The following is a 227,081-nucleotide window of genomic DNA, read 5'->3' as shown; positions in this document are numbered from 1 at the left end:
AAAATATGTTAGAAACTCAAACTTGCGCAGTTTACTTGGGGAATCGGCTAAAAGAAGTACCCGATTGGTCCGGGGGAATTAAACCACTGCACGACCAATATTTTGTGTTCGGCGCCAATCCCCTCCTGTATCTGCGCCCTGCTACAGCTCGCTGAAAATCAGCCCGGCATTGGCGAACTGTTGGGTCGCCTTGTGGCCCAGCAGGAACAGGATCGATTCGCTGGTGAAGTTGCCGATGTACTTGCCTTGGGAAGCGATACACGCGGCGATGTGACCGAAGAGGCTCAGCTGGTTCTGGCTCAGGGCCAGATTCGACGCCAGCAACAGGTTTTCCGTGCCCACCAATGTATTGGCGTCCGCCAGCAGGCCGCGATAGCAACCTTCAAGCACGCCTCCGTCGGGTGCACCGGCCAGTTGTCGCAAACGCTCCAGCATCTCATCGCCCAGGCGCAACTCGCGCAAGCGGTTATTGCGCAGGCGTAGCTCGCCATTGCCGGGGTTGAGTCGGACGCGGCCCCGACTCAACGCCACGCCCAGGTTCTTCAGCAGATCGAGGTCCAGCGCTTCGTCGCTCTTGGCCTCGCCGTACAAGGACACGCGGCCGTTGATATAGTTGTCCGCCAGCAAGGTGTCGGCATCGGCATCAGCCAGGGCCAAGGCGAAGCCGGTGCGGTTAAGCAGCAGCTCAGTGCGCAACCGATCCAGCGAGAGTGCGAGCCGGCGTTGGTTCGCCCCCGTCTGGATTTCCCTGCGCAGTGCCGACAATGCCAACAGTTCATGGGTGTTGAGGACCAACTGAAGGCGGTCCACCTGTTGCCCGAAAGCCTTGCGCTGAGCCGCGCTGTATGCTGCCAGGACGTCGAGCACCTTGCTCGGGATCGCCGCAAAAAGCTCGCCCTCGTCGGTATTCAACGCATTCTCCAGGGGGACGAGCAAGGGTATGGCATCCAGCAGATCCCGGGCGTGTTGCGGCCCACTCGACGAGTAGGCATTGATCAGGCAAGCGCTCAGGTCGATGCGCTGAGCGTCTGCGATCTGTACCAGGCTGATGCCGGGTACCGTCAGCCCCGACAGGCGCATCCGCTGCAAGCGCATTTGCTGACAGCCTTGAAAACGCAAGCTCAGGTTGTCGCCTGGCGCGATGATGTCGAAATCCTGAAACGTCAGAGAAGCGAAATCGAAAAAATTGAATTCCTGATTGCGCAGCACCAGCCGGCTGGCGGGGCCGCTGCCGTGGATGAAGAGATGGGTGCCATCCGGCGCGACCAGGTCGATGCTGTCGGCCAGGCGGTGTTCGCCGGGGAGCAGGCACAGGCAGATGTCGCGTTTGTCCTGTTCGAGCAACACTTTGAGCGCGACGTCGAGGTTCTCGAACTCGCCGCCGACACCGACACTGGAGCAGCAGCCACCGCTGTGGGATTTTTGACAGAGCGCGTCGAGGGCGTCCTGTACGGTATGAATGCCCTGGGCGGCCATGTCGGCACACTTCGCCGGGTCATAGGCGACCTGTGCCGCCACAGACAGGCTGGCGGAGAAATGCAGGACGTTGTATTTGCCGGTCGCTGCCTGGCCGGCTTCGAGCAATTGCGCCGTGCAGGTCTGATTCAGCACGCTGGGTGCCAGGCTCCAGGCAGCGCTGGCGATACCGTCCGCGCCGGTGGCGATGATCTGAGTGTCGGTGCCGTTGGGCAACGTGCCGTGACTGACGCTGAAGCTGACCTCGGCCCCGGCTACCGGGAACTTGCCATTGAACACCGCGACTTCCAAAGGGCTGGGCAACGGCAGGTTTTGTGGGGCCAACGGGTTGGGCATCACCTCCTGGCCGTCGCCACCGACGTAATAAAGGTTGGTCAGTTCGGTCAACGCCGGAAACAGCTGGCGACAGTCGGACAAGGTGCTCCAGACCCCGGCCTGGCAGTTGAGCAACGCCAGTCGGGTGAAGACGCGCAACACCCCCTGGGGTGCCTGGAAGGCGGGTTTGTTGGCCGCCATCGGCCACTCGATGTCCGCGGTAGCGGTACGTGCGGGAATGGTCCAGAAATCCCCGACGCGGTATGTGCCGGGGATGAATTTGATCTCGACGCCATCCTCCAGCTCAACCCAGCCGCTGTTCAGATTGGCGGCCACCGGGGCCATCTTCGCCCACCCCTCCCAGCGCCGTACGCGCGGGTTGTTCAGGTACAGCGCCTTGTCCAGGGGCCCGGTGGCGCTGGCCAGATCCAGGGTGACCAGGTTGCCTTCGGTCTTGAGCACCTGAACCAGGGTTCCGGGCCGGCCGAGCAGTTCGAAGGTGTCGTCGAAGAATTCCAGCCAGCAGCCGGCCGTGATCGCAAGATACGCATCTCGGCCAATGCTGGCGACCTCGAACTCGTCCGCCGTCGGCTCGCCCAGCCAACGGGTCACGCGGGTCACGATACTGCCGTTGTCACGCGACCATTTGTAGCGCTGGTCGGTTGAAACGCTGCCGTCGTCGTGGATCTCGACGCGATACAACTGGTTTTCCAGGCGCCGATAGCCCGCTTCCGGCGCCAGCAGGCAGGGGTCCTTGGGCGGTGTGCTGGGTTCGGCGCGGGCCGCCAGCTTGCCATCGACTGCCGTGGTCAGGGCGGTCCAGGCCGGCAGCGCGCTCAGGCAGTTGAGGTTGGCGCCGAGGTCACCGGCACGCAGTAGCTTGACTTGCCACAGCAATTGGTCGCGGGTCGCGCTGTCCGGCCCGCCGAGGGCGACTTCGCGGATCAGCGGGTCTTCCAGGGCCGTGATATGCCGCAGCCAGGCTTCGAGATAACCAAGGTAGAGCCCGTCCGGAGGGTCGATGGGCGCTGCGTTGTTGTCGTAGACCTTGATCTCGACAAGCTGCGGCGCGTTCGCCGGCGGCAGTGGCAGCAGACTGGCATTGACCGGCAGCACCGGGGAGGCATTGCCCGGCAAATGAGGCTGGCTGGTCGCGGTCACCGGGCTGGCGTTTTCGCAGAGCAAGCCTTCGACGTAGTAATGGCCGACGCCGATGCCGATGTTCTTGCCGTTGCCGGTCAGCAGAAAACCCGGGTTGGCCAAGGGTCCGCCACTATGGCCAAGGGTATCGACGGTTTCGGTCTCGATCCGGCGATTGAGAATGTCCTGCTGTTCGTTCCAGTCCGCATCCAGCTGCACCCGCCCCTGCTGCATGCGTACGGCGCGGTAGTGCTGGTCCTGCTTGTCGGTGGAGCGGGTGAGATCGGCTTTCATATTGGTATTCCTGGCCCGTTATTCGCGTTCAGTCAGTTGACGAAGATCACCCCGGCCTCCAGGCCGAAGCGCAGGTATTCGTCCAAGGCCTGACGCAGGTTGGCCTCGCGCTGTGGTTGTTGCAGCAGATTCCAGACGCCCATTTCGGCGCCGTCCTCGGCACCGGTGCGCAGTTCTTGAGCACATGAAAGGCGCAGCTGGGCGTAAGCCGGATGGCTGAAACTCACCGAGGTAAAGGCTGGCGTGACGCGTACGCGCTCGCTCTTCGCCTGAGCGGTCGGCAGCCCCTGGGTCACCAGGTCCGGCAGGCAGCGGTAACGACGTGGCGTCTGCGAGCCCGGCGGCACATAGCAGAAGCGCACGCAGCCTTCCTGGCGTCTGGCGATCTTCAGTTCGGCGCTGAACAGACTGTTGCTGGCTTCCAGCTCCCCGGCTGCGCTGGCGCCGAAGATGGTGCAACGATCGAGCTGCAGACGCGTGTCCGGCAATTCGAACGCCATGGCATCGCCGTTATCGAACACACTGTTGCGACCCTCAACCCCGGCGATGGCCTTGCTCACCCGCAACGGGCCGCACAGGCAATGGGTCAGGCGCAGCCAGAGCTGGCTGCCGGTGCCGGTGTGGCGGATACCGCCCTTGCTCGGCGTCAGGCTGCAATGGCGCAGATTCGCCTCGCCCAGCGCGCCGTGCAGGCGCAGCTGCCCGTCCAGCAGCAGCCCGGACAGGCTGAGCCGGGTGTTGAGGTTGCCGCGTAAACGCAAGTCGCCGATCAAAACCGGCCGCCGCTGGTTGGCGGCTTCAATGGCCAGGTGGGTATCTGGCAGGTCGAGATCGGGAGCCAGTTCCTGGGTCCCGTCGTCCAGCAGATAGATCAGCGTACTGGTCCCGGCATTCACCGCCGCCAGCGCGTCGGCCAGGGTCGCGTGGTCGCCCGGGACCCGCAGCCGTACCTGGAAATCCGCCGGGTCGAGCAGGCCCTGCAACGGCTCATCGTCGCGACGCACCGGGCGCCGGTCGTAGGGACCAGCGCCGACATCGCCGGGGAAGCCATAGCTGTAGGCGACCTCCACCCGGCTCACAGTCGTGCCGGCCGGCAAGGCGATACGTCCGAGGACGGGGTCGAAGCCCACCAGAAACTGGCTGGCAGCACCGGGAAAGGTCTGGTCCGGCTGGCCGGCCTTGCTCGATTTCACCGTCACGCTGGTCGGTGGTCGCCGCCATTCCTGCGGAACCACACCGGGCAAGGGCGAGAGATTGCACACCAGCAGATGCTCCGGCGGCACTTCTACATCGTCCAGCCAGATCCGCAGCACCGGGCCACTCTCTTCCTGCCGATCGAGGGGAAAGTACACCGGGTCGGGTGCCTCGCCATCGGTCAGGGCCTGACGCAGCGCCGTCAGTTCGTCGTGCAGCAGGCGCCGCGAGAGCGGCTCCGGCACGTTTTCCGGTTGCGCCAGGTGAGTGATTTCCTGCTCGGTGCGCGGCCGGTTGAACAGCAGGCCCTCGCCCCGCAGCAGCGGCTCGGCGACGTCGCGTCCCAGGGCATCGAAACTGTAGAAACCCTCCAGGCTGGTCATGGCCCGGGCCGTGGCGCGTTGCAGCGCATAGGCCTGCAAGCGCCAGAGATAGAGACCGACGTTGGCAATGTTGTAGCGCCCGGCCGGGAGCGAACGTACCTCGACCGTATGGGCACTGCGGTCGAAGGGGCCGTCGACCCGCTCCAATTGCGCGGCATCACGCAGGTTCGGCGTGCGCACGCTGTGCGGGCGGCGGTGATCGAGGTATTGGGTGGTGCCCAGCAGTTCGAAAAATTCCACCGCCCGCGCGCGCCAGCCGGTGGTGTCGAATGCCAGTTGTTCCAGCACCGGCAGCGTACCCTTGCGACGTCGCAGGCGCAGGCTGTTGGCCACGTAGGCGCGCAGGCCGAACGCCGGGGTGCCGCTGACCGGGTACAGACCGCGCACACCCAGCAGGTCGCCGATATAAGGCACCAGCCAGTCGTCGCAGGTTTCGATAAACCAGTTGTCGTAGAGCCGGGTGATGTCCTCCTCCAGCACTGCACCCTGCTCGGCGATGACTTCCAGCAGCGCCCGCAGCGGCCCACCCATTTCGGCATCGCGCTCACGGTAGAAGGCCGGCAGCCGTGCCATCAGGAATTCGGCGTCAATGCTCATGGGCCAAGCTCCGTCAACGTGACGGCGGCCGGGTCCAGCAACAGCAGCTGTGCCGCCAGTATCTGCTGGCTCTGCCACCGGGCACCGCGGGCGCGCAGTCGGCCATCCGGCCCCGCCACACGGCTGCTGGACAGGCCGTCGTCGGACTGCAGGCTATCCAGATCCACCCGCTCCACGCCCGGTACCCGCTGCATCACCGCCAGTACTTCGCTGCCGCTGACGGGTTGCCCGTAGGACCGTGCCGCAAACCCGAAAGCCTGCTCCAGGGCGCTGCGCACGGCGCTCAGGACCGCCGCGCTCTGATAGTCCGGGTTGATCCGGACCTTGGCCGTCACACCGAAACGCAGCACCGCACCGGGCGCCAGCTTGAGCGGCTGATGGGCCGGGCGCACCGCGTCGATGGCTGCTGCCAGGTTGCGGTAGAGCGCCGAGCCGGGATCGATGCTGACGCCCCCCACCCCGCTGACTGTGAGGTGGACCAGCCGCCGCTCGCCATCCCACAACCACACCGCCTGGGCCTTGCCGACGCCGACGAAGGCTGCGGCGAAGTCTTCGAAATCCCGCAGCGAAACGATGCGGTCCAGGGTCCGTACGCTCAGCGGTGCGCTCTGCCGAGCCCTGTCGCGGTCTTCCGGGTCGACCCCGCCAGCCGCGGGTACCGGGTTGATCACATCCTTGACCCCCAGCGGACGGGACAGCAGCAGGCTGATCCGCCCACTGCCGAGGTTGCCGGCCGCACCGATGCCGACGCGATAGGACGCCTGCACATTCATCTGCCCCGTGGGCAGGCGGCTGCCGTGCACGCCGTCACCGAATTGCACGGTGACCCGGCCATCATCGCCCCGGCGCAACAGATAGGCACGGTCTTGTGCGCCAAGCTCACCCAGGTGTGGCGCCTCGCGCCAGCGCACACCTTCGACACGCACTTGCAGCGTGCTCTGGATGCCCGACGGGGTCGGTGAGGAAATATAGGTCAGTGGTTTCTGCAGCAGCAGGAAGCGCTGGAAGGCCTGGCTGGCGTCCCCGCTACCGAGGATTTGCGGCTGGATCTGCATCTGCTTGCTGTCGCCGTGACTGGCCGGCGCCACATTGGCGTTGATCCGCACACTCAGCGGCAAATAGGCCTGTTGCAGATCGCTCTCAAGCTCCAGGCGCGAGCGTGGGCCACTGCTGTCATTGCGTTTCAGGCGCAGCACTTCGCTGGCGAAACCCAACAGCACTTCATGGCGTGCGCCATCGGTAAAACACAGGCTGGCGAGCCGGCCGTCCCTGGCGATTTCCACCGCCACCAGCGGGTCATTGGCCAATAGGCGCTGGCGCGCCGGCGCATTTTGCGCCACGTCCGGCAAGGTGTGGCCGCTGACCGACAGCCAGCGACCCGCTTCCAGCTCCGGTTGCAAATCATCCAGCGTCAGCACATGACCGCCGAGCAACCCCGACCGGGGCCGGGTCGCCCACGGCAGCTCGATGGATTCGCCGTAGGCCGTGGTCTCGCGCAGACGTTCATTGAACAGCTCGCGCAGCTGTTCGCCACGCAGGCTCAGGCGTGTGGTCTTGCTGCTGAGGGTGAAGGCGGCGCGGGCATCCTCGCGGCTGTCGAGAATCTGGTACAGCTCTTGATAATCGGGCAGCGCCAACACCAGCCAACTGCCCGTGACCAGCCGCGGATAGCTGGCATCCAGGTGCACGCTGTGTACGTCTCGGGGGTAGAGTCGACTCTGGGGGATGATCTGTTTGGCAATGCCCGGGCCCTGCCAGCGCAACTGGATCACGGCTGCGCCGCCGTTTTCGAAGTATTCCAGGCGCAGGTCGAGCTTTTGCCCGGCCTTGAGTTCGCGCAGGGTCGCGCTGAATTCAGTGGCGCCTTGCACCTGCCATTGATTGATCAGCAACTGGCCGCCAAGCCACAGCCGCACGCCATCGTCGGCGGTGACGAAAAAGCTGTAGGTGCCGCTCTCGGGTATTTGCAGCCAGCCGCTCCAGCGCACCGAGAAGGTATCGACGGTCAACGTCGGGTCGGGGCTGGCGCTGCCCCAGTCGAAATCCAGCGTGGCGTCGGTACGGCTGAGCTTGCGCGTCTTGAGGTCGATGCCTTCGAAATACTCGCCATACAGACCGCTGCCAGTGGCCTGACGGGTCGGCGGATCGGAAACATCGGCCAGGGTGAAGCCCGGCCACTGGCCATGCAGGCTGATGTTCGCCTGATTCTCGTCGTCCAGGCCCAGGTAGCTTGCCCGCAAACTGCGCGGCATTGCCCGCCAGTCCGGCGCCGCCTGGCCGAACAGCGCGGCCTTGGTTCGCAGGGCAAAACAGCGTGGATTGGCCTTGGCCGGCTCGACGTGGGGCACTACCTCACCCAGTGGCCGGTCAAGCGTCACGACCGTGTAGCCGGCCAGTGGGTCGGCGCTCGGCTCCAGCGGCGCAATCACTTGCAGGCGTGCGACGCGGCGCAGGTCCCAGTTTTCGCTGCCGGGATTTTTCAGGCGTTCGTCGCCGACGATCAGCAGCGGGTCGCCCGCTTGCAAGCGGGTGTTCTGCCCCTTCAAATACAGGGTGCGTGCGCCCCAGTAGGGCGGCACTTCTTCCTGGGCCTGCAGGCGCAAGGCATTCCAGGCGGCGCGCGCGTACAACGGCTCGAGCGTTTCGAAAACCTGGGCCTGTTCGTCCTGCTCGGGAATGCTCTGGCTCTTGTTGCCGGCGTCGATCCGCGCGGTCAAGGGCGCGCCCGGCGCGGTCTCCAGGGAAAAAGCCAGGAAAGTCGAGGTCGCCACGCCGGGGTGCAGCTCGTAGCCGATGGAGCGCCCCAGTTCCAATACCGAACGCCGTTCCGTGGCGGTGCGCAGGAAGCCCTCGTTGACGATGCGTTCCTGATAAAAACTCAGCACATCGAGGACTCCGGCCCAGGCATCGAGTAACGCCAGCGCCGGATCGTCGGCATCGCGGGTGCTCAGCCCGAGCAGCTGCGGCTGGCCGGACAGGCGCGCCAGCTGGCTCTCGCGAAAGCGCCCATGGGTGCCGACCCGATAGTGCAACGTCGTCTGCCCTGGGGGGTTCAGTTCGTCGACCGGCGTCAGCACCTTGATCCCGGCGCAGCAGCCGCATTGTTCGCCATTACTCATAAGCCACCTTGCATAGTCAGCAGCAGCCGGCCGTTTTCAGGGAAATTCGGATCGTTATCCAGGCGCAACACTTCCAGCGGCGCGGCACTGATCAAGCCCTGCTCTATTTCCTGATTTGGGGTTTTGCCCCAGCGCTGGAACACCTTGACCTGGAGCGAGGCCACGCCGGTCACCGAATGCGCCGCCTCCATCAGGGCGGAGAGTGCCAGGCCCTGACCGAAGCTGAAGTGATCGGGATGAAAGAAGCCGGGACGTCCTTGCCCGTCTTCACCACTGCTCAGGCGCTTGAGCAGGCCGAGCTTGACCGTCGCGGCAAAGTGGCCCGGCAACACGCAGACGTTCAGCTGAATATCCAGCGGGGCATAGATCGGTTCGCTGAGGTCCAGGTCATACCCGGCCAGCCGGTAGCGTTCCAGGTGGCGCAGCATTTCCTCGCGAAACGACGCATCCAGCGGCTTGCCGCCCTTGCGGTCGAGGCTGATGAACAGGGTGTACCAGCTGCCGGTCCAGCGCAGCCGGGCGGCGGCCCGTTGCACGTGCGGGTGACGCTCGGCGACCCGGGCATAATCGGCTTCGGTGACCGCCCGTTCCTGGGTGCGGAAAGCCTGCGGGGCAAACAGCTTGATCGCATCAAAGCTCTCCGGTTCCGCGCCGCCGCGTGCCGGCAACGGGTTGCGCAGCGTTTCGATAAAGTCCTTGATCAGAGGGTCTGCACAGACCACCTGGGTGATGCTCTCGGCGCCGACATTGCCGACGCTGCCACCGCCTTGGCGGTAGCTGGCCAACAGGCGGGTGTGAGGTTGCGGTTGCATGCCGAAGCGGTTGTCGCCAAAGCGCAGGTGGGCGCTGCCGTCGGCTTCAGTCTCCACCACGAACTCCTGGGCGAAGCGGTCACTGCCGAGCAGATCGCGACGCGGCAACCAGTGGCTGGCCCCGGGTTTGGGCTGGTCGCCATACTGTCCGGGATCGTCTTCGCGCAACAGCATGCCGGCCGGACGGGCTTGCCGGGGATCTTGATACAAGGTGCCGCTGGCGGAGCGCGTCGGGTCGTGCTCATAGGGTTGGGCATAGACGATGCCAGGCTCGCGCAGGCGTGGGCGGTAGTGACCGGCAGTCGGCACTGCGTCCGGCAGCAACGACTCATCGTCGCGGGTCAGGCCGTGGTCGGCCAAGACCACATTGGCGCAGGCCCGGGCGATCCTGAAGGTCTCGCTGACTCCGGACTGCTGGATCCGTGTGCTGATGCACAAAGGGAACGGCAGCGCATCCTCGGCGTGCCAGCGGATCAGCTGCAACGGCGTGTCGGTCAGCGCGTCGTACCCGGGCTTAACCTCGATCAGGCGCACCGCATGCCGGTGGGAGCGGTCGGCATCCGGCGCACGGCCGGTGCCGGGGCTCAGCACTTCTTCGAGGATCAGCAGCATGCCCGCCTGCAAGCTCAGCGGCGGATCGTCAATCAGGGCTGCCTCCTGCGCGCCTTTGCCCAGACAGAAGTCCGGCTCGCCCCAATGATGGATATCAATGCGGTTATGGGCGGACTGCAAGGGCAGCGCGTGCATCGTTTCGAAGACTTGGGTGGCACCGTCAGGCAAAGTTTGCAGCGCGGCTTGCGGCAATACCGTCCCGGGCTCGGCAGTGCGGGTCAACAGTCGCGTACCCGCGGCCAACACCTGGCCGTCGGCCTGGGCAGTGACGCTCAGGCTGACGAAGACCCGGCTGTTGCAGCCGTCGTGGATCGGGTAATCCAGCAGCCGCGCATGCCGGCGCAGGGAGACGCGGCGGCGGGCGGTGCCCAGATACGCCTCGGTGGCGACTGCATCCTGGTAATAACTGAGCTGGTCGCCGATATGCGCCAGCATTTCCACCAGGGCCACGGAAAAATCCGCCGGGTTGCGCTCGTGAAAGCCAGGAATCAACTGCCCCATCCGGTCCAGCATCAACCGGCGAAAGCTGCCGTAATCCTTGGCCAGGTAATCCAGCAGCGGCTCGGCCGGCACCTGCGGCGGGCACAGTTGCTCGTCGGCACAATCGAATTCGGACGGGCACTGCGCCTTGAAACTGAAGCGGATGCTCGACAGGCAAGGGTCGAAGCCCGGCGGCGGGTCCTCGGGCGCCGAGGGATTGATCAAGACAAAGCGGTACCAGGAGAAATCCCCGGCCTGGTCCACGGTAATCTCGAGCTGATTGCCGTTGATGCTCAGGCTCTCGATGCGCACAGCCGTGATGCGCACGCCACCCTCGATCCGGCAATGGGCCGCGGTGATGCCGGCCAACGGATTGACGAACACCACGCGCAACTTGCGCTGATCCAGGGACACCACTTCCAGGTAGTCGATACCATTGAGGCTCGGCGGCTCAAGGTCACGCAGCAATTGCAGGCGATGACGGTTGTCGGACAAAAACTGCCGTTTCATGGCGCAAGCCCCCGGCTAAAGGTCGCCAGTTGCCGCTGGCGATCCCGGCGCATGACGTACTGCACCGTCACGCCGAGGCGCGCATCGAGGTTCTCGACCGTCACCGCCTCGACCTCGATCAGCTCCCCCAGCCACTGTTGCAGCGAACCTTGCACGGTCATCTGCACGGCGGCAGCGAGGGCGTCGCTGTTGGGCGCGAACACCAATTGCAGCAGGCCACAGCCGAAGTCCGGACGGTTCACCCGCTCGCCCGGCACGGTGAACAGCACCTGCTCGATCATGTCCCGCACCTGCAGATCGGCGTAGACCTCGGCACTGCGCCCGCGCGAGTCGATGCTGAAGGGAAAGTCCAAGGCCATATCAGACTCCCGAGACCCGTAGCTGAGTGACGACGACCAGCATCGGCGTGCCGGTGGGGACGCAAATCGAGCTGCTCGATTGCAGCAGCACCGGCAGCCCACCGGCGAACACCCGGGTTGCGCCGACCAGCCATTGGCCGGTCACGCAGGGGCCGTTGCCGGCGGGTGGCGGCGGCATGCCGCAGCCGGCGATCACATAGGGCGCGGCCAGGGTCGTCACGGGCTGGCCGGAGAGTGTCACCCGCGCAAAAGGCGCGGTCGGCGTCGCCTGCCCGCCGTGGCTGCACATCACCGTGGCGCCCAGATGCAAAAGAAAACCGGGCATCAGCGGTCCTCCCCTGTCAGGGCCGGGTTCGGCTGTGGGCCAAGCTGCCGATTACGTGAAATATTCATTTCAAATCACCGTCAATGCGCCTTGATTGATGTTCACCGCCGGGCCGTTGAGCATGATCGTCGCGCCCTGGCCATTGCTGATGGTGATCCCGATTTCGTTGATCGAAATCATCGCCCCGGTCAGGGTCTTGAGCAGGATGCCGCCCGTGGGCCCCGGCAGGTCGGAGATCGTCAGGCCGTTCTGGTTGCCAGTCTGCAGCACAATGCTTGGCGACACCGGCAGCCCCGCCAGCGCCAGGGCTGGCACCTCCGCCGCGCTGCCCCAGAAGCCGCCGACCCAGATCGGGTAATCCTGGTTGCCCTGCTCGAACTCGACCCAGACCCCGGCGCCGATCTGCGGCAGCACGAACATCCCGCTCTGCTGGCCGGCGAATGGCACGCAGGGCATGGCCCAGCTGGAAATGCCGAGCCCCAGCACATCCGGCACCTGGACCTGGACGCGGGCCATCTGCATCGGATCGATATTGTTCAACACCACACCGCGGAACTTGCCGTAGAACTTGCCTTGCTCAGCGTTCATACCGGTACCCTCGGCAACGTCGAGATCAGGCCGTTGCGGGTCAGCGTGAAGTTCTGCTTGAACTCGCCCGGCTTGAAATTGCTGGTCACGCTTTTCACGTAATACAAACCGTCGAAGGCGCTGCCCGCGCCGCGCACGCCGACCAACTGGCGCGCCTTCAACACCGAGCCGTAACGCAGTACATCGACCGAACCGGTGGCGGTCACCACATCCGCCGAGCCCGCCGCCTCTGCCAAGCCCTTGGACAAGGCCGCCATCGGCGAGAGCTTGGCGGTGTCCTTGAGCAGATGGATCGACTTGGGAATCGGCGGCAGCGCGCCCAGCGGCGGGTTGAGCAGACTGATGTCGGGGATCGGCAATGGAATCGGGAACTTGGTCAGCGGATTCTGGATAAACACGATGGGCAGGCTGGCCTTGGTGTTGTCCACGCTGAATGACAGCGCCTCGACATTGCTGTGGGCATCCATGCCCAGGTTCAGCGCCGGTTGCGGTATCCCGAGCTTGATCTCCGGGCCCCAGTAGGCGGTATTCATCCCCGGCAGCGGCCCGGGTTCAACGTAGAACACGTAACCGGCATCCTTGGCCAGCTTCTGCACATAGGCCAGGTCGGTGCCGTCATGGGTGGGGATTTTTTCCACCGGGATCGGCACATCGCTGAAGATTTGCGGGATCACCAGCGGCACCATGCCAAAGATCGCGTACTTGGCGACGATCAGCGCCACCCGCGCCTCGGCCGACATGGCCGGATAGGGAATGCCGTTGAATTCCTGCTGGTCCATGGCCACTGACAGGTCCTCCCCGGTGATGGTCAGCGTGCTCTGCCCCGGGTCGTTGGAGCCACTGACTTCCTGGCGGGTGATCAGACCGTCCATCAACACCATCGGCAGGCTGTTGAGGGTGATCACGATCAGTACCCGCAGCCAGGGCACTCGCCCGCCCGTGAGCAACAACAGGGTGTGCAGTGGCGAGTTATTTTGCAGGGCGAAGCTGATCTGGAAGCCACTGCGCGCGCCCGCCGCCGACGTCACCTGGATGCTCTGCAAGGCATCGATCAGCGGCTTGGGCACCGGCAACGGGATCGCCGGGCCGACCAGCAACGAAACATGCATGCCTTTAAGCATCGCCCGGCCCCTGCATGCCTTCGGGCAAAGTCAGGCGGATGTGCCGGCCCAACTCTTCCAGCTCCAGCGGGTGGAGGCTGCCATTGGCATCCGGCAGCCGCCAGAACTGTTCTGGATCGCCAAGCACCGCAGCAGCCATGCGATCGATACGGTCGCCCTCCATCACGGTGTAGATCTGCAAAGTGACAAAGCTTGCCGGGTCGGGTACGAAGCGCCGCCGCAGATAGACCAGGCGTCGACCATCGGCCTGGACCAGCTCGGCGGTTTCGGTCGGGTAGTAACGGCTGTTGGGTGGGAAGCGGTCGCTCATCGTGGTTGTCCTTCAGTTCTGCAGCTAGCTGTTGATTTAGAAAAGCGCGCTCAGCCCCAGGCTGGCCAGGGTCGCGCTGCTGGCCTTGCGCGCCAGGCGTTCACGACTCTGGTGGTAAACCATGTAGAGGTGCCCGCCTTTGTCGCCGAAGCCCAGGTCATTGATGTTGAGCACGCGCATGCCGAGGGTGATGCGCGCGCGAATCGGATTGAGGTTGACGTCGAACGCTTCCTCGACGATGGAAAAATCGGTGATGCGCACCGGCACCACGCGTTCCTTGCTCCACACGAACAAGGGCAGCGGCGCTTGCACCGGAACGATTTCCAGGGTGCCGGCGCTCGCCATCTGGTTGTTGCGGATCAAGGCGTTGCTGTCCGGGTAGACGATGGTTTCGAGTGCCGCGAGTTGCGGGTGGATACCGACCTCGATCGCACCAGGGTGCTGGTCGGAGAACTCCAGCTGGTCGGTGGCATCGATCTCGGCGTCGAGTTTGATTGTCTCCACCGGCGGCCCCTTCAACCGTAGCGGTTCGCTGATCGCCGCACTGCCGCCGGTGCTCTGCGGTTGCAGGCTGCGGGTCAGCAGGTCGGGGTTGTATTGCAGCGCGATCACCCGCAGCACGGCACCGCTGGCCGGGTCGATGAGGATCAGGCCGCCCTTGAGCACTTTCGGCGAATTGGAAAAACCGGTCATACCTCGTGCTCCTCATTCTTGGCGTTGCCGAACAGGTTGGAGAGCATCTTCGAAGGATCGAGATTGAGCTGCGCGGGTTCGGGTTTGATGTCGGAGAGCCTGGGCATGCGAAAGCCGTCGATGCTGTCGTAGTGCAGCGGCAGGCGCACGCCGAGTTTCAGGTCGGTGTCGAATTTGCCATCGAGCAGTTTCCAGGTCTTTTCGGTACGTATCTTGAACCGCCAGACCCCGGCTTCGGCATAGACCCTGGCCTTCAGCGCCGCGTCCAGCACCACGGCGCCGCCGATATAGGCCTTGGCATCGACGCTGAATTTGTCCTTGCTGTAGGCGATCTCGCCGTCCAGTTCAGCCTTGCCTTCAAGACCGACCGAGGCCTCGACGCTGAGGCCGCCACCGACCTCGGCGAGGTACAGATCAATGACCACATCAGCGCCGACTTTGCCGCTGATCCCCCCTCCCGCCGGGATGCGGGCGATGGCCTTGAGGTTGAAACTGAAGTCCGGGTCGGCTTCGAACGGGCTGAACCTGACCGTGGCCTTGATCCCGGTGAGCACCCCGGGGCCGACATAGTAGTAATACCCCAGACTGCCCCAGAGCTTGACCTTGAGCCCGATCGGGCCGATGGAGGCGCCAGGAATCGGAATGCTGCCCGAGGCCGAGAAAATCGGTTGATTTTCCTGTTTCTCCGGGAAGCGCTTGAACAGGGTGACGTCGGGAAAGCTCAACTCGCCGTCGAAGGTGATCTTTTGCTGTTCGTCCACCGTGATGCCGGCCGTGGCCACCATGTCCTTCTTGATTTCGTAGGACAGCCTGCCCTTGCCGGTGATTTTTCCGTTGGGCAGCAACTCGACGACGATATTGCCCTTGGCCCGGCCCTTGTCGATCTTGATATCGCCCTTGCCGTAGACCTTCTCGTTGCCGGCCTTGTTCTCGTAGGTGGCATCCACGATCCCGTCGAGGCCCGAGAAGGCGAATCCGGCCTGGCCCTTGGCGATGAACAGTTCACCGTCATACCAGAGACTGGCCTGGATCGGCTTGAGGTAGGGGTTCTTGACCTTGATCTTGCCGTGTCCCTGGAACACCCACTTGCTGCGGGTGTAATTGAGCTCCAGCGAGGCCTCGTTGCCACCCGGCAGCTCCAGGTTGACCTTGCCGCTGGCGTCGATCTTGCCGGCCTTGAGGAACACATCGACAGCGCCGCTTTTGACATAGGGGATCTTGCCGGCCATTTGCCCCGACTCGATATGCGCCCCGCCACTCCACGCACCGGCCTGGTACTTGATCTCGCCCTTGGCTTCATCGACCCCGGGCAAGTAGACGAAAAGGACTCCAGTCAGCACCAGACCATTCTCGTCGGCACTGACCTCGACTTTGCTCGCGGCGATTTTCTTCGTGGTGCCGAACTCGAACGCCACGCTGCCGACCGGCTTCAGTTTGGGCGCCAGGTCGATGGCCAGGGAGGCTTCGGTGATTTTCACCCCGGCAAACGGTGGCTTCAGCTTGTTCTTGTCCAGCGGCGCCTTGAGCCGGAAATACTCCGGAGAGAAGGCCACCTCGAGCCGTTGCAGCAAGGGCACTTTGGTGGGCGTGATGTAGCCCTCGCCGGCGACCCCGCCGGGCACCAGATCCAGTTTGGTGAAACGCCCGGGGCTCAGGTAGTCGTAAGTGAACGCGATACCGGCGTTTTTCTTCGCTGCCTCGGAGAGAGTCAGGCTGCCGTCCTCGGCGACATCCAGCACCACTCCCGTGCCCTTGGCCGGCAGGGTGATGGGCAGGCGCGTCCGGTCGCGGGTGTCGATCACCGCGTTGATGCTGTCTTTGCCCTTGCCGACCCGGCGCAGGGTCATCAACAACAGCCCGGGAAGGATTTCCGCGCCCGCGACGTTTTCCGGGATACCGGACTCGAAGATCGGTGGCGTCTTGCTCTTTTCACTGACCCTTAGCACCCGCGTGCTGCCGCCGGCCAAGACCGGGTAGTCGATCAGGATTTCCGTGGACTTGTCGGCACGCCCGTCCTTGCCGGGCTTGCCGAGCTTCCTGGCGGTTTCGCAGCAGGGCCCGCACTTGCCTGTGCTCTTCATTTTGGAATCGGCAAACACCAGGCGGATCTGCGCCGGCGGCTCCTCGCCACCCTCCTCGATTTTTTCCGCGATGGCTTGTGCCAGACCGAACACCTGTTGCTTGATCAGGCTGCCGCTCATACCGTTGTCCGTGCGGTCGAGCACCTGAATATTTTCCTGGGTGTTATCGCCTCCCACCTGCAATTCGATGACGTGATCCATCTCGCAGGTGCCACCGCCGACCTTGGGAAACTCGGCATCGCCACCGGCCTTTTGCCAGGCGGTGTTCAGCGCATCGCCCATCTTCCAGCCGCGCAGGTTGACCCAGCGCGAGCGCAACTCGTCGGAACTGACGCGCATTTGCCACAGGCCCGCTTCCTGGGCCTTGGCCCCCTGCAACGTGATGATTGCACGCAGGGCCTTGGCCTTGGCCTTGCTTTGCCAGTCCTTGAGCACCGGCCCCTTGACCTCATGCAACTCAAGAAAATCGACGTCGAACGAGGCCAGCTCCTTGTCCTTGCCCTTCACTTTGGCGGTGGTTTTCTTCTCCGGCGTGACCTTGTGCCCGGTGGTCATTTCCAGGTCCCTGTAACGGCTCTCCACCTCATAGTCTTGCGACTTGCCCTTGCGCGACAGGCGCGGCCCGCTCTGGCTGAGCACGCCGCTGGCCAGCGGCTGGCCGCGCATCACGCTGTCGGCGGCGAAGTCGGCCTCGCGCTCCAGCTGCTGGTAGTGGGGGCCCTGATCGGCCAGGTTGCTGATACCGGAGCGTTGCAGGCCTTGTTGCTGCACGGTGTGGGCCAGTTCGTGGGCCAACAGGTGTCGGCCGCTGTCGCTGTCGGGCTGGTATTGACCGTCGCCGAACACAATGTCCTGGCCGACCGTGAAGGCATGCGCATCCACCTCCTGGGCGCTGGCCCCGGCGGCGCTGTCGTCGTGTATGCGAACAGCGCCGAAGTCGCTGCCGAAACGGCTCTCCATGAAATCACGGGTGTCCGCGCCCAACGGTCGACCGGGACGTGCCAGGGTCTCGCTGACCGAGGCCGGCACGCCCTGCCCGCTCTCGGCACCATTGCTTTTGCGTTGCAGGTTCTGCGCGCGGCCGGCGGCGCAGCTTTCGCACTCGCCGCTGCTACCGGCTCCCGCGCCACAGGCGCACCTGCGCTGTAACAGCAGACCGCGCACGGCGGTCTTCGGCGGCGAGGCGTCGCGTTCAGCACTGGGGGCGAATGCGTGTTCGGTCATTGTTCCGGCCCCTGCAGCTGTTCGGCGATCAACCGAGCCAGGCGCCGCCCGGTGCGCTCCGGGCGTTCACCGGCGGGCGTGGCGAACCGGGGAATTTGCACCTGTTCGAGCGCAAAGCCCTGCCCCGGCAGCGGTCCCTGGATCAGCAAACGTCCCAACTCGCGCTCCAGGGCGCCGGCCAGTCTCTGGCCATTGCGCAACGAATAACCGGGCAGCGCCAGGGTACCTATTGTCAGGCTGATGGTCGGGGCGGCGGGTGCCAGGGTGCGGGTCATTCCCAGTCCCCCACTTCCGCCGCCGGCAGCGGTTTCTCCAGTTTGGCGAACTCCGCTTCGGCCGCGGCGCGCAGATGCTGCATGCCGATGGCCATGTCCTTGTCCGCCGCGAGGAAGGCCGCGTTCAAGGCCAGGTTGCGGATATGCCCGCCCGACAGCGAAAGCCTCGCCAACTTGCCAATGTCCAGCGCGCTGCACGGCGCATCGAACGGAAACGCCCGCTGCCAGATGGCGCTGCGGGCCTCCACATCGGGAAACGGAAAGTGCACGATGAAACGGATGCGGCGCTGGAACGCCGGGTCGATGGCCTGCTTCAGGTTGGTGGTGAGAATCGCCAGGCCGCGGTAAGTCTCGATCCGTTGCAGCAGGTAGCTGACCTCCAGGTTCGCGTAGCGGTCATGACTGTCGCGCACCTCGCTGCGTTTACCGAACAAGGCGTCGGCCTCGTCGAACAGCAGGATCGCGCCGCTGCTTTCGGCCGCGGCGAATACCCGCGACAGGTTCTTCTCGGTCTCGCCGATGTACTTGCTGACCAGCGCCGCCAGATCGATGCGGTAAAGGTCCAGCCGCAGTTCATTGGCCAGCACTTCGGCGGCCAGGGTCTTGCCGGTGCCGCTGCCGCCGGCGAACAACGCGCTGATACCGAGGCCACGGTCGCTGCGCCGGGCAAAGCCCCAATCGCGGTAGACCCGCGTGCGCTGGCGGACCTGGGCCGCCAACGCATGCAGACTGGTCAGGGCCGCGTCCGGCAGCACCAGATCGTCCCAACCGGCACGGGCGTCCACCCGTTCGGCCAAGTGCTCCAGGCCGCGTCGGGCTTCTTCGCGACACACCTGCCAGAGGTGTTCGGCACCGCCCTGGGGCCTGGCCTTGAAGCCCTCGGCGAGACGCAGGATGGTGCTGCCGTTGAGCTGAAACTGTTCCGCCAGCAGACCGAGACCACCGTTGACGCAAGCGCCTGACTCAGCCAATTGTTGCTGCCAGAGCGTGAGCCGCGCCGACGCGTCGCTGCCCTGGACGGTGACCCGGCATTGACGGCGACGCAAGGCGGGCGCGCTGTCGCCACTGAGCAGCAACAGGCACTGCAGATGATCGAGGAACTCGCCCAGGCGTTGTGCCTGCTCCGGGTTCAGACTGTGCGGTTGCAACCAGAGCAGCACACCGTGCAACAGCGCTTCACGCTCCCACAGGTGCGCCAATTGCTCGCGCTCGGCTGGTCCGGCAGGCAGGTCATGCTCGGCCATCCGGTAAAGCTTGAGTCCCAGCTCTGTTGCCAGAGCCTGGGCGTAGCTTTCGCCGTCGCCGTCCACCAGCCGTGCGATCGGCGCCACGGCCAGGCTGGGTGCCGCCTGCCACTGGGCGGCGATCTCGAGGATGCCGGCCCTGGCCTGATGCCTGTCGATTGCGACCAATGGGGCATCCGCCAGGTTTTCCTGACGAAACCACGGCTCCAGACGCGGGTCGGGAAAGCTCAGGCCGGCGATCCGGTGCAGGATGATTTCATCCACTACCAGCCGCACTTGCAGCGCCCCGCCACTGCCGCACGGCTCGAGCAATTGCCAGCGCCGCAGCCGGCCGATCGGGGTGATCGCACTCCACTCCGGTTCCGGTAACAGACGCAGGGCCAACTCGAAACTCAACCAGGGTTGGTTCACGTCGCCGTGGGCTTGGGCCAGCAGGTCGCGAAAGCGTGGGTCGAGGTCTACGGCGGCGGCCAGCAGCAACAAATCCTGCTCGAACCGGCTCAGCCCCAACCGCTCGCTCAACAGCGCCAGGGCCGGCGGGGTTTGCAGATAAGCACCCAGAGGCGCGGGGTCGCCAGCCAACCGCGCCTTCAAATAAGCGGCGAAGGCATTCAACGCCTGGGTCAGCACGCGGCGGTTTTCGGCGAAATCGCGGCGCTGGCTCATGGCAGCACCTGCGGCGTGCTGAATTGCCCATCGGCGCCCATGACCAGCGCGCTGGTTCCGGCATCCACCTGTACCCTTGCCAGGTAGGCACCCTGGGCGACGCCCTGGTATTCGACGGTGACGGCTGCGCTCTGCTCGGCCGGCGGGAGAATGCCATTACCGTCAATCGCGCTGAAACTATAAGCCCGTGCCGGCCGATCGCCCGGCGGGTCCTTTTCGTTGAGGAGCAGGCGCACCCGCTGCCGCGGGCCCACTGGCGGAGTGCAGGTCACCTTTATGCCCCCGGAGCGGTAGGTCACGCCGTCGACCACCGAGCTGGTGGCCCCGGGCTCTACGACAAAACTCGCCTGCGGGTTGAGGATGAATACGCCAGGGTTCGATTGCACCGCCCCATGCGCTACTGGCGGTGTACCCAACCATTGCTCATGGACAACCTGCAATGTGCAGACGCCCGCCCGCAAGGATGAAGGCAGCGCCGGCAACAGGAAGCCGAACTCCAGGGTCTCGTTTTCAACTTTGCTCAGACCGGCGCTCAGGTCCAGTCCGTTGACCCACAGTTGCACAGCCTGGGCCTTTAGGTTGGCGCCGCTGACCCGCACGCTGCCGTCCGGCAGAATCGGCATGGCCGCACCGGCCACCGATTCGACCCGGTCCACCCGTGGCGTACGCAACGGCACCACATAGAGGTTGCGTGCCAGTACCGGCAGCGGCGTGCGCTGGCTCCTGGCCGTCGATTGCAGCAGCACGCTGATCAGGTACGCTGCGCTGGGCCGCGCCGGCACCTGGATCGCGGACCAGATGCGCGAGAGTTCGTCGGTGCTGTGGTTGAGCGGCGTGATCCGCAGTTGCTCCAGCTGCTCGGCCAGCCCGGCGCGCTCCAGGGCCTTGGGCACATTGGGTTTGTTCGGCGCCGGTTTGAGCGCCGCGCGGATGGCATCGCGGCCCATTCCCGGCGTGTCGTGAAGGATCTGCATGGCGGCGCCGAGCAGGATCTCGGCGTGGAAGTCAGCGTCGCCATAGGCGGTGATGAGAACGTGCAAGTCCAGTGCAAGGGGTGGATTGCCGATGCGCTCACCCAAGGTATCGCGGCTCGGCAGGCCGACGTTGGCCCAGCCGGGATTGCGCGTCTGGTTGTAGAGAAAGAGGTTCAGTTGGTTGCCGCCGTCGGGATCTATGCGGTCCGGGCCGACACAAGTGACGCTCGGCGCCCCGCCCAGCACATCGCTGATTTTCATGTCAGCCAGACCGCTTTCGAGCAGTTGCTGGAGCGTCGCGAGCGCGGCGGCCAACCCGAGTGGCGAACTCATGATCGCGGCCCTGCACCGGCGTTACGCTCGCTCAGGTAGTCATCCAGAGACTTGGCCGGCAGGCGCCGGGGCGGCTCTTCCCGACGCGCTGCGGGCGCGGCCTCGTGCGGGAGAATTTCGATCCGGCCGATAGTGATTTCGACCCGTGGCGCGGTGGCTTGCCCATCGACCTGTGGCGGGCGCGGTTCCTGCCGGGCATGCAGTGGCTGGGATGCCGCGTTGGCGTTGGGCGCTTGCTCATGCAAACGCTCGACACGGCGCTCGATCAGTTCCCGACTCAGTTCGTGGCGCTCGATGCGTTGTTCACTGTGGGAGCGCTCGATCAACCGGGTTTCCAGGCCCAGGGGTGACTGCGCTTGCGCGGTATCGACAACCGGCGACACCGGCAGCGCAATCCGCGATAAACCGGCGTCCTTCGGCGCTGCAAACACTGGCGAAACCACGCTCTGCGGCGGTCCAGGCGTGGGTGGCGGGATGGTCGCCGCCGGCGGCGTTGGCTGCAGCAGCGAGGCCACCCGGCGCAACACCGGCGTAACGGGCGGCATCGGCGTGGACGGCTCGGGGCTCGGCTGCACCAGCACGGGTTGCGGGACAGTCGAGGTGGGCGGTTCGCGGGTGGATGCCGGCGGCGATGGCGGCGCCGGCTCGACATCGCGCGGCACAATAGCGTCGGTTTCAAAGCGCGAGCCGATTCGCGGCCGAATCGCCGGCGGCTGCAGGGCGCGCCGGGCCAGGGCCAAGAGCAAATCACTCATGACCGCACACGTTGCAGATAGCGGGCGCGACGCTGCGGGCTCAAGGCGAGAATCTGCGCCTCGCTCCAGCCGTAGGCCGCCGCCAGCAGATGCACTTGATCGAGTGTCCGGTGCGCCCAATGATTGAGGCTTTCCAGCAGATAGCTGCCGATATCGAAGGCCTCGCTCCAGCGTTCCTCGCACGCCGGGCAGCGCATGTCTAACTCAACCAGCGCTTGTGGATCGGCTTGGATCATGGCCTCGCTCAATGCCTGCAGCAGACCCGGCGGCAAGGCCTCGGGCGATATCGGCTGCGCGCCCTGCACAGCCTCCAGCACGCAACGCCGGACCAATAGTTGCCGCGCCTGTTCGATGTCCGGCATCGGCTCAAGGGTCAACCATTGGGCCAGGACCGCCAGGTCGAGGCTGTCCGGCAGGCGAAAACGCAGGCGGTATTCCTGCCACTCCAATTGCAGTTCCGGCGCCTCGGCGGGCGGATCATCCAGACGCAGGTCGGCGGTGTTCAGGTTCAGCTCCAGGCGCTCGGCGCAATGTCCGCAGCAGGCCATGGCGGTCAATTGCGGACAGAACAGTGCGCCATACAGATCCAGCAGATGGGCATCGCGCCGCCCTACCGGCAACCGCTCGGCGCCCGCCAGGCCGTCGGCCAGCAAGGGCGCCAATAGCGCGCAGGATTGCAGTGCGGGGGGCAGCGTCTGGCTATGGTCCCAGATCGCCAGCCAGTCAGCGGAATCAAGCTTGGACACAGTCAGGGACTCCGTCATGGAAACGCCAGCAGGCACGATGCCTCGTCAGTTCGGCTCGTTGAAGCTTGGCTCGCTCGGTTCGGCCACCTCGTAATCGCGCTCCCAGCCTTCGTTTTCCAGCTTTAGCCGGGCGATGGCGACGGCGTTGGCATTGGCGTCCAGGTCCGGCAGCGACTGGAACTCGCTGACCCAGCAGCGGAACACCTTGTACGCCAGGGCCAGTTGGCCGGCCTCGTTGTACAGTTCGATGATGATGTCCTTGCGAAAATCCTTGAGCGACACCTCCGCGCCCAGGCCGGAAGCGAAGTTCCAGACCTTGTTCGCCCAACGCTCGAAATCGGCATCGTGGGTTACCCCGCGTTCCAGGGTGATGGCCTCGAACTCGGTGCGCCCCGGCGATTTGCGGCTGCTGCTGGGATCACCGCCCTCGCGGTGCTTGACCACTTCCGTGGTGCGCTTGAGCGCCGACACTTTGCTGATGCCCGCGACATAGCGACCGTCCCACTTGACGCGGAATTTGTAGTTCTTGTACGGATCGAAACGCTGGGCGTTGACCGTGAACTGAGCCATGGCATATCTCCCCGATGCAGCGGTTCAGCGGTCACCCACCCGGGTGGCCGCAGCCTTGATCACACCTGAATCTGCCCAGCCAGCTGCTGGATCCTGATCACCACGAACTCCGCCGGCTTCAGAGGGGCGAAAGCCACCAGGATATTCACCACACCGCGATTGATGTCGTCCTGGGTGGTGGTTTCGCGATCGCACTTGACCAGATAGGCCTCGCGCGGCGTTTTACCCTGGAAGGCGCCCTGGCGGAACAGGCTGTTCATGAAGGCGCCGAGGTTAAGCCGGATCTGCGCCCAGAGCGGCTCATCATTGGGCTCGAACACCACCCACTGAGTGCCGCGATACAGGCTTTCTTCGAGAAACAGGGCCAGGCGGCGCACCGGTACGTATTTGTATTCCGAGGTCATCTGGTCGTTGCCGCGCAAGGTCCGGGCACCCCAGGACACCGCGCCGTAGACCGGGAAATTGCGCAGGCAGTTGACCCCCAACGGGTTGAGGCTGCCATTCTCGCGGTCGTTCAATTGATAGCTCAGTGCTTGCACCCCGATCAGGCTGGCTTCAGTGCCGGCCGGCGCTTTCCATACACCGCGGTCGCCATCGGTGCGGGCGTAGAGCCCGGCCACGGTGCCGCAAGGTGCGCTGAGACGCAGCTTGCCGTTCTTCAAGGGGTCGGCGATGTAAATCCAGGGGTAGTAGACCGCGGCGTGATCGGACTTTGGCAACGCAGTGCCGGATACCGCCGCCACCATCGTCTGGGGATCGACCGCCGTTGGCGGCGAGTCGATCACGAAAAATGCCCGGCGTTCCTCACAGTAGGCCGCCGCATCCGCCAGCACGCCGGGGTCGGTGATACCCGGCAAACAGAGGATGTTGAACAGGTCCACCGCTTCCAGGGCATACAGCCCTTTGCGCGTGTCGCGGTCAGCGATGAAGGCGGCATAGATATCTGCGGCGGCATAGGCTGTTTCACTGCCGCCCTGCAGGGTAACGTTGACTGGCTGGGTGGTGAGCGAGCCAGCCAGCAAGTGCAGTTGGCTGGCGATACTGTTCAGCGGCGAAGCCGAGACGGCGATACTCGAGGCCGCGCCTTGGGTGCCGGTGGCCAGGACCAGGGTGTCGCCGGCCACCACGCAGGTGAAGCTCCGGTACGCGGGATCGCCCGGTTTGCGCGCACGCACCGCCGCCTGGATCCGCGCGGCGATATCGCTCAGTTTGGCCGCCAGGTTGCCGCCCACCGCCGCCGCATCGCCGATATCGATCACGTCGGAATTGCCATCGAGGCTGATGCGCAAGCCGGTGTGGGTCGCATCCGGCAGTGCATCCAGGTCGTTGGCGCCGAAGGTATCGCTGGTCAGGGTCGCCGGATCAGGCACCGGCACCGGACGAATCGCCCCGACCGCGTCGACCTCGACCCCACCGGCTTCACTGCCCAGTTTGAGCGCGGCGCTGGCATTGCTCTTCTGCCCGGGCAGCACCCGCACACTGGAGAATTCACCGCCGACACCGGACGTCATCAAGATCGTTTGGGTCGTCGCCGGCCGCCCGCACGTAAAGTTCTGGTAGGCCAGTTGGCTGTTCGCCTGCGCCCGGACCTGGGCCTGGATGGCGCCACACAATGCATCCAGACGCTGGGTCGGGGTGCCGCCGGCGATATCCGCCGGCAGTGCGATCAGTACCCTGACCGGCGGCAAGTTGTTCACGCTGACGCGAAATTCGTTGTGGTTGGCGTCCAGCAAAGTCGTCACATCGGCCAGGCTGGCGCTGCGCGATGTGCCGGCGGCCAACCCATCCAGCGCCGACTGACCGACCACCCGGCTCAGTTTTACCAACTGTGAAACCCCATTGACCTGATCCAGCGCGAAGCGGGCATCCATCGAGTTCATCGACAGGTTGTCATAACGTTCGGTGCGTCCATCCGAGGCGCGGATAAACGTGATGTTGAATGAACTACCGGGGTTGATGGTGAGGTGATCCACCCGCACTTCGATACCGTTGCCGGAAGAGCCTTCGTCCAGCGCCTCGATCTTCAGCACGTCGATCGGCGTCGCGTTCTGCAAGGTTTTGTTCGCGATACTGGCGTCCTTGACGATACGCACCACATGAGCCTCGGTACCGCCGTTCTGGAAGAACTGGCGGACCGCATAACCCATCTCGGAATCCACCGCCAAGCCGCCGAAGCGCCGCTCGTAATCGGCGAAACTGTACAGGTGCTGGGGCCTGTTGATCGGCCCGCGTGGCGCGGAACCGGCAAAGGCAGCCACTGAGGTCGCGACACCGGTAATAGTCCGCACGCCGCTGGGAAGTTCTTCGATATAAACGCCTGGATAGCTGAGTTGGACAGGCATGGCGGATCCTTTCCGGACAGGATGCAGGAAGTTGATGGCCAAATCCCTTCAGAGGCAGATAAAACTTCGCCTCACAACCAACACAACTACATCCGAACCCATCCACTACTCGGAAAACCGTTGATGACCTGGACGCGGTTCAAATTCCTGGGGGGAACTGACGTGCCCACGATCCGAAAGGTAAGGATAGCTATAGATCGTTTTGTTTATTATGCAAACTCAAGCATTTCCAATTTTCTAATGGCTCAATGACATAAGCCATTCGGTAAACGCCTGAACTTAAAGAACTGCCGCCGAAGAGCAATACTCAATAGTTATAAAACATCGGATTAAAACAACAAATAACTTTAAAAGTTCAATAACTGTTTCGTTGTAACTCTAATAGCCAGTCATCATTAAATCGGCGAAGGCTCATGCCCGACCGCAAATCTGTGTCTTGCCAAGACAGTCCAGGGAAAGGTCATTCCAGTAGCGAGACCAGACGCGGCTCAATTGAGCTCTCAAGCACCTCAAGCAGAGCCAGCGTCACCGGCAGCTTGAAGCGCCGCGGTCCCGCGCTGCCAGGATTGAGGTATAGCTTTCGCCCCGCCATTCTATGCGGGGCTTGTGGGAATGGCCGGTGATCACCAGCTTTATGCCTGCATCGAGCACGACTGGGACATCGGCGATGTCATGCACCAGCAGAGTCTGCCATCCGTTGAGGTCGAAACGTAGACAGTCGGCGAGATTTTCTGCCCAAGGGGCGTCCAGGTCATTGTTCCCACGTACTACGTACAGAGGGGCGATAGACTCCAGTTGATCGAGAATTTCGGGGTTGCCGATGTCGCCCGCGTGAATGATCCGTTCACAGCCCTTCAGGGCAGCACGGGCTTCGGCGCGGAGCAAGCCATGGGTATCGGAAATCACGCCAACTTTCATGCAAAGCTCCAGACGAGGTTCAAGAATCGGAACACAGTGTAACCAGGCAAGCGCCCTCGACGTGCGTGGGCTGTCTCACGCGACGGTTCGCGCAGCGCGCACTTTCGCGTATCGCGAGAGTCCGATCTTGATGCCGACCAGAATGGGGGCGGCGATTGCAAACAGCAGGGTAACTGCGATGAACGCGGTGTCGAAGGCAATCACAGTGGACTGACCTGACACGACCCGGCCCAGGAGGCTCGTCGCTGCCCGGCCAGCAGCCGCTGCATCCATCCCTTTCACCGTCAGCATGGCTGTCGTGGTCGTCAGCCGTTCGATCACCGCGGCCCCTCCTGGGGTGACGTTAGCACCGAGGACCACGGAATTGGTGACGACGTTATGGTCGAACAGGGTCTGGAGCCCCGCGACCCCCATAAGACCACCTAGCTGGCGCCCCGTATTGAAGAGGCCTATGCCGCAGGCGAGGTTTCGGCTGTTGAGGTCGCTGAAAGCGATCAGCGTGATCGACAGAAACAGGAAGCCAAGGCCCAGGCCGCGCAACAGGATGGCGGCCATCATGTCGTCGGTGCCGCTTTCGCTGGTCGAACCGGACAGCATCCACATCGCAACCATGATCATCAGGATTCCAAAGGGCACTGTGGCGAACGGCGGAACCTGGCGCAAGATAAATGGCTGGATGAGCGATCGGACTCGAGAAATCGCCGAGGGCACGCGGCTCGCGCGTCTGTCGGTGGAGCTAGGCCGGGATGATGCGGTGGCGCTGACGCGAGGCGGACATGCACTTGTCCATCTCGCCGGCGATGTCGATGGCGGCATTGCCCTGCTCGACAGGGCACGCCTGCTCAATCCCAACCTCGCCCCCGCCTGGTACCTGGGCGGTATCCTGCGCGCGCTGCGCGGTGAAACAGACGAAGCGATTGAGCATTTGGCCCATGCCGCCCGCTTGAGTCCGCTAGATCCGGAAATGTTCCGGATGCAGGTCGGGATGGCGCTCGCGCATTTCTTCGCCGGGCACTTCGACGCCGCTTCAGCCTGGGCGGAAAAGGCGCTGGGGAACCTGCCCAGCCTCCTGGTGCCGGTTGCCCTGGTGGCGGCCAGTCACGCGCTCAGCGGACGAATGGACAAAGCGCAGCAGGCGATGCAGCGCCTGCACGAGCTGGATCCATCGTTGCGCGTCTCCAATCTGAAGGACTGGCTGCCAATCCAGCGGCCCGAGGATCTCGCGCGGTTCGCCGATGGACTGCGGCTGGCCGGGTTGTCCGAGTGACCGCGGCGGCAGCTATGGGTGAGCCAGGACCGATGACGTCCCAGCGTGAATTCAGCCGCGCACCAGGTAGGCCCCGAACGGAACCCGCTTTTGCAATTTCTTGCACTTGCCGGGGGCGGGCTGATGCCCCGGTGGGCGATCAGGAAACCAGATTCGGCATTTGCCCGGAGGCGGCCAATGGCCGCGGGGAATCTCAACCTCATCGTACGCGGGCTCTGGCTTGACGGAAGCCACTTGCAATTCTCCTTCGGGACGTGGCCTGCCACCCATCGGCGAGTCCGATACCCTCTGCGCCTCTGCGCGAGCGAAGGTGCCTGCGTGGCGCTCAGTGTCCGGGGCGGATTGCTCGGCAGCGGCAATTTCTGCTTCGCGGCGCCTTTGGGCTTCCTCTTCCAGACCCTTCTGCACTGCAACCCGATTCTCTTTGGCGTTGGGTGGGGTACTCGAAGCCTGGGCCTGCTGCGCCGCCTGGATCAATTGGAAGTTGCGGTTGCGTAACTCGACGTTGCGACCAACCCGCAGGTTGGAGCGCGCCGCCAGCGCTTCAGCCTGCTGGTACTGTCCCTGCTGAAGACGCAACACACCGAGGTAGTGCAGCGTCGCGGGATTGTTCGGCTGGATATGCAGCGCACGCTCCAGCGTGGCAGCGGCTTGGTCCAACTGGCCATCTGCATACTGCTGCGAGGCGGATTCAATTAGGGTGGTTGATGCGTTGTTACTTTGCGGGGAGGCTCTTCGCTCGGCAGCAACCGAGCAAAGCGATGCGGCTGCGCAGAACGCCAGGATAAGACCTGGCAGAAAACTCTTGGTTTGCATCAGGGGGCGGACTCGGCTGATCTCGGACGGCACTGTCGTAAAACAGGCCTTCATCGCCACTTGGCTGGGGTTGGTTCACTGTCCCATCATCACCGATGCAGGGCCTCTATTGACTTGGCTAGTACCCTTAAGTTCCCGCTGCAACGACCACCGCAAGGATGGTCGCAATACGATGTCAATGCCCCGGTCTTTTTTTGCCATCCTGCTGATTAACCAAACGCTCTCATTCAGCCGGTTTGGTGCGAGCGGCCGCTCGCACCGATGTGTTGAGAGCCACGGCGGCGTGAATCAGCGCCTTCAACGCCGTTTCATCAAGACTGTCACCCTCATGGATATCAATGGCACGTCGGGTATTGCCTTCGAGGCTGGAGTTGAAGAGACCTGAAGGATCGTCCAGCGACGCGCCCCTGGCGAAGGTCATCTTCACCACGTTCTTGTACGTCTCACCAGTGCAGATGATTCCGGCGTGGGACCACACCGGAACCCCCCTCCACTTCCATTCCTCGAGCACTTCGGGGTCGGCCTGACTGATGAGCGTTCGGACCCGAGCGAGCGTCTCGCCCCGCCAATCACCCAGCTCCTTGATTCTCGCCTCTATCAGCTGAGAGGCAGAGCCTCCTCCATCGCCGTCCATTGAGCCGCTCGTTGCCTTCTTCATGATGGTTGCCGCCCTCTTCATGATGGTTGTCGTTCACCCGCCACTTGAGTATCGCTGAAAAAAGTGGGATGGAATTGCTTTGGCTTCTGAGGAAGGCTGAGGTCTGACCCAAGAGATTTATTGGCTTTGATGGCCCAATCGCGAGCAAGCTCGCTCCCACATTGATTGCGTCGTATCGCGAATTTGTGTCGGCAGATCGATAATCCGGCGATGAACCCCGCGATGCTCATCGCCAAACCTCTTACCCCTGAGAAACGCTCTTGAAGCCAGGCAACAGGGCACTGGCTGTCGTCGATGACGGAACAGCAACAATGTCTGCTTGAACCGGCTCGGGCTTCCCCTCTTCTACCTCCCCGTCAAGCGCTTTGTTCATCTTGACGGTGTCCAGCGCGCCGACCCATTTAGCAATGGCCATGGTCCCGACGCCGTTGCCGATGGTGTTGGTGATTGCGCGCGCTTCGGACATGAACCGGTCGACGCCCAATAACAGCACCATGCCCGCCACCGGAATGGTGCCAAGGGAAGATAAGGTCGCCGCAAGAATGATGAATCCTGAACCTGTGACACCCGCAGAGCCTTTGGAGGTGAACATCAGCACTGCCAGGACGATCAACTGATCCGTCAGGGTCAGCGGGGTGTTGGTGGCCTGGGCGATGAAGATGGCGGCGATGGTGTAGTAGATCGCCTGACCATCCGGATTAAAGGTCAAGCCCGAGGGAATGATCATCCCGGCAACGGGTTTGGAAACGCCGGCCTTTTCCATCTTGGAAATCATCTGCGGCAGCACCGATTCCGAGGAGCTGGTGCCCAGTACGGTGAACAGTTCTTCCTTGATGAACTTCAGAAACTTCCACAGGCTGAAACCGCTGTAGCGGCAGATCGGCCCGAGTACGAAGATCACGAACACCGCGCAGGTCAGGTAGACGCAGGCCATCAGCTTGCCCAGGGAGAACAGCGAACCGAAGCCGTACTTGCCGATGGTGAAGGCAATCGCCCCGAAGGCACCGATGGGTGCCAGGCGCATGACCATGTTGACGATGCGAAACATCCCTTGCATCAGGCTGTCCAGCGTGTCGACGAACACTTTCCCGCGCGGCCCCGCATGGGCCAGAGCAACGCCAAGCAGAATGGAGAACAGCAATATTTGCAGTACGTTGCCCTTGGCGAAGGCGTCCACGATGGTGTCGGGGATGATGTTCATCACAAAGTCCATGAACGACGCGTGCTTCACCGCAGTGGTGTAGGTTGCCAGGCTGGAAGTGTCCAGCGTGGCGACATCGATGTTCATGCCGGCACCGGGTTTGAACACATCGACAACGACTAATCCGACGACCAGCGCCAGTGTGGAGACCACTTCGAAATAGAGCAGTGCCCGGAAGCCGACACGGCCCAGCTCTTTCATGTTCTCCATGCGTGCAATACCCGTGACCACCGTCAGGAAAATCACCGGGGCGAGGAGCATTTTGATCAGTTTGATAAACGCGTCGCCCAAGGGTTTGAGCGCGGTGCCGGTTTCGGGAATCATCACACCGACGATGGCACCGAGGATGACGGCCATGAGCACTTGTACGTAGAGTTTGCCGAATATTCTTTTCATGACAGGGCCCTGATTTTTTATTGTTGTCAGGAAATGCCAAGGGTCTGATCGGTGATCAGGCCCTTGGTGTTGTGCCGCAGCTTGAATCAGCGATTGATCAACTCGATCACCGCGTCGGTGATCTGTCGGGTGGTGGCCGTGCCGCCCAGATCCGGGGTATGCAGACCACTCTCCGTCACGGCTTCGATGGCCGACATCAGGTGCTTCGCCGCTGCCGCTTCGCCCAGATGTTCGAGCATCATCGCCGCCGTCCAGAACGTCGCGATCGGGTTGGCGACGCCTTTGCCGGTGATGTCGAAGGCCGAGCCATGGATCGGTTCGAACATCGAGGGAAATTTGCGCGAGGGATTAAGGTTGGCGGTCGGCGCGATGCCCAGGCTGCCGGACAAGGCGGCGGCCAGATCGGACAGAATGTCGGCGTGCAGGTTGGTGGCGACGATTACGTCCAGCGTCGACGGTTTGAGCACCATGCGCGTGGTCACGGCGTCGACCAGTTCCTTGTCGATCCTGACGTCTGGAAAATCCTTGGCGACTTCGTAGAAGATCTCGTCCCACAACACCATACCGTGACGCTGAGCGTTGGATTTGGTGACCATGGTCAGGTGCTTGCGCGGACGGCTCTGCGCCAGTTCGAAGGCGAAACGGTGAATGCGCTCGACCCCGGCACGGGTGAACACGGACACTTCGGTGGCGACTTCTTCAGGCAGGCCCCGGTGAACGCGACCGCCGTTGCCGGAGTACTCGCCCTCGGAGTTTTCCCGCACCACCACCCAGTCGATCTGATCACCATTAAGCAGAGGGCTTTTTACCCCTGGCAGTACACGAGCCGGACGCACGTTGGCGTACTGATCAAAGCCCTGGCAGATCGGCAGACGAAGGCCCCACAGGGAAATGTGATCCGGTACGTTGAGCGCACCGACAGCGCCAAAGAAGATGGCGTCGAAGGTCTTCAGTTCTGCCAGCCCACCTTCCGGGATGTAGTGGCCGTTTTTCAGGTAGTTATCGGAGTTCCAGTCGAAGTGTTTGAAATCCAGTTCGAAACCGGATTTTTTCGACAGGGCTTGCAGCACCTCGACGCCCGCGGCGATCACTTCAACACCAATGCCATCACCTGGAACCGCAGCAATTTTGTATGCGCTCATCAATTAATTCCACTCTCGTTACATTTTTGTTGTGCCTGTCGAACGGGGTGTTCAATCAGGGTGTGAGCGGAGTATATGTAGTGAACAAATAAGCGTGAGTTACTCCAGATCACTACATACATGAATTTGAGTTACTAATGAGCCAGACACTGGATTTGTCTTTTTTCTACCTGCTGGCCAACAAAGGCAGCTTGGCGGCGACTGCTCGAGAGCTTGGCGTGACACCGCCGGCAGTGAGCAAACGCCTGACCGCGCTGGAAGCACGACTAGGCATCCGCCTGGTCAACCGCACCACGCGTTCGATGAGCCTGACCTCGGAAGGAGAGCTGTATTTCTCCCATGCCGCCCGCATCCTGACGCAGATCGATGAGGTCGAGCAGCTGATCAGCAGCAGTCGGGCGACCCCTAAAGGTCTGATTCGCGTCAACGCGTCGTTGGGATTCGGTCGTCGCTACATCGGCCCCGCCTTGGGAGCATTCTTCGCCCAGTACCCGGAGGTGGAAATACAGCTGGAAATCAGCGATCACCCGCTCGACCTGGCGACTCATGGGTTTGACCTGGGTATTCGTTTCGGTACGCTGCCGGACGCCGCCTTCCATGCACGCAAGATCGCCTCCAATCGCCGTCTGTTATGCGCCTCGCCGCTGTACCTGGAAAAGCATGGCGTGCCGCAACGCCTGGCGGATTTACAGCAACACAACTGCATCTTTCTGCGACAAAACGAAACGCCCTATGGCGTGTGGAGTTTTACCAACGGTGGGCGCACGCAAAATATCAAAGTGCGCGGAGCCCTAGGCTGCAACGACGGTGAAGTGGCCTTGAATTGGGCGCTGGAAGGTTATGGAATTCTGCTGCGGGCCGAATGGGACATTGCCCGTTACGTGCGCAGTGGCCGCTTGCGCCTGGTGCTGGAGGATGAGACACCGAGCCGCGCAGATGTCTACGCCGTTTACCCGCAACAGTTGCACCTGTCGGCGCGAGTGCGCAGCCTGATCGATTTCCTGGTGGAGCGCTTCAAGCGCATCGATCACCTGGAGGAACCGGAGCCTACGCTCGACTGAACAGCGTTGGACGGCGTTAGCTTTATGCCGAATGCGATCATCTCGGATTTGTACTATTTTTATAACTTCTCTGGATTGACCTGCTCCTGATCAGAACAGACTGACGTTCATCAATGATCCATGACAGGAGATCATGTCATGAAGCGTTTGCTTAGGTCCCTTGGATTCTCATCGTTACTGGTGGCATCGGCGGTGTTCGCTCATCACGGCTGGAGTGAGTACGACTCGAGCAATACCTTGCAATTGGACGGGACGATCGAGGAGTCCGGCTATTCCCACCCCCATGGCTTCGTGCGCCTCAAGACCGCCGACAAGACCTGGAACGTCGTGCTCGCTCCACCCTCGCGCATGGAGAACCGTGGTCTTTCCAGGGAAATGTTGAAAGTCGGTAATCGGGCCGCGGTGGTCGGCTATCAGAATCGCAACAAACCCGATGAACTGCGCGCAGAACGCATCACGATCGATAACAAAACCACAGAGTTGCGCTGATGCAGGCAACCAGTGCCAGCGGTGTATCGGGTCCCGAAGGCTGGCTGGACTATGTGGGTGACTCGCAACTCGGTTCGGCGATGCGAGGCGAGCTGTGGCTGTATCCGATAGTCGAGGTGGTTCACATCCTTGGTTTCGTGGTGCTTGTCGGCTCCATCGTCATGTTTGATCTGCGGGTTCTCGGGCTGTCGAGAGATATTCCGGTGACGGCACTGGCTCGCCACCTCCTGACGTGGGGAGTCGCGGCCCTGCTATTGATCGTCCCGGCCGGGCTGATGATGTTTTCAGCACATCCCCACGACTTCGCATCCAACAGCGTTTTTATTCTGAAACTTTGCTTGATCGGTACCGCGGGCCTCAATGCGGCCCTGTTCCACGTCGGTGTCTTCCGTTCGGTAGCCCAGTGGAACACCGGCGCCGCGGCGCCTGGAATAGCAAAAATCCAGGCGGTGCTTTCGATTATGTTATGGATCACCGTGGTGCTCTGCGGCCGACTGCTGGCCTACACCTGACAGGACAACAGAGCATGTTGGCCAGGGTCACTCACAACAATGGGCCCTCTTATGCGCCGCACATTGTTATCCGGGCTTTTGTTTGCACTCGCATTCAGTTTCGGCCAGCCCCGCGCGTTCTCCGGGGCCCTTGCAGATGAGGATGGCATCTGGGCGGCGCTCAAAACGGGCGGCTATGTCGTCTTGATGCGGCATGCCATAACCGAGCCCGGCATCGGCGATCCCCCAGGCTTTACACTCGGGGACTGCAGCACACAGCGTAATTTGTCGGCTCAGGGACGCATCGACGCGCAGCATATTGGCGAGGCTTTTCGCCGCCGCGGCGTACCTGTGAGTGAGGTGCTTTCCAGCCGCTGGTGCCGATGTCTCGATACCGCAAAACTAGCCTTTGGCAGAGTGACTCCCGCGCCGATGCTTGATTCGATGTTCAGGGAGTCCGGTACTGCAGGCGAAGAAAAAATACGGCAGGTGTTCGCAGCTGCCAAGCGGCGGCCGTCTTCAGAAAATCTGGTTTTCGTTACTCATAACCAGAACATCCTGGCGCTGACCGGCTTATCCGTGGCCTCAGGGGAAATGGTTATTGCAGTGCCCAAGGGGGACGAGCAATTCAGAGTTATCGGGAGGCTGAGTATTGAGCGTTAGGCTGACCGCGGGTTCATGCCTGGCCGCCGGCCATTCGCATCCTGCTACGAAATAGAAGACCAACAAGGCAACAGAGGAAGATAGCAATGAAGTACATGATCAGCTGGTTCGAACGCCCGCAAGGTTCGCCGGCGGAGTACGAGAGTGCGCAGAAACGGATCCTTGAAGTATTCACTCAATGGAAAGCACCCGACAATTTCAAAATCGAGGTGTTTGTCGTGCGCGTGGGTGAATGGGGTGGACACATGCTGGTGGACTGCGACGATCCGGTGGCGGTTCACAAGGTTTGCTCGACGTTTCCTGCGTTTGAATTCCAGGCGCGCCCGGTGATTGCCATCGAGGACGCGGTCCGGGTCGAACTCGAAGCTATTACCTGGCGCGATGGGCTGAAACGCAAGGGATAGTCAAGCAAATCCAGCCCAAAACGCCTCGGCAAACGGCTCGACGGGAGTGCCCTTTTCCGCACTCCTGATCCACTTGGGGAAGAACGTGAAAGACAGCGAACGGGTCGCCGCGAACTGCAGCGTTTTAGCCGTCTTGCCCGTCACTTCCTGCGTTTCGCTGCGCATCCGGTCCAAGCGCCTGGCAAAAGAACAGGCTCGGATAGATCCAGTGGCCGACTACCGCATCCGCAAGTTCACCCAAGTGCTGAGAGGGCTAACCGGCCGGCTCGGGCACAAGGTGCCCGTACGCTTGAGCCATTTGCCTGACGCAATTGCTGATGCTTTCCCGTAACTGGACCGGTTCAAGTATTTCGATGGCAGCACCGTGGCTGAGGATCCACCATTCAAGGCCTTGGGTGTATTCATAATCACACTCCAGAATCCAGCCGCCTGTACCCTGGGGAGTCAGTACCTGATTTTCTGCCAAAGGGGTCTCCGACTCATCCAATCGCTCACGGAGTGCCTCATTGATCCTCATTTTTAATCGGATGGGGCCCTGTGCTTTGTGAATTTTTTGCACATGCTCAGCCGGTGTGAAGTTCTCCGGTACCGATACTCGACGAGACTGAAGTACATGAATGGAGTCGAAGCGTTGAAGTGGAAGCTTGCGAATGATCGAGTCGCCGTCCAATTGGCAAATCAAGTAGATGCTCGAGTCTTGATAAGCCAGGCCGAGGGGGTTAAGGACCATGGTTCTGGTGTCTTTACTACGACGAGATCGGTAGCGCCCCTTGACCTGAGTTCCTTCCAGGATAGCGGTTTGAATGGCGTGCAGCACCACGCTGGAGACCTTGGCTTGGCGCAGTTGAACCTGTTGGGTTCCATGTACAACCTTTCCGACCCAGCCATGCTCCAGGGAGTGATTTTTTCTGAGTATGTCCCTGGACCGTTCATAGATCGGTTTCAGGTCAGCAAGCGCAGCATGGTGCAAGAGGTGCTGAGCGTGCTCGTAAAGCGTCACGATTCCCAGTGCCACACGGCTGGACTTCAGTTGCGATGGTGATAATTCCAGTGTCTCTGCCGGCACAGAGTCGCCAGTAAAGACCAGGTCAATAGGACTTTCATGATGCAAAAACCACGTCGGGATTTCATGTTTGCCACGTGATTTCACCTGCAGCACCCCTGCCCTGGCCATGACTTCCAGATCACGCTGGATCGTTCGGATGTCCACGCCACTCGTATCGCTGCCATGCAACTCAGTAGCAGTAATGCCCTTCTTATTTGACGACATCACATTGCGCAGCAGTTCGAATCGCCGCTTCAAGGTCTTGATAGCGCCAGGCAAATCCTGCTTCGTCACATTCAGCTCCTCTGTTGGCCCGCATCTGGATGTAAAGGTCAAAGCATCTCCATTGGCGCCAATGGCGGGATAAACTATTCACCCTGGTCCGACAGATCCTGTCGCACCTATAGGGATACTAGCGCAACTCAAGACGCCCCTAACAAGGAATCGGGACATGCATCGCGATCTGTACCTCGGCATTACCTCTCCCACAACGAACCATGCAGTCAGTGACTTTGTCGATTGGTTGGCCAAAAACCTGGGCAACGCGTCGCTTTTCACTCATGAGTACACGGACCGCCGCAGCGGCACCCCGTGGAAATGCCAAGGACTGCAGGACGCTTGCGCACACTATCACTGGCGACACAAAGGCGCTTTGGGGGTTCCACCAGGAACCGATCTCACCAGCAACGATGCAGCACTGAATGCACTGCGTAGCGCGCTGCGAAACAGCATCAACCCTGCAAACGACCAGGTTGCATTTTCCGCTGCCGCGGATGTAATGACATGGGGCGGCGTTCAGGCAGGGAACATTCGCTGGCTTAGTATCAACATCAACGATCTTGCCCAGACCCTGACATCGACAGCCGCCGCGTTGGCCCGCAGCAATCTGGCTGAGCCGATCCTGATGAGTAATGATCTGCGCTTCAACGCCGGCATGACCAAGGTCTACTCGCTACTGGTCAAGGACTTCATCATCTACGACAGCCGCGTGGCGGCGGCCCTGGGCTGGATCGTCGTGAAGTACTGCCAGGAGAAGAAGCTGTCGAGCGTCCCCCGTGAACTCGCCTTTCCCTGGTCTCCGTCGAAAGAGGGCCCCCATGCAAAATCGCCCAAGAACCGCGATCCTGGTCAGGGTGGTTTCTGCTTTCCGCGTTTGATCGCCGGTGCGCACCATGCAGAGTGGAATCTCAAGGCCAGCTGGATTCTGGCCGAGGTGCTGGCCCGGGCACCTGCTGGCGCCTTCGCCGGCCCCTCTGCCGTATCGGCGCTGCGCCGACTGGAGGCCGCATTGTTCATGATCGGTTATGACCTGCCTCGTAACGGGAACTACGCTCCTGCAAAAATGACTTCCCTCCCGAGACCTCTTGACGGCTGGACCGAGTGCTACACCGCTGCGAAAGGCAAGCAGTTCCACTACCTGATTGACGAAAGCGCAATCCGGCGTCATGGAGGCCGCCGCTACCCGATCGAGATCATCAACAAGATGTTGAATATCCTTCGGGAAGTATTGGGTAGCACGCCATTCCCGTTAGCCAATAGCGCAACCAAGGTCCGGGCCGGTGAAAGTGCGTATGGTATCGGCACTGCCTACTACGAAGCGACCGACAAGAAGGGTAACCCGCCTGACGCCAGCGCTCTTGCAGCCGTACTTCAAGATATTGGGGCCCTGCTGTTCACTCCGGGCCGTCCTGATGCGTGGTCGATCAATACTGAAGAGTTCCCCCTGGCAGGAATGATCGATGTCACTGCGCTCATCAAGCGCGAAATCGAGCTACGCGAGATCCTGTAGCCAATCACTTGAGCCGGAGCGTGCATCAGCACGCTCCGAGATTCTTCCACCTGCCTCCCGGCCAAAGGAGACAGCCATGTCAGCCAGATAATTATTTGGAGATTTTGATATGGCACGCACCTATCGTCGGCGTGGCTGCCGGTACGATTATGTTTTTGCGCTCTGGGACATCGAGCCCGGGTTGCTCACTTCGCGCTCTCTGGCGATCCGCAAGCGTCTGGCGCGTTTCCACAGCGATAGCTTCGTAAGTCAGCGAGAGACGCCGCCGCGGCGTTTTCGAAAGGTCATCGATCGCAAGTTGCGCTCCAGAAACCTGACGATCCTGGCACTCTGGCTCAAGAACCCAGACTTCGATCTGCTCTTTTGCGATGCCCGCCACTGCCCTGAGTGGCGGCCCATGTAAGTCCGTATGCAAAGCACGAATCGACGTTCAGGCGCTTATCGAGCGATTGCCGCCCTTGGTGACGGGCAGCAATCGGCCAAGTGCGATCATTCAGGACAGCAGCATCAAATCCATCTAGAAACCTGGATACTCTGACGGCACCGCCATATGAATATTTCCGCCCCCACTGCCCTTCACCCTGAAGCGGTTTTAGGTCTTCTTCGCAGCGGACAACGACTCTTCGATCTCCTGTGCGACCAGGCTTTGTATCCGCCACATATTACGGTCACGAATGCCGTACTCTCTCAGCATTGTTACAGTCCGGAATAGATATTGGGCTGACGAGCCCCAGTGTCCAGCCGCGCGAGCCAATACACGTGAAACCTTTTCCACGGGCAACTTGCCTGCATAGGCCATTCCGTCCCGTGCTGCGACAAAGGCTAATGCACGCACTATCCCTGACTCGGTTTTAACCGAAATCCAGCGCGGAACATTGGTCGGTGGGTTTGCGTCAATTTCCCGGAACATTAACAGTCCCAGTTGTTTGAAGTGGTCTTTCGCTGGAAGCCGATACGCCAACCCGTTGCAGCTTCCGCCTCGGTCGAGGGCCAGCATCAGGGCTGGCAACTCCCGTGTACCGCGCCAGCGAGTCAGTTTCAGGCAGAACGAACGATGCCAGCCATAGGCGGTGGCGCTGCGGCTCTCCACAACCTCGAACTCCGGATTCCATATCAGTGAGCCATAAGCAAAGATCCAAAGATCTTCCGGTTGGTATTCAAGTAAAAGCGCCTCCACCATTGCATCGAAGTCTGCCTGGGTGTGTTCGGTCGTGCCCGGTTCGGGTCCCGGATCGGGCTCAAACCGCTCAACACAAGCGACGAGTTCCGCAGTCAGATTTCGCCCTTTAAATTGCGGCGCTTTTTCTTCGGCCATACCGGCCTCTCAATAGGAATAACGGCAGGATCAGCACCCCTCTACTCATGGTAAAAATAAAGCTTATTTACAATCATCCAGCGATGATCAATTTTCAATAGCGACAGGTAATCCGTAAACCTCATGCCGATATAATCATCAATGATTTTTACGGCTGCGGCATCGCCGGTTATATCTAAATCAATAATCTCCCAAAAGGGCTCTACCTCTTTTGCAGCCGGGCCTTCGGCCTTGATTGCTCCGATAAATTCATCAAGGGATAACCAATCAAGCTCTTTATGGTAGTGGCCAATGATGCGACAGGATGGGTGAAAGGCCTGCCGCAGCAATGCTTCGTCTGCGAATACCATGCCTTCTACATAATTGCGGACCACCTGGTTGATGAGTTCTTTATCTAACGAGTGAGTAGTCATGTCGAACCTCTGGTTTTCTCGTCCACGCACCGCTGGTGCAGATTGATCGACTGTCTCCCCAGGGGCTGATCAACCTGAAAGTCTAGCACCGAGTGCGCAATTGTCCTGGACCGGGTAGACATGCGCTGAGCGTCCGTATGGAGTCGACCGGTGCTCCCTGTCGACTCCATGATCAGCTAGCGATCAGCCCGCCGCGACAACAGTGATTTCCACCAGCAAATCCGGGGCGGCCAGACGCGATTCAACGGTAGCGCGCGCAGGCGCATGGCCTTCCGGTGCCCAGGCGTCCCACACCTCGTTCATGCCCGCGAAGTTGGCCTGGATGTCCGACAGCCAAACCTGCGCGGTGAGGATGCGGGTCTTGTCCAGACCGGCCTGGGCCAGGAAATTGTCGATCTTCTCCAGCACCTGAGCGGTCTGGCCCTTGATGTCCTGAGTGCGGTCGGTGGCGGTCTGGCCGCCGAGAAAGGTGAAACCGTTGCATTGAACGACGCGGCTCATGCGTTGGTTGGTTTCGATACGGGTAATTTCCAGCATGTTAACTCCTCGATATTGCGCGATGGTTGAAGGGGGATAGAGACAGCGTAACAGCCGTCTCTTTGAAACGGTCGATGGCGAACGGCTCCAGGGAGATGTCCGAGTGCTCGCCAAGAATCAGCTGGGCCAGTCGCTTGCCGGTGCCGGGTCCCATCTGGAAGCCGCTGCCGCAGAAACCGAATGAATAACTCAGGTTACTGGCTTTGCGACTGGCGCCGATCACTGGCAGATCATCGGCAGTGAAGGCTTCGACGCCGGCCCAGACGCGGTTGACGCCCAAGTGTTGCAAATGCGGGAACAGCTCGGTGACGGTGCGCGCGCTGGTGCCCAGACGCTCCATCTCGACCTCGCCGTGGCGTGCCAGAAAATCCAGCGACCCCATCAGCTTGCCACCGATCACCAGCGTGCCATTGGCGAATTGCTTGAACGACAGCGCTCTTCCCGTGGCACCCAACACCGGGACACAGAACGGCGCGACTCGATGGGTGACCATCAGCATCAGGCCTTCAGGACGCACGGGAACCGGTTCGCCAATCTGCGCCGCCAGTTCACCGGCCCAGGCGCCCGCCGTCACCACTAGATGTTCGGCACTGAAGCTGCCTGCGGGTGTACTGACTCGCCACCGGGTGCCTGTCTGCTCGATGCGCTGCGCCGGGGTGTTTTCGTGAATGTGTACGCCATGTTTTTCCGCGGCCAGGCGAAACGCGGTGACGGTCTGGTACGGCAGCGCATAGCCGTCGTCCTCGACCCAGATACCGCCCACCACATGCCGCGCCACGCTCGGCACTCGTTCGAAGACCTGCTGCTGATCGATCAATACTTCATGGGTGAAACCCAGGGCCTGAAGCTGCTCGACCCGTTGTCGGCACTCCTCCAGTTCGGTCAGGTTCTCCGCCAGTTTGAGCTGCCCGCTGGGGACAAAACCGCCGTCGTCGCCCAGGGATTGTTCGAGTCCGTGCCACAGCTCGCGGGACGACAGCGCCAATGGAAGTTCCGCGATATGCCGGCCCAGGGTGCGCACGCCACCGGCATTTACCCCGGAGGCATGGCGGCCGCAATATTGCGCTTCCAGCAGCGTCACCTTGACCCCGGCTTGGGCGAGGTGCAGCGCAGTGCTCAGGCCATGGATGCCTCCGCCGATCACCAGCACCTCAGCCTGGCGTTTGCTCGGCTCACTCACCGGCCAGCTCTCCCAGGGTGATGGGCTTGATCGGCGGACGGATGCGGTAATAACCCACCTCAGCCGCCGAAACGCCCCGGGCCTTGGCGATAACTTCGGTCACGGTCAGGCCGCACATGCGTCCCTGACACGGTCCCATGCCACAACGACCGAAGGACTTGGCCTGATTCGGGCCCGCGCAGCCGAGGGCGACGAAGCCACGCAATTCGCCCGCCGTCACTTCTTCGCAGCGGCAGACCATCACCTCGTCGGCCGGAATGCGGTTTGCTTCCTTGGGCTGATAAAGGGTGTCGAGAAACGGCCGAATCCGCAGGTTGGCCTCGAGTTGCACGCGCAACGGCTGAGCCTTGCGATCACGTTCAGAGCTGCTGATGGTCTTGAGTCGGGTGGCGATCCCCAGCGCCGCCAGCTGCCCCTGCACCGCCGCTGCCTGGGCGCCACCGATACCGGCGCCATCTCCGGCGACGTAGACACCCGGCACATCAAGCTCGCCCCACGGATCGGTGACCGGAGTGAAACACAGCTGGTCCAGGCTCCATTCATGCCGGGCCCGCAACGCCTGACTGAACTGGATATTCGGCACCACGCCCTGATGCAGCAGCACGCAGCGGGTGGCGATGCGCTGCATCTTGCCGGCCACGCTGAACGTCAGTGCCTGCGCCGCCTCCTCGCCCTCCACCGCCAGTTGCTCGGCACCGCTGTAATGGGCGATCCCGGCACTGCGCAGGCTGCGCATCAGTTCCAGCCCCTTGCGCAGATACGGCCAGGCGCGCAGTGCGGCAAACAGGTGCCGGCGAGCGCGCCAGTAGTCTTCGGGGCGCGTGGTGTCGACCAAGGCCTTGATCGTCACGCCAGCACGCAGATACTGCCAGCCGAGCAAATACAGGAGCGGACCGCAGCCGGCCAGGACCACTGGTTCGCTCGGCGCCAGGCCTGAACTTTTCAGCAGAATCTGCGCAGCACCGGCGCTCATCACCCCGAGCAAGGTCCAGCCGGCAATCGGAAACGGCCGTTCCATGGCACCGGTGGCCAGCAGCACGGCCTTGGCGTCCAGGGTACGAAGACGACCGTCGCGCAGGTAGCTGACCTGATGATCCCGGGTCACCTGCCACACCGATGCACCTTTTTCATAGCGCACGCTGGATGCTGTCAGGGCCTGCGCCAGTTGATTGCCGTGGGCATAATCCGGCCCCAGCAGATCCCGCCGGGACAGCGGCGCCAGGGTGATGCCCCGGTAAATCTGCCCGCCCGGGCTGCCCTGCTCATCAAGCAACACCACTTGCAAACCCAGCCCGGCCATCTCGGTCGCCGCGGCCATGCCGGCCGCGCCTGCGCCAATCACCACTACCTCGACGCTTTCATGGTTCATGACTGCACCTCCACGGCCTGGAATTTCGCCGGTTGATAGATCAAATCCCGGGCGCCTTCCTGCGAACGAATGCGCATGCCGTCAGCCACTTCGATCAGGCAGCTCTGGCGGTTGGGTACGCCGTCAATGTCCACCAGGCACTCGAAGCACACGCCCATCATGCAGTACGGTGCTCGGGGCGACTCGCTGACCGGCGTGGCGCGAAAACGGCTGATGCCGGACATCAGCAATGCGGCGGCGACGCTGATGCCCGCGGGCACATTCAGCGGTTGGTCGTTGAAGCTCAGGCGCACAGTCCGCGCCGCCCTGACTTCACTGCTGACCGGTTGAAACAGCGGATCAGTGCGCATGAGAAAACACCTTGTCAGTTAGAAAACGATCGCCGCTAAACACCTGCAGTTCCTCAGGCTGCGCTCCGCCCATGATCCACGGCGCGATACGCAGGGCGTGGGCGGCCGCCAGGGTCACGCCGCTGTGGCAGGTGACCACGAACGCACCGGGGTGCGCGGTGGATTGCTGGTAGATGGGGAATCCGTCCGGGCTCATCACCCGCAATGCGCCCCAGGCCCGGACCAGTCGCACATCGCGCAGCAATGGAAAGGTCGAGACTCCGCGCTTGGCGATCGCCGCCAATACCTCGGTGGAGGTGCCGTCATCGAAGCCCACCTCCTCCATGGAATCGCCCAGCTGCACCGTGCCTTCGTCGGTCTGCCGGACATTGATGGTCGGGTACTCGAGAAACGGCCGGACCCGTTCGCTGACCAGCACCTGTCCGCGATTGGGCGCCACCGGTGCATACAGACCCACCTGCCGCGCCAATGCCGCATTGCCCAGCCCGGCGGCCAGCACAATCCGTGGCGCGACGAAGCGCCGCTGCCCGGCCGTGACGCGAAACTCGCCGGGCGCACATTCGATACGCTCGACCTGAACGCTGCTATGCAGTCGCGCGCCCTTGGCCTGCGCCGACGTGTGCAGGGCCCGTAGCAGTTTCAGTGGATTGACGTGGCCGTCCTGGGGCGTGTAGCTGGCGCCGACCACCGCAGGCCCGATCAGCGGCAAACGGGCTTTCAGCTCGGCGGCGTCGAGCATCTGGAATGGATAATCGCCCAGTGCATCCTGCAAGGTCTGCAAGCGCGACTGGCGCTCCAGCAGCTCTTCGTCGCTGAAGCACATATGAAAACCACCCGGTTGCTTGAGCTGCACGTCGACCCCGCTGTCGGCCAGCAGCGCTTGCGCGAACGCCGGCCAGCGAGTCGCCGAGGAACGGGTCCAGCGTGAATAATCCGGCAGGTCATGGCCTTTGCCCTGGACCCAGACCAGACCGAAATTGCCCCGCGAAGCCCGAAACGCATCGTCACCCTGATCGAGGATCTGGGTGTCGACTCCCCTGCGCGCCAGCCCATAGGCCAGCGCCGTGCCCACCAGCCCGCCGCCGATGACGATTACGTCCGATTGCGCGACCTTGTCTGTGCCCTGGCTCATTTGCCTTCTCCGATCAGTACCCGGTCCAGCCCGACCAGGCGATCCAGCACCAGCATCAACAGCACGGTGCCGACGATCAGCACCGTGGAGACGGCGGTGATCAACGGATCGATGGTCTGGGAAATCTGGTTGTACATGGCCACCGGCAAGGTGGTGGTACCGGGAGTGGCGACGAACACGGTCATGGTCAGTTCGTCGAAGCTCTGGATAAACGCCAGCATCCAGCCGCCGATTACGCCGGTGCGGATACGCGGCAAGACCACCCGGTAAAACGCGGTCCAGCGCCGCGCGCCGAGGGACAAGGCGGCCTGTTCGATGTCGCGCTCAAGACCAATGGTCGAGGCCAGCGTCAGCCGCAACGCATAGGGCAGCACCACGATCACATGAGTAATGCTCAGGGCCCAGAATGATCCGCCGATCTGCGCCAGGGAGAAGAACCGCAGAAAGGCGATCCCCAACACCACGGACGGGATCATCAGCGGCGACAGCAGAAAGCCGGTGAGCGTGCCGCGGCCCGGAAACTCGTAGCGACTGATCGCCAGCGCCGCCGGAACCGCCAGCAATGTGGCGAGGGTCGCGGAGACCAGGCCCAGCTTGAGCGACAGAAAGAACGCGTCGAGCATCTCCTGGTTCTCCAGCAATGCGCGGAACCAGCGCAACGACAGGCCATCAGTGGGCAGCGACAGGTAGCCCTTGTCGGTAAACGCCATCGCCATCACCACCAGCAGCGGCGCGACGATGAAGGTGATGAACGACAGGTGAAACAGCAGCGAGAAAAATCCGTTCTTGTGCATGGCCGTTTACTCGAAGACTTGCTTGAAGCGGCGCTCGGCCAGCTTGCTGCAACCCACAATGATGATCAGGTTGGCAACCAGCAGGAGCATCGCGATGGCGGCGCCGAGGGGCCAGTTGAGGGTGCCGAGGAATTCGTCGTAGGCCGCCGTCGCCACTACTTTCAAACGACGACCGCCAATGATCGCCGGGGTGGCGAAGGCTGACGCCGCCAGGGCGAAGACGATGATCGAGCCCGAGAGAATGCCGGGCATGATCTGCGGCAGGATGATTCGGCGAAACACCGTGAGGCGCGAGGCGCCCAGGGACAGGCCGGCCCATTCCACTTGCAGGTCCAGACGCTGCAAGGTCGCCCACACCGCAATGACCATGAACGGCACCAGCACGTGGGTCAGGGCGATGACCACACCGACCTGGGTGAACAACATCTTCACCGGCTGATCAGTGATACCCAGTGCCTGCAAGGCATCGTTGATCAGGCCGTTGTTGCCCAGCAGGATTGCCCAGCCGAGGGTGCGGACCACCACCGAGATCAACAGCGGTCCCAGCACCACCAGCAGGAACAGCGAACGCCAGCGCGGCGCCATGCGCGCAATGATGATGGTTTCCGGCACGCCGAGCAGGACGCAGAGGACCGTGACCGCCAGCGCCATGCCGCCGGTGCGCAGGAAGATTTCGTGGAAATAACCGTCCTTGAACACCTCCAGGTAGTTGCCGAGGCTGTACACCGGCAACACGCCCTCGGTGTCGCTGAACAGGTTGAGGGACAATACGGCGGTCAACAGCAGTGGCGCCAGCAACAGCGCAATGAACACCAGCAAGGCTGGTCCGCTCAGCAACCACGGCGCGACGCCGACGTGTTCCGCGTCATACCTGGCCATGGGCGACCTCCCGATCCAGCAGGCGCAGGTCGTCGTCGGACCAGTCCAGGCCGATTTCGCTGCCTTCATCGGGCGGTGGCGTACCCAGGTTGGGCTGGGTCATGTGCACCAGGCCGAGGTGACTTTCCACCGCGATCAACCACAGGTTGCCGAGGAATACCCGCAAGCGGATGCGTCCGCTCAAGCGACCGCTGCCCGCTTGCGTCAGGCGGATTTTTTCCGGGCGGATGTAGACGTTGACGTCGTTGCCCAACGAGCGATCTTCGTGGGGCACGTGCATCAGCGTGTCCTTGACCTGCACATGACAGCAGCGATCATTGCGGGTTTGCACCGCTCCGGCGAAGGCGTTGGTCTTGCCCAGGAACGCCGAGGCGAAGGGTGAATGCGGGCGTTCGTAGGCTTCGAACGGCGTGTCGATCTGCACGATGCGACCTTTCTGCATCACGGCGATGCGGTCGCTCATGGTCATGGCCTCGACCTGATCGTGGGTCACCAGAATCGTGGTGATGCCCAGATCGCGCTGAATCGCCCGCAACTCGATGTGCATCTCTTCGCGCAGTTTGGCGTCGAGGTTGGACATCGGCTCGTCGAGCAACAACAGGTTCGGTCGAATAGCCAGGGCCCGGGCAATGGCGACCCGTTGCCGTTGCCCGCCGGACAGCGCTTTGGGGTAACGCTCACCCAGCCCGCCGAGGCGCACCAGGTCCAGCGCCTCAACGATGCGCTTGCTGCGCTCGGCCTTGGGCACGCCGCGCATCTCCAGGCCGAAACTGATGTTCTGCGCCACCGTCATGTGCGGGAACAACGCGTAGCTTTGAAAGACGATGCCCAGGCCCCGCTGCTCGGGACGCACATGGGTGATGTCGCGACCATCGAGGACGATGCGCCCTTCGGTTGGCTGGACGAAGCCGGCAATGGATTGCAGGGTGGTGGTCTTGCCGCAGCCGGAGGGCCCGAGCAAGGCGATGAATTCGCCGTGCCGGACTTCCAGGTTCAAACCGTCAATGGCCCTGAACGTGCCATAGGTCTTGACGATGCCTTCGAGTGTGAGAAATGCCATTGGCTTGCCACGCAGGCGCGGGCCTGCGTCTCCAGAATGATTTCGGGAAGGATCGGAGCCATTGAGCGGCTAGCGTTCGACCGTGCGATTCCAGCGCGTGGTCCACTCGCTGCGCTGCTGGTTGATCGTGTCCCAATCGACCTTGATCAACGCGTTGACCTTCTCCGGGCCATAGGGCATGCGCGCGGCGATATCCGGAGTGAGGGTGACGGTCTGGTTGACCGGCGCGAAGCCGTTTTCGTGAGCCTGGATTTTCTGCACTTCAGGCGACAGTACGTACTGAATGAATTGCTGGGACAGCTCGGGCTGCGCGTTGGGCGTGATGCCGCAGGCAGCGATCTGCAGGGCGATGCCGCCTTCTTTGGGGTAGATGAACTTGAGTGGAAAGCCGGTGCCCTGCAACGCCACCGCACGACCACTGCCATACACTGCCATGACCACGTCGCCGTTCTGCATCATGCCGTCCATCTCTCCCGGCGCCGACACCCAGGCCAGGACGTTGGGGCCGATTTCGTCTTTCAGCGCCTTGAAGCCCGGGTCGATGTTCTTTTCGCCACCGCCGCGCAGACGGGCCATTTCCACCAAGGTGTGCAAACCGTAGGTGTTGGTCACTGGCGGCATGCCCAGCAGTTGCTTGTAGCGGGGGTCGGTGAGGTTTTCCCAGGAATCCGGCGGCGCCCAGCCACGCTTCTTGAATGCCTCTTCGTTGTAGCCGATGCCCGTGGCGACTACCCCGACTCCGGTCGCTTCAGGACTGATTCGCGCCAGCGGATAGAGGTCTTTGTAGACCGGTGCGTCGCTGAGCTTTTCACACAGGCCCATTTGCAGCGCCTGGTACATCGGCCCGTCGTCCATCATCGCCACGTTGATCTGCTGACGCCCTTTCTGCGCCTGCAACTTGGCCAGGGTTTCGGTGGAATTACCGGCGACGTAGACCACTTTGACGGCGTGCTGTTTCTCGAACGCGGGGATGACTTTGGTCCTGTACATCTGCTCGGTGGAACCGCCGACTCCGGCGACATACAGGGTCGGTTCGGCGAATGCGGCACCGCTGCTCAACCCGAAAAGGGCGACAGCGGTGGCAAGGCGGGTCAGAGGGCGAAACGGCTTTATTGCTGAGGTCGAATTATGGCTATTCACAGACTATCTCCGAAGTGCGTGGGGCAGATCGAACAATGCGTCAGTCGCTTCGGCGTCAATCGAAGCCATGCAGCGCGCTGCATGCTCCCGGCGAGTACTTCCCGGGGTGGCGCATCTTCATGTGCGCTATGGGTTGCTGGTTTGGAGTATTGCGACGAGCATCCATGTGGTCAAATACGAATATCCGGGTTAGTTATTCATATTTGATATGGAGTGTCGGCATGAACCTCAGGCAGATAGAAGCGTTCCGCAGCGTGATGCGATTGGGCTCCATGACCGCGGCGGCGGAAGTGCTGTACACCTCGCAGCCCAATGTCAGTCGGCTGATTGCCCAGCTGGAACTGGGCACCGGGCTGACCCTGTTCAAGCGCGCGGGCGTACGGCTGATCCCGACTCAGGAAGGTCAGGCGTTCTTTCATGAGGTCGAGCGCGCCTATGTCGGCCTCGACAGCCTCAAGCATTCGGCGAAGAACATTCGCAATCTGGGCACCGGGCGTTTACGGGTGGCGGCCGTGCCATCGACCGGCATGAGCGTGCTTCCCAGGGTGCTCAAGACCTTCACCGATTCGCGCCCGGAGCTCACGGTGTCGTTGCACGTGAACTCCTCGCCGACGGTGGAGCAATGGGTGAAATCGCAGTTCTGCGATATCGGCATCGTGGTTCACCCCGGCGATGTCAGCAGTCAACAGGTCGAGCTGCTCGCCGAGATCGCGGCCGTGTGCGTACTGCCGCGCTCACATCCGCTGGCTGAACGATCGCAGATCACTTTCACAGACCTTGAAGGGCAAGCGTTCGTCTCGCTCTGTCATGGCGATGGCACACGCTCATTGGTGGATGGTTTGTTCGAGCAGGCAGGCGTCGAGCGGGTAATGGCGGTCGAGGCGCAGTACAGCGCGATCAACTGCGAAATGGTCGCCCTCGGCATGGGCATCACCCTCGCCCACCCCTTGGTGGCCAAGGATTATCTACACCGGGACATCGTGGTCAGACCCTTCAAGCCAGACATCCTCTTTCCGACCTACGTGATCTGGCCGACCGCGCAAGCGAGGACCCGGCTGGCCGAGGAGTTCGTCGATACGCTGAAGGCCTATTACCGGGAGTCGGTGGATGCGAGCTAGCGAAACGGTCTTGGCCCACTCAAATGCTTTCGCGGGTAGATGTCAGATTCTGGCTACGAATAAGCACTCACAATCCACTTCACTTTTTCCAGCGCCTCCCGAAGGGCATCCATCTGCGCAGAGCCCAGCGCCAGGCGGATCGCATGGGGTACATTGGCAGAGACCGCAAAAGGCTCGGCGGTTGAAACCGCAACTTTCTCACGCATCAACGCCATGGCGATCTGGTCAGCCCTTGCATCTTCAGACAAAGGCAGCCAGAGAAAATAGGACGACGGGTGACGTACGCACCGAAGCCCCGCCAGCACTTCACCGGCCATGGCTTGCCTGGCCTGCGCATCCCGACGCTTTTCAGCTTCCAGCTGCATGACGGTACCATCGTCGAGCCACGCGCTCGCAATCGCAGTCATTACGCCCGGGGTATTCCAAGTGGTGGCCCTGATGGTTCGCTCCAGCGCGGGCACTTTTTGCGCGGGGGCCGCGATGAAACCTACGCGCAAACCGGTGGCGACACTCTTGGATAGCCCTGAAACGTAAACCGTTATCTCGGGGGCGAGATCCGCCAACGGTGGCGGTGGGTCCTCGGCAAGGAAGGCGTACGCGGCGTCCTCAATGATCAGCAACCCATGCCAGCGCGCAATCGTCACCAGGTACTCGCGTTGATCGGCACTCATCACCCATCCCAGTGGATTGTGCAGCGTAGGCATCGAATACACCGCCCGCACGCGACGACGACGGCACAGACTGTCCAGCGCGTCCAGATCCGGTCCATGTTCGGTGACGGGAATGGGCACGATTTCAAGGTGCAATGCTTCGGCCAGCACTTTGAATCCTGAATAGGTCAACGCATCAGCTGCAATCACATCACCGGGTTGCAGCAGCGCCATCATCGTCACGGCCAGCCCGTGTTGAGCGCCGCTGACCATTAACACTTGCTCGGCTTCAACCGTCAGCCCTCGGGCGCGCAGATGACGCGCCACAGAAGCGCGCTCATGCAGTCGCCCCGCGTGTGGCTGGTAACGTAACAAGGACTCCAGATCGCCGGCCGCCGCGAGCTGGCGCAGAGCATTTCGCAAGAGCTCTGCCTGCCCTGGAAGCGAGGGATAGTTGAAGTTGAGGTCAGTCATTCCAACTGCAACGTTTTTCTGGTCGATACCCAAGCCAGGAGGCAACGAAGTCTCCCTGACGAACGTGCCTCTCCCCGTCTCCCCACTGACCAGGCCCATGGCTTCGAGCTCTGCATAGACCCGACTGGCAGTCACCAGCGCCAGTCCTTCTGTCGCCGCGAGTTGGCGGTGCGTCGGCAAGCGCGTGCCCGGCAACAATCGCCCGGACCGGATATCGGCTGCAAAAGCATCCACTAATGACTTGTACCGAGAGCGAGGCATGCCGAGATGTATCCATGACAATTTTTTGATTGTATTGATTTTCGATCATAGGATGGATTTCTGCAAATTGAGAGTGGCCCCTCAAAATGGAACGAACATCGAACCTGCAAAACCCGACGATAGAAAAGACCGCGAGCGGATGGCTCAACGGGTTCATCGGGGTACTCATCTTCAGCGGCTCGTTGCCAGCCACACGGCTGGCCGTGGTGGAATTTGACCCGGTCTTTCTGACCGTTGCCAGAGCGACAATTGCTGGAGTTCTGGCGCTTTGCCTGCTTTTGCTCTTTAAAGAAAAGCGTCCTGCCAAGCGTCAGCTGCTGCCCTTGGCGATCGTGGCAATGGGTGTTGTATTAGGCTTTCCTCTGCTGACTGCGCTGGCTCTACAGCATGTGACGTCTGCGCATTCCATCGTCTTCGTTGGCCTGTTGCCCCTCGCCACAGCGGCGTTCGGCGTGTTGCGCGGAGGGGAGCGTCCCCGGCCGGTGTTCTGGTTTTTCTCAGTCCTGGGAAGCGCACTGGTTGTGGGGTTTGCTGTCTCCCAAGGCCTGACAGCTTCTGCAACGGGTGACATTCTCATGCTGCTGGCAATCCTCGCTTGCGGGCTGGGGTATGCAGAAGGTGCGAAGCTTTCAAGAACGCTGGGAGGCTGGCAGGTGATCTCTTGGGCATTGGCGCTGTCGCTGCCCGTCATGGTCCCGCTGACCTGGTTCATGGCCCCTGCTTCGTTATCGGGAATTTCGACATCCGCATGGGTCAGCCTGGCTTACGTATCGGTTTTCAGCATGCTGATCGGTTTCGTATTCTGGTATCGCGGGCTTGCCCAAGGGGGGATTGCCGCCGTCGGCCAGCTTCAGCTGCTACAGCCGTTCTTCGGATTGGCGCTGGCAGCCACGCTGCTTCACGAGCAGGTCAGCATTGGCATGCTGGGTGTGACCGTTGCGGTGATTCTTTGCGTTGCCGGAGCGAGAAAATTTTCCAAGTAATCCGCAACCCCCTCAATCGTCCTCATGCAACCGGATGCCGCGGGCGTGGAGCAGATGGGGAATTACGAGCACCAGCAGCGTCAGCGCGAGGAATGAAGCCGCTATGGGTTCAGTCACAAACACCAGCCAGTCTCCCTGGCTGATGGACAGGGCGTTACGCAGTTGCTTTTCAGCCATCGGGCCCAGCAGCATGCCGACGATCACCGGGGCGACGGGAAAATCGAAGCGCCGCATCAATACCCCGCCCCAGCCGATCGCCAGCATCAGCAAAAGATCGAAGGAAGAGTGGCGCATGCCGTACACGCCGATGGTGGCAAACACCAGAATCCCGGCATTCAGGTACGGCCGGGGAATCTGCAACAGTTTCACCCAGAGCCCCACCAATGGAAGGTTCAGCACCAGCAGTATGACGTTGCCAATGTACAACGAGGCCACCAGGGTCCAGACCAGCTCTCCCGAGGTCTGGAACAGCAGCGGACCCGGCTGCAGGTTGTAGTTCTGGAACGCCGCCAACAGAATCGCCGCGGTGGCGGAGGTCGGTATGCCGAGGGTCAGCAGCGGCACTAAAGACCCTGTCGCACTCGCGTTGTTGGCGGCTTCGGGACCGGCAACACCTTCGATGGCGCCTTTACCCTTGCTGGCCGCAAACTCTTCCGGGTATTTACTCAGTTTGCGTTCGGCTGAATAGGACAGAAAAGTCGGAATCTCGGCACCACCGGCCGGAATGGAGCCAAAAGGGAAACCGATCAGCGTTCCCCGCAGCCAGGCGGGAATCGATCGCTTCCAGTCGGAGCGCGTCATCCACAACGAGGTCAAGCGGTGCCGGCCGGCCGATTCTTCTTTTTGATACAGCAGGCTGTACAAGGCCTCCCCCACCGCAAACAACCCGACCGCCACGAGCACGACCTCGATGCCATCGACCAACTCGGGAACCCCCAGGGTGTACCGGGCAATGCCCGAGGTCGAGTCCAGGCCGATCAAGCCAATGGTCAATCCAATACCCAGTGAGGCGAAGCCGCGCAGCATGGAAGCGCCGAGCACCGCAGACACTGTCGTGAAGGACAGCACCAGAATCGCGAAATACTCCGCAGGACCAAACTTGAGCGCCAGTATGGCAACGATCGGGGCAAACAGGGTCAGCAAAATCGTGGCGATGGTGCCGGCCACAAATGAACCTATCGCTGCCGTCGCCAAGGCCGGTCCCGCTCGACCGTTGCGGGCCATGAGGTTGCCTTCCAGGGCCGTGACCATGGAGGACGATTCCCCTGGGGTATTGAGCAGGATGGATGTGGTGGAGCCGCCAAACTGAGCGCCGTAATAGATCCCGGCGAACATGATCAAGGCCCCGGTCGGATCGACCTTGGCGGTAATCGGCAGCAACAAGGCCACCGTCAGCGCCGGGCCGATACCCGGCAAAACCCCGATCGCGGTGCCGAGCAGACAGCCGATAAAGCCCCACATCAAATTGATCGGCGTCAGCGCGGCGGAAAAACCCATCGCCAAGCTTGAGAGAATTTCCACCGTATTGATCTCCTTCGGCCCGGATCAGATCCAGGCGTTGACAAGGGGCGGCAGGGAAACCCCTAGCCCGGCATTGAACAGCCAGTAAATCGGTAAGGTCAGGGCAATGCCGATGGCCAGGTCGCGCAGCGGATGGCGACTACCGAAACCCCGTGCCGAACAGGCAAACAGCAGCGCCGCCGCCAATACGAAGCCGATGAGGTTGATCAGCAAGGCCACCCCCACCAGACCCGCGGTCACCCAGGCCGCACCGAGTTTGCCGCCAGGCAACGCTTTGGCCGTCTCGTCGCCGTGGTCTGCCAGCTCGCGGAAACCACCGGTGGCTGCTTGATAGCTCAGCAACAGGCCGACGACTCCGAGGAACGCCGCGACGGCGTAGGGATAGACATGGGCACCGAGGATGACGAAGCCCATCTCGGCAGGAAACCGGAATGCACCAATCGCCAATACCGCACTGATGACAATCAAGCCTGCGCCAACCGCCAGCTGTGCCGGCACTATGCTGCGAAGCCGGGCCATCTCAAAGCAACCCGACCTTGACCAGCATCGCGCGCAACCGCACGTGCTCTTCGTCGACGAATTTGCCGAAGTCATCGCCGGTCAGAATGCTCGGTGACCAGGCATTGGCTTTGACATTGTCTTGCCAGACTTTGCTATTGGCGGCGGCCAGGACGGCGTCGGTCACTTCCTTGCGCTGCTCAGGCGTGAGGTTCGCCGCGCCGTAAACTCCACGCCAATTACCGATCGTTACGTCGTAGCCCTTCTCTTTGAGAGTCGGTGCGTCGATGCCTTCAACGCGGTCGGGCGCGCCGATGGCGAGTACCCGGAACTGGCCGTTTCTGATGTATTGGCCCAGCTCGGCGTAGCCACCCGTGATCACCGTGATGTGGCCGCCCAACGTCGCTGCGACGACTTCGCCCCCGCCCGCGTAGGCGACGTAGTTCACCTTGTTGACCGGCACATCCATCTTGCCGGCCAATTCGGCGATGCCGATGTGGTCAATCGAGCCTTTGGAACCGCCGCCCCACTTGATACTTGCCGGGTTGGCCTTGAAGTCTTTCAGCACGTCTTCCAGGGTTTGATACGGGGACTCCTTGCGTACGGCAAGCACGTTGTATTCGGTAAAAAGCCGGGCAATCGGTGTCACGTCCTTCAAGGTAATTTGCGGTTTGTTCTGTTCCACCGCAGTGACCATGATTGCGCCGACCACGAGCAAGGCATTCGGGTCGCCCTTGGTGCTGTTGGCAAACTGCGCCAGTCCCAACGTCCCCCCTGCTCCGCCCTTGTTCTCGAAGGTGACGGATTTGGCCACTTTGGCCTCGATCAAGGCCTTGCCCAGGATCCGTGCAGTCTGGTCATAACCGCCGCCCACCGAGCCTGGAGCCATGAACTTGACGGTATCCAGCGCCAAGACAGGTGTCGTGAGCGTGACCGCGGTAATGGCCGCTGCAATGGATATGGAGCGGCTGAGCCGACGGAATAAAGCGAACATAAGATTTCTCCCAATACCCTGTTCAAATGAACGTGCACCTGCGGATAAGCGTAGGCCATAGCCGCCGCTGCGTTGGCCGACCACTCGTCGCCGAGAGCAATTACTACCTCTTGACAGCGATGGGCTCCTGCGCGAATATTATTTACATCGGATACGATCTAAACGCACACGACAAATAAATCTTACCGAACCTAACGTTGAGGATTCATCCCATGAGCAAGATCGAAAAAGTCCTGGCCTCCGGCAAAACCCACACCACCATGAGCAGCGCGGGCGTCACTTCGCGCGGCCATAACGGCAGCCTCGACATCGAGCTCTCGTCGCCCGGAAACGCGAAGCCCGTGCATGTGTTCGAAGCCACCCAGCCGCACCCGAAAGCCGAGCAATTGTTCGCCGGCGCCTGGTCGGCCTGTTACATCGCCGCGGTCGGCGTCGCAGCCAAGGAGATGAAGCTCGAGCTTCCGTCCGATCTGTCCGTCGACATCGAAGTCGATCTGGGCCAGACCGGTCCGGCCTACTTCCTCCAGGCCCGGCTGACTCTCCGCGTGCCGGGCCTGGCGCACGATGTCGCGACGACGCTGGCGCACACCGCGGACCAGATCTGCCCGTACTCGAAGGCGACCCGAGGCAACATTGACGTAGCCCTCAATGTCCTTACGGCGTGATGCACCGCGCGACCGGTTTGACCTGGCCATGCTCGTCGAACCGGCTGCCGGCGTCGGCGAATTGCCTGACGGTCGCGGATGCGTCTCAGTGCATCCGAGGCCTTCGAACGCTGAATTGCTCATCTCAATTGCCGAGCCTGGACAGGCGTCAAGTCAGCTGCGATTTGGCGCCAATTTTTCAGTCTCGCAACGGCGCGCCATAGCACGATTCAATTTCTGTTTGCCCCAAAGTGATACTACTTTGCCTCTATCGCTTCATTAAAGCGATCAGCCATGAGGGAAAGGGTCATGCGTGTACGAGGGCGCGAATATTGGGCTTGGTCCGATTGCCAGCTACCCAGCAAATCTCATCAAGAAAGTCTAAGTAACGGTGTCGAAATTGATGTTCAGGCTCGGCTCTCGCGCACGGACACGACACAACTCTTTATCGGGATATATGAGCAAAGCGGGGCGATTGCCGCGGAGGAGTTTTACCCGCTGGTGCACGATGAAACGGTGACGAGCGCTCTGGCATGGGGTGTTCAACGAGCTCGAGCTATAGCGACAGGCACTCTGGCCCCGCTCAGGCAAGCTTTCTGAAAACCAAATACAGGATGTGGTTTGATCGAAAGCTACTCGCTGACTGATCAGGGCAATCGTATCCGCTCTGTAGACAATCAGCAGGCCCTGCACAGCGATTCAACCCGAAGCTCCAGACCTGAACATCTGGAGCTTCATAGACCCAATCGTGAGTTTGGTTACACACCCCTCCTTGCATCACGGCTCTCGGCGTCTGCTTTCGACCCAGGCACCACAGTAAGGGCCGATGTCCTGGCCAGCAGGTAATAGAAGATACCCGGCACCACCAGTCCAACGATCCAGGAAATATCGACACCGCCGAGCTGCGCGACCATCGGCCCGGAGTAGAACTTGGTGTCGACAAACGGCAGCTGGATCAATACACCGATGACATACACGCTGATCCCCAACATGTTCCAGCGACCATAGCGACCCGCCGGGTCGGACAACGCCGGGATGTCATAGCGTTCCTTGTTGATGAAGTAGTAATCCACCAGGTTGATCGCGCTCCAGGGCGTGAAGAAGGTCAGCAAAAACAGAATGAAGTACTTGAACGTAGTTAGAAACGAGTACTGGCCCAGCAGCGCGAGCGTGGTGGACGCCGCGACAATCGCCAGTACAAACAGCATGCGCTGCGCGGCGGATATCTGCAGACGACTACGGAAGCCACTGATAATGGTGGCAACGCACATAAAGCTGCCATAGGCGTTGAGGGTGGAAACCGTGACCTTGCCGAACACCACGCTCAAGTACAGCAGGGACGCCATCACACCGGTACTGCCCAACCCGACGATGGTAGCCACCTCGTGACCGCGGAAATTCGCGCCCGCCAAAGCAGCGGCGAACACCCCAAGCACCATTGAAGCCTGGGCGCCCAGCACCGTACCCAGGCCGACGGCAGCGAAGGTCTTCCAGGACGAGGTCTTGCTTGGCAGGTAGCGTGAGTAGTCGGCCACATAGGGGCCAAAGGCGATCTGCCAGGACGCAGAGAGGGACACCGCCAGCAGGAAGGTGCTCCAGCCGAAGTGACGGTTTTCCAGCAACAGCCCGATATCGTTGAGCGTCATCAGCCGGGTGAACAGATAGGCGAAGGCAATGATGCCCAGCACGCTGGCCACCCTTCCGACCAGGTGGATCACTCGATAACCGAAGATGGTCAGAAACGCGATGCAGGAGGCGAAAATCAGGATGCCGGCGCTGTCGCTGACATCGATCAGCTGGGCAATCGCCTGCCCCGACAATACCGCGCCGGTGGCGCTGAAGCCCAGATACATCAAGCACACCAGCACAATCGGGATGGCCGCCCCATAGACGCCGAACTGCACGCGGCTGGAGATCATCTGCGGCAGCCCGAGCTTCGGCCCTTGCGCAGCGTGCAACGCAACCACTGCACCGCCGAGCAGCTGGCCGATCAGCAAGCCAATGAGTGACCAGAACACATCGCCGCCCAACACCACGGCCAAGGCACCGGTGACTATCGCGGTGATCTGCAAGTTGGCGCCGAGCCACAGGGTAAACTGGCTGTAGAGGCTGCCATGACGCTCGGCCTCGGGAATGTAATCGATCGAACGTGTCTCGATCAGGGGACTTCGCTGCTGACTATCGCTGACCTTGGTCATTATTGTTTTTCTCTTCTGAGGGGCAGACGGCAATTGGGGCAGATGGTGCTTTTATTGTTGTTCAGTCACGGCTACTTGAGCCGGCCGCTGCTCAAGACCACCGAACGGCGCCTTGGCCCACACGACCTTGCCGCCGACAACCGTCAGCAGGACGGCATTTCGAGCCAGTTCATCCTCGGGAACCTGCATGAAGTTCTTGTCCAGTACGATCAAGTCAGCGAACTTGCCCACTTCGACCGAACCGACAACGGCGTCGAGTTTCAGCTGCTCGGCGGCGTTCAGGGTGATGGCGCGCAGCACTTCTGCACGCGACAGTGCCGAGTCGGCGTTGAGCCTTGCCGCGTACTTGGGACCATAGCTGTGGGGGTTTAGCGGATCGCCTGAGCGAGTGACACCGATCTTCAGCGCCAGGAATTCGTCGAGCGGATCGACGGGCCAGTCGCTGCCATAAGCCACGCGGCCACCGGCGCGGCTGATGCTGCCCGATGGCTCCATGCGGGCAAAACGTTCGGCACCGAGATGATCGCTGGTGCCGTCGACCGTTGACGGCGCCTGCTGGGCCCACTGGAAGGACATATTGGCGGTCACGTCGAGCGCCTTGAAGCGCCCATAGTCGGCGGGGTCCACCGACTCAGCGTGAGTAATGGCCGGCCGGAAACCGTTGCCAGGCAGTTGCTGACGCACGTATTCAATGCCGTTCAGTGAGTCACGCACCGCCCGGTCTCCGGTGGCGTGAAGGTGCGGGTCGAGGCCGGCCTGCACCGCTTGCAACAGCAGCGGCTTGAGCACTTGCAGCGGGAAGTACAGCTCACCGACGTTCTTGCCCGACGTCCACTTGGGCGCGGTATCGGTGCCGGCATTGCGCAGGTACGGCGTCAACATTGCCCCGGTGTCCGCCGGAGCGTTGATGATGCCATCCATGAACAATTTGACATGGCGCATGCTCACACCCGGCGCCGCTTTCGCTTCACCCTGGTCGTAGATGTTGGCCAATGCCTTGGCCTCGGCAATGGTTTTCGCCGGGTCTGCCGCAGCGGCCGCAGGGTCCAGCTTGATCGCCAATAAGGCCCGAGCGGTCAGCTCGCCCGACTGCTGCAGGCTGCTAAAGGCTTTGCCATTCTCAGGCCCCGACAAGGCATCGAAGAAGCTGGTGATGCCTTGCTGGCGCATGGCGTCGAGCGCCGCGCGGGTCTGGTCGAGTTTTTCTGCGTCGGTGACTGCCGGCACCACAGCGGCCATGGCATCGGCAGCACCGTCTTCGCAAATGCCGGTCGGGTTGCCGGCGTTGTCGCGCGCATACTTGCCATCACCAGGATTGGCCGTGTGCTTGTTTATGCCAGCCACCACCAGGCCGCGAGAGTTTGTCAGCACGGTATGGAAGTCGGTGGAACGGACCTGAATCGGGCGATTAGTCTTGAGCGCGTCCAGCGTCGATTTGTCGGGGTCGCCGTCGAGTCCGGTCATGCCCATGCGATCCCAGCTGCCAACCTCGAGCCAGACATCGGGGCCTTTGCCCTTGTCGGCATCCAGGCACGCCTGGATGGTTTCCTGGAAAACCTTGCGGGTCATCGTCTGGTATTTCAGGTCGCACAACGTCATGGCGCGGCCGCCGTCGCCCGGGTGCATGTGGGCATCGATGAAGCCCGGCATCAACATGCGTCCCGCCAGATCGATCAGCTGGGTCTGCGTGCCGATATACGAGGTGACCCCTTCATCGCTGCCGACGTAGACGATCTTCCCGCCGGCAACGGCGATCGCCTGCTGCACGGAACTCTTGCCATCGACGGTATAGACATAGCCGTTGCGCATCACCATGTCGGCGGGAGTCGAAGCGGATGTCTGACACCCTACCAGAGCGATGCAGGAGAATGCCGTTGTCGTGGCAACGGCGATAAATAGCCTGGAGAATTTCAAATGCCTCACCTCTATTTTTATAGTTTTGGAAGTGGCCCGAACAGACTGCCGTGCAACCCCGAGATATGCAGGGCACACGATATAGAGCGCAGCAGTCGTACGGACCTCCACAAATGAGGAGGGGTAAGGCAATTAATTGGAAACCCGGGCTGGCGCACTTAATCGCGGCGCATAGCATCCGCAAGCGGGGTGGGGGAACGCAGCACTGAACCTAGTTCCACCTTGCTCTTGACCCCGAGTTGCAAGTAGCAGTTGCGCAGATAGGTGCGCACTGTCGCGGGACTCAATGCAAGGATTTTGGCAATCTCCTTGTAGGAGTGGCCGGCGGCGAACAGCATGGCTACCGTCCGCTCCCGTGGTGCAAGCGCCGCCCCACGCGACTGCGTCTCGAGTGACAGGATGACATGCTCCCCGGTAGGACTCAGTGTCAGTGCCGAGCGGCCCAGGCGCATCACGCAGGGAGCCTTCTGCAGTTGCGCGATCACATCAAAGGGCAGTGTTGAACCATTCCACCCGGGCAACTCGCGTTGAATGGCCGAGCACAGCCCTGCCCCCACGTACAGCAGACTGCCGTCCATACGCGCGACCCCGAAGTCTGTCGCACCGTTGCCCGTGTCGAAGCGGATCATGTCCTGGATCTGAAATCGCCACAATTGCAACAAGTGATCGCAGAAGGCAGAAAACAAACTGCTCTCGCTGTTGTTGAAAGCCGCCGCACACATGCCACGGTAGAGACAGACGAAGAACATCAAGCCGCTTTCGGGCAACTCGAAGGTGATGCACATCACGTGGTAGAGGTCATGGCGCCGCGCAAACTCGTTTATTTCCTCGTTGGGGTCGGTAAACCCGCTGTCGCGCACGACCTCACCGGGTTGACTCAAGGTCTCATGGGAGAATCTGTCGCTGCCCGCCCCCTTGCTCCATTCCGCGGCAAACGACTCCGGCAGATTGATTCGCCCGTGCATCCAGCTTTGGGGTGGCGCATCGACGCCTGACGTGGACATCTCGCCCCACCATGCCGAAGCGAAGGGCACCAGTTGGCTGAATGCCTGCAGGCCGTCCGGGATGAATTCGGATGCGCCGCGCTCTCGAGCAAGACGCCCAAGCTGTAATACGCAAAGATTGAATGCTTTCAGCATTTCCATCGACTGCCTGGCGCCGTACTCATCACCCGCCTCCATCGTTCTGACTCCAACAGCTGCCTGAAGAAACGCGGTCAGGCTTCGCTGATTTTATTGACGCTGGTGATCTGACTGTTCCAGATCATCTCGTAATGGGCTGTTTGAATAATTGATGAGACGGGTCTTGGGGTCATCAGCGCCCAGCAGTAGCTGCCATGCATACGAACGGAGTTGTAACGAAGACCGGGACACCCTGCATCCTTGACTGCCCTACCCAAGCGATGGGAATGCGTGTAATCGTCGGGATCGTAGACAGGATCTGTCATCGGGATGGATGCGGCATCCTTCATCGCTACGTCCACGAAGGAGCAGGATAAACCCCGGAAAACAAACCGCTCATAGTTGAGACTCGGGACTTTCGACCAGTACAGATTCTGGTGATGCTGCACCTCTGCCAGCGCCGTTTCCATTGTGCCAGCCAGGTACAGCACACCATAGCTCCCATCGCTGAATCGCGAGCCAGCCGGGTTGATGTGGGTAAAAGGTGCTGTCGCGTAAGAGCAGCCAGGAATACCGAAGGGAATCTCCCCTCGCGGTATCAACTCAAGGCGTCCTAGCTCATTTTGCAGCCTTGGATTAGTCAAAGCCTGTATCTGATACAGATCCTCAAACTCCTCCGCGTCCGCAACGTCATCAAACAGCGCAATAGGCGGAAACTTTGAATTGACCAGTCGGTAGGCCTGCAACTGCTCGCCGGCCAGTTCTGCCAGCTGGCTCGCCATCACCATTGCGCGCCTCGTAGCACGTCGATCCGCCGAAACGTCTCGTACAGAGAAATCATATCCCCCTGAGACATAATATCGAGTGGCGTACGCCCGTTGAAAAACTCGTTTTCGTTGGCCATCGCCGGGAAACCATAGACGTTTTCCGGGTTATCAAAGACCAGGCGCAGAGCGCCGTGGATATTGAGCACAAAGCTGATGCGCTGCATCTGGTCTGAATCCAGGCTCACGGACCAGTCGGTATCGCGCTGCTTGGCGCGTGTATACGTGCTGCGAGAAATGCGCAGGATACGGCAGGCCTGATCGCCGGACGCAGCCCATTTTTCAAGTATGCCTACCGCTGCCCGCAGACCGGTAACGCACTGCTTCCTGGAAAATCCTTGTGCCTGGAGGGCTACTGTCATGGCCAATACCTCATCGTGCATCTACAGACACAACTATAGACAAATAGAGTCTACAGAGCAAGACTGCCTCAGCCAGTGGTAATGATTGCGCGATGGCCAGGCTTGAAACCATTGGCCCTGGCGAGCCAAACCACGGACAGACCAAGCAGCGCCAATACCAGCAGAGTCGGGGGAAAAGAACTCGGCCCCCCATGCTCCAGCAACAAACCACCAGCGATGCCACCTCCGGCCACTGCCAGGTTGAAGATGGTGACCAGCATCGACTGCGCGACATCGGCGCCGTCACCGGCGGTATCGGCAATGGCCGTCTGGAGCAGCGTGGGAGCGCCGCCGAACGTCAGCCCCCAGATCGCCACGCTGAGGAGCACAATGTCGGGAGAGGTGCTGGCCATTCCCAACACCAGCGCCGCCATCGCGAAGACCGCCAGGCTAAGAAGCGTCAGCACACGCAACCCACGATCGACCCACATTCCTGTGACCCCGATGCCGACGATAGACGCGACACCGAACAGCAGAAGCACGAGGTCTATCCGCTGGCCAAGCCCCACCCAGACCAGGAATGGCGCGATGTAGGTGTAAAGGATGTTGTGCGCGAGTATCCAGACGAAAATCACCAACAGTATCGAGCGCAGACCTGGGGTCAGAAGAATGCTGCTTATCGGCTGGCGCTGACGTTCAGTTTGTCCCGCGTAGTCAGGCACGCCAAACCGCACCCACACCAACAGCAGTAACGCGAGGGCCGACATGATCCAGAACACGCCGCGCCAATCAAACAGAGTACCCAGCCAAGTGCCCAGGGGCACGCCGAGACACAAGGCAACGGGCTGACCGATGCCGACCACCGCCAGGGCCCGCCCCTGCAAGTCATGAGGCACCATGCGTCGTGCATAACCGGCCAACAGTCCCCATATCACGCCCGCCGCCATTCCGGCGATGAACCGCGCGACCAGGGTCAGCACATAGTGGGAGGACAATGCCGTCACGGTGTTGAAGACCAGCAACCCGCCAATCGCCAGCAGGAACAACGGCCTCCTGTGCCATTGTCGCGTAATGGCAATGACCGGAATCGCCGCCAGCACCGAGCCTAAGGCATAGAGCGTAACCAACTGACCCGCCATGGCCTGCGAAACGCCCAGCCCCTGCCCGATCAGAGGCAGCAGGCCGGCTGGCATGGTTTCGGTCATGATGGTGATGAAGCCAGCCAGCGTAAATGCCAACAGTCTCCACACGGGCAGCCTTTGCGCTGAAGACGTTTCATCGAGCCCCGTTGCTATCAATCCATTGTCGTCGTGCGTGGTCATCGTTGCATCCCTGATAAAAAATACATTTCCTGTTTCCTGATCGGTGAAAAAACTGCTTTGAATTGGTTTTGGAATGGTCATTCCAAAACAAGACAAATAAACCCTGGTCTCTGTCAGTTTTTCACTTGAAGCGTTGCAAACACCTGTCCCGGATTACAGCGCGTCTATCGCGACGTCCACTACATCCAGCAAGCGTTGCCGACGGTTCTGCTGAGCACTGCCTTTACTCAAGACCCGCAGGCCCTGGATCGTGTTCACGATAAAGCGTGCGAGCGCGCGAGGTTTCTTGTGCATGGCGATTTCTCCCTCTGCCTGACCACGGATAAGTGCACGCTCCAAAGCTTTCTCCAGACGCAGGAAGTTGCGCGAGACCAACTTGGCAATGGATTCGTCCTGACCGGCCAATTCCAGTGTGGCATTGGCGGCAAGGCAGCCACGCTGCCCGTTATCGCTGAGTTCATCATTCACGATTCTCATCAGCAATTGCTGGATCAGCCCTTTGACCGAGCCCGATTCCTCAAGCAGCGCTACGTTCGCGGCAGTCAGATCGTGATAACGGCGCAGTGCCTGCTCGTACAATCCATGCTTGTTCTCAAAGGTGTTGTACAGGCTGCTGCGAGACAATCCGGTACCGTCAACCAGATCCTGTATCGACGTGGCGCAATAGCCGAGCTGCCAAAAAACCTGCATGGCTGCGTCGATAATCTCGTCATGCTTGAATTCCTTGGGACGCATCAGAGTACCTTTCTGGAATGATCATTCCAGAAAGGTACTGACTTCCTTTTCGCTGGTCAAGGATGGCTTGCTTTCATCATCTGTCAGTACGTGGAAGCCCTCGATCTGCATTGTCATTTGTCATCGATCTTTGTTGACGATTGTGGCGGACGCTCAGTGCTCTCTTCGGCGTTGGGAGCTTCTGGAAAACTTCCTGGCGTGAACACGTGGGTCTGCAATTCGCTGGCATCAACTTCGGCGACACCATGAACCGAACGGGCCAGACCAATAGCCTGTTCACACTCCTTATGGGTGTTGACGCGACCGCTCAACGTCACCACACCTGCATGGGTTTTGACATTGATATGCAGGCTAAGGGTTGGTTCGGAAAAAGCCAGGGCCGACTTCACCTTGGTGGTAATCCACGCGTCGTGAACCGCCGTTCCCAGATCATGAGAGTAATGCTGGAAGGAGTGATTTTTCATGGCTGAACCCTCTCTCACATAATTAGAGATGTACTGTCCGTCCCATTTGCTGTGCTGCCCTCTACCTCTCAGGCAAGCGTTATGGACACCGAATTCGTTTTCCAGTGCTCGCCACGCAAATACAGACACAGACACACCTTAATTATAGTGCGCCCACTGCCTGCGGTCGCGGTGCTCCGGCCAATCTACTCCTGGCAGGCCTTACAATATTTGCCGCATGGGTTCTTCTGTGCGCGCGCAGCGACGAAGCTCCAGCGGTGTGCATCCAACGACCCGCAGGAAGCTTTGATGCATGCGGCCAGCAGTGATGAACCCGTTCAGGCGTGCGATCTCCTCGAACGTCTGCCGGCCATCCTCCACCAGCGGTCGCGCTGCCTCCACGCGCAGGCGTTCGACCGCCCGCGCCGGTGTCATCCCTGTCGACGAGGCGAATGCCCGTCCGAACTGGCGCACGCTCAGGTTCGCGATCCGGGCCAAGCGTTCGACCGATGGATGATCGTGCAGGTGTTCGCGAGCGAAGCTTAAGGCGGTACGAATGCGATCCGACCCCGGGTCGAAATCCAACAGCGATGAGAACTGGTCTTGGCCGCCAGGTCGCCGGTAGTAGACAACCAACATGCGCGCGACCGATTGCGCTATGTCCTTGCCCAGGTCCTGCTCGATCATGGCCAGGCTCATGTCGATACCGGCCGACATGCCCGCCGAGGTCCACATGCCTTCGTCCTCGGTCCAAATGCGGTCGCCATCCACGCACAACGCCGGATACCGCACCTGCAACTGCGGCGCGTAAAACCAGTGGGTGGTCGCTGTACGACCATCGAGCAGGCCGCTGGCGGCCAGCAGGAAGGCGCCCGTGCACACGCTGGCGGTTCTTCGCGAGCGCCTGGAAATATCGCGAATGGTCGCTGCCAGCTCAGCAACCCATTCGCCCTCCGACGGCTCGGGCGCGCCTACCACGATGAACGTATCGAATGACCTTGGCAGCAATGCCTCGGTGGCGACGGCAAGCCCGCAGGCACTGCGTACCAATCCGCCGTCCAATGACGTGACAGTGAGCAGGTAATCGCAGGATGACAGCTGGCTGGCATTCGAGAAGGCTTCCAGCGGCCCGCTCAGATCCAGTAGTACAAAGCCTGGGTAGACCAGAAAACCGACATGACGGGCCATGGCCGAAATCCACCGATCTATGTCCTTGGCAACATTAGGCTCCCACCCTAACTTGACAGTCAACGCGCATTACCAGGGATCGCCGTGGAAACACCCACCCGCCAAACGGCAGAAGTTGCGGCTCCGCGCTAGCGGACAGGCCGACGTAGTACCTGGCCAGCAGGTGTAAACCGCACGCTACAGTTCGCCACCTGCCAGCCCTCTACATCCCTGTTGACGGAATCAGACGTCTTCCGGGAATTCCAGATGAGGAGAGCCACATGCAAACCCATCATCTTTTCGCCCTGCTGCCCCTGTTGTGCACCGGGCTCGTCATGGCCCAGGACAAGGCAGCCGCCGCGCCACCCCCGACCGTCAATACAGTGATGGTTCAAGCGCTTCCCGAGTACCCCGCAAAGGAAGTGCTGATGATCACGGTGGAGTATCCGCCCGGCGGGGCCGATCCGTTCATCGTCACGACGCCCATGGCTTCATCTATGTACTCGAAGGCTCCGTCGTCATGGGCGTGAAGGGTGGCAAGGAGGTCACGCTGACACCTGGGCAAAGCTTCCATGAAGGACCAAAAGACCTGCACACGGTTGGACGCAACGCCAGCCAGGAGACGCCCGCCAAGTTTCTGGTGTTCCTTCTGAAGGATGTGAACAAGCCCCCAGTGATTCCAGTTGATTGACCAGAGATAACCTGGAGCACCACCATGAAAAGCACACTAATTGGCAAGTTCTCAAGCTCGGTCAGCAGTGGCAGGGTTGCGTTTCTTTCCATCCTGCTGCTGGCTGCTGGTTGCTGGTTGCTGGTTGCGCACATAACCCCGATATAAGACAGGGGCCCGATAATTTTTCCGGGGTAACCGCCAAGGGCAACGCGGACTATATAGCCTGCATAAAGGATGATATTCAGGGAAACATAGAGACCTTTACCGTTGAGGAGAATGGCAAAACCAGACTTTTCGTCGCAAGCCTCAATCCCGATAAAGCATCAGGACTTGTTGAACTGTCCGGTTCTGCAGGCGCGACCTACTATTCCGTCCACCAGAGAGACGCCTGGTATGACAAGGGCAGGCTGATCAACACGGCTATGGAGTGTTCAAGAGCCTGAAGTACGGCAAAGGCGGGACAGACCACGATTTTGAACTGCCGATGATCGACACGTCTCATAATCGTACTCTGTCCCTTTTTTCCCTGGATCCAATCACCCTTTTAGCTATCAGATGCGTTCAACTGGCTTCAAAGTATTGAGCAAGGTCAAATCTGATCCGCATCATGGTAGATCTGCGGGAAGCTCAACAGGCCGATCAGGTTTTCGACTTCTCGTAGCGATTTCTGCCGGGCTTTCCACTCCGGCGTAAGGATGAATTCCTTGGGCAAGCCGGAGAGGTCCTGCTCCAAAACAAAAGCAAATACCTGAAGCTTCCCATCCTTGACTGCGCAGATGACCTTCCAGAATCGCGAGGGAATCTGCACGCGCTCGGTGCCAGGGAAAGTTTCATCGGCATCAGACAATACCGGTCCGGAAAAAATGCAATAGCGCTCCAGGTCGGCCTGGGCGCCAATGAAGTTTTCCAGGTGGCCCCAGATTCCATTTTTGCCGGAGCGGTTGAAGTTTCCGCGCTGGGGTGAGCAGTTGGTGACATGGAAGGTATCGCCATTGGCCCGTTGGATCTGGGCGAAGGAGCTTCCCCAACAGACATCTTCCCGACGAACAATGTGGCCCTTGTCGAAGGCACCGTTGTCTTTGCTGTAGAACCGGTCGGGTATCTGGAAGCGCTCTTCCACACGGGGGTCCAGAAACCACTTCTCCGAGTCACCCTCGCGCAGGCCGGTCAGTTCATCTCGGGTGTACTTGTGCCCCGGCTCCGGCCGCCTGGCGCTGGTTTGGCCATCGACATTGGAGGCGGTGAAGAGCGCGAGACGTCGGTGGCGATGGAGAGCAAGGCTGAAGTGCTCATACGGGATGACTGTTTCACCCGTTCTGGTCGGCGCGATTTGCTCGGGGTCTTTGACGGTAGGGAGTGGAGTTTCGAGGCCCAGGAACTGCGTATCGAAACCGGTCCGTGTCGAATAGTCCCGGTCGACAATCGGTTCCCTCATTGCCTCCTGGGGACCTGCTCCTGAAATCCGGGTGGGTACTGGGGTCTGGGGAATGGCAGGAGGTGTCTGGGGCGAATGCGTTCCCAAGCCTGAATTCGCTGCAAGCCTGGCAAAGGGGCCACCCAACTCGAGTACCAGGGTGCCAATCTCAATGCGTGAGCCTGGGCTGTCAGCAGTTGCTGTTGGCCTGACTTTGGGAGTCGACTCCTCACCCATGCGCGCCGCCTGGAAAGCAGTGGACAGGACATCGCCACCATCGCGAGCCGCTCTGAGCTCGGCCAGATAGCCAAGGTTCTCGGTCGCGACCTGATCGATGTGAGCACAGATACTGCTGACGCGAATGCCTTCGTTGGCCTCCCACTCCACCAGTGAATCGTCGATTCCATCAAGGCTGTCGACAGCCCGGCCGTCCCGCAGGAGGAAACGTCCAGCGCTATCCTTGCGCGGCACGCCAGAGTGGTGCAGTGCTACAACTTGAAAACTGTCATTGAGTACGGCTGCCCCGCTGGAGCCTGGCGCCGTATCGCTTCGATACCAGAGCACATCGGGCAGGCTGTCATTGGTGCACTGGTTTTCTCGAATGGCCCATTGTCGCGGCGCCCCGCCAGGATGCTGCACAATGGTCAGCCATTCGCCCTTGATTGCTTTGCCGCTAGTCGGCATCAAGCGGTGGTAACCAAAATTCGACAATGCAGCGCCCCCATCCAGGGACTCGGTTTCCACTGCCACCAAGGCAAAATCAAGTTCGTCGTTACAGAAGAAATACTGCTCGGGACGCAAACGAAATCGGTGAGAGGGTTCGGGATCACCGGCAACGCCCAGGCGATAGTTGAACTCGGCCAATGAGGGTGCTGCTTCTTCGGCACTGCCAAAGACGTGCTCATTAGTCAGCAGCAGTCGCGGCGATACCATGAAGCCGGTTCCGTAGCCTAGGGTTCTGCCATCCTCCGAGCGAACCAGGATTCTACAGATCGGCATGCCGGCAAGCAGCGCCCGGTCGAAGTAAAACTCATCGACCAGATCATTGGCCCCCAGGATCCGCTCTTGTTCGATCTGGGTCGGCCGGGCGCCACCGGCGGACAAAAAGGCCCTCCTGACCCCCAGCCTGTAAGGCGACGCCTGGCGCGCAAGGCCCGGAGCCGGGGGATTGAGTGGTTGCGCGCTACCATCACCTATGCCAACCAGCGCAGCTCGTTGGGCGCTCAGATCCAGTTGATGCTGTCGAACCAGGCTCATCTCGATTCTCCCTTGCACAAGGCAGTCACGCTGAACAGTGCGTTTCCAGACTCAGGTTTCCAGGCTCAGGTTTTCAGACTGAGGGTAGACCAAGAAAGGTTGCTCAGCCGCCAGTGTCCCTTGGCGTGGGCGAACGATCGGTCGAGCGTTGCTCCAACGCTGACGCGCCCTGACATCATGAGCGCTTCCAACCGCCTGTCGGCTGGCGCGAATGAGCGCTTGATACCTTCGCCACCGGGGAGATCCTGTGTAATAACAGCAGGCCCTACTGTGGGGCCGGAACACATCCAACGCTGGCTCTGCCACCCGGTTCAGGGCGCCCCGGGCCAGATCGCACGCACTGGACACGCATCTGGAGACAGGACATGAAAATCGTCGTTATCGGTGGCACCGGCCTTATCGGCAGCCAACTCTGCAAAAACTTGCGAGATCTGGGGCATGACGCCGTAGCCGCGGCGCCGAGTACCGGTATCAACACCCTCACCGGCGAAGGGCTGCCGGAAGCTTTACAAGTTGCCGACGTGGTCGTCGACGTGGCGAACTCGCCATCATTCGAGGACGCCGAAGTTCTCCACTTCTTCGAAACGTCCGGGCGCACCCTCCTTGCAGCCGAGGCGGCCGCCGGAGTCAGGCACCATGTCGCCCTGTCAGTGGTGGGCACCGAGCGGATGCTCGAAAGCGGTTACTTCCGGGCGAAAATGGCTCAGGAAAAAATCATCAAGGTCTCAGGCATCCCCTACTCGATCCTGCGCGCCACGCAGTTCTTCGAGTTCATGGGCGCGATTGCTCAATCAGGCATCCAGCAAGGCAATTCGATCCATTTGACTTCCGCCACTTTGCAACCGATTGCCGCCTTCGACGTCGCTGAGGCACTGACGAAAATTGCAGTGCAAGCACCGATCAATAAAACCGTGGAAGTTGCCGGGCCCGAGCGAAAACCACTGGTGGAGTTCGTGAAGATGTTCCTGCAACACACCAACGATCCGCGCCAAGCCGTCCCGGACAACACGGCAACTTACTTCGGCGCGCCGATCAATGATCAATCGCTGACACCGGGGAGTAACCCCATCATCGGACCGACCCGCTTCAAAACCTGGCTCAAGAGCAACCCGCCCCAAGCCTGACCGTTGCGAACACCACCGGGACCGCGTGGGCCAGGCGGTTGCGGACAGTCGCTGGCGTTCAGGTGCGCACTGTTCATTAAGAAGCGCATAAAAAAACCGCCCAGGATGACTTGGGCGGTTTTCTTGCAACAGGCAGCGTCATCCAGATAACGCTGCGAGCAATGTCGTCTCAAGCGACAGGGATCAGCGGGTCGGCTGCTGCCAACGCCGCTTCACGATTGGCCGCCGGCGGGTAGATCCACTGGGTGTTGATCTGGGTCTTGAGCGACTTGCCTTCCTGTCCGGTCAACTTCACCTGGCGATCCCAACCCTCGGTGTAGACCGCGCCCCAGCTGCCCAGGTCCAGGCAGGTAACGTATTTGGGCTGGCTGTAGGGCGTCGGATCCACGCCCAGCAGATGCGCGGCCACGTTGTTACCGGCATGGCGGCCCAATGCGATGGCGTGCTGACAAGTCATCAACGCGTAGTTGCCGATCTCATCGGTAGCGGCGTAAGCCACATCGCCGGTGGCATAAATATCTTCCTGGCCAATGACTTTCAGGTGGGAGTCCACGTGCAGACGGCCGTAGGAATCGCGCTCGCCGGGGATCTGTTCGGTCAGCGAACTGGCCCGTACACCGGTGGTCCAGACCACGGTGCTGGCTTCGATGCGTTGACCGTCAGCCAGGGTTACACCCTTTTCATCGACGCCAGCCACCGACGACTTCAAGCGCCATGTCACGCCTACCTCAGCGCTGGCCTCGGCGATCGACTTGCTGATTTCGGCACCCATGGACGCGCCGATTTTTTCGCCGCGATCAACAATGATCACTTCGAAGTCCGCATCCTCACCGAGGATGGCCCGCAGACGCGCTGGCATTTCGGTTGCAGTTTCAATCCCGGTGAAGCCGCCACCGGCGACCACTACCGTGTTGCGGGCTTTGCTCTGCGGCTGGTTTGCCAGGGACTTGAGGTGGTTTTCCAGGCGTACTGCTTGTTCGATCTGGTCCACATCGAAGGCGTATTCGGTCACACCTGGGGTACTGGACTGTGCGAGGCGACTGCCGGTGGCCAGAACCAGTTTGTCGTAGCTGCACACCTGCCGGGTGCCGGACGCATCGACATAGCCAACATGCTTTTGCTGCACATCAATGGTCTCTGCCGCGCCCTTGATGAAGTTGACGCCTACCGCATCGAACAACTCGCCGATCGGCGCGGCCAGCTGGTGAGCATTCGGCTCGTAAAAGCGCGGACGAACACGCAGCTCGGCTTGCGGCGCCAGTACAGTCACCTCAACGTCGGAGTGACCATGGATGTCGAATAGACGCGTGGCACTCAAAGCCGTCCACATGCCACCAAAACCCGCGCCGATTACCAGGATGTGCTGTTTCATTTTTAACTCCAGGTGGAAAACCAAGTGATGAATTCGTTAAAAGTTTCACGCTCATCGGTAGCAGGGCATGAAGTCTCGTGCAGTGTTCTTGAACAGCGCATACCGTTGCTGACCGGATAACTACGACTTTATTTGTCGTAGTTAATCGTAACAAGTCAGTTTTGTTGATCATTACCATCGAGTTTTTGGATAGGTATTGCGCACCGCCACCGTAAATATGCCGATATATACGGCCTATTGAAAAGCAGAGAGGAAAGACCCAAAGGCCCAGACTCGTAGCCACCCTCTCCTTTCGCCGCTATAATTTGCGACTAATTTAGTCGGAGATTGCGATGTCTCTTTACAGCGCAGGCGTTGAGTACGGCATTCATTGCCTGCTGTTTTTGGTGGGTGACGGCGGCGAGAGCCGTGAGGCGAGCGTGCGCGACCTGGCGGAACTGCAGGGCGTGCCCCAGGACTACCTGGCGAAAATCTTCACCAAACTGGCCAAGGCAAAACTGGTGGTGGCCACCGAAGGGGTGCGCGGAGGGTTCAAGCTGGCGCGGCCTTCCGACGAAATCAGTCTTCTCGATATCGTCAACGCCATCGACGGCCGCAAGCTGATCTTCGATTGCCGCGAAATCCGCGGCCGTTGCGCCGTGTTCGAAGGTTCTCCGCCCGCCTGGGCGCTGGACGGGTATTGCGCGGTTCATGGGGCCATGTTGACGGCGCAGAAACGCATGGAAGAAGCCCTGGCCCAACAGACCATTCTGGACATCGCCAGAAAGTTCGGACGAAAAGCCCCCGCAGAGTTCGCCAGCCAGGTGAACACCTGGATAAGCGATCGGCGCGAAAAGAAAGGCAGTGCCAGTGCGCTATCGGGTGACGAGCACATCATCCCGGTGACCGATATTACCGGCTGAGTCATGCTGGCCACGGCTGGTAACAGATGCCACAAAGATCAGCGTCGAGCTTTTCCCTGGGCACCCTCCTCGAAAATCACGCCTTCAAACTGAACAACGCCACCTGCGGCGTTTCGCTCACCCAGTGACCGCTCACCGACCAGCCAGCACGCGCCGCCAGTTTGGTGAAGGATTCGACGGTAAATTTGTGCGAGTTCTCGGTATGCAGACGTTCGCCGTCGCTGAAGTGGAAGGAGTGCCCGGCGACGTTGACCACTTGTTCGCCGCGGCTCACCAGATGCATCTCCATGCGCTCATCGGTGTCGTTCCACAGCGCCAGATGGTCGAAGGCCTCGATGTTGAAGTCACCATCCAATTCACGGTTGATGCGGATCAGCAGGTTCTTGTTGAACCGCGCGGTCACCCCTTCGGCGTCGTCGTAAGCAGCAACCAGGATGTCGGCGTCCTTGACCAGATCCACGCCAACGATGAAGTGTGCCTCATCACCCAATAACGCGTGGGCCGAACGCAGGAACTTCACGGCTTGATCATGGGTGAAATTGCCGATGGTCGAACCGGGGAAGAACCCTACGCAGGTGTGCCCGGCAGCTTCGGCCGGCAATTGCAGCGCGCGGCTGAAATCATCGATCAGCGGCACGACCCTCAATTGCTTGTACTGCTTTTTCAGCAGTGCAGCGGCTTTTTTCAGCGCATTGGCGCTGATGTCGATGGGTACGTACAGTGCAATCTGTGGCGCGGCGTCGAGCAGCAGGCGGGTTTTCTCGCTGGCGCCGCTGCCGAACTCCACCAGAGCCGCGCCCACTGGAATCGTATCGGCAATCTGTTGCGCAACCTCGGTCAGCAGACCGGTTTCGGCGCGCGTCGGATAGTACTCGAACGTCTCGCAAATGGCCTCGAACAGCTCGGAGCCCGTGGCATCGTAGAAGTATTTGGGCGACAGGTTTTTCACCGGGGCCGACAAGCCGCCGATGACATCACGACCAAATTCACTGTCGTGGTTGTTCACCGCACCTGGCTGACGCGCATCCCGGGCCAGCCGCAAACCGGAGAACATCCAGCGCTTGTCCGGGCCGAAAAAGTTGCGATAGGTCGAGCGGGCATGGTCGGGGGAGGTGATGCTGGCACCACCACGCAACACCATCACGTTGATCATGAACTTGCCGTTGTATTCGCCCACCGCGCTGTCCGCCGGACGGAATCCCGGGTAGGCGTTGTACGCACTTTGTGTCCACTGCCAGGCCACGTTATCGACTTGTTCCAGCAGACCGGCTTCAGCGGCGGCTTCCCACTCGGCTTCGGTCGGCAGGCGTGCATCGGCCCATTGGGCAAACGCAGCGGCTTCGTAATAGCTGATGCTGATCACCGGAGCCGTCGGGTCGATGGCTTCCAGACCGCGCAAAGTCATCTGCCGCCAGCCCTGGTCGTCGTGCTGCCAATAGAGTGGTGCGTTCCAGCCGTTTTGCTGCACGACCGCCCAGCCGTCTGACAGCCATAGGCTGGCTTTGCTGTAGCCGCCGTCCGCCATGAAGGCCAGCCATTCACCGTTGGTTACCAGGCGGTCGCTGATCTCGAAGGATTGCAGGTAAATGGTGTGTCTTGGGCCTTCGTTGTCGAAGGCGAAACCCTTGCCCTTGTGACCCATTTCGGTCAGCCCGCCCTTGAGCGGCTTGAACTGGCCGCGACGCCCGGAGAGGTCCATGGGCCAGCGCGGGTCATAGGCTGGTTTGAGCGAGGAGGTACTGAACAAATGCAGGATGTCCATCAGCAACAGCTCTTGATGCTGCTCCTCATGAGCCAGACCTAGCTCGATCAATTCGGCCGTGCCGTCGGGTAACGCCGACTCCAGCAAGGTACGCATGTGGTCATCGACATGCTTGCGGTATTCCAGCACCTTGTCCACGCTCGGACGTGTCATCAACCCGCGTTCTGGCCGGGGATGACGGGGGCCGATGGCTTCGTAATAGGAGTTGAACAGGTAACCGAACGCCGGATCGAACGGGTGGTAGTCGACGACGTTTTCGGCCAGCAGAAACGTCTCGAAAAACCAGGTGGTATGCGCCATGTGCCATTTGGCGGGACTGGCATCGGGCATTGACTGGACGACCATGTCCTCAGGGCTGAGCGGTGCAACCAGGCTCTCTGTCCGGCTGCGAATAGTCTGGTAGCGCTTGAGGAGCGCGTTACCGGCGGGGAGGTCGCGTAACTCGCTTGAGGGGCTGGTCATCAGATTTTCTCTCCGGTGAATCCGTCGTTCCGCTGGTCTGTCGATCCTCTGGTATTTCCAGAGCATGCAGGGCTTCGTACGTTCTTTTCATGACCGAGCCAGGGCGATGTGCATTGCACCTCGTCCCAGCCCGGCTCGATGAAGCTATGAAACGTGACTGCTCGTAAACGCCTGGTTCGTAAACTCACCCTTGTAGGGGCAATGAGTTTGATGTTCGGTGCGCGCGTAATGTTCCACCCGAATGTCGGATCTCGGGATATAAAAAACCGCAGGGTATGTGGCTTCCTCGAGTTTCACGGCCTTGTCGGTCTGCGCGACGACGATATCATTGAAGCAAACGGTGACGCGCCCCTGGAACGGGGGGATTCAGTCTCCGAAGGACCATTGCAGCGTCCGCTCCACCCATCAAAACCTTATATTTCAATTAGATATGATCACTATCTAAACCACTTTCCTGTGTTGCAACAACACAGCCTGCTGAAGCGCTGTTGCAGCACCAACACTGGGTCCTGAACTACTGCACTACTTGGCCAGGGCCTGCTGAAACGAGGAGTCGATAATCGCCGCTGTCGCCAACGGTGCCGGCAGCGCCTTGACCTTGAACAGGAAGTCCGCGGTGCTCTGCAGGTCCGCCGCGGCCTGCTGGTCCACCGGGCCCACGGTCATGTGCGCCTGACGCAACCAGTGACGGGACACGCCTTGGTCGAGGTTGGCCTTTTTCGCCCAGAGATCGGCGTACTCATCGGTATGGTTGTCGACCCAGGCCCGGGCCTTCTTCAGCCGCACCAGGAAGTCGGCGATGGCTTCGCGCTTGCTGTCGATCGAGGGTGTCGCGGCGGCAATGGCGCTGAGGCCGGGCATCAGGCTCTTGGCGGTGAGAATCGGTCGGGCGCCGGAGAACAGGATCTGCTGGGAGATGTAGGGTTCCCAGACCGGGAAGGCGTCGATGCTGCCCTGGGGCAAGGCTGCGGCGGCGTCGATGGGCATCAGTTTGACGAACTCGACGTAATCCTCCGGCAGGCCGGCCTGTTCCAGGGCGCGCAGGGTCAGCTGCTGGCTCCAGGCGCCGGGCCAGTAGGCGACTTTCTTGCCCTTGAGGTCAGCGATGGTCCTGGCCGGCGAATCCTTGGGCACCAGCAAGGCGATGGTGTCCTGGTTCTGCCGCGACACGCCGATCAGTTTCACCGGCGCCTGCTTCGCGGCCAGGAACAGGAAGCCGGAATCGCCGAGAAAGCCCAGGTCCAGGGCCCCGGTATTCAGCGCTTCGGCCAGCGGCGCGGCAGCCTGGAAGTGCTTCCAGTCGACCGTATGAGGCTTTCCCTGAGAATTCGTTAGCGGGCGCAAGCGCACCTGTGGGCTCGAAGGTGAAGCGGTAATCATCGAGTGAGTCGCGCTCCTGTTCGTAGCCCGCAGGTGCATGTTCCTTCCTCGCCGACAACCGACTTCCAGCGATGTCAGTATGGAAGAGAAAGGAACGGACTACCTATATCGCGCCCCAGCGGGAGCAAGCTCCCTCGCCACAAGTGTGTCGCCCATAAAGCTAAACGATCTTAAAAAACCCTAACAAATACTATTTTTGAATTAGCTTAAGCAGATCCGCGCGGACAAAACCTACTCGGTTCCCCGCGGGCGCGGCGCTCTAATCCAGTACTGTTGGCCCACAAACAGCGACTCGACAAACTGTGGCCAACGGACATCCAACGTGGCGCCCGCGCTCGGCATCATCCCCGAAACACTGCTTTAATCATTGAACTCCAGGCCGCACTCGTCAGCCCTTGCGGTTCAACGCCGGGAGGGCAACGCGAGTGCTTGAAAAGGAAACGCATAGATGGACCGTCTCACTGCGAAAGATTTTGCCCCTGAACTGCTCGAACTGTATGACTACTACGCCCATGGCAAGATCAACAGAAGAGAGTTTCTTGATCGGGCGGCGGCATTCACGCTAGTGGGTCTGACTGCCACGGCCACCCTTGCAGCCCTGACTCCGAATTATGCGCTCGCCGAGCAAGTGTCCTTTACCGACCCGGAGATCATCGCCGAGTACATCGCCTACCCATCCCCGAAAGGCCACGGGCAAGTCCGTGGCTATCTGGTCCGCCCCGCGAAAGCCACCGGCAAGGTGCCGGCAGTGGTTGTCGTACATGAAAACCGCGGGCTCAATCCCTACATCGAGGATGTCGCCCGGCGGCTGGCCAAGGCGGGATTCGTCGCCCTCGCCCCCGATGGCCTGACATCGGTCGGGGGCTATCCCGGCAACGATGACAAAGGCCGGGAGCTTCAGCTTAAAGTAGATCCTGAAAAGCTGATGAATGACTTCTTCGCCGCCATCGAGTGGCTGATGAAGCATGATTCCACCACGGGGAAGGTCGGCATAACCGGCTTCTGCTATGGCGGCGGAGTTGCCAATGCCGCTGCCGTCGCCTATCCCGAACTAGGCGCTGCAGTGCCCTTTTATGGCCGGCAGCCAAAGGCTGAAGAGGTCCCCAGGATTCAGGCCCCTCTCCTGCTCCACTACGGCGAACTGGACACGCGCATCAATGAAGGATGGCCAGCCTATGAGCAGGCGCTGAAAGCCGCCGGCAAGACATATGAGGCCTACATCTACCCAGGCGCCAACCATGGTTTCCATAACGACTCCACGCCTCGCTACGATGAGGCCGCGGCCAATCTTGCATGGGACAGGACGCTGGCCTGGTTTCGGCGATATCTCGCTTAGTGTTGGACGCGTCGAAGTGCTATCGAGCGACATGGGCACTATAAAGTCCTGATCACCCTCTTCATGACCCAGCCAGGATGGTTTCTGTTGGCCCAGATGCCAGCCTTGAGCCCGGAAAGCGCCATTGAATACTGGCGCCAGTTGAGCGAGCAGAAACGCTATCTGCGTGACGTTTATTGAGTCATCGGCTGGCAGGAGTTGGCGATAAGGGTGCTCAGGCCGGAACACCCAGGATGATATGCGATGCCTTGATCACCGCAGTGGCGCTGACACCCGGTACCAGGCCCAGCTCTGCGACCGCATCACGGGTCACGATCGAATACACCTTCGAGCCGCCCGCCAACTCGATCACCACCTCGGCGTTAACGGCGCCATCGGTGACGCTTAGCACCTTGCCCTCCAGGCAATTGCGCGCAGAGAGGCGAATATCGCTGGACTCGGTCATCAGCATCACCCAAGGCGCCTTGACCAGAGCGATCGCGTCCTTGCCTACCGCAATCCCCTGGTTCTTGAGGCTTTCCATGGTGACCACGGCAACCAGTTGCTCGCCGCCAGGCAAAGTCAAACCCACTTCGGCATTCACCGCGCCTTGTTGTACCTGACTGACTTTGCCCTTGAATACGTTGCGTGCGCTGACTTTCATAACAAAGAGTCCTTATTGACCGTAGAGTTAAGATTTGCCGGAAACCATCAAGATTAGCGCAAAGTGAAGCAACTGCAGTGACACATTTGTCATCCGTTGGCGTGCAATCTCCAGGAATCAGGCTCGCACGTAGACCCAGGCGCCGGTCCCGGACTTGAGCACGACCCTGACACGTTTGTAGTCCGCCACCTCGTATTCGTCAGCCGCGGCCAGCTCCTGCGCGGTGATCTCGAAAACAGTGCCGACGATCTCGTCCGACTTGTCGCCGCTCTCTTGCACGATGGGGTGATGGGTTTTTCCACTCGCGGCCAGCACCGCCGGATCGGTTATTTCGACCAGGTTCTGTTTGTAGCCTGGCAGGGTGTCAGGGCGTCCTTTCAATTCGCGCCCGAAATTGGCCAGTTGGACCGCCCGATCCTGCAAGGTGCCATAGGAGAACAGCAGAACCGGTTGCTCTGTTTGATTTGGCATGAGGTTTCCTCGATCAGATCAGCAAGTCTTCGTAGAACGCTCCGAAAGGACGCTCAGGATGGGCGATCTGGATTTCCAGAATCCATAGACCGGTAGTCGGGCATTCGCCTAAATCCCCGAGGTCGCCGCCCCGGTGAATCGCATGGGGGAAATCGCTGACTCTGTGGCCTTTGATGTCCAGGTTGAGCTTCCATCCCATGTCTTGCGCCTGATCAGCCGCATAGTGGTAAAGCTCCATGCCGGAAACCCGCTCGCTGCGCCAAAACCCTTCGACCCGATTGAAAAGCTCCCGAGCGGCCGCGGCACAAGCGATCATTTCCGGGTCGGAACCGGTGGTGAAAGTCGCCCCTGCATCACCTTCGTGCCCTTGCCAGACTGCTCCCATGTCGATGAAGAAAATGTCTTCGTCACCCAGTTCAGGATCGCCATCGGAGCGCTGTTTGAAGGTCTTGAGCGTATTGGCCCCAAAACGGATCAGCAGTGGGTGCCAGATTCGATCCATCCCCAGTTCGGCCAGAACCTGTTTGCCCCGCAACTGGGCCTCGGACTCACGCATGCCGGGCGAAATAACCCGGGCAATCTGTTCGATGGCCTTCCAGGTCATCTGCTGTGCGTGGCGCATCGATTCCAGCGTGTAACGCTCACCTACCGCTTCTTTGCCGCTCAGGGCCGTGCTCATCGGTCATTCCTTTTGAAAGAAAACGCAGCTCATGCGCTATATAGCTTTGTATATTGCGATATTCAATAAAAAAGATATAGCCATGACCCAAGCCTCGATCCGCATCAGCACCTCATCCTGGAGGCGGCTAACCTGATCTGCTTATTGCGCCGCAAATAAACGGATATTTCATTTCTTCGTCGCCATTTTCCGGCAGTCAATCCCGCGGCTATGATGATGGGTGCAACGGAATTGGAATCCCCGAGGAGGTGAAAGATGTCGCTGACTCTTTACTACCATCCGCTGGCGTCGTACTGCCACAAAGTGCTTATCGCGCTCTACGAAAACGTAATCGAATTCGAAAGAAGGATCATCGATCTCGCGGACGATGCAGACCGAACGGAGCTTCAAGCTCTATGGCCCATCGGCAAATTCCCGGTCATCCGTGACCCTGCTCACCAGCGCACCCTGCCGGAAGCCACAGTCATCATCGAGTACCTGGATCGACTTTATCCAGCTGAACATCAGTTGATTCCAGGCGACTGGGATACCGCGCTGGATGTACGTCTATGGGATCGTTTTTTCGACAACTACATCCATGAACCGATGCAACAGATTGTCGGCGATCGCCTACGCGGAGCCAATGGCGATTTGACCAGAGAACGATCTATGCTGGAGACGGCGTACGGCATACTCGATCGCCAGATGGCTTCCAGAACCTGGGTTGCCAGTCCCGACTTCAGCATGGCCGATTGTGCCGCGGCCCCGGCACTTTTTTATGCCAGCACGCTCCAGCCGTTTTCCGACGATCACCGCCACTTGAGTGCCTATTTCGACAGGTTGACCCAGAGACCATCAGTCCAACGGGTCATCGACGAAGCCAGGCCGTACTTTTCGCTCTATCCGTTTGCGGAGGCCATCCCGGAACGGTTTCGCCAGGCGGCGGACGTCACCTGATGGACTCCGGGGAGGATTACCCCCACATGGATTGCGCTGAACCTGTAGGAGCGAGCTTGCTCGCGATGGACTCAAGGGCGGCGCGTTTATTCAGACAATACGCGTTATCGTTAACGTCCATCGCGAGCAAGCTCGCTCCTACAGTGGGTCGGTGTATATCCGCGAGAATCAGCCCGCCTTCGCTTCCTGCAGCAGTTGCTGAATGACCTTCTCCTGCTCGGCGTAGCTGCCTTCACCAAAGTGGCTATAGCGAACCTGGCCCTTGGCATCGATAAAGTAATGGGCAGGCCAGTACTGGTTGTCGAATGCGCGCCAGATCGCATAGTTATTGTCGATAGCCACCGGGTAGCCGATGCCGAGCTGTTTAACCTGCTTACGCACGTTGTCGATGATCTTCTCGTAAGGGTACTCGGGTGTATGAACGCCGATGACCACCAGGCCGTCCTTCTCGTACTTCTTCGCCCAGTCGTTCACATAAGGCAGGGTGTGCTGGCAGTTGATGCAGTCGTAGGTCCAGAAGTCCACCAGTACTACCTTGCCGCGCAATGACTCACTGCTCAGCGGTGCAGAGTTGAGCCATTCGACCGCGCCCGCCAGCGGCGGCATGCTGCCTTTTACTCCCAGTTCCATCGATGACGCCGCGCTGACTTTGCTGACGAAGTAGTCGACCACCTTGGGGATCTTTTCCAGGACGCTTTTCTCCACAGCGGTGGATCCCTGAGAAGAGGTGCCAGCGAGCAGTTTGTTATCGGCTCCGGTGGAGATCACCACCGCTGCCAGCAATACCGCGAAACCCGCCCCGCGGCGCAACCAGCCAGTGACCGGTATCGAAGGTTTCAAGCGGCTGACCAGCCCGCGGCCGGCGAAGATCAGCGTCCCCAGGGACAGCGCACTGCCCAGGCCATAGGCCAACAGCAACAGGCTGGTTCCTGCGTTGGCGCCTTGCAGCATGGCGCCACTGAGGATCACCCCGAGGATCGGCCCGGCGCACGGCGCCCAGAGCAGCCCCGTGGCGACGCCCACCAGCACCGATGCCAATGGCCCGGACAGCTTGCGGCTGGCAGGATCGAGGCGATTGCCAAGCAGGACGAAAGGCCGTGCCAGCCAGTCACCGACCCTGGCGGAAATCAGCGACAGGGCGAACAGCACCATGACAATCAGCGCCAGATGGCGCCCGGTATTATTGGCCTGGATCACCCATTCGCTGCTCACCACCGCCAGGCTCGACACCAGCGCGAAGGTCAACACCATGCCACTCAGGGTGAGGAAAACCGAGGAACGTGAACGGTCGGCACGGGCGAACAGGAACGGCACGACCGGCAGAATGCAGGGGCTGAGGACAGTCAATATCCCGCCCAGAAATGCAATGAGTAACATGGGATCACCTGCTAACTTTGATTGTGAGACTGGCAGTGCTGCTGCGCAATCTCGATGGAGCCTATTGAATGCCCTTGAGGTATCTCGAATGTGTCGTAAACGACCGTCCATCAAGTCGGCAAGTATCAAAATGGCGACTGGATACAGTTAGATACATCCAGCCGAAAAAACGTCGACTTTGTTTCCCTGTGTATCCAGGGCGATCCAGATACAGTGCGATACAAAGGTCGGCGGTACGAACGTTGCGGCTCACTAGAATGCGCAATGTCCGAATATCAGAGGGTTGTGCGATGGAACACGTGAATCACATTCTGATCGTCGACGATGATCGCGAGATCCGCGAATTGGTGGGCAACTACCTGAAGAAGAACGGCCTGCGCACCACAGTGGTCGCCGATGGGCGGCAGATGCGTTCCTTCCTCGAATCGAACACGGTCGACCTGATCGTTCTGGACATCATGATGCCGGGCGATGATGGCCTGGTTCTGTGTCGCGAGTTGCGTTCCGGCAAACACAAGACCACGCCAATCCTCATGCTGACCGCGCGCAACGACGAAACCGACCGCATCATCGGCCTCGAAATGGGCGCCGACGACTACCTGACCAAACCGTTTTCCGCCCGCGAGTTGCTCGCCAGGATCAACGCCGTGCTGCGGCGTACGCGGATGCTGCCGCCCAACCTGGTGATCACCGAGAGCGGTCGGCTGCTGGGCTTCGGCCGCTGGCGCCTGGACACCACCGCCCGGCACTTGCTGGACGAGGACGGCACCCAGGTGGCCTTGAGTGGGGCCGAATACCGTCTGTTGCGGGTGTTCCTCGATCATCCGCAGCGGGTGCTCAGCCGTGATCAACTGCTCAACCTGACCCAGGGCCGCGACGCCGATCTGTTCGATCGCTCCATCGACCTGCTGGTGAGCCGTCTGCGCCAACGGCTGATGGATGACTCCCGCGATTCGACCTACATCAAGACAGTGCGTAGCGAGGGTTACGTGTTCTCCTTCCCCGTGGAGATTCTCGGTGCCCAGCCATGAATCTCGCGCTGCGCTGGCCGCGGACGCTGGCCTCTCAGCTGTCACTGATTTTCCTGGTCGGCCTGATCGTCGCCCACGGCCTGTCCTTTGGCGTGCAATTCTACGAACGTTATCAAAGCGCAGAAGCGATGTTGATGGGCAACCTGGAGAACGATGTGTCGATCGCCGTCGCAGTCCTCGACCGTTTACCGGCCGCTGAGCGTGCCGACTGGGTGCCGCGATTCGAGCGTCGGACTTATCGTTACATGCTGGGCGAAGGCGAGCCCGGTACGCCTATCGACCCTAAAGATGCCCATGAGGCCGTGCAGTCGATCGAAGAAGCCGTGGGCAAACGGTACCCACTGAGCTTTACCCGAATCCCGGGGCCGCTGCAGCATTTCCAGGCTCACCTGAAGCTCAGCGACGGCAGCCCGCTCACCATCGATGCCAGACCTTCGGTCATGCCGCTGTCCTCGTGGCTGCCGCTGGTGTTGCTGGTGCAGCTGGCGCTGCTGCTCCTGTGCACCTGGCTGGCCGTCCGGGTCGCCATCCGCCCGCTGACGCGCCTGGCCCGGGCCGTGGAAACACTCGACCCGAATGCCCACAGCGTCCATCTAAATGAGAACGGCCCGACTGAAGTCGCCCATGCCGCAGCGGCCTTCAATGCCATGCAGGACCGCATCGCCGCTTATCTCAAGGAACGGATGCAACTGCTGGCGGCGATTTCCCATGACCTGCAGACGCCCATTACCCGCATGAAGCTGCGAGCCGAGTTCATGGACGACTCCAGCGAGAAAGACAAACTCTGGCAGGACCTGGGCGAGATCGAGCATCTGGTTCGCGAAGGCGTCGCCTATGCGCGCAGTGTCCATGGTGCCACCGAGGCCAGCTGTCGGATCGACCTGGATTCTTTCCTCGACAGCCTGGTCTACGACTACCAGGACATAGGCAAAGATGTAGAGCTCGGCGAGAAGAATGCCGGGATCATCGAAACCCGGCCCCATGCGTTGCGCCGGGTGCTGGTCAACCTGGTGGACAACGCCCTGAAATTCGCCGGAGCGGCGCATATCGAGGTTCAGACCAAAGCCGATTCGAGTCTTTCGATACGGGTACTGGACCGCGGGCCGGGGATCGCCGAGGAAGAGTTGGGGCAGGTATTGATGCCCTTCTATCGCGTGGAAAACTCGCGCAACCGCAATACCGGCGGCACTGGACTGGGCCTGGCCATCGCCCAGCAACTGGCGCTCGCCATCGGCGGCACGCTGACCTTGAGCAACCGCGAAGGCGGCGGCTTGTGCGCAGAGCTTGTGCTCAAGCGGCATCCCGATTGAGGTCGGATGCGACTGGTTAACCGCTGATCCAGATGCCGGTCAGATCCATCCAGATTTTCGCCAGTAGTTACCGAGAAGCCTTCAGCAGCAACGCGTCGTACAGGTGCGATTACCGTAGCGCGCCTCCTGACGTTCGCGGAAAAACGCCGAATAGCTCATCACCGACTGGTCCGGATGATTGAGCGCCATTTGCGCGACGTAGTTGTCGTAATCCGGGACGCCCACCATCAGGCGCGCGCTCTGGCTGAGGAACTTGGCGGCATGCTGCAGTTTGCGGTACATGGCGGATCTCTCTTTATAGGGTGGGGACCGGCCCATGAAATCGCACTCATGTATCTGCAATGTGTCGGCGCCCCGGTTATTTGTATTTTCAAGTGTTCAAAGCAGCGACTTCGACGCTATAGCCACCCAAGGCATGTATCCCAGTGTGTATCCATAGGCGGTTGATACATTCGCTTTGATACGGCGGCCATTTTGAAACAACCCGGATACCTCACTGCGATCAACTGTGTGCATGGTTTGGAGCGACGGACATGACCTCGCTCCCCTTCCCATTGAGCCTGTTCCCACCGCAGATTGAGGATTCCCCATGTCTGACACGATCAACAAAAAACGCCGACATTTCCTGCAGATCGCCGGCCTCGGCGCTGCCAGCCTCGCTGCCAGCCAACTGCTGCAGGTTTCCCCGGCCCTGGCACAATCAGCTATGCAACCGGGCAACGCCGGAGTCACTGGATCGGCCGCCGAGCTGGCACCGATCAAGCAAATTCGCGCTGGAGTCCTCGACATCGGTTACTACGAAGCCGGGCCGAAAACCGGACCGGTCGTCCTGCTGCTGCATGGCTATCCCTATAGCATCCAGAGCTTTGCAGAGGTCGCGCCGATTCTCGCCGGTCGCGGTTTTCGGGTGATCGTGCCGCACCTTCGTGGTCATGGCAGCACGCGCTTCATCGACCCCGCCACCCCACGTTCAGGCCAGCAGGGTGCAATCGGCGCAGACGTCATCGCGTTGATGGACGCGCTGGAAATCAAGAGCGCGGTGTTCGCCGGTTTCGATTGGGGCGGCCGCGCCGCTTGCGTGGCCGCAGCCTTGTGGCCTGAGCGCTGCAATGGACTGGTAAGCGTCAACAGTTACCTGGTGCAGGACATCGCCCACGCCACGGCGCCGATTCCGGCGAAGCTCGAGTCCGGGCTCTGGTATCAGTATTACTTCCAGACGGAGCGTGGCCGCCTCGGCCTGACTGCCGACCGGCGGGCCATTGCCAAAGTCATCTGGACTCGTAACTCCCCGGGCTGGAATTTCGACGACGCCACCCTGGAGCGCACTGCGAAGTCCTTCGACAACCCGGACTATGTCGACGTGGTGATTCACTCCTACCGCCATCGCCTGGGCCTGGCCGAGGGATATCCGGCCTACGCAGACATCGAAAAACGCCTGGCCGCCCTACCCCCCATCACCCTACCGGCCATTACCCTGGACGGCGTGACCGACGGCAACTACCCGGCGGGCGACGGTTCGGCGACGGCGGCCAGATTCCTCGGCAAGCGAGTGCACCGCCAGGTTCCGAATGCCGGCCACAACCTGCCCCAGGAAGCCCCGAAAGCCTTCGCCGATGCGGTCACCGATGTATTGAGTCTCTGATCCAGGGACCGCTATGTATCAGACTGTGTACGAACACCGACCTGATACGCAGGCATTGATTTGGGGGCGCTTGCGCACACATGGGAGATACACCCTGGCGGTTAACTATGGATACCAGATGGCGCTGCCGGTTCAGGCGCTCATTGCCCAAACATCCAATTCATAAATCGTCAGGAGTGTCACCCATGTTCATTCTCTCGAAACTCTGGTTTCTGGCTCTTGGTCTGGCATTCATCGGCGGCCTCGGTCTTTCGTCCGTCGCCTCGGTAAACAACACGAGCGAATTGTCCCGGGGCTTGAGCCTGCAAGAGAATCATGTCGTTGAAGGTGGTTCCGATCGTCTGCAACAGAATCGCGCCACTGTGTAAAAACGGGCAGTCTGCAGCGGCAACAAAATGCCCCCTTCCATGGATGCGGGGCATCTTTGTTTTGGCTTACAAACCCTTCGGAGTTGCCGCAGGCTGTTGTCTTTTGATCTTCGCTACCCGGAAAAGATTTCAGGCTCCGCCAGGGCCTACACATTTATCTGTATATCCATACAGATAAAGGTTGCCCAAATGCGCGGCACTGCGCATGCTGTACAGCTTCCAGACCCGTAAGAAATGATGGTGGTTATGCGGCTGTTCCTGTGTGAAAAACCTTCCCAGGCCAAAGATATCGCTGCGGTACTCGGTGCCAACCGCCGAGGCGACGGTTGCTGGTTGGGGCCGGATGTCACCGTGACCTGGTGCATCGGCCACCTGTTGGAAACCGCGCCGCCGGACGCTTATGACGCCCGCTACAAGCGTTGGGTGCTGGCCGATCTGCCGATCGTCCCCGAGAAGTGGAAGATGCTGGTCAAGCCCAGGACTGCCAGCCAGTTCAAGGCGGTCAAACGCCTGCTCGGCGAGGCCGACGAACTGGTCATCGCCACCGATGCCGACCGTGAGGGTGAGATGATTGCCCGCGAGCTGGTGGAGCACTGTCGTTATCGCGGGCCGATTCAACGGCTATGGCTGTCGGCCCTGGACGACGCATCGATCCGCAAGGCACTGACGCTGCTCAAGCCCGGAGCCGAGACCTTCAGCCTGTACCATTCGGCCCTGGGGCGCTCGCGCGCCGACTGGTTGATCGGGATGAACATGAGCCGGCTGTTCACCTTGCTCGGGCGCCAATCCGGTTATCAGGGTGTGCTGCCCGTGGGCCGCGTACAAACGCCAACCCTGCGGTTGGTGGTCGATCGCGACCGCAGCATTGCCGATTTCGTGCCGGTGGCGTACTGGGCCATCGACGTCCAGCTGGTGCATGACCACACGACCTTCACCGCTCATTGGCGCGCGGCGCAAGATGCCTGCGACGACCAGGACCGCTGCCTGAATCAGGCGCTGGCGCAAGAAGCCGCGACGGCCATGCGCAACGCCAGCAGCGCCCGGGTGGTCAAGCTGCGTACCGAACGAGTGCGCGAGGCCGCGCCCCTGCCCTTCGATCTGGGTACGCTGCAGGAAGTCTGTTCGAAAAAGCTCGGGCTGGGTGCACAGGAAACCCTGGACATCGCCCAGGCGCTGTATGAAACCCATAAGGTTATCACCTACCCGCGCAGCGACTGCGGCTACCTGCCGCTGAGCCAGCACAGCGAGGCACCGAAGATCCTGGCGGCATTGGGGCGAGCCGATCCAGCGCTGGCCGAGCTGCTCAAGTACCTCGAACCACAGCGCCGCTCGCGGGCCTGGAACGACGCGAAGGTCAGTGCTCACCACGGCATTATCCCCACTGGCGCGAGCAAAGACCTCGAGCGCCTGGTGGGCAAACAACGCGCGGTCTACACCTTGATTCGAGCGCGTTACCTGGCGCAGTTCCTGCCTAACCACGAGTATGACCGGACCCAGGCCGACTTCGATTGCGCCGGCCAAGCCTTGCGTGCGGTGGGCAAACTGATCGTCGAACCAGGTTGGAAACGTGCGCTGCCCGAGGCCCTGGCGCCGGCCAAAGGTCGCGAAGCGCCTGCCCCGCAAACCCTGCCGGCGCTGACCGAGGGCCGCGATTGCGCAGTGGCCGAAGTGATCTTGAAAGACCTCTGGACCCAGCCGCCGAAACCTTTTACCGAAGGTGATCTGATCAAGGCGATGAAAAACGTCGCCAAGCTGGTAGTGGATCCCCTGCTCAAACAGAAACTCAAGGACACCACCGGCATCGGCACCGAGGCGACCCGTGCCGGGATCATCCAGGGGTTGCTCGATCGAGGTTATCTGGTCAAGAACGGCAAGGCCCTGGCGGCTACCCCGGCGGCCTTCAGCCTGATCGACGCGGTTCCCCGGGCCATCGCCGATCCAGGCACCACGGCGATCTGGGAACAGGCGCTGGATATGGTGCAAAGCGGCGAAATGAGCCTCGAGGAGTTCGTCACCCGACAGGCCGCCTGGATGAGCAAACACGTGAGCCGTTGTGTCGGCCTGCGCCTGACCATCAGCGGCCCGGCGAGCCCGGCCGGTAGTGGCGCGGCGCCCTGGAAGAAAAAACGCAAACCGACCAAGCGCAAGGCAACGACTTCGACCAAACGCGCGACCAAGTCGGGCAGCGGGCTTGATGCAAGGAAAACCTAGTGTGGAAAGGGCCAAGTGCTTTCAACCAGAGACCTTCGGTGCATGGGAAATCGCCAGGATCGCAGCCTGCGGCAGCTCCTACGCCGACTCCATGCGCCCGCAAAATATCCGGTGAACGCAAGACCTGTAGGAGCTGCCGCAGGCTGCGATCTTTAGGCAGGCTCCCAGTGTTTCACTGACTGGCATCGTCCCTGATCCAGCCGAGTTGCACCAACAGCCCCGGATATCGCATGCTCGCCGTTTCAAACATATCCCAATGGACTGGCACGGAAGGTATACGGATGACCCTGAAAATCGACAGAGTAGACAACCCCGGTGAACACGAGCGCGAGGCCATCCTCGAACCTTTGATGGCGCACAACATCGCCCAGGTGGGCGATGCAGGGCTGGAAAAATTCGCGTTGCTGGTCCGTGACGACCAAAGCGAGCAAATCCACGGCGGGCTCTACGGCAAAATTTCCGGCAACTGGTTGTTCATCGAGTTGCTCGGTGTGTCCGAGCAAGTCCGCGGGCAAGGCATAGGTTCACGTCTGATGGCTATGGCCGAAGACCTGGCGCGGGAGAAAGAATGCGTAGGGATCTGGCTGGACACCTTTGATTTCCAGGCACCGGTTTTCTATCAGAAGCTGGGGTTTACCCAGTTCGGCCGGTTAGACGACTACCCACCGGGCCATCAGCGTTATTTCTTCCAGAAACGACTGAACCATAATGGAACGGGTACTCATGAAGATGAGTGAGTGGCGCCTGCACTGGCTGGAGGCGGAAGGTGATCTTGGGCCATTGCGTCAGCCGATAACCCGCGAGTTCGACTCGGCGCGCCAGAGCATTTCCACGCTGATGGCGCCACCACGCCTGGACATCCTGATCCAGCGCCTGGCTGGCCAGGTAATACCCGAACTGGGCCTGCTCGGGCAGGCTTACCGAAGCAGTATGTTCTCCCTGACAATCGACCCCGACAATGCTCATTTCGCCAACGCCCTGAACGACGGCAGCCTGAAGCGCCAGGTGATTCATGAAGTTCATCACTGCATGCGAATGGCCGGTCCCGGTTATGGCCATACCCTTGGGGAGGCGCTCGTCAGCGAAGGTCTGGCCGGGCAGTTCGTGGGTTTTTTGCTCGGGACGGATGCCGAACCCTGGGAACGTGCGGTGCCCCTTGAAACCTTGTGCAACACTGCTCTAGATCCAGTCACCCTCGCCTCGAACAACTATGATCACTCGGCCTGGTTCTTCGGTACCGGGCAATATCCTCGCTGGTTCGGCTACACCCTCGGTTACGAGATCGTCGGGCACTGGCTTGCCGAGATGGGCGAAGTCGATGAACACACCTGGGTGAATGTCCCGGCAGCAACCATTCTTGCCGTCGCATCAAAGGCAGGAATCCTTTCGCAGGTTCCCCTGGTCCGCTGACTCAGGTCATCATCCCGGTGATGCAGTCAGAACAAGCCGAGCTGCCCACCGATCAATGTGCTGAAATCGTCGTTGACGAACGGCAGGATGGCATCGGCCACCGGCTGCAACTGGCGCGTGACGTAGTGGTCGTAGTCGATCGGCGCACGCAGTGTTTCCAGCGGTTCCGGACCTGCGAGGGTGATGACATAGCTGATCCAGCCACCGTTCTGGTACTGCCGTGGTCGCCCCTGCTGGTCGTTGTATTCGTCGGCAATGCGCGCCGCACGCACATGCGGCGGCACATTGCGCTGGTAGTCCCCCAGCTGACGGCGCAGGCGTTTGCGATAGATCAGCAACTCATCGAGTTCGCCGGCCAGGGTGCGCCGCACATAGTCGCGCACATACTCCTGATACGGTTGCCGATTGAAGATGCGCAGGTAGAGCTCCTGCTGGAACTGTCGAGCCAGTGGCGACCAATCGCTGCGTACCGTTTCCAGACCCTTGTAGACCATTTCATGGCTACCGTCGGCGCGCGTGACCAGTCCGGCGTAGCGCTTCTTGCTACCCTCCTCGGCGCCGCGAATGGTCGGCATCAGAAAGCGCCGGAAGTGGGTTTCGAACTGCAACTCAAGCACGCTTTCCAGACCGAACTCACGCTGCAGATGGTCCTTCCACCACTGGTTCACGTGCTGCACCAACGCCTGGCCGATCCGTGCTGCATCCTCCTCCGAATGGGCGCGCCCCAGCCAGACGAAGGTCGAGTCGGTGTCGCCGTAGATCACCGCATGGCCTTGGGCCTCGATCAGCTCGCGGGTCCTGCGCATGATTTTGTGGCCACGCAAGGTAATCGACGATGCCAGACGCGGGTCGAAGAAGCGACAGCCGCTGGAACCGAGGACCCCGTAGAAGGCGTTCATGATGATTTTCAGCGCCTGTGACAGCGGCGCGTTCCGATTGCGCTTGGCCACTTCCCGGCCCTCGGAAACCCGCGCGACGATCGCCGGCAGACAGTGTCGGGTCCGCGAGAACCGCGCTCCGCGAAAGCCCGCCACCGACTCGCTGTCATCGGGATGACGCAGGCCTTCCACCAGCCCCACCGGATCGATCAGGAAGGTGCGAATGATCGACGGATACAGACTCTTGTAGTCGAGCACCAGCACCGACTCGTACAAACCCGGCCGCGAGTCCATGACAAAGCCGCCAGGACTGGCCTCCGGCTCCCGTTCGCCGAGGTTCGGCGCAACAAAACCCTGGCGATGCATCAGCGGTATGTAGAGATGGGTGAAGGCCGCGACCGAGCCGCCGCTGCGATCGGCTGGCTGACCGGTCACCGTGGCACGCTCCAGCAGGAACGTCAGCAACTGCGTCTTGGCGAAGATCCGCGTCACCAGCTCGCAGTCCTTGAGGTTGTAGCGGGCCAGCGCCGGCTTGTCCTCGGCGAACATGCGGTTGATTTCGTCCATGCGCTGGTAGGGGTTGTCGATGGATTTGCCTTCGCCGAGCAGCGTCTGCGAGACGTGTTCAAGGCTGAACGAAGCAAAGCTCCAGGTCGCCGAGCGCAGCGCTTCGATACCGTCGATGATCAGCCGCCCCGCTGCGGCCGCGAAGAAGTGATTGTTGCGTGAACCGTGCTCGCGCCACTGCATCTCCTCGCCACCGCGCCCCAAGCGCAACGGCACCGCCAGGCGTCGGGCATGCTCGTGCAACACCCGCAAGTCGAACTGCACCAGGTTCCAGCCAATGATCGCGTCGGGATCATGGCGGGCAAACCACTCGTTCAATTTCTTCAGTAACAGCGTGCGGGAATCACAGTACTCGAGCTGAAAATCGATCCCGCTGCCGTCGCCGTTTGCCGACCCGAGCATGTACACCTGACGCTCGCCACAGCCCTCAAGCGCGATGGAATACAGCTCGCCCTGGGCAGTGGTTTCGATGTCGAGGGAGACCAGCTTCAGTTGGGGTCGGTAGTCCGGCGCCGGTTTCATCTGCGCTTCCAGCAGCATGCCGCTGCTGTCCGGCGTGCCACTGAAGGCCACCGGTGCAGTAATGAAGCGCTCCATCATATAGCGTTCCGGCGGGCGGATATCGGCTTCGTAGACATCCACGCCGGCATTGCGCAGTTGCTTGTCGAGGTGAATCAACTGGCGGTGTTGCCGGCAGTACAAGCCCAGCACCGGGCGATGGTGAAAGTCGCGCAGATCCAACGGACGAAGTTCGACCTCGCGCTCGCCGCGCAACTGCAACTCGGCCTGCTCGCGCTGCTCGGCGGCAATAAAGGCCACCGAGGGCTGATAAGGCAGGCGGATAAACCGCGGGCCCTCGTCGGTCGCCAGCCAGAACTCGACCCGTGTGCCCTCCGGCGTATCGCGCCAGTGTCGGGTCAGGACGAAACCCTGCTGTAAATCCACCACTGCAACCTCAAGAACCAGTCTTTCACTGGGCGATTCTACGCGTCATCGTCGGCGATAGCGCGCGCGAGCCTGCTTGGCGCCTTGCGAAATCCCTGATAAAGCTAGGCACTCGCTGTTTACCGAAGGAATGGAGAGATGACAGTCGCGAAGAAAATGACCGTGGTGCAGTTGACCATGCTCACCGCGGTCAACATGATCGGCTCCGGAATCGTCCTGTTACCTGCCCGGCTGGCCGAAGTAGGTGGTATCTCACTGCTCTCGTGGCTGGTGACCGCCACTGGCTCGCTGGCGCTGGCCTATGCCTTCGCCCGATGCGGCATGCTCAGTCGCAAGACCGGCGGCATGGGCGGTTATGCCCAATACACCTTCGGCAAGGCGGGTAATTTCCTCACCAACTATACCTATGGCAGTTCGCTGCTCATCGCCAATGTCGCGATCGGCATTACCGCCGTGGGTTATTTGCAGGTCCTGTTCGACTGGAGTCTCGGCCCCCTGGAGCTCGCACTGGCGACCATTGCCTTGTTGTGGTTGACCACCTTCGCCAACTTCGGCGGCGCCCGTGTCACCGGCCGGATAGGTGAGGTCACCGTGTGGGGGATCATTGCGCCAGTGCTGGCGGTTTCGACGATCGGCTGGTTCTGGTTCGACTCGTCGATCTACGCCGCCGGCTGGAATCCCCATGACAAATCCTGGCTGGAGGCGGCAGGTGCGTCGATAGCGATCACCCTATGGGCATTTCTCGGCATGGAGTCAGCCTGCGCCAACACCGATGCGGTGGAGAACCCGGAGCGTAATGTCCCCATCGCGGTGCTGGGCGGCACGATTGGCGCGGCGGTGATTTATATCCTCTCCACCAATGTCATCGCCGGCATCGTCCCCAATCTGGAGTTGGTGAACTCGACTGCCCCCTTCGGTCTGGTGTTTGCGCAAATGTTCAACCCGCTGGTCGGCGACATCATCATGGGCCTGATGGTCATCGCTTGTGTCGGGTCGCTGCTGGGTTGGCAGTTCACCATCGCGCAAGTCTTCAAGAGCTCGGCGGATGCCGGTTACTTCATGCCGGTTTTCGCCAGAATCAACACTGCCGGAACGCCGATCATTGGCATGCTGATCCTGCTGGGCTGTCAAACCGCACTGACGCTGATGACCATCAGTCCCGACCTGAGCACACAGTTCGACAAGCTGTTGGATCTGGCGGTAGTGACCAACCTCATCCCCTACATCCTGTGCATGGCGGCCGTCATGACCCTGCAGAAAGTCGCCGGCATGACCTCGCGCCAGGCCCTGCCGACCAACATCGTGGCCTGGGTCGCAACCGCCTACAGTTATCTGGCCCTGTATAGCTGCGGCACTCAGGCATTGATGCTCGGCGGCGTCGCCACGATCGTCGGCTACACTTTGTTTGGCCTGGTCAACGATCGGCTGCTCGACTTGCAGCAGGAGCCATTGAATCCTGGACAGACCCGCTCATCGGACGTTGACCCACTGGTTGATTGAAGCGCCTCAACCGGTCAATCGTCCAATGGTTTAGGGGGCTTCATCGGCTTGGGTTTGGCGGCCTTGCCGGCAGCTCCCGGCTTGACCTCGGGCTCGGGTGGAGCTGGTACCACGTACTCTTTTTCCGACGGGGGCATCTGATCGATAGCGCTGAAGAGCTCCTTGGCATCGACGAGGTCGGGGCGTTCGATCTTCTTCTCGCCGTCCTTGCCCACCAGGATAATCTTGGTTCTTTCGCTACTGGCGCCCAGCTTGAGCTCACGGATCAGAGCCATGGTGGTCTGCGGTTCCAAATCCTTGCCATCGCGCTGGCCGATGGTATTGATCACGGTGTAGAGCACCATATTGCGCTCGGTAAAGGCCTTCCGGTTGGCGGGCTCATCAAGGGATTTTTTCAGACTGACCAGCGTCGGGTCCACGGTGCTGGGAGCGATGATGACCAGCGGACGAAACTTCCCGCGGTCCCGAGCCAGCGGACCATCGCTGTCGGCAGCCAGTAACGGACCGGCAGCGGCGAACAGCGTGACGAGGATCAGTGAGCGGATGAGCATGCGCATCTCCTTTTCATGTCCCTTCAGCATTGATTGCGCGTTTGACCCGCGTCACTTCAAGCTCAAGACTGCAACCAGGGTAGTGCCCTGAAGCTTAGGTCAGCGCGCGGGTACTCGCAAAGCGCTATGGGGTGCGCGTGAAACTGCCCGAGATGCCGAGGATCAAAAGATCGCAGCCTTTGGCAGCTCCTACAGTGGATTGTGGACACCCGTGGACAGCTACGGCAGTGCTCGGTCTGCGTAGCTGCCAAAGGCTGCGATCTTTTGATCTTCTGGCCGGCAAAAAGAATCAAATTCCTGGTGCCTCCAGGCATGCACGTTATAGTTGAAAGGATTCGAATTAACGGGAGGGGGTATGCGCCAGATCGTTAACAAAGAGCCATGGTGGGCTGCGCCACCGAAACCGGGTCAGGATGAGTCTGAACTGGAGTGGGGCTGGCTGCTGACGTACAACGAGGGAGAGCCGCGGTTCGAGTTCGTCAAAGAGCGGCCTTCAGACCATGAGATCCGTAACCGCAAAAGCTGCCGCATCGCGCCTGTGTCGGAGTAATGCTTACAGCCACGACAACAGAGACCGCGGCGCGGCGGCAGCTTTCACCCGGGAGCTGAGCTCAGTGGAGGGGCGATTCTTTTTGCCGGCCAGAAGATCAAAAGATCGTCCGAACGCGGCCCGAACCTTCGGCAGCTCCTCCCCCGCTCCTCAGCCCCATTTTTTCCCGAGTGCCTCCAGACCGGCCTTCTGCAGATCCTCCGGGCTCATCGCCAGACGGAACTTGCAGCTGGCCTCGAAGTTTAGAAAAAACGGTTCCGCAAAAGCAGGGATTTCGGACGAGTCTTGTACATTGATCAGGAAGATCCCGGTGCGCATTCCATCCTGCTCGGTGAAATACGCAGCCTCGGGTTTGATGCTTTCCAGGATACGCCTGATGATTTCGCCGACTTTGCCGTCTCTGACGTAGGAGTTGAAGGGCTCATGAGGAAACTCGACCATCAGTAGCATTTTCATCATTCAATACTCTTCTCGACTTGCTGGTTCTCTTGCCGCCCGACAGGTATTCAATAGTCCCGACGGTCCGTTTAATTAAGAGTAGCGAAGCGTGGACAGGTACCCCAGCGGGGTTACCGGCGGTCATCGAGCATGGCGATTGCAGTGGATTCAGGAGTGGATCCACGGCAGCAGTTCTACGAGCGAATATACTGTCTGGTGCGGAGTCATCCACCGGAGAGCAATCATGCGAACGGTCCATATTATCGAAGCGGATAAAACACCCGCACCTGTCAATGTAGTTGGCGAAGCAATCACTATTCTCGCCGGTGGGGATATCAGCAAACCCTTCGAAGTGCATATCCAGGAGGGTGTGCAAGGCGGCGGGCCACCCCCGCACTTTCACCCTTGGGACGAGGCGTTCTACGTGATCGATGGGCAGGTCGAAGTTACCGTGGAAGGCAAGTCCACCGTCGTGGCAGCCGGTGGTTACGTTCATATCCCGGCTGGCACCGTACATGCCTACAAGAATATAAGCGCCACCGCAAAAATGCTCGGAGTGGTCTCCGACCCCCGAGGAGGCAATTTTTTTGCGGCCGTGGATCAGCTCAAAGTGCCTGAAGACCTACCTCGAATACTGGAGATAGCCAGGCAGTTCGATCTCACATTCATGCCACCGGCTACTCCCAAGACCGCTTGATCGGCATGGTCACCGATCGCGACATAACAATCAAAACGGTGGCTGAAGGTTTCAATAATGAAACACCTATAAGCCGAATGATGAGGAGCGGTATCCGTTATTGCGATATGGACTCTTTCGGTTACTTCGCTACTCCTTCATCCAGGCCGAAAAAGTTAAGTAAGGATCAGGGTTGTCGTGGACGAAAGTACCAAAAAACCGCTCATCGCCAGTGGAGGAAAAATGATTCAACTTGGTACAAACTAATCCGATGCCATAGGCAGTTACCGCCAGGATAGATAACCACACACCGAACTAGAGCTTTCGTTCGGCGTCATGACTTGAAGAATGTCAGGAGAGCATTTTCACCTTCGAGGCCTGCCAGAAAGGAATGTCGCTATGACCACCAAAAAATCAGAAAAAACGCACCACCCTGCATGCCCGCAATTCATCAATCTCAGCAGTCAGCTGTTCTTTGAAGCCGATCAGCTCAGCGAAGCTGCCTATGCACTCTTGAGTATCCAACCTGTTTCGACTCAGACCCTTAATGAGTTCTCGGAACTCAAACGGCGTGCGGACACCAAGTACATCGAAGCCCGCCGCAAATGGCTCGACACCAAAGACGAGATCAACCGCTAAACGTGTTCAGCTGCACAACCGGTGAAGGCGTCTCGCGCTAGAGCACGCTCTTGAAATCGGTTGTTGTGTACTCAAACCCTGTCCGCCCAGGCTGTCCGACAAGCGCAGCCGAGAGCAGGATCAGGCAAAACAACAACAAAAGGTCAATAAAATGGGTGCAGCGATGAATGGAACGACGATTCCCGGTCACGCCACGGCATGTCTAAACCTGGCACTAGAGCGCAACAAACAGCTTTTCAGCGAAGCACATAGCTTGAGCTGCGCCGCCCTCGACCTTCTCGATCGGCCCTACATGGATGCGGAAGTTTTCATGCAGTACCAGGAGCGCCGACAGCACGCCGATCTTAAATATCATGAGGCCATCGAGCATTTACGATCGATCATGACCGAGTATGACGCGCCTCCGTCCTCGACAGTGATCCGCTGACCACCCGGCGACCGTTGATTTCGTCTGAGTGGTCACGGAGAAAATTCAACACCAGGCCTCTGGTTCGAGCCGTCCGCCAAAGGCCTTTACCCTCCGGATGCTCAGCCTTGATCTACGCTCTGATAATCTATCGGAGAGCGATCATGGCACTGCTCGAGATTCATAAAAGGTTCGCCCTGTTAACGGGCACCTCCTGGATCAAGGCGTGCCTGCACAGCAGTCACTTGCAGCAGAGCGCCATCGAAGCGCAAATCAGGTATCTGGAATCCCTGGGCGAGGCATCGGTTGAAAGACAGCAAATCCTCGAGCAGGAAATGAAGTTCAGGTTCGAGAAATCCCATGCCTATTGGGAGCGCATGTGGAGCGATCTTGCCGCTTGCGAACAGTCATTTTGACATTTTCGGCTTCTGTAAAACTCTGCGACGAATGAAATCTGCGCCTGTCGAGGCGTCCGCTAAAATTAAATCGCTGCACCCTGCCAATCCCGAAAAAGGCGTCTTTCCATGCCCTTGGAGAGAGGATAAACCCATGGGTGATTACTACGATCTGGGCACCTACAGCCGTCCAGTGACCACAGGCTCGTCGCAGGCTCAGGTCTGGTTCGATCGTGGTTTGCTCTGGAGCTATGGCTACAACCACGAAGAGTCCATACGTTGTTTCCGCAAGGCCATCGACCATGACAGTGATTGCGCGATGGCCTATTGGGGCATCGCCCATGCTTCAGGTTCGAACTACAACAAGCGCTGGGACGCATTTGCCGAGCAGGAATTGAAAGAGGCCGTGGCCGAGGCACGTCGGGCGACGAACGCGGCACTGGCGCGCATGGACGGTGCAACGCCGGTGGAGCAGGCGTTGATCCGGGCGCAGGAACAACGTTACCAGGCCGATCAGGCGGCGAGCATTGACGAGCTTTGCACCTGGAACGATGCCTACTCGGCTTCCATGCGCAGTGTCTACGCTGCCTTCCCCGAGGATCTTGATGTCAGTTCGCTGTTTGCCGAAGCGCTGATCAACCGCACGCCCTGGCTGTTATGGGATCTCAAGAGCGGCGCTCCGGCCCAGGGCGCGGACACCCTTGAAGCGGTGGCCGTGCTGGAACAGGCGCTGCGGCTGATCGACCAGCGCGGGGATGCGCCGCACCCCGGCCTGCTGCACATGTACATCCATACCATGGAGATGTCGCCTTACCCGGAACGCGCGCTACGAGCCTGCGATGACCTGCGCGACCTGGTTCCGGACGCAGGACACTTGCGCCATATGCCGTCGCATATCGATGTGCTCTGCGGCGACTACCATGCCGGACTGGTGACCAATAGCCAGGCGATCCTCGCCGATCGCAAATACCTCGAACGCGAAGGTTCGATCAATTTCTACACCCTCTACCGCAGCCACAGCTATCACTTCAAGCTCTATTCGGCGATGTTTCTCGGCCAGTACCGCCCTGCCCTGGAAGCCGCCAATGAACTGATCGCGACAATCCCCGAAGAACTGCTGCGCGTGACTCAGCCGCCGATGGCCGACTGGGTGGAAGGCTTCGTGCCGATGAAGATGCACGTGCTGGTACGGTTTGGCAGGTGGCAGGAAATTCTTGCCGAGCCCCTGCCCGACGACCCACAGCTGTACTGCGTGACCACGGCCATGCTGCATTACGCCAAAGGCGTGGCGCACGCGGCTCAGGCGCAGATCGCCGCCGCAGAAGCCGAGCAACGGCGCCTCCATGAAGCAATGGCCCGAGTGCCTGAGACACGATATATCTTCAACAACACCTGCACGGATATCCTGGCAATTGCCGCGGCCATGCTGCAGGGTGAAATCGAGTACCGCAAGGGCAACCACGACAGCGCCTTCGCCCACCTGCGCCATGCCCTGGAACTGGACGACAGCCTGCCCTATGACGAGCCCTGGGGATGGATGCAACCGGCCCGGCATGCGCTGGGTGCGCTGCTGCTGGAACAGGGCCGGATAGAAGAAGCCGCAGAGGTCTATCGGGCCGATCTGGGACTCGATAACACACTCAGTCGAGCGTCCCGGCATCCGGACAACGTGTGGAGTCTGCACGGGTATGTGGAGTGTCTGCGCCGCCTGGGCAAGCACGTCGAAGCGGCAGCCGCACAAAGCCGTCTCGACCTGACCATGGCCCGGGCCGATGTGCAGATCAATGCGTCGTGTTTTTGCCGGGTTGGGGATGGCTGCTGCAGATGAGGCTCTTGCCCGGTCGGACAGCCGGGTGGTGTATGCCTCTACAAACCCAATGGGCAAAGGCGATCCTGATTGACTATGATTGGAGCCCATGACGCCTTCTTTGCAGATCCGACAACCCTGTCCACCCGGTGCCTGCATCTGCGGGCGTGAACTGCTGCTGGAAACACCCGCCGCCGATCTGCGCATCCTCAGCCTGACTCGCCAGGAGGAAAAGCGCCTGCTCGATCGCCTGGAAAATCTTCAGAGCCTGACCGACCTCGAACATCTGCAACGACGAATGTATGAGCAGTTAGGCATCCGCCTGGAAATCGCCCCAAGCTTCAACGAAGTTCGAACCATGCGCGGCATCCGTATTCACATCGGCGAACTGACCGGACTGTGCCGCAAGACCCGCCAGTCGATCCCGGCAGCGATTCGCCGCGGGTTGGAGAAGCGTCCGGACATTGTCTACAGCCTGCTCAACGCTCACGACCTTTTGCGCGACGCCTGAGGCGCCTGCGAAAAACATACGTCTACGGAACCAGCGGCCATTCCGCCAACGCCCGATAACGGCCTTTATGCGACTCGAACAGGGTGAAGTGTCTGGCACTCAGGTGAAAGTCGGGGGGAGTAGCGGATTCAGGAACAGGTGCGCGATAGTCGCGCATCAAGGTCAAATGAGGACGAAATTCCCGGGGGGCGTCCACAAACCCAAGAGGTAGCAACGCCTGCTGCAAGGCATAGACCAGCTGGCGCAAAACCAGCGGTTCCTGCGCTGGCGCGAGTAACAAAACGCCGGCTCGGCGCCAGACATCCAGGCGGTCGAGAGGTACAGTCAACTGCTCGCCAGAAGTTCGAACGCCTGCGGCGGCAGCGCAGATGCCCGGAATATGCGTCACGGCAACCGATCCCAGAAACATCAAGGTCAAATGAAAATTGTCCGCAGGCACCGGGCGTCCGCTGCTTAGTCCAAGCGCGTTGCGCCACTGGGCTATGGCCCGGCGTTGTGCAGAGGCGCAGGGCAAGGCGAAAAACAAACGCTTGAGCGGTTTGTCCTGCTCACGAGATTCATAACTCATTCCTTGCACCTCCAGGTCGGGTCAGCGCGGCGAGCGCGTTGCCATGAATCGCCCAAGTACTCCCGGTTCAATCGCACCGTATTACTACGGCCTTTTTTCATTTCTCTGCTTTGTGCCACCATCAGGGAACTCCTGGCACCTAACAGGTATCCTAAAATATAGGGTACATCCTTTAGGCTTCACGCTTTCTGAGGACACCGTCATGCGCCGCACACTTCTCGTCTCTTCGCTACTACTCTGCCTGCCCTTTGGTTCGGCCATGGCCGACGTGGATGCGAAAGATGTCGCCACCTCGGCAGGGGTTTCTGCATCGCTGTACTCAACATTCAAGGACGACAAACTGGCGATTCCCGCTCGCGATGACGCTTCCAGCTTCATTGCCAGTGGCGGCACGATTCGCGGCGTCTATCTCGAGTCAGTGTTGAACCGGATTCGCCACGAAAATCCGGGCCTGAACGCCAGCGACGAAGAGCTGGCCAAAGCGATCCTCATTCAATCCGAGCTACCTGCTGGTCGCTAGAAATCCCAACGCCGTGCCCCTGTAGGAGCAAGCTTGCTCGCGATGGTCGTTAACGATTACGCGGGCATCCTGACGAAACGCGTCAGCTTCAAGTCCATCGCGAGCAAGCTCGCTCCTACAACAGACTTCTATAGCCATCCCCTCGCGCAAAATCCCTGCATCAGTCCAGATGACTGAGGATCTGATGCGCCAGACGAACCCGAGCCTCGTTCGGATAATTCTTGTTCGCCAATATCACGATGCCAAGCTGCTTCGCCGGAATGAAGGCGACGTAGGCGCCAAAACCGTTGGTTGAGCCGGTCTTGTTGATCCAGGCCGCCTGTTGCGCAGGCAGCGGCGGGATCAGCTCGGTGGCGGGCTGAGTCTCGTAGGCCATCTTGTCGGAGTTGCCTTCCAGTAACGACTCCAGTTTCACCGGATAGCTGTACTGCTCCCAGATCAGGTCCTGGGTCATCGGCCCGACTTTGAAGTATCCAATATGAGTATCGGCGATCGCGCGCTCGAGCCTGGCGTCTGTCTCGACGCGGCTCAGGTTGGCCTCGACGAAGCGAATCAGGTCTTCACTACTGGTTTTCACCCCGTAGGCTTCTGCTCCAAGCACTCCCCGATTCAGCCTGACTGGCACATCCTGCTTGTTATAGCCTTGCGCATAGAGCGTCATCTTGCTCGCCGGCACATTCAGGTAGCTGCCGCCCATGCCGAGTTTCGGGAAGAGCCGGGTCTCCATCGCCTCCTCGAAGGGCATGTTCATGCTCTTGGCCGCAATCATCCCCAGCAAACCGATACTCGGGTTGGCGTAGCTCCTGTGGGTACCCGGGGCGTATTGCGGCTGCCAGGCGTTGAAGTAGTCCATCAACTGCTGGTTGTTCTGCACCGCGTCGGGGACCTGCAACGGAAAGCCGCCCGCCGTATGGGTGCCCAGATTGATCAGCGTCGCCTTGTCCAGCTGGCTGCCCTGGAGCTGCGGCAGATACTTGCCGGGGTGGTCGGTCAGTGCGAGCTGATCGTTGGCCTGAGCGTAGGTGGCCAAGGTGGCGGTGAACGTCTTGCTGATCGAGCCGATCTCGAACAAGGTATCTCGGGAAACCTCCTGACTGGTTTCCCTGGAGGCAACCCCGTAGTTGTAGAATGTTTGCTGGCCATTGGCGGTCACCGCGATGGCCAGGCCGGGAATCCCGTGCTGCTGCATCACCGACCGGGCGGCGTCTTGCACCAGCTTGTCGGTATCCGGCGGTTGCGTACTTGCTGTGGCGAAGGTGCCGGAAAAGGCCGTGCAGGCGAGGAAGAGAAATGGCGCGCAGTGCTTTCCATTCGGGCGCATTTTGGCCGTCCTTTGGAGGTTCTTGTCGGGAGGCGAAATTAACACGTAAATGTATTTTTTCAGAAGCATCCCTATAACCGGATGTTTCTCTACCGTCGACAACTTCAGTCCTCGACAGCTCCTGCGCCGGTAGACGAATCAATGCACGGCTGCGCACAAACCTCCCGCAGGCAACCACGCAACCAGCGATGCGCCAGATCGGCGTCCTGCCGCGGATGCCAGAGCATTGCGACGGTGAACGGCGGCAGGGAGAGCGCAAGAGCAAAGCTGTGCATTCCGGCGCGCAGGTTTGCGGTGTGCCGTTCGGGAACGCTGGCGATCAGGTCGGTGGCCCGGGCAAGCGCCAGCGCGGTGGAAAAGCCAGGGACAATTGTCACTATCTCCCGCGCAAGCTCAAGGGACTTCAGGGCTTCATCAATAGGTCCCTTGTCGAGCCCCCGCCGGGAAACGCTGATGTGCTTGCCAGCCGCATAACGGGCGGGAGTGATCTCGCCCTGGCTCAAAGGGTGGCCCAGGCGCACGACGCCGATGAAACGGTCTCGGAACAATGCCTGGGTCCGCAGCTCCGGGCTAGCAGTCTTGCCCACGACACCGGTTTCCAGGTCCACGGTCCCGTCGCGAAGTGGCGTGCTGTCTTTATCAGATTTGTGCACGAAGCGCAGCCGCACGCCAGGCGCTTGTTCGCCGACTCGCGCAATGAGGTCCGCAGCGAAGTTCTCCACAAAGCCGTCACTGGTGCGTAGCGTGAAGGTTCGGACCAGCTGTTCGAGGTCGAGCTTCTCGGCTGGGCGTAGAACCGCTTCTGCGTCCTGCACCAGTTGACTGACCCGCTCGCGCAGTTCCAGCGCTCGGGGGGTAGGAACCAGACCGCGCCCGGCTCTGACCAGCAGCGGATCGCCGGTCGTTTCACGCAAGCGCGCCAGTGCCCGACTCATCGCCGACGGGCTGAGCCGCAACCGCTGCGCTGCACGCGCAACGCTGCCTTCTGCGAGCAGCACATCCAGGGTGACCAGCAAGTTGAAATCAGCTGTCGACATGCAGCATCTCCGGCATGGAGTGATTGTGGCAGAGCGTCAAACGCACGAATAAAGTGCAAATGCTGCGCCTTCCGCCATGTTATGCGCAGGTGTAGATTTCTGACAGCTCTACTTTGAGAGCCGCCAGAAAAGAGGGACATGATGAAGCCAAATTTTGCCGTAGCTGATATTGCGCAACGGACTCCTTCAGTTCGCTGGGCGCTGGTCAGCCTTTCGTTATCCATGTTGCTGTCCGCCCTCGGCACCAGCATCGCCAATGTCGGTTTGCCGACGTTGGCACAGGTTTTCAGCGCCTCCTTCCAGGAAGTCCAGTGGATCGTCCTCGCTTATCTCCTGGCCATCACCACCCTGATCGTCAGCGTCGGACGACTCGGCGACATCATGGGCCGGCGGCGGCTGCTACTAAGCGGTATCTTCCTGTTCACGCTGGCCTCGGCCCTGTGCGGCTTCGCGCCCACGCTCTGGTTGCTGATTGGCGCCCGGGCGCTGCAGGGCATCGGCGCGGCCATCATGATGGCCCTGACCATGGCCTTTGTCGGCGAGACAGTGGCGAAGGCCAAGACCGGCAGCGCCATGGGATTGCTCGGGACAATGTCCGCGACTGGCACCGCTCTGGGGCCGTCGCTCGGCGGAGTGCTGATCGCCGGACTCGGCTGGCAGGCCATCTTCCTCATCACCGTGCCCCTGGGGTTCCTGACTTTTTTGCTCGCCCATCGCTACCTGCCTGCCGATCGCCCAACGCCGAAGGCCGATCTCCAAGAGACCGGTCGTGCCGGCTTCGACACTGTGGGCACGCTGCTGCTGGCTCTGACGCTCGCGGCTTATGCACTCGCCATGACAATCGGACGCGGCAGTTTCGGTCCGCTGAACATCGCCCTGCTGTTGGCTGCTTTGTTCGGTGCCGGCCTGTTCGTGCTCGCCGAGGCAAAAGTCGCCTCACCCCTGATTCGCTTGGCAATGTTCCGCGATCCAGTGCTCTGCGGCAGCCTCGCCATGAGCGCGCTGGTCTCGACAGTGATAATGGCGACGCTGGTGGTCGGCCCCTTCTATCTCGCCCATGGGCTCGGGCTGGAAGCCGCTCTGGTTGGACTGGTCTTGTCGGTCGGGCCGTTTGCCGCTGCACTGACCGGTGTGCCCGCAGGTCGTATTGCCGACCGCTTTGGCGCCCAGCGCATGACCCTCTTCGGGCTTATCGGAATGGCAGCCGGCTGCCTCATTCTATCGGTGATGCCGCAGACCCTCGGCATCTGCGGCTACCTCGCGCCCATAGTGCTCATCACCATCAGCTATGCGCTGTTCCAGACCGCCAACAACACCACGGTCATGAGCGATATTCCGCCGGACCAGCGGGGCGTCATCTCCGGCATGCTCAACCTGTCGCGCAATCTGGGGCTTATCACCGGTGCATCCGCCTTGGGCGCGGTGTTCGTGTTCGCCTCGGCGACGATCGACATCACCACGGCGCGTCCCGAGGCCGTTGCCAGCGGTATGCGGATCACCTTCGCAGTCGCCCTGGCGCTGATTGCCATTGCCCTCGCCATCGCCCTTGGAAGCCGCACTGCTGCCGGGCCAGAAACGGACGTTCGGTGTGTCTGAAAACTCGGGCGATTCGCGCAAATCGCGAGTATGCACAGACTCAAAAAGTAGTGTTCATTTGACGAGTCGCGTTTCCTTGGAGGGTCTGTATCCAAAGTACGAGCTATAGCACTTGCTGAAATGACTGGGCGAAACAAAACCACAGGCAACCAGCACATCAACCTGGGATAGCTCTGTGTGCTGAAGCAGTCGACGCGCTTCGGTAATCCGCAATTCCATGTAATACCGTTGCGGCGTTGTGCCCAGTTGCTCCTTGAACAAACGCTCGAGTTGTCGACGAGAACGACCTGCGTAGACCGCCAGCTGCTCCAACTCCAGAGGTTCTTCGAGGTTCGCATCCATCAGCTTGACCACCTCGCGCAATGGCGCGCTCACACAGATATTTTCAGCCGGTTTTATGCGCCGGTAGCGGGACTCCTCGAAAGCAAGGATGTCCTCAATACCCTCGACGAGCGCTTTGCCGTGCAGTCCTTTGATCCAGTCCAACGCCATATGGAATGCCCCCGAGGGACTGGAAGCCGTGAGCCGGTCTCGATCGATGACATAGGGCTCGCTGGTCACATGCGTCGCCTTGGAGATTTCCGCGAGTGCGGGACGATGCTCGGGGTGAATGGCGCAACGATATCCGTCCAGCAAGCCTGCGCTGCCCAGGAACCATGCGCCGTTCCACAACCCCGCCAGAATGACACCCTGGTCTGCCGCCATACGCAACAGGCTGATGAGCTCATCAGTCGCCTTCAGCTCGGTCCTGTAGCCGCCGCAAATGACCAGCAGATCCAGGTTATGAATGGCTGAAGAATCGATACGTGCGTCCGGCCGGATGACCAGGCCCAGATCGCTGACTACCTCCCCGTCATTCAGGCCGAAGGTTCGGGAAGAGAACAACCCGGGTCGTAGAAGATTCGTGGTGACAATCGTATCCAGTGCCTGGGTGAACGCAGGCAGCGAGAAATGCTCGAGCAGCAAAAAGCCTGCTCGAGTCATCTGAGCAGGCTGGCCAGGGTTTTCATTCAGATAGCGGAGGTTTTTCCCCTTCATGCCTCCGCTGAATTGACGTCGTTCGATCAATGTTTGACCCACTCGGTTACGTTAACCAACCTGTCGCACGGTGCGCTGGTAAAGCCTAATGCTAACTGCAGAAGCTCAAAAAGCCCTAGCACCATAATGCGACTGATCAGGCAAGCTGGAAGCCGTGACGAAGGGGGGTCTTTATCGTCGACAAAGATGGTGTTGTGTCCGGTGATCTGCGCCCAGCCACCGATACTTGGCCTGATGCCGTCAAAGGTTCCGACTGTTACCGACGCTTCGACTTTTCCTTCGAAGATCGTCCCTATCAGGCTTTCATTGCGCAAGGTATCGCCCACCTTCAATCGTCCCTTGGCAAACAGTTGGGCCATCCGCGCCGAAGTACCTGTGCCGCCCGGGGACCGATCGATAGCCTTGTCGCCGTAGAACACTGCACCGCGGCCATCGGCTGCCGTGCTGAAAAGCAGGTGAGGCGAGTGCCCCTAAGCGACACTTACCTCTGGAAATGCTGCTCTGGTGTGGCATGAGGATGGCGTTCATTCGGCGTATATCGGCTTGGAGTGTCGTGAGTCACGTCTCCTACTCGAACGGAGGCTTAATGGCGACCTCGCCAATGGCAATCTCTGCCTCGCATTGACCTACAGCGGCGACGCCAGCATTGCGCAGGCGCAAGTGGTGGAATCGAAGCAGCCCTTCGAGGTGATCTACCGCATTCCACGTGAGGGTACGTTGCTGTGGGGTGATGCCATGGTAATCCCGACTGGTGCTCCCCACCCGCAAGCAGCGAAAGCCTTCATCGAGTTCATGATGCGGCCTGAATCGATGGCTGAACTCACCAACACCCTGTACTTCGCCAATGCCAATCAAGCTGCCACTCCTCTGGTCAACAAGGCCATAAGCGAAGACCCGAACATTTACCCCCCGCAATCGACGCGAGCCAAGTTGTTCGTCGAGGAATTGCTGCCACCCAAGGTCCTCCGAGAGCGCGTGCGGCTTTGGACAGGCTTTCGCGCTCAACACTGACTTTCGATAATCGCAGGCCATATCAGGGCCGTATAACAACAAAGGAGAAGTGCATGTCTGGCAATCGCGGTGTTGTCTACATCGGTGCGGGTCAAGTCGAAGTGCAAAAGCTCGACTATCCAAAAATGCAGGACCCTCGTGGTCGAAAAATCGAGCACGGGGTCATTCTGAAAGTCATTTCCCAAACAATCGACTCAGAACTGGTCAGCCGAAACCAAGTTTGCTGTCGTCCTTGAAGCGGCCGGTTTGTCCGAGATCGACCTGGGCGAGTATTGCCGCCGCAAAGGCCTTTACCCCGAGCAAATCACTGCCTGGCGACAAGCCTTCATCACCGGCCAGAAATCGGAAAAGACCCAGCAAAAAGAAGAGCGGGAGCAGTCTCGCAAAGATAAGAAACGCATCCAGGAACTTGAGCGCGAACTGCGCCGCAAAGACAAGGCGCTCGCTGAAACAGCCGCGTTGTTGGTGCTGCGAAAAAAGCTCAACGACTACTGGGGGACCGACAACGAGGACAACTGACGTCTTTGCCAGAACGGTAGTTACTCGTGGATTGGCTGAGCCAAGCGGTCACGGCGGGAGCCAGAAAAATCAGGGCCTGCCGGGAAATCGGTCTATCGCTGCGGACCTTGCAGCGGTGGACTGAAACAGACGTTATCCAGGCCGATGCCCGAACGACTGTCACACGGTCAACACCGCGAAATGCACTGAACGAGGCTGAGCTGATGGCGAACAAAAGCATGTCCCAGGCGAAGATTGTCCTGCGCCCATACTTGTCCGCGAGGGGGCCTGCGATCAGGCTACCCAGGAAAAGGCCGGCGAGCGACGCAGCGCCCAGCAGTCCCATCCACAATGCAGTGAGTTGCAGTGGGCCCGCCGCCATGCTGACAGCGATGCCGATAATTCCAAGTACGAAGCCATCACTGAATTGGCCACCAGTACCACTGAACACCGTCCTGATATGGAAGCGGGTCAGCGGTAGGTCTTCGAACGATACTTGCTTGCTCATTCGTGTCTCCGCTTACTTTTTATAGTTGTTGGATCCGGCGCGGGCGCCGGGCACGAAATGAGTCTATGGCTTCATCATTAGTATTTCAGCATTCGCAATTGCAGTATCAGAACAGCTAATACTAACGTGCATTTTTTCTTATTCTCCAGCCTATTACCTTCATCGCATTCTGTGCGTCGGACAGAGGCTGGGACGCCTTGAAGATGGCAGAGCAGATTTAGGTATATCCATGAGAGAAGCGGCGACCGGGCGTGTAGCCGTAGCTTTCGGACGAAAGCTGCTATTGGCAAATGGCCGCGAAACGTCGACCCCCTAGCGACCGACCAGCGAAGTCGCCAACAACGCCTCCAACCCCATCGGCTTGGCAAAATAATAACCCTGGGCCTGCCCTGCACCCATTTCGCGCAGCAAGACCAGCGTCGCCTCATCCTCGACACCTTCGGCCACCACGCTGAGGTCCAGCGATTCGGCCATACGCACAATCGCCCGGACGATCGCGCGACTGCGAGAACTGGTGGTCAATTCGAGGATGAACGACTTGTCGATCTTCAAGCCGCTGAAACGGTATTGATGCACATAGCTCAGGGATGAAAATCCTGCACCGAAGTCATCGAGCACCACCGACATGCCGTTGTCGGCCAATTGCTGCATGGTCAGTCGGGCAATCGCCGGCTCAGCTACCAGCGCACCTTCGGTCAACTCCAGGCAGATTCGCGACGGCGAGACCCGGTGCCGCGCCAACAGTGCAAGCACATCACTGGCGAAGTCCGGACGCGTCATGCTGTAGCTGGAGCAATTGACGTGCACCGCAGGCCAATTGGCGTGCTCGGGCTGTGCGAGGATCACTGCGATGCTGTTGAGCATGTACAGGTCCAGTCGACCGATCAGACGCAGACCCTCGACATCCGGCAAAAACTCGCCCGGCGCGATCACCCGGCCGCCCGGCTGATGCCAGCGGATCAGCGCTTCAAGGGCCAACAGTTCGCCGCTTTCGACGCTGACAATCGGCTGGAAATACGGCAGCAGTTCGTCAGTACGTTTGAGCGCGTTGCGCAAGGCCCCTTCACGCTCAACCTGGTCCGAAACTTCACGGCGCACTTCCTGGTTGAACACTGCGTAGCTGTCGCGCCCGGCGCTCTTGACCCGGTACATCGCCGCATCGGCATCGCGCAGCAAGTCGGCTGGCTCGTGATGGAACTGACTGTCGGCGCTGACAATACCGATACTGCAGGACGAAAAGACTTCATGGCCATTGATGAAAAACGGCAGGTCAAACGCCACCAGGATCCGTTCGGCGATGTCGATCACCACCTCCAGCGGCGCCTCGGGAGCGAGCACCGAAAACTCATCGCCCCCCAGGCGCGCCAACATGTCGGTGTCGCGCAGACAACCGCGCAAACGGTGGGCAGCCTGCATCAATAGCAGGTCGCCAAAATGGTGGCCGAGGCTGTCGTTGACCATCTTGAATCGGTCGAGGTCGATGAACATCACCGCCAGGTGCCCGCCTTCGCTGCCGAACCGCGACCAGGCCAGATTGAGGCGCTGTTGCAGGTACGTGCGATTCGGCAGCCCGGTCAGCGCATCGTGGGAGTTTTCGTGTTGCAACTTGGCATTGGCGTGATCGAGCTCGCGGGTGCGGTTCTGCACCCGGGCTTCCAGCTTGAGGTTGGCGGCGTGGATCGCTTCGGCGGCCGTGCGTCGCGACAACGCTGTGTCAATGTGCCGCGACACGAAAGTCAGCAGTTCCTGATCACGCAGGGTATACCGCACCTGCGAGGTATAGCTTTGCACCGCAAGCACGCCACGCACCACATCGCCATCGAACAATGGAATGCCCAGCCAGGAGTAGGATCGGACATACTCATCGGCAAGTTCGATCTCTCCGTGCGCTGACAATCGCTCAGCGTCGCCTGCGTCAATCAGGCAAGGTCGACGCTGACGGATAACGTACTCAGTCAAGCCCCGACGACGACGCCGTGCCACCGGGCAGGTCGTCTGCCGCTCATCGACATAATACGGAAAGGTCACTTCACTGGTCGCGTCGTCGAACAGCGCAATGTAGAAGTTCTGCGCGAACAGCAGATCACCGACAATGCCATGCAAGGTTTGAAACAACTCAGTCATGTCTCCAGGTCGGCTCGACAGTTCAGCAATCTGGAACAGCGCGCTCTGCAGATGTTCTGCGCGTTCTCGGTCTGCCACTTCCTGCCTCAATGCGTCGTTGAGTGCCGAAAGCTCCAGGGTGCGACGCATCACCGTCTCTTCCAGGTCCGCTCGGTGCAGAAGCCGGTCCAGCGCCATGGCCACGTGGCGGGCCACCACCAGAAACAGCGCGCGGTCTTCGGCGCTGTAGGTACGCGCAACGTCGTAGACCTGCATCGCAAGCATGCCAAACACGTCATCCGAGGCATTTTTCAACGGCGCGCCCATCCAGAACTCGGGACGATCACCCACGCAGTAGAAACGCTCCTCGGCCTGAGCCGCGAGAATGCCGGCGGCGTCGATCAGCAAGGGCTGGCCAGTGGTCAATACCTGGCCGGTCAACGACAGGTGCGAAAGGTCAAGGTATTCGTAGTGCGAGGACTCCACGGCATCAACGTCGATGATGTCGACGTAATACGGGTAGTCAATCTTGCCACTGTGCGGTTCATACAGCGCGAGATAGAAGTTTTCGGCGTCGATCAGGCTGGCCAGCAGCTGGTGAACCCCCACCAGAAACACTGACCGGTCGCGGGTCGAACTGGCCAGGTAGGTAATTTCATACAGCACACGCTGAGTAATCTGCGCACGCGCAAGGGTATTGGTCTGTACCTGAATGCCCAGGCGCTGGGCAAACTCGGCAAGCGCCGGTTCCGCGGCATCGTTGACTGGCGCGAGCAGCCAACCCAGCACACTTTCGCCTCTACCGGTCGGCCAGCGGTGCAAGTGCCAGGTCAGGCAAAAGGCTTCAAACTCTTCATTCGCGACGCTTGACGGCCACTGCACCCGTGGGTCGCCCTGCCCGACCAAATGCATTTGTTCACCGGCGCGGTAAACTACCCACGCGGTGGTATGGGCCCAGTTGCGCGCTGAGTCCAGCAATTGTTCGATCGTGTCCTCGTTGCCAGCGTAGGCCATGCCGACAGTATCCGAGTTCCCTTTCAGTTGAGATGCGACAATGTCGTAGTCTTTTGATTGCCACGGGGAGTCGGTCAATGGACGAAAACTCATCAGCGCTCTCCCTGAGCCAAAAACTGGCGATACTCACTTACTGATTGCTAGCAATGTGCCGGCGAGCATCCCGTTTAAAGCTTATAGAAGTTTTTTTCAATAGTTTTATTCGCTTTAGTGCCAACTAAGGGCTGGCTTGTCACGACGCCAATATCCCCGCCTATGTGCCCAAGCCAATGACCTCAGCAGCCAAAGCCGATGGGCGTTCCCCTACTCTGAGACCATAAAGTGCGTGTAACCCTCAGCATTGATAGACACTCCTTTGTTCATTCGCAGAAAAAAAACCCGCAACCGAATGCGGTGCGGGGCAAAAAATTGGTTGGTTGCGGCCAACCAAAGGAGCTCTATGAAAAGCGTTTACGGGCCGGGGTCAGATGCAATCCTGTGCGGCGCGTTCAAAACTCGAAGGCAGGAAGTTCGAGGCCAGCAAATGCCGCTCGTAGATGAACACCTTGCCGCCGTTCCCGGCCTTGCTGCGCTGGGTTTGCGAGACAGTCGGGTTCAACGCACTGCCCTGCAATTTCGGTACGACGCAGTCGGCGTATTGGGCAGGAGTCTTGTTGGTCTGCAAGGTCAGGGTCGGATCGTTCGGCGCGGAGGCACAACCGGCTAGCAGCAAAGAGGCAAACGCCATGGCAGGCACGAATAAAGGGCGCATCGGTCTCATCCTGAAAATAAAAGGTTCGGTTCATCGAGCAACGGAACTGCGCCACGGGCGCCGCCATTGCCATTTGTGTTTTGTGTGTTCAGCCAGGTGCAGTAACCACTCCGCCCGTCAGCAGGGCTGACCAGAGCCAGTCGGGTCAATGTCTTCATCGCGCAAATTTCTTGACCCGCGTGTTCGATGGAGGCGATTTTCCGACTATTGCCGACAAAGCAGAACTTGCGTTTAGTAATGGTCACTATTACGTCTAACAATAGTTGCGCGCCGTGCAGACGGATGCACACTCAATCACAACCAGAAAAGATTGATGAGGATCTCTCCTTGAGAACTTTTGACCTGATCCGCGACGCCGTTTTGCCCGATTTCCGTGACCGGGTGGCCGAGTACCTGGTCCAGTACGAAACCGTACTGTTGTGCGAAAACGCGCCCGACCCGGAGCTTGCGCGGGCCACCGCCAATCAGTTGCGCGGATATTTGCGCGGGTTGAACACCACGCGGGTGTTGGGCATGGCGGATTGGGAGGAGCTGGATCGGCGAGTGGTGAATACGTGGCTTTAGCGCCCGACCAAACACAGGCTCGACTTCCCGAATAATCAGGGGCGATTCAGTCGATGTTCAGCAGCGTTTGACCGCCTGGGTGTTCTCTGGGGTCAATAGCTCCCCTTGGTGACAGGCAGCTTCGCTACTCTTCAGTAATTCCCTTCCCGCACCAACCGTCTGACCTCAGCCTGTATGGCATAAGCCGGCGCCTCCACAGCATTGAAATCTTGTGTATACCGCTGGGCAAATCCTTCTACCCCCCATTCCTGATACTGCTGCACATGCTTTAATTCGTGAGCCCAGAGCGCGATGTTCTGTTCTGCGGTTTGAGCGTCCCGGAAGAGGATGATGTCGATCAGCGTCACGGCACCGACATCGGGGTTTTGCAGCATGGCAGTGGCGGCGCTGAATTGGCCGTTGTCGCTAACTTTGTAGCGCGCGGTATCGAGGACGCTGGGGTCGTACCAGCGCAGCAGTTGCTCCCGGATGTGCGGTGGAATGGGTTGGATGCCGGCGTTGGCTGCTTCAGCGCGGGCTTGGGTCAGCCACAGCGCCAGGGCAGGTGCCGCGATCTGGTAGATGCCATCAGGCAGGGGGCCGAGCAGCTGTCCCACGTCTGGCAGGCAGATGCAGCCGTCCAGGCACACTTGTTTCTCGCCAGCTGGGCAGGCGTTGGTCTGGGCTGGCACTTCAAGAGTCAGGCAAAGAACAAACAGCGCCACCAGGCGCGTGGTGATGGGCGGCATTGGGCGCTCCAGGGACGGCGCAGCGCGAACAGTGGGTCACAATTGATCGACGATCCGCATAGCTTTAGCGTAGTCCCGAACTAAGCGCCCCCAAGATAATCGCAGGAAGCGACAGACCACCTTTCCTGCGAATCCCCCCACTTTAGTCGACATGCGTCCGCGGCAGCTATTGGCTGGTAGCAGCCCGTCGCGACAGGCAACTATCGGCCATAAGCAGACTCTGGCGACGAACCCGGCCCTTACACAGTGGTCAAACCAGATGATGGCATCGCAACTGATCAGTGGCCTTGGGCCTGCTCCATTCAAGAGCGAAGCTTGCTGTTCACACACTTTAGGGTGCGCCGGATAACTTTCAGTGGGTTCGGTTCCTGTCTGACACAGGCGTTGACCGCTGCTTCCATCCAATGCTCCCTTATCGGAGTACAGAAATGACTCAATCAATGCGGTTCTTCCTATCGATCTTCCTCGCGGCTGCATCATTGGCATCGGCTAGTCTCCTGAACAATGCAGGAGCGGCCACCGCCGAGGATCTGAATGCCGACTCTCGGCAAGCGTTGCAAACTCTCTACAAGGCCACTCCATTTTCCGAAACCATCTCGCACAAAGCCAAAGCTGTGCTTGTCTTCCCGAAAATCATCAAAGCGGGTCTTGTATTCGGCGGCAGCTATGGCGAAGGCGTATTAATGAAGGGCACGAAAGTAGAGGATTATTACAACTCCGTTAGCGGGTCATGGGGGCTACAGGCAGGCGCCCAGTCGTATGGCTATGTGGTTTTTCTGATGACCGAAAAAGCTGTGAAATATGTAGCTGAAACCAAGGGTTGGGAAATCGGCGTAGGGCCAACAGTTGTAGTAGTTGATGAAGGGATTGCGAAGAACCTGTCCAGCTCGACGCTGAAAGACGATGCGTACGCGTTCATCTTTGACCAGCAAGGGTTGATGGTGGGGGTCAGCATCGAAGGAACGAAGATTTCCCTGATCAAGCGCTGAATCGGCTATTTAGTTGGGCGTCGGGCGAGTGATGGCAGCCACTCAGTCCTGGCGCACAGACGCATCGGTACATGAAAAGTGCTCTCGGCCGGAGCGCGTTCACAACACGCCACGACGAGTTCTTTTTTGGCCGATTTCTGTAAGGCGTAGTAGACAGGAATCGGCCAAAAGCAGTCATTCAAATCTGCCGAGGCGCGCGTTGCTGGTCGCTGCACCTGGCATCAACCGGGTTGATCGACAACCTTAATCTGCGTCAGCCCTACCAGCTCAGCCTGCTCTAAAATCTCCTCCGGCGTCGCGTCCGCAGTGGGCATGATCAGGCTGTTCTCTCCATCCCCAAAATGCAGCTGTAGCAGGTGCATCGCCGCCTCATGTACGGGCAGCTGAGGCTGCTTGAATTCGAACATGTGTGTGCGGGGCTCGCCGTTGAACAGGTATTCCAGGGTGTATTTGCGCATGGTGGGGTCCTCAGAATGGGAGAAGTGTAGATGACTATCCTGACTTAATAGTCAGCTTTTAGTTCAGCTGCTCGGCTTTACCCTGTTCATGCAGACCCCAACTTTTGGTTGCCCGCTCATCCAGGACACGTAAAAGCTCCCTATTTTAACTTTGATGATGCATAGTTGCCTGTTACCCAAATGCAATAAGTGGGCAACGTAACCATTTAAAAATGCCTGCGGGGATGTGTCGCCATTTCATCAGATTTTAGGAAGCGTCATGCAGCAAGAGTGGTTAGACGGGCCTATCGCTAAAATAAAGGACGCCGAATCTCAAAGAGTTGAAAAGCTTGAGGCCAGACTCAAGGTTCGACCAGCAATCTTTTTTCTGATGGCGGTGTGTCTGTCCTTGGTGGTGGTGGTGATGTGGGAGGTCTGGAACTCTCGCCAGTATCGTTTGCATGACCAAAAGATAGCGATGTCAAACCTTGCGCAGACCCTGTCATCGCAAGCGCAGGCATCAATCAAGCAAGCCGACACCGTATTGTTCGGCTTGGTCGACCGTCTCGAAATCGAGGGTATGGACCATGCCCAGATACCCAGAATACAGCGTTTGCTCCGCTCCCAGCGTCGGCAGTTGGCTCAATTACACGGCCTCTTCATCCATGACGAAAAAGGCCAGTCGCTCGCGGATTCGAACGGGATAATCCCGCCAAAAACCAACTACGCGGACCGCGAATATTTTATCTTTCATCGCGAGCATCCGGACCGTGGTCCGCATATCGGGCCTTCGATACGCAGTCGCTCCACGGGCGACTGGATCATTCCCGTTTCGCGCCGGATCAATCATCCGGATGGCAGTTTTGCCGGCGTAGCGGTGGCAAGCCTCTACCTCAATCATTTTCTCCAGCTGTACAACAGTATCGATATCGGCGCTAACGGCGTTATCAATCTGATGTCAGCCGACGCCCGAATCATGGTTCGTCGTCCCTTCAATGAAGCTGAAGTCGGTAGCAGTGTCGCCCAAGGCCCAGTGTTCACGCAGCTCCTGCCGACAGGGCCCTTTGGTACGGGAATCGTCAAATCCCATGTGGACGGTGTAGAGCGTGTAGTGGGATTCAGGCGAGTCGATGAGTATCCCCTTGTCATATTTGCCGCCCTCAACAAGGATGAAGTCCTGGCATCCTGGCGACAGCAGTCGTTGTTAAGTGCGGCGATCGTTGCTTTGCTGCTGGGAATTCTGGGTGTACTGGGCTATCGACTCATTCGTCTGATGAAGCAACAAAACCACATTCAAAACGAACTGTTGGGCGCTCAGGATAAATTGATCGAGGCCAATCGGGCGCTAGAGTTGTTAGCGTTGGAGGACGCGCTGACAGGACTGGCAAACCGGCGTCAGTTCGATCTGTTCCTTCAGTCTGAAATGGGACGTGCCAGGCGCAGCCAAGAGAGCCTGGCGCTACTGATGCTCGATGTCGATCACTTCAAGCGCTTCAATGATCAATATGGTCATTTGACCGGGGACGAGTGTTTACGCACCATCAGCACGATCATCCAGGCGAACATCAAACGGCCCGGTGATCTCGCGTCGCGTTATGGCGGCGAGGAGTTTGCCGTGGTATTGCCTGACACTGACTATGTTGGGGCATTTCTAGTGGCCGAGAAAATTCGGCGTGCCGTTCAGCAAGCGGGTATTCAGCACACCGACTGCACGGAAGGCACCATCACTATCAGTCTTGGCGTTAGCGCCTGCACTCCAACGTCGGAGACAATATCCGACGACTTGATCGGCGCCGCTGACAAGGCTCTTTATGTCGCCAAAGCCAGCGGAAGGAATATGTGTGTTATCGCTAACTGATTGACTCACTCAGATTTAGACATACCCGGAATCTTTCCCCCTTTGGACTTGGCCACCGGCCTGAAGTGAGCGCGAGTGGTCGAGCGCCTGGCTTATAAGCGCCTTTGGTTCGTCATTCGCCCCATGAGCAGATCATGATCCTCCTTGGCTGACATGCAAGGTGTGTTGGGCAGGCGCTTACGAATGAGGGACTGGACGCTATGAGCCGGCCACTTTCCGCAATGGATCCGATAACAGCGACAGTCGAGCGCGACCCCGGCCGTTCCTCGCCTGTCTTCGCCTTGCCTGATCGCCGCTCGGCGACTTTTCGTACAAACCCTAGACCGGGCTCAAGCCAGCAGCTCGGTGATCCACCGGGCCTTCCGGGCGACGTCCTGCACCTTCTCCTCGGGCACGGCCTGCCGCGCCCGGTCGAAGTTGGTCAGGGTCTGCTGTTTCTGGCGCAGCATGCGCTGCCACTTGACCAGGAACGCCGGGCTGCGTGCCTGCATCTGCAGCGGGCCGAAGTACAGCTCCTCGGCGGTGTACATCACCGGCCCGGCGCGCTCGGCGACGATGATTTCGTAGTCGAAGCGGTTTTCCCGCAGCACTTCCTCGCAGAGGATGCGGTAACCATTTTCCATCAGCCATTGGCGCAGTGGCTGCTCGCCGCCGTTGGGCTGCAGGATCAGGCGCTCCTGGCCGCTCAGACGCGCCTTGCCGCTGTCGAGGATGTCGCGGATCGTCTCACCGCCCATGCCGCAGATGCTGATCGCCGTGATCCCGTCTCCCGGCTCGATCGCCGCCAGGCCATTGGCCAGGCGCACAGTGATCCGCAGGTCTTGGCCGTTCTCGCGCACGGTGCGTTCGGCCGAGCGAAACGGCGTCAATGCCACCTCGCCGGCCACCGCCGCCGCGATGGCGCCACGGCGCATCAACGCCACCGGCAGGTAGCCGTGATCCGAGCCGATATCGGCCAGGCGCGCACCTGCTGGCACATGCGCCGCCACGCGCTCCAGGCGCATGGACAATGTCTGTTCGTTCAACTACAGCCCCTTTTCACCACGAACGTCCGGCACCTTTGGCCGGATCGGGGCGCGATTCTGTCGAGCAACGCCGTGCATTTCAAATTTATGCGACCAGGGCCATGGCTCGACCCGTACCTACCGCTCGCGTATCGGCCCAAAACGAACCCTGGTTATGGGCCACTTTTGGCCGACCTGGGGTCTGCCGGAGAAGATTTCCGGACTGGACTCGCTCATCCTGCAGCCCTGCCATACTGTTCAGCATGACCAGTGCAACCTTCCGCTTCTACGAGGAGCTCAACGATTTCCTGCCGGCCGAACGGCGGCGGCAGTCCTTTACCTGCGAGTGCGCGCGAGGGGCGACGGTCAAGCACATGATCGAGGCGCTCGGGATACCGCACACCGAGGTCGAGCTGGTGTTGCTCAACGACGAGTCGGTGGGCTTCGAGCGGGTGATCTTCGACAGTGACCGGCTGGCGGTGTATCCCAAGTTCGAAGCGCTGGACATCAGCCCGCTGCTCAAGGTTCGTGCGCAACCTTTACGGGTGCTGCGCTTCGTCGCTGATGCGCACCTTGGCGGGCTGGCCAGCCTGCTGCGCATGAGCGGCTTCGACACCCTCTACGACAATGGCTTCGAGGATGGCGAGATCGCCGAGATCGCTGCGCAGCAAGGACGCATCGTGCTAACCCGCGACCGCGATCTGCTCAAGCGGCGGATCATCAGCCACGGCTGTTACGTGCATGCCCTGAAACCGTCGCTGCAACTGCGCGAATTGTACGAGCGCCTCGACCTGGCACGTAGCGCGCGGCCATTCAGCCTGTGCCTTCATTGCAACCTGCCGCTGCACGAGATCAGCCCGGAACTGGCCCGGCCGCAGGTGCCGCCACGCGTTGGCGCCCTCTATTCGCACTTCCTGCACTGCGACGCCTGCCAACGGGTTTACTGGGAGGGTTCGCACTGGCGCGGCATGTGTGCACTGCTGGCACCTCTGCTGGACCGATAGCCGGCCACATCGGGCCGGCTGCGTTACCAGGGATAACCTTTTGCATCAGGTAGATAACGGCCATTTTCTGCCGGTCGGGATCGGCTGCGTTGGGCCCGCCGGCGGCCGGTCACGCTAATTTGATGACGCCGCCCTGGATGTCGTCGCGCGCCAATCGCAAGTCATTGGCGTCCTGATTGAGCCGGTGAATCAGGTTGAGCAACCGCTGGCGCAACAACTCGTCCTCGAGCTGCTCAGCTGCGCGCATTACATCCAGCGCCGCGCCCTCGTTGTTGGTGGCGACTGAGTCGAGCAACTTGCGCATGCTTCGTGATGGCCGATTCATCTCTAACACCTTCGGTTTCCGTGATGCGGATCATACGTCCCGAATGTTTCGCCAGTGTTTCAGTTGCAAAGAGCCGGTTTTGCGCCACCGGCGCCGGCTGAATTACCGCTTGAAAGTCCGAAACCACTGGTTCCAGATACTGTTTTCTCAACGATCTGTACTGGTGGAAAGATGCTTTCCAACGATTTGTGGATCCACTGAATGATTACTTTGTGTCATTGCCGCCTCATGGTGACAGGCAGAAATCGGCCAAAAGCGGCCAGTCAAATGTACCTGGGGAATCTGGTTCGATTCAGAGCCGCGAAGCGGCTTCGGCTTGAATGTTAGCCCGCGTCCTCGCGGTACGTGCCATCGGAATGAATAGCCCAATCAAATTTGTAAGTTCCGGTGGTGCTTGAGCTACATTGATCAGCTCTCAGAGGAAATGATTGAGTCGTGACTTGATTCAGCAGCTAGCTTCAATCGGTCAGCTTTACTAATGTATTTAGACTTGCTTGGCGGTGCCAATTTGGCACTAGCCTTTTTGGCGTGAGCCTTTAATAACTGCTTTATTTTTTTACGACGATTCATATTTTTCTACTCGGTTTGTAAGTTCTTGAATGATATCAGCTTAAATATTGGGCCAGATTCCTGTGGTGCGCACTTAGTGCATAACGTTGGAAATAGGCGGTGAATCGCCCCTGGTTTCCCCATCGCACCGAACCTCAGCGCGGCACTTTCCGCTCAAGGTTGCGCGACGATCGTGCGAGTCGCTTGCCGGCGTCGGCATATGGGGCATCCTTTCGTTTCGATCAGACGCGTTGACAGCTTTTGCCGCTAGCAAAAAATAACGGCGAGATGTGAATTTTTTCCTGTCCTCTTGTATCTGATCTAGAAGAAGCCGTGCCATCAAAAAGATGGCTTCGGCAAAGGCAGACCCGTCTAGCCTGTGCCACACCGGGCTCAGCGGTTTGCGTCAAGACAGATCAGTTACAGAGTGGCTCGCATGAAATCACGTGAGAAAAACGTCAAACCGATTAGATTGAAAGACATCACCATTGTCGACGACGCCAAGATGCGCAAGGCGATCACTGCCGCTGCACTCGGCAACGCAATGGAATGGTTCGACTTCGGCGTCTATGGTTTTGTCGCCTATGTTCTCGGCAAAGTATTTTTCCCCGGCGCTGATCCCGGCCTCCAGATGATCGCCGCGTTGGCGACCTTCTCGGTTCCCTTCCTGATCCGGCCCCTGGGTGGTTTGTTCTTCGGTACGTTGGGGGATAAGTATGGTCGGCAGAAAGTTCTGGCGGCCACCATCGTGATCATGTCGCTCAGCACCTTCGCCATCGGGCTGATACCGTCCTATGCCTCGATCGGCATATGGGCGCCGATCCTCCTGCTGCTGGCCAAGATGGCTCAAGGTTTCTCGGTGGGCGGTGAATACACCGGTGCCTCGATCTTCGTCGCCGAATATGCCCCGGATCGCAAGCGCGGCTTCCTCGGCAGCTGGCTGGACTTCGGCTCGATTGCCGGCTTCGTCTTCGGCGCAGGCCTGGTCGTGCTGATTTCCACCATTCTGGGCGAAGAGCAGTTTGAGGAATGGGGTTGGCGACTGCCGTTCTTCCTGGCCCTGCCTTTGGGCATGATCGGGCTCTACCTGCGTCACGCACTCGAGGAGACGCCGGCATTTCAGCAACATCTCGAGAAACTGGAACAGGGTGATCGTGAAGGTCTGGCCATTGGCCCGAAAGTGTCCTTCAAGGAAGTGGCCACCCAGCACTGGCGCAGCCTGATGACCTGCGTTGGCGTGGTGGCGGCCACCAACGTCACCTACTACATGCTGCTCACTTACATGCCCAGCTACCTGACACACAACTTGCACTACAGCGAAAATCACGGCGTGTTGATCATCATCGCGATCATGGTCGGCATGTTATTCGTCCAGCCGATGATCGGGCTCATCAGCGACAAGATTGGCCGCCGACCCTTCATTATTTGCGGTAGCGTCGGTTTGTTCTTCCTTGCCATCCCAGCCTTCATGCTGATCAACAGCGGCAAGCTCGGCCTGATCTTCTCCGGATTGCTGGTGCTGGCCGTGCTGCTCAACTTTTTCATCGGAGTGATGGCGTCCACCCTTCCGGCGATGTTTCCCACCCACATCCGTTACAGCGCACTGGCCAGCGCCTTCAACATCTCGGTATTGATCGCAGGTCTGACCCCTGCCGCCGTGGCCTGGCTGGTGGAAAGCACCCACAACCTGTACATGCCGGCCTACTACCTGATGGTGTTTGCCGTGGTGGGTCTGATTACCGGCGTGACTATGAAAGAAACGGCGAACAAACCGTTGCGTGGTGCAGCTCCGGCGGCTTCCGACATTGAGGAAGCGCAAGAACTGCTGCAGGAACATCACGACAACATCGAGCAGAAAATCGAGGATATCGACGCAGAAATCGCCGAGCTGAAAGCTAAACGTGAGCATCTCGTGCAGCAGCATCCGCGAATCGAATAACGGGGGGCACTATCGTCCAGGAGCAGTCATTCATCAGTGGCTGATTCGAAGGAGTCGATCGACTGCCTCCAGAACGACGTCGGGGGCTTCTCGATGGGGGACATGATGACAATTTTTCAGAATCCGGTATTCCCCGGATGCCGTCGTAAGTCTGGCAATACGCATGGGATGCAGAACGGATCCGTACTCGTCTTGCTCTCCATGAAGCGCAAGCAATGGGCAGCCATCGCACCGCCAACACTATGGACAAAGGCGATAAACCGGTCGAATGGCAACTCGGCCCTGATAAGCGCGAAGAAGCGCTCGGCTTCGTCGCGAATGAAATGCATGGGCAAATTCTCCGGGTACGGATCCGACTGCCCGAAGCCGAGTCGGTCATAGGCAATCACCTCGCGCTCTGTGGCCTGGCAGAGTCGTTCAGGAAAATCTCGCCACAATTCGACGCATCCAAGGGAATCATGAAAAAGAATGATTGGCGGTTTTGCCCGGTTGCATTCCACGCCCGCCGGGAACCAGCGTCGAGTAAACAGCCGCCCATGCGGCGTATCGATCCAAAGCGTTTCGGCACTGACAAACGATGACATTGGAATCCTCAACTGATCATTCAGGCGGCCATTCGAGCGCGGTGGCGGCCGCTCGCTGAGCAGGGCCGCCGGACAAGTCCGCGTAGTCAGCCCTTGGCCGCCATCGCGGTGACTTCCACGCGCATGCCTTCGACCGCCAGGGCGGCCACGCCAACGGCGGCGCGAACCGGCCAGGGCTTGGCGAAGAAGCGCTGGTAGACCTCGTTGAAGGCGGCGCGGTCGGCCATGTCGGTGAGGTAGATGGTCAGATGCAGAACCCGGTCCATGGAACTGCCGGCGCGCTCCAGCGCTACCTTGAGCGCCTGCAGGGTGCATTCGCTCTGCTGGGCGATGCCGCCCAGTTCCAGGCTGCCGTCGGCGCGGGTGGGGATCTGAGTGGAGACCAGCAGGCCGCCGAAACCGGCGACGTCGGAGGAGATGGATTCCGAGTCTGGGTCGGGGAGGAAAGTGAGGTCGTGGTTTGCCATGGGGATCTCTTGTTTGGGGTGGTAAAGGGGCAGTCGTGGATGGGGCGGCCGATCCGACATCGTCAGCGGTTCGGTCAGCCAGGCCCGCCGAGGCATTCAATGAGACAACGCCTTTTGCGCTGCCAGTTTACAGCCCCATCGTGGGACCTGTTCGTGAATCAGCTCGAAAACCCGGAAGCCAAGCAGATGGGCGCTCCCCGCGGAATGCCAACGACCGATTCCCCCATCGGTGGATTCCGAGCAGCATCCCAGATGAAACTGGCGCAACTACTACGACAGCCTCAAACTGTTGCGGCTGATGAGTTCAATCAGCAGATATCAAGAGGAAACCACTTTTGGAAATGCTCTTTTTTCGGAAAGGCTTCGATACAAGAGAATGGCTATAATAACTAAAATGGCTCCCACCACAGTTAAAGGAGTGACTTTGCTGCCAAAAGCCAAATAATCCAATGCTATAGTTATAACCGGAACCATGTAGAAAAGCACACTGACATTGCTAGCTGCATTTTTTGATAACATGTGAAATAGCAACAATACTGCTCCTGTTGAAACAACCAAAATCATCCATGCCGAAGCCACAATGAATTTTGTATTTATCATGACATGCCAGTCTGTGCACAAGACCACAATAAAAAATACAATAGATGCTGCTAAGTTTTGATAAAAAGCTGAGGCGAGTGGGTGGGCAACGACCTTTTTTTGGCAAACTGTGCCGACACTCATCGCAAACACAGAAGCGATTCCAAATGTAATGCCAATGCATGTTAACCCGCTAACTTCACGAGCCCCTAATACTGCGATTCCCAGCCCTAAAAATCCAAATAGCAATATCAGATAACCTTTTATCCCAACCTCTTCTCTCGCAATTATTGGGGTGAGGATCGGCTGTAGGCCAAGGACAATTGAAAGTACACCAGGTGATAATTTATTATCTATAGCTAGAAAAAAGAAACTTTGGTACGCCACTTGTAGAAGCACACCTATAAAAAGCATTTTTATTATCAATAAAGCTGGCAGCTTGATAAAATCAGAAAATACTTTTCGCTTAAATATGAGTACGCATATGAAAGACAAAACCAAAAGTGTGCCTATGGCCCGAACTGCAAGAAACGACCATACGGATGCCTCTTGAAGTCCGAGCTTTACAAAAATTGCTCCACTGCTCCACATAAACAGGAATACAAGTGGTACGCCTCTCATGAGGAGCGTCATTGAAGTTACTCCTCAGTTTTCCCAGCTTTCAATAGTGAGGGCACCAATGTGTGACGACATGTACTTCTCCTTTAGATGGTGGAGAAAGTGTACAGATATACTTTACATCGCTAAAGATAATAATTATGATCTTCAGCATCATATTTTGTGATTGAGAAGGACATGAACCTCGACACCACACAGCTCAGGATTTTTGCCACCGTAGCGGAGCTTAGAAGCTTCACAAAGGCGTCAGAGCGTCTTTCCCGGGTCCAGTCTGCGATAAGCCAGCAGATTCAGAGGTTAGAGAGCCAAGTCGGTTTTGAGCTTTTCATCCGAGACCGAAAAGGGCTGCGGATCACCGTAAAAGGCGAGGCTTTGCTTGCGTTCGCGCTGAAAATGCTTGCTATAAATGACCAAGCGGTTCTCTCTCTACTTCGTGAGATACCATCCGGAGGTATTAGGATCGGTACCTCTGACACTTACGCTACATGCTTTTTTTCTGGAATTTTGCGTGAATGTTCGCGAATTTATCCTGGTTTGGAAATTGAGGTTCATTGTGGCTACAGTCGGGATATATGGACTCAATACGAACAGCACCAGTTAGATATGGCCCTTACACAATGTTGCCCTCCCGGCTATGACTCTGAACTGGTGCACGTCGAGCCACTGCGATGGGTATGTGCAAAAGGTAGTAATGTTTACCAAAACAATCCAATCCCCCTTGCATTGTTTACAGAGGGTTGTGCTGACAGAAATATTGCAATTGAGGCACTAGCCAGCGCTCAAAAAAATTACCGCATAAACTTTCACAGCACTAGCCATGCAGGGATATTAGCCGCTGTCCGTTCTGGGTGTTCAGTTTCGGCGCTCCTTGCTAGCACGGCGGCACCGGATTTGCGAACCTTGAGTCGCTCCGATGGGTTTCCATTATTAGAAAATCTGGAGATTTCAATGGCCTACCATGACCATGGTGAATCTTCTTTAGCTTCTTGCTTTGCTGAAATAGTACGCTCATATTTCAGTTCAATATCAATTAATGACCGAGCAACAAAAGTTGCTTAGGGCGTTTTTCCAGTTTCTGGTTCGCCCGATGGCGTAGGTGTCATGCCGATGAGGGTCGAAGGCATGGGCGCCGAAGAATGCTTCGAAGCGCTCTACCTTCGAGGCATGGGGCGCATGTTTGACCCAGTCCCTTTCTGAATGGCGATCTTGCATGGTGGCGCACCGCTGCGGTTGCAGATTTGAACGCCTGGAGCCATAGCACGGTCGATTGGCAACCGGCTCAAACCTGCTCAAGTTGCCTTCGCAAACGCTCGCCATAGCACCCACCTATAAAGCCTTAAAGTGCAGGTAGCACTCGTGGAACATGAAGTAAGCACACACCACCAACGCGAGCCCCATCAAACGATTGAACACCGTGAAGTAGCAATCGCGGCTGATGCGTCGACCGAGGATGGCGCCCAGCAGCGAGTAGACCCCCGGCGCCCCGCCACCGGCAATCGCCAGCAGCGCGGAGACCATGGCGATGGAGGCGCCGGTGATATGCGCGGCCGGCAGCATGACGCTGGTGATCGGTAGCACGACCATGATGCCTTTGGGGTTCAGCACCTGAATCAGGAAACCGTTCCAGAAGGTCAGGGTCTTCTGCGGGGCTGCCGACGGCTCGTTGGCCTCCCCTGGTACTGCGGTCGTCGCGGTATAGACCTGATAGGCGAGGTAGAGCGTGTAAATACCGCCTGCCAGCGAAATGTAAGGCAGTGCCGCCTGGGAAATAATCGCCTCGCCGGTATACCCAAAGAGGATGAACAGCACCAACAGCGCGCATCCCACACCGACGAAGAAGCCCAACGAACGGCGAAACCTTCCGCTCAGCCCCGCATTCAGTGCCATGAAATTGACCGGGCCCGGGCTGTACATCACGCTGAAGGCGTAGAGAAAAATCTCCATGACGTGCCTGTAGTTGACGAGAAAAACGCTAATGCCTGGAAGGGTCGCCAATGTTCACGCCCTCTATCCAGTGAATGACTCGTCGGAGTCTACGCAGGCCACTTATCGCTTGGCTTGTACGTTTGTGGGTGACGGATTACTCAGTGATCAGCTTCAGAACGCGCGCCGCAAAAGGACTGCAAGTGGGCGATAGCTTCACCGTTTCCCGCTGTTTTACCGAGGAAGACATCCAGCTCTTTGCCAGGATTTCCCGGGACTACAACCCGGTGCATTTCGATGCGCGCTACGCCGCAGCCCGTCACTTCAGGGCGCCCATTTCACATGGCCTGCTGACGGCCAGTCTGGTCACCGAGATCGGCGGACAGATCGGCTGGCTGGCTGCCGGTATGGCATTCCACTTCAAGAAACCGGTCTATGCCGGCGACACCATCACTTGCCACTGGGTCATCAAGGAAATGGATGAAAATGGCCGAGCCACGGCGGCTATCACGATGACCAACGAAGCAGGCATCATCGTGCTGGAGTTCGTCCACCAACCCGGCTGCAAGCAGTTGGCGCACCAGATCGCCGCTGCCTTGCGTCAATAGAGTGGCGCCGTCCTGGTGCTTAAGCGCGTGTATCGCGTCGGCAAGGTTTCCCTCCAACGCATGACTGTTCTGCCAATCAAGCGTATCGGAACGATGCGTGGCTACGTGCTTAGGCACGCTGTTGAACAGGTCAGCGATGGCGCGGTTGTTTGAATCGGCCTGTATGTGCGGCCAATACGCCGCGAATATGTCGTAGGTGCGACGCCCCAGCAGCAACTCGAACGGCTGCGAGAACAGGTCCTGTATGGCCTGGCCGAAGGTTTCGTCTGCATAGGGCACTATCCAGCCACCGAGGCGGAATCCCCCGCTGGTATCTTCTTCAGGCCCGCCGGGCGATTGAATAACGTTATCTAGACTAATGAAAGCGGCAACGATGAGCTTGCGCATACTCTTCTCCAGGTTCGTCCTCGTGAAAGTTCTCGTACAGGGAACGCCTGCGATCAATCAGATTCATTCCCTAACGGATAGTCGAACGAGACTCTGCGAAATCGACAATGCGATCCCCGGATGACGCTTAACTACTATCAGGCGACATGCCAGTCGCATTTCTTGGAAAGAGCGCAATCGGCAAGCAGCAACCACTGAGCTGCAACCGAGGAGCCCAAGCAAGATTGAAAGCCTATCGAGCCGTACCGTCGTGAGGCTTATAGAAGAGAAATTTTCCGCTCTCGCTGGTCCTGATGTATTTCCTGGCCCAGCGGGGCCTGACGTTCCTGTCGTGAAAATACAAAGCGCCACGAGTTCGGTCGGTCAGTTGCTGGTTGAGCGCTTTGCGCGCTATCTCCTTGGCAATGGTGTACTGGTCGTCCTCCACTACTTGATCCGAACGCCCATCACACCACCACGAAAATTGGCAGGTTTTGGTTTCGACGCCTTGCTTGACCACCTTGCAAACCGTATCCGGAAAACCCTCATGGCCTACCCGGTTCATGACAACGTTGGCGACGCTTTCCATGTCGGCAGGTTTCCCGCCTTTGGCTTCCCAGTAAATGCTCCGCGCAAGACAGGTGATTGCATCATCCAATGCCGATGCGCCCGCGGGATCGACCGCCTGCACTTCCGATTTCGTGATGGCCCCGGCCTTGGGCAGAGGCGTTTCGCTCCCCATTGCAGCTTTCTGTTCCAGAACCTGCGCCTTGTCTTCAGCTACTTCGGCTTTTTGCTGCTGGTCAGCCGCGTTCGCCTGACCACCAATGAGGGCTGTTACGAGACAGATTGCTACCCATATGAGGCGCATGGTCGAACCTGAGTGAAGGGTACTTCGCATTATTTAATCAACAGAGTAGTAGCAAAATCATTCCCCCACACCGCAAACGAAATTCTGTTTCGAGGTGAAAAGGCATTGCGCCGGGAGGGGCGAAATCGCGCATCATGGGCGCAGTCAGCTCAAGGGAGAGTTCCATGCGCGTCCTATCATCCGTTTTGCGTCTTGCCGCGTTGTCGCTGGCACTGGGGTTCGCCGCCACTGCCGTGGCGACCGAGGAGACGCAGTTGGTCCAGTCGATCAACGCTTACCGCAGCCAGGTGCAGCGCTGCGCGGGCCAGGCGTCTCAGGAGCTGCCACCGCTGGCGGCCGATCCGCGTCTGGTCCTGGCCGCCAACAGTATGGGTGACCTGCAGCAGGCGTTGACACGTGCGACTTATCCGATGGTTAACGTGCAGGCGATCAGCTTGTCCGGGCCGCGTGATGCGCAGTCGGCCATGAAGGCGGTGCAGGAGAGCTTCTGTCAGGTTGTGCTGGACCCGCAATTCGTCGATATCGGCGTGAGCCGGGATGAACGTGAGTGGCGCATCGTACTGGCGCGTCCACTGTTGAGCGGGCGCCTGGGCGACTGGCAGGCGGAGGGACAGAAGCTACTCGAAACGATCAACACCGCCCGCAAGCAGCCGCGCCAGTGCGGCACCCAACCCTTTGCCGCCACGACGCCGCTGGCCTGGAACGCCACGCTGGCGACGGCGGCCGAGGCTCATACCCGGGCCATGGCCAATAACAACTTCCTCGATCACAAGGACCGCGACGGTCGCACGCCGGGCGATCGGGCTGAACTGGCAGGCTACATCGGCCAGCAGATCGGCGAGAACATCGCCGCCGGGCAGGACACCGTGGGCAAGGTGGTCGATGGCTGGCTGGCCAGCCCCGGCCACTGTGCCAACCTGATGAACCCACAGTTTCGCGAACTGGGTGCGTCTTATGCGGTTGATCCGAAGAGTGATGCGGGGATTTACTGGACGGCGATGTTCGGTACGCAGTAAGGGCTTGAACGCATAGCTGGGCAGCCTCGACAAGGATGCCCAGTTGCCGCAGGGTTGCGCATCCTGGGGAATCTTATCCGGGTCGGCGAACCGCCCTCACCTTCCCGCTGTTTCCGCCTCCGCAGAAGAACTGATCGCCGCCATCGGACTCAAGCCCCGATACGCCCACTCCAGGCGGCATCTCCAGGCTCTCCAGAACCTCTCCCGTTCCCGGATCAACTCGCCTTAATTCACTCTCATCACCTTCCCAGGTGCCGTGCCAGAGTTCTTCGTCGACCCAGGTAACCCCGGTGACGAAACGATTGGATTCGATGGTGCGCAGAATCGCCCCGGTCTGGGGATCGATCTGATGAATCTTCCGCTCCCGATACTCACCCACCCAGAGCGTCCCTTCGGCCCATGTGAGCCCCGAGTCGTTACCGCCGCCGGGCGCCGGGATCGAGGCGAGCACACGGCCGGTCTGCGGATCGATCTTCTGAATGCGATCCTCGGCGATCTGAAACAGGTGCTGGCCGTCGAAGGCCGTTCCTGCATGGGCGGCGACATCAATCGAGCGCAGCGTCTTCCCGCTCGCTGGATCGAGGGCGTTGAGCTTGTCGCCGGAGGCAAACCAGACGTGCCGACCGTCATAGGTGACCCCATGTACATTGTCGACACCCACAAAGGGTCCATATTCACGGAGGATTTCGGCTGCTGAGCGTTTCATGTTTGTTTCCTCGTCAGGGCTCGTGGAGTGAATCCTAGTCACTCGGCAGTGGAACGGGGAGTAACAAGGTCGTCGCGAATCCCGGCACCGGTGGGGTCATCCAGCGACGCGCTCGCCCTTGACCAAACCACTGCACCTTACCGGCGGCCGCCAGCGAGTCGAGTGCCCGCTGCACGGTGCGCTGACTGGCGCCAAGCGCCAGCGCCAACGCCGAGCTAGACCACGACTCACCGTCGGCGAGGAGCGCGAGCACTGCCGCATGCCGCTCTTCGACGGGCCACGCCAACACCACGACCTCGGGTGCAACCCGCGGTATCAAAGCGAAGCCGCGCTTGGTCGCGGTCACTCCGGCCAGCGTGCGAAGCGCTGCGCGAAGCCGTCCGACTTCGACTCGCAACCGCGCGCGATGGGACTCATCAGTTAGTTTCAATCGAAAGGCTCGGGCGATCAGCGTCTCCCTCGACACATCTGCGGGCCACGCTTCGCCCAGCGCCCGCGCGAGCGCGAACAACACCGGACGCCTGGCGAGCGAGACCAAGGTGCCTGCGCCACGCACGACATGCCGGCACGCGTCCACGACCAGCACCTTTGACGCCAGTAACCTTTCAACCTCCTCCAGCAGCAGGGGCCGCTCCTCACCACGGGTAATCAGCCGCGCCGCGGGGCTGTTGAGGACGAGGGCTGCACTTTCGACCTCTGCTGTCAGCGCTGGGATACCGGCGTGGCGCGCGGCATGCTCGGCTCGAGCGAGGGCCGCGCGCGCCGTCTTCGTCTCGAGGCGCCGCATCGCGATCCCCGCAACGACCAACTCGTGGGCGGCCCTCAAAGCAGGCGGTAAAGGTGTGGGGTCGAGATCGGCGAGCTTGCGCTCGGCCTCGTCGAGACAGCCAATCAGCAGCAAGCGGCGGATCGCGAGATATCGCGCATGGGCGGCGTTCACCCGGTCGCCGTGGGCCTCGAGGATTACCCGCGCGGCGTCGAGCCTCTTCGTCGGCCAGCCCAGGTCCCTTGAAGCGAGCGCGATCTCGGCCTCGGCGACTACACACCGCGCCCGGGCCAGAGCCTCTTTCGGGTCGAAGGCACGCGCCGCACTTCGTACCAGAGCCTTGGCTCGAAGCAGATCGCCAAGCTGCGCCATCGCGATGCCGCGCAGCGCGAGCGCCGGCGCATCGTCGCGCAAGGCGACCCGCTTCAGTGCGCCGAGGGGATCGCCCGCCGCCAGCGCACGCGCCGCGGCCGTGATCAGCGAGTCCATCTGAATCTCGCCACACTTGTCACTCCCACTGTCCGATGCCCCGTGATTAGTCTATCTCACGACCATCCACCAGCACGTCGTATCGAGCACTGCACGAACGACGAAGGGAGCGAACCATCATGACCAGACATATGACCGGGACACGTGAAGAATGGCTGGCAGCACGGCTCGAGCTGCTCGAAGCGGAAAAGGCGTTGACACGGCGCAGCGACGAGCTGGCGCGGCAACGTCAGGCGCTGCCATGGGTTCGGGTCGACAAGACCTACCGATTCGACACCGATGAAGGCAGTGCCTCGCTGGCAGACCTGTTCAGAGGGCGCTCGCAGCTGCTCGTCTACCACTTCATGTTCGGCCCCGACTACACCGCCGGGTGTCCGTCCTGCTCGGCGATCGCGGACGGGTTCGACGGCTTCAAGGGCTGATCTGAAATATTCTGCGTTGGTGCGGCCGCCATCGCGAGCAAGCTCGCTTCCACATTTGATTTGGGTACATCCGCGGGAGACAGGTTGGCTGTCAGGCCGCATCGCGAGCAAGCCCGCTCCCACAGGATTTGTGTTCTGGATCACTATCCCGTGAACGACACAAAACCTGTGGGAGCGTGGCTTGCCCCAATGCCGCACAGTTAGGAATTTTCAGATGAACATCACACCTGTGGCGAGGGAGCAAGCTCGCGCTGGGGCGCGAAGCGGCCCTAAAATCTGCAAAACCGTTGTGTCAGGCACACCGTGGTGTCAGGTTCTACGACTGCTTCGCAGCCGAGCGGGAGCAAGCTCCCTCGCCACAGGTTCTATGTTCGGCGTATGGGGCTTGCCCGCGATGAGGCCCTCACAAACAACTCCTTCTACTTGCATCACTGTTCGTGCGCCCCCCCGGCGGCCGTCCAAACTCCTCGAACAATTCAAATAGGTTGCCTTGACCTCTCGCTGACACGCCCCCCTGTAGGAACTGCCGAAGGTTTCCTTACACCGGAGAGATCGTGGCAAGGGCACCAATCAAGATGGTTAACACCAGAAATCCACCCAGGAAAATTGCCATCTTAGCCATTTGGCCTCCTAAATTTAAATTTGCGGTACAACAGATGCTGCGAAATGAGGTGGACTTCATTGATCGTCTCGGACGCCGCCCAAGTGGTCGGGTCGCAGAGTCATTGTAGGGCGGTGGCCGGGTTCGCTACAGACGCAGATAGCAAAGGAAAATACAGATCAGTGTTACGGGCCAGCCTGTTTGCCCGGCCTTCCACATCGTCCGCTTACAGCATCCCCCGCTGCCCAAAACGCAAAACCCACCCATAAAAAAGCCCGCTGACCGTCACCGGTTCAGCGGGCTTTTTACTGCTTATCCAAGCGATCCAGACGCCTCACCATTACTGGCGAGGCATCTTTTACAGAGCTATATCACTCGCAGCATTCTCTTTTTGCGCCTTAGGCTTCTCAGTCGCAGGAGCAGCAGGAGCAGCCATCTGACCAATCACCGGCGGCGTATCCAGTTGCAGAACTTTAGCGGTATACGCCCACTCCTGAGCCACACGCTCCGGACTGCCATTCAGCTGAGTGCCGTAGCTCGGCACGATCTGGTGCAGCTTCGCCTGCCAGGCAGGGCTGGCAACCTTGTCCTTGAAGACCTTTTCAAGCACCGTCAGCATGATCGGAGCCGCGGTGGACGCGCCTGGCGATGCACCCAGCAGGCCGGCGATGCTGCCGTCCTGGGAGGTGACGACTTCGGTGCCCAGCTTCAGGACGCCGCCCTTCTCTTCGTCGCGCTTGATGACCTGCACGCGCTGGCCTGCTTGCCACAGGCGCCAGTCTTCAGCCTTGGCATTCGGGAAGTACTCTTTCAGAGCGTTCAGGCGGTCTTCATCCGAGAGCATCAGCTGGCCGGCCAGGTATTCAACCAGTGGGTACTGCTCGATGCCCACTTTGGTCATCGGCCAGGCGTTGTGCAGCGTGGTGCTGGTCAGCAGGTCGAAGTAAGAACCTTGTTTCAGGAACTTGGTGGAGAAGGTCGCGAACGGACCAAACAGAATCACGCGCTTGCCATCCAGCACGCGGGTGTCCAGGTGCGGAACCGACATCGGCGGAGCGCCGACCGACGCCTTGCCGTAGGCCTTGGCCAGATGCTGCTGGGCGATAGTCGGATTCTCGGTCACCAGGAACGAACCGCCGACAGGGAAACCGGCATATTCCTTGGCTTCAGGAATGCCCGACTTCTGCAGCAGATGCAGAGCACCACCGCCCGCGCCGATGAACAGGAACTTGGCGTCGGTTTCGGTTTCCGTGCCGTCTTTCAAGTTCTTGTAGCTGACGCGCCAGGAGCCATCTTCATTGCGCGTGATGTCTTGCACTTCGCTCGACAGCTTCAGAGAGAACTTCGGCGTGGTTTGCAGATGCGCAACGAACTGGCGGGTAATCTCGCCAAAGTTCACATCGGTACCGAGCGGAGTCCAGGTAGCCGCGACCTTTTGAGCCGGGTCACGCCCTTCCATCATCAGCGGAACCCATTTCTTGATCTGTACCGGATCTTCCGAGTACTGCATACCGGCGAACAGCGGGCTCGCCTGCAGGGCTTCGTAGCGCTTCTTCAAGAACTTGATGTTGTCATCGCCCCACACAAAGCTCATGTGCGGTGTGGAGTTGATGAACGAACGCGGGTTCTTCAGAACACCGCTCTGAACCTGCCAGGCCCAGAATTGACGGGAGATCTGGAAGGCTTCGTTGATCTCGATGGCTTTCGGGATCTCGACCTTGCCGTTCTTGTCTTCCGGTGTGTAGTTCAACTCCGCCAGGGCGGAATGGCCGGTGCCGGCATTGTTCCAGCCGTTGGAGCTTTCTTCGGCGACGCCATCGAGGCGCTCAACCATTTCCATCGACCAATCGGGTTCCAGCTCGTTAAGCCAAACGCCCAGGGTCGAACTCATGATGCCGCCACCGATAAGCAGCACATCCACTTTCTTTGTCTCGGCCGCGTACGCGGAGGTGATCCCGATCGACAAAGCCAGCCCTAGCAAGGCCGTGTTCACTTTTCTAAACATTTGTAGCACCTATGATAAAACGCCATCCGCCCCCCCATCCTCATTCATCGGGCCCCTGATTCACGGCACGCAGGCACATGCCGTGGGTTCCCGCATTCATAAGGACTGGAGGGTGAGCACACAAGGCCGACATGACACTATCGACCTCACTTTTATGTCCTTCCTGCGCTGACTTCTTATTCATATTGGCTTCAGCTACTTGAGTGACATTATTTCTGTTGGTACATGGTTGGACGCAGGAATGAATCGGTCCGACCAGGTTGGCCGACGGTGAAGCTCAGGTCTCATTGCCTGATGACTTGCTAATCCTCGAAGGACTTCGGCAACCGACAACTATTTGTTGGCGCATATAATATCACGCCCCCGCTATACCCGCCCCGCCATCCAGGGCTCGACTTCCAGCAAGCGCGCCTGCTGATCATTGATCGCCCAGGCGCTCCAGCACAAAAGCCTTGGCGTTGCGCGTCATCTGGTCGAGATGCCGGTCACGCTGCTTCTCTGCATCGAGCATCGCTCTCTTCCCGTGCTTTTGCAGAAGATAGGTATGAATCTGCCGCACCTCGAGGGAGCTGTAGATCGGTGCGACATCCAGCAGCCCCATCAAGCCGTCAGTACCGTGATCACGGGTATTCATCAGCACCTGAGTACCGCGCACGCCCACCACCTGAAACCCCATGGATTCGAACCAGGGGACCTTGGCAACGGAGCACGTCAGCTCGGCATGTGGGTATCGGCCAACCATCGCCTCCAGCATCGCGCGCGCCACCCCTCGGCGCCGATGGCTGGCGTGCACCGCCATATAGGCTACGCCGCACGCTTCGGGATCGTCCTTGACCGGCAGATACAGCAAAAAGCCGATGACCTTTGAAGGGTCCTCATCGTCCGACGCGACGAGCAATTCCACCGGAATCCCTTTAGACCCGCCGAGCGCCTCCAGGTAGAGATGAACCTCATAGCCGATAGCATATTGATACACGTTGTACAGAAGGTTGCTCGGCGCGATCGCCACCATGCTGATGTCGGTTAAATAGTCGACGACCATCTGCAGAATCTGACTGTTGATGTGCTCGGGGCACTGGGTTTCAAAGTGGCTGATCTGGGGCATCGAATTCCTGACTCCGGGTTTGAGGCTTGCCCGTGACTTGGAAAGTTCGCCCAGGGCCGGGCCATCATACCGCGCCGTCTAACAGTTGATTCCATTAGTAATTGGAATGGTGTGCTTAGAGCCAGGCGACTGAAGCGCTCGGGAGTAAAAAAATGTAGCGACTTGAAGTTCGACTTCAATAGCTTAGGGAATGAAATGCAGAGCAATCATCGTTTGTACCCATACTCGATGATGCTCAGAATTCCTGCCAGAAAGTGAGCACCCTCTTCACACCGCACCATTCGACTCAGGAGATAACAATGAATAAAGCCATTTCTCGTCGTAGCGGAGGTCAAATTTTGGTGGATGCCTTACGCATCCATGGCGTCAAAAGAGCTTTCTGTGTTCCGGGAGAAAGCTACCTCGCGGTTCTCGACGCATTGCATGACGTGCAGGAGGAAATCGATCTGGTCGTATGCCGCCAGGAAGGTGGTGCGGCCTATATGGCTGAAGCCTACGGCAAGCTCACTGGAGAGCCAGGCATCTGTTTTGTCACCCGAGGCCCGGGGGCAACAAACGCCTCTGTTGGCGTTCACACGGCGTTCCAGGACTCCACGCCGATGATCCTGTTCATTGGCCAGGTCGCTCGCGATCAACAGTATCGCGAAGCCTTTCAGGAAATTGATTTCCGCCAGATGTTTGGCCCCTTGGCGAAATGGGTCGTCCAGATAGACGACACCAGCCGAATTCCCGAATTGATAAGCCAGGCGTTCCACCGAGCGGTGAATGGCAGGCCAGGGCCGGTAGTGGTCGCACTGCCAGAAGACATGCTGACCGAAATGGCGGAAGTCAGTGATGCCGGCCCGTTCAAACGCGTCTTGATGACTCCCGCCGCCGAGCAAATGGCCGCCATGCAGCAACTGCTTGAGCGATCAGAGCGTCCATTGATGGTGCTGGGTGGCAGCGGCTGGGATAGCGAGTCAGTCCATGACATTCGGCTTTTTGCTGAACAGCAAGATATCCCGGTTGCAGCTTCCTTTCGCTGCCAGGACCTGTTCGACAATCGACACCCCAACTATGCGGGAGATCTTGGATTCGCCGCTTCCGCGCAGTTGTCATCCGCGGTGAAAGACGCTGACCTGCTCCTGGTAGTGGGCTCGCGAATGGGAGAGGTTTCGACAGGTGGATACGCTGCTTTGGATATCCCGGTACCCAAGCAAACCTTGATTCACATTCACCAAGGTATTGAGGAACTGGGGCGGGTATATCAACCTGCGTTAGCTATAAACAGCAGCATGTCGAGCTTTGCTAATTCAGCAGCAAAAATTCCTGCAGCGACCACCCAAAGAAAGAGCGAGTGGACGCGCACGCTGAACAAAAACTATCAGCAGAACCTGCAGCGGTCACCCTCCCCTGGCCCTGTCCAACTGGCCGAAATTATCGAGTGGTTGAATCGTAGACTTCCAGACGATGCGATCCTGACGAATGGTGCTGGAAACTATGCCGTTTGGCTTCAACGTTTCTACCAGTTCCGGCAATACCGCACCCAGCTAGGCCCCACCAACGGTTCCATGGGCTACGGCGTTCCTGCTGCTGTGGCCGCCAAATTGACGTGCCCGGATCGAGTGGTGGTTTCGTTCTCAGGGGATGGCTGCTTCTTGATGAATGGCCAGGAGATAGCGACTGCAGCGCAATATGGGGCCAATGTGATTTTCGTTGTGATCAACAATGGGATGTACGGAACAATCAGAATGCATCAGGAACGCAACTACCCTGGGCGCGTTTCAGGAACCGAACTGCTCAACCCGGATTTCGCAGCCCTAGCAAAAGCCTATGGACTCCATGGCGAGGTAGTGACGACGACGTCCGGGTTTGAACCCGCTTTTGAACGTTGCCTTGAAATGTCCCGGCCGTCTCTGATTGAAGTCAGAGTCGATCCTGAAGCATTGACGCCGCGACTGAGCCTGACCCAGATCAGAGAACAATCAAGCAAAAAATAAACGGGTACCCATTTCCCTCCCTGATGGGCGCCTGATTTACGACTTGTCCGGGCAGTCGGCTGTTACAAGCCCGGATGATCGGTGCTGGTGAAATTCGCTCACCGGTTTTCACTCTCATCTCGCCACATCTTCCATCCGAGGCAAATGAGCCAAACCCCACCCGCCAAAATCACCAAGCCGGTGGGGGTGGGGCCAGATCGCGTGCTTGAGCATCAAGGTGAGAATGAAAAAGGACGCCCCAATCAACAAAACCACCAATGCCTCACCGATCTGTAGTGGTGATTTGCGAAAAATTGAGTTGAGCCCGAAACCGACGCTGACGAGGATCAGTAATTGCAGTAGATAGCGGATAAAAGTCATTCGAGGTGATCCGCTTGGTCAGGAAAGGAATGGCTTGATCGCTCGCTGCGAAAAACGCCAACGCAAACCATCGTGGATGGGTAAGGCGAGCGATTGATTCCGCCGAAATCGCTACTTCCTGGCAGAGGTGTTCGCCAGGTAATTCGCCATTGCCGTCAATCGGCGTCGGGTGGCACGTTCGAACAACCAGGCAGCCAATCCATTGAAGCAACTACCCAGCCAGCGCGGCCGCAAGCGCAGGCTGAAGGTGTACACAAGCTCCGAACAGCCAGCATCGGTATCCCGGTGATGCATCGACGCCGCCCACCATTCAAAGGGACCGGCAGGCTCGACGATTACCGCGGCAGCCAGCGTTCCTGGCACGTAGTTGACGAACCGTGTACGCATCGAAATCAGACGAGCCAGACCACGTCCCGGGTTTGTGCTTATTGCGCCGATAAAGGGATGGGTGTGACCACCCTCTATGGCCGCATGGCGTAGCAACGTATCCCAACGCCGGCGTATGTCATGGTTATGAAATGCTTCGAACGCCTGAGCGGCTGATGCTGGCATGGCCATGTGGATGCGACGTCGAGGCAAAGGGAACTCCGCTGCTGCGCAGGCTTAAAGTGCGATCGTAACAGGCATGGCCGGTTCTTGAACTACAGGGCCGGCTGATAACCAAACATCGACTTCAATTCCAGATACTCCTCCAGCCCGTGTACGCCCCACTCGCGGCCGTTGCCCGACTGTTTGTAGCCGCCGAAGGGGGCGCCGTTGTCGGCCTTGCTGCCATTGAGATGGACCATGCCGGTGCGCAAACGCCGCGCCACGGCCCGCGCTCGCTGCAGAGAGCCTGCTGTGACATAACCCGACAGGCCGTAAGGGCTGTCATTGGCGATAGCGACGGCCTCGTCCTCGGTGTCGTATGGGATGATGACCAGTACCGGCCCGAACACCTCTTCCCGGGCGATTGGCATGTCCGACCGAACATTGGCGAACACAGTCGGTTTAACGTAATAGCCCTGCGTCACACCGTCGGGACGTCCGACGCCGCCACACACTGGCTGCGCTCCTTGGATCATGGCGTCGCCAATCAATGCCTGGACCCGTTCGAACTGCGCCAGATTGGCCAGTGGCCCCATGGCGCTGGACGGGTTGCTGTCGTCGAAACAGATTTCAGCGGCCACCGCTTCGGCAATCTCGATGGCCCGCTCTTGCAGCGCCCGCGGGATCAACAACCGGGTCGGCGCGTTACAGGATTGTCCGCCGTTGCGAAAACAGCTGCTGACGCCATGGCGCACGGCCATTTCGATATCGGCATCGGCATCGGCCAGGATCAGGTTGGCTGACTTGCCGCCCAGCTCCTGCGACACCCGCTTGACCGTGTCCGCCGCCGCTTTGGCCACGGCAATGCCTGCTCCCGTGGAGCCGGTGAACGAGACCATATCGATGTCCGGATGCCGGGCTATGCCATCACCGATAGTCGGGCCATCGCCATTGACCAGATTGAATACGCCCTTGGGCACCCCGGCGTCATGAAGAATCTCGGCCAGCAGCATGGCCGACAGCGGCGCCTTCTCGCTGGGCTTGAGCACCATGGTACAACCCGCCGCCAGCGCCGGAGCGAGTTTGCAGGTCAGCTGGTTGAGTGGCCAGTTCCAGGGGGTGATCAGGCCGCAGACGCCAATCGGCTCGCGGCTGATCAGGGTGCTGCCGTGCTGCCGGTCGAAGTCATAACTGCGCAGCACATCGAAAGCCCGTTGCAGATGCCCAAGACCCGCCGGAACATGGGCACTGCGAGCCAGTGACAGCGGCGCGCCCATCTCCCGGTGCACCAACTCGACCAAGGCCTCGCTGTGTTGCCGATAACCCTCGATGATGGCTGCCAGCAGGTCCAGGCGCTGTTCCCGCGACCATTGCCCATAGAGCGTGAATGCACGCTTTGCCGCAGCTACCGCCCGGTCGAGGTCGGCGCGGGTGCCCAGGCTGATGGCGCCAATGGAGCGCTCGGTTGAGGGGTCGATCACCGGCAGGGTTTCGCCGCCCAAGGGTTTGACCCACTCGCCGTCGATGTAGAAGTCCAGGTAATTCATCAGGCCTCCTCAGGCGATCTGGTCGAGGACGCGGTGCAGGGTGTCGAAAATCAGGGCTATCTGTTCTTCGCTGATGATCAGCGGCGGCGACAGCACGATGTTCTCGCCCGATGCGCGCACCAGCAGGCCGGCGTCGAAACAGCGCTGAGCGGCCTCGGTGGCGCGAGCCCCCGGTGCACGGTCACGCGGCTTGAGCTCTACCGCGCACAGCAAGCCGATGGCCCGAACGTCCAGCACCAACCCCTGCTCGCGTAGCGCGAGTGCCGCGTTCTGCCATACCGGGGCAATGTGTTGAACGTGAGCGTTGATACCCAGCTCCTCATGCACCGCCAGGGTCGCCAGGCCCGCCGCGCACGCCAGCGGATGTGCCGAATAGGTATAGCCGTGCATCAACTCGATGGCTTGCTCGGGGCCATTCATGAACGCTTCGTACACCGAACCACTGACCAGTACGGCGCCCATGGGCACCGCCCCATTGGTCAGGCCCTTGGCCAGGGTCATCAGGTCCGGAGTAACGCCGAAAACCTGAGCGGCGAACGAGGCGCCGAGACGACCGAAGCCGGTAATCACTTCGTCGAAAATCAGCAGCACGCCATGGCGGTCGCAAACCTCCCGCAGTTTCTGCAAGTAACCCAAGGGCGGCGCATACACACCTCCAGAACCGGTCACAGGTTCGACAATCACCGCCGCCACCGTCGCCGGATCGTGGACCTCAAACAGTTGCAGCAGCGCATCCGCATAATCGGCGCCCTGTTCCGGCTGGCCGGCACTGAACCGCAGGCTGGCGTCATAAGGCAGCGGCAGGTGCGCAACGTCTCCGAGCAGTGGCCCGAAGTCGCGTTTCTGTCGACCTATACCCGACACCGACAGCCCACCGAAGCCCATGCCGTGATACCCCTTGGCGCGGCCGATCAGCTTGGTACGACGACTGTCACCACGGGCCTGGTGGTAGGCGCGGGCGATCTTCAAGGCAGTATCTACCGCCTCGGAACCGGAGTTGGTGAAGAATACTTTATCCAGCCCGGCCGGGGCTCTCGCCACCAGTTGGTCGGCCATGGTCAGCGCGGCCGGGTGGCTCATCTTGAATGAGGAGACGAAGTCCAGTCGGCCCGCCGCTTCGCGAATCGCTTCAACAATCCGCTCCTGGCCATGGCCGGCGTTGACGCACCAGAGCCCGGCCATGGCGTCAAGCACCCGGCGGCCATCGGTGGTGGTGTAATGCATGCCCTCGGCGCTCTCGAACAGCATCGGCTGGCGATTGAATTGGCGCATCGGGGTAAAGGGCGCCCACAGCGCCGAAGTCGAGGTCTGGTTCATCAACTGTGCTCCGTAAATGTAATGAGGGGGTCAGATCCGGGTGCCGATCAGCGTTGGGCGCTGCATTGATCCGGCATTGGTGTTGACGCCCCGATCGAACAGCAAACGACCCTCTTCCAGGCGACAACTGACGTGATCGCCGAAGGCGGTTTCGACAAAGCGCCAGTCCATCCGCAACTCGCCCGCAGCAAACCAGCAGCCCTGAGCGATGACCGGGGTTTGCTCCGGTTGATATTGGTGGTGCAAGTAGTTGCCGGTGATGCTGGTGAGGGATTCGATGGGCTGCTGGAAACCGACACGCAGGTTATGGGCGCCACGGTGGTCGACCAGGCTGAAGTCGCAGTAGTCGCCGCGAAAGTCGAAACCCAGTTCGCGAACACCGTCCTCGTTTGGCTCGATGGCGAAACGACCTTGCAGCGCTGCGGCGTGCGGCGATTCGCTCAGACCCTGCAGAGTGGGCAGGCGCAGGCCATCAATCAGCACGTCGAGTTGCACCTGGCTGGCCTGCGGATCTGTTGACTCACGCCCCAGCGCCGGGAACAAATACTCCCAAAGAGCCGTGTGCAAACGCCGCTCGCCCAGGCGAAGACCGCAGGTGAACGCGATCACGGTGTCTTGCTCCGGCAGGACGATGCAATACTGGCCAAAGACGCCAGAGGCGTAGTAGCCGCCGTGCTTGGTCATCCACCACTGATAGCCGTACCCTTCACGTTGCGCCTCGGCGGCACCGTCGTTGTTGCGCGGCAAGTATTGTTTGCCGTCAAATTCACCCATCCAGACGTCTTCGACCTGATTGCGGGTGGCCTCGCAAATCCATTGTGGCGAAAGCAGTTGGCGACCCTGCCACTGACCCTGATTCAGATGCATCACACCAAACTTCAATGAGTCTTCAGTGGTGCAGCTCAGGCCGTTGCCGCCGGAATTGAAACCACCTGGCGCCAGGTCCCACTCCAGTTTGTCCAGGCCCAGGAAATCCAGAACCCGCTCCTGCAGCAAGGCATGCAGGGTTTGCCCGGTGACGCGGGTGACAATGGCCGACAGCATGAAGCTTGAGGCGCTGCTATAGATGAACGACTTGCCCGGCGGTTCGTCCACCGGCTCTTGCAGAAAGGCTTCGACCCAGCTGCTTTTCAGGGTGCGCCAGTCACCGCCGGAAATGCCGCGTTGGTGGCCGGTGCGCATGGTCAGCAGGTCTTCCACTGTCATGGCCGCGAGGTTCGCGCTGACTTCTACAGGGCACAGTTCGGGGAAAAAGCTGACCACTTTGTCGTCGAGTTTCAAGCGTCCATCGTCGACCAGCAAACCGACGGCTGTGGCGGTCCAGCTCTTGGTCGCCGAATGCTGCACGTGCATGCGCCGGGCGGAATACGGCCGCCAGAACGCTTCTGCCACCACCGCGCCCTGGCGATAGAGCATAAAGCTGTGCAGCTCGAGTCCGGCGCTGGAGACCGCCGAGAGAAAATCAACGATGCCGCGGGCGTCGACGCCCCGTTCATGGGGCAAGGCTCTGGGCAGGGGTACATAGGTCATAGCGGGTCATCCTCAAAAATTGCCGTCTGATGCCCTGGCAATGTTTTTATATTTCGAATAATACATACAAGGATTTAACAGTCACTGCATAAATGTATTTGAACAGCCTATAATTCAGTTTCCGGCCACATCGAAGCTTTCCGGACTTTTCGGGTATCCTTCCCTCCTCTGTCACAGGAACGACAACGCACCATGGCTCAACTCACCTCGCTGCAGACCAAAGTCGCCGGCCAGATCCTTTCCGCCATTCAGTCCGGCGACCTGCAACCCGGTACCCACCTCAAGGAAGTCGAACTGACCCAGCGCCTGGGCGTGTCCCGTTCGCCGATCCGCAGCGCCCTCTCCTATCTGGCTGAACAACAGCTGATCGAGCCGTTGCCCCAACAGGGCTTTCGCGTACCGCTGCAAACCTCCAGCGGCCTGGCGGAGCAGTTCAGTGAACTGCACAACGAGGAAGACCAGCTTTACACCCGGCTGATCGACGACCGGCTGAACCAGGTCTTGCCCGACCAGCTCTCCGAAAGCGATCTGTTGCGCCGCTACGGCGTTGGTAAAAGCGTGTTGCGTCGTTGCCTGCTGCGGCTCTCCGATGAGGGCGTGATGCAGCGCAAGCATGGGCATGGCTGGCTGTTCCTGCCGACCCTGAGCAGCCCCCAGACCCGTTTCGAGAGCTATCGCTTTCGCATGCTGCTCGAGCCTGCCGGGCTGCTGGAGCCGACCTTCAAGATTAACCCCGAGCAGTTTCGTCGCTGCCGTCAGCGCCAGCTCGAACTGCTCGAAGGCCAGGTCGACGGCCAGCAGTTTTTCGAAAGCAACGCCGAGTTCCATGAGCTGCTTGCGACGGCTTCCGGCAATACCTACATCCTCCAGGCGATCCAGCAGCAGAACCGCCTGCGCCGCCTGACCGAGTTCCACTCGGCAAGCAACGTCGAGCGGGTCAAGGTGTCCTGCCGGGAACACCTGGCGATCCTTGATGCGCTGGAGCAAGGTGATAACGAATGGGCTTCGACCCTGCTCCACCGGCATCTGGAAGTGGCCAGCAAAATGGGGGTTGCGCGCAACAAGGCCTGAGGCGGATGGCGGTTGACCGCCCCACAACCGTAAATTCATTACCAGAGCGCCACGGTGTAACCGAGGATCACCCGGTTTTCGTTGGTATCGCGCAGGTAGTTGGCCTTGCTCAGACCATTGCGCCAGCGCAGCGAAACACCCTTGAGCGCCCCGGACTGGAACACGTAGCCCAGATCGATATCGCGCTCCCACTCACGTCCCTCGCCGGCAAAACCCAGCACCTGGGCCTGATCACCCTTGGCCCAGCGGGTCGAGAACGTCAGCCCGGGAACTCCCAGGGCCGCGAAGTCGAAGTCGTAGCGGGCATGCCACACCCGCTCATTGGTCTGGGAGAAGTTGCTCAGCTGGTACTCCGAGAACAGATAGGTGTTGGTGCCGTCCACGTAGGTGAAGGGGGTATCGCCGAACTGTTCCTGGTAGCCGCCGCCCAAGCTGTGGCCCTTGTAGCTGTAGGCAATGCGCGTACTCAGCGCGCGGTTGTCGACCTTGCCCGCCAGCCCCGCTCCGGCCTTGTCGGCGTCGAAGTAACGGATATCGGTTTTCAGTGTGCCGCCGCCCAGGGCAAAACTGTTTTTCAAGCCCACATAGTGTTGCTGGTAGATGTCTTCCAGCTGAGCGAAGTGGTAGCTCAGGATCAGGTCCGGGGTGAGCTTGTAATCGCCGCCCATGAAGCGAAACTGGTCGCTTTTGGCGGAGCTTTTGTAGGCGCCGCTTTGACTGGTCAGCCCCATCTCTTCGTAGTCGGTCGATTCACGCTGCTTGGTTCGATCAATCTGCCCACCGGTCAACGCCAGGCCGGTGATATCCCCGGAGGTCAGTTGGGTACCGCGGAAACTTTGCGGGAATAGTCGGCTGGTGTTGGGTTGCAAAGTCGGCAGGTCCGGCAGCAGGTAGCCGCTGCGCAACTCGCTCTTGGCAATCCGCATTTTCCCGGTCACGCCCAGCTTGGAGTATTCGTCGTGGGCGCGTTTGACGTAACTCGGTTGGCCCGGCTCGGCCTCGTTATCACGCGATAGCAGGCCGGAGCCCGAGCGGTCGGGACTGGAGTCGAGTTTCAGGCCAAGCATACCGACCGCGTCAACGCCAAAACCGACAGTGCCTTCGGTGAAACCCGACTTCAGATTGAGGATGAAACCCTGGGCCCATTCCTCACGCTTGGATTGCCCGGCGTCTTCACGGTAGTCACGATTGAAGTAGTAGTTCTTCAGTTCCAGATCAGCCTTGCTGTCCTTGATGAAGTCGGCCTGGGCCGGGGCGCACAGAAGGCCGCCGCCCATCAGGCTGACGCCCTTCAAGATCAGGTTCAGGTTGTTGTTATGCATTCATTTGGCTCCTGGCAGTCGTGATGAGTGAGTAGGTCTTATTGTTTTTTTCGGACATGACTTCTCCCTTCGCGCCAGTTTTGAGGCTGGCGCGCGGGGTGCGATCAGGGTGTTAAATCAAAAACTGGCGGGTCGTATCCGGTAACCGCCGTCGACCAGTTTTTCCAATGGACTGGCGGCCGCGAGCAATTGCCGTGTGTAAGGGTGCTGCGGATGGTCGAAGATCTGCTCGCGCCCTCCCACTTCCACCACTTCGCCCTGGTGCATCACTGCCACCCGGTGAGCGATTCGCTCCACTGCAGCAAGGTCATGGGAGATGAACAGGCAGGCAAAGCCGTACTGCGCCTGCAAGCGCTCGAACAGTTCGAGAATCTGCTTCTGGATGGTCATGTCCAGGGCGGAGATCGGCTCGTCGGCGATCACCAGTTGTGGATGGCGCACCAGGGCACGGCCGATGGCCACGCGCTGGCGCTGGCCACCGGACAGCTGATGGGGGAAACGGTCGGCGAACTGCTCGGCCAGACCGACATCCCGCAGGGTCTGCGCTACCCGCTCGCGACGCTGGGCTGCATTCAGGCCCGGCTCGTGGCGCAACGGCTCAGCCAGAATCTCGCCGATTTTCATCCGTGGGTTAAGCGACGAATAGGGGTCCTGAAAGATCATCTGGCATTGCAACCTATGGGTACGGTTGGCCGCCTTGAGGATGTCCACTCCCTTGAAGCGGATCGTTCCGGCACAGGGTTTGACCAGGCCCACCAGCGAGCGGCCGAGGGTGGTCTTGCCCGAGCCACTGCCGCCCACCAGCGCCAGGGTTTCCCCCGATGCAATCGCCAGGCTGGCCGAGTGCACGACTCGCTTGTACTGGCGTTTGCCCCAGAACGAAGTCGGCCCGGGATGCTCGATACAGACCTGAACGACCTCCACCAGTGGCCCGTTGCTGGCGGGCAGCGGTGCCAGTTCACCGCGCCGCGGCAACGCCTCGAGCAACTGGCGGGTGTACTCGGCCTTGGGCGCCAGCAGGATGTCTTCGATCGTGCCCTGCTCCACCGACTGGCCATGACGCATCACCACTACCTTATGGGCATAACGCGCCACCAGCGACAGATCATGGCTGATGAACAGGATCGCTGTGCCCTGCTCCCGGGTCAGCTCGAGCATCAGCTCGATCACATCCAGTTGCGCCAGACAGTCCAGCGCGGTCGTCGGCTCGTCGGCAATCAACAGCGCCGGACGCAGGAGCATCACCGAGGCCAGCATGATCCGCTGGCGCATGCCGCCGGAGAACTGATGCGGGTAGGCTTCCAGACAGCGCTCGGCATCCTTGATGCCAATGCGTTGCAGCATCGTCACGCAGCGCTCGCGGATCTGCCCGGCATCGAGATCGGTGTGCAGTTCAAGCGCTTCGCTCATCTGCTGACCAATCTTCAAGGCCGGATTGAGCGAAACCATCGGTTCCTGGAACACCATGCCGATACTCGCACCACGAATGGCCCGCAACTCGGCGGTATTCAGACTCGCGAGATCGCGCCCCTGAAAATTCAGGCGTCCGCCACAGACCTGCATCGGTAACGGCAGCAAGCCGATAGCCGCACGCGCTGCCATAGTCTTGCCGCTGCCCGACTCGCCGACCAAGGCCACGATCTCGCCCGCAGCCACGCTGAAGCTCAGGTCGTCAACCGCCAGCGGCCCATGCTCACCCACTCGAATTTTCAGGTTTTCCACGCTCAGCAAAACAGTGTGGGCTGACATGTTCATTTCCTCATCCGGGGGTCGAGACGATCACGCAGTGCATCGCCGAACAGATTGATTGCCAACAGCGCCAGGCAGATGAACAGCCCCGGGAAGATCCCGAGCCAGCTGGCGGAGGCGATGTAAGGCCGGCTACTGGCAAGCATGTTGCCCCAGGTCGCCGCTGGCGGTGGCACACCCAGACCAAGGAAGCTCAGGGCACTTTCCGACAGCAGCGCCCAACCGAACATACTGGTGGCCAAGACACAGAGCGGAGCCATGCAGTTGGGGGCGATATGCCGCAGCATGGTGTACAGCTCGGAGTTGCCGATTACCCGCGACGCTTCGATGAACTCCAGCTCGCGCAGGGACAGCACGCTGCCGCGAACCACTCGCACCACCGACGGCGTGTAGGCGATGCCCAGCGCCAGGACGATCCCGTACTTGCTGGCGCCGATGATCGCCATGATGCCCAGGGCCATGAGAATCCCCGGAAACGCCAGCAATGCATCGTTGAACATCATCAACAGACGATCGGTCCAGCCGCGCAGATAGCCGGCGAGCATGCCGATCAGGGTCCCGGCAATGACCGCGACACTGACCGCCAGCAAGCTGATCCACAGGCTGGTGCGGGCGCCAATCAACAGCCGGCTGAACACATCGCGACCGAACTCATCGGTACCCAGCCAATGGTTGGCCGAAGGCGCCTGCAAACGTGACAACAGGTCGATACGCAGCGGATCGAAAGGCGTCCAGACCAGACCCAGCAACGCCAGGACAATCAGCATCAGCAACAGACCGCCACCAATCAGCGCGTTGGCCGGCGGCCATGGACGTGGCCGTTTGCCTGGCGTGCTTGCGGCACCGGCGACCGGTGCGACGGGAAAATTCGAACTCATAACTTCACCCTTGGATCGAACAGTGGGTAGAGCAGATCCACGCAAAGGTTGACCAGCACATAGATGAAGGTGATCAGCAGCAGACAGCCCTGCAGCACCGGGTAGTCGCGGGCAAAGATCGCGTCCACCATCAACCGGCCGATGCCAGGCAGGGTGAATACGGTTTCCAGCACTGCAATCCCCCCCAGCAGATTGCCAAGGATCAGCCCGACCAGGGTCCAGGTCGGCGCGAAAGCGTTAGGCAAGGCATGCCGCCACAGCACCGCACGCTCGGACAAACCTTTGGCACGGGCATGGGCGATGTACTCCAGACGCAACACTTCAATGGTGCTGGCCCGGGCCATGCGAGTGATCGCGCCCAGTTCCACGAGGGTCAGAGTGACAATCGGCAGCACCAGGTAGCTCATGGCTTGCCAAGGGGCCTCGGCGAAACTCACATAACCCACCACTGGCAGCCAGCCGAGCTTGATGCCAAACGCGTGGAGCAGCAGCAAGCCGAGCCAGAAGCTGGGAATCGACAGCAGCAACGTGGCCGACGTCACCAACCCCAGGTCCAGGGCGCTGTTCTGTTTCCAGGCGGCGATCAGTCCGACTGGCACTGCGATCAGCGTGGCCAGCAATACCGCCACCAGCACGATGGTCGCGCTGACGCTGAAACGCTCCAGAATCAGCGGCAACACCGCCTGTTTGGTGCTGATGGAGAACCCCAGGTCGCCACTGAGGACCGCCTTGAACCAGATCAGGAACTGGGTCACCAACGTGTGATCCAGCCCCAGGGTCCGACGCATGTCGGCCAGGCTCTGCGGGTCGGCCATATCGCCGAGCATCAGCAGTGCCGGGTCACCGGGGATCAGCCGAATCAAGGCGAACACCATCAGCGAAATCAGTAACAGGGTCGGTATCGCCATCCCGAGTTTTTGCAGGATAAAACGCAACATGATCAGACTCCGCCTTACTGGGTCGCGAGGCTGACGCCCCACAGTCGCGGCTTGGCCACCGGCCAGGAGTGATAGCCACGGATGCTGTCGCGCAGCGCACCGATGATGGTGCCGTTGTAGATGATCACCATGGGGGTGTCGTGGATCATCATCCGGTGCAGTTGGTCGAACAGCTCCTGGCGTTTGCCGGTGTCGCTCTGGCGTACCGCATCACGCAGCAGCGCCTGGGCTTGAGGGTTGTCCCAGACTTTGCGCGGCTCCTTGCTCTTGTCACCCATCAGCGAGTCAAAGCCCAGCGCCGGGTCCAGCCGCGACGAATAGGAGAACGCCATCATCTGGTAGTTACCGCTCTGGTAACGCTCCAGCTGAGTGCCCCACTCCAGGGTTTCCATCTCGATATTCAAGCCACTGCCCTGAGCCATGGCCTGGCTCAACACGCCCATGTCGAACATCTGCTGATAGCGCTTGTTGACGATCATCTTGATCGGCTGGCCGCGATAACCGGCTTCCTTCAACAGGCGCTGGGACTCTCCCGGATCATAGCTGTAACCCTGCTTCGCCGTGGCGCCGTAGAAGGCGCTGGTTTGCGGAACCGCCGAGTTGTTCGGCTCGGACAGCCCATTGGACAAGGCGATGACCATTTGTCCGTAGTCCAGCGAATGGGCAATGGCCTGACGAATGCGCACATCCTTGAGCAACGGATCGTTGGTCTGGAACAGCAGGCCGCAGATCGCCATGATCGGGCTGACCGAGACCTGAATCCCCGGTAGCGCCTTGAGTTCCTGGGCATCGCTGGCCGTCACGTCCGGCAACAGGTCGATGTTGTTCGATAACAAGGCGGCCTTGGCCGACGACGCATCGGGAATGATCATGAAGCGCAATGCATCGACCAGTGCCTGCTTCTTGCCGGTGAAGCCATCCGGCCCGGCCTCGTCACGGGCGCTGTAATCCTTGAAACGTGCCAGCTCCACGGACTGTCCCGGCTTCCACTCGGCGAGAGCGAAAGGCCCGGTACCGATCGGTGCCTTCCAGCGACCGTCCGCCGCGACCGAATCCGGGTGCAGGATGCCGCCGCCCCCACAATCCGGGCGGGCCATGGACGCCAGGAACAGCCCGCTGGACTGATCGAGACGGAACACCACGGTGAGCGGGTCCGGGGTGGAAATGCTGGTGATTTTCGCGCCGCCACGGCCATCGAACTCTGCCAGACAGCGCCACTGGGTCTGCGGATTCAGGTAATGCTCCCAGGTCCACTTGACGTCGGCGGCGCGAAGCAGAGCGCCGTTATGAAAGCGCACTCCCTCACGCAGCTTAAAGATATAGGTCAGACCGTCTTCGGAAACCTGAACCTCCCTGGCCAGCAGCGGACCTACGGAGGCGTCCTCGCGATGAGCCACCAGGCCCTCGACCATATGCAGCATCACGGTATCGGTGTTTTCATCACGGTTGACGCCAGGCTCGGTGCTGCGGATGTCGGCATTCAGACCGACTCGCAACGTGGTGTCGGCCTGGGCCTGCTGACAGGCAGCACCGAGGGCGACCACGCTGAGCGCTTGCAGAGTGACGCAGAGAGATCTGTTCAGTAGGCGATGCACGGGAGAGGTTCTCCTTCGCTGAAAAGTCCGGCCTGGGGCAGAGCCGGCTTCAAGGCTGTGTTTATGTCGTTTTTGTTATGGCCTGACCTTGATCAGCGCCCTGTGCGACTTTGTATTTTTAAATTCGCAGGGACATATTCACAGCATGATGACCGCTTGTAAATGTTTTTTTGATCATTTAAAAACATTGAGATCTGTTTCGGATGTACGGCCGAGCCGGATTCAGCCTCTATTCAACAGCCTGTCTTATCCGCTTACCCCAACACTCCGACCAACTGGCCCGGCGTCATCTTCGTCACCATGATCATCACAATCACAAACATCCCGAAAAACCCGAAAACCCCCATCCAGAACCATTTCCTGTAAACGGACCTGTACCCATCATCGAGCCCCTCCCCTGTCTCTACCGCACTCAGCGCCATCAAGTGCAGGCGCTTTTGCAGCAGCAACACCGGCAGCCAAAGCGAACCCACGCAAAGGAAAATAATCAGCGACGTCAGAACCCATTCGGTGGTCAGGGGAAGTCCGGCAAGCCTCGCCAGCAGGTAGCCTGTCGCGATCTGAATAAAGCCTGCCGGCGTGGTGATCCAGGTGTCGAACCGCACGACCATTCTGGCCACGTGCACGATCACTTGAGGGTTGGCCGTGCGGCTGGCGGCGATCAAGTAGAGGTAGGAGCCCATGCCGAATCCAAACAGGAAAATGGCGGCGATGACATGGATGTACTTCAGGCTCAGATAGAGCATGGTCAGCTCTGCTCGTCAGAGAAGTGCACGGACCAATGCAGATTCGCCGGGTCGTTGATTGCGGCCATATATTCATCAAGGGTTATTACGCCCACGCAGGCTCGAGCGCCGGGTTCGGGCAAGTACCCCTGGACGATTTTTGCGATCAGGGCAACGGCGGCGCAGCTCGGGATTTCCGGGCCCTTGTCGTTCATGGCCGTCAGTTGCACCCTCATGGACAACGGCTTTCCCGCAACCCCGATGCCCTGAACGTCGATGTACATCGCGCTGTTGCCATCGCCGAATCGTTCGAACCAGCTCCCCCACCGATGCAACCTGGCAGCCCATGGGGCATAGTCGCGAACCAGGCCCATTCTCAGAGCCTGGGCAAGCAGGTAGTTGGCCACACCGCCGAGCTTCAGGCCCGATCCAGCCTTGAAACCCAGGGTTTTAGCGCCATAACGGCTGGCGAAGATATCGATGTCCGGCACGTCGACGTTAGCCAGGACTCGAATGCCCAGAGAGTGCATCTTGCGCAGCGTCAGGCCCTGCCAGCCCAGAACCTCGTGCACCTGGCCATTCTTGAGTTGCTTGATCGGTTTCCCTGCGTAGGCGAGCACGCCTTCGACGGTCGATAGCCCCGGCATCCTGGCCGAAGAGGAAATGCCATGTTCAATCGAGTCGATGCGTTTAAAGCGATACCGGTGCTGATCGATTATTGCTGCCGATAGCGTCGGCACCGAACTGCAACCGCTGAGGATGGCCACTCCCGCCTGTTTTGCTCGGGCGTCGAGCGCGCCAATGCCGGTTACAAAGGTGCGGCAGTCGGACAGGTCACAGTAGCTGACGCCCGCATCGATGCAGCCCTCGGCGACTGCATAGGATTGTCCCTGAAACGGGCCACCGGTATGGATCACCAATTGGATACCCAGCGCACCCAGAGCGGACTTGAACTCAGCGCCCATGGCATCGCCGCACCAGCTTTCACAGACTGTGCCCGACCGGGCCTTTAATTCATCGACTTTGCGCAACAACTTGTGTGGGTCGCGCCCCGCGATCACCAGCGTTACGCCTGGCATCACGACTAAATGCCTGCAGACGATGCTGCCGAAGTTTCCGTAGCCGCCGACTACCATCACCTTGAGCGTCATTCAACTCTTCCCTGGACCATTCGTTCATGCGATCAACTCGCCCGAGATGGGGTGGGGAGCTTCTCTGATAACGGATGGCCAGGCAAGCGAGTCAGAGGCTTGTGCTGATTTCCTGTGCGGCACTGACCAGTCAATTGAACATTCAGGTCTAGAATTGAGTAGGCGCTGGTGTTACAGCGTCCAACAGTCCACATCAGAGGTTTCGCCATGAGTACCCTGACGATCGAAGGCTGGTGCAAAGCCAGCGGCCAGCAAAAGTCCACCCCAGTGGGCGAGATCCATTTTTACGTCGATGGCGACGTCCATCTGCGTCTGGAGCAGGCCGAAGAATACCTGGAAAAGACCCACGACTCTGAAGTCATGGTCGATGTCGATATGAATACGCTGGACTTGAAACTTCCAGAGGGATACGGCCCCCTGTCCGACTGCCAGTTTCGTGTCTATTTGCACGAAGAGCGCGGCCACTTCCATTTGGTTGGGCATCGAGAGAGTGATGGCAGCTTGATCTATACCAACGCGGTTCTGGTTGCTCAGTTAAGTTAGCCGTTACTCAATCCAGGTGCACGGACGCGCCAGTAGACGAAAAGTGCTGTTGGCCCGCGCGCGTCAAACACATTGGCATGAAGGTCTTTTTCGGGTCGATTTCGGTCAGGCGTGACAGGCAGGAAACGGCCCGGAAAAACGCATTCAGTGGCGATAACCACCGAGAGAGGATTTCTTGCTGCTCCGAGCGCTCGTAGAGCGCCCGCTGCCTGGCCCACATGCTACGGAGTGCTATACTTCTCTCGGATTGCATGAAGTGTGCAACGTTCCCAACGGGTACAGATACCGACTGAAAATCTCAGTTAACTGCTGCAGGACATAGGAGGTCTACAGCAAACACGAGATGGGAGGTGTGGCATGAATCGGCACTATTACATCAGTGACAATCTCGACGATCTTGAAACCGTAGAAAATGAATTGGAAGCCAACGGCATCGATTCCGAACAAATTCATGTGCTCAGTGAAGAAGTTGCTGATGTGGAAGAACATCACCTCCACGAGGTCAACTCGTTAATGAAACAAGATGCTGTTCACTCTGGCGAGATTGGTGCGGTGATCGGTGTGCCACTTGCGGCGCTGGTCCTTGGCGGCGCCTGGTGGATGGGTTGGACCGAATCCGCCGCAGGCTGGGTGCCTTTTATCTTCCTTGCCATTGTTATATTGGGCTTCTGCATCTGGGAAGGCGGTTTTTTTGGGTTCCAGGTGCCGAACACTCACTTCCGCAGTTTTAAACAGGTGGTAGATGAGGGCAAACATATCTTCTTCGTGGATGTCGAGCCGAATCAGGAATCGGTATTGGACCGGGTAATCGAACATCATCCAATGCTGAAGATCGCCGGCACGGGAGCGGCAGCCCCCCACTGGACAGTAGCCTGGCAGCACAGATGGCATCAGTTCAAGCGAGTGATATCGGGTTAGTCCCTGGAGGCTTAAGGAAACTCTGAAAAAGACTTCCATCTCTGGTGAAATACCCATCTCACACGAATCGAACGGTTGAGCCCCGATGAAACAGATGTCCTTCGCCGATGCCGAGTATGCCGGTAAACGTAAGCAGACCCGCCGCGAGCGCTTCCTGATCGAGATGGATCAAGTCGTGCCCTGGAAGGGTTTGATTGCCTTGATCGAACCGCATTATCCGAAGGGTGAAGGTGGTCGTCCGGCGTATCCGTTGCTGGCCATGTTGCGGGTTCATCTGATGCAGAACTGGTTCGGCTACAGCGATCCGGCGATGGAAGAATCGCTGTATGAAACGACGATCCTGCGCCAGTTTGCAGGGCTGCATCTGGATCGAATTCCTGACGAAACCACGATTCTCAACTTCCGCCGCTTGCTGGAGAAACATGAGCTGGCGGGTGGGATTTTGCAGGTTATCAACGGTTATCTGGGTGACCGTGGATTGATGTTGCGTCACGGAACGATCGTGGATGCGACGATCATTCATGCACCCAGCTCAACCAAGAATAAAGACAAGAAACGCGACCCCGAGATGCATCAGACCAAGAAAGGAAATCAGTACTATTTTGGAATGAAATCCCACATTGGCGTTGATGCGGATTCGGGCTTGGTTCATAGCGTTGTCGGTACTCCCGCCAACGTGGCGGACGTGACACAAGTGGATCAATTGCTTCACGGAGAAGAAGTTCACGTCTGTGGCGATGCCGGTTACACCGGGGTGCAGAAACGCCCAGAACATCAGGATCGCAAGATGATTTGGTCGATTTCTGCCCGGCCCAGTTCGTACAAAGAGCATGGCAAAGACACGGTGATCGGTAGCGTGCTACGCGGGATTGAGTATGCGAAAGCGCAAGTCAGAGCCAAGGTTGAGCATCCGTTTCGAGTGATCAAGCGCCAGTTTGGCTATACGAAAGTGCGCTTTCGTGGTCTGGCGAAAAACATCGCTCAGCAGACGACGTTGTTCGCCTTGTCGAACCTGTGGATGGTGCGAAAACGATTGTTGAATGCAGGAGAGGTGCGCCTGTAATGCGGGCTAATCGCCCTGAAACAGCGCGATTAGAGGAAAAATCATGAATTAAAGAGTGGAAAGGTCCGATTTTCGACCGAATCAGCGTTTTTTGAACCTCTCACAGAGAGGGCATCAAAAATCGGTGGGTACTTCAGACCTTCCTTAAGGCCATCCGGCCATCCGGAAGTTGCTTATTGGCCGAAGAAAACTACCCGACTGAGGAAAACATAGTCCGCCTCGGAGACCATCAGTCCGACGAGCACCAGTAAACACAAAGGTGGCATCAATATGGCATAGACCAAGGCCAACCGTTCCCAGGCCATATGCATGAAGATGGAGATAATCAAACCTGCCTTCAACAACATGAAAGTGATAATCAGGGACCACCTGAGGTAGCCCTGGAAGTGAAAATAGTCGACAAGATACGACATCGTGCTGAGGACGAATAACAGCCCCCAGATTTTAAGGTACAAACTAATTGGATGTTGCTGACTCTGAGCATGCGCCATCATCAGTGCTCCTCTTCAGAACCTGTTGCCTCTTGGACCTACCATAAATAGAAGAACGCAAAAATAAACACCCACACCAAGTCCACGAAGTGCCAGTAAAGCCCGGCTATCTCGACGATCTGATAGTTTCCGGAGCGCTCATAATCTCCCCGCAATACTTTCAGCGCCACAATGCTGAGGTAGATGACGCCGAGGGACACATGCAGTCCGTGGAAACCGGTAATCATGAAAAAGCTGGCACCAAATTGCGCCGCCCCCATGGGGTTCCCCCAGGGACGCACCCCTTCTGCGATGAGCTTGCTCCATTCAAATGCCTGCATGCCAACGAAGGCCGCACCCAAGGCTGCGGTCGCCAGCATCAGGGCAGTGGTTTTCGCGCGATCACGGCGATAGGCGAAATTGACTGCCATGGCCATGGTGCCGCTGCTACTGATCAGCACAAAGGTCATGATGGCAATCAGAATAAGTGGGATATCTTTACCGCCGATCGTCAATGCGAACACTTCACTGGGGTTCGGCCAGGGGGTGGTGATGGTCAGGCGTACAGACATGTAGCCGATTAAAAAACAGGTGAAAATAAAAGTATCGCTGAGCAGGAATATCCACATCATCGCCTTGCCCCAGGGGACCTGCTTGAAAGCCTCTCTATCCGAGGCCCAGTCGCTGGCGATGCCCTGCCATCCCGGTGCAGGCAGCGAGCTTGGTGGATTGGATGAACTGGACTCGCCTGGGGCTGGGGGGTGCGATGCCATGGCTTTTACCTCAGGCCGCAGAATCTGGCGATGGCTTCATAGGTTTCCGGTGTGCTGGTGAGCAGAGCGAATAGCACAAACCAAAGACCCAACAAGTAATGCCAATAGATGGCACAGAGCTCTACGCTGGCGCTGAGTTGCGGCAACGGCACACGATGCAGGAATTTAGCGACGGTTCTGCCCCAGGCTATCAGCCCGCCCAGCAGGTGGAGCCCATGCAGGCCGGTCAACAGGTAAAAGAAACTGTTGGCCGGATTGCTGGCGACAAAGTAGCCCCAGGCGACAAACTGCTGCCAGACCCAGACTTGTCCCGCCAGAAAGGCAATTGCAAATACGCCCCCCAATGCAAAACCAATGACAGTTGCGTCCAGTCGAGCCTGCCGGGCGGCCATACGCGACCATTGCAATGCGATGCAACTGAATACCAGAAAAGCCGTATTCAGCCATAGCTGCCATGGATTGGCCAACGGCGCCAAGGGCTCTGTCAGGGGTAGCCAGTCGGCCATTTGCGAGCGGGCGATAAAGGCGATCAGGAAGAGAAAAAATAACGAGCTCACCACGACCAGAAACAAGCGCAGGCCTATTCTCGCGGTCTGGCTTCTGTCGGCACCCGCGGCGGCCTGAATATCCTCAGGATCGCGATTCCAACTGCCGCCGGGGTCAGCGCCGTCGGCGTTTCTCAATAGCAGTCTGTTCATGTTTTAACGTCCGCTATTTTGGTGCCGGCACTGAGTTGCCGCAGGTGCTCCAACTCCTCGGCGGAGACCGTTTGCGGAACGAAATCCTGTTCTATCCCCGGCACACTGTAGTCATAGGCCCAGCGATGCACGACCGGCAGCTCCGCTCCCCAGTTACCGTGTATCGGCGGGGTGTTCGGCGTTTGCCATTCCAGACTGGCCGCGCCCCAGGGATTACTGCCTGCGGGCTTGCCTTTAAATACACTCCAGGCCAGGTTGAACAGGAACAGCAGTTGGGAAACGCCGACGATCAATGCGACCACCGTAATGAAGGCATTCAAATCTTGCGCCGACTGCGGGATGAACTCGAAGTTTTCATAGGCGTAGTAGCGGCGTGGCATGCCCTGGAAACCCAGGTAGTGCATGGGGAAGAAGATCGCGTAGGTGCCCAGAAAGGTAATCCAGAAATGCAGCTTGCCCAGGGTCTCGTTCGTCATGCGCCCGGTTACTTTCGGGAACCAGTGATAAATGCCGCCGAACACCACCAGGACCGGTGCGACACCCATGACCATATGAAAATGGGCTACGACAAAATAGGTGTCCGAGAGCGGAATATCCACGATCACATTGCCGAGAAACAACCCGGTCAGACCGCCGACCAGGAAGGTGACGATAAAGGCCAAGGCAAACAGCATCGGCACGGTCAGATGGATGTCGCCCTGCCACAGGGTCAGCACCCAGTTGTAGACTTTCAGGGCGGTCGGCACCGCGATGATCAAGGTGGTGATGGCGAAGAAAAAGCCAAAGTACGGGTTCATTCCGCTGACATACATATGGTGCGCCCACACCACAAAACTGAGTACGCCAATCGCAATAATGGCCCACACCATCATTCGGTAGCCGAAGATATTTTTACGCGCATGCGTGCTGATCAAGTCGGAGACCAGACCAAACGCGGGGAGAGCAACGATGTAGACTTCCGGGTGGCCGAAGAACCAGAACAGATGCTGGAATAATATCGGGCTGCCACCTTGGTGATCGAGCTGCTGGCCCAGCGAGATCATCGCCGGCATAAAGAAGCTGGTGCCCAACAGTTTGTCAAACAGCATCATGACCGCACTGACCAACAACGCCGGGAAGGCCAGCAAGGCCATGATCGAGGCCATGAAGATTCCCCATACGGAGAGCGGCATGCGAAACAATGTCATGCCGTGCGTGCGCGCCTGCAACACCGTGGTTACGTAGTTCAACCCGCCCATGGTGGTGGCGACAATAAAAATCGCCAGTGAGACGAGCATCAGTACGATGCCCCACTCGGTCCCCGGTGTCCCCTGAGTAATGGCCTGTGGCGGATAGAGCGTCCAACCCGCACCGGTGGTGCCGCCAGGGACAAAGAAACTGGAGAGCAACACCAGTACCGCCAGCAGGTAGAGCCAGTAACTGAGCATGTTGACATAGGGGAAGACCATGTCGCGGGCCCCCACCATCAACGGGATCAGATAGTTGCCGAAGCCACCCAGAAACAAGGCCGTCAGCAAATAAATGACCATGATCATGCCGTGCATGGTCATCGCCTGATAGTAGGTACTGGCGTCCATGAACTCCAAACTACCGGGGAAGCCTATCTGCATGCGCATCAAGCCGGACAGCACCACGGCTATAAGGCCCACGAATAGAGCCGTCAAGGAATATTGAACGGCTATGACCTTGTGGTCCTGACTCCAGATATATTTGGTCAGGAAACTTTTTGGCTCGTGCAGTACTTCTGTTTCGGCATGCTCCGCATAGGCCATCACGTCATCCTCCTGCTGAAGTTTCGGTGTATTTCTGGCTCCTTTACGGCTACTTCCCTGGCTCCGCCTTGCTCGCATCAGCGTCGGCATTCGCTTTGGATTTGATAAAAGCGATCAGTGCGTTCAACTCCTTATCGCTCGGAGCAAAGGCCGGCATGACGGCTGCATAGCCCTTGACGATTTTGGCACCGGGATTAAGAACCGACTCTTTTAAATAGCCCTCATCGACCTTTATCGTCGTACCGTCGGCAAGGGTTTGTGTCTCGCCATACAGGCCCTGCCAGCTGGGGCCGACGCCCTTGCTGCCATCGACACTGTGGCAGGCCAGACAGCCAAGCGACTCGGCCAGCCGCTGGCCCTGCGCCGCCAAGTCGTCACCTGGGCCCGACGCTTCGCTGGCAGGAGGTTCATCGTCTTGCCGCGCAGCACCCAGTGATTTGATCAGGGCGACGAGCGCACCCAGTTCATCTTCAGTGAGAGTATAGGCCACCATGACCGGCGGGTAACCCTGTACCAATCGGGCCTTCGGATCGCGGATCGACTCTTTCAGGTAGGCCTCATCGACCAGTACACTGGTGCCATCGGCAAGCTGTTCAGTGCGGCCGTACAGTCCCTTCCATCCCGGGCCGAGACTGGTGCTGCCATCCTGGCTATGGCAGGCACTGCAGCCGAGGTTTGCGACCAACAAGCGGCCTTTTTCCAGCACGCTGTCCCGACTGGGCTTGGCAGCTGTGGTTAATGTCTGCGCAAAAGTCGGTTGGCTGCTCAGCCATTGATCGAAGGCGTTCTGTTCTTCCACGATCATATGGCCGCGCATGTTGTAATGACCTACGCCACAATATTCAGCGCAAAGGACTTCATATTTCCCGGTTTTAGTCGGGGTAAACCAAAAGTGCGACACCATCCCTGGCACCATGTCCATCTTGCTGCGAATTTGCGGTACATAGAAATTGTGCAGCACATCTTTAGAACGCAGTAAAACTTTCACTGGCTGATCGAGCGGAAGGCGAATTTCATTGTTTTTTATAAGCACATCGTCCTGCCCGGCAGGATCCTTGGGATCAAGGCCGAGGGGATTGGCGGAATCAACAAACTTGATATCCGATCTGCCCAGCTTGCCGTCTTGGCCGGGAAAACGAAAGGCCCACTGCCACTGCTGGGCGACCACTTCAAGTTCATAAGCATTTTTCGGCACCCGGACGAAATCATTGTAAACAACCAGACCTGGCGCCAACATCGCGGCAATACCTACCGAGGTAACGATAATTAACCATAACTCCAGTTTTTTACTTTCTGGCTGGTAGTGCGCCCTGGCACCCTCCTTGTGACGATAACGAATCACGGCTACCGCCATGAATACCGTGATGGCGATGAAAAATATCCCGCTAATGATCAGGGTGATGAACAGGGTGGTGTCTATTGACCCCCAGTTGGAAGCTGCCGGGGTCGCATGCCAAGGCGCCAGGATGTGGAACAGCACTGATGCAACAACGATTAGAATCAAGATAATTGCTATTGCCATTTTCTCTTCATCCTATTCCTGTTACTCATTGGCTATCCAAAAGCATCACCACTAAGCAGCATCGTCAAATTAATATTAATCTGACGCCCAAACAGGGTAGACAAATACCCCCCACCCTGGCGACAAAGCCAGCAAGAAGTATAGTGCATGGACGAAACAAGCGCTTTTTGTGAAAAACCTGACGCCCGGATATTCCAATTCCAACATTTAGTTATTCGTTTAAAAGCTATTCGCTACATATAACTGTAGATATTCAGCATCACCTCTCCCGGGACTAAATGGGCCTGGCGACTTGTTTCCGATCAGTCAGAATGATTAGGGGAACTCTGAAAAAACTTTTCAAAGCCGGCTGCCTTCATCGCGAGCAGGCTCGCTCCCACAAGATCAAGATCAAAAGATCGCAGGTCACCGTCGAAACCAGGTTTTTGATCAACGGTCAGACGCCTGCTGAAGGCTACAAGTGGTTGAGTTACAAGGAGTTTCGGTTGAAAATCTGGGTCGATCAGGGCGCTACAAACATTTGCTTACAAAGCAGGAGCTCGTGAAAGACCGAGTTTGTAACTACAGGTGTTACGTTGCGGGGCTATTCGGGCCAAGAGATGCTCTGCTTTAATTATGCGCATCACATTACCCAGCCTTACCGCCTTCTGTGCTTACCTTGCGCTTTCTTGCCTATTTGCGGGCGCATGGTTTACCCACCCTCCTGCTACGCATTCCTCCTTTGCCCTGATGAATCCGGTAATGGCTGTGGCCGAACAAGTGGCCAAGCCCATTTATACCAGCCGTTTTGCCTCATCCGGGCTGGTGGACTTCGTGCATTCCTCGGCGGTAACAGCCTTGCCTGACGGCAGCCTGATGACGGTCTGGTTCGCCGGCTCCCGCGAAGGCGCAGCCGATGTGCAGGTGCGTTCCGCCCGTTTCGACGCGAAAACCGGCGAGTGGGGGGCTGAACAGGTATTGGCGACTCGGGATTCGACACAACGGGGCACTCAAAAATACATTCGCAAGCTGGGCAATCCGGTGGTTGCACTCGCGCCGGACAATCGCCTGTGGTTGTTCTACGTGTCCGTGTCCATGGGCGGCTGGGCCGGTAGTGCGGTCAATGTGATGGTTTCAGACGACTTTGGTGGACATTGGTCCGCTCCGCGCCAGCTGATCACTTCACCCTTTCTGAACATCAGCACCCTGGTCCGCTCGGCACCGGTGTTTCATGCCGACGGCTCCATCGGCTTACCGATCTACCACGAATTTCTGGGCAAGTTCGCCGAGTACCTCTACTTGAGCGCAGACGGTGATGTGATCGATAAATTCCGCATTAGCCGCGGCAATAATTCATTGCAGCCGACGGTAGTTCCGCTGGATGGACAGCGCGGCATCGCCTTGTTGCGCTATGCCGGCAACACCCACCACCGGGTGCTGGCGACCCGCACTGAAGATGCCGGACAAACCTGGAGTGAACCTTATCCGCTCGATCCATCGAATCCGAATTCCTCGTTGGCGGCCGTTGCGACTCCCGAACATGGGTTGCTGGTAGCGCTCAATGACCTGCAGGAGGGGCGCTTCAAGTTAAGTCTGTATGGTACCGACGCAAAAATGGACGATTGGCGCTCGTTGCGGGACCTGGACAAATCACCTGATTCACAGGGTGCTCCTTTTTCACCCGAGGCCTACAAGGAAATCATTGGCAATGAGTTTCGCGGTTCCAGTGGCGCGCTTCGCCAGCCGCTGGAGGCACAGTTCCTGAATAACCTCGACGACCGGGTATGTACTGATCAAGAGTGCAAGTTTGAATATGAATACCCGTACTTCATCCGAAGTCCCGACGGTATGTATCACTTGGTTTATTCCTGGAACAATACCTTCATCAAGCACGTCACCTTCAATGATGCGTGGCTGTCCGAGCGTCTCAAATGATTAACCTGTGGCAAGCCCATGTCAGCTTCGCAATGATCATCTTCCTGTTGCTGCCCTCTTTTGGCTTAAACAGGGCTGGGCGTATCGCGCTGTTGGTCGCATTGTTGGCAGCCAGCTTCATACCGCTGGACGGGTTGTCGTTGGCCGCTTACTTGCGCAGCCACATTGATGACCTTGCGGTCACGTCACTGGTGTTTATGGCGTGGGGCTGTTTACGTCGACTGGGTGTCTTGCCGCCTGCGCGGCAAGGTCAAACCAGCGTATTGATCCTCTTTGCCGCGATGGCCCTGGTGCTCTACCCGGCAACCCTGGGCTTGAGTTATCTGGACCCTTATCGGTTCGGCTACAGCCCGCGCCCAATGCTGATTTTCGTCGCACTGCTCACGTTAAGCCTGTTTTACCTGCGCAACGGTCTGGCAGTCGTGATGCTGGCCAGCGCGACCCTGGCCTTCGTCGCCGGGATAAAACCTTCGCAAAACTACTGGGATTACCTGGTTGATCCGCTACTGGGTCTGTATTGCTGCGCGGCACTGCTGATGCTTGCTACGCGCTGGACCTATGGTTCGCTGATCAAGCGGCGCGGCGCAGTGCGAAACGTATCCGGATCCATTTGAGATTCAACGGCATTTTTTTGACAGGGGAACATGGATGGGTTGGCTGCAATCGAGACGTTTGCATTATTGGTTAGGCGCAACAGCGATTATGTTTGCGCTGTTTGCGCTGCTGCGGGTGGTGTTCTTTTTCGGCTTTTCCGGTTTCGACGCCAGAGCCCTGATCGACGAAGATACCGTCCTGAAAACCTTGGGCATCGGCTTTCGTTTCGATCTGCGGCTGGCCATTATGATGATGCTGCCGTTGGCATTGCTGGCCTGGGTTCCTCGCTGGAATCTTGTCGGCAGCCGCCTGCTTCGCCGGATCGCCCGCGCGTATGTATTGGCATCCCTGAGCGTCCTGCTGCTGATCTACATCATCGATTTTGGCCATTACGCGTACCTGGGCGTGAGGATCAACGCCACCGTGCTGCGTTTCATCGAGGATGCGCAAATATCCCGTGATATGGTCTGGCAAACCTACCCGGTTATCTGGATTTCACTGGGTTGGCTGGCAACGGTCGCGCTGGTGACACTGGCGCTGGTGCGTCTGGAACACGTGACGCTGGACCGCCCCCGCAAGCCCATTCACCCGATCTCCGCGGCGTGGGGTGGCGCGGTGATGGTCGTGCTGGTGCTGCTGGGTGTTCTGGGCCGTGTCGAGAACATGAACCTTGAAAACCCTGTCCCGTTGCGTTGGAGCGATGCGTTCTTCTCGGGCAATGACAAGATCGCCGCGTTGGGCCTGAACCCGGTAATGTTCCTCTACGACACGGTCAAGGTCGGCCAGTCGCGCTATGACGAAGCGCAGGTGCGCGAACACTACGCGGTCATGGCCAAGTACCTGGGCGTCGACCAGCCCGATCCACAAACCCTCAATTTCGTCCGTAACCAGACGCCACAACCCTACAAGATACCGGGCTCCCGGCCACCGAACGTGATGTTCGTCATGCTTGAGTCGCTGGGTACCAGTGCCGTCGGGGCCTATGGCAACCCGATCAATCCGACGCCCAATCTCGATCGCTTGGCCACGCAGAGCTGGTTCTTCGAGCACTTCTATGTTCCGGTCACAGGGACCGCAAAAACCGTCTGGGCCAGCATTACCGGGGTCCCTGACGTTACGCGCCAGCAAACCGCGACGCGTAATCCGCTGATTACCAAGCAGCATTCACTGATCAATGCTTTCACCGATTACGAGAAGATCTACACCATCGGCGGCAACTCCGGCTGGGCCAATATGAATGCCTTGATTCGGCAAAGCATCGACGGAGTTCGTTTGTTAGAGGAGCGGGACTGGAAATCCCCTGTGGTGGATGTCTGGGGGATTTCAGATCTGGATCTGTTCAAGGAAACCGACAAGGTCCTGCAAGCACTGCCCAAGGACAAACCGTTCTTTGCGTATGTACAGACTGCCGGTAACCATCGTCCCTTCACGATTCCCAAGAGCAATGATGGATTCGAGGTCAAGCACCCTACCCTGGCCGAAGTACAGGCCGCAGGATCGCGCAGTGTCGAGCAGTACAACGCAGTGCGCTTGCTGGACTTCAACATCGGACGCTTGATGGAAATCGCCAAAGCAGGTGGCTACTACGACAACACCATTTTCGTGCTGTTTGGCGACCATAACACCCGTATCGCCCAGATCCCTTTCCTGGCACCGGCTTATGAGCAACTGGGCCTGGAAAGCAATGCGGTGCCGATGATCATCCACGCGCCTGGCTTGCTCGGGACGCGTAACGTCAAGGAAGCGGTCGGCCTGGTGGACTTGCTGCCAACCGTGGCGGGCATGGCCGGCCTTGAGTTTCGCAACAGCGGCATGGGTCGTGATATTCAGCAGCCAGCGCCCGAGGGTGAACGCGTGGTGCCGTTGGTATTACGTGAAGGCACGTTCCCGTTAATTGCCGGCGTTACTCAACACTATATGGTGCAGATGGAGCACGACGGCAGCTTGCCGAGTCTCCACGACCTGGCCTCACTGACGCCGAAGGACGACGTGGCTCAGCAAAACCCTGAAGAGTTCAAACGCCTGATGGAGCTGACCCGCGCCATGCATGAAACCTCAAGGTTGATGTTGTACCAGAACGTGCGGCAGTGACTGCGAGTGCACACTGGCACTGAGCCAAAGGCTCTGCATCAGTTATTTATACTCAAATGACAGCTTAATAATATTTTACCGATACAAGGGTGATCCCTAGTCTTGACCCCAAGAGATGGCAGGCCACAACCGACCTGAATCCAACTTCGAAGGGTAGAGAGATGACCACTGAAAAAATAAAAATAGATACGCTGATTGTGGGCGCCGGTCAGGCTGGTGTGGCCATGAGTGAGCACTTGAGCAAACTCGGTGTGCCGCACCTCGTGCTGGAGCGCAATCGTATCGCCGAACGCTGGCGCACCGGCCGCTGGGATTCGTTGGTGGCCAATGGTCCGGCCTGGCACGACCGTTTTCCCGGTCTTGAATTCGACGATCTCAGCCCCGACGGCTTTGCCCCGAAAGAGCGGGTAGCCGATTATTTCGAGGCCTATGCCAGGAAATTCAATGCCCCCATCCGCACTGGCGTGGACGTGAAGAAGGTTGAACGCAATGTCGGTCGGCCGGGCTTCACGATTGAAACTTCCGAGGGCGTGATCGAGGCCAATCGCGTGGTGGCCGCCACCGGGCCTTTCCAACGTCCGGTTATCCCGCCAATCGCGCCGAAAGATGAGCAATTCGTACAGATTCACTCGGCCGAATACCGCAATCCAGCGCAACTGCCCGAAGGCGCGGTTCTGGTAGTCGGCGCCGGGTCGTCGGGGGTGCAGATCGCCGATGAATTGCAGCGTTCCGGCAGACAGGTTTACCTCTCGGTGGGCGCACACGATCGCCCTCCTCGCGCCTATCGCAACCGTGATTTTTGCTGGTGGCTGGGGGTGCTCGGCGAATGGGATCAGGCGGCCATGAAGCCCGGCCGGGAACACGTGACCATCGCCGTCAGCGGTGCCCATGGCGGCCGCACGGTGGACTTCCGCGGGCTTGCCCATCGCGGGATGACGCTGGTGGGTCTGACGCAATCGTTCAATGGCGCCGTGGCGACCTTCCAGCCGAATCTTGCCGACAACCTGGCACGCGGCGATGAGAACTATCTGGCGCTGCTCAATGCCGCCGACGCCTACATCGAGCGCAATGGTCTGGACCTGCCGGAAGAACCTGAAGCGCGCATTACCTTCCCGGATCCCGAGTGCGTGACCAATCCCATTCTGCAGTTCGATCTGGCCAAGGCCGGCGTGACTTCGATCATCTGGGCCACCGGTTTTGCCACGGATTACAGCTGGCTGAAGGTCGACGCCTTCGACGACAAGGGTAAGCCGCAGCATCAGCGCGGCGTGTCGAGCGAGCCTGGCGTGTATTTCCTGGGCCTGCCGTGGCAGTCGCGTCGCGGTTCGTCGTTCATCTGGGGCGTTTGGCACGACGCCAAGTATGTGGCTGACCACATCGCCATCCAGCGTTCGTACCTCGACTACCGGGATGCCCTGCAGCGCGAGGCTGACACCGTCCCGGTCGCCCGTAAAACCACTGTCAGCGCTTGATATCCGCGCCGGCGCCTAAGCAGCGCCGGGCCGAACTTTCTTTAGGAGCTTCAAATGTCCACGCCAACCCATACCCGTATTCGCATGTTCAACACCAAGGAAACCTACCCGAACCAGAGCCTGGACAACGACCTGTGCCAAGCCGTCCGGGCCGGCAACACCGTTTATGTTCGCGGCCAGGTCGGCACCGATTTCGAAGGCAACCTGGTGGGCCTGGGCGACCCGCGTGCGCAAACCGAGCAAGCCATGCGCAACGTCAAACAGTTGCTGGAAGAGGCCGGTAGCGACCTCAGCCATATCGTGAAAACCACCACCTACCTGATCGATCCGCGTTACCGCGAGCCGGTTTATCAGGAAGTTGGCAAGTGGCTTAAAGGGGTGTTTCCGATCTCGACCGGGCTGGTGGTTTCGGCATTGGGTCAGCCGCAGTGGTTGATGGAGATTGATGTGATTGCGGTGATTCCTGAGTAAGGAAGCAGACCGAGTCGCGATGGCGCCCGCACAGACGCCCCTTTCGCCAAGGCTAACCAAGGAGCCAACATATGACCTTCTCCATCACCGCACGTTGCCCCGAAACCGGTCAGCTCGGCATCGCGATCAGTTCCTCAAGCATCGCCGTCGGCGCCCGCTGCCCCTGGCTGCTTCCCGGTGTCGGTGCCGTCTCGACGCAAAACATCACCCTACCCTCCCTCGGCCCGGAAACCCTCGCGCTCATGGAACAAGGCCTCGCGCCGGCCGAGGCCCTGGACAAGGTCCTGACCCGCAACGGCTACAGCCAATATCGACAAATCACCGCGATCGACCACCTCGGCCGCACCGCGCACTTCAGCGGCTCGGAAACCCTGGGCAACCACAATGCCGTGTCGGGTGAACAATGCGTGGCCGCCGGCAACATGCTGGCGGATCGTTCGGTGATCGAGGCCATGGTCAGGGCGTTCGAGAACGGCGAGGGACAACTGACCGATCGCTTGCTCACGGCGATGAAAGCAGCTGTGGTGGCGGGAGGCGAAGCCGGGCCGGTGCATTCGGCGGCGGTGGTGGTGGTCGGCGAGCTGACCTGGCCGATCATCAACCTGCGGGTCGATTGGGCTGATGAGGATCCGATTGGCCGGTTGGAGCAGTTGTGGGACGCCTATCGCCCGCAGGTTCAGGACTACATCGACCGTGCCCTGGCCCCCGACAAATCTCCTGGCTACGGCGTCGCCGGAGACGACCGATGAGCAACAGCCTCGATTTGCTGAAAGCCTTGGTGGCGTTCGACACCACGAGCCGCGAATCCAACCTGCAGCTCATCGAGTTTGTCCGCGACTACCTCGCCAGTTTTGATGTGCCTTGCGAGCTGGTCTACAACGAGCAGCGCAGCAAGGCCAATCTGTTCGCGACCATCGGCCCGGCGGATCGGCCGGGCATCGTGCTGTCGGGCCACACCGATGTGGTGCCCGTCGACGGTCAGCCGTGGACCGTTGCGCCGTTCGAACTCACTGAGCGCAACGGCAAACTGTACGGTCGCGGCACGGCGGATATGAAAGGCTACATCGCCTGCGTCCTCGCCCTGGTTCCGTCGCTGGTGAAGGCAACGCTGAGGCTGCCGGTGCATATCGCGCTTTCGTACGATGAGGAAGTCGGCTGCCTTGGCGTGCGTTCGTTGCTCAAAGCGCTGGAGCAGCGCCCGGTCAAACCGATGCTCTGCATCATTGGCGAGCCGACCGAGCTCAAACCGGTACTTGGCCATAAAGGCAAACTGGCGATGCGCTGCGATATTCACGGTGAGGCCTGCCATTCCGCGTACGCCCCGCTCGGGGTCAACGCCATTGAATACGCCGCCGAACTGATTGGTGAACTGGGGCGAATTGGCCAGAGGTTGAAAGCGCCAGAGCATCACGACGCCCGTTTCGACCCGCCATTCAGCACGGTGCAAACCGGGGTCATCTCCGGTGGCAAGGCCTTGAACATCGTTCCTGCGGATTGCCGCTTCGACTTTGAAATCCGCGCCCTGCCCTCACACGACCCAAGCGTGGTTGCGCAAGAACTGAAAACCTACGCTGAGCAGCAGGTGCTACCCCGCATGCGCGCCGTGAGTGATCAGAGTGAGATCCGCTTCAGTGAATTGTCGGCCTATCCCGGTTTGGCAACCGATGCGCACAGCGAAGCCGCTGAGCTGATCGCCGCGTTTTCGAGTTCCCGGGAGTTTGGTACGGTGGCGTTCGGAACCGAGGGTGGGCTGTTTGACGCCGCAGGTATTCCCACGGTGGTATGCGGCCCCGGCAGCATGGATCAGGGCCACAAACCGGACGAGTTTGTCAGCCTGGAACAATTGAACGGCTGCGATGAAATGCTGCAACGGATGCTACTGTCGATTAGCAGCTGATGATTGGCCCGACGCTCAGGTATACAGTCGGGCCAGTTCTTCACGGCAATGATCCACGAACAGCTGCACCGGTTTGGTCAGTTGCGCCCTTCTCAGCCACGCCGCGGATAACCCGGAGCCGGTTACGGTTTCGGCCAGCGGTACACACACGACTTTCTGCCCGTCATAGGTGTATTCAGAAAACGGCTTGGTCACCAGGATCGAAAATCCAAAACCCCGCCCGACCATTCCCCGCACCATCTCGATCGAAGGCGAGCTGAACACAATGTGCGGCCTCAGCCCGCGCTCTTCAAAAATGCTCACGAAGTAGGTGCGACTCGGCACCACATCCAACAAAATCATCGGCTCCAGTACCAGATCATCCAGCGACACTTTCGCCTGCTGCGCAAAGCGATGGTCCGCAGGCAGCAAGGCATACGGCTGCTGCGGCGGCATCAGCGGAACCGTCTCAATCGTGCTGTCCAGGTCATGCTCGAACAGCATCGCCAGATCAATGCTACCGGCGGTCAGTGCCTGCACCAACTCCTGCTGCTCGCCATCGCGAATCCGGATCTCAACACCCGGCCAACGCTCTTTGAAACCGGCGATCAACCGCGGCAGGTACAACGGCGCCACGGTTTCAAAGCAGCCAATATCGATCTGCCCCGCCACCACATCGTTGTCCGCCAGCGCGTTCTGCTCAAACTCGTGAGCGACTCGCAGCAGCTCCAGTGCCTTTCGGTAAAACCGCGAACCGCTCGGTGTCAGCGAAACACCCTGGGCGTGATGCCGGATAAACAGCTGCACACCAAAGCTTTCTTCAAGGTGTTTGATCGCGGACGACACCGACGGCTGGGCGATATAGAGCTTGCGCGAGGCTTCCGCGACGCTGCCGCACTCGGCGGTGGTGACGAAATACCTGAGCTGTCGCAGGTTGTAAGCGGCCATGGGGACCTCCAGAAACAGAACATCAAGATCAAGGACGAATAGTCATGGCCATACACCGTCACCTACAGAGGACCAGAGGCGACCCGCGATCAACCCTGAACATACCGGACGCGCAAAAACCCCGGGCATATATTTTTTAAGGTTTGAAGCAACAAACTTACTAATTTATCTATCCCGACGCATTGCACATCATCGCTCCAACAAGAAAAGCGTCGTTCGCGTGGCGCTCACCGAAGTACGTCCACGTACTCATCCTTGCCTTGGAGTTCGCCATGGTCACCACAGCAACAACCTCCGCTCCGCTTATCGAAAAACACACGATTGGCTACGTGCCCCCCGAAGATCGCCACGGAAAGGTCAGGGACCTGTTCACCCTCTGGTTCGGCGGCAACATCGCGCCATTGCCCATCGTCACCGGCGCCCTGGGCGTGCAACTGTTTCAGCTGAACCTGGTATGGGGCATCGTCGCCATTCTGGTCGGGCACCTGGTCGGCGGCGTGCTGATGGCCTTGCACTCGGCCCAAGGCCCGCAGATGGGCATTCCGCAAATGATCCAGAGCCGCGCCCAGTTCGGTTCGCTCGGCGCACTGCTGGTGGTGCTGATCGCCGGCATCATGTACATCGGCTTCTTCGCCTCCAACATCGTCCTCGCCGGCAAGTCCCTGCACGGCGTGGTCGACAGCGTGCCGGTGCCGGTGGGCATCGTCATCGGCGCCCTCGGTTCGGGCATCATCGGCATCATCGGCTACCGCTTCATCCACGTGCTCAACCGCATCGGCACCTGGGTGCTGGGCATCGGCATCGTGCTGGGCTTCGGCTACATCCTCACCCACGTCCAGACCGCCGATTTCCTCACCCGCGGCAGCTTCAACATCTCCGGCTGGCTGGCCACCGTTTCCTTGGCGGCACTCTGGCAGATCGCCTTCGCACCCTACGTGTCCGACTACTCGCGTTACCTGCCAGAGGATGTGCCAGTCGCCGCAACGTTCTGGACCACCTACCTCGGCTCGGCGCTCGGCTCCAGCCTGTCGTTCATCTTCGGCGCCGTCGCGGTATTGGCAACACCCGTGGGCATGGACACCATGGACGCGGTAAAACTCGCCACCGGCTCCATCGGCCCATTGATGCTCGTGCTGTTCCTGCTCAGCGTCATCAGCCACAACGCCCTCAACCTGTACGGCGCCGTGCTGTCACTTATCACCCTGGTGCAGACCTTCGCCCATCGCTGGATCCCCACCGCCAAAAGCCGCGCGATACTCTCGGTCATCGTCCTCGCCGCTTGCTGCTTCGCTGCCGTCGGCGCCTCCGCCGACTTCATCGGCCACTTCGTCGACATGGTGCTGGTGTTACTGGTGGTACTGGTGCCGTGGACCGCGATCAACCTGATCGACTTCTACGCCATTCACAAAGGTCAGTACGACATCGACTCGATCTTCCAGGTCGATGGCGGGATCTATGGACGGTACAACCCGCAGGCGCTGTTGGCTTATGCGATCGGGATTGCGGTGCAGATTCCGTTCATGAACACGCCGCTGTATGTCGGGCCGATTTCCGAGCATATCAATGGAGCTGATTTGTCCTGGGTGGTGGGGTTGCTGGTGACTTCGCCGTTGTATTTCTGGTTGGCCAGCCGCGACAGCGCCTACAAGCGCCGGTTGACGACCGGGAAATTGGCCAACAGCATGAGTTGAAGCGCAATCCCTGCGGGGACGGGCTTGCTCGCGAAGAGGCCCTGACATTCAACATCAATGTTGATTGTCGCGCAAAGGACAAAGCCCCGATGATTCGGGGCTTTGTCGTTTCTGAGCAACCATTCCCAATCGGCGTAGGAGCTGCCGCAGGCTGCGATCTTTTGATCTTCAGCTCCTAAAATCTTGTAGGAAACCACCCACCGTGGCGAGGGAGCTTGCTCCCGCTGCACTGCGAATATTCAGGCATTCAGACGCGAGTGCGCTTGTTCACCTGCTAATTGTCGGAGCAGATTTCATTTCTTGTTCTCCGCAGCAAGGCGCATGGCCTGCAATTTGCGGAAATTCGGTCCCCACCGACCATCCATCTCGATACTGCTATCGGGATACGTGATGGTGGTGTAGCTGCCCTCTTTCTTCACTTTGGGCCCGGATGAATAGACCGCGAAGTCTAAATGCAGAACAGGTTCGAAATACACCTGCCGAGCCTGCAATGTAGTGGTCTAATGAAACCGGACACCCATTTAGGCGAGAATGCTCGCCAGATCGAGGTGTCAGATGACCAAACAACGCCGTTCCTTTTCTGCTGAATTCAAACGCGAGGCTGCCGACCTTGTGCTCAAGCAAGACTACAGCTACATCGAAGCCAGCCGTTCACTCGGCGTCGGCGAGTCGGCACTACGCCGCTGGGTCAGTCAGGTTCAGCAGGAGCGCAAAGGCGTTACCCCGCAGAGCAAAGCGCTGACACCGGAACAGCAGAAAATCCCGGAGCTGGAAGCCCGGATCGCCCGCCTTGAACGGGAAAAATCGATATTAAAAAAGGCTACCGCGCTCTTGATGTCGGAAGATCACGAGCGTACGCGCTGATCAATCAGCTGAGCGTCCATGAGCCGGTTGATTGGCTGTGCAAAGTGTTTGAAATCAACCGCTCAAGCTACTACGCCTACCGCCTCAAGCGCCGAACGCCTGATGTCGAACGGCTTCGGTTGCGCAGCCGGGTGAGCGAGTTGTTTTCACAAAGTCGCAGTGCTGCCGGCAGCCGTAGCCTTCTCTCGTTGATGCGTGACGATGGTGAGCAACTCGGTCGGTTCAAAGTGCGCAGCTTGATGCGTGAGCTTGACCTCGTCAGCAAACAGCCAGGTTCTCATGCCTATAAACGAGCAATGGTTGAACGGTTGGATATCCCGAACATCTTGAATCGGGAGTTCGATGTCCCGGCACCCAACCAGGTGTGGTGCGGCGACATCACCTACATTTGGGCCCAGGGGAAATGGCACTATCTGGCGGTCGTGCTGGATCTTTGCGCGCGCCGGGTGGTGGGCTGGGCATTGTCGGAAAAGCCGGACGCCGAGTTGGTTATCAAGGCACTGGATATGGCCTACGAGCAACGTGGAAGGCCTCAGGGCCTGCTGTTTCACTCGGATCAAGGGTCGCAGTATGCGAGTCGTTTATTTCGCCAGCGGCTGTGGCGTTATCGAATGCGCCAGAGCATGAGTCGCCGGGGAAATTGCTGGGACAACGCGCCGATGGAGCGGGTGTTCCGCAGCTTGAAAACCGAATGGATACCGACTCTGGGTTACAGAACTGCTCAAGAGGCCCAGCGCGATATCAGCCATTTCTTGATGCATCGGTACAACTGGATTCGACCCCATCAATTCAACGGTGGGCTGGCGCCAGCTCGGGCCGAAGAAAAACTTAACGTCGTGTCCGGGATTAGTTGACCACTACATAAGGATCCGGCGGCATGACTGACAAGCCGAAAAACCACCCCATAGAGGGAAGTCAACCATGGAAAAAAGCCAATCCGCAAATCGGACCGAAGCGACCTTAGGTTTCGCCGCAAAATTTGTTCTTAAGCTATTCGGCCTCACGCTTTTATTCAGCATAGTCCCGCTGCTATTCGTCAACCTACCGTTTGGCATGTTGCTTTCCAACTTCGGCATGCTCTACATACCCGCCATTCTCTTAACAAATATTCTGGCGGTATTCTTCTCTGGGGCCGTAGCAGCAAAGTTGATTTTTTCGTGGGGTGTGAATGGTTTTGCATTCAACATTACAAAAGAAAGCGTAGAGTAATTCTCTAACAACCCATTCAAATTATTAAGAAAAGGTCACCTTTTTTTCGGTCGAATCGCGGCGAACCCTCCCATGGAGTCAAATTGTGAAAATGATTTCTTCTGCCACAATTGCATTGACCGTGTTATTCGCGCTGGCAAGTTCAGTGTCTGCTGAAACATCCTCTCTTAATGCAGCTCGCACGCTCGTAGCCCAGGCACACATGGGCAGTAATCTCTCTGCCCTTGCACTGTCGGCAGCGCAGAGAACGACCACATACGCGATGATCGCTTCAAAGCTGGGAAGCACAGGTGCAAACAGTGCCGTGGCTGAGCAAATCAGCGCATTGCTTCCGCAGTATCAGCCTGACTGGGACGAGAACCTTGCGCAGGCTTATGGAAAGTCTTTCTCTGAAGAAGAGTTGTCATCCCTCGCATCTGAAGGTCGCGCATCGAAATACATGGGTAAAGTGAAAGCACAGCAATCCACTATTGGAGGAGAGATGCAGTCGAGTTCCGAATCCATCCTGATTGCTCTTATCACCGTAGCGCTAAAGGCGACCCTGGCCAAACACACTCCGTAATAGGCAGCCAACAGGTCCAGGACTTTCACAAAGCAGACTACGCTACTCCAAGCCGTACCCTGCTTTGCCTCGGACAACTCGCTCTTTCGCGCGTAGCGGCTTGCCGGTGCAGGGGGGCGCGACTTACACGCGTACTGCTGGAGACATCGTCATGATCCGCACCCTGTTGAGCGCTTTAATGCTGCTGGCGCTATGCCTCCCTGCACAGGCCGGAGTGACCCCATTCCCCGACTCCTTTCGTATCCAGAACATCCCTATAGAAAGCGTCACGCTCCATGTACGCGTCGGCGGCAAGGGGCCGGCGGTGGTTCTCCTGCATGGCTTCGGCGACACCGGCGACATGTGGGCGCCACTGGCCGCCGAGCTGGCCAGGGATCACACGGTCGTGGTGCCGGACCTTCGCGGCATGGGCTTGTCGTCGATCCCGGACAGCGGCTACGACAAAAAGACCCAGGCGGGCGACATCCGTGGGGTGTTGGCAGCGCTGGGTATCGAACACTCAGTGGTCATCGGTCACGACATCGGCACCATGGTCGCCTACGCTTACGCCGCGCGTTATCCGCAGCTGACCGATCGCCTGGTAGTGATGGATGCGCCCGTGCCAGGCATTACGCCCTGGAACGAAATTGTCCGTTCACCGATGCTTTGGCACTTCGATTTCGGCGGGCCGGATGCTGAACGTTTGGTCGCCGGGCGTGAGCGAATCTACCTGGACCGGTTCTGGAACGAGTTCGCGGGCGACCCCACGAAGGTGGATGAAGAAACCCGTCGGCATTACGCCACTCTCTATGCCCGCCCCGGCAACATGCGCGCAGCCTTTGCCCAGTTCCGCAGCATTCGCCAGGATGAGCTGGACAATAAAGCTTCAATGGCGACGCGGCTGACTATGCCGGTGCTGGCCATCGGTGGTGAAAAATCCTTCGGGGGCAATCAAGCGATCGTGATGCGCAACGCAGCGGACAAGGTCACGGAAGTGGTGGTTCCGGGGGCAGGACATTGGCTGATGGAAGAGGCGCCAACACAGACTATTCGAACGATTCGCGACTTCATCGCGCAATGACGTGTCGAGGTCTCAGAAGGATTTCTTGTGCTGCAATCATCCTCAGTTTCCCGAGACCAGCTTGAGTCCGATAACGCCTGCCAGAATGACAACAATACAGAGAATCCTCAGCGGCGTAGTGGAGTCGCCCAGCACCGCCATTCCCAGAATCGCGGTACCTGCCGCGCCGATACCGGTCCAGACCGCGTAGGCAGTCCCCACGGGCAGCGTACGAAGCGAGAGTGAAAGAAGAAAGACACTCGACAAGCCGGTGGCGGCCGCAAAGAGTCCAGGGGTCAATCGGGTGAAACCTTCAGACCCCTTCATGAAGAAGGCGAATGCGATTTCGAGAATGCCAGCGATGCCAAGTAGTGCCCATGCCATAGGTAATAGATCCGTTCGTTGACTCGCCGAGCGTTACCACCGGGCGAGGTTTGGTGAGAGCGCGAAGCACTCGCTTAAACGTTATTTCAAGCGTTGGCAGCAGCAGTGGGGATCGAGCGGAACGTAACGCCGAATCGGTTAAAGGCGTTCATCAACCCGATCGCATACGTTAGATCAGCGAGTTCTTTATCATTGAACTCGGCGACAGCGGCTGCATAGTCAGCTTCTGGAACGCCGGTTTCGGCGACGCGAGTTACGGTTTCAGCCCAAGCGAGCGCGATGCGTTCACGGGTACTGAATACTTCACCTGCATCACGCCACACGGATACCAGTACGAGCTTGTCGACAGTAACGCCGAGCTTGAGCAGATCGCGCGAGTGCATATCGATGCAATAGGCGCAGCCATTTATTTGCGAAACCCGCAGATACACAAGATCGATCAGTTCGTGTGAAAGGCCGCACTGTTGAAGATTGACGTACACCCCGCCGAAAGCCTTGTAGCCTTCAGGCGAAGCGTTGGCGTAGTCGATACGATTACTCATGATGAATCCTTCTATTTGCTGATTGGAGGACTCTATCGTGCTGCGTCTTGGCCTAGGCGAGAAGGTCCATGTTTAGTCTTTAGTTCCAGGCCATGATTAGTCCTTCCCGGAACAATCATGGACCACTTGTGATTGCCATTCATGGACCTTGGAGGTAGGTCATGAGGTTTGTAGCATGACTGCCTGGCTCGCCCTCAGGCGTGACCAACGGCATTCAGATACAACCTGGAAGTGAGTAGTCAATGAAAATTCTGCATATTAGTTGCAGCCCTCGCGGGCAAGCTTCCGAGAGCAACAGGCTTTCTCAAAGCATTATTGGATATTTGCTGAAGAGCGATCCAACGGCGGTCTTAATAAACAGGACAGTTGTGGGTGACGGCGCTCTGTCGCATGTTGATGAAAACTATGCGACATCCCAACAGTCGTCCGCCGACGTATCCCAAGAGGGCTCTATTTCCCGGTCCGAAGAGCTGATTCAGGAACTGAAAAGTTCAGATGTCCTGGTCATCGGAACACCCATGCATAACTTCACCGTCCCCTCCACGCTGAAGGTCTGGATCGATCACATCGCTCGAGTTCGCCGGACATTCAATGTGAGCGCGCAGGGAAAAACCGGCACGCTACGCGACCGTCCGGTCTTTGTCGCCGTGTCCTCGGGGGGAAGATTTTCCGGGGAGCGTGCACGTCAGCCCGACTTTCTTACCCCGTATCTCAGGGCCGTTCTGGGCATGATCGGGCTGCATGATCTAAATTTCTTCTCCATAGAAGGAACAGCCTTGGGCCCGGATGCGGTGGCTGAGGCCAGGACCCGGGCAGATCAAGCGCTTCAAGCGTATTTTTCTTCGTTTCGCCCTTGATCATGCAAGCACCCGACGATTTCAATGCCGTCATGCTGGATTTCCTGGATAAAAAATAATGGCGCAGTTCCCGCGGCTATGACAAATCACCTCAACAGCTTTTCACCACTTGATCCGACCTCCCGGGAGCCTATCTATCGGCAAATATACTGGCGGTTTCGCGGGGCGATTACCGACGGCGTGCTCACTCCGGGAGAGCGGATTCCGGCGGCCCGGGCACTGGCGAAGGAACTTGGACTGGCGCGAGGGACTATCGATACCGCGTATTCACTGCTGACCGCCGAGGGCTACATCCAGTCTCGCGGCCAGGCAGGCACGGTCGTGGCACCGGGGATCAATGTCAGGGCACCCTCTTGCGCCACGGAGCGAACCTTCAGTTCGGCCGAAGGCACCTCAATCCGGCATAAGGCGCCGGTCCTGCCCTTTCAAATGGCCCTGCCCGCGCTGGACGCCTTTCCAAGAAAAATCTGGTCGCAAATTGGCGCACGCTGCGTTCGCGCCACACGGGTTCCGGACATGGCCAATCCGTCTGTCTATGGGCTGGAATCGTTGCGCACCGCGATTGCCACCTATCTACAGGTCGCACGTGGAATTACCTGCACGCCCTCCCAGGTGTTCGTCACGTCGGGATACCGAAACACCCTGGCGTTGATTGCTTATGCACTCCTCAAACCTGGCGACCGGGTGCTCATTGAAGACCCTGGCTACGCCCCCACCCGACAGTTGCTGGAGCATCTTCAGATAGCGGTTGCGCCCGTTCCGGTCGACCAGGACGGCATGCTTGTCACCCAAGGTGTGAACAGCTCGAAGGGCGTGCGTGCGGCCGTCGTCACACCGGCCCATCAGAGCCCTCTGTGCGTGTCGCTGTCGCTGCCGCGACGCCTGGAGCTACTTGAATGGGCGACCCGGCAGCAAGCATGGATTATCGAAGACGACTACGACGGTGAGTACCGCTACATCAGCCGCCCGCTGCCCGCGCTCAAGAGCCTGGATCGCGATGGCCGGGTGCTCTATGCCGGCACCTTCAGCAAGGTGCTGTTTCCTGGAATCCGCCTCGCGTATCTGGTTGTACCGCAAGCGCAAGTCGAACGATTCGAACACGTCAGCCAGACATTCCTGGGAGGCTGCCCGGAACTCACCCAAGCCATAGTCGCCACTTTCCTGACAGAGGGCCATTTCGCTCGCCATATCCAGCGTATGCGAAAACTCTACGGCGAACGCCGGGAGGCGACCGCGAGGGGGCTCAAGAAAGCCCTGGGCGAGCGCATCCGCATTGATGCTCAACCGGGAGGCATGCACCTGATCCTGCGACTGACGGAACAACAGTCCGATCGTTCGCTGGTCGAGCGCCTGCTGCAAGCGGGTATTTACGCAGAAGCCCTGACAGACTGGAGTATCTGCGGCACGACCGACTCCGCGCTGTTGCTCGGGTTCGCCAACATCGACTCGCAGGAAACCGCCGAACAGCTTGGGAAGCGCATCCTGGAGTTGATGTGAAGGTATCGGCGCTGCTGACCATGATCGCCGCCCGATGATCATGGCCCATTCAAACACCCGATTCTTGGACCTTTTGCGCTAGTCCAACAGACCCCATGATCTCGGCACTCAACACTATCGACCGGAAATAATCCGATGCCCACTCCTGCCCCACTTCGTAGCATTGCTGTGTTCTCTGGCTCCAATTACGGCTTCAACCCCGAATATGTTGAAGGTGCCCAAGCCTTGGGTCGGGAAATCGCCAAGCGCGGCCTGCGACTTGTCTATGGCGGCACCAACAAGGGTTTGATGGGCGTCATGGCAGATACGGTGCTCGCCGAGGGAGGAGAAGTCATCGGCATCATTACTCGCCTCCTGTTCGACCTCGGGCATCTTCATGGCGGACTGACCCAGCATGAAGTGACGCAAGACATGCGCAGCCGAAAGACGCGCATGAGCGAATGGGCGGATGCATTCATTGCATTGCCGGGTGGCCTGGGGGCATTTGAAGAGCTGTTTGAAGTCGCGACCCTGACTCAACTGGGCGAACACCACAAAGGTGTTGCCTGTCTGAACATCGGCGATTTTTTCAATCCGGTTCGCAGCCTTCTCAACCATGCAGTGAAAGAAGGCTTCATGAAAGCCGAACACAGCGAGATGCTGATCTTCAACACTGATCCGTCTGCGCTGATCGATGCGCTTGGACAGTGGCAAGCCCCATCCGTAACGAAATGGATTGGCCCGCCGGGTTCTTGAACCTTGGTTTTGAGCCCTGTCGGGGTCAGCGACAGCAGACGCTGTATCACAGCGTTTAGCGCGCCGCCGGAATCTTCTTCACCGCATCAATCCAGTCAGGATCCAGTCGAGACTGCTCGGTATCGATGGCCAGCGCCTCCATGCGCGCCTTGTGCTGGTCGATCTCGCGCACCATCTGGCTGAGGGAGCTGGAGTTGCCATCCAGCTGGTGCATCTGCGTGATACCCAGATGATAAAAGCGCAGCAGTTTCATCGCCGCCGGATCATCGACCAGCGCGCCGGCAGTGACGTGATGCATGACATTGGTGATGCGCATCAGGCTACGCTTGAGTTGCCAGCCATAGACGGCCGCCGCCATCCACGGCTGCGCCCAGAATCTGACCCGCATCAGCACCACACCCAGCAGCAGCGCAGCAATCACGCCAGCCAGGTTCAACCGGAAATTATCGCCGCCGGGTTCGCCGAACAGCGTCACCGCCAGGGTCGATAGCACCATCGCCAGCAGCACAAAGCCCAGGGCAATGAACAGCGTGCTGCGTCGGGTCTGGCGTCGATAGGTTTCAGGATTCCACTGTTTGATCTCGAACATCACGCCTGCTGGACCCCTTTGTCGAGTTGATAATACGATTGCCGGGCATTATCCCCTGTAGGGAGGCACATAGACACGCTTAATGATTTGGCATAGTTTTCAAAGACCTTACCCTGGGTGCTGAAGTGCTCAGTCAAGGTTTTTTTGCCATGACACATGGCTTGCCAACGCCAAAGCCTGGAGCGTTACCGTAGGATGATCTGCGCAGAGCGAAGTAGCAGGCGCCATCAGGATCAGCTATAGAATGAGGGACAATGTGCGAATTGGGGAAAGTTCATATGCAACCCGCCAATCGAACGGCACCCTCCGGGTAACAGTGACCACCGGAACTCACCACGTTTTTGGTTTTCCCATCCTGTCGTCGAAAAAAATATCTCGCTACGCGCGATCGCGTTTGCTGCCCACTATCTTCATGTCACTGAGCTGCACTGGCTCAGTGGCATTGTTCACAGGGAATCTAGAATGCCCCAAAGACAAGTAATCAATGCATCGGTAAGCCCTAAAGGCAGCCTGGAAACGCTGTCCCAACGTGAAGTCCAACAACTGAGCGAAGCCGGCTCAGGCAGTATCTACAAGCTGTTTCGCCAGTGCGCCCTGGCCATCCTCAACACTGGCACCCACATCGACAACGCCAAGACTATTCTCGAGGCCTATGAGGACTTCGAGGTTCGCATCCACCAGCAGGATCGTGGAGTCCGCCTGGAACTGCTCAACGCGCCGGCGGATGCCTTCGTCGACGGCGAGATGATCGCCAGCACCCGGGAAATGCTGTTCAGCGCCCTGCGCGACATCGTCTATACCGAGAACGAACTGGACAGCCCGCGCATTGACCTGAGCAGCTCCCAGGGCATCACCGACTACGTCTTCCACCTGCTGCGCAACGCCCGCACCCTGCGTCCCGGTGTCGAGCCGAAAATGGTGGTGTGCTGGGGTGGGCACTCGATCAACACCGAGGAGTACAAGTACACCAAGAAGGTCGGTCACGAACTCGGCCTGCGCCGCCTGGATGTCTGCACCGGTTGTGGGCCTGGCGTGATGAAGGGGCCGATGAAAGGCGCCACCATCGCTCACGCCAAGCAGCGCATGACCGGCGGCCGTTACCTGGGTTTGACCGAACCGGGCATCATCGCCGCCGAGGCGCCGAATCCGATCGTCAACGAACTTGTCATCCTTCCGGATATAGAGAAGCGTCTTGAGGCATTCGTAAGAGTGGGTCACGGCATCATCATTTTCCCCGGTGGCGCCGGCACCGCCGAGGAGTTTCTTTACCTGCTCGGGATCCTGATGCATCCGGACAACCGCGATCTGCCCTTTCCCGTGATCCTGACGGGGCCAAAGAACGCGGCACCCTATCTCGAACAATTGCACGCTTTCGTAGGCGCAACCCTGGGGGAAGAAGCACAGAGTCACTACCAGGTCATCATCGACGATCCGGCTGAAGTAGCCCGGCAAATGACCGAAGGGCTCAAGGCAGTCAAACAGTTCCGCCGAGAGCGCAACGACGCCTTCCATTTCAACTGGCTGTTGAAGATCGAGGAAGGCTTCCAGCGCCCGTTCGACCCGACCCACGCCAACATGGCCAACCTTGCGCTCAAACGCGACCTGCCGCCTCACGAACTGGCCGCCAACCTGCGGCGGGCCTTTTCCGGGATCGTTGCCGGCAATGTGAAAGACAAAGGCATTCGTCTTATCGAGCAGCATGGCCCCTACAAGATCCATGGCGATGCGGCCGTCCTGCAGCCTCTGGACCACTTGCTGCAGGCCTTCGTGCGACAGCACCGGATGAAGCTGCCGGGTGGCGCGGCGTATGTGCCTTGCTATCGGGTGGTTACCTGAGAAACGTCAACTTCAAGATCAACCCCTCGCCCTAGCCCTCTCCCCAAGGGGGCATGGATATCTACACCTCTTTCAAGGGCTGCCGAATACTGTGGCGAGGGAGCATGCTCCCGTGCCACAAGTTCGGTGCGTACTGCGACGAGATGTGTAAATACCTCTGCCCCCTGGGGAGAAAACACATCCCGTGAATCTGACCTTTCCTCGACCAACCAGCCAGACATCCGGCACTACGCAGACAAGCCCCCGCTACTACACTGAAATTGCCCTGCACAAGAAGTGCTCAGGAGCTTATCGCCGTTCGCAATGGACCTGTGAGGGTTTGCATTCACAGTGACATCGGACAGGACGACGCTATGGCGTCCCACTGGTCCCGGACCGGCATCGGCTTCGGGAACTCGCGCAGCAGACGGTTTCCCGGCATTGCGTCTGCGCTGTCGCCCTGATCATCTATCCAGCCACCGCCGAGCAGGTTGTCAGTTGATCAAACAACTCCAGTGGACTGTGGCGCTCTGCAGGAGGACAGGCAAATGGACGAGGCCAAACTTAATGATTTCATGGGCAAACTAGTATCCGATATGGGCGGAGCGGCGATGCTCGCCAACATGATTCTCGGCGAAGAACTCGGACTGTACCGGGCCATGGCCGACAGCCAACCCATCACCCCCGAAACGCTCGCCGACCGGACCGGTTGCAACGCACGGCTGCTCCGTGAGTGGCTCAGCGCCCATGCGGCTTCGGGTTACATGGAGCACAAAGACGGGCAGTTCCGGCTGCCCGAGGAGCAAGCCCTGGCATTGGCGATCGAGGATTCTCCAGTCTATGTAGCGGGCGGCGCCTCGGTGGTCGCGGCGTTGTTCCATGACAAGGACAAACTGGTCACCGCCATGCGCGGCAATGGCGCCCTTTCCTGGGGTGATCACCATCCGTGCATGTTCAACGGTACGGAACGCTTCTTCCGGCCTGGCTATCGGGCGCACCTGATTGCCGAGTGGTTGCCGGCCCTGGACGGAGTGGTCGAGAAGCTCAAGGCCGGAGCCAAGGTGGCAGACATCGGCTGCGGACACGGCGCATCGACAGTGATCATGGCCCAGGCTTTCCCGGCATCACGTTTCGTTGGCATCGACTTCCACGCACCCTCCATCAGCACCGCCAAGCAACGCGCGCAAGAAGGTGGCGTGGCGGATCGCACCAGTTTCATTCAGGGCACCGCCAAGGACTACCCTGACAACGATTACGATCTGATCTGCTATTTCGATTGCCTGCACGACATGGGCGACCCGGTCGGCGCCGCCCGGCATGCGTCGAGAGCACTCAAACCGGACGGTTCGGTGCTGCTGGTGGAACCTTTCGCCAACGATACCCTCGATGAAAACATGACCCCGGTGGGGCGTTTGTTCTACGCCGCGTCGACCTTCATCTGCACGCCGAACTCGCTGTCCCAGGAAGTCGGCCTTGGATTGGGTGCGCAAGCCGGAGAGGCGCGCTTGCGCGAGGTATTCACCGAGGCCGGGTTCAAGCATTTCCGCCGGGCCACGGAAACCCCGTTCAACCTGATCCTCGAGGCGCGCAAGTAACCTATAGTTCCACATCTTTGGCATGGCGCCGATGCCGGGCAGCGCCATGCCAGGATGCCCCTACCGGGCCAGGCTCAAAAGGGTATGGTCAATTTCATCCAGTAGGCATCGCCTTCGGCACGATTTCGCACTGCGGTTTCCTGTTCCCATTTCGCCGTCAGGAACCAGCCTTTGTCGCTGGTGTACTTCACCGATGGACCAATGGCAAACGCGCGTCCCTTATTGTCTTCGATCCGTTCGCCGTTCTGTCGGTCATCGGTGGTCTGGCGATAGGCGTAGCCTCCCACGCCGACCACCCAACCGTTACCCAGGCCCCAGCCCAGCGCATAGTCCACGTGCAATTCCTGGCCGGAACGGTAATCGGTGGCGGGGTTTTCCAGATTGAAGTCGTACATGATTTTTGCGTCGATATTCAAACCCGCGGGGTCGATGTACGACAGCGCGAAGACCGGTTCGATGCCCCAGTAGTTGCGACCGATATTGGCCAGGTCATGGCGATCGTAATCGCCGCTGGGTGCCAGAAAATCGAGGGCGACGATGGTGTGCAATTTTTCACTCAGGTGATACCCCAGCGCCGGCCCGAAGATGATATCGCCCAAGCCCTGCTTGCTTTGCGACTGATCATTGACCTCGACCTTGAGGTCGACCAGCGGGACGATGGCATGGAAGGCCAGGCTGCCGCCCAACACCTGCTGTTCGGTCACCCAGATCAACCGGGGGGCGATCGAGTTGGCCCGGACCCGGAAATCCACCGGCAATTTTTTTCCGTCATTGCCACGCAGTGAATCCGCTTCGTAGTGGCCGATATAAAATTGCGCATAGAACCCTGGCGGTGGCATCGCTCCGGACAGGTAGTTTTCCGCGCCCATCGGGTAGGTCGAACCGCCGCCTTCGGTAGCCTGGGCGTTGCCCGCAAGCCCCGCCGAAAGACTCAGACCGGCACAGTACAGAAGCCTGCGGGCATTGATCGCTGATTCTTGCTTCATCGTTGATGACCTTTATTGTTTTTATGATCGGACAAGGCGTTGCCGCCCGGGTGGTAAGAAGGGCAACGCCAAAGCAGTAAACTCAGATACGTTTGAAGAGTGCCGAACGGGTGTGCTGCGTAGCGCCATCTGCTGCGCTGTAAAAGCGCTCCATGAAAATGTCGCGTTCGAACAGACGCCCTTGCATCAAGCAGCTGATCGCCGCATCGATCATCGGTGGCGGGCCGCACAGGTAGGCTTTGTTGGAACTGAAGCGACCGTCGAAGTGCGCCTTTGCCGCTTCGTGCACGTAGCCGTTGAAGCCGCCCCAGTCGAGATCACCCTCAGCCTGACTGAGGGCCGGAACATAGATGAAGTTCGGGTGACGCTGCGCCAAGTCCTCGAACAGCTCGTGGTTATAGAGCTCGGCCCGATTACGCGCCCCCTGAAACAGCACGATGCGTCTTGTGTCCTTGGCTTCGAGCAGATCGAGGATCATTGACTGCGGACTGGACAGGCCCGAACCACCGGCGATGAAAATCAGATCGCCGGGCTGAGAGGTGCGCACGAAGAACTGCCCATAGGGACCGGACACCTCGACCGCATCACCGACTTTCAAATATTTATGGATATTCCCGGTGGCCTTGCCGCCGTCCACCAGCCGCACATGCAGCTCGACTTCATCGGCACGGCTCGGCGGATTGGCCAGGGAGAACGCCCGAGTGCCCTCGATGCCCGGCAGTTGCAGGTTGATGTACTGCCCGGACTGGAACGCCATCGGCCGATCCAGTTTCAGGTGCAGGCCCTTGATGGTCGGCGACAGATCGACCAGTGCCGTCACCAGCGCACGATAATCCTCGACCGGGTGACCGGCGAAATCCGGGTCGACGTCGATGTCGGCCTCGATCACCATGTCGCTTTGCGGTATCGCGCAACAGGCGAGGATCTTGCCCTCGTCACGTTCCATGTCCATCAGCGCGAAGGACGAAGCGGCGCCAAGGTCCGCATCGCCTTCCAGAACCTGGACCTTGCAGGTGGCGCAGGTGCCATGACCGCAGGCGAACGGCAGCCAGACACCCTGGCGCAGGGCGGCCTGTAGAATGGTCTGGCCCTCCTCCACCTCTATCTGCTCGCCCGTGGGTTCGATGGTGACTTGATAGCTCATGATCGTTTCCTCAGTTGAACGTGCCGGCGATGCCGTTCAAGCCCGGGGTCGCCAGATGCAACAGGCTCTTATGGCCGATACCGTTTTCAATCAGGCTGGCCGCGCCATTCGGGGGTAAAGGCCTGATCGTCCAGGCGCCACAGGGCTTGGCCAAAGTCCACCAGGGGCGCATCCGGATGCTGGGAAATCGACGGTTTGACCACCTGTTCGATGAAGTCTGCAAAGCTCATCTCAGGCGGCAGCGGGAAGGTGAATGGCGCGCAGAACATCAGGTGTTTTTCCCAGCACAGGTACACCAGTTGCAGGCCGTGGAAATTTTCCTGGCGATCCAGGGCGTGGGCCTCATAGGGGCCGATGGCAGTCACGGGCATGATCTTGTCCTTTCTTGTTATGACGCATTGTTCGTGTGGTGCTGGCGCACGCCTGAGCGCACGCCAGGATCTGGACGGCTCGATTCAACCGGTCTTGAGCAAATCGGGGTCGGTCGGTGTCGCCGGCGTGCTGTGCTTGTCGTTCGGATGCCAGTCCTGCCAGCGGCGATGTTCTGCCGAGCCCAGGTACTCGAAGTTGTCTTCGCCGGGATTGATGTTGTAGTAGTCGCGGACCACCGACTCGACATCGCCACCACCGCAGTTACCCTGCAGAATCTGATGCACCGGCAGCCAGGCCTGGATGTACTTCCCAGGCTCGAATTTGAAAATGTCGCAGCAGCCATCGGAGCAGAAGTGATAACGATCGCCGGCGTGCTCAACGCTGCGGTGACTGAGGGTGGTCGGGTCATCCGGTTCGCTGAAACCCAGCGGGATCTGGCAGATCTGGCAGAGCATCGGCAGAGTCGGGTTGTAGAACCGCTCGCCCTTCTCTTGCAACGCACGCCAGTGTTCGAAGCGTGGGCGATAGATCTCGTCGAAGGTGTCCGGGTATTTTTCCGAAAGCCAGTCCAGTTCTTCGTCGGTGGGCATCCAGGTATGGAAGTTGGTCGCCTGGCTGTACTGGTAGAAAATCGACCAGGCCTGATGGGTGATGTGTTCTTTGCCGATGTTCGCCTCTTCGACGTATTTCGGCGGACGGATGCCGTAGCGCTCCAGATCCTTGAACAGCGCACCACCGGCCTCTTCGAAATACACGCCCCAGGCTTCGGACCAGGACATGACTTTGTTCGGCAGCATGTAATCCATCATCATCCCGACCAGGGTCAGCAGGCGGTAGCCGCGCCAGAACCACTTGTCGATCCAGCGCTGGATGATCGGCACGTTGTCTTCGTGCTGCTCGAGGAGGAACTTGATCACCTCCAGGCCCAGGGTCATGTGCCGTGCTTCGTCCGATTGCGCGGAGAAACCAAAGGTCACCGTGGCCATGTCGCCATTGAACGCCGCGCCGGACATGAACGGTACGAACAACAGGTTGGTCAGCACATATTCGAAGGAGAACGAAATCGCCGTGAGAAACTCGAACGGACCGGCGGTGCGCGCGTCTTCGAAGAACGATTTCGGCACCGAGAGAAACCACACCCGGTCATGCATGTGAGCGAAATCATGCAGGCCGTTGAAGTGCTTGTTGTAGTGACTCATCGCGTGAATCTGGGTCTGCACATGACGCAATTCGTCGATGGCCTGCATCTGGCAAGCGACCCGTGCACCGGCGCCGCTGAACTGTCGGCCGACCCGGGCGAACCCTTGGTACGCCTGATATTCCAGCGGCGTGACGCCGGACAGAAACAGCTTCAGGGCGTTGACATATCGCGCGTCGGACAAGGTGGTGTGGCCGTTGTTCTGCGAGAACGCGTCGAAGATCGCGTAGAGCTTCTTCTCTTTTTCGGCCTGGTACTTCCAGTAGGTGTCCATGGTCAGGCGGAAGGGGTCTTCCCACTTGTCCCAATCGGTAATCTTGATCCCCTCGAAACGCTCGTGAGGAAAAATGTCTTCGTGGCTCTGGTAGCTCGGCTCCCAGTCCAGATCACGGGTCATGCAACGATATTTCTCTTTGGCATTCAGGCGTTTTTTCGCGGCCATGATGAGTCTCCCGGCTCTTGTATTTGTCTAGAGGAAAAGCTGATCAGTTGTTCCAGTGCAGGGAAAAGCTGTCGTCCTCTTCCTCGACGTTGCCGCCCAGGGTGATGACGTACATCAGCATTTCCTGGATGTCCCAGGGATTGCCGGTGATGCCCTCCACCGTTTCGCGGCGGATATCCAGACGGCCTTCGGCTTCGATGCGGATCATCGATGGCTGGTGCTGGACCTTGGCACCCGGGTTGTCCTGAACGATGGCGTCGACGATGAAACGCGAGTAGTCGGTGTCCTGCAGGTTGATGTACACGCGCGATTTCATGGGGCTACTCCGGTCAGGCCGATCTTCTTCAAGCGGGCGGCGAATTCGCTGCAGACCTCATCCAGCGCGGTATCGCCCGGGACCATGGCCGCCAGCGGTCGCAAGGCTTGCACTGCGCGCTGGCTCCAGTAATCGATCCAACCCTCGACGCGGGTCTTGTTCTCCGGGCTTTCATTGATCACGGTCTTGACCAGGGCATCGACCCAGCGCTGGCTTTCGGCGAACCACAGGCGCATGAACTCGGTGAGCATGCCCACCTGCCCCGCCCCGTTGGCACTGAGTTGCTCGTCGAATTTGTGGAACAGCAGCGGATACACCAGGCCATCGCTGATCAGGTTCTGGGCCAGGGTGAGTTCGAACCAGTCGCGCACCACCAGAGTGTCTTCCACGTAACGGCGCAGCCCTTGCCAGGCTGGGTCGTTCAGCCACTGCTGCTTAGCCTTGGCCAGCAGCAGGACGTCGCCGTCATCGAGCATCAGGCCAATGCGCGAGAGGTATTGGGCGATGCCCAGACGATCCATGGCGTGGAACATGTGCATCTGGGTCAGGCTGGTGCCGAAGCCATCGGCGGCGATGTTGCTGTTGTTCATGTTCGCGCCCAGTTCCGCATGGCGCAGCGGCAGCAACAGCGAACTGATTTGTTCGAGGCTCTGGGCGTCGAGGCCGGCGAGCATGTTGCGCTTCTCGCAGAAGGCGTAATCGTGTTCGGCGTTTTCCTGCATTTTTGCCCGGGCCTGGACATAGGCACCGTAGTAATACTGGCGAGGGTCGGTGACCGCACCCCAGTCGGCCATGACCACGCTGGTGCGGGTCTGGTCGTTGAGCAATTTGTCCGGCTGCCACAGGGGGCGGTAATGAAAATTGGTCGCCGACTCGAGGTCGAAACTGGCCTCTTGATAACGAGTGGCGACTTTGTCACCGAAGCGGCGACGGGTATGACTGAAGGTATTGCGCAGGGTCTCTACCGTCGTCGTCTTGATTTCTACACTCATGGCTTTTGGGTCCTGTCATTGTTGTTGTAGTCAGGCAATACACAGAGGCTCAGTTGCTCGAATCCTCGTTGCCGGGATCTGCGGCAGACTCGCCGTAACGCCACTTCTGCATGTCCGCATCGATCGCCTCGGACATCTGCGCATCCATGTGCTGCACCCGGTTGGTCACGCAGAACTGCTCGAAGGCCGGACGCGGCATGACCAACTCGACGTACAGGTCCGGTGTGCCAATGGCGAAGTCGAATTCGACGAAGGTGTCCTCCAGCGAACTGCGCACCCGGACGTAACGTGGCAAACGATCAAAGGGGTTGGTTTGGCACTTCATGTCCTGCTCCTCGGTCGGGCTGAACAGAGCAGAGCAATGCCTGTGCCAAGGCTTTTAGAATGGATTTTTTTAGTATTTAACTGTTTGATTTAAAACAGATAAATAGGATCTTAGAGGGATGAACAGACTGCGGGAGAGAGGGAGATTCAGACTTGAAGCCCTGAGGGATTTGATCATTTGATCAATTGAAAAAAGTCTTTTGAGCAAATGGATCAAAGGCGCCAACAATTGACTTTCTCGGCAAATTCAGGCCGTTTAATAAATAGCGTGATGAGATCGTTTTGAGCCTGAGCAACGATCAAGGCCTGTCCTGTCCAAGGTGCTATCGACACCACAGCGCCAGGCCCCTGCAAGAAAAGTCCCTACTACAAAAAAAACCGGGGTTAGCGTGCATGAGCATGAAATACAGAGCTTCGGAGCATTCTCCGTTACTCAAGGACTTGGCCGATCGCATTCGCTTTCTCGGCAGCGAAGGCAAGATCTGGCTCGACGAACAACGCATGTTGTTGATGCAGGTGTCAGCCATGGCGTCCTGTCGTCGCGAGCTGATCGAAATGGTCGGCGAGGAGCGCGCCAAAGGATTCTTCCTGCGCCTGGGTTATCAGTCAGGCCTGAAGGACGCCGAACTTGCGCGCAAACTTCGCCCCAATGGCAGCGACATCGAGATGTTCCTCACCGGCCCGCAATTGCATTCGCTCAAGGGCATGGTCAACGTTCGGCCGCTGAAGATGGACATCGATCTGGAGACCGGCCACTTCTACGCCGACATCGAATGGCTCGATTCCTTTGAGGTCGAAAACCACCAGAGCGAGCACCTGGAGTCAAAACAACCGGTGTGCTGGATGCTGTTGGGTTATGCGATCAGCTACACCTCGTTTTTCGTCGGCCGGCAGATTATCTACAAGGAAGTCAGTTGCCGTGGCTGTGGCGATACCCAGTGCCGGATCATTGGCAAGCCGGCCGAGGAATGGGACGATGCAGAAGCGTTCATGCGCTACTTCCAGAGCGACCCGATCATCGAGGAACTGCGCACCTTGCAGATCCAGGTCGAGAGCCTGGGCGAGCGCCTCGACCTGCGCGCCGGACAGTTCTATGGCATCGGCCAGTCAGCGGTGTATCGCAAGACCTGTGCGCTGATCGACAAGGCCGCTCCCGGCAAGACCTCCGTGTTGTTGACCGGCGAGACCGGCGTCGGCAAGGAAATCATCGCCCGCAGCGTGCACCTGCGCAGCGAACGGGCCGACGGTCCGTTCATTGCGCTGAACTGCGCGGCCATCCCCCCGGACCTGATCGAGTCCGAGCTGTTCGGCGTCGAAAAAGGTGCCTACACCGGCGCCAATCAATCGCGAATGGGCCGTTTTGAACGAGCCCATGGCGGGACGCTGTTTCTCGACGAAATCGTCGAACTGACGCCCCGCGCCCAGGCCAGTCTGTTACGCGTTTTGCAGGAGGGTGAACTGGAGCGCGTGGGGGACAGCCAGATCCGCCGCGTCGATGTTCGCGTCATCGCCGCGACCCATGAGGACCTTGCCCAGGCGGTCAAGTCCGGTCGGTTCCGCGCCGATCTTTTTTACCGGCTGAATGTCTACCCGGTCAAAGTCCCGGCCTTGCGTGAGCGCCGCGAGGACATCCCGCGGCTCATCGAGCACTTCCTCGACAAACTCCGCGCCACCTATCCGAAGAAAATCCTCGGACTCTCCGATCGTGCGCTCGAAGCCTGCATGCGCTATGACTGGCCGGGGAACATCCGCGAGCTGGAAAACCTCATCGAGCGCGGCGTGATCATCACCGATAACAACCAGAGCATTTCAGTCGAAGCGCTGTTTCCGCACCTTTCGGACGAAGCACAAAGCATCGGACTGACCAGCGAGGGCAACCTGGTCAGCCAGGAAATAGACGCCGCCAGTGACTGGGTCGAGCAACTGATCGATCTGGGCCTGAGTCTGGAAACGGTGGAGCAGGCCCTGATGCAAGGTGCGTTGAAACGCACCGGACAAAACGTTTCGCAAGCCGCCCGGTTACTCGGCATGACCCGCCCTGCCCTGGCTTATCGGCTGAAGAAGGACCCGGATGAAAGCGAACTGGAACCCGGCCCGGTGACAAAATGACCGACGGATTGGAACGCCCGTCCGGATAGCACTTGGCGTACCGGGAAAAATCCGCCCGATGACGTTTTTTGAGCGTGTGAGTGCCGCTTTGGTCCTTGCCCTGCCGGCTTATCTCTAGGATTCTGTATAGGTCCATCAGGGCGGTTCGCGACCGCCCCGAGCACCGCACTGGAGAGGCCCGCATGAAAACCGTAGCCGAACTACTGAAGTTGAAGGTCAAGCACAACCAGCAAGTCCACACCATCCCCCCGCATCACACGGTGCTGGAAGCGCTGATGGTCATGGCCGAGAAAAACGTCGGTGCCCTGCCGGTGGTGGAAGAGGGCCTGGTGGTCGGCATGATCAGCGAGCGCGACTATGCCCGCAAGCTGGTCCTGCATGGACTGTCTTCGGTTCGTACGCCGGTCAGTACCATCATGAGCGCCCCCGTCATCACGGTGGATTCCCACCAGACGGTCGAGAGCTGCATGGGCATCATGACCGACAGCCACCTGCGTCACCTGCCGGTGGTGGAAAACGGCCAACTGCTCGGCTTGCTGTCCATCGGCGACCTGGTCAAGGAAGCCATCGCCGAACAGGCCGACCTGATCCGACAGCTGGAACAGTACATTCGCGGGGAATAGGTCGAGCGAAAATGCTTCGACTCCGGTATTGGCAGCGGTGCTCGACATGACTGATGGATTCGACTGCGAGCCTCTCGAAAAACTTTACCACTGGCTGGCGGAACAGCCCTTCCTGATCCTCACCGGCGCAGGTATCAGCACGCCTTCGGGAATCCCGGACTACCGCGACACCGAGGGCGTACGTCGCGGCAAGCCACCGATGATGTATCAGGAGTTCCTCAGCACCCCCGCGGCGCGTCGGCGTTATTGGGCGCGGGCGATGCTCGGCTGGCCGCGGATCCGCCAGGCTCGGCCGAACGCCGCTCATCAGGCACTGGCCAGGTTGCAGTCGCGGCAACGGATCGCCGGGCTGATCACGCAGAACGTCGACGCCTTGCATGATCAGGCTGGCAGTCAGGGTGTGATCGAACTGCACGGCAGTCTGGATAGAGTGGTGTGCCTGGATTGCGCGCAGCGTACTGATCGTCATGCCATTCAGATCCTCATGGAAACACAGAACCCTTATCTGGCCGGTGTCGACGCCATTCAGGCGCCTGACGGCGATACCCTGCTCGACCCGGCTTTCGAAGCGCGCTTCCAGGTCCCCCGCTGCCCCCACTGCGACGGCGAACGGTTGAAGCCGGACGTGGTGTTCTTTGGCGAGAACGTCGCTCAGGCGACTGCCGCCAGGGCCAGGGAGTGTGTCGAACAGGCCGCCGGGTTGCTGGTAGTGGGGTCATCGCTGATGGCTTATTCGGCGTTTCGTCTGTGCCGGGCGATCGCCGAGCAACACAAGCCGCTGATCGCCATCAACCTGGGCAAGACCCGCGCCGACGATCTGCTGGACCTGAAAATCGAAGCGTCCTGCGAACAGCTGTTGCCGCTGATCGCTGATCGCCTGGCGTGACCCGTCTTAAACCAGACCGGAAAAGCGTTCCCCCAGCCGTTCATCCTGCAAGATGTCAAACAGCGCCTGGGCCGCCGCCGACAACTCATGCCCCGGTTTGGTCAGCACGCCGATGGCTCTGGTCAGCGGGTCGCGCAGGGTGATGCAGCGCGCGCCCAGCTCGTGCATCTGCCCGGCACACAAGGCTGGCACCGCGCTCACACCCAGTCCGCTGGCAACCATCCGCCCGACCGTCGCCAACTGGTGGCTCTCCAGCTCCACCGGCAGTTTCATATTGCGCGCCTGCAAATGCTCCTCAAGCATGACCCGTACCGTCGAGGGCCGTTGCAAAGTAATGAACGGCAGCTTCAACAAGGATTGCCAGTCGGTTTCACCGCAGTCGGCCAGCGGCGAATGACTGGGCACTACGGCCACGAAGCGGTCGATATACAAGGGCGTGAATTCCAGCGAGGAACTCTGCTGCGGCTCGAAAGCCACCCCCAACTCCACCTGCCGGTCGCGGACCATTTCCAGCACCTGCTCGTTGATCACGTCATTGACCGTGACGTTGACGTGGGGGTAGCGCGAGCGAAAGGTTTTCAGAATCGATGGCAACAGATTACCGGCAAAGGAAGGCATCGCTGCGAGGGTCACGCGGCCACGTTGCAGGGTAAAGCGTTGACGCAGTTCATCCTCGGCATTGTCCCAATCGGCAATCAGCCGCCGGGCCAGCGGCAGTAGCGCCTCGCCTTCCGGGCTCAGTGCGACATTGCGCGTGGTGCGGCTGAACAGCCGGCCACCCAGCCCTTCTTCCAATGCCTTGATCGTCAGGCTCAGGGCCGACTGCGACAAGTGCAGGCGCTCACAGGCCACGGCAAAGCTGAGGCTGTGGGCCACGGCAAGAAATGCTCGGATCTGTTTAACCGTCATATCGATATCCCAACGCTTTTGTCTTGAGGCTTGCAGCTTGCAGCTTGCAGCTGATTCTTCTGTTTTATCTATTAATCAAACTTAAAAATCAACTTAACAAATGAATTTCCGAGAGCAACACTCTTTGCCATACGGCTAGCCAGCCGCCCACAAAGAATAAAAGAGGATGGTGCATATGGCAGGTTTCGATAAGCGCGTGGCTTCCTACGAGGAAGCATTGGCCGGTCTGGAAGACGGCATGACCGTGATTTCCGGTGGCTTCGGTCTGTGTGGCATCCCGGAAAACCTGATCGCCGAGATCAAGCGCAAAGGCACTCGCGATCTCACCGTGGTTTCGAACAACTGCGGCGTCGACGGTTTCGGCCTTGGCGTGCTGCTGGAAGACCGGCAGATCCGCAAAGTGGTCGCCTCCTATGTCGGTGAAAACGCCCTGTTCGAGAAGCAACTGCTCAGCGGCGAAATCGAAGTCGTCCTCACCCCCCAAGGCACCCTGGCGGAAAAAATGCGCGCTGGCGGCGCCGGCATCCCGGCGTTCTTTACCGCCACCGGCTATGGCACTCCGGTTGCCGACGGCAAGGAAACCCGCGAATTCAAGGGTCGCCCGTACCTGATGGAAGAATCCATTACCGGCGACTTCGCCATCGTCAAAGGCTGGAAAGCCGATCATTTCGGCAACGTCATCTATCGCCACACCGCACAGAACTTCAACCCGCTGGCCGCCACCGCCGGCAAGATCACCGTGGTCGAAGTCGAAGAAATCGTCGAACCGGGCGAGCTGGACCCAACGCAGATCCACACCCCTGGCATCTACGTGGACCGGGTCATTTGCGGAACCTTCGAGAAGCGCATCGAACAGCGCACCGTACGTTCCTGATCCCTGCCCATCCAGCCCGAAGCTCTTGATAACAGAGCATGGAGAACAATAATGGCTCTTACCCGCGAACAAATGGCTCAACGCGTCGCCCGCGAAATGCAGGACGGCTACTACGTGAACCTCGGCATCGGCATTCCGACCCTGGTCGCCAACTACATCCCCGAAGGCATGGAAGTCATGCTGCAATCGGAAAACGGCCTGCTCGGCATGGGCTCCTTCCCTCGGGAAAATGAAGTCGACGCCGACATGATCAATGCCGGCAAGCAAACAGTCACCGCGCGGATCGGCGCGTCGATTTTCTCTTCCGCCGAGTCCTTCGCGATGATTCGCGGCGGCCATATCGATCTCACCGTACTCGGTGCCTTTGAAGTCGACGTGCAAGGCAACATCGCCTCCTGGATGATCCCCGGCAAACTGGTCAAGGGCATGGGCGGCGCGATGGACCTGGTAGCCGGTGCCGACAACATCATCGTCACCATGACCCACGCCTCCAAGGACGGTGAGTCGAAACTGTTGTCGCGCTGCAGCCTGCCGCTGACTGGCGCCAACTGCATCAAACGCGTGCTGACCGACCTGGCGTATCTGGAAATCCGTGACGGCGCGTTCATCCTCAAGGAACGCGCGCCCGGCGTCAGCGTCGAGGAAATCGTCAGCAAGACCGCCGGCAAACTGATCGTGCCTGAGCACGTTCCAGAAATGCAATTCAGCGCCTGATCAGGAGTGATTCGATGCAAGAAGTCGTGATTGTCGCCGCAACCCGTACTGCCATCGGCAGCTTTCAGGGTTCGTTGGCCAGCATTCCCGCGCCGGAGCTCGGCGCAGCGGTGATCCGCCGTCTGCTGGAGCAGACCGGCTTGAACCCCAGCGAAGTGGATGAAGTCATTCTCGGTCAGGTACTCACCGCCGGCAGCGGCCAGAACCCGGCACGCCAGGCCTCGATCCTCGCCGGCCTGCCCCACGCCGTGCCCGCGATGACCCTGAACAAAGTCTGCGGCTCGGGCCTCAAGGCCCTGCACCTGGGCGCCCAGGCGATCCGCTGCGGCGATGCCCAAGTGATCATCGCCGGCGGCATGGAAAACATGAGCCTGGCGCCGTACGTCTTGCCGGCTGCCCGCACCGGCCTGCGCATGGGCCACGCCAAGATGATCGACAGCATGATCACTGACGGCCTGTGGGACGCGTTCAACGACTACCACATGGGTCTCACCGCCGAGAACATCGTCGACAAGTACAACCTCGGCCGCGAGGAACAGGATGCCTTCGCCGCCGCCTCGCAGCAAAAGGCTACGGCCGCCATCGAAGCCGGTCGCTTCGCTGACGAAATCACCCCGATCCTGATTCCGCAACGCAAAGGCGATCCGGTGTCTTTCGCGGTCGACGAACAACCTCGCGCCGAGACCACCGCCGCCTCCCTGGCCAAGCTCAAACCGGCATTCAAGAAAGATGGCGGCGTCACCGCCGGCAACTCTTCCAGCCTCAATGACGGCGCCGCTGCCGTGCTGCTGATGAGCGCCGATAAAGCCAAGGAACTGGGCTTGCCGGTTCTGGCGCGGATCGCCAGCTACGCCAACGCCGGCGTCGACCCGGCGATCATGGGCATCGGCCCGGTATCGGCGACCCGTCTGTGCCTGAAAAAAGCCGGCTGGAGCCTCGGCGAGCTGGACCTGATCGAAGCCAACGAAGCCTTCGCCGCCCAGTCCCTGGCAGTCGGCAAAGAGCTGGAGTGGGACGCGAGCAAGGTCAACGTCAATGGCGGCGCGATTGCATTGGGTCACCCGATCGGTGCATCGGGATGCCGGATTCTGGTGTCCTTGCTGCATGAAATGATCAAGCGTGACGCCAAGAAAGGCCTCGCCACTTTGTGCATCGGTGGCGGCCAGGGTGTAGCGCTGGCGATCGAGCGGGCGTAAGCCTGCAAGCGTTCAACAGGTAAAGTCAGGATCCACGAAATCCGGCTTTGCCTGGCAAGAAACCAGGCGCGACTCCGGTCGCGCCTGGCCTGGATTCCCTTCGAGCCTATTGGCTCAACGACAGCCCTCCAGCCTCCTGGTCTAGGGGTTCTGCTCAGCAATTTCCCGCTTGCCCTCGAGTTCAAATTCAGCCTGCAGCATCGCAACGAACGCATCGCGAACGCCACTCTCATCGCTATAGCGGTTTGACGCTGGTCTGCTACACGGTCTGGTCGGGGACGACGCTGCTGCTGATTTACTTGCCAGGGCTGGCCAGCGAGACTGCACGAGCGCCGATGAACGTTGATCTTGCAGTAGTGATCCTGGGCATTTTTCCGAGCGCACTGGCCTATCTCGCATGGGCCGATGTCCTGACCCAGCTCGACCTGACTCGCGCCGCGATGACGCTTTACCTGATACCGCCCATGGCAATGCTGATGGCCTCCTTTCTCCTTGGAGAGCGACCTTCTCTGATGGTGGTATTGGGCGCAACCATCATTCTGGTCAGTGTCCTGGCGCTGAACCTGGAGCGTGGACGGCTCGCCGTTGCTGTTGGCAAGATCTAGTCGGGCTTAGGTTCCTGAGGCACCGCAAACACCCCATTGGCCCGTGCCACTACGCGCGCTCCCACCTGCAGGCTGACAGTGGCAAAGGCCATCTGGCGTCCGCGTTTGGAATGTTCGAGGCGTACTTCCAGCCACTCGCCAACGTGCGCCGCGCCGAGGTAATCCAGGGTCATGCTGGCGGTAATGAGCGGCAATGGCGGATCGCTGGAAAAGGCCATGGCATACCCCATCCCGATATCCGCCAGGGTCGCCAGCACCCCACCGTGCACGGTGCCACGGCCATTGGCATGACGCTGGTCAGCCCGCAGACCGATCTCCAGTTGCAAGCCGCTGCCCCGGCAATACACCGGGCCGAGCAGTTCGAGCAGAGGACTGCTGCGGGGTAGAGGGATGAAGCCCTCGGGGAGTGGGGAGTCAGTCATGGGTGGTCTTCCCTGGAGTATTTCAGAGCCGTATACCCGGCGTGATGTGATTGATGTGTAGTGCAAATCTGCGGCGGCGACCATTGAGATCAATGAGGCAAATCCAGTGGTATAAGCCAAGGCTCGACAGTGCCCTTGCTCCAATGCCGGTCAGTTAACAAAGATCTCTGACCTGACGATCAATTGTGGCGAGGGAGCTTGCTCCCGTTCGGCTGCGCAGCAGTCGTAAAGCAGGCTAATGAGTTCTACCTGACATACGGTGGGTACAGGTTTTGGGAGCGCTTCGCACTCCAGCGGGAGCAAGCTCCCTCGCCACAGGTTCTGCATTCGGCGCCTCTACACTTGACTGACTGGCGTTCGCCCACTCCCATCATTGGCGTCGATGTTCACCATCGACCCAATGAAGTTCTCATAAAAATCCTGTCGCGTAACATCAGCTCCATACCCACTTATGACTCCCCGGAGCACACCACCATGAAACGCCAAATCTTTCTCAGCATCGCTTTCTCGGTACTTGCAGCCAACGCTTTTGCCGCTTCCTCGGTTCAACCAGTCATCGCTGAAGGCGGCTCCGATCGCCTGATCGAAAACCGCGTCGCTGAAGGTGGCTCCGATCGCCTGATCGAAAACCGCGTCGCTGAAGGTGGTTCGGATCGCCTGATCGAAAACCGCGTCGCTGAAGGTGGTTCCGATCGCCTGACTCAGAATCAGAACCATGCATGAATAGCCTTACAGCAGTACTCAACCCAAAAGCCCGGCTTGCTCAGCCGGGCTTTTTTATGGGTGATCAGTTCGTCCGGTCAACGACCCGCAGCCCTTTTCATGCAGCGCTGATGACGCTCATCAACTCGTTTGGCGAACCAGGCGGTGGTCAGTTTGCGGGTGATTTTCGGGCTTTGCAGGACGATACCCGGCAGCACCGCACGCGGCAGGGGTTTGCCTTCGGCCTGCTCGGCCAGGGCGAAGACTCGCCGGTAGAGCGTGCTGTCTTCGAATTCCAGGCTGTCGCCCTGCTCCAGTTGGCGTCTGATCGTCGGGTTGCGCAGGCCCAGTTGCTTGCCCAGGGTGCGCACCGCCAGTTCCGTGGAGCCAGGCATGATTGAGCCGGGGCGAATCAGGTCGCCATCGAGTGCCAAGGGGATGCCCGTAGCGCGACTGACGGCGTTCTGGAAAGCGGCGTTGCGGCTGGCGTACCAACCGGCATTAAAATCGGCGAAGCGGTATAGCGGTTTGGTGTAACTCACCGGATAACCCAGCAGATGCGCGATACCGAAGTACATGCCGCCGCGCCGGCTGAACACCTCACGGCGAATCGTGCCTTCCATGGGATAGGGATAGTCCTGGGCCTGGCTTTCGGCAAAGTCGATGCTGACTTGCATCGGCCCGCCGGTATGCACCGGATTGAAGCTCCCGAACAGCGTGCGCCCCATTGGCACCATGCCGATGAAGTCGTCGAAAATGCCGCTGAGTTCCTTTTCGGTACGGGCGGCATTCAGGCGCTCGCTGTAGCTCTTGCCGGTTGACGAGCGAGCCATCAAGGCACCATTGACCAATAAACCGGGGACATGCACCGCTGCAGCTCGGCGGTCGATTTCCTCCCGGGCGATTCTCCCCAGGCCTGGCACCGCGGGATCGACCTGGAAAGTCGACTCCTGTTCGGTCACTGCCAACACCGAGCAGAGGTTTTCCGTGGTCGGCGGGATGCCTTGCGCGGCGAAGGCTGCGTAGATGTCGGTGGCCCAGCCCTCGCGGTCAACGGTCTTCGGCGGCAATAGCCGAACAATCTTCGCCTTCACTTCGGCCGGTCGCGCCGGCGGCTCCTGGGTGCGCTGGCTGACGCAGCCGGCCAGCACCAGCAAGGTGGCGATACCCATGATTAATCGATTTGCGCGCATGTTTTCCCGAATAAAACTGTTGGGCCAATGGGGCGACTATGAACAAAGCCGCCGCGGATATCGACCCTTGAGTCGAACGGCTGTTCAATGTCAGGTGCCGGCTCCATGCCCTTGGCAGTGGAAAAGGAGATGCCGTTGTACTTCAATTGAATTTCAGAGGACTGCGCGCTGCTACAGGCCAGGCGCAAAACCTTGTGGCGAGGGGACTTGCCCCCGTTCGGCTGCGAAGCAGTCGTAAAATCAGTGGATGCGTTTTTCCTGAAAAATTGCGGTTGCAGATTTTAGGGCCGCTTCGCGACCCAACGGGGGCAAGCCCCCTCGCCACAGTAAGCCCCCTTGCCACAGGTCTGCGCTCGGCTCTCCTTCTCTTAACCATTCTTTCCCACCACGCTGAGCTGCCAGACTGACAACATAGGCGCACAATCTCCGCCATGTAATTGATCTCTACCGGAGGGCAACGACATGAATCGCTGCGACGTTCTGATCATTGGTGCCGGGCCGACCGGTCTGGTTCTGGCACTCTGGCTCAGCAAGCTGGGGATCAAGGTGCGAATCCTCGACAAGACCTCGGCGCCCGGCACCACATCCCGAGCCTTGGCGGTCCAGGCGCGAACCCTTGAACTCTACCGCCAGCTCGACCTTACAGACGCCGTCCAGCAGGCTGGCCACCAAGTACGAGCGGCCAATTTCTGGGTCAAGGGCAAACAGACTGCGCGCCTGCCCCTCGAAACCATCGGCAAAGGCCTGACACCTTATTCGTTCCTCGAAATATATCCTCAGGATCAACACGAACAGCTGCTGATCGAACGCCTGGAAAGGTTCGGTGTATCGGTCGAGCGCGAAACCGAACTCAAGGGTTTCACCGAAGCCGACGGCTGCGTCATGGCCCACCTGCTTGGCGCCCAAGGCCAGGAAGAAACCTGTGAGGCCCGTTACTTTGCCGGCTGCGACGGCGCGCGTTCGACCGTGCGCAAGACCCTCGACACCGGCTTTCCCGGCGGCACCTATCAGCAGGTTTTCTACGTGGCCGACGTGGACGCGCAAGGTCCGGCAATCAATGGCGAGCTGCATGTGGATCTCGACGAAGCGGACTTCCTTGCCGTCTTCCCCCTGGCCGGCACTGGACGTGCGCGGTTGATCGGCACGGTCCGCGACGAGCGCGCCGAACACGCAGAGACGCTCAAGTTCGAGGACGTCAGTCGCCGGGCGATCGAGCAACTGCAGGTCCAGGTGCTGAAGGTGAACTGGTTCTCGACCTATCGCGTGCATCACCGGGTGGCCGAGCACTTTCGCACTGGCCGAGCGTTTCTGCTCGGCGACGCAGCCCATGTCCATAGCCCGGCTGGTGGCCAGGGCATGAACACCGGGATTGGCGACGCGATCAATCTCGCCTGGAAACTCGCCGCGGTGCTGACCGGCAAAGCCTCGGACAGCCTGCTCGACACCTATGAAACCGAACGCATCGGATTTGCCCGGCGGCTGGTGGCGACCACCGACCGAGTGTTCAGTTTCGTCACCGCCGATGGGCCGATTGCCGGCCTGGTGCGGACCCGCCTCGCCCCGCTGCTGATCCCCAAAGTCACTTCACTGGAAGCGGTACGCGAGTATCTGTTCCGGACGATTTCGCAGATCACCCTGAACTATCGAGAGATGCCCCTGAGCAGCGGCAGCGCTGGCGAGGTGCATGGTGGTGATCGGTTACCCTGGGCGCCGGATAACGATTCCGATAACTTCCACTCGCTGACGAGCTTGTCCTGGCAGGTCCATGTGTATGGGCTTGCCAGTGACCCACTGGTGGCCTGGTGCCTGGATCACGGCGTGGCGCTGCACATCTTTCAATGGAAAGCTGCTTATGAAGCGGCCGGTCTTGCGCGCAACGGCTTCTATCTGCTGCGGCCCGACACCTACGTGGCGCTCGCGGAACAGTCCAGCGATCCAAAGGTGCTCGATCGTTACTTCAGCGAACGCGGGATTAAGCCCTGAGCGGCTGACCTGCTCGGAATCAACCCTTCAAGGAAGATGATAATGATGGAATGTGAAGTTCGTTTGGCGAGGGAAAGCGATGCAGCGTCCATTAGCGCCGTCATTCTGGCGGCGCTGCGAACTACCAATGCCAAGGACTACTCAGCGAGTGTCATCGAGCGAGTGGAACTGAGCTTCAGCCCTGGGGCAATGTTGGTTTTTCTGGCACAGCGCAAGGTCTTCGTCGCAGTGGCCGACGATCACCTTGTCGGCACCGCCAGCCTCGATGGCAGCGTCGTGCGCTCGGTGTTCGTCACCCCTGATGCGCAAGGCCAAGGTGTCGGCAGGCAGCTCATGAATGAACTCGAACGAAGCGCCCGCGAGATGGGCGTGGCCTCACTGAGCGTACCGTCTACGGTCACGGCGGAGCGCTTCTACTCAAAACTCGGCTTCAGGGCAGTACGCGACAGCTACCATGGCGATGAACGCACCATCATCATGGAGCGGGAGCTGGATGAGTAAGCGGATTACAGGCTGTCGAGCTCTTCAGACAGCCTGGTCGTTAACCTCTCTACAAACTCAGGCTACCCTCGATACAGGTCACTGCCGCACCGCCGATCCAGATCTCATCGCCGATCTGTTCGACCTGGATTCTCCCGGCACGGCCCATGGTCCCGCTCCAACAGATCGGCTTCCAGCGGACCGGATCTGAGCAAGGGCGGTGCGAGGAACGCAAGGTCGGCCCCCTGTCGACGAATCCGCACCAGGCCGACGCCGCATTCCTGAATGATCTCCTCGCCCCTGGCGATACCGCCGGCCTCGAGCCAGGCATGGCAAGTGCCCAGGGTCGGATGGCCGGCGAATGGCAGTTCCTGCAGGGTGGTGAAAATCCGTACGCGGTAGTCGGCCCGTGGATCGCGGGGTTGCAGCACGAAAGTGGTTTCGCTGAGCTTGGTCCAGCTGGCGAAGGCCGCTATGCGCTCATCGCTCTGTTCGTCGGCAGCGAACACCACCGCCAGGGGATTGCCTTTGAGTGGCACGCGACTGAAGACGTCTACTTACTTGAAAGCGAATTTACTCATTGTCCGTCCTGGTCATGATTAGAGTTGTTTGGGGATTTCCAGACCGCGAATGACCGCTGGCCGCGCCACGAAGCGTTCCAGCACCCGCAATACGTTGGGGTAGTTGTTGATCCCCACCAGATCCCCCGCTTCATAAAACCCGATCAGATTGCGCACCCAGGGAAAGGTGGCGATATCGGCGATGGTGTAGCGATCGCCCATGATCCAGTTGCGCCCGGTGAGTTGCTGTTCAAGCACATTCAGCAAGCGCTGGCTCTCCGTGACAAAACGGTCACGGGGGCGCTTGTCTTCGAATTCCTTGCCGGCGAATTTATGGAAGAAGCCGACCTGGCCGAACATCGGGCCGATGCCCGACATCTGGAACATCAGCCACTGGATCGTCTCGTAGCGCGCCGCCGACTCTTGCGCCAGCAGTTGCCCGCTCTTGTCGGCCAGGTAGATCAGAATCGCCCCGGACTCGAACAATGCCAGCGGTCGATCACCGGGGCCGTGGGGGTCGATGATCGCCGGGATTTTGTTGCTGGGGTTGAGCGAGAGAAACTCGGGGGACAGCTGGTCATTGCTGTCGAAAGCCACACGGTGCGGCTCGTAGGGCAGCCCGATCTCTTCGAGCATGATCGACACCTTGACACCATTGGGGGTCGGCAAGGAATACAGCTGGATCCACTCAGGATACTGCGCGGGCCATTTCTGGCTGATGGGAAAAGCGGAAAGATCGGTCATGGTGTACTTCCATTAACAGTAAGGATTGCTGAGGGCTGGTCACAGACCTGGCTCTTACGGCGGCTTGATTATAGGTCGACATTTATTGCAATAACCCACTGGAACCGTCAACCACGGGCCATTGCGCCTGCCCCTTCTTAAATCCGCAACATATTGTCGATAACCTTGCTATCAACCACGCTCCAGGCCGGATAAAGTGCTGCGAATTGGCGGGAATCGAACCAAACGGCTTCAACGGACTCTGAAAAGTATCCTTTTGGTAATCGAACCAAACTACATCCTCAACGACATGGAAAACCACGCAGAGCCGGAAGCTCCCAGTGGACAGGTTTGTCAACCTCAATCGAAAGCGCTGAAGATCAACAATTCAATGAAGATCCCCCCGAATTTCGTCAAACGCCTGAAAAACCGGCCCTATATAGCCTTGTCCGCGCTATTGGTGGCCGGTGCGTTGTTCCTGGCGCTGGAGGCCCGCGAAAGCCGTGCCCAACCGGCAGACGGAATTCAGACCCTGGTATTCCTGCGTCATGCGGAAAAACCCGCCGGTGGTCTCGGCCAGCTCAACTGCCAGGGGCTGAACCGCGCCATCGATCTGGCCACCCTGCTGCCGGAAAAGTTCGGCAAGGCCAATTATGTGTTCGCCGCCAACCCGACGCGCAACGTCGAGGAAGGCGAACAGGACAATTCCTACAGCTATATCAGACCGCTGATGACCATCAGTCCCAGCGCGATAAAGCTCGGGCTGCCGGTGAACATCAACTTCTCGGCCAATGACACCAGCGATCTGGCTGACGAACTGCTGGAAGACAAGTACCACAACTCGACCATCTACACCGCCTGGTCCCACGGCTACCTGCCGGAACTGATCAACAAAGTGGCTGAAGAAGCCATCGGCAAAAAACAAACCATCACCGATGACTGGAAATCCAGCGATTTCGACTCGTTGTTCGTACTGACGCTGACCTGGCACAACGGCAAGGCGACTTTGCTCAGCCACAGCTACAAGCAAGGCCTGGACGACGGGGCAGAGGATTGCCCGACATAGTCGGTCGGCTGCAAGCCACGCGCAGCGGGGTCAACGGCACTGAGTTATGATGCGCCGTTCTGTGTTGCTTTAAGCCAGGGCGATATTGGGTTTAATGCAATGATTGCGGTGTGCTCCAGGGCCAATCGCGAGCAAGCCCGCTCCCACACTTGACCGAGTCTCGCCGCAAAATCGGCGGTCAACGCAGATTTAATGTGGGAGCGGGCTTGCTCGCGATGGGGGCCGGAAGGGCCCCACACCCGCCCGCATTCAATCGCCGGACTTGCAGCCAACAAAGATCACCTGCCGCGCTCACACAGATACTCGAGCACGGCAGCCTGCCCGCCGACAAACTCGATGCGATCGTTTTTGCTCTCACGCTGAAAGGCATACATCGGGTCGTAGTACTCACTCAGCAAACCTTCGATCCAGGCACGGTGCTGATCCACCGCCCCGCTACTCGCCTGCTGCGCCAATGCCGCCTCCATGAGCGCCAGCATCCGCTGGTGACGCTCGCCGCCCAGGCGCTTGTGAATGTTATTCAAGCTCGCCAGCAGGCGCTCGGAAAACAGTGCAAAACCCTGTTCGCCATGCACCGCGATGAACTCGGCACACAGGTCGATCACGTAATCGCGCAGGATCCGCTCGACCCGCCCTTGCAGGCTGTCTTCGAGCCAGACCATGGGAAAGCGCTGCATGCCCTGATACAGCGGCAATGGCAAAGCGCAGCTCCCAACCATGCGACTCTCATCCTCCAGCACGAACTGCTCGATGCCCCCGGCGCGCTTCTTCAGCACATCGACGGCCAAGCGGTTCTCGAAATCGATGTTGGAGGGTTGGCCGGTCGCCCGCTTGCCGAAACTGGAGCCGCGATGATTGGCGTGGCCTTCCAGGTCCAGACCGTTGCTCAACTGCGTGAGCAGCTCGGTCTTGCCGGTGCCGGTCATGCCGCCGAGCAGAATGAAATCGCACTGCGCGATTGCTTGATCCACCGTCTCCAGCAGAAAGGTGCGCATTGCCTTGTAGCCACCGGCAACTCGCGGGTAGTCGATGCCGGCCTCGTCCTTGAGCCATTGCTGGACGATCTGCGAACGCAAGCCACCGCGAAAACAATACAGATAACCATCGGGATGGGCCCGGGCAAAGTCAGCCCAGGCCTGGATGCGTTCGGCCTTGATGGCGCCGGTCACCAACTGGTGACCGAGAGCGATGGCCGCCTGCTGGCCATGCTCTTTGTAACAAGTACCCACCCGTTGCCGCTCGTTGTCGGTCATCAATGGCAAGTTGATCACCCCGGAAAAGGCGCCCTTGGTGAACTCGACCGGGGCACGGGTATCCATCATCGGCCGGTCGTTGAGGAAGATGTCGCGGTAGTCGGTGGTGTCGATGGGCATCAGAACACCTCTACCGCGTTAGTCTGTCGGGCAACCAGTTCACCGATCGGCTCAAGGCTGAGACCCAGCTCGGCGGCAACCGCGAGGAACTGCGAGTTGCCCTCGGGAGTCACCGCCACCAGCAATCCGCCGCTGGTTTGCGGATCGCAGAGTACCCGCTTGTGCAACTCCTGGACGCGACCGACCTTGCTGGCATAGCTGTCGAAGTTGCGCAGGGTTCCGCCCGGCACGCAGCCTAGATCAAGGTAATACTCGACCCCCGGCAGGCGCGGCACGCGATCATATTCGATGCGCGCGGTCACGCCACTGCCATCGGCCATTTCCACCAGATGCCCGAGCAGACCAAAACCGGTGACATCGGTCATCGCCGTCACGCCCGCCAGCTTGCCAAAACGGCTGCCGGGCTTGTTCAAAGTGCACATCCAGTCGCGAGCCAGACCGACATCGGCGTCGCGCAGCTTGCCCTTCTTCTCGGCCGTGGTCAGGATGCCGATGCCCAGGGGTTTGGTCAGGTACAGCAGGCAACCGGCGGTGGCGGTGTCGTTGCGCTTCATATGGCGCTTTTCCACCAGCCCGGTGACGGCCAGGCCGAAGATCGGCTCCGGTGCGTCGATGGAGTGCCCACCGGCCAACGGGATCCCCGCCTCGTCGCAGATCGAACGCCCCCCACGAATCACTTCCCGGGCAATCTCCGGCGCCAGCACGTTGACCGGCCAGCCAAGAATCGCAATCGCCATCAACGGATCGCCGCCCATGGCATAGATGTCGCTGATGGCATTAGTCGCGGCGATACGGCCGAAATCGAATGGATCGTCGACGATCGGCATGAAGAAGTCAGTGGTCGATACCACGCCGCGCTCTTCATCGATGGCATACACCGCCGCGTCATCGCGGGAGGCGTTGCCGACCCAGAGTTTCGGATCGAGGTTCTGCGCACCACTGCCGGCCAGAATCACCTCCAGCACCTGGGGCGAAATCTTGCAGCCGCAGCCTGCGCCGTGGCTGTACTGGGTCAGGCGAATCGGCTCGCTCATGGGGTGCACCTCGTCAAGTCAAGGTGAGTGATTCTACAGCAACGTCGCCCCGCAGGAATTTCCACAGGGTGCGATCTTCGGGTGGTTCGCCAGTTGACCAGGATCAGAATCAGAATCAAAAGATCGCAGGCTGCGCCAGCTCCTACGCCAACCTCGTACACAGGTGATTGATCGGGTGTACGCAAATCCCCGTGTAGGAGCTGCCGCAGGCTGCGATCTTTTGATCTTGCTCTTCGACAGCCTTCCAAATCGCACTGACCTTGTGGGAGCGGGCTTGCTCGCGATGACGGTTTAACATTCAAAAATCATGTGACTGTCTGTCCGCTATCGCGAGCAAGCTCGCTCTCACATTTGGTCTGTGGTGTTTTCTAGATCGCATTCCTCTGTTGGCGAATCGGCCGCTAGCCGGATTAAGCTTCGGCAGTTCCTACGCCGCCTTGCATAGCTGCCTACAACTGCGCCAGAATCCGCCGGCTTGTGCGCCGAGCTGCCCGTCTCTATCGTTCCCCAGTCGCTGCCAATTCAGCGACCGGGTTTGGTAGCCCTAGCTCATCAAGGCGCACAGCGCCGACGTTTCCAATCAGTTGGCGCTTTTTTGTCGCCTGCTGTTTTGTTATGGCGGTTGTGCGTAGGGCGCTCTCGAGCGCGCCGGATTCCTTGGTGCCCGGTCTACCAACCTGCGTACAGTCGCCACCCTATCGTTTGGTAGCAATAGGCCGCGGCTCCATTCATCAAGGAGCGTCTCCATGTTCAAAGTAACCCCCAATCCCCCTGAAACCGAAAGCACCTCCCCCTATACTTCCCTCGATCCAAAAAAGCTCCACCAAGCCGCCGAACGCGCCCTCGATTTCCACCTGCTGCCGTGCGAATCCAAACCAAAAACCGTCCCGATATCGCCGAACATCTTCACCGTGGTCGACGGCATCGATACCGAGCGCCTGTTGGTCAACCTTAGCGAAACCCTGGCCTCGGCCAATGTGATGGTCAGCGACCTGGCATTCGAACTGGAAGGCTCGCGCCGGTATTTCGCGCTGGGTATTCAGCAGATGATCGAACTGGGCGAACTGTTAGCGAATCGTGTGCTGGATAAGGTCGATCCACGCGACTCGGCGAAGTAACGGGTCAGCCACAGGCGCCCGCCTGGCACGGACCCTGTGGGAGCGAGCTTGCTCGCGATGACAGTTTAGACTGCCGGTCCGCTATCGCGAGCAATCGAGCGTCGACTGGCTGCTCCCACATTGGGTCTGTGGTGCTTCCTAGATCGCATTCCTGCGCAGGCGAAAATACACTCAAACGGATGCCACCACGCTGGAGAACCAACCCACTCGGACCGCGAAGCATGACGACATCTAACAAGATGTTTCCGTCCGCCATTTCGAGTGAATTTTCCGTGACGCCAGGGATCATTTGATTTACCAACAGGGAGGAATAGCGGATCTATGAACAACGCAAAACTTTTCGTTATTGAATACACACTGCACGGCACGCCAAAGTCTTTCATCATCCGCCTGGACAAAATGGACAATGCAGAGGCTTGGCACTGGGCGAGTTGTGATGCGGGGGTCGGCCGGATTGGTCGGTTCGGCCTGGAGAAAGTGAAAAAAACCAGCAGACCGGTGGCCGAGAAATTCGGCATAGAAAACGTCACCTGGCGACCGACCAACTGATCGTCGATTCGCTACGCCGGACGGCAGGCCGATCAGCGCCTGCCGTACCCGGCTCCCTCTTCAATCAGCAAGCAGCAGCGTCAGCCGTGAGCACCCTTGGCACACTTGCAGCCGCTTGAAGCGCACGCTTCTCCATTGGGGTGATGATCGGCACACGCCTGGCAGCAATAGTGCTTGCCGTGACGGACGATGGAATGCTCGCCGATTTTGCAGTTGCAGTCTTTACAGGCACAGATGTCATTTGCCATGAGTTCGACTCCATTGTTGTGGTCGTCAAGGCAAAGCTTAGCAGCCGCACCTCACTCAGTGAGCGCGCTTTGCCGATCCGGGTGCCTGACGATCCTGCTCCTGCTTGATCGACTCAAAAGTTGAAGGCGTAGTTCAGAATCACTCGATGCTCATCGGCGCTATCGGCGTAATTGGAGCGGTTGGTTGCATAACGCCAACGCACTCCCAGGTTTTTCAAAGGTCCGCCCTGAACCACATACCCAAAGTCAGTGGCGCGCTCCCATTCATGACCCGTTTCGCCGCTGGCGCGCAAGCCAGCCGCCTTGGTGGTGCGGATACGGCTGGCGTCGACATCATCACCCTTGACGTAACGCAGTCCGAAGCTCAGGCCCGGCACGCCGAGGGCGGCGAAGTCATAGTCGTAACGCGCGTGCCAGACCCGTTCGTTGGCCATGGCGAAGGTGCTGACCTGCATCTCGCTGAACAGGTAAGTATCGCTGCCGCCCACATAGGCATACGCGGTATCACCAGAGACCTTCTGATAGCCGCCGCTGAGCGTATGACCGGCCATGGAATAGCCAAGGTTGCTGCTGATGGTCCGGTTATCCACCTCGCCAACCAGTTGCCGGCCGGTTTCCCTGGCATCGAAATACCGCAGTTCGACAAATGCCTTGCCCGGGCCGAGCGCCTGGCTGAATTTCAACCCATAGAAATCCCGGCGAAAGAAGTCTTCCAGCTCGCTGGAGTGAAAACTGAGGCTCAGGTTCGGCAGTACTTGGTAGTCAGCCCCAGCGTAAATAAGCCGATCGCTGTTGATGCTGGTCGAATAAGCCCCTTGCTGGCTCATGATGGTCAGCTCTTCGGAGTTGGAAGAATCGCGTTGCTTTACCGAATCGACTTCGCCCAGGGTCAATGTCAGCGAATCAATATCCTTCGATACCCACTGCGCGCCATTGAATACCTGTGGAAACAGACGGCTGGTGTTGGAGGCCAACAGCGGCAATTGTGGGCTCAAGCCGCCCACCTGCAGCAGGCTGTCGGCAAACCTGGCCTTGGCTATCACCGCCGCTTTTGAATAATTGTCCTCGGCGCGCTTGTTCGAGTTTCTGGGCAACAAGCCCGAACCGCTGCGGTCAGGACTGGAGTCGAGTTTCAAGCCCAGCATGCCGATGGCATCGACACCAAAGCCCACCGCCCCCTCGGTGAAACCGGATTGCAAACGCAGGATAAAGCCTTGCGCCCACTCTTCGCGTTTCGATTGCGTGGCGCCACTGTCACGAAAATCCCGGCTGAAATAGAAGTTGCGAAGCTCCAGGCTGCCTTTGCCCTCTTCGATGAAACCGGCACAGGCACCGGCGGTAAAACTGCATAGCGTTAAAGCGACAGACACGCGGGACACATGAGATGTTCTTATCATTATCAACTCATTGTTCGACTATTCATTGTTATCGCAGGCAGCAAAAGGCCGATCGGGATGAACTGTCCCAATGCCTTTGCTGCCCTTCTCGGAGGTGTCAGTTATTTCAACGGTTGTTCCGAACTGGCTATTTCGGACAAACAGCCGGGTTACGGACAAAGCGCGCAATCATAAAAACGCTTAACAACAGCACCGGCGTAATCGCCAGCATGCCCATGTAGGTCTGGCCGGTCAGATCGTTGATATAGCCGACCATATAAGGCGCCACCATGCCGCTCAATTGTCCGATGGAGTTGATCGCCGCGGTACCGCTGGCAATGGCAATACCGGAGAACGTCGATTGCGGAATGGTCCAGAACACCGGGATGGCAATGAACGAGCCCGCCGTCGCGAGAATCAGCGCCAGCATCAGAACCAGCGAGTTGTCGAAGAACAGACAAGCCAGCAGATAACCCAGGGTCGAGGCGATCATGCAGATCAGCAGATAGCTCTTGCGATCACCGCTGCGGTCCGAACGACGGGTCACCAGGATCATGCCGATACAGGCGATGACATAAGGCAGCGAGGTCAACAGACCGACAAAGGTCGGGTTCTGTACACCCGATTGTTCGATCAGGTGCGGCATCCAGAAGTTGATACCGTAGCTGGCGAGTTTGATGGCGAAGTAGATCATTGCAAAGAGTGCCACTTCGCGAGTCAACAGGACTTTCCACAACGAGGCATGCTGCGGTTTGCGGTTGGCACTGTCGTGGTCGAGATTCTTTTGTAGAATCGCCTTCTCTTCGGTGGACAGCCATTTCGCCGATTGAATGTTTCTATCCAGTTTCCACAACACGATCAGGCCCAACAGGATGCATGGCAGGCCCGATAGCAGGAACAGCCAGTGCCAACCGGCAAGGCCCATGAAACCATTCATCTTCGCCAGGATCAGCCCGGCCGCCGGCGCACCAATGGCCCCTGCCAGCGGCACGGCGAGAAACCACAGGCCGTTGATTCGCGCCAGGTACTTCTTGGGAAACCAGCACGCCAGGTAGAACAGGATCGCCGGACCGAATCCCGCCTCCATCACGCCAATCAGAAAGCGCAGAAAATACAGGGTGTACTGGGTGTAGGCGAACATCAGGCAAGCGGTGGCCACTCCCCAGGAAATCATGATCCGGCAGATCCAGTTCGGCGCGCCGTATTTCTTCAAGCCGATACTGCTCGGCACTTCAAACAGCACGTAACCGATGAAGAACATGCTCGCCGCCAGACCATAGGCCGCGTCATTGAGGCCCAGTTCCGCCTGCATCTGGGACTTGGCGAAGCTGATGTTGATTCGATCGAAGTACGAAAACAAAAAGCAGATGATCGCCAGCGGCACGATGCGCCAGGCCACCCGACGGTAGAGCAGCAGTTCCTGTAGATTTTCATCACTGCGCACGCCAGTAATGGTTTCAGTCGTAGCGACCATATCGTTCTCCGGTTCTTGTAATTATATTGAGATCTTTTTAATTGCGTTGCTTCTTGACCCTCCTCCCCCGTTCGCAGGCCTGCGGCATGGGGGATGACGCTTAGCCAATCCGCTTGAGTGTCTGTTTGTGCGTTTGCGCTCGCTCGATGTAGTCACGGGCGTTTTCACGGAACTTGCCGATATCCGCCGCGTTCAACTCTCGAACTACCTTGGCCGGCGTCCCGAGAATCAGCGAGTTGTCCGGGAACACCTTGCCTTCGGTCACCAGGGCTCCGGCGCCGACCAGGCAGTTCTTGCCAATCACCGCACCGTTGAGCACCACAGCCTGAATACCAATCAGACTGCCATCGCCCACGCTACAACCATGGAGCATGGCTTGATGGCCGATGGTCACTTCCACGCCAATGGAGAGTGGGAATCCCGGATCGGTGTGTAGCACTGCGCCTTCCTGGACATTGCTACCGGCGCCGATGGCGATTATTTCGTTGTCTCCGCGCAGCACCGCTTGCGACCAGACGCTGGAGCCTTCGGCGAGTACTACCTTGCCAATCACTGTCGCGGCCTCGGCGACGTAGGCACTGGGGTGAATGTCCGGTTGGTGGTCGTCATACTGATAAATAGCCATGTGCAATCCTCCTCTGTGGGGCAGCGTTCAGTCATCGGTCTTGAATACGCCGGCGGCGCGCAATTCTTCGATCTGGTTAGCGCTGTAGCCCAACTCCAGCATCACCTGGCGGGTGTGTTCGCCGATCCGCGGAATCGAGCAACGGGGTTGCAGGCGCTGCCCGTCCAGTGACAACGGCAGCAATGGCATGTCGGTATGTGAACCGTCTTCCAGCTCCAGACTGGCCAGGCCGCCGCTCTGTTTCAGGTGCTCATCGTCGAACAGCTCTTCGGGTCGGCGAATGGGCGCAAAGGGAATGCCGTTGGCTTCCAGCAACAGCGCGAAAGGTTGCGCCTCCATGGTCGCGAACACTTCGCCCAGGTGGGCCAGCAGTCGTGGCCGTTGCAGGACCCGATCATTGTTGGTGGCCAGGCTCGGATCATCGAGCAAGGCCTGCTGGCCGAGCAGATTGCACAACATGGTCCATTGCCCTTCGCCAGTCGCAGCGACGAACATCTGCTCCTGGCCGGCAAATTCGAATACGTCATAGATAGCCCAGGCGCTGATGCGGTTGGGCATCGGTGCGGCGGCTTCACCGGTGACCACAAACTGTTGCATATGCTGGGCCGAGAGCAGCACGCAGTTTTCGTAAAGCGCGCTCTGTACCTCCTTGCCGACGCCGGTCTTATGGCGTTCGATGATCGCCGCCAGAACGCCGATGGCACCAAACATGCCCCCCATGATGTCGTTCACCGAACTGCCGGCGCGCAACGGCCGACCTACCGGCCCGGTCATATAGGCCAGGCCGGCCATCATCTGCACCACTTCATCCAGCGCCAGACGCTTGTCGTAGGGGCCGTTTAGAAAGCCCTTGTGGGAGGCGTAGATGAGTTTCGGATTGCGTACGCGCAACGACTCATAGTCCAGGCCCAGGTCCTTCATGCGCCCAGGCTTGAAGTTCTCGATGAACACGTCAGCTGTGTCGATCAGGCCCAGCGCCGCTTCACGGCCGTTGGGGTCGTTGACATCGATGGAGATGCTTTTCTTGTTGCGGTTGAAGGTGCGGAAGAACCCGGCACCGGCCCCCAGTAAACGCCGGGTACCGTCGCCCCGCACAGGCTCGATCTTGATCACTTCGGCACCGAGGTCGCCGAGGATCATGCCGCAGGTCGGGCCCATGACCATATGGGAAATTTCAACGACGCGGATACCGTCGAGAGGGAGTGTCGACATGATGCTTGTCTCCATGAGAGAGGCTTGAATGACGGGCGTCAGGCGTTGGCGTGGGTCGCGGCGAAGTTCTTTGGCAAACCGGCGCGGGCGATATAGCCGTAAAGCGGCTCACCCGGCAGGGACTGCTCGAGCAAGGCCCTCGTAGCGATCAGTTGTTCGAGATCGATGCCGGTGTCGTAATCCATGCTGGCGAGCATGAAGACCAGGTCTTCAGTGACGGTATTGCCCGAAGCCCCAGGGGCAAACGGACAACCACCAAGCCCGGCCAGGGAGGAGTCCAGCTCGCGGATACCGTGTTGCACCGCCACCAGGCTATTGACCAGGGCCAGCCCGCGGGTGTCATGGAAGTGCGCGGCCAGCAACTTGTCGCCGGCGATTTCGCGGATGGCGATCAGCGTCTCCGCCACCTGGCCCGGCGTGGCGTACCCGGTGGTGTCACCGAGGGACACCGCATCGCAACCGGTCTGCAGCACATGCCGGGTCAGCCGGCACAGGTCGGCAAGTGGCACGGTACCCTGACGGGTGCAGCCGAATGCCACGGACATGCCGGCGATCATTTGAACCTGATGCTGGCCCGACTGGCTGCGCAGTTCACACATGCGGGCAAACTCCTCGACCATCTCCAATGGCGTACGACGCACGTTTGCCAGGCTGTGGGCAGCGCTCACTGAAATTGGCGCGACGATACGGTGAGCACCGGATTCCAAGGCGTTTTCAGCACCACGCAGGTTGGGCGCGAGAACGCTGACGATCAAACCGGGAAAGCTCAGGGCATGGCGAACCACTTCACGGGCATCGGCCATTTGCGGGAGCAATTTGGCCGGTACGAATGAAGCGACCTCCATGTACCGCACGCCAGCGGCATAAGCCGCGTCGATCCACTTGCACTTGTCGATGGTCGGCATGACCTGTTGCAGGCTTTGCAAGCCATCGCGCATGCCGACTTCGTTGATTATTATTTTTGTCATCAGGCGTCTCTCAAGGCTGTGTTGCGTTGAGGGCAGACTAGGCAGACACCGGCATTGGGAAAAGACGTTATTCACGGGTTGATCCATCGTGAAGCGCGATGGATCGGAGGGAGGGCATGGGCCAATCGTCAGATTTTGAGCGCGGACGAGACCGCCAAGATCGCAGCCTGCGTCAGCTCCTACGCCGATTCCATGCACCCTCACATTATCTGGTGTACGCAAAACCCGTAGGAGCTGCCGCAGGCTGCGATCTTTTGGGGCCCACGGTACTTCAGGAGGCAGGCACCCTCGCCAACAAATGATTCAACAACCGCCGCGCCGACAAGGACAAGGCATCGACATCGCGAACGCAGATGACAAACTCGCCATGTGCCCAGTCATCTTCCAGAGGAATCACCTGCAAGTTGAACAGCTCGGCGTAGCGCTCCACCGCCTCCAGGGGAAACACCCCCAGCGCAAGCCCGAACTGGACCAGCCGGTACGCGGCATCGAAGGTTGAAACGTGGGTGCGGAATCGCAGCTCCCGCCCCTCCTGAGCCGCGGTCCGTTGCATGTAGGTATTCAGGGTGGCGAAGGACGACAACCCCAGATGGTCGTAATCGAGGGTTTCGCGAAAGGCGATGCTGCTGCGCCCGGCCAGCGGATGGCTGGCGTTGACCACCACCGCCAGATGGTCGGTGCGGTAGGGAATGAACTGCAGATCGCCGACAGCCATGGACTTGCGACAGATCCCCAGGTCCGCGTTGCCCTCCAGTACCCCGCGCACCACATCCGGGCTGAAGCGCTCTTCTATATCGACCTGAATATGTTCATTGGCCGCCAGAAACTCGGAGAGTTCTTCCGGGAGGAACTCCATGATTGCCGAGATATTGGCCAGGATGCGCACATGTCCGCGCCCGCCTTCGGCATATTCGCTCAGTTCGCCCTGGAGTTTTTCCAGGCTGCGCATCAATTGCCGGGCATGGCGTAACAGCGCCTGCCCCGCTGGCGTCGGCACTACGCCGCGTTTACTGCGCACCAGCATTGGCGTGCCGACAGTGGCCTCGATATCGGCGATGCGCTTACTCACGGCCGAAGGCGCGATGAATTCGCGCTCGCTGGCCTTGGCGATGGTGCCTTCTTCACAGACTGCAATGAATAGCCGCAAGGACACCGGATCGATATGCCACATGCTCACGCCCACCCCTCAAGCCGCAGCGTCGCTCGGACCAGGCGCTGTTCTTCGTTTTCGATTTCCTTGAGGTTCTCGCAAATACTCTGAATGTGCGCGATCGCCGCCTTGCGGGCCTGCTCGGGCAAGCGTCCGGTGACGGCGTTGTAGAGCCGCGCATGCTGGCGGTCGATCTGGCGTTTTTGCGGTTCGCGGTGATAGAGGTTGTTGACCGAGGCGAATACCGAGTTGAGTAGCAGGTCGGTCAAGGAGCGCAGGGTCTGCACCAGCACCGGATTGTGCGAGGCCTCGCAGATCGCCAGGTGGAAGGCATGATCGAGCCGGGCATGGGCCGAGGCATCGAGCGACTGGGTGTGGGCCTCGACCAGGGCCTGGTAGCTGCGGGTGATCAGCACGAAGTCTGCCTCGGTGCCGCGCAAGGCGGCCAGGCGCGCGGACTCGCCTTCCAGCAGGCTGCGCACCTCGAACAGATCGTAGAGGGTGCGCGGCTGTGAGCTAAACAGATGCATCAAGGGTGACGTTGAGGTATGTCCCGACAGCTGCGCGACAAACGAGCCTTTGCCCTGCTCGGTCTCGATGATCCCTCTGGCTCGCAGCAGCTTTAGCCCCTCGCGCAACGCGGTACGCGACACCCCGAGTTTTTCCGTCAACCGGCGTTCGGAAGGCAGCAGCTGACCGGTCTTGAGCACCCCGTCGACAATCAAGCGCTCGATACGCTCGCACACCACATCCGCGACTTGCGGGGAACGACCGGATTCACTGCTGCTCATGCCACCTCCAACTGGTATGACCAGTGATAACGCTTAAACCAAGCATGTTGATCAACGCCATTAAGCATCTGAAATCATTGGTCTTTAATCGAAATACTTAAAATAACCTGAAAAAAAACTGGTTCGACCAGCCCTGGAACACATGGACAGTAATTCCCCCGAGGCCAATGATGCAAGTCAGCCGTTCCCATGAACGGGTCTAAAATAGACCTTATAAAAACAACTCAGGGTCATCAGCCACCCATGAACATTCTCTACGACGAACGCGTCGACGGCGCACTGCCTGACGTTGACAAGGATGCACTGATCCGGGCGCTGCAAGAACAATTGCCCGATCTGGATATCCTGCACCGCGAGGAGGAACTCAAGCCTTACGAGTGCGACGGTCTGTCCGCCTACCGCACCACGCCGATGCTGGTGGTACTGCCGCGCACTCTCGAACAGGTAGAAGGCCTGCTCAAGCTGTGTCATGAGCGCCGGGTACCGGTGGTCGCACGCGGTGCCGGCACCGGACTTTCCGGGGGCGCGCTGCCCTTGGAGAAAGGTGTGCTGCTGGTGATGGCGCGCTTCAACCGCATTGTGCAGATTGACCCCGCCGCCCGCAGTGCCCGTGTGCAACCCGGCGTACGCAACCTGGCGATCTCCCAGGCCGCCGCGCCTTTCGGTTTGTATTACGCGCCGGACCCCTCCTCGCAGATCGCCTGCTCCATAGGCGGCAATGTGGCGGAGAACGCCGGTGGTGTGCATTGCCTGAAATACGGGCTGACCGTGCATAACCTGCTCAAAGTCGAAATCCTCACCGTTGAAGGCGAACGGCTCACCCTGGGCAGCGACGCTCTGGACTCTCCGGGTTTTGATTTGCTGGCGCTGTTCACCGGCTCTGAAGGCATGCTCGGGATCATCACCGAAGTCACGGTCAAGCTGCTGCCCAAACCGCAAATCGCCAAAGTGCTGCTGGCTGCCTTCGACTCCGTGGAAAAAGCCGGCCGCGCGGTGGGCGACATCATTGCCGCCGGCATCATTCCCGGTGGTCTGGAGATGATGGACAACCTGGCGATTCGCGCGGCTGAAGACTTCATTCATGCCGGCTACCCGGTGGAGGCCGAGGCCATTCTGCTCTGTGAACTGGATGGGGTCGAAGCGGACGTCCACGACGATTGCGACCGGGTGCGTGCGGTACTTGAACACGCCGGCGCCACCGAAGTCCGTCAGGCCCGCGACGAAGCCGAACGGGTACGATTCTGGGCCGGACGCAAAAACGCCTTCCCGGCAGTCGGACGGTTATCGCCGGACTACTACTGCATGGACGGCACCATCCCGCGGCGCGAATTGCCGGGGGTGCTCAAAGGCATCGCCGCGTTGGCCGCCGAATACGACCTGCGCGTGGCCAACGTGTTTCATGCCGGTGACGGCAACATGCACCCGCTGATTCTGTTCGATGCCAATCAGCCGGGCGAACTGGATCGCGCCGAAGCCCTCGGCGGCAAGATCCTCGAACTGTGCGTCAAGGTCGGTGGCAGCATCACCGGCGAGCACGGTGTCGGCCGGGAAAAAATCAACCAGATGTGCGCCCAGTTCAACAGCGATGAGCTGACCCTGTTTCACGCAGTGAAAGCCGCGTTCGACCCCAGCGGCCTGCTTAATCCCGGCAAGAACATTCCGACCCTGCACCGCTGCGCCGAATTCGGCGCCATGCATGTGCATATGGGCAAACTGCCCTTCCCCGAGCTGGAGCGTTTCTGATGGGTGCCGAACAGAATATCGATGGCAGTGCGGCACTGCTGGAGCAGGTCAATCAGGCGCTCGCCAGTGCCACACCGCTGCTGATCCAGGGCTCCAACAGCAAGGCCTTCCTCGGCCGCCCGATCGCCGGCGAGATACTCGACACCCGTGGGCATAACGGCATCGTCAGCTACGACCCGACCGAACTGGTGATCACTGCTCGCGCCGGTACTGCGCTCAGTGAATTATCCGCCGCGCTGGAAGCGGCCGGGCAGATGCTGCCCTGCGAACCGCCGTCTTTCGGCGAGGGTGCGACGCTCGGTGGTATGGTCGCCGCCGGCTTGTCCGGTCCGCGCCGGCCGTGGTCCGGTTCGGTGCGTGATTTCGTCCTCGGCACCCGGGTAATTACCGGTTTGGGCAAGCACCTGCGCTTCGGCGGCGAGGTCATGAAAAACGTCGCCGGCTACGATCTGTCGCGCTTGCTGGTGGGCAGTTACGGCTGCCTTGGCCTGCTGACCGAAGTGTCGCTGAAGGTCCTGCCCAAGCCGCGCCTGTGCGCCAGCTTCTCTCTGGAAATGGACCGCGCCCGGGCCTTGGCCAAGCTTGCCGAATGGGGCCAGCAACCACTGTCCATCAGCGCCGCCAGCCATGACGGCGAGCGCCTGCATCTGCGCCTGGAGGGTGGCGAAGGTTCGGTGGCGGCGGCCCATGATCGCCTCGGCGGCGAACCGCTCGACCCAGGCTATTGGTGCGAACTGAATGAACAGCGCCTGGCCTTTTTCGACGAAGGCCAGCCGCTGTGGCGCCTGTCAGTGCCCAACAACACCGGCCTGCTCGACCTGCCGGGTGAGCAGCTGATCGATTGGGGCGGCGCTCAGCGCTGGCTGAAATCCGATGCCGATGCCAGCGTTATTCGTTCGATTGCCCAAGCGGCCGGTGGCCATGCGACCTGCTACAGCCACGCGCTCATCGACAGCCCGTTTCAGCCGTTGCCCCCGGCGTTGCTGCGCTACCACCGGCAACTCAAGGCGCAACTCGACCCGCAAGGGATCTTCAATCCGGGCCGAATGTACGCGGAGCTCTGAACCATGCAGACCACCCTGAGCGAGCAGGCCAAACGCCTGCCCCGCGCCGAAGAAGCACAAAGCATTCTGCGCACCTGCGTGCACTGCGGCTTCTGCAACGCCACGTGCCCGACCTATCAGCTGCTCGGCGATGAGCTGGATGGCCCGCGCGGGCGGATCTACCTGATCAAGCAAGTGCTGGAAGGCCATGAGCCCACCGCCAAGACCCAGCTGCACCTGGATCGCTGCCTGTCGTGCCGCAACTGTGAAACCACCTGCCCCTCCGGCGTGGATTACCACAACCTGCTGGACATCGGCCGCGCGGTGGTCGACGCCGCCGTGCCGCGCCCCCTCGGCCAGACGCTGCTGCGCGAGAGCCTGCGGGCAGTGGTGCCGAACCCGGGGCTGTTCAAGTCGCTGATCAAAACCGGAGAGGCCTTTCGCCCGCTGTTGCCCGAGGTACTCCAGGCCAAGTTGCCGCGCACCGTGCACCCGGCCAAACCGCGGCCAACCACCCAACATGCGCGGCAGGTGCTGATGCTCGAAGGCTGCGTGCAACCGAGCCTGTCACCCAATACCAACGCCGCCACGGCGCGAGTCCTCGATCGTCTGGGCATCAGCGTCACGCCGATCAGCCAGGCCGGATGCTGCGGCGCCGTCGACTACCACTTGAATGCGCAAAAGGCCGGGCTCGATCGCGCCCGGCGCAACATCGACGCCTGGTGGCCGAGCATCGAAAACGGTGCCGAAGCCATAGTGCAGACGGCCAGCGGTTGTGGCGCTTTCATTAAGGATTACGGCCATCTGCTGGAACAGGATCCGGCCTATGCGGCCAAGGCCAAACGGGTCAGCGCCCTGACCAGGGATCTGGTGGAGGTGCTGCGTGACGAGCCGCTGGAGCAACTTCAGGTCAAGGCGGCAACCCGCATCGCCTTCCATTGCCCCTGCACCCTGCAACACGCGCAAAAGCTCGGTGGCGCGGTAGAGGACGTGCTGACTCGCCTGGGCTTCAACCTCACCCAGGTACCCGACAGCCATTTGTGCTGTGGCTCGGCGGGCACCTATTCGCTGACCCAGCCAGAGCTGTCCCGGCAGCTGCGCGATAACAAGCTCAACGCCCTGGAAAGCGGCAAACCCGAGGTGATAGTCACCGCCAACATCGGCTGCCAGACCCACCTCGACGGTGCCGGCCGAACCCCTGTCAGGCACTGGATCGAACTGGTCGAAGCTGCCCTGCCTTAATCGAACCCCTGGAGCACCCCATGAAAACCAAATGCGTATTGAGCCAGACCGAAGTCAGTCAGATCCTCGCCGCCGCCCGCAGCGAAGCCCAGAACAATCAGTGGGCGGTGACCATCGTCATAGTCGATGACGGCGGCCATCCACTGGCCCTCGAGCGTCTCGATGGCTGCGCAGCGATTGGCGCCTATATCGCCACGGAAAAAGCCCGCACCTCGGCCCTCGGCCGGCGTGAGTCCAAGGGCTATGAAGACATGGTCAACGGTGGCCGCAGCGCCTTTCTTTCGGTGCCCCTGCTGACCTCGCTGGAAGGTGGCGTGCCGATCATCGTCGATGGCCAGGTGATCGGTGCGGTCGGGGTGTCCGGGGTCAAGGCCGAGCAGGATGCCCAGGTGGCGCGGGCCGGCGCCCAAGTCCTGAACTGACCGCCCTTCCACCAAGCCAGCAGCGCCTTTTGCGCTGAATCGATAACCACTGATGGAGACTCTGTGATGCCCGCTTTCGTCAACTGCCAGCGCCTTAAGGTGGCGGCGACCCTGCAACGCTTCATTGATGAAGAAGTCCTGCCAGGTACCGGCCTCGATCAACCAACCTTCTGGAGCGGCTTCGATGCGCTGGTGCATGAACTGGCCCCGCAGAATCGCGCCTTGCTCGCCGAGCGCGATCGCCTGCAAAGCGAGCTCGACACCTGGCACCGTGCCCATCCGGGACCGGTAAGCGACATGCCGGCCTATCGCAGTTTTCTCGACAGCATCGGCTACTTGCAGCCGCAACCCGCTCAGGTGCAGGTCAGCACGGCCAATGTCGATAGCGAAATCAGCAGCCAGGCTGGCCCGCAACTGGTGGTCCCGGCGGTGAATGCCCGTTATGCGCTGAACGCAGCCAATGCCCGCTGGGGTTCGCTGTATGACGCGTTGTACGGCACCGATGTGCTGTCCAATGAAGGCGGCGCAGCACCAGGCGCGGCTTATAACCCGCTGCGCGGGGCGAAAGTCATCGCCTTTGGGCGGGCTTTTCTCGATGAAATCGCGCCCTTGAGCACTGGCTCCCACGCCCAGGTGAACAGCTACCGGATTGAGTCCGGCCAACTGCAAGCGACCCTGAAAGACGCCAGTCAAACGACTCTGCTACAGCCTGGAAAATATGTCGGCTATCAGGGCCAGGCAGCGCAACCCACTGCCATCCTGCTGAAGAACCATGGCCTGCACGTGGAAATCCAGATCGACCCGGCCAGCACCATCGGCCGTGCCGACAATGCCGGGGTAAAAGACCTGCTGATCGAGGCAGCGCTGTCGACCATCATCGATTGCGAGGACTCAGTCGCCGCGGTCGATGCCGACGACAAAGTGCAGGTGTATCGCAACTGGCTGGGCCTGATGAAGGGTGACCTGAAAGAGGACCTGGAAAAGAACGGCAAAACCATCACCCGAAGCCTAAATCCCGATCGCCAGTACAGCACTGCCGATGGCAGCTCCCTGACGCTGCACGGTCGCTCGCTGCTGTTCATTCGTAACGTCGGCCACCTGATGACCAGCCCGGCGATTCTCGACGGCGAAGGCCTGGAGATCCCGGAAGGCATCCTCGATGGCGTGGTCACCAGCCTGATTGCCGTGCATGACCTCAAGCGTCGCGGCAACTCGCGCAGCGGCAGCGTCTATATCGTCAAACCGAAGATGCATGGCCCCGCCGAAGTGGCGTTTGCCGAGCAGCTATTCAGTCGCATCGAAGACCTGCTCAAGCTTGAACGGCACACCCTGAAGATGGGGATCATGGACGAAGAGCGACGCACCAGCGTCAACCTCAAGGCCTGTATCGCCGCCGCCTCGTCGCGGGTGGCCTTTATCAATACCGGTTTCCTCGACCGCACCGGTGACGAGCTGCATAGCGCCATGGAAGCCGGCGCCATGTTGCGCAAGGGCGACATGAAAAACAGCGCCTGGATCCAGGCCTACGAACGCAACAATGTGCTGGCGGGTCTGAACTGCGGCCTGCGCGGCCGGGCGCAGATCGGTAAAGGCATGTGGGCCATGCCCGACCGGATGGCCGACATGCTCGAACAGAAGATCGCCCACCCCAAGGCCGGGGCCAACACCGCCTGGGTGCCGTCGCCCACGGCGGCCACCCTGCACGCACTGCATTATCACAAGGTCGATGTCCGCGCGGTGCAAGAAGCGCTGGAACAGGTCGATCTGGCAGCCGTCAGCGAGGAGATTCTCAACGACCTGCTCACTGTTCCGGTGGCCACTTCGAGCCAATGGTCAGCCGAGGAAATTCGCGAGGAAGTCGAAAACAACGCCCAGGGCTTGCTCGGCTATGTGGTGCGCTGGGTCGAGCAAGGTATCGGTTGCTCGAAAGTGCCGGACATTCATGACGTCGGGCTGATGGAAGATCGCGCGACCCTGCGCATTTCCAGCCAGCACATCGCCAACTGGCTGCGGCACGGGGTGATCGACCAGGCGCAGACCCTGGAGATCCTGCAGCGCATGGCCCGAGTGGTCGATCAGCAGAATGCCGGGGATCCGCTTTACCGGCCAATGGCCGCCGACTTCGATGGATCACTGGCCTTTCAGGCGGCCTGCGCACTGGTGTTCCAGGGCTGTGAGCAACCCAATGGCTACACCGAGCCGTTGTTGCATAAGTTCCGGGCGGCGTTCAAGGGCGCTCGGCGCTGAGACAGTTGAGCATCAAGCACCGCTGAAAGATCGCAGCCTGCGGCAGCTCCTACGCCGACCGAGTACACCCGTGATGTTGTGGGTGTACGCAATCCCTGTAGGAGCTGCCGCAGGCTGCGATCTTTTGCCGATCTGACATGCACCGTAAAACTCTGATTCAGATCCCCTCACCCAAACTTCACCCTCAGGCCAAGGGCCAGGTGGGGGCATTGATTAGCCGGCCTCACAGGCAACACAACGCCAGACTCGAGTATGCTGTGGCAATGCCACTACCCTGGATATGCAAGACTGGCCATGAAGTCTGACGCTCAATCCCCATCAAGGCAGCGGATGAACACCAGCACCCCGCCCTATCTGCAACCCGGCGACCGAGTCGTGTTGTTCGACGGTGTCTGCAAGTTGTGCAACGGCTCGGCGCGATTCCTGATCCGTCATGACCACCACAGGAAGATCAAGCTGGCGTCCATGCAATCGGTCGAAGGACAAGCCCTGCTGGCCTGGTTCTGCTTGCCAACCGAGCGATTCGAGAGCATGGCCTTCATTGAAAACAACCAACTGTATGTACGCTCGGAAGCGTTTGTGCGGGTCATGAAGCATCTGCCCCAACCCTGGCCTCTGCTGACGCTAATCAGCGTGATTCCCGAAGCAATCAGGGACTGGTGCTACGACCGCATCGCCCGGAATCGCTACCGGCTGTTCGGCCGTTATCCCGTCTGCCAGTTACCCAGCCCGGATCATAAAGGACGGTTCCTGGATGATCAGGACTGAACCGGTCGCCTGGGGACCGGGGACAATTCCCCTAATCCGCCGAGCACACTACAGCCTTGAGCGCTGGCTTTGCGGCCTGTCACTCTCAGGTATTGTTCAGTGCTGATTCTCAAACTGTTGGTGGTCCCCGGATTTTTATTGCTGGTTTCCCTGGCTGGCAGACGCTGGGGGCCCAGTGTGGGCGGATGGCTGGCGGGGTTCCCGGTGGTGGTCGGGCCGATTCTGTTTTTCCTCGCCGTCGAACAAGGTCAAGTGTTTGCCGCCCAGGCATCGATTGCGGCACTCTCTGCGGTGTTTGCGATGATCGCGTTCAGCATCGTCTACGCCCAGGTTGCGCAAAAACTGGCGTGGCCCTGGGCATTGTCGATCGCCGTGGCAGTCTGGGCCGTGGCGGCCGCGTCACTCTCGTGGGTCCCCTCTTCCATCGTGTTCTCGATCATCTTTGCGGCCACCGCACTGCTCGCTGCGCCACACTTGTTTCCTGCCGTGCAACCGCTGGCGGTAGCGCCTGCGCCCAAGTCCGACAAACTTTTCTATCGCATGCTCGCCGGCGCGCTGCTGACGCTGGCGGTGACCACGCTGGCCAGCACCGTGGGTGAGCGCTGGAGCGGGTTTCTCGCGGTGTTCCCGGTGCTCGGCAGCGTACTGGCAGTGTTCTCCCACCAAAGCCGCGGTCCGGCGTTTACCGCTGCGTTGCTCAGAGCCACGGCCACCGGTTTGTATTCGTTCGCGGCGTTTTGCCTGGTGCTGGCGCTGGCCTTGCCCAAGCTGGGCTTGTTGGCCTTTGTGCTGGCAGTCGCGATTTCGCTGCTGGTGTTGGCTGGCAGCAAGCGCCAGGTGGCTCGAAGCTCGAAGAGCGGCTACACCACAGCGACTGGCCGACAGCCGAGATCTTGAGGCGCAACGGCGAGCCAACACTTGGAAGAAGTCGGCAATCTTCGACAAGCATAACGTTCGAATTTTTCGCACAAGCAGAGCGAATACCTTGCACGTCATTCGAACATGATCAGTTCACCATCAGCCTCAGTCACCCACCTCCTACATCGACTGAGGCCTTCCCCATGAAATTCTATTTCCACCCTTCACCGAACCCGATGAAAGTAGCACTACTGCTCGAAGAGCTGGAAACGCCCTATGAGCTGATCGGAGTCGACACCTTCAAAGGCGAACAGCACCTGCCCGCCTTCCTCGCGATCAACCCGAACGCCAAGGTCCCGGCGCTGATCGATGGCGACGTCAAGGTGTTCGACTCCCAGGCGATCCTGCTGCACCTGGCGCAACAGCATCAACGCTTCGTGCCGACCTCTGCCACGGGTCAAGCTGAGTTACTTTCCTGGTTGATGTTCATTGCCACCGGCCTTTCGCCGTTTTCCGGCCAGGCCGTGCACTTCCTGCACCATGCCCCGGAAGCGCTGCCTTATGCGAAAAATCGCTACCTCAAGGAAGTCGAAAGGCACTACCGCGTGCTCGACCAACGCCTGGCCGATCACCCGTATCTGGCGGGTGACAGCTACAGCATTGCCGACATGGCGCTGTGGGGCTGGGCCAACTACGCGCCGTACATCCTCGGCGAAAACGGCCTGGGCGCTTACCCGAACGTACAACGACTATTCCTTGAGATCAGCGCCCGCCCTGCGGCGCAACGCGCTCTGGGTCTGAAGGAGAAGCTGGTGCTTAAAGCCGAATTCGACGAAGAAACCCGCCGCGCGCTGTTCCCGCAGAACGCCGCGCTGTAAGCCCACCCACAAAAGGCAAGCGCCTTCGCCACAATTCACCTTTCGGACCATCGCACTGGAGTGTTTCACCACGACCATGGGATGATCGCGTCCCCCGCGCGATCACCCCTGGAGAGTTTGAATGTCATTGTTTGGGAAAAAAGCCGCTGCCTTGTTCTTCGCAGCGATTACCAGCTTCGGCGCAGTGAGCGTCAATGCGGCCACCCAGCCAGCGGCAAATACCTCGACCGCGCAAGAGATCTTCGCCCTGAGCGGCAAGTTCGTCTTCAACCTGCCTCAGGGTTTCGAAGCCAACCCGTTGCCTCCTGGCGACTCGGCCAGCGGCACTGCCGGGGCGATGGGCACCATGTACACCAACCCAACCAGCAAGACCGTGGTCATGGTCGCCGAAACCCTGCGCACCGATGGGGTGCAGATCAAAGACAACGACAGCCAGTTCCTCGACAGCGCAGTGGAAAGTTTCCTGGAGAAACAAGGCGCCGCGTTGCCCGACTTCAAGAAAACCGGCGAAAAGAAACTGACCATCAAAGGCCTTGGCCTGCGCCAGGTCGACAGCACCGCGACCATGGGTGGCGGCAAGACCCTGGGCACTACATTACTGGCCGGCTCAGGCATTCGCATCCTGGTGATCCAGATCATCTCCCGTGCCGATAACCCCACCGGGCATGCGGCACTGGTCAGGCAGATTACCGGCGGAAAATAACCAGGCGCGCAGTGGCTGACAGCGTTTTATTGATTGATGCGCTGCAACCAGCTGTTCAGATCCTGCATTTCAGTAGCGTTGATGCTGTGACCCATTCCCGGATAGGCATGGAACTCAGGCTTCAGGGAGAGGCTTTTCAGCAGGCTGTCGGCATCGCTGCCATCGCTATAGGGAAGTAGCCGATCGGCCGTGCCGTGGCCGATGAAAATCGCCAGGGATTCGAGGCTTTTGTCGGGTTTGAGCTGAGACTGCAACACGGGTAAAACCCGGCCACTCAACGCCGCGATCCCGCGCACCAACTGTGGATGGCGCAGGCCCACCTCGTAGGACATCATTGCCCCCTGGCTGAAACCCACCAGAAAAACCTTGTCGCTTTGAGTGTGATACTTGGTGGTGGCCTGGGCGATGAAGTCGACGAGCAGCCTGGCGCTGCTGCTCAGGTCCTTGGTCTCGCCGTCGTATGCACCCTCGCCTTTCTTGTGAAACCACTGATAACTGTCGGCATCCAGCGCCTGCGGCGCCCGCACCGAAACCACGGTATACCCGGCTGGCAACTCATCCTTGATGCCGAACAGATCCTCCTCGTTGCTGCCATAACCATGCAGCACAATCACCAGCGGCTGGTTGCGTGAATCAGGGGTGGCCTGCTCCAGATACTGCAGCGGCAGATCGGTCTGCAGCGCGGTTTGCGGGTGTGCGGCGGTGGACACCAACAGCAGCGCCATGGCCAAAAACTTCAACATAGTCCTTCCTTTACTGCACAGCGGGTTCGCGCCAGAGCCTAGCACTGTGAAGCTGGATCAAGAAGGTTCTTCAACCGGACACTGTGGGAGCGGGCTTGCTCGCGAAGGACGTTAACGATAACGCGTGTTTTCTGAGTAAACGCGCCGTCCTTGAGTCCATCGCGAGCAAACGGAACGCCGCCCGGCTGCTCCTACAGGGACTTGCCCGCGATCACTCGCCGTACACGTCGAACTTGAAGTACTTGTCCTGCACTTGCTTGTACTTGCCGTTGGCGCGGATTTCAGTGATGGCGGTGTTGAATTTCTCTGCCAGCTCTTTATCGCCTTTGCGCACGGCGATGCCGGCGCCGCCACCGAAGTATTTCGGATCGTTGCTTTCCGGACCAACGAAAGCGAAGCCTTTGCCGGCATCGGTTTTCAGGAACCCGTCATCGAGGTTGACCGCGTCGGCCAGCAGCGCATCGAGACGACCGGAGACCATGTCCAGGTTGGCTTCCTGCTGGGAGCCGTAGCGCACCAGGGTGACACCGGCCGGCTGCAGCATTTCAGTGGCGAAGCGGTCGTGGGTACTGGCGCGCAGCACGCCGACTTTCTTGCCCTTGAGCTCAGTCAGCGGGTCCTTGATATCGGTGCCGGCCTTCATCACGAAGCGCGCCGGGGTGTGATAGTACTTGATGGTGAAATCGACGTTCTTCTTGCGGTCGTCGGTGATGGTCATGGACGACAGGATCGCGTCGATTTTCTTGACCTTCAGCGCTGGGATCAGGCCATCGAACTCTTGCTCGACCCAGGTGCACTTGGCTTTCATCTGTTCACACAGCGCGTCGCCGATGTCCACGTCGAAGCCGGTGAGTTTACCGTCGGGAGTTTTCATCGAAAATGGCGGGTAGCCGGCTTCGATACCGATGCGGATCGGTTTGGCATCCTCGGCCACGGCGGACAGGGACAATACGGACAGTGCCAGGGCACCGAACATTGCTGATTTCTTCATCTGTAGCTCCTGGATGCGGAGATTCTTGTTTGGCAGATAATTCGATTGGCAGAAATCGAAGTGACCGGCAGTCTAGAGAGGCGCAACAGCAGTCAATTGTGTCGATGCGACATTTGGTTATAAAAAAATCCCGATAATGTCACAGACTGAAACAGAGGAATCGCAGTGTCGACCAATCCGACTTCGCTGAGCCTGATCCAGCACCATCCTGCCGAAGGACCGGGCGCCATCGCCCACTGGGCAAAGGCCCGGGGGGTGAGCCTGAAGGTCTTTCGCGCCGACCTCGGCGAACTGCCAGCTGTCGGCGGCGCGCCGGTGATTATTCTGGGCGGGCCGTACGAAGCTAATGCCGGGCCGGATTGGTTGGCTGAGGAACGTCGCTGGTTGGCAGCCTGTCTGGCTCAGGGCGCGCCGGTGTTCGCGATCTGCCTGGGTGCGCAATTGCTGGCGCGGGCTCTGGGCGGGGATGTGCGGCGGATGGCCGAGACCGAGACCGGCTGGACCGAGGTGAGCTTCGCCGATGGCCGTCTATTGAAGGTGCTGGAATGGCACGAGGATGGGATCGACCTGCCGCCGGATGCGCGGTTGTTGGCCAGCAGTGCCCGCTGCGATCAGCAGATGTACTCGGTCGGCCCGACGCGAGTGGGTCTGCAGTTTCATCCGGAGTGGAATGCCGAGTCGGTGGCGCAACTCAATGCCCACTTCGCCGAGGAATCCCCCCTGCCCCGGGATCAGGATGACAGCGTCGCCTACGGGCAAGTCTTTGACTGGCTGCAGGGGACGCTGGATGAGTGGTGGGCGGCGCAGAGGGCTGCCTGTTAAATAATTCCTGTGGCGCGCCCAAAAGATCGCAGCCTGCGGCAGCTCCTACGCCGACCGTGTCCATCCGTAATTTACGGGTGTACACCAATCCCCTGTAGGAGCTGCCGAAGGCTGCGATCTTTTGATCTTGATCGGTCTTTAAAATCGCTTTTCCGGCTATCAGCATTCACAGCCGATAACAGCACTCACCGGCCGTTCGACTACCCCGCTCAGCTGAAATCCCTCATCCAGCCAACCGGTAACCCCACCAATCATTTCCTTCACCGGGTAGCCCAGTGCCGCCAGTTTCACGGCGGCCTTGTTGGCGCCATTGCAGTGCGGGCCGGCGCAATAGACCACGAACAGCGTGGACTTCGAGTACTCGGCCAATACTTCGGCACTGAGCAAACGCCCCGGAATATTCAGCGCTCCAGGGACATGCCCGCGAGCAAAGGCCAAGGGACCGCGGACATCCAGCAGAACAAAGTCGATGTCGCCGGCTTGTTGGCTGCCATGAACGTCGGAACAATCGATTTCAAAGGTCAGGCGATTGCTGAAGTGCATCAAGGCAATGGCCGACGGGGCGGCGGGAATTTCGCGAACCAGGCTGGTCATGGCGTTCTCCGGTGGAGTGAGTGGGCGTGAGGGAACTGTATCCGCCCCGCGGTTGCAGCTACAGTGGCGTACAAGACACTCACTGGTAACTTTCCGCCAAATGCACACTGAACCCGGATTAGTCGCGATTCTGGCCTACGATGGCCTCTGTACGTTCGAGTTCGGCATCGCGGTCGAGATCTTCGGCCTGCCGCGGCCGGAATTCGATTTTCGCTGGTATGAACACCGGATAGTCGGCGTCGACCAGGGCCCGATGCGCGCCATGGGTGGTATTCAAGTGCTGGCTGATGGCGGCATGGAAATCCTGGAAAGCGCCCGGACCATCATCATTCCCGGCTGGCGCAGTCGTACCGAAGCCGTTCCTGAGGCGTTACTCACAGCACTGCGTCAGGCCCATGCCCGTGGTGCGCGATTGTTGTCGATCTGTTCCGGGGTGTTCGTATTGGCGGCGACCGGCCTGCTGGATGGGCTGGGCGCAACCACCCACTGGCGTTATGCCGATGAATTGGCCGAGCGCTTCCCGAACATCCTGGTCGACCCCGATGTACTGTACCTGGACTCGGGCCAGCTGATCACCTCGGCCGGCAGCGCCGCCGGTATCGATGCCTGTCTGCACCTGGTGGCGCGGGACTTCGGCACGCATATAGCTAATGCCGTGGCGCGCCGCCTGGTAATGTCGCCGCAGCGAACCGGCGGTCAGGCGCAGTTCATTCCGGCACCGGTCAGCCGC

At 59.5% G+C, this 227,081-nt stretch carries 212 protein-coding genes and 17 pseudogenes (1 of these 229 running past the window's edge); 94 read left to right on the top strand and 135 right to left on the bottom strand.

Annotated features, from left to right (window positions below):
- Positions 1-141 precede the first annotated feature (141 nt).
- From ACA064_RS11895 to ACA064_RS11800, 20 genes and pseudogenes are all read right to left on the bottom strand, one after another.
- Entirely contained in the window at positions 142-3,225 is a 3,084-nt protein-coding gene (locus ACA064_RS11895; RefSeq protein WP_497673520.1) for an Ig-like domain-containing protein, read from the bottom strand.
- Positions 3,226-3,257: 32 nt separating this feature from the next.
- Positions 3,258-5,399, bottom strand: coding sequence for a hypothetical protein (locus ACA064_RS11890; protein ID WP_497673519.1), 2,142 nt, complete (start codon positions 5,397-5,399; stop codon positions 3,258-3,260).
- A complete protein-coding gene (locus ACA064_RS11885; protein WP_497673518.1) occupies positions 5,396-8,518 on the bottom strand; it encodes a putative baseplate assembly protein in 3,123 nt (1,040 codons plus the stop codon). The genes ACA064_RS11890 and ACA064_RS11885 overlap by 4 nt, the downstream gene beginning before the upstream one ends.
- On the bottom strand, positions 8,515-10,932 hold the full coding sequence (locus ACA064_RS11880) for a baseplate J/gp47 family protein (RefSeq protein WP_497673517.1): 2,418 nt from the start codon (positions 10,930-10,932) through the stop codon (positions 8,515-8,517). The genes ACA064_RS11885 and ACA064_RS11880 overlap by 4 nt, the downstream gene beginning before the upstream one ends.
- A complete protein-coding gene (locus ACA064_RS11875) occupies positions 10,929-11,291 on the bottom strand; it encodes a GPW/gp25 family protein (protein ID WP_497673516.1) in 363 nt (120 codons plus the stop codon). Before ACA064_RS11875 ends, ACA064_RS11880 begins: the two co-directional genes overlap by 4 nt.
- 1 nt (position 11,292) lies before the next feature.
- Positions 11,293-11,616: a hypothetical protein gene (locus tag ACA064_RS11870; RefSeq protein ID WP_497673515.1), complete on the bottom strand. Its 324-nt coding sequence runs from the start codon at positions 11,614-11,616 to the stop codon at positions 11,293-11,295.
- Between the two features lie 69 nt (positions 11,617-11,685).
- Complete coding sequence (locus ACA064_RS11865) at positions 11,686-12,204, bottom strand: phage baseplate assembly protein V (RefSeq protein WP_497673514.1); 519 nt, start codon at positions 12,202-12,204, stop codon at positions 11,686-11,688.
- Positions 12,201-13,325, bottom strand: a complete 1,125-nt coding sequence (locus ACA064_RS11860; protein ID WP_497673513.1) for a hypothetical protein — start codon at positions 13,323-13,325, stop codon at positions 12,201-12,203. Before ACA064_RS11860 ends, ACA064_RS11865 begins: the two co-directional genes overlap by 4 nt.
- Complete coding sequence (locus ACA064_RS11855; protein WP_497673512.1) at positions 13,318-13,635, bottom strand: hypothetical protein; 318 nt, start codon at positions 13,633-13,635, stop codon at positions 13,318-13,320. The genes ACA064_RS11860 and ACA064_RS11855 overlap by 8 nt, the downstream gene beginning before the upstream one ends.
- Before the next feature lie 36 nt (positions 13,636-13,671).
- Entirely contained in the window at positions 13,672-14,328 is a 657-nt protein-coding gene (locus ACA064_RS11850; protein WP_046027212.1) for a hypothetical protein, read from the bottom strand.
- Positions 14,325-17,633: an eCIS core domain-containing protein gene (locus tag ACA064_RS11845; protein WP_497673511.1), complete on the bottom strand. Its 3,309-nt coding sequence runs from the start codon at positions 17,631-17,633 to the stop codon at positions 14,325-14,327. The genes ACA064_RS11850 and ACA064_RS11845 overlap by 4 nt, the downstream gene beginning before the upstream one ends.
- Positions 17,630-17,908: a hypothetical protein gene (locus ACA064_RS11840; protein WP_497673510.1), complete on the bottom strand. Its 279-nt coding sequence runs from the start codon at positions 17,906-17,908 to the stop codon at positions 17,630-17,632. Before ACA064_RS11840 ends, ACA064_RS11845 begins: the two co-directional genes overlap by 4 nt.
- Positions 17,905-19,818, bottom strand: a complete 1,914-nt coding sequence (locus tag ACA064_RS11835) for an ATP-binding protein (protein ID WP_497673509.1) — start codon at positions 19,816-19,818, stop codon at positions 17,905-17,907. Before ACA064_RS11835 ends, ACA064_RS11840 begins: the two co-directional genes overlap by 4 nt.
- Complete coding sequence (locus ACA064_RS11830) at positions 19,815-21,125, bottom strand: Pvc16 family protein (protein ID WP_497673508.1); 1,311 nt, start codon at positions 21,123-21,125, stop codon at positions 19,815-19,817. Before ACA064_RS11830 ends, ACA064_RS11835 begins: the two co-directional genes overlap by 4 nt.
- A complete protein-coding gene (locus tag ACA064_RS11825) occupies positions 21,122-21,880 on the bottom strand; it encodes a hypothetical protein (RefSeq protein WP_497673507.1) in 759 nt (252 codons plus the stop codon). The genes ACA064_RS11830 and ACA064_RS11825 overlap by 4 nt, the downstream gene beginning before the upstream one ends.
- A complete protein-coding gene (locus tag ACA064_RS11820) occupies positions 21,877-22,626 on the bottom strand; it encodes a T4 family baseplate hub assembly chaperone (protein WP_497673506.1) in 750 nt (249 codons plus the stop codon). The genes ACA064_RS11825 and ACA064_RS11820 overlap by 4 nt, the downstream gene beginning before the upstream one ends.
- Positions 22,627-22,671: 45 nt before the next feature.
- Positions 22,672-23,196, bottom strand: a complete 525-nt coding sequence (locus tag ACA064_RS11815) for a phage tail protein (RefSeq protein ID WP_497673505.1) — start codon at positions 23,194-23,196, stop codon at positions 22,672-22,674.
- A 59-nt stretch (positions 23,197-23,255) separates the two neighbouring features.
- Positions 23,256-25,538 carry a phage tail sheath family protein gene (locus ACA064_RS11810; RefSeq protein WP_497673504.1) on the bottom strand — a complete coding sequence of 761 codons (2,283 nt, stop codon included), beginning with the start codon at positions 25,536-25,538 and terminating at the stop codon, positions 23,256-23,258.
- A gap of 460 nt (positions 25,539-25,998) precedes the next feature.
- Positions 25,999-26,456: pseudogene (locus ACA064_RS11805) on the bottom strand (metallophosphoesterase family protein).
- A gap of 75 nt (positions 26,457-26,531) precedes the next feature.
- A pseudogene (locus ACA064_RS11800) lies at positions 26,532-27,125 on the bottom strand (MFS transporter); the annotation flags it as partial.
- On the opposite strand from ACA064_RS11800, the pseudogene ACA064_RS11795 reads away from it, so the two are divergent.
- A pseudogene (locus ACA064_RS11795) lies at positions 27,112-27,723 on the top strand (tetratricopeptide repeat protein); the annotation flags it as partial. The pseudogenes ACA064_RS11800 and ACA064_RS11795 overlap by 14 nt on opposite strands.
- A gap of 51 nt (positions 27,724-27,774) precedes the next feature.
- On the opposite strand, the gene ACA064_RS11790 reads toward ACA064_RS11795, so the two are convergent.
- From ACA064_RS11790 to ACA064_RS11775, 4 genes are all read right to left on the bottom strand, one after another.
- Positions 27,775-28,539: a tetratricopeptide repeat protein gene (locus tag ACA064_RS11790; RefSeq protein ID WP_497673503.1), complete on the bottom strand. Its 765-nt coding sequence runs from the start codon at positions 28,537-28,539 to the stop codon at positions 27,775-27,777.
- Positions 28,540-28,762: 223 nt separating this feature from the next.
- A complete protein-coding gene (locus ACA064_RS11785; RefSeq protein WP_497674230.1) occupies positions 28,763-29,197 on the bottom strand; it encodes a DUF1801 domain-containing protein in 435 nt (144 codons plus the stop codon).
- Positions 29,198-29,438: 241 nt separating this feature from the next.
- Positions 29,439-30,794, bottom strand: coding sequence for a dicarboxylate/amino acid:cation symporter (locus tag ACA064_RS11780; RefSeq protein WP_497673502.1), 1,356 nt, complete (start codon positions 30,792-30,794; stop codon positions 29,439-29,441).
- Between the two features lie 86 nt (positions 30,795-30,880).
- Positions 30,881-31,936 (bottom strand): tartrate dehydrogenase, encoded by a 1,056-nt coding sequence (locus ACA064_RS11775; protein ID WP_497673501.1) that lies wholly within the window; start codon positions 31,934-31,936, stop codon positions 30,881-30,883.
- 137 nt (positions 31,937-32,073) lie between these two features.
- Here ACA064_RS11775 and ACA064_RS11770 point away from each other — a divergent pair, with 137 nt between their 5' ends.
- The 5 genes from ACA064_RS11770 (at position 32,074) to ACA064_RS11750 (ending at position 35,044) form a co-directional block, all read left to right on the top strand.
- Positions 32,074-32,997 carry a LysR family transcriptional regulator gene (locus ACA064_RS11770; RefSeq protein ID WP_497673500.1) on the top strand — a complete coding sequence of 308 codons (924 nt, stop codon included), beginning with the start codon at positions 32,074-32,076 and terminating at the stop codon, positions 32,995-32,997.
- A gap of 138 nt (positions 32,998-33,135) precedes the next feature.
- On the top strand, positions 33,136-33,486 hold the full coding sequence (locus ACA064_RS11765; RefSeq protein WP_497673499.1) for a DUF6152 family protein: 351 nt from the start codon (positions 33,136-33,138) through the stop codon (positions 33,484-33,486).
- Positions 33,486-33,998, top strand: a complete 513-nt coding sequence (locus tag ACA064_RS11760; RefSeq protein ID WP_497673498.1) for a DUF6644 family protein — start codon at positions 33,486-33,488, stop codon at positions 33,996-33,998. Before ACA064_RS11765 ends, ACA064_RS11760 begins: the two co-directional genes overlap by 1 nt.
- 51 nt (positions 33,999-34,049) lie before the next feature.
- Positions 34,050-34,640 (top strand): histidine phosphatase family protein, encoded by a 591-nt coding sequence (locus ACA064_RS11755; protein WP_497673497.1) that lies wholly within the window; start codon positions 34,050-34,052, stop codon positions 34,638-34,640.
- Between the two features lie 86 nt (positions 34,641-34,726).
- The gene (locus ACA064_RS11750; RefSeq protein ID WP_497673496.1) at positions 34,727-35,044 is read left to right on the top strand and encodes a DUF3303 domain-containing protein; all 318 of its coding nucleotides are present in this window, start codon (positions 34,727-34,729) and stop codon (positions 35,042-35,044) included.
- A 36-nt stretch (positions 35,045-35,080) separates the two neighbouring features.
- Here the strand turns inward: ACA064_RS11750 and ACA064_RS11745 are convergent.
- A pseudogene (locus tag ACA064_RS11745) lies at positions 35,081-35,227 on the bottom strand (LysR family transcriptional regulator); the annotation flags it as partial.
- 70 nt (positions 35,228-35,297) lie between these two features.
- Positions 35,298-36,383, bottom strand: a complete 1,086-nt coding sequence (locus ACA064_RS11740; RefSeq protein WP_497673495.1) for a helix-turn-helix transcriptional regulator — start codon at positions 36,381-36,383, stop codon at positions 35,298-35,300.
- Between the two features lie 157 nt (positions 36,384-36,540).
- On the opposite strand from ACA064_RS11740, the gene ACA064_RS11735 reads away from it, so the two are divergent.
- Together ACA064_RS11735 and ACA064_RS11730 are read left to right on the top strand one after the other, a co-directional pair.
- Positions 36,541-37,878 (top strand): hypothetical protein, encoded by a 1,338-nt coding sequence (locus ACA064_RS11735; RefSeq protein ID WP_497673494.1) that lies wholly within the window; start codon positions 36,541-36,543, stop codon positions 37,876-37,878.
- Positions 37,879-37,987: 109 nt separating this feature from the next.
- On the top strand, positions 37,988-38,281 hold the full coding sequence (locus ACA064_RS11730) for a hypothetical protein (protein WP_497673493.1): 294 nt from the start codon (positions 37,988-37,990) through the stop codon (positions 38,279-38,281).
- 189 nt (positions 38,282-38,470) lie between these two features.
- On the opposite strand, the gene ACA064_RS11725 is transcribed toward ACA064_RS11730, so the two are convergent.
- From ACA064_RS11725 to ACA064_RS11675, 11 genes are all read right to left on the bottom strand, one after another.
- Positions 38,471-39,193, bottom strand: a complete 723-nt coding sequence (locus ACA064_RS11725) for a gamma-glutamylcyclotransferase (RefSeq protein WP_497673492.1) — start codon at positions 39,191-39,193, stop codon at positions 38,471-38,473.
- A 41-nt stretch (positions 39,194-39,234) separates the two neighbouring features.
- The gene (locus tag ACA064_RS11720; RefSeq protein ID WP_497673491.1) at positions 39,235-39,606 is read right to left on the bottom strand and encodes a nuclear transport factor 2 family protein; all 372 of its coding nucleotides are present in this window, start codon (positions 39,604-39,606) and stop codon (positions 39,235-39,237) included.
- A 183-nt stretch (positions 39,607-39,789) separates the two neighbouring features.
- Positions 39,790-40,140, bottom strand: coding sequence for a RidA family protein (locus tag ACA064_RS11715; protein WP_497674229.1), 351 nt, complete (start codon positions 40,138-40,140; stop codon positions 39,790-39,792).
- 4 nt (positions 40,141-40,144) lie between these two features.
- On the bottom strand, positions 40,145-41,323 hold the full coding sequence (locus tag ACA064_RS11710) for an NAD(P)/FAD-dependent oxidoreductase (protein ID WP_497673490.1): 1,179 nt from the start codon (positions 41,321-41,323) through the stop codon (positions 40,145-40,147).
- Positions 41,316-42,692, bottom strand: a complete 1,377-nt coding sequence (locus tag ACA064_RS11705) for an FAD-dependent oxidoreductase (protein ID WP_497673489.1) — start codon at positions 42,690-42,692, stop codon at positions 41,316-41,318. Before ACA064_RS11705 ends, ACA064_RS11710 begins: the two co-directional genes overlap by 8 nt.
- The gene (locus ACA064_RS11700; protein WP_497673488.1) at positions 42,689-43,042 is read right to left on the bottom strand and encodes a (2Fe-2S)-binding protein; all 354 of its coding nucleotides are present in this window, start codon (positions 43,040-43,042) and stop codon (positions 42,689-42,691) included. The genes ACA064_RS11705 and ACA064_RS11700 overlap by 4 nt, the downstream gene beginning before the upstream one ends.
- Positions 43,032-44,174 (bottom strand): NAD(P)/FAD-dependent oxidoreductase, encoded by a 1,143-nt coding sequence (locus ACA064_RS11695; RefSeq protein WP_497673487.1) that lies wholly within the window; start codon positions 44,172-44,174, stop codon positions 43,032-43,034. Before ACA064_RS11695 ends, ACA064_RS11700 begins: the two co-directional genes overlap by 11 nt.
- Positions 44,171-44,968, bottom strand: a complete 798-nt coding sequence (locus ACA064_RS11690; RefSeq protein ID WP_497673486.1) for an ABC transporter permease — start codon at positions 44,966-44,968, stop codon at positions 44,171-44,173. The genes ACA064_RS11695 and ACA064_RS11690 overlap by 4 nt, the downstream gene beginning before the upstream one ends.
- Positions 44,969-44,974: 6 nt before the next feature.
- Entirely contained in the window at positions 44,975-45,847 is an 873-nt protein-coding gene (locus ACA064_RS11685) for an ABC transporter permease (RefSeq protein ID WP_497673485.1), read from the bottom strand.
- Positions 45,834-46,907 (bottom strand): ABC transporter ATP-binding protein, encoded by a 1,074-nt coding sequence (locus ACA064_RS11680; RefSeq protein ID WP_497673484.1) that lies wholly within the window; start codon positions 46,905-46,907, stop codon positions 45,834-45,836. The genes ACA064_RS11685 and ACA064_RS11680 overlap by 14 nt, the downstream gene beginning before the upstream one ends.
- 69 nt (positions 46,908-46,976) lie before the next feature.
- Positions 46,977-48,047: an ABC transporter substrate-binding protein gene (locus ACA064_RS11675; protein WP_497673483.1), complete on the bottom strand. Its 1,071-nt coding sequence runs from the start codon at positions 48,045-48,047 to the stop codon at positions 46,977-46,979.
- 221 nt (positions 48,048-48,268) lie between these two features.
- On the opposite strand from ACA064_RS11675, the gene ACA064_RS11670 reads away from it, so the two are divergent.
- The gene (locus ACA064_RS11670) at positions 48,269-49,165 is read left to right on the top strand and encodes a LysR substrate-binding domain-containing protein (protein WP_497673482.1); all 897 of its coding nucleotides are present in this window, start codon (positions 48,269-48,271) and stop codon (positions 49,163-49,165) included.
- A 53-nt stretch (positions 49,166-49,218) separates the two neighbouring features.
- Here ACA064_RS11670 and ACA064_RS11665 read toward each other — a convergent pair whose 3' ends face one another.
- Positions 49,219-50,550 carry an aminotransferase-like domain-containing protein gene (locus ACA064_RS11665; protein WP_497673481.1) on the bottom strand — a complete coding sequence of 444 codons (1,332 nt, stop codon included), beginning with the start codon at positions 50,548-50,550 and terminating at the stop codon, positions 49,219-49,221.
- A gap of 86 nt (positions 50,551-50,636) precedes the next feature.
- Between ACA064_RS11665 and ACA064_RS11660 the strand changes: the two genes are divergently transcribed.
- Positions 50,637-51,533 (top strand): DMT family transporter, encoded by an 897-nt coding sequence (locus ACA064_RS11660; protein WP_497673480.1) that lies wholly within the window; start codon positions 50,637-50,639, stop codon positions 51,531-51,533.
- A 12-nt stretch (positions 51,534-51,545) separates the two neighbouring features.
- On the opposite strand, the gene ACA064_RS11655 is transcribed toward ACA064_RS11660, so the two are convergent.
- From ACA064_RS11655 to ACA064_RS11645, 3 genes are read right to left on the bottom strand one after another with little or no spacing between them, the layout of a single operon-like run.
- Entirely contained in the window at positions 51,546-53,054 is a 1,509-nt protein-coding gene (locus ACA064_RS11655) for a tripartite tricarboxylate transporter permease (RefSeq protein ID WP_497673479.1), read from the bottom strand.
- A gap of 24 nt (positions 53,055-53,078) precedes the next feature.
- Positions 53,079-53,573: a tripartite tricarboxylate transporter TctB family protein gene (locus ACA064_RS11650; RefSeq protein WP_497673478.1), complete on the bottom strand. Its 495-nt coding sequence runs from the start codon at positions 53,571-53,573 to the stop codon at positions 53,079-53,081.
- Position 53,574: 1 nt separating this feature from the next.
- Positions 53,575-54,546 (bottom strand): Bug family tripartite tricarboxylate transporter substrate binding protein, encoded by a 972-nt coding sequence (locus ACA064_RS11645; RefSeq protein WP_497673477.1) that lies wholly within the window; start codon positions 54,544-54,546, stop codon positions 53,575-53,577.
- Positions 54,547-54,758: 212 nt separating this feature from the next.
- On the opposite strand from ACA064_RS11645, the gene ACA064_RS11640 reads away from it, so the two are divergent.
- Positions 54,759-55,211, top strand: a complete 453-nt coding sequence (locus tag ACA064_RS11640) for an Ohr family peroxiredoxin (protein WP_497673476.1) — start codon at positions 54,759-54,761, stop codon at positions 55,209-55,211.
- Between the two features lie 737 nt (positions 55,212-55,948).
- Here ACA064_RS11640 and ACA064_RS11635 read toward each other — a convergent pair.
- The 9 genes from ACA064_RS11635 to ACA064_RS11595 all read right to left on the bottom strand — a co-directional run bounded on the left by ACA064_RS11635 (position 55,949) and on the right by ACA064_RS11595 (position 65,276).
- Positions 55,949-57,388, bottom strand: coding sequence for a purine-cytosine permease family protein (locus ACA064_RS11635; RefSeq protein ID WP_497673475.1), 1,440 nt, complete (start codon positions 57,386-57,388; stop codon positions 55,949-55,951).
- 51 nt (positions 57,389-57,439) lie between these two features.
- A complete protein-coding gene (locus ACA064_RS11630; RefSeq protein WP_497673474.1) occupies positions 57,440-59,302 on the bottom strand; it encodes an amidohydrolase in 1,863 nt (620 codons plus the stop codon).
- Positions 59,303-59,460: 158 nt separating this feature from the next.
- Positions 59,461-60,483: a helix-turn-helix transcriptional regulator gene (locus tag ACA064_RS11625; protein ID WP_497673473.1), complete on the bottom strand. Its 1,023-nt coding sequence runs from the start codon at positions 60,481-60,483 to the stop codon at positions 59,461-59,463.
- Between the two features lie 35 nt (positions 60,484-60,518).
- Positions 60,519-61,211 (bottom strand): RES family NAD+ phosphorylase, encoded by a 693-nt coding sequence (locus ACA064_RS11620; protein ID WP_497673472.1) that lies wholly within the window; start codon positions 61,209-61,211, stop codon positions 60,519-60,521.
- Positions 61,205-61,609: a hypothetical protein gene (locus ACA064_RS11615; RefSeq protein WP_497673471.1), complete on the bottom strand. Its 405-nt coding sequence runs from the start codon at positions 61,607-61,609 to the stop codon at positions 61,205-61,207. Before ACA064_RS11615 ends, ACA064_RS11620 begins: the two co-directional genes overlap by 7 nt.
- 68 nt (positions 61,610-61,677) lie before the next feature.
- Positions 61,678-62,910: an MFS transporter gene (locus ACA064_RS11610; protein ID WP_497674228.1), complete on the bottom strand. Its 1,233-nt coding sequence runs from the start codon at positions 62,908-62,910 to the stop codon at positions 61,678-61,680.
- A 153-nt stretch (positions 62,911-63,063) separates the two neighbouring features.
- Positions 63,064-63,645 (bottom strand): TetR/AcrR family transcriptional regulator, encoded by a 582-nt coding sequence (locus ACA064_RS11605; protein ID WP_497673470.1) that lies wholly within the window; start codon positions 63,643-63,645, stop codon positions 63,064-63,066.
- 113 nt (positions 63,646-63,758) lie between these two features.
- Entirely contained in the window at positions 63,759-64,109 is a 351-nt protein-coding gene (locus ACA064_RS11600; RefSeq protein WP_497673469.1) for a BON domain-containing protein, read from the bottom strand.
- A 201-nt stretch (positions 64,110-64,310) separates the two neighbouring features.
- Positions 64,311-65,276 carry a GlxA family transcriptional regulator gene (locus tag ACA064_RS11595; protein ID WP_497673468.1) on the bottom strand — a complete coding sequence of 322 codons (966 nt, stop codon included), beginning with the start codon at positions 65,274-65,276 and terminating at the stop codon, positions 64,311-64,313.
- Positions 65,277-65,536: 260 nt separating this feature from the next.
- On the opposite strand from ACA064_RS11595, the gene ACA064_RS11590 reads away from it, so the two are divergent.
- From ACA064_RS11590 to ACA064_RS11580, 3 genes are read left to right on the top strand one after another with little or no spacing between them, the layout of a single operon-like run.
- Complete coding sequence (locus ACA064_RS11590; RefSeq protein WP_497673467.1) at positions 65,537-65,785, top strand: hypothetical protein; 249 nt, start codon at positions 65,537-65,539, stop codon at positions 65,783-65,785.
- The gene (locus tag ACA064_RS11585; protein ID WP_497673466.1) at positions 65,776-65,946 is read left to right on the top strand and encodes a cupin domain-containing protein; all 171 of its coding nucleotides are present in this window, start codon (positions 65,776-65,778) and stop codon (positions 65,944-65,946) included. Before ACA064_RS11590 ends, ACA064_RS11585 begins: the two co-directional genes overlap by 10 nt.
- A complete protein-coding gene (locus ACA064_RS11580; protein WP_497673465.1) occupies positions 65,943-66,371 on the top strand; it encodes a hypothetical protein in 429 nt (142 codons plus the stop codon). Before ACA064_RS11585 ends, ACA064_RS11580 begins: the two co-directional genes overlap by 4 nt.
- Positions 66,372-66,517: 146 nt before the next feature.
- Here the strand turns inward: ACA064_RS11580 and ACA064_RS11575 are convergent, their stop codons facing one another.
- Positions 66,518-68,599: a DNA/RNA non-specific endonuclease gene (locus ACA064_RS11575; RefSeq protein WP_497673464.1), complete on the bottom strand. Its 2,082-nt coding sequence runs from the start codon at positions 68,597-68,599 to the stop codon at positions 66,518-66,520.
- A gap of 365 nt (positions 68,600-68,964) precedes the next feature.
- Between ACA064_RS11575 and ACA064_RS11570 the strand changes: the two genes are divergently transcribed.
- On the top strand, positions 68,965-69,723 hold the full coding sequence (locus tag ACA064_RS11570) for an SDR family oxidoreductase (protein WP_497673463.1): 759 nt from the start codon (positions 68,965-68,967) through the stop codon (positions 69,721-69,723).
- 169 nt (positions 69,724-69,892) lie between these two features.
- Here ACA064_RS11570 and ACA064_RS11565 read toward each other — a convergent pair whose 3' ends face one another.
- Positions 69,893-71,095 carry an NAD(P)/FAD-dependent oxidoreductase gene (locus tag ACA064_RS11565; protein ID WP_497673462.1) on the bottom strand — a complete coding sequence of 401 codons (1,203 nt, stop codon included), beginning with the start codon at positions 71,093-71,095 and terminating at the stop codon, positions 69,893-69,895.
- A 332-nt stretch (positions 71,096-71,427) separates the two neighbouring features.
- Here ACA064_RS11565 and ACA064_RS11560 point away from each other — a divergent pair, with 332 nt between their 5' ends.
- On the top strand, positions 71,428-71,997 hold the full coding sequence (locus ACA064_RS11560; protein WP_497673461.1) for an RrF2 family transcriptional regulator: 570 nt from the start codon (positions 71,428-71,430) through the stop codon (positions 71,995-71,997).
- Positions 71,998-72,073: 76 nt separating this feature from the next.
- On the opposite strand, the gene egtB is transcribed toward ACA064_RS11560, so the two are convergent.
- The 3 genes and pseudogenes from egtB to ACA064_RS11545 form a co-directional block, all read right to left on the bottom strand.
- Positions 72,074-74,221, bottom strand: coding sequence for an ergothioneine biosynthesis protein EgtB (egtB, locus tag ACA064_RS11555; RefSeq protein WP_497673460.1), 2,148 nt, complete (start codon positions 74,219-74,221; stop codon positions 72,074-72,076).
- 144 nt (positions 74,222-74,365) lie between these two features.
- Positions 74,366-74,587, bottom strand: a complete 222-nt coding sequence (locus ACA064_RS11550; RefSeq protein ID WP_497674227.1) for a DUF427 domain-containing protein — start codon at positions 74,585-74,587, stop codon at positions 74,366-74,368.
- A 156-nt stretch (positions 74,588-74,743) separates the two neighbouring features.
- Positions 74,744-75,544, bottom strand: a pseudogene (locus ACA064_RS11545) (ABC transporter substrate-binding protein); the annotation flags it as partial.
- A gap of 505 nt (positions 75,545-76,049) precedes the next feature.
- On the opposite strand from ACA064_RS11545, the gene yghX reads away from it, so the two are divergent.
- On the top strand, positions 76,050-76,937 hold the full coding sequence (gene yghX / locus ACA064_RS11540) for a YghX family hydrolase (RefSeq protein WP_497673459.1): 888 nt from the start codon (positions 76,050-76,052) through the stop codon (positions 76,935-76,937).
- A gap of 214 nt (positions 76,938-77,151) precedes the next feature.
- Here yghX and ACA064_RS11535 read toward each other — a convergent pair whose 3' ends face one another.
- The 3 genes from ACA064_RS11535 to ACA064_RS11525 all read right to left on the bottom strand — a co-directional run bounded on the left by ACA064_RS11535 (position 77,152) and on the right by ACA064_RS11525 (position 78,730).
- A complete protein-coding gene (locus ACA064_RS11535; RefSeq protein ID WP_497673458.1) occupies positions 77,152-77,580 on the bottom strand; it encodes a TOBE domain-containing protein in 429 nt (142 codons plus the stop codon).
- Between the two features lie 117 nt (positions 77,581-77,697).
- Entirely contained in the window at positions 77,698-78,051 is a 354-nt protein-coding gene (locus ACA064_RS11530) for a gamma-glutamylcyclotransferase family protein (protein WP_497673457.1), read from the bottom strand.
- A gap of 13 nt (positions 78,052-78,064) precedes the next feature.
- Positions 78,065-78,730: a M24 family metallopeptidase gene (locus ACA064_RS11525; RefSeq protein WP_497673456.1), complete on the bottom strand. Its 666-nt coding sequence runs from the start codon at positions 78,728-78,730 to the stop codon at positions 78,065-78,067.
- Positions 78,731-78,985: 255 nt separating this feature from the next.
- Here ACA064_RS11525 and ACA064_RS11520 point away from each other — a divergent pair, with 255 nt between their 5' ends.
- On the top strand, positions 78,986-79,666 hold the full coding sequence (locus ACA064_RS11520; RefSeq protein ID WP_497673455.1) for a glutathione S-transferase family protein: 681 nt from the start codon (positions 78,986-78,988) through the stop codon (positions 79,664-79,666).
- 168 nt (positions 79,667-79,834) lie between these two features.
- On the opposite strand, the gene ACA064_RS11515 is transcribed toward ACA064_RS11520, so the two are convergent.
- Entirely contained in the window at positions 79,835-81,043 is a 1,209-nt protein-coding gene (locus ACA064_RS11515; RefSeq protein WP_497673454.1) for a cytochrome c biogenesis protein DipZ, read from the bottom strand.
- Positions 81,044-81,333: 290 nt separating this feature from the next.
- Here ACA064_RS11515 and ACA064_RS11510 point away from each other — a divergent pair, with 290 nt between their 5' ends.
- Together ACA064_RS11510 and ACA064_RS11505 are read left to right on the top strand one after the other, a co-directional pair.
- A complete protein-coding gene (locus ACA064_RS11510) occupies positions 81,334-82,074 on the top strand; it encodes a response regulator (RefSeq protein ID WP_497673453.1) in 741 nt (246 codons plus the stop codon).
- Positions 82,071-83,384, top strand: coding sequence for a sensor histidine kinase (locus tag ACA064_RS11505; RefSeq protein ID WP_497673452.1), 1,314 nt, complete (start codon positions 82,071-82,073; stop codon positions 83,382-83,384). Before ACA064_RS11510 ends, ACA064_RS11505 begins: the two co-directional genes overlap by 4 nt.
- 81 nt (positions 83,385-83,465) lie before the next feature.
- Here the strand turns inward: ACA064_RS11505 and ACA064_RS11500 are convergent, their stop codons facing one another.
- On the bottom strand, positions 83,466-83,666 hold the full coding sequence (locus tag ACA064_RS11500) for a YbdD/YjiX family protein (RefSeq protein WP_497673451.1): 201 nt from the start codon (positions 83,664-83,666) through the stop codon (positions 83,466-83,468).
- A gap of 307 nt (positions 83,667-83,973) precedes the next feature.
- On the opposite strand from ACA064_RS11500, the gene ACA064_RS11495 reads away from it, so the two are divergent.
- From ACA064_RS11495 to ACA064_RS11475, 5 genes are all read left to right on the top strand, one after another.
- Positions 83,974-85,026: an alpha/beta fold hydrolase gene (locus tag ACA064_RS11495; RefSeq protein WP_497673450.1), complete on the top strand. Its 1,053-nt coding sequence runs from the start codon at positions 83,974-83,976 to the stop codon at positions 85,024-85,026.
- A 185-nt stretch (positions 85,027-85,211) separates the two neighbouring features.
- Entirely contained in the window at positions 85,212-85,394 is a 183-nt protein-coding gene (locus ACA064_RS11490; RefSeq protein ID WP_497673449.1) for a hypothetical protein, read from the top strand.
- 246 nt (positions 85,395-85,640) lie between these two features.
- Positions 85,641-87,605 (top strand): DNA topoisomerase III, encoded by a 1,965-nt coding sequence (locus ACA064_RS11485; protein WP_497674226.1) that lies wholly within the window; start codon positions 85,641-85,643, stop codon positions 87,603-87,605.
- A gap of 281 nt (positions 87,606-87,886) precedes the next feature.
- Complete coding sequence (locus tag ACA064_RS11480; protein ID WP_497673448.1) at positions 87,887-88,342, top strand: GNAT family N-acetyltransferase; 456 nt, start codon at positions 87,887-87,889, stop codon at positions 88,340-88,342.
- Positions 88,329-89,015, top strand: a complete 687-nt coding sequence (locus ACA064_RS11475) for a DUF2268 domain-containing putative Zn-dependent protease (protein WP_497673447.1) — start codon at positions 88,329-88,331, stop codon at positions 89,013-89,015. The genes ACA064_RS11480 and ACA064_RS11475 overlap by 14 nt, the downstream gene beginning before the upstream one ends.
- Before the next feature lie 26 nt (positions 89,016-89,041).
- On the opposite strand, the gene ACA064_RS11470 is transcribed toward ACA064_RS11475, so the two are convergent.
- Positions 89,042-91,405, bottom strand: a complete 2,364-nt coding sequence (locus ACA064_RS11470; RefSeq protein ID WP_497673446.1) for a DNA polymerase II — start codon at positions 91,403-91,405, stop codon at positions 89,042-89,044.
- Positions 91,406-91,543: 138 nt separating this feature from the next.
- Here ACA064_RS11470 and potE point away from each other — a divergent pair, with 138 nt between their 5' ends.
- The gene (gene potE / locus ACA064_RS11465; protein WP_497673445.1) at positions 91,544-92,905 is read left to right on the top strand and encodes a putrescine-ornithine antiporter; all 1,362 of its coding nucleotides are present in this window, start codon (positions 91,544-91,546) and stop codon (positions 92,903-92,905) included.
- Between the two features lie 14 nt (positions 92,906-92,919).
- On the opposite strand, the gene ACA064_RS11460 is transcribed toward potE, so the two are convergent.
- The gene (locus tag ACA064_RS11460) at positions 92,920-93,456 is read right to left on the bottom strand and encodes a DUF4174 domain-containing protein (protein WP_497673444.1); all 537 of its coding nucleotides are present in this window, start codon (positions 93,454-93,456) and stop codon (positions 92,920-92,922) included.
- A gap of 355 nt (positions 93,457-93,811) precedes the next feature.
- Here ACA064_RS11460 and ACA064_RS11455 point away from each other — a divergent pair, with 355 nt between their 5' ends.
- Positions 93,812-94,006, top strand: coding sequence for a hypothetical protein (locus ACA064_RS11455; protein WP_150643092.1), 195 nt, complete (start codon positions 93,812-93,814; stop codon positions 94,004-94,006).
- 150 nt (positions 94,007-94,156) lie between these two features.
- On the opposite strand, the gene ACA064_RS11450 is transcribed toward ACA064_RS11455, so the two are convergent.
- The gene (locus tag ACA064_RS11450) at positions 94,157-94,462 is read right to left on the bottom strand and encodes a panthothenate synthetase (RefSeq protein ID WP_497674225.1); all 306 of its coding nucleotides are present in this window, start codon (positions 94,460-94,462) and stop codon (positions 94,157-94,159) included.
- A 226-nt stretch (positions 94,463-94,688) separates the two neighbouring features.
- Between ACA064_RS11450 and ACA064_RS11445 the strand changes: the two genes are divergently transcribed.
- From ACA064_RS11445 to ACA064_RS11420, 6 genes are all read left to right on the top strand, one after another.
- Entirely contained in the window at positions 94,689-95,141 is a 453-nt protein-coding gene (locus ACA064_RS11445) for a cupin domain-containing protein (protein ID WP_497673443.1), read from the top strand.
- A gap of 378 nt (positions 95,142-95,519) precedes the next feature.
- Positions 95,520-95,759, top strand: coding sequence for a hypothetical protein (locus tag ACA064_RS11440; protein ID WP_497673442.1), 240 nt, complete (start codon positions 95,520-95,522; stop codon positions 95,757-95,759).
- Positions 95,760-95,910: 151 nt separating this feature from the next.
- A complete protein-coding gene (locus tag ACA064_RS11435) occupies positions 95,911-96,186 on the top strand; it encodes a hypothetical protein (RefSeq protein WP_497673441.1) in 276 nt (91 codons plus the stop codon).
- A gap of 143 nt (positions 96,187-96,329) precedes the next feature.
- On the top strand, positions 96,330-96,581 hold the full coding sequence (locus ACA064_RS11430) for a hypothetical protein (RefSeq protein WP_497673440.1): 252 nt from the start codon (positions 96,330-96,332) through the stop codon (positions 96,579-96,581).
- A 133-nt stretch (positions 96,582-96,714) separates the two neighbouring features.
- Positions 96,715-98,388 (top strand): hypothetical protein, encoded by a 1,674-nt coding sequence (locus tag ACA064_RS11425; RefSeq protein WP_497673439.1) that lies wholly within the window; start codon positions 96,715-96,717, stop codon positions 98,386-98,388.
- 88 nt (positions 98,389-98,476) lie between these two features.
- Positions 98,477-98,878: a hypothetical protein gene (locus ACA064_RS11420; protein ID WP_497673438.1), complete on the top strand. Its 402-nt coding sequence runs from the start codon at positions 98,477-98,479 to the stop codon at positions 98,876-98,878.
- A gap of 22 nt (positions 98,879-98,900) precedes the next feature.
- Here the strand turns inward: ACA064_RS11420 and thpR are convergent, their stop codons facing one another.
- Positions 98,901-99,446 carry an RNA 2',3'-cyclic phosphodiesterase gene (gene thpR, locus ACA064_RS11415; protein WP_497673437.1) on the bottom strand — a complete coding sequence of 182 codons (546 nt, stop codon included), beginning with the start codon at positions 99,444-99,446 and terminating at the stop codon, positions 98,901-98,903.
- A gap of 202 nt (positions 99,447-99,648) precedes the next feature.
- On the opposite strand from thpR, the gene ACA064_RS11410 reads away from it, so the two are divergent.
- Positions 99,649-99,966, top strand: coding sequence for a DUF2388 domain-containing protein (locus ACA064_RS11410; RefSeq protein WP_150645118.1), 318 nt, complete (start codon positions 99,649-99,651; stop codon positions 99,964-99,966).
- Positions 99,967-100,126: 160 nt separating this feature from the next.
- Here ACA064_RS11410 and ampC read toward each other — a convergent pair whose 3' ends face one another.
- Both ampC and ACA064_RS11400 read right to left on the bottom strand, forming a co-directional pair.
- Entirely contained in the window at positions 100,127-101,287 is a 1,161-nt protein-coding gene (gene ampC, locus ACA064_RS11405; RefSeq protein ID WP_497673436.1) for a class C beta-lactamase, read from the bottom strand.
- 104 nt (positions 101,288-101,391) lie between these two features.
- Positions 101,392-102,324 carry a LysR family transcriptional regulator gene (locus ACA064_RS11400; protein ID WP_497673435.1) on the bottom strand — a complete coding sequence of 311 codons (933 nt, stop codon included), beginning with the start codon at positions 102,322-102,324 and terminating at the stop codon, positions 101,392-101,394.
- 141 nt (positions 102,325-102,465) lie between these two features.
- Here ACA064_RS11400 and ACA064_RS11395 point away from each other — a divergent pair, with 141 nt between their 5' ends.
- The gene (locus ACA064_RS11395) at positions 102,466-103,920 is read left to right on the top strand and encodes an MFS transporter (RefSeq protein WP_497674224.1); all 1,455 of its coding nucleotides are present in this window, start codon (positions 102,466-102,468) and stop codon (positions 103,918-103,920) included.
- A gap of 54 nt (positions 103,921-103,974) precedes the next feature.
- Here the strand turns inward: ACA064_RS11395 and ACA064_RS11390 are convergent, their stop codons facing one another.
- The gene (locus ACA064_RS11390) at positions 103,975-104,988 is read right to left on the bottom strand and encodes a GlxA family transcriptional regulator (RefSeq protein ID WP_497673434.1); all 1,014 of its coding nucleotides are present in this window, start codon (positions 104,986-104,988) and stop codon (positions 103,975-103,977) included.
- A 106-nt stretch (positions 104,989-105,094) separates the two neighbouring features.
- Positions 105,095-105,404: pseudogene (locus tag ACA064_RS11385) on the bottom strand (proline racemase family protein); the annotation flags it as partial.
- A gap of 130 nt (positions 105,405-105,534) precedes the next feature.
- On the opposite strand from ACA064_RS11385, the pseudogene ACA064_RS11380 reads away from it, so the two are divergent.
- The 3 pseudogenes from ACA064_RS11380 to ACA064_RS11370 all read left to right on the top strand — a co-directional run.
- A pseudogene (locus tag ACA064_RS11380) lies at positions 105,535-105,969 on the top strand (extracellular solute-binding protein); the annotation flags it as partial.
- 53 nt (positions 105,970-106,022) lie between these two features.
- Positions 106,023-106,160 (top strand): annotated as a pseudogene (locus tag ACA064_RS11375) (formaldehyde dehydrogenase, glutathione-independent); the annotation flags it as partial.
- A 1-nt stretch (position 106,161) separates the two neighbouring features.
- A pseudogene (locus ACA064_RS11370) lies at positions 106,162-106,697 on the top strand (IS3 family transposase); the annotation flags it as partial.
- A gap of 26 nt (positions 106,698-106,723) precedes the next feature.
- Here the strand turns inward: ACA064_RS11370 and ACA064_RS11365 are convergent.
- The 4 genes and pseudogenes from ACA064_RS11365 to ACA064_RS11350 all read right to left on the bottom strand — a co-directional run.
- A pseudogene (locus ACA064_RS11365) lies at positions 106,724-106,813 on the bottom strand (hypothetical protein); the annotation flags it as partial.
- Positions 106,814-107,287: 474 nt separating this feature from the next.
- Complete coding sequence (locus tag ACA064_RS11360; protein ID WP_497673433.1) at positions 107,288-110,185, bottom strand: sensor domain-containing phosphodiesterase; 2,898 nt, start codon at positions 110,183-110,185, stop codon at positions 107,288-107,290.
- Between the two features lie 370 nt (positions 110,186-110,555).
- Positions 110,556-110,843 (bottom strand): hypothetical protein, encoded by a 288-nt coding sequence (locus ACA064_RS11355; RefSeq protein WP_497673432.1) that lies wholly within the window; start codon positions 110,841-110,843, stop codon positions 110,556-110,558.
- Positions 110,844-110,848: 5 nt separating this feature from the next.
- Positions 110,849-111,088 (bottom strand): hypothetical protein, encoded by a 240-nt coding sequence (locus tag ACA064_RS11350; RefSeq protein ID WP_497673431.1) that lies wholly within the window; start codon positions 111,086-111,088, stop codon positions 110,849-110,851.
- A gap of 82 nt (positions 111,089-111,170) precedes the next feature.
- Here ACA064_RS11350 and ACA064_RS11345 point away from each other — a divergent pair, with 82 nt between their 5' ends.
- On the top strand, positions 111,171-111,407 hold the full coding sequence (locus ACA064_RS11345; RefSeq protein WP_462022848.1) for a hypothetical protein: 237 nt from the start codon (positions 111,171-111,173) through the stop codon (positions 111,405-111,407).
- Between the two features lie 131 nt (positions 111,408-111,538).
- Here the strand turns inward: ACA064_RS11345 and ACA064_RS11340 are convergent, their stop codons facing one another.
- Complete coding sequence (locus tag ACA064_RS11340; RefSeq protein ID WP_497673430.1) at positions 111,539-112,135, bottom strand: eCIS core domain-containing protein; 597 nt, start codon at positions 112,133-112,135, stop codon at positions 111,539-111,541.
- 428 nt (positions 112,136-112,563) lie between these two features.
- Between ACA064_RS11340 and ACA064_RS11335 the strand changes: the two genes are divergently transcribed.
- A complete protein-coding gene (locus ACA064_RS11335) occupies positions 112,564-113,124 on the top strand; it encodes a lipid-binding SYLF domain-containing protein (protein WP_497673429.1) in 561 nt (186 codons plus the stop codon).
- A gap of 221 nt (positions 113,125-113,345) precedes the next feature.
- Here the strand turns inward: ACA064_RS11335 and ACA064_RS11330 are convergent, their stop codons facing one another.
- Positions 113,346-113,582, bottom strand: a complete 237-nt coding sequence (locus ACA064_RS11330) for a hypothetical protein (RefSeq protein WP_497673428.1) — start codon at positions 113,580-113,582, stop codon at positions 113,346-113,348.
- Positions 113,583-113,841: 259 nt separating this feature from the next.
- On the opposite strand from ACA064_RS11330, the gene ACA064_RS11325 reads away from it, so the two are divergent.
- Positions 113,842-115,419 (top strand): sensor domain-containing diguanylate cyclase, encoded by a 1,578-nt coding sequence (locus ACA064_RS11325; RefSeq protein ID WP_497673427.1) that lies wholly within the window; start codon positions 113,842-113,844, stop codon positions 115,417-115,419.
- Positions 115,420-115,748: 329 nt separating this feature from the next.
- Here the strand turns inward: ACA064_RS11325 and ACA064_RS11320 are convergent, their stop codons facing one another.
- Positions 115,749-116,444, bottom strand: a complete 696-nt coding sequence (locus ACA064_RS11320; RefSeq protein WP_497673426.1) for a tRNA (adenine(22)-N(1))-methyltransferase — start codon at positions 116,442-116,444, stop codon at positions 115,749-115,751.
- 242 nt (positions 116,445-116,686) lie between these two features.
- Between ACA064_RS11320 and ACA064_RS11315 the strand changes: the two genes are divergently transcribed.
- On the top strand, positions 116,687-117,427 hold the full coding sequence (locus ACA064_RS11315) for a Mut7-C RNAse domain-containing protein (protein WP_497673425.1): 741 nt from the start codon (positions 116,687-116,689) through the stop codon (positions 117,425-117,427).
- A 109-nt stretch (positions 117,428-117,536) separates the two neighbouring features.
- Here ACA064_RS11315 and ACA064_RS11310 read toward each other — a convergent pair whose 3' ends face one another.
- Entirely contained in the window at positions 117,537-117,752 is a 216-nt protein-coding gene (locus ACA064_RS11310; protein ID WP_497673424.1) for a hypothetical protein, read from the bottom strand.
- 408 nt (positions 117,753-118,160) lie between these two features.
- Positions 118,161-118,322, bottom strand: coding sequence for a DUF2986 domain-containing protein (locus tag ACA064_RS11305; RefSeq protein ID WP_081729292.1), 162 nt, complete (start codon positions 118,320-118,322; stop codon positions 118,161-118,163).
- Between the two features lie 415 nt (positions 118,323-118,737).
- Here ACA064_RS11305 and proP point away from each other — a divergent pair, with 415 nt between their 5' ends.
- Complete coding sequence (gene proP / locus ACA064_RS11300; protein WP_497673423.1) at positions 118,738-120,240, top strand: glycine betaine/L-proline transporter ProP; 1,503 nt, start codon at positions 118,738-118,740, stop codon at positions 120,238-120,240.
- Between the two features lie 33 nt (positions 120,241-120,273).
- Here the strand turns inward: proP and ACA064_RS11295 are convergent.
- From ACA064_RS11295 to ACA064_RS11285, 3 genes and pseudogenes are all read right to left on the bottom strand, one after another.
- A pseudogene (locus tag ACA064_RS11295) lies at positions 120,274-120,824 on the bottom strand (alpha/beta fold hydrolase).
- Between the two features lie 86 nt (positions 120,825-120,910).
- Positions 120,911-121,291, bottom strand: a complete 381-nt coding sequence (locus tag ACA064_RS11290; RefSeq protein WP_497673422.1) for a RidA family protein — start codon at positions 121,289-121,291, stop codon at positions 120,911-120,913.
- 318 nt (positions 121,292-121,609) lie between these two features.
- Positions 121,610-122,503, bottom strand: coding sequence for a DMT family transporter (locus ACA064_RS11285; protein WP_497673421.1), 894 nt, complete (start codon positions 122,501-122,503; stop codon positions 121,610-121,612).
- 162 nt (positions 122,504-122,665) lie between these two features.
- Between ACA064_RS11285 and ACA064_RS11280 the strand changes: the two genes are divergently transcribed.
- Positions 122,666-123,547, top strand: a complete 882-nt coding sequence (locus tag ACA064_RS11280) for a LysR substrate-binding domain-containing protein (protein WP_497673420.1) — start codon at positions 122,666-122,668, stop codon at positions 123,545-123,547.
- A gap of 18 nt (positions 123,548-123,565) precedes the next feature.
- On the opposite strand, the pseudogene ACA064_RS11275 reads toward ACA064_RS11280, so the two are convergent.
- Together ACA064_RS11275 and ACA064_RS11270 are read right to left on the bottom strand one after the other, a co-directional pair.
- Positions 123,566-123,700 (bottom strand): annotated as a pseudogene (locus ACA064_RS11275) (AraC family transcriptional regulator); the annotation flags it as partial.
- 114 nt (positions 123,701-123,814) lie between these two features.
- Positions 123,815-124,432 (bottom strand): LysE family translocator, encoded by a 618-nt coding sequence (locus ACA064_RS11270; protein WP_497673419.1) that lies wholly within the window; start codon positions 124,430-124,432, stop codon positions 123,815-123,817.
- Positions 124,433-124,506: 74 nt separating this feature from the next.
- Between ACA064_RS11270 and ACA064_RS11265 the strand changes: the two genes are divergently transcribed.
- Positions 124,507-125,019, top strand: coding sequence for a MaoC family dehydratase (locus ACA064_RS11265; RefSeq protein WP_497673418.1), 513 nt, complete (start codon positions 124,507-124,509; stop codon positions 125,017-125,019).
- Here ACA064_RS11265 and ACA064_RS11260 read toward each other — a convergent pair.
- Together ACA064_RS11260 and ACA064_RS11255 are read right to left on the bottom strand one after the other, a co-directional pair.
- Positions 124,951-125,406: pseudogene (locus tag ACA064_RS11260) on the bottom strand (dihydrofolate reductase family protein); the annotation flags it as partial. The gene ACA064_RS11265 and the pseudogene ACA064_RS11260 sit on opposite strands and share 69 nt — an antisense overlap.
- Before the next feature lie 232 nt (positions 125,407-125,638).
- Positions 125,639-126,256, bottom strand: a complete 618-nt coding sequence (locus ACA064_RS11255; protein WP_497673417.1) for a cell wall hydrolase — start codon at positions 126,254-126,256, stop codon at positions 125,639-125,641.
- Between the two features lie 164 nt (positions 126,257-126,420).
- Here ACA064_RS11255 and ACA064_RS11250 point away from each other — a divergent pair, with 164 nt between their 5' ends.
- Positions 126,421-127,272, top strand: coding sequence for a CAP domain-containing protein (locus ACA064_RS11250; protein WP_497673416.1), 852 nt, complete (start codon positions 126,421-126,423; stop codon positions 127,270-127,272).
- A 73-nt stretch (positions 127,273-127,345) separates the two neighbouring features.
- On the opposite strand, the gene ACA064_RS11245 is transcribed toward ACA064_RS11250, so the two are convergent.
- Both ACA064_RS11245 and ACA064_RS11240 read right to left on the bottom strand, forming a co-directional pair.
- Positions 127,346-127,978, bottom strand: a complete 633-nt coding sequence (locus ACA064_RS11245; RefSeq protein WP_497673415.1) for a Vgb family protein — start codon at positions 127,976-127,978, stop codon at positions 127,346-127,348.
- Between the two features lie 34 nt (positions 127,979-128,012).
- On the bottom strand, positions 128,013-129,233 hold the full coding sequence (locus ACA064_RS11240) for a helix-turn-helix domain-containing protein (RefSeq protein ID WP_497673414.1): 1,221 nt from the start codon (positions 129,231-129,233) through the stop codon (positions 128,013-128,015).
- A gap of 119 nt (positions 129,234-129,352) precedes the next feature.
- Here ACA064_RS11240 and ACA064_RS11235 point away from each other — a divergent pair, with 119 nt between their 5' ends.
- The gene (locus ACA064_RS11235; protein ID WP_497673413.1) at positions 129,353-129,655 is read left to right on the top strand and encodes a DUF899 family protein; all 303 of its coding nucleotides are present in this window, start codon (positions 129,353-129,355) and stop codon (positions 129,653-129,655) included.
- A gap of 959 nt (positions 129,656-130,614) precedes the next feature.
- Here the strand turns inward: ACA064_RS11235 and mqo are convergent.
- Positions 130,615-132,261 (bottom strand): malate dehydrogenase (quinone), encoded by a 1,647-nt coding sequence (gene mqo, locus ACA064_RS11230; protein WP_497673412.1) that lies wholly within the window; start codon positions 132,259-132,261, stop codon positions 130,615-130,617.
- 418 nt (positions 132,262-132,679) lie between these two features.
- On the bottom strand, positions 132,680-133,366 hold the full coding sequence (locus ACA064_RS11225) for a GNAT family N-acetyltransferase (protein ID WP_497673411.1): 687 nt from the start codon (positions 133,364-133,366) through the stop codon (positions 132,680-132,682).
- Between the two features lie 299 nt (positions 133,367-133,665).
- Here ACA064_RS11225 and ACA064_RS11220 point away from each other — a divergent pair, with 299 nt between their 5' ends.
- A complete protein-coding gene (locus tag ACA064_RS11220) occupies positions 133,666-135,345 on the top strand; it encodes a thiamine pyrophosphate-binding protein (protein WP_497673410.1) in 1,680 nt (559 codons plus the stop codon).
- Between the two features lie 114 nt (positions 135,346-135,459).
- On the opposite strand, the gene ACA064_RS11215 is transcribed toward ACA064_RS11220, so the two are convergent.
- The 5 genes from ACA064_RS11215 to ACA064_RS11195 form a co-directional block, all read right to left on the bottom strand.
- Positions 135,460-135,705, bottom strand: coding sequence for a hypothetical protein (locus ACA064_RS11215; protein WP_497673409.1), 246 nt, complete (start codon positions 135,703-135,705; stop codon positions 135,460-135,462).
- Between the two features lie 111 nt (positions 135,706-135,816).
- Positions 135,817-136,284, bottom strand: a complete 468-nt coding sequence (locus tag ACA064_RS11210) for an SRPBCC family protein (protein WP_497673408.1) — start codon at positions 136,282-136,284, stop codon at positions 135,817-135,819.
- Positions 136,285-136,346: 62 nt separating this feature from the next.
- Positions 136,347-137,783 carry an aldehyde dehydrogenase family protein gene (locus tag ACA064_RS11205; RefSeq protein ID WP_497674223.1) on the bottom strand — a complete coding sequence of 479 codons (1,437 nt, stop codon included), beginning with the start codon at positions 137,781-137,783 and terminating at the stop codon, positions 136,347-136,349.
- A 6-nt stretch (positions 137,784-137,789) separates the two neighbouring features.
- Positions 137,790-139,097, bottom strand: coding sequence for an omega-aminotransferase AptA (aptA, locus tag ACA064_RS11200; protein WP_497673407.1), 1,308 nt, complete (start codon positions 139,095-139,097; stop codon positions 137,790-137,792).
- A 30-nt stretch (positions 139,098-139,127) separates the two neighbouring features.
- Entirely contained in the window at positions 139,128-140,627 is a 1,500-nt protein-coding gene (locus ACA064_RS11195) for a serine hydrolase domain-containing protein (RefSeq protein WP_497673406.1), read from the bottom strand.
- Between the two features lie 192 nt (positions 140,628-140,819).
- On the opposite strand from ACA064_RS11195, the gene ACA064_RS11190 reads away from it, so the two are divergent.
- Positions 140,820-141,698, top strand: coding sequence for a GntR family transcriptional regulator (locus tag ACA064_RS11190; RefSeq protein ID WP_497673405.1), 879 nt, complete (start codon positions 140,820-140,822; stop codon positions 141,696-141,698).
- A gap of 38 nt (positions 141,699-141,736) precedes the next feature.
- Here the strand turns inward: ACA064_RS11190 and ACA064_RS11185 are convergent, their stop codons facing one another.
- The 7 genes from ACA064_RS11185 to ACA064_RS11155 all read right to left on the bottom strand — a co-directional run bounded on the left by ACA064_RS11185 (position 141,737) and on the right by ACA064_RS11155 (position 150,056).
- On the bottom strand, positions 141,737-143,020 hold the full coding sequence (locus ACA064_RS11185) for an OprD family porin (RefSeq protein ID WP_497673404.1): 1,284 nt from the start codon (positions 143,018-143,020) through the stop codon (positions 141,737-141,739).
- A 117-nt stretch (positions 143,021-143,137) separates the two neighbouring features.
- Positions 143,138-144,769: an ABC transporter ATP-binding protein gene (locus ACA064_RS11180; RefSeq protein ID WP_497673403.1), complete on the bottom strand. Its 1,632-nt coding sequence runs from the start codon at positions 144,767-144,769 to the stop codon at positions 143,138-143,140.
- A 2-nt stretch (positions 144,770-144,771) separates the two neighbouring features.
- Complete coding sequence (locus ACA064_RS11175; protein ID WP_497673402.1) at positions 144,772-145,647, bottom strand: ABC transporter permease; 876 nt, start codon at positions 145,645-145,647, stop codon at positions 144,772-144,774.
- Positions 145,644-146,585: an ABC transporter permease gene (locus ACA064_RS11170; protein WP_497673401.1), complete on the bottom strand. Its 942-nt coding sequence runs from the start codon at positions 146,583-146,585 to the stop codon at positions 145,644-145,646. Before ACA064_RS11170 ends, ACA064_RS11175 begins: the two co-directional genes overlap by 4 nt.
- 14 nt (positions 146,586-146,599) lie before the next feature.
- The gene (locus ACA064_RS11165; RefSeq protein ID WP_497674222.1) at positions 146,600-148,168 is read right to left on the bottom strand and encodes an ABC transporter substrate-binding protein; all 1,569 of its coding nucleotides are present in this window, start codon (positions 148,166-148,168) and stop codon (positions 146,600-146,602) included.
- A 266-nt stretch (positions 148,169-148,434) separates the two neighbouring features.
- A complete protein-coding gene (locus tag ACA064_RS11160; RefSeq protein WP_497673400.1) occupies positions 148,435-148,926 on the bottom strand; it encodes a DUF2269 family protein in 492 nt (163 codons plus the stop codon).
- Between the two features lie 2 nt (positions 148,927-148,928).
- Positions 148,929-150,056, bottom strand: coding sequence for a saccharopine dehydrogenase NADP-binding domain-containing protein (locus ACA064_RS11155; protein ID WP_497673399.1), 1,128 nt, complete (start codon positions 150,054-150,056; stop codon positions 148,929-148,931).
- Positions 150,057-150,263: 207 nt separating this feature from the next.
- Here ACA064_RS11155 and ACA064_RS11150 point away from each other — a divergent pair, with 207 nt between their 5' ends.
- The 3 genes from ACA064_RS11150 to ACA064_RS11140 all read left to right on the top strand — a co-directional run bounded on the left by ACA064_RS11150 (position 150,264) and on the right by ACA064_RS11140 (position 152,580).
- Positions 150,264-150,599, top strand: a complete 336-nt coding sequence (locus ACA064_RS11150; RefSeq protein WP_497673398.1) for a hypothetical protein — start codon at positions 150,264-150,266, stop codon at positions 150,597-150,599.
- 357 nt (positions 150,600-150,956) lie between these two features.
- On the top strand, positions 150,957-151,517 hold the full coding sequence (locus ACA064_RS11145) for a magnesium transporter (RefSeq protein ID WP_497673397.1): 561 nt from the start codon (positions 150,957-150,959) through the stop codon (positions 151,515-151,517).
- Between the two features lie 85 nt (positions 151,518-151,602).
- Complete coding sequence (locus tag ACA064_RS11140; RefSeq protein WP_497669155.1) at positions 151,603-152,580, top strand: IS5 family transposase; 978 nt, start codon at positions 151,603-151,605, stop codon at positions 152,578-152,580.
- 173 nt (positions 152,581-152,753) lie between these two features.
- On the opposite strand, the gene ACA064_RS11135 is transcribed toward ACA064_RS11140, so the two are convergent.
- From ACA064_RS11135 to ACA064_RS11115, 5 genes are read right to left on the bottom strand one after another with little or no spacing between them, the layout of a single operon-like run.
- Positions 152,754-153,071 (bottom strand): cytochrome C oxidase subunit IV family protein, encoded by a 318-nt coding sequence (locus tag ACA064_RS11135; RefSeq protein ID WP_497674221.1) that lies wholly within the window; start codon positions 153,069-153,071, stop codon positions 152,754-152,756.
- 38 nt (positions 153,072-153,109) lie between these two features.
- On the bottom strand, positions 153,110-153,823 hold the full coding sequence (locus ACA064_RS11130; protein ID WP_497673396.1) for a heme-copper oxidase subunit III family protein: 714 nt from the start codon (positions 153,821-153,823) through the stop codon (positions 153,110-153,112).
- A gap of 5 nt (positions 153,824-153,828) precedes the next feature.
- The gene (locus ACA064_RS11125) at positions 153,829-154,521 is read right to left on the bottom strand and encodes a cytochrome c oxidase subunit 3 (protein ID WP_497673395.1); all 693 of its coding nucleotides are present in this window, start codon (positions 154,519-154,521) and stop codon (positions 153,829-153,831) included.
- The gene (ctaD, locus tag ACA064_RS11120) at positions 154,518-156,293 is read right to left on the bottom strand and encodes a cytochrome c oxidase subunit I (RefSeq protein ID WP_497674220.1); all 1,776 of its coding nucleotides are present in this window, start codon (positions 156,291-156,293) and stop codon (positions 154,518-154,520) included. Before ctaD ends, ACA064_RS11125 begins: the two co-directional genes overlap by 4 nt.
- 49 nt (positions 156,294-156,342) lie before the next feature.
- A complete protein-coding gene (locus ACA064_RS11115) occupies positions 156,343-157,815 on the bottom strand; it encodes a c-type cytochrome (protein WP_497673394.1) in 1,473 nt (490 codons plus the stop codon).
- Positions 157,816-158,430: 615 nt separating this feature from the next.
- Here ACA064_RS11115 and ACA064_RS11110 point away from each other — a divergent pair.
- From ACA064_RS11110 to argE, 7 genes are all read left to right on the top strand, one after another.
- Positions 158,431-159,729: a sialidase family protein gene (locus tag ACA064_RS11110; protein ID WP_497673393.1), complete on the top strand. Its 1,299-nt coding sequence runs from the start codon at positions 158,431-158,433 to the stop codon at positions 159,727-159,729.
- Positions 159,726-160,343, top strand: coding sequence for a hypothetical protein (locus tag ACA064_RS11105; RefSeq protein WP_497673392.1), 618 nt, complete (start codon positions 159,726-159,728; stop codon positions 160,341-160,343). Before ACA064_RS11110 ends, ACA064_RS11105 begins: the two co-directional genes overlap by 4 nt.
- A 34-nt stretch (positions 160,344-160,377) precedes the next feature.
- Positions 160,378-162,414 (top strand): LTA synthase family protein, encoded by a 2,037-nt coding sequence (locus ACA064_RS11100; protein ID WP_497673391.1) that lies wholly within the window; start codon positions 160,378-160,380, stop codon positions 162,412-162,414.
- A 161-nt stretch (positions 162,415-162,575) separates the two neighbouring features.
- Positions 162,576-163,886 (top strand): flavin-containing monooxygenase, encoded by a 1,311-nt coding sequence (locus ACA064_RS11095; RefSeq protein ID WP_497673390.1) that lies wholly within the window; start codon positions 162,576-162,578, stop codon positions 163,884-163,886.
- 54 nt (positions 163,887-163,940) lie between these two features.
- On the top strand, positions 163,941-164,357 hold the full coding sequence (locus ACA064_RS11090) for a RidA family protein (protein WP_008027166.1): 417 nt from the start codon (positions 163,941-163,943) through the stop codon (positions 164,355-164,357).
- A gap of 71 nt (positions 164,358-164,428) precedes the next feature.
- A complete protein-coding gene (locus ACA064_RS11085) occupies positions 164,429-165,106 on the top strand; it encodes a DUF1028 domain-containing protein (RefSeq protein WP_497673389.1) in 678 nt (225 codons plus the stop codon).
- Positions 165,103-166,254 carry an acetylornithine deacetylase gene (gene argE, locus ACA064_RS11080; RefSeq protein ID WP_497673388.1) on the top strand — a complete coding sequence of 384 codons (1,152 nt, stop codon included), beginning with the start codon at positions 165,103-165,105 and terminating at the stop codon, positions 166,252-166,254. Before ACA064_RS11085 ends, argE begins: the two co-directional genes overlap by 4 nt.
- A 15-nt stretch (positions 166,255-166,269) precedes the next feature.
- Here argE and ACA064_RS11075 read toward each other — a convergent pair whose 3' ends face one another.
- Positions 166,270-167,181, bottom strand: a complete 912-nt coding sequence (locus ACA064_RS11075) for a LysR family transcriptional regulator (protein ID WP_497673387.1) — start codon at positions 167,179-167,181, stop codon at positions 166,270-166,272.
- Positions 167,182-167,453: 272 nt separating this feature from the next.
- Between ACA064_RS11075 and ACA064_RS11070 the strand changes: the two genes are divergently transcribed.
- Positions 167,454-168,872 carry a purine-cytosine permease family protein gene (locus ACA064_RS11070; RefSeq protein WP_497673386.1) on the top strand — a complete coding sequence of 473 codons (1,419 nt, stop codon included), beginning with the start codon at positions 167,454-167,456 and terminating at the stop codon, positions 168,870-168,872.
- 293 nt (positions 168,873-169,165) lie between these two features.
- Here ACA064_RS11070 and ACA064_RS11065 read toward each other — a convergent pair whose 3' ends face one another.
- A complete protein-coding gene (locus ACA064_RS11065; protein ID WP_497673385.1) occupies positions 169,166-169,348 on the bottom strand; it encodes a hypothetical protein in 183 nt (60 codons plus the stop codon).
- 79 nt (positions 169,349-169,427) lie between these two features.
- On the opposite strand from ACA064_RS11065, the gene ACA064_RS11060 reads away from it, so the two are divergent.
- The 4 genes from ACA064_RS11060 (at position 169,428) to ACA064_RS11045 (ending at position 172,567) form a co-directional block, all read left to right on the top strand.
- Positions 169,428-170,590 (top strand): IS3 family transposase gene (locus tag ACA064_RS11060; RefSeq protein WP_497673384.1). Its coding sequence is split into 2 segments (ribosomal slippage): positions 169,428-169,683 and positions 169,683-170,590, totalling 1,164 coding nucleotides; the frame shifts between segments, so codons are not numbered across the junction.
- 67 nt (positions 170,591-170,657) lie between these two features.
- On the top strand, positions 170,658-170,945 hold the full coding sequence (locus ACA064_RS11055; protein WP_497673383.1) for a hypothetical protein: 288 nt from the start codon (positions 170,658-170,660) through the stop codon (positions 170,943-170,945).
- 91 nt (positions 170,946-171,036) lie between these two features.
- The gene (locus tag ACA064_RS11050; protein WP_497674219.1) at positions 171,037-171,507 is read left to right on the top strand and encodes a hypothetical protein; all 471 of its coding nucleotides are present in this window, start codon (positions 171,037-171,039) and stop codon (positions 171,505-171,507) included.
- A 151-nt stretch (positions 171,508-171,658) separates the two neighbouring features.
- The gene (locus tag ACA064_RS11045; protein WP_497673382.1) at positions 171,659-172,567 is read left to right on the top strand and encodes an alpha/beta fold hydrolase; all 909 of its coding nucleotides are present in this window, start codon (positions 171,659-171,661) and stop codon (positions 172,565-172,567) included.
- A 42-nt stretch (positions 172,568-172,609) separates the two neighbouring features.
- Here the strand turns inward: ACA064_RS11045 and ACA064_RS11040 are convergent, their stop codons facing one another.
- Positions 172,610-172,930, bottom strand: coding sequence for a DMT family transporter (locus ACA064_RS11040; RefSeq protein WP_497673381.1), 321 nt, complete (start codon positions 172,928-172,930; stop codon positions 172,610-172,612).
- An 86-nt stretch (positions 172,931-173,016) separates the two neighbouring features.
- Positions 173,017-173,472: a carboxymuconolactone decarboxylase family protein gene (locus ACA064_RS11035; RefSeq protein WP_497673380.1), complete on the bottom strand. Its 456-nt coding sequence runs from the start codon at positions 173,470-173,472 to the stop codon at positions 173,017-173,019.
- Between the two features lie 242 nt (positions 173,473-173,714).
- Here ACA064_RS11035 and ACA064_RS11030 point away from each other — a divergent pair, with 242 nt between their 5' ends.
- From ACA064_RS11030 to ACA064_RS11020, 3 genes are all read left to right on the top strand, one after another.
- Entirely contained in the window at positions 173,715-174,329 is a 615-nt protein-coding gene (locus tag ACA064_RS11030; protein ID WP_497673379.1) for an FMN-dependent NADH-azoreductase, read from the top strand.
- A gap of 78 nt (positions 174,330-174,407) precedes the next feature.
- Complete coding sequence (gene pdxR, locus ACA064_RS11025) at positions 174,408-175,826, top strand: MocR-like pyridoxine biosynthesis transcription factor PdxR (RefSeq protein WP_497673378.1); 1,419 nt, start codon at positions 174,408-174,410, stop codon at positions 175,824-175,826.
- 135 nt (positions 175,827-175,961) lie between these two features.
- The gene (locus ACA064_RS11020; protein ID WP_497673377.1) at positions 175,962-176,561 is read left to right on the top strand and encodes an LOG family protein; all 600 of its coding nucleotides are present in this window, start codon (positions 175,962-175,964) and stop codon (positions 176,559-176,561) included.
- A gap of 55 nt (positions 176,562-176,616) precedes the next feature.
- Here the strand turns inward: ACA064_RS11020 and ACA064_RS11015 are convergent, their stop codons facing one another.
- Entirely contained in the window at positions 176,617-177,150 is a 534-nt protein-coding gene (locus ACA064_RS11015) for a DUF3087 domain-containing protein (protein WP_497673376.1), read from the bottom strand.
- 462 nt (positions 177,151-177,612) lie between these two features.
- On the opposite strand from ACA064_RS11015, the gene ppnN reads away from it, so the two are divergent.
- Positions 177,613-178,986 (top strand): nucleotide 5'-monophosphate nucleosidase PpnN, encoded by a 1,374-nt coding sequence (gene ppnN, locus ACA064_RS11010; protein ID WP_497673375.1) that lies wholly within the window; start codon positions 177,613-177,615, stop codon positions 178,984-178,986.
- 527 nt (positions 178,987-179,513) lie between these two features.
- Positions 179,514-180,560: a class I SAM-dependent methyltransferase gene (locus ACA064_RS11005; protein ID WP_497673374.1), complete on the top strand. Its 1,047-nt coding sequence runs from the start codon at positions 179,514-179,516 to the stop codon at positions 180,558-180,560.
- A 74-nt stretch (positions 180,561-180,634) separates the two neighbouring features.
- Here ACA064_RS11005 and ACA064_RS11000 read toward each other — a convergent pair whose 3' ends face one another.
- The 7 genes and pseudogenes from ACA064_RS11000 to ACA064_RS10970 form a co-directional block, all read right to left on the bottom strand.
- On the bottom strand, positions 180,635-181,546 hold the full coding sequence (locus tag ACA064_RS11000) for a SphA family protein (RefSeq protein ID WP_497673373.1): 912 nt from the start codon (positions 181,544-181,546) through the stop codon (positions 180,635-180,637).
- An 82-nt stretch (positions 181,547-181,628) separates the two neighbouring features.
- The gene (locus ACA064_RS10995) at positions 181,629-182,690 is read right to left on the bottom strand and encodes an NADH:ubiquinone reductase (Na(+)-transporting) subunit F (protein ID WP_497673372.1); all 1,062 of its coding nucleotides are present in this window, start codon (positions 182,688-182,690) and stop codon (positions 181,629-181,631) included.
- Between the two features lie 10 nt (positions 182,691-182,700).
- Positions 182,701-183,061: pseudogene (locus ACA064_RS10990) on the bottom strand (phenol hydroxylase subunit P4).
- An 84-nt stretch (positions 183,062-183,145) separates the two neighbouring features.
- Positions 183,146-184,702, bottom strand: a complete 1,557-nt coding sequence (locus ACA064_RS10985; RefSeq protein WP_497673371.1) for an aromatic/alkene/methane monooxygenase hydroxylase/oxygenase subunit alpha — start codon at positions 184,700-184,702, stop codon at positions 183,146-183,148.
- A 43-nt stretch (positions 184,703-184,745) separates the two neighbouring features.
- The gene (locus ACA064_RS10980; RefSeq protein WP_497673370.1) at positions 184,746-185,018 is read right to left on the bottom strand and encodes an MmoB/DmpM family protein; all 273 of its coding nucleotides are present in this window, start codon (positions 185,016-185,018) and stop codon (positions 184,746-184,748) included.
- Positions 185,015-186,010 (bottom strand): aromatic/alkene monooxygenase hydroxylase subunit beta, encoded by a 996-nt coding sequence (locus tag ACA064_RS10975; protein WP_497673369.1) that lies wholly within the window; start codon positions 186,008-186,010, stop codon positions 185,015-185,017. The genes ACA064_RS10980 and ACA064_RS10975 overlap by 4 nt, the downstream gene beginning before the upstream one ends.
- Positions 186,011-186,059: 49 nt before the next feature.
- Positions 186,060-186,335 carry a phenol hydroxylase subunit gene (locus ACA064_RS10970; protein WP_150806980.1) on the bottom strand — a complete coding sequence of 92 codons (276 nt, stop codon included), beginning with the start codon at positions 186,333-186,335 and terminating at the stop codon, positions 186,060-186,062.
- Between the two features lie 392 nt (positions 186,336-186,727).
- Here ACA064_RS10970 and ACA064_RS10965 point away from each other — a divergent pair, with 392 nt between their 5' ends.
- The 3 genes from ACA064_RS10965 to ACA064_RS10955 all read left to right on the top strand — a co-directional run bounded on the left by ACA064_RS10965 (position 186,728) and on the right by ACA064_RS10955 (position 189,952).
- The gene (locus tag ACA064_RS10965; RefSeq protein ID WP_497673368.1) at positions 186,728-188,443 is read left to right on the top strand and encodes a sigma 54-interacting transcriptional regulator; all 1,716 of its coding nucleotides are present in this window, start codon (positions 186,728-186,730) and stop codon (positions 188,441-188,443) included.
- A gap of 182 nt (positions 188,444-188,625) precedes the next feature.
- Positions 188,626-189,066 carry a CBS domain-containing protein gene (locus ACA064_RS10960; RefSeq protein WP_150641691.1) on the top strand — a complete coding sequence of 147 codons (441 nt, stop codon included), beginning with the start codon at positions 188,626-188,628 and terminating at the stop codon, positions 189,064-189,066.
- Between the two features lie 46 nt (positions 189,067-189,112).
- Positions 189,113-189,952, top strand: a complete 840-nt coding sequence (locus tag ACA064_RS10955) for an NAD-dependent protein deacetylase (protein WP_497673367.1) — start codon at positions 189,113-189,115, stop codon at positions 189,950-189,952.
- 6 nt (positions 189,953-189,958) lie between these two features.
- On the opposite strand, the gene ACA064_RS10950 is transcribed toward ACA064_RS10955, so the two are convergent.
- Entirely contained in the window at positions 189,959-190,861 is a 903-nt protein-coding gene (locus tag ACA064_RS10950) for a LysR family transcriptional regulator (RefSeq protein WP_497673366.1), read from the bottom strand.
- A gap of 175 nt (positions 190,862-191,036) precedes the next feature.
- Here ACA064_RS10950 and ACA064_RS10945 point away from each other — a divergent pair, with 175 nt between their 5' ends.
- The 4 genes and pseudogenes from ACA064_RS10945 to ACA064_RS10930 all read left to right on the top strand — a co-directional run.
- Positions 191,037-191,735: a CoA transferase subunit A gene (locus ACA064_RS10945; RefSeq protein WP_150641694.1), complete on the top strand. Its 699-nt coding sequence runs from the start codon at positions 191,037-191,039 to the stop codon at positions 191,733-191,735.
- A 51-nt stretch (positions 191,736-191,786) separates the two neighbouring features.
- Complete coding sequence (locus ACA064_RS10940; RefSeq protein ID WP_497673365.1) at positions 191,787-192,449, top strand: CoA transferase subunit B; 663 nt, start codon at positions 191,787-191,789, stop codon at positions 192,447-192,449.
- A gap of 14 nt (positions 192,450-192,463) precedes the next feature.
- On the top strand, positions 192,464-193,645 hold the full coding sequence (locus ACA064_RS10935) for an acetyl-CoA C-acetyltransferase (RefSeq protein WP_497673364.1): 1,182 nt from the start codon (positions 192,464-192,466) through the stop codon (positions 193,643-193,645).
- A 215-nt stretch (positions 193,646-193,860) separates the two neighbouring features.
- Positions 193,861-194,250, top strand: a pseudogene (locus ACA064_RS10930) (EamA family transporter); the annotation flags it as partial.
- Here the strand turns inward: ACA064_RS10930 and ACA064_RS10925 are convergent.
- A complete protein-coding gene (locus ACA064_RS10925) occupies positions 194,247-194,672 on the bottom strand; it encodes a PaaI family thioesterase (RefSeq protein WP_497673363.1) in 426 nt (141 codons plus the stop codon). The pseudogene ACA064_RS10930 and the gene ACA064_RS10925 overlap by 4 nt on opposite strands.
- Before the next feature lie 474 nt (positions 194,673-195,146).
- On the opposite strand from ACA064_RS10925, the pseudogene ACA064_RS10920 reads away from it, so the two are divergent.
- A pseudogene (locus ACA064_RS10920) lies at positions 195,147-195,383 on the top strand (hypothetical protein); the annotation flags it as partial.
- Positions 195,384-195,472: 89 nt separating this feature from the next.
- Here ACA064_RS10920 and ACA064_RS10915 read toward each other — a convergent pair.
- Positions 195,473-196,567 (bottom strand): DUF1615 domain-containing protein, encoded by a 1,095-nt coding sequence (locus tag ACA064_RS10915; protein WP_497673362.1) that lies wholly within the window; start codon positions 196,565-196,567, stop codon positions 195,473-195,475.
- Between the two features lie 462 nt (positions 196,568-197,029).
- On the opposite strand from ACA064_RS10915, the gene ACA064_RS10910 reads away from it, so the two are divergent.
- Entirely contained in the window at positions 197,030-198,550 is a 1,521-nt protein-coding gene (locus tag ACA064_RS10910) for an FAD-dependent oxidoreductase (protein ID WP_497673361.1), read from the top strand.
- Positions 198,551-198,592: 42 nt separating this feature from the next.
- Entirely contained in the window at positions 198,593-199,051 is a 459-nt protein-coding gene (locus ACA064_RS10905) for a GNAT family N-acetyltransferase (protein ID WP_497673360.1), read from the top strand.
- A 152-nt stretch (positions 199,052-199,203) separates the two neighbouring features.
- Here ACA064_RS10905 and ACA064_RS10900 read toward each other — a convergent pair.
- Both ACA064_RS10900 and ACA064_RS10895 read right to left on the bottom strand, forming a co-directional pair.
- Positions 199,204-199,569 (bottom strand): annotated as a pseudogene (locus tag ACA064_RS10900) (PhzF family phenazine biosynthesis protein); the annotation flags it as partial.
- Between the two features lie 60 nt (positions 199,570-199,629).
- Positions 199,630-200,334 carry a glutathione S-transferase N-terminal domain-containing protein gene (locus tag ACA064_RS10895; protein ID WP_497673359.1) on the bottom strand — a complete coding sequence of 235 codons (705 nt, stop codon included), beginning with the start codon at positions 200,332-200,334 and terminating at the stop codon, positions 199,630-199,632.
- Positions 200,335-200,704: 370 nt separating this feature from the next.
- On the opposite strand from ACA064_RS10895, the gene ACA064_RS10890 reads away from it, so the two are divergent.
- Positions 200,705-201,379 carry a histidine phosphatase family protein gene (locus ACA064_RS10890; protein WP_497673358.1) on the top strand — a complete coding sequence of 225 codons (675 nt, stop codon included), beginning with the start codon at positions 200,705-200,707 and terminating at the stop codon, positions 201,377-201,379.
- 278 nt (positions 201,380-201,657) lie between these two features.
- Here ACA064_RS10890 and mnmH read toward each other — a convergent pair whose 3' ends face one another.
- Together mnmH and selD are read right to left on the bottom strand one after the other, a co-directional pair.
- Entirely contained in the window at positions 201,658-202,752 is a 1,095-nt protein-coding gene (gene mnmH, locus ACA064_RS10885) for a tRNA 2-selenouridine(34) synthase MnmH (protein WP_497673357.1), read from the bottom strand.
- Positions 202,752-203,786, bottom strand: coding sequence for a selenide, water dikinase SelD (gene selD / locus ACA064_RS10880; RefSeq protein ID WP_497673356.1), 1,035 nt, complete (start codon positions 203,784-203,786; stop codon positions 202,752-202,754). The genes mnmH and selD overlap by 1 nt, the downstream gene beginning before the upstream one ends.
- Positions 203,787-204,532: 746 nt before the next feature.
- Between selD and ACA064_RS10875 the strand changes: the two genes are divergently transcribed.
- The gene (locus ACA064_RS10875; protein WP_497673355.1) at positions 204,533-204,904 is read left to right on the top strand and encodes a DUF6124 family protein; all 372 of its coding nucleotides are present in this window, start codon (positions 204,533-204,535) and stop codon (positions 204,902-204,904) included.
- A gap of 321 nt (positions 204,905-205,225) precedes the next feature.
- Positions 205,226-205,453 carry a DUF6555 family protein gene (locus ACA064_RS10870; protein ID WP_150804445.1) on the top strand — a complete coding sequence of 76 codons (228 nt, stop codon included), beginning with the start codon at positions 205,226-205,228 and terminating at the stop codon, positions 205,451-205,453.
- An 80-nt stretch (positions 205,454-205,533) separates the two neighbouring features.
- Here ACA064_RS10870 and ACA064_RS10865 read toward each other — a convergent pair whose 3' ends face one another.
- Positions 205,534-205,701 (bottom strand): metallothionein, encoded by a 168-nt coding sequence (locus ACA064_RS10865; RefSeq protein ID WP_150804446.1) that lies wholly within the window; start codon positions 205,699-205,701, stop codon positions 205,534-205,536.
- On the opposite strand from ACA064_RS10865, the gene ACA064_RS10860 reads away from it, so the two are divergent.
- Complete coding sequence (locus ACA064_RS10860; RefSeq protein WP_497674368.1) at positions 205,648-205,809, top strand: hypothetical protein; 162 nt, start codon at positions 205,648-205,650, stop codon at positions 205,807-205,809. The two genes, ACA064_RS10865 and ACA064_RS10860, sit on opposite strands and share 54 nt — an antisense overlap.
- Positions 205,810-205,814: 5 nt before the next feature.
- Here the strand turns inward: ACA064_RS10860 and ACA064_RS10855 are convergent, their stop codons facing one another.
- From ACA064_RS10855 to glcC, 7 genes are all read right to left on the bottom strand, one after another.
- Entirely contained in the window at positions 205,815-207,098 is a 1,284-nt protein-coding gene (locus tag ACA064_RS10855; RefSeq protein WP_497673354.1) for an OprD family porin, read from the bottom strand.
- A gap of 127 nt (positions 207,099-207,225) precedes the next feature.
- Complete coding sequence (locus ACA064_RS10850) at positions 207,226-208,551, bottom strand: MFS transporter (protein WP_497673353.1); 1,326 nt, start codon at positions 208,549-208,551, stop codon at positions 207,226-207,228.
- 100 nt (positions 208,552-208,651) lie between these two features.
- Positions 208,652-209,176, bottom strand: coding sequence for a gamma carbonic anhydrase family protein (locus tag ACA064_RS10845; RefSeq protein ID WP_497673352.1), 525 nt, complete (start codon positions 209,174-209,176; stop codon positions 208,652-208,654).
- Between the two features lie 27 nt (positions 209,177-209,203).
- The gene (locus ACA064_RS10840) at positions 209,204-210,388 is read right to left on the bottom strand and encodes a CaiB/BaiF CoA transferase family protein (RefSeq protein WP_497673351.1); all 1,185 of its coding nucleotides are present in this window, start codon (positions 210,386-210,388) and stop codon (positions 209,204-209,206) included.
- A gap of 38 nt (positions 210,389-210,426) precedes the next feature.
- A complete protein-coding gene (locus ACA064_RS10835) occupies positions 210,427-211,356 on the bottom strand; it encodes a hydroxymethylglutaryl-CoA lyase (protein WP_497673350.1) in 930 nt (309 codons plus the stop codon).
- A 271-nt stretch (positions 211,357-211,627) separates the two neighbouring features.
- Positions 211,628-212,527 carry a LysR family transcriptional regulator gene (locus tag ACA064_RS10830; protein ID WP_497674218.1) on the bottom strand — a complete coding sequence of 300 codons (900 nt, stop codon included), beginning with the start codon at positions 212,525-212,527 and terminating at the stop codon, positions 211,628-211,630.
- 2 nt (positions 212,528-212,529) lie between these two features.
- Positions 212,530-213,297 (bottom strand): transcriptional regulator GlcC, encoded by a 768-nt coding sequence (glcC, locus tag ACA064_RS10825; RefSeq protein WP_497673349.1) that lies wholly within the window; start codon positions 213,295-213,297, stop codon positions 212,530-212,532.
- A 243-nt stretch (positions 213,298-213,540) separates the two neighbouring features.
- Here glcC and glcD point away from each other — a divergent pair, with 243 nt between their 5' ends.
- The 9 genes from glcD (at position 213,541) to ACA064_RS10780 (ending at position 223,201) form a co-directional block, all read left to right on the top strand.
- The gene (gene glcD / locus ACA064_RS10820) at positions 213,541-215,040 is read left to right on the top strand and encodes a glycolate oxidase subunit GlcD (protein WP_497673348.1); all 1,500 of its coding nucleotides are present in this window, start codon (positions 213,541-213,543) and stop codon (positions 215,038-215,040) included.
- Positions 215,040-216,104, top strand: coding sequence for a glycolate oxidase subunit GlcE (gene glcE, locus ACA064_RS10815; RefSeq protein WP_497673347.1), 1,065 nt, complete (start codon positions 215,040-215,042; stop codon positions 216,102-216,104). Before glcD ends, glcE begins: the two co-directional genes overlap by 1 nt.
- A 3-nt stretch (positions 216,105-216,107) precedes the next feature.
- Positions 216,108-217,325: a glycolate oxidase subunit GlcF gene (gene glcF, locus ACA064_RS10810; RefSeq protein WP_497673346.1), complete on the top strand. Its 1,218-nt coding sequence runs from the start codon at positions 216,108-216,110 to the stop codon at positions 217,323-217,325.
- Between the two features lie 20 nt (positions 217,326-217,345).
- A complete protein-coding gene (locus ACA064_RS10805) occupies positions 217,346-217,747 on the top strand; it encodes a heme-binding protein (protein WP_497673345.1) in 402 nt (133 codons plus the stop codon).
- Between the two features lie 66 nt (positions 217,748-217,813).
- Entirely contained in the window at positions 217,814-219,994 is a 2,181-nt protein-coding gene (locus tag ACA064_RS10800; RefSeq protein WP_497673344.1) for a malate synthase G, read from the top strand.
- Positions 219,995-220,324: 330 nt separating this feature from the next.
- Complete coding sequence (locus ACA064_RS10795; protein WP_497673343.1) at positions 220,325-220,762, top strand: thiol-disulfide oxidoreductase DCC family protein; 438 nt, start codon at positions 220,325-220,327, stop codon at positions 220,760-220,762.
- Positions 220,763-220,861: 99 nt separating this feature from the next.
- Positions 220,862-221,659: a hypothetical protein gene (locus ACA064_RS10790; protein ID WP_497673342.1), complete on the top strand. Its 798-nt coding sequence runs from the start codon at positions 220,862-220,864 to the stop codon at positions 221,657-221,659.
- 164 nt (positions 221,660-221,823) lie between these two features.
- Complete coding sequence (locus ACA064_RS10785) at positions 221,824-222,498, top strand: glutathione S-transferase family protein (protein ID WP_497673341.1); 675 nt, start codon at positions 221,824-221,826, stop codon at positions 222,496-222,498.
- A gap of 121 nt (positions 222,499-222,619) precedes the next feature.
- Positions 222,620-223,201, top strand: a complete 582-nt coding sequence (locus ACA064_RS10780; protein WP_497673340.1) for a DcrB/PsbP domain-containing protein — start codon at positions 222,620-222,622, stop codon at positions 223,199-223,201.
- Between the two features lie 26 nt (positions 223,202-223,227).
- On the opposite strand, the gene ACA064_RS10775 is transcribed toward ACA064_RS10780, so the two are convergent.
- Positions 223,228-223,944 carry an alpha/beta hydrolase gene (locus tag ACA064_RS10775; RefSeq protein WP_497673339.1) on the bottom strand — a complete coding sequence of 239 codons (717 nt, stop codon included), beginning with the start codon at positions 223,942-223,944 and terminating at the stop codon, positions 223,228-223,230.
- A gap of 211 nt (positions 223,945-224,155) precedes the next feature.
- Positions 224,156-224,935, bottom strand: a complete 780-nt coding sequence (locus tag ACA064_RS10770) for an ABC transporter substrate-binding protein (protein WP_497673338.1) — start codon at positions 224,933-224,935, stop codon at positions 224,156-224,158.
- Positions 224,936-225,100: 165 nt separating this feature from the next.
- Here ACA064_RS10770 and ACA064_RS10765 point away from each other — a divergent pair, with 165 nt between their 5' ends.
- Positions 225,101-225,757: a type 1 glutamine amidotransferase gene (locus tag ACA064_RS10765; RefSeq protein WP_497673337.1), complete on the top strand. Its 657-nt coding sequence runs from the start codon at positions 225,101-225,103 to the stop codon at positions 225,755-225,757.
- A 159-nt stretch (positions 225,758-225,916) separates the two neighbouring features.
- Here the strand turns inward: ACA064_RS10765 and ACA064_RS10760 are convergent, their stop codons facing one another.
- Entirely contained in the window at positions 225,917-226,351 is a 435-nt protein-coding gene (locus ACA064_RS10760; RefSeq protein ID WP_497673336.1) for a rhodanese-like domain-containing protein, read from the bottom strand.
- 100 nt (positions 226,352-226,451) lie between these two features.
- Between ACA064_RS10760 and ftrA the strand changes: the two genes are divergently transcribed.
- Positions 226,452-227,081, top strand: partial view of a transcriptional regulator FtrA gene (gene ftrA / locus ACA064_RS10755; protein WP_497673335.1) — the 5' portion only. It continues 351 nt past the right edge of the window; the window shows 630 of its 981 coding nt (coding positions 1-630); the start codon lies at positions 226,452-226,454; its stop codon lies off the right edge, out of view.

Source organism: Pseudomonas sp. LBUM1658, assembly GCF_059716055.1.
The sequence above is the reverse complement of the archived record's forward strand: the minus strand, read 5'-3'. Positions and strand labels throughout refer to the sequence as shown.

Excerpts from the sequence above, each read along its gene's own strand:
- ACA064_RS11895 (WP_497673520.1), bottom strand. The coding sequence starts at position 3,225 with ATGAAAGCCGATCTCACCCGCTCCACCGACAAGCAGGACCAGCACTAC.
- ACA064_RS11890 (WP_497673519.1), bottom strand. The coding sequence starts at position 5,399 with ATGAGCATTGACGCCGAATTCCTGATGGCACGGCTGCCGGCCTTCTAC.
- ACA064_RS11885 (WP_497673518.1), bottom strand. The coding sequence starts at position 8,518 with ATGAGTAATGGCGAACAATGCGGCTGCTGCGCCGGGATCAAGGTGCTG.
- ACA064_RS11880 (WP_497673517.1), bottom strand. The coding sequence starts at position 10,932 with ATGAAACGGCAGTTTTTGTCCGACAACCGTCATCGCCTGCAATTGCTG.
- ACA064_RS11875 (WP_497673516.1), bottom strand. The coding sequence starts at position 11,291 with ATGGCCTTGGACTTTCCCTTCAGCATCGACTCGCGCGGGCGCAGTGCC.
- ACA064_RS11870 (WP_497673515.1), bottom strand. The coding sequence starts at position 11,616 with ATGCCCGGTTTTCTTTTGCATCTGGGCGCCACGGTGATGTGCAGCCAC.
- ACA064_RS11865 (WP_497673514.1), bottom strand. The coding sequence starts at position 12,204 with ATGAACGCTGAGCAAGGCAAGTTCTACGGCAAGTTCCGCGGTGTGGTG.
- ACA064_RS11860 (WP_497673513.1), bottom strand. The coding sequence starts at position 13,325 with ATGCTTAAAGGCATGCATGTTTCGTTGCTGGTCGGCCCGGCGATCCCG.
- ACA064_RS11855 (WP_497673512.1), bottom strand. The coding sequence starts at position 13,635 with ATGAGCGACCGCTTCCCACCCAACAGCCGTTACTACCCGACCGAAACC.
- ACA064_RS11850 (WP_046027212.1), bottom strand. The coding sequence starts at position 14,328 with ATGACCGGTTTTTCCAATTCGCCGAAAGTGCTCAAGGGCGGCCTGATC.
- ACA064_RS11845 (WP_497673511.1), bottom strand. The coding sequence starts at position 17,633 with ATGACCGAACACGCATTCGCCCCCAGTGCTGAACGCGACGCCTCGCCG.
- ACA064_RS11840 (WP_497673510.1), bottom strand. The coding sequence starts at position 17,908 with ATGACCCGCACCCTGGCACCCGCCGCCCCGACCATCAGCCTGACAATA.
- ACA064_RS11835 (WP_497673509.1), bottom strand. The coding sequence starts at position 19,818 with ATGAGCCAGCGCCGCGATTTCGCCGAAAACCGCCGCGTGCTGACCCAG.
- ACA064_RS11830 (WP_497673508.1), bottom strand. The coding sequence starts at position 21,125 with ATGAGTTCGCCACTCGGGTTGGCCGCCGCGCTCGCGACGCTCCAGCAA.
- ACA064_RS11825 (WP_497673507.1), bottom strand. The coding sequence starts at position 21,880 with ATGAGTGATTTGCTCTTGGCCCTGGCCCGGCGCGCCCTGCAGCCGCCG.
- ACA064_RS11815 (WP_497673505.1), bottom strand. The coding sequence starts at position 23,196 with ATGGCTCAGTTCACGGTCAACGCCCAGCGTTTCGATCCGTACAAGAAC.
- ACA064_RS11810 (WP_497673504.1), bottom strand. The coding sequence starts at position 25,538 with ATGCCTGTCCAACTCAGCTATCCAGGCGTTTATATCGAAGAACTTCCC.
- ACA064_RS11790 (WP_497673503.1), bottom strand. The coding sequence starts at position 28,539 with ATGCAAACCAAGAGTTTTCTGCCAGGTCTTATCCTGGCGTTCTGCGCA.
- ACA064_RS11785 (WP_497674230.1), bottom strand. The coding sequence starts at position 29,197 with ATGAAGAAGGCAACGAGCGGCTCAATGGACGGCGATGGAGGAGGCTCT.
- ACA064_RS11780 (WP_497673502.1), bottom strand. The coding sequence starts at position 30,794 with ATGAAAAGAATATTCGGCAAACTCTACGTACAAGTGCTCATGGCCGTC.
- ACA064_RS11775 (WP_497673501.1), bottom strand. The coding sequence starts at position 31,936 with ATGAGCGCATACAAAATTGCTGCGGTTCCAGGTGATGGCATTGGTGTT.
- ACA064_RS11770 (WP_497673500.1), top strand. The coding sequence starts at position 32,074 with ATGAGCCAGACACTGGATTTGTCTTTTTTCTACCTGCTGGCCAACAAA.
- ACA064_RS11765 (WP_497673499.1), top strand. The coding sequence starts at position 33,136 with ATGAAGCGTTTGCTTAGGTCCCTTGGATTCTCATCGTTACTGGTGGCA.
- ACA064_RS11760 (WP_497673498.1), top strand. The coding sequence starts at position 33,486 with ATGCAGGCAACCAGTGCCAGCGGTGTATCGGGTCCCGAAGGCTGGCTG.
- ACA064_RS11755 (WP_497673497.1), top strand. The coding sequence starts at position 34,050 with ATGCGCCGCACATTGTTATCCGGGCTTTTGTTTGCACTCGCATTCAGT.
- ACA064_RS11750 (WP_497673496.1), top strand. The coding sequence starts at position 34,727 with ATGAAGTACATGATCAGCTGGTTCGAACGCCCGCAAGGTTCGCCGGCG.
- ACA064_RS11735 (WP_497673494.1), top strand. The coding sequence starts at position 36,541 with ATGCATCGCGATCTGTACCTCGGCATTACCTCTCCCACAACGAACCAT.
- ACA064_RS11730 (WP_497673493.1), top strand. The coding sequence starts at position 37,988 with ATGGCACGCACCTATCGTCGGCGTGGCTGCCGGTACGATTATGTTTTT.
- ACA064_RS11725 (WP_497673492.1), bottom strand. The coding sequence starts at position 39,193 with ATGGCCGAAGAAAAAGCGCCGCAATTTAAAGGGCGAAATCTGACTGCG.
- ACA064_RS11720 (WP_497673491.1), bottom strand. The coding sequence starts at position 39,606 with ATGACTACTCACTCGTTAGATAAAGAACTCATCAACCAGGTGGTCCGC.
- ACA064_RS11705 (WP_497673489.1), bottom strand. The coding sequence starts at position 42,692 with ATGAACCATGAAAGCGTCGAGGTAGTGGTGATTGGCGCAGGCGCGGCC.
- ACA064_RS11700 (WP_497673488.1), bottom strand. The coding sequence starts at position 43,042 with ATGCGCACTGATCCGCTGTTTCAACCGGTCAGCAGTGAAGTCAGGGCG.
- ACA064_RS11695 (WP_497673487.1), bottom strand. The coding sequence starts at position 44,174 with ATGAGCCAGGGCACAGACAAGGTCGCGCAATCGGACGTAATCGTCATC.
- ACA064_RS11690 (WP_497673486.1), bottom strand. The coding sequence starts at position 44,968 with ATGCACAAGAACGGATTTTTCTCGCTGCTGTTTCACCTGTCGTTCATC.
- ACA064_RS11685 (WP_497673485.1), bottom strand. The coding sequence starts at position 45,847 with ATGGCCAGGTATGACGCGGAACACGTCGGCGTCGCGCCGTGGTTGCTG.
- ACA064_RS11680 (WP_497673484.1), bottom strand. The coding sequence starts at position 46,907 with ATGGCATTTCTCACACTCGAAGGCATCGTCAAGACCTATGGCACGTTC.
- ACA064_RS11670 (WP_497673482.1), top strand. The coding sequence starts at position 48,269 with ATGAACCTCAGGCAGATAGAAGCGTTCCGCAGCGTGATGCGATTGGGC.
- ACA064_RS11665 (WP_497673481.1), bottom strand. The coding sequence starts at position 50,550 with ATGCCTCGCTCTCGGTACAAGTCATTAGTGGATGCTTTTGCAGCCGAT.
- ACA064_RS11660 (WP_497673480.1), top strand. The coding sequence starts at position 50,637 with ATGGAACGAACATCGAACCTGCAAAACCCGACGATAGAAAAGACCGCG.
- ACA064_RS11650 (WP_497673478.1), bottom strand. The coding sequence starts at position 53,573 with ATGGCCCGGCTTCGCAGCATAGTGCCGGCACAGCTGGCGGTTGGCGCA.
- ACA064_RS11645 (WP_497673477.1), bottom strand. The coding sequence starts at position 54,546 with ATGTTCGCTTTATTCCGTCGGCTCAGCCGCTCCATATCCATTGCAGCG.
- ACA064_RS11640 (WP_497673476.1), top strand. The coding sequence starts at position 54,759 with ATGAGCAAGATCGAAAAAGTCCTGGCCTCCGGCAAAACCCACACCACC.
- ACA064_RS11635 (WP_497673475.1), bottom strand. The coding sequence starts at position 57,388 with ATGACCAAGGTCAGCGATAGTCAGCAGCGAAGTCCCCTGATCGAGACA.
- ACA064_RS11625 (WP_497673473.1), bottom strand. The coding sequence starts at position 60,483 with ATGGAGGCGGGTGATGAGTACGGCGCCAGGCAGTCGATGGAAATGCTG.
- ACA064_RS11620 (WP_497673472.1), bottom strand. The coding sequence starts at position 61,211 with ATGGTGATGGCGAGCCAGCTGGCAGAACTGGCCGGCGAGCAGTTGCAG.
- ACA064_RS11615 (WP_497673471.1), bottom strand. The coding sequence starts at position 61,609 with ATGACAGTAGCCCTCCAGGCACAAGGATTTTCCAGGAAGCAGTGCGTT.
- ACA064_RS11610 (WP_497674228.1), bottom strand. The coding sequence starts at position 62,910 with ATGACCACGCACGACGACAATGGATTGATAGCAACGGGGCTCGATGAA.
- ACA064_RS11605 (WP_497673470.1), bottom strand. The coding sequence starts at position 63,645 with ATGCGTCCCAAGGAATTCAAGCATGACGAGATTATCGACGCAGCCATG.
- ACA064_RS11600 (WP_497673469.1), bottom strand. The coding sequence starts at position 64,109 with ATGAAAAATCACTCCTTCCAGCATTACTCTCATGATCTGGGAACGGCG.
- ACA064_RS11595 (WP_497673468.1), bottom strand. The coding sequence starts at position 65,276 with ATGGCCCGTCATGTCGGTTTTCTGGTCTACCCAGGCTTTGTACTACTG.
- ACA064_RS11590 (WP_497673467.1), top strand. The coding sequence starts at position 65,537 with ATGCAAACCCATCATCTTTTCGCCCTGCTGCCCCTGTTGTGCACCGGG.
- ACA064_RS11585 (WP_497673466.1), top strand. The coding sequence starts at position 65,776 with ATGGGCGTGAAGGGTGGCAAGGAGGTCACGCTGACACCTGGGCAAAGC.
- ACA064_RS11575 (WP_497673464.1), bottom strand. The coding sequence starts at position 68,599 with ATGAGCCTGGTTCGACAGCATCAACTGGATCTGAGCGCCCAACGAGCT.
- ACA064_RS11570 (WP_497673463.1), top strand. The coding sequence starts at position 68,965 with ATGAAAATCGTCGTTATCGGTGGCACCGGCCTTATCGGCAGCCAACTC.
- ACA064_RS11565 (WP_497673462.1), bottom strand. The coding sequence starts at position 71,095 with ATGAAACAGCACATCCTGGTAATCGGCGCGGGTTTTGGTGGCATGTGG.
- ACA064_RS11560 (WP_497673461.1), top strand. The coding sequence starts at position 71,428 with ATGTCTCTTTACAGCGCAGGCGTTGAGTACGGCATTCATTGCCTGCTG.
- egtB (WP_497673460.1), bottom strand. The coding sequence starts at position 74,221 with ATGACCAGCCCCTCAAGCGAGTTACGCGACCTCCCCGCCGGTAACGCG.
- yghX (WP_497673459.1), top strand. The coding sequence starts at position 76,050 with ATGGACCGTCTCACTGCGAAAGATTTTGCCCCTGAACTGCTCGAACTG.
- ACA064_RS11535 (WP_497673458.1), bottom strand. The coding sequence starts at position 77,580 with ATGAAAGTCAGCGCACGCAACGTATTCAAGGGCAAAGTCAGTCAGGTA.
- ACA064_RS11530 (WP_497673457.1), bottom strand. The coding sequence starts at position 78,051 with ATGCCAAATCAAACAGAGCAACCGGTTCTGCTGTTCTCCTATGGCACC.
- ACA064_RS11525 (WP_497673456.1), bottom strand. The coding sequence starts at position 78,730 with ATGAGCACGGCCCTGAGCGGCAAAGAAGCGGTAGGTGAGCGTTACACG.
- ACA064_RS11520 (WP_497673455.1), top strand. The coding sequence starts at position 78,986 with ATGTCGCTGACTCTTTACTACCATCCGCTGGCGTCGTACTGCCACAAA.
- ACA064_RS11515 (WP_497673454.1), bottom strand. The coding sequence starts at position 81,043 with ATGTTACTCATTGCATTTCTGGGCGGGATATTGACTGTCCTCAGCCCC.
- ACA064_RS11510 (WP_497673453.1), top strand. The coding sequence starts at position 81,334 with ATGGAACACGTGAATCACATTCTGATCGTCGACGATGATCGCGAGATC.
- ACA064_RS11505 (WP_497673452.1), top strand. The coding sequence starts at position 82,071 with ATGAATCTCGCGCTGCGCTGGCCGCGGACGCTGGCCTCTCAGCTGTCA.
- ACA064_RS11500 (WP_497673451.1), bottom strand. The coding sequence starts at position 83,666 with ATGTACCGCAAACTGCAGCATGCCGCCAAGTTCCTCAGCCAGAGCGCG.
- ACA064_RS11495 (WP_497673450.1), top strand. The coding sequence starts at position 83,974 with ATGTCTGACACGATCAACAAAAAACGCCGACATTTCCTGCAGATCGCC.
- ACA064_RS11490 (WP_497673449.1), top strand. The coding sequence starts at position 85,212 with ATGTTCATTCTCTCGAAACTCTGGTTTCTGGCTCTTGGTCTGGCATTC.
- ACA064_RS11485 (WP_497674226.1), top strand. The coding sequence starts at position 85,641 with ATGCGGCTGTTCCTGTGTGAAAAACCTTCCCAGGCCAAAGATATCGCT.
- ACA064_RS11480 (WP_497673448.1), top strand. The coding sequence starts at position 87,887 with ATGACCCTGAAAATCGACAGAGTAGACAACCCCGGTGAACACGAGCGC.
- ACA064_RS11475 (WP_497673447.1), top strand. The coding sequence starts at position 88,329 with ATGAAGATGAGTGAGTGGCGCCTGCACTGGCTGGAGGCGGAAGGTGAT.
- potE (WP_497673445.1), top strand. The coding sequence starts at position 91,544 with ATGACAGTCGCGAAGAAAATGACCGTGGTGCAGTTGACCATGCTCACC.
- ACA064_RS11460 (WP_497673444.1), bottom strand. The coding sequence starts at position 93,456 with ATGCTCATCCGCTCACTGATCCTCGTCACGCTGTTCGCCGCTGCCGGT.
- ACA064_RS11455 (WP_150643092.1), top strand. The coding sequence starts at position 93,812 with ATGCGCCAGATCGTTAACAAAGAGCCATGGTGGGCTGCGCCACCGAAA.
- ACA064_RS11450 (WP_497674225.1), bottom strand. The coding sequence starts at position 94,462 with ATGAAAATGCTACTGATGGTCGAGTTTCCTCATGAGCCCTTCAACTCC.
- ACA064_RS11445 (WP_497673443.1), top strand. The coding sequence starts at position 94,689 with ATGCGAACGGTCCATATTATCGAAGCGGATAAAACACCCGCACCTGTC.
- ACA064_RS11440 (WP_497673442.1), top strand. The coding sequence starts at position 95,520 with ATGACCACCAAAAAATCAGAAAAAACGCACCACCCTGCATGCCCGCAA.
- ACA064_RS11435 (WP_497673441.1), top strand. The coding sequence starts at position 95,911 with ATGGGTGCAGCGATGAATGGAACGACGATTCCCGGTCACGCCACGGCA.
- ACA064_RS11430 (WP_497673440.1), top strand. The coding sequence starts at position 96,330 with ATGGCACTGCTCGAGATTCATAAAAGGTTCGCCCTGTTAACGGGCACC.
- ACA064_RS11425 (WP_497673439.1), top strand. The coding sequence starts at position 96,715 with ATGGGTGATTACTACGATCTGGGCACCTACAGCCGTCCAGTGACCACA.
- ACA064_RS11420 (WP_497673438.1), top strand. The coding sequence starts at position 98,477 with ATGACGCCTTCTTTGCAGATCCGACAACCCTGTCCACCCGGTGCCTGC.
- thpR (WP_497673437.1), bottom strand. The coding sequence starts at position 99,446 with ATGAGTTATGAATCTCGTGAGCAGGACAAACCGCTCAAGCGTTTGTTT.
- ACA064_RS11410 (WP_150645118.1), top strand. The coding sequence starts at position 99,649 with ATGCGCCGCACACTTCTCGTCTCTTCGCTACTACTCTGCCTGCCCTTT.
- ampC (WP_497673436.1), bottom strand. The coding sequence starts at position 101,287 with ATGCGCCCGAATGGAAAGCACTGCGCGCCATTTCTCTTCCTCGCCTGC.
- ACA064_RS11400 (WP_497673435.1), bottom strand. The coding sequence starts at position 102,324 with ATGTCGACAGCTGATTTCAACTTGCTGGTCACCCTGGATGTGCTGCTC.
- ACA064_RS11395 (WP_497674224.1), top strand. The coding sequence starts at position 102,466 with ATGAAGCCAAATTTTGCCGTAGCTGATATTGCGCAACGGACTCCTTCA.
- ACA064_RS11360 (WP_497673433.1), bottom strand. The coding sequence starts at position 110,185 with ATGAGTTTTCGTCCATTGACCGACTCCCCGTGGCAATCAAAAGACTAC.
- ACA064_RS11355 (WP_497673432.1), bottom strand. The coding sequence starts at position 110,843 with ATGCGCCCTTTATTCGTGCCTGCCATGGCGTTTGCCTCTTTGCTGCTA.
- ACA064_RS11340 (WP_497673430.1), bottom strand. The coding sequence starts at position 112,135 with ATGCCGCCCATCACCACGCGCCTGGTGGCGCTGTTTGTTCTTTGCCTG.
- ACA064_RS11335 (WP_497673429.1), top strand. The coding sequence starts at position 112,564 with ATGACTCAATCAATGCGGTTCTTCCTATCGATCTTCCTCGCGGCTGCA.
- ACA064_RS11330 (WP_497673428.1), bottom strand. The coding sequence starts at position 113,582 with ATGCGCAAATACACCCTGGAATACCTGTTCAACGGCGAGCCCCGCACA.
- ACA064_RS11325 (WP_497673427.1), top strand. The coding sequence starts at position 113,842 with ATGCAGCAAGAGTGGTTAGACGGGCCTATCGCTAAAATAAAGGACGCC.
- ACA064_RS11315 (WP_497673425.1), top strand. The coding sequence starts at position 116,687 with ATGACCAGTGCAACCTTCCGCTTCTACGAGGAGCTCAACGATTTCCTG.
- ACA064_RS11310 (WP_497673424.1), bottom strand. The coding sequence starts at position 117,752 with ATGAATCGGCCATCACGAAGCATGCGCAAGTTGCTCGACTCAGTCGCC.
- ACA064_RS11305 (WP_081729292.1), bottom strand. The coding sequence starts at position 118,322 with ATGAATCGTCGTAAAAAAATAAAGCAGTTATTAAAGGCTCACGCCAAA.
- proP (WP_497673423.1), top strand. The coding sequence starts at position 118,738 with ATGAAATCACGTGAGAAAAACGTCAAACCGATTAGATTGAAAGACATC.
- ACA064_RS11290 (WP_497673422.1), bottom strand. The coding sequence starts at position 121,291 with ATGGCAAACCACGACCTCACTTTCCTCCCCGACCCAGACTCGGAATCC.
- ACA064_RS11285 (WP_497673421.1), bottom strand. The coding sequence starts at position 122,503 with ATGACGCTCCTCATGAGAGGCGTACCACTTGTATTCCTGTTTATGTGG.
- ACA064_RS11280 (WP_497673420.1), top strand. The coding sequence starts at position 122,666 with ATGAACCTCGACACCACACAGCTCAGGATTTTTGCCACCGTAGCGGAG.
- ACA064_RS11270 (WP_497673419.1), bottom strand. The coding sequence starts at position 124,432 with ATGGAGATTTTTCTCTACGCCTTCAGCGTGATGTACAGCCCGGGCCCG.
- ACA064_RS11265 (WP_497673418.1), top strand. The coding sequence starts at position 124,507 with ATGACTCGTCGGAGTCTACGCAGGCCACTTATCGCTTGGCTTGTACGT.
- ACA064_RS11255 (WP_497673417.1), bottom strand. The coding sequence starts at position 126,256 with ATGCGCCTCATATGGGTAGCAATCTGTCTCGTAACAGCCCTCATTGGT.
- ACA064_RS11250 (WP_497673416.1), top strand. The coding sequence starts at position 126,421 with ATGCGCGTCCTATCATCCGTTTTGCGTCTTGCCGCGTTGTCGCTGGCA.
- ACA064_RS11245 (WP_497673415.1), bottom strand. The coding sequence starts at position 127,978 with ATGAAACGCTCAGCAGCCGAAATCCTCCGTGAATATGGACCCTTTGTG.
- ACA064_RS11240 (WP_497673414.1), bottom strand. The coding sequence starts at position 129,233 with ATGGACTCGCTGATCACGGCCGCGGCGCGTGCGCTGGCGGCGGGCGAT.
- ACA064_RS11235 (WP_497673413.1), top strand. The coding sequence starts at position 129,353 with ATGACCAGACATATGACCGGGACACGTGAAGAATGGCTGGCAGCACGG.
- mqo (WP_497673412.1), bottom strand. The coding sequence starts at position 132,261 with ATGTTTAGAAAAGTGAACACGGCCTTGCTAGGGCTGGCTTTGTCGATC.
- ACA064_RS11225 (WP_497673411.1), bottom strand. The coding sequence starts at position 133,366 with ATGCCCCAGATCAGCCACTTTGAAACCCAGTGCCCCGAGCACATCAAC.
- ACA064_RS11220 (WP_497673410.1), top strand. The coding sequence starts at position 133,666 with ATGAATAAAGCCATTTCTCGTCGTAGCGGAGGTCAAATTTTGGTGGAT.
- ACA064_RS11215 (WP_497673409.1), bottom strand. The coding sequence starts at position 135,705 with ATGACTTTTATCCGCTATCTACTGCAATTACTGATCCTCGTCAGCGTC.
- aptA (WP_497673407.1), bottom strand. The coding sequence starts at position 139,097 with ATGAACCAGACCTCGACTTCGGCGCTGTGGGCGCCCTTTACCCCGATG.
- ACA064_RS11195 (WP_497673406.1), bottom strand. The coding sequence starts at position 140,627 with ATGACCTATGTACCCCTGCCCAGAGCCTTGCCCCATGAACGGGGCGTC.
- ACA064_RS11190 (WP_497673405.1), top strand. The coding sequence starts at position 140,820 with ATGGCTCAACTCACCTCGCTGCAGACCAAAGTCGCCGGCCAGATCCTT.
- ACA064_RS11185 (WP_497673404.1), bottom strand. The coding sequence starts at position 143,020 with ATGCATAACAACAACCTGAACCTGATCTTGAAGGGCGTCAGCCTGATG.
- ACA064_RS11180 (WP_497673403.1), bottom strand. The coding sequence starts at position 144,769 with ATGTCAGCCCACACTGTTTTGCTGAGCGTGGAAAACCTGAAAATTCGA.
- ACA064_RS11175 (WP_497673402.1), bottom strand. The coding sequence starts at position 145,647 with ATGAGTTCGAATTTTCCCGTCGCACCGGTCGCCGGTGCCGCAAGCACG.
- ACA064_RS11170 (WP_497673401.1), bottom strand. The coding sequence starts at position 146,585 with ATGTTGCGTTTTATCCTGCAAAAACTCGGGATGGCGATACCGACCCTG.
- ACA064_RS11160 (WP_497673400.1), bottom strand. The coding sequence starts at position 148,926 with ATGCTCTATCTGAGCCTGAAGTACATCCATGTCATCGCCGCCATTTTC.
- ACA064_RS11155 (WP_497673399.1), bottom strand. The coding sequence starts at position 150,056 with ATGACGCTCAAGGTGATGGTAGTCGGCGGCTACGGAAACTTCGGCAGC.
- ACA064_RS11150 (WP_497673398.1), top strand. The coding sequence starts at position 150,264 with ATGAGTACCCTGACGATCGAAGGCTGGTGCAAAGCCAGCGGCCAGCAA.
- ACA064_RS11145 (WP_497673397.1), top strand. The coding sequence starts at position 150,957 with ATGAATCGGCACTATTACATCAGTGACAATCTCGACGATCTTGAAACC.
- ACA064_RS11140 (WP_497669155.1), top strand. The coding sequence starts at position 151,603 with ATGAAACAGATGTCCTTCGCCGATGCCGAGTATGCCGGTAAACGTAAG.
- ACA064_RS11135 (WP_497674221.1), bottom strand. The coding sequence starts at position 153,071 with ATGGCGCATGCTCAGAGTCAGCAACATCCAATTAGTTTGTACCTTAAA.
- ACA064_RS11130 (WP_497673396.1), bottom strand. The coding sequence starts at position 153,823 with ATGGCATCGCACCCCCCAGCCCCAGGCGAGTCCAGTTCATCCAATCCA.
- ACA064_RS11125 (WP_497673395.1), bottom strand. The coding sequence starts at position 154,521 with ATGAACAGACTGCTATTGAGAAACGCCGACGGCGCTGACCCCGGCGGC.
- ctaD (WP_497674220.1), bottom strand. The coding sequence starts at position 156,293 with ATGGCCTATGCGGAGCATGCCGAAACAGAAGTACTGCACGAGCCAAAA.
- ACA064_RS11115 (WP_497673394.1), bottom strand. The coding sequence starts at position 157,815 with ATGGCAATAGCAATTATCTTGATTCTAATCGTTGTTGCATCAGTGCTG.
- ACA064_RS11110 (WP_497673393.1), top strand. The coding sequence starts at position 158,431 with ATGCGCATCACATTACCCAGCCTTACCGCCTTCTGTGCTTACCTTGCG.
- ACA064_RS11105 (WP_497673392.1), top strand. The coding sequence starts at position 159,726 with ATGATTAACCTGTGGCAAGCCCATGTCAGCTTCGCAATGATCATCTTC.
- ACA064_RS11100 (WP_497673391.1), top strand. The coding sequence starts at position 160,378 with ATGGGTTGGCTGCAATCGAGACGTTTGCATTATTGGTTAGGCGCAACA.
- ACA064_RS11095 (WP_497673390.1), top strand. The coding sequence starts at position 162,576 with ATGACCACTGAAAAAATAAAAATAGATACGCTGATTGTGGGCGCCGGT.
- ACA064_RS11090 (WP_008027166.1), top strand. The coding sequence starts at position 163,941 with ATGTCCACGCCAACCCATACCCGTATTCGCATGTTCAACACCAAGGAA.
- ACA064_RS11085 (WP_497673389.1), top strand. The coding sequence starts at position 164,429 with ATGACCTTCTCCATCACCGCACGTTGCCCCGAAACCGGTCAGCTCGGC.
- argE (WP_497673388.1), top strand. The coding sequence starts at position 165,103 with ATGAGCAACAGCCTCGATTTGCTGAAAGCCTTGGTGGCGTTCGACACC.
- ACA064_RS11075 (WP_497673387.1), bottom strand. The coding sequence starts at position 167,181 with ATGGCCGCTTACAACCTGCGACAGCTCAGGTATTTCGTCACCACCGCC.
- ACA064_RS11070 (WP_497673386.1), top strand. The coding sequence starts at position 167,454 with ATGGTCACCACAGCAACAACCTCCGCTCCGCTTATCGAAAAACACACG.
- ACA064_RS11055 (WP_497673383.1), top strand. The coding sequence starts at position 170,658 with ATGGAAAAAAGCCAATCCGCAAATCGGACCGAAGCGACCTTAGGTTTC.
- ACA064_RS11050 (WP_497674219.1), top strand. The coding sequence starts at position 171,037 with ATGATTTCTTCTGCCACAATTGCATTGACCGTGTTATTCGCGCTGGCA.
- ACA064_RS11045 (WP_497673382.1), top strand. The coding sequence starts at position 171,659 with ATGATCCGCACCCTGTTGAGCGCTTTAATGCTGCTGGCGCTATGCCTC.
- ACA064_RS11040 (WP_497673381.1), bottom strand. The coding sequence starts at position 172,930 with ATGGCATGGGCACTACTTGGCATCGCTGGCATTCTCGAAATCGCATTC.
- ACA064_RS11035 (WP_497673380.1), bottom strand. The coding sequence starts at position 173,472 with ATGAGTAATCGTATCGACTACGCCAACGCTTCGCCTGAAGGCTACAAG.
- ACA064_RS11030 (WP_497673379.1), top strand. The coding sequence starts at position 173,715 with ATGAAAATTCTGCATATTAGTTGCAGCCCTCGCGGGCAAGCTTCCGAG.
- pdxR (WP_497673378.1), top strand. The coding sequence starts at position 174,408 with ATGACAAATCACCTCAACAGCTTTTCACCACTTGATCCGACCTCCCGG.
- ACA064_RS11020 (WP_497673377.1), top strand. The coding sequence starts at position 175,962 with ATGCCCACTCCTGCCCCACTTCGTAGCATTGCTGTGTTCTCTGGCTCC.
- ACA064_RS11015 (WP_497673376.1), bottom strand. The coding sequence starts at position 177,150 with ATGTTCGAGATCAAACAGTGGAATCCTGAAACCTATCGACGCCAGACC.
- ppnN (WP_497673375.1), top strand. The coding sequence starts at position 177,613 with ATGCCCCAAAGACAAGTAATCAATGCATCGGTAAGCCCTAAAGGCAGC.
- ACA064_RS11005 (WP_497673374.1), top strand. The coding sequence starts at position 179,514 with ATGGACGAGGCCAAACTTAATGATTTCATGGGCAAACTAGTATCCGAT.
- ACA064_RS11000 (WP_497673373.1), bottom strand. The coding sequence starts at position 181,546 with ATGAAGCAAGAATCAGCGATCAATGCCCGCAGGCTTCTGTACTGTGCC.
- ACA064_RS10995 (WP_497673372.1), bottom strand. The coding sequence starts at position 182,690 with ATGAGCTATCAAGTCACCATCGAACCCACGGGCGAGCAGATAGAGGTG.
- ACA064_RS10985 (WP_497673371.1), bottom strand. The coding sequence starts at position 184,702 with ATGGCCGCGAAAAAACGCCTGAATGCCAAAGAGAAATATCGTTGCATG.
- ACA064_RS10980 (WP_497673370.1), bottom strand. The coding sequence starts at position 185,018 with ATGAAATCGCGCGTGTACATCAACCTGCAGGACACCGACTACTCGCGT.
- ACA064_RS10975 (WP_497673369.1), bottom strand. The coding sequence starts at position 186,010 with ATGAGTGTAGAAATCAAGACGACGACGGTAGAGACCCTGCGCAATACC.
- ACA064_RS10970 (WP_150806980.1), bottom strand. The coding sequence starts at position 186,335 with ATGAAGTGCCAAACCAACCCCTTTGATCGTTTGCCACGTTACGTCCGG.
- ACA064_RS10965 (WP_497673368.1), top strand. The coding sequence starts at position 186,728 with ATGAGCATGAAATACAGAGCTTCGGAGCATTCTCCGTTACTCAAGGAC.
- ACA064_RS10960 (WP_150641691.1), top strand. The coding sequence starts at position 188,626 with ATGAAAACCGTAGCCGAACTACTGAAGTTGAAGGTCAAGCACAACCAG.
- ACA064_RS10955 (WP_497673367.1), top strand. The coding sequence starts at position 189,113 with ATGACTGATGGATTCGACTGCGAGCCTCTCGAAAAACTTTACCACTGG.
- ACA064_RS10950 (WP_497673366.1), bottom strand. The coding sequence starts at position 190,861 with ATGACGGTTAAACAGATCCGAGCATTTCTTGCCGTGGCCCACAGCCTC.
- ACA064_RS10945 (WP_150641694.1), top strand. The coding sequence starts at position 191,037 with ATGGCAGGTTTCGATAAGCGCGTGGCTTCCTACGAGGAAGCATTGGCC.
- ACA064_RS10940 (WP_497673365.1), top strand. The coding sequence starts at position 191,787 with ATGGCTCTTACCCGCGAACAAATGGCTCAACGCGTCGCCCGCGAAATG.
- ACA064_RS10935 (WP_497673364.1), top strand. The coding sequence starts at position 192,464 with ATGCAAGAAGTCGTGATTGTCGCCGCAACCCGTACTGCCATCGGCAGC.
- ACA064_RS10925 (WP_497673363.1), bottom strand. The coding sequence starts at position 194,672 with ATGACTGACTCCCCACTCCCCGAGGGCTTCATCCCTCTACCCCGCAGC.
- ACA064_RS10915 (WP_497673362.1), bottom strand. The coding sequence starts at position 196,567 with ATGCGCGCAAATCGATTAATCATGGGTATCGCCACCTTGCTGGTGCTG.
- ACA064_RS10910 (WP_497673361.1), top strand. The coding sequence starts at position 197,030 with ATGAATCGCTGCGACGTTCTGATCATTGGTGCCGGGCCGACCGGTCTG.
- ACA064_RS10905 (WP_497673360.1), top strand. The coding sequence starts at position 198,593 with ATGATGGAATGTGAAGTTCGTTTGGCGAGGGAAAGCGATGCAGCGTCC.
- ACA064_RS10895 (WP_497673359.1), bottom strand. The coding sequence starts at position 200,334 with ATGACCGATCTTTCCGCTTTTCCCATCAGCCAGAAATGGCCCGCGCAG.
- ACA064_RS10890 (WP_497673358.1), top strand. The coding sequence starts at position 200,705 with ATGAAGATCCCCCCGAATTTCGTCAAACGCCTGAAAAACCGGCCCTAT.
- mnmH (WP_497673357.1), bottom strand. The coding sequence starts at position 202,752 with ATGCCCATCGACACCACCGACTACCGCGACATCTTCCTCAACGACCGG.
- selD (WP_497673356.1), bottom strand. The coding sequence starts at position 203,786 with ATGAGCGAGCCGATTCGCCTGACCCAGTACAGCCACGGCGCAGGCTGC.
- ACA064_RS10875 (WP_497673355.1), top strand. The coding sequence starts at position 204,533 with ATGTTCAAAGTAACCCCCAATCCCCCTGAAACCGAAAGCACCTCCCCC.
- ACA064_RS10870 (WP_150804445.1), top strand. The coding sequence starts at position 205,226 with ATGAACAACGCAAAACTTTTCGTTATTGAATACACACTGCACGGCACG.
- ACA064_RS10860 (WP_497674368.1), top strand. The coding sequence starts at position 205,648 with ATGCTCGCCGATTTTGCAGTTGCAGTCTTTACAGGCACAGATGTCATT.
- ACA064_RS10865 (WP_150804446.1), bottom strand. The coding sequence starts at position 205,701 with ATGGCAAATGACATCTGTGCCTGTAAAGACTGCAACTGCAAAATCGGC.
- ACA064_RS10855 (WP_497673354.1), bottom strand. The coding sequence starts at position 207,098 with ATGATAAGAACATCTCATGTGTCCCGCGTGTCTGTCGCTTTAACGCTA.
- ACA064_RS10850 (WP_497673353.1), bottom strand. The coding sequence starts at position 208,551 with ATGGTCGCTACGACTGAAACCATTACTGGCGTGCGCAGTGATGAAAAT.
- ACA064_RS10845 (WP_497673352.1), bottom strand. The coding sequence starts at position 209,176 with ATGGCTATTTATCAGTATGACGACCACCAACCGGACATTCACCCCAGT.
- ACA064_RS10840 (WP_497673351.1), bottom strand. The coding sequence starts at position 210,388 with ATGTCGACACTCCCTCTCGACGGTATCCGCGTCGTTGAAATTTCCCAT.
- ACA064_RS10835 (WP_497673350.1), bottom strand. The coding sequence starts at position 211,356 with ATGACAAAAATAATAATCAACGAAGTCGGCATGCGCGATGGCTTGCAA.
- ACA064_RS10830 (WP_497674218.1), bottom strand. The coding sequence starts at position 212,527 with ATGTGGCATATCGATCCGGTGTCCTTGCGGCTATTCATTGCAGTCTGT.
- glcC (WP_497673349.1), bottom strand. The coding sequence starts at position 213,297 with ATGAGCAGCAGTGAATCCGGTCGTTCCCCGCAAGTCGCGGATGTGGTG.
- glcD (WP_497673348.1), top strand. The coding sequence starts at position 213,541 with ATGAACATTCTCTACGACGAACGCGTCGACGGCGCACTGCCTGACGTT.
- glcE (WP_497673347.1), top strand. The coding sequence starts at position 215,040 with ATGGGTGCCGAACAGAATATCGATGGCAGTGCGGCACTGCTGGAGCAG.
- glcF (WP_497673346.1), top strand. The coding sequence starts at position 216,108 with ATGCAGACCACCCTGAGCGAGCAGGCCAAACGCCTGCCCCGCGCCGAA.
- ACA064_RS10805 (WP_497673345.1), top strand. The coding sequence starts at position 217,346 with ATGAAAACCAAATGCGTATTGAGCCAGACCGAAGTCAGTCAGATCCTC.
- ACA064_RS10800 (WP_497673344.1), top strand. The coding sequence starts at position 217,814 with ATGCCCGCTTTCGTCAACTGCCAGCGCCTTAAGGTGGCGGCGACCCTG.
- ACA064_RS10795 (WP_497673343.1), top strand. The coding sequence starts at position 220,325 with ATGAACACCAGCACCCCGCCCTATCTGCAACCCGGCGACCGAGTCGTG.
- ACA064_RS10785 (WP_497673341.1), top strand. The coding sequence starts at position 221,824 with ATGAAATTCTATTTCCACCCTTCACCGAACCCGATGAAAGTAGCACTA.
- ACA064_RS10780 (WP_497673340.1), top strand. The coding sequence starts at position 222,620 with ATGTCATTGTTTGGGAAAAAAGCCGCTGCCTTGTTCTTCGCAGCGATT.
- ACA064_RS10775 (WP_497673339.1), bottom strand. The coding sequence starts at position 223,944 with ATGTTGAAGTTTTTGGCCATGGCGCTGCTGTTGGTGTCCACCGCCGCA.
- ACA064_RS10770 (WP_497673338.1), bottom strand. The coding sequence starts at position 224,935 with ATGAAGAAATCAGCAATGTTCGGTGCCCTGGCACTGTCCGTATTGTCC.
- ACA064_RS10760 (WP_497673336.1), bottom strand. The coding sequence starts at position 226,351 with ATGACCAGCCTGGTTCGCGAAATTCCCGCCGCCCCGTCGGCCATTGCC.